At 62.7% G+C, this 227,810-nt stretch carries 210 protein-coding genes and 3 pseudogenes (2 of these 213 cut by a window edge); 99 read left to right on the top strand and 114 right to left on the bottom strand.

Features of this window, described 5'->3' with window-relative positions; translation table 11 throughout:
• Positions 1 to 2,636, top strand: partial view of an error-prone DNA polymerase gene (locus V1286_RS21280; RefSeq protein WP_334482304.1) — the 3' portion only. The gene continues 787 nt to the left of window position 1, outside the view; the window shows 2,636 of its 3,423 coding nt (coding positions 788–3,423); its start codon lies beyond the left edge, outside the window; its stop codon occupies positions 2,634 to 2,636.
• A 52-nt stretch (positions 2,637 to 2,688) separates the two neighbouring features.
• Here V1286_RS21280 and V1286_RS21275 read toward each other — a convergent pair whose 3' ends face one another.
• Positions 2,689 to 3,921 carry an NAD(P)/FAD-dependent oxidoreductase gene (locus V1286_RS21275; RefSeq protein WP_334482302.1) on the bottom strand — a complete coding sequence of 411 codons (1,233 nt, stop codon included), beginning with the start codon at positions 3,919 to 3,921 and terminating at the stop codon, positions 2,689 to 2,691.
• Between the two features lie 168 nt (positions 3,922 to 4,089).
• Here V1286_RS21275 and V1286_RS21270 point away from each other — a divergent pair, with 168 nt between their 5' ends.
• Positions 4,090 to 5,112, top strand: a complete 1,023-nt coding sequence (locus V1286_RS21270) for an AraC family transcriptional regulator (RefSeq protein WP_334482301.1) — start codon at positions 4,090 to 4,092, stop codon at positions 5,110 to 5,112.
• A gap of 66 nt (positions 5,113 to 5,178) precedes the next feature.
• Here the strand turns inward: V1286_RS21270 and V1286_RS21265 are convergent, their stop codons facing one another.
• The 5 genes and pseudogenes from V1286_RS21265 to V1286_RS21245 form a co-directional block, all read right to left on the bottom strand.
• Entirely contained in the window at positions 5,179 to 5,394 is a 216-nt protein-coding gene (locus V1286_RS21265; protein ID WP_334482299.1) for a hypothetical protein, read from the bottom strand.
• A 372-nt stretch (positions 5,395 to 5,766) separates the two neighbouring features.
• Positions 5,767 to 6,197 (bottom strand): annotated as a pseudogene (locus V1286_RS21260) (MgtC/SapB family protein).
• A gap of 94 nt (positions 6,198 to 6,291) precedes the next feature.
• Positions 6,292 to 7,206: a hypothetical protein gene (locus tag V1286_RS21255; RefSeq protein WP_334482297.1), complete on the bottom strand. Its 915-nt coding sequence runs from the start codon at positions 7,204 to 7,206 to the stop codon at positions 6,292 to 6,294.
• Positions 7,207 to 7,653: 447 nt separating this feature from the next.
• Positions 7,654 to 7,926, bottom strand: coding sequence for a PilZ domain-containing protein (locus V1286_RS21250; protein WP_334482295.1), 273 nt, complete (start codon positions 7,924 to 7,926; stop codon positions 7,654 to 7,656).
• Positions 7,927 to 8,085: 159 nt separating this feature from the next.
• The gene (locus V1286_RS21245) at positions 8,086 to 8,856 is read right to left on the bottom strand and encodes an SDR family NAD(P)-dependent oxidoreductase (RefSeq protein WP_334482294.1); all 771 of its coding nucleotides are present in this window, start codon (positions 8,854 to 8,856) and stop codon (positions 8,086 to 8,088) included.
• A 148-nt stretch (positions 8,857 to 9,004) separates the two neighbouring features.
• On the opposite strand from V1286_RS21245, the gene V1286_RS21240 reads away from it, so the two are divergent.
• The 5 genes from V1286_RS21240 (at position 9,005) to V1286_RS21220 (ending at position 17,422) form a co-directional block, all read left to right on the top strand.
• Entirely contained in the window at positions 9,005 to 10,402 is a 1,398-nt protein-coding gene (locus V1286_RS21240; protein ID WP_334482292.1) for a CoA transferase, read from the top strand.
• 142 nt (positions 10,403 to 10,544) lie between these two features.
• The gene (locus V1286_RS21235) at positions 10,545 to 11,789 is read left to right on the top strand and encodes an efflux RND transporter periplasmic adaptor subunit (protein ID WP_334482290.1); all 1,245 of its coding nucleotides are present in this window, start codon (positions 10,545 to 10,547) and stop codon (positions 11,787 to 11,789) included.
• Between the two features lie 26 nt (positions 11,790 to 11,815).
• Positions 11,816 to 14,938: an efflux RND transporter permease subunit gene (locus tag V1286_RS21230; RefSeq protein ID WP_334482289.1), complete on the top strand. Its 3,123-nt coding sequence runs from the start codon at positions 11,816 to 11,818 to the stop codon at positions 14,936 to 14,938.
• Between the two features lie 228 nt (positions 14,939 to 15,166).
• Positions 15,167 to 16,498 (top strand): hypothetical protein, encoded by a 1,332-nt coding sequence (locus tag V1286_RS21225; RefSeq protein WP_334489816.1) that lies wholly within the window; start codon positions 15,167 to 15,169, stop codon positions 16,496 to 16,498.
• A gap of 15 nt (positions 16,499 to 16,513) precedes the next feature.
• On the top strand, positions 16,514 to 17,422 hold the full coding sequence (locus V1286_RS21220) for a methylenetetrahydrofolate reductase (RefSeq protein ID WP_334482288.1): 909 nt from the start codon (positions 16,514 to 16,516) through the stop codon (positions 17,420 to 17,422).
• Here the strand turns inward: V1286_RS21220 and V1286_RS21215 are convergent.
• Positions 17,410 to 18,375: an amidohydrolase family protein gene (locus V1286_RS21215; protein ID WP_334482287.1), complete on the bottom strand. Its 966-nt coding sequence runs from the start codon at positions 18,373 to 18,375 to the stop codon at positions 17,410 to 17,412. The genes V1286_RS21220 and V1286_RS21215 overlap by 13 nt on opposite strands.
• A gap of 275 nt (positions 18,376 to 18,650) precedes the next feature.
• Here V1286_RS21215 and V1286_RS21210 point away from each other — a divergent pair, with 275 nt between their 5' ends.
• Positions 18,651 to 20,246: an FAD-binding oxidoreductase gene (locus V1286_RS21210; RefSeq protein WP_334482286.1), complete on the top strand. Its 1,596-nt coding sequence runs from the start codon at positions 18,651 to 18,653 to the stop codon at positions 20,244 to 20,246.
• A gap of 4 nt (positions 20,247 to 20,250) precedes the next feature.
• Here the strand turns inward: V1286_RS21210 and V1286_RS21205 are convergent, their stop codons facing one another.
• From V1286_RS21205 to V1286_RS21185, 5 genes are all read right to left on the bottom strand, one after another.
• Positions 20,251 to 20,598, bottom strand: a complete 348-nt coding sequence (locus tag V1286_RS21205) for a hypothetical protein (protein ID WP_334482285.1) — start codon at positions 20,596 to 20,598, stop codon at positions 20,251 to 20,253.
• Positions 20,588 to 21,688: a hypothetical protein gene (locus V1286_RS21200; RefSeq protein ID WP_334482283.1), complete on the bottom strand. Its 1,101-nt coding sequence runs from the start codon at positions 21,686 to 21,688 to the stop codon at positions 20,588 to 20,590. Before V1286_RS21200 ends, V1286_RS21205 begins: the two co-directional genes overlap by 11 nt.
• Positions 21,681 to 22,103, bottom strand: a complete 423-nt coding sequence (locus tag V1286_RS21195; RefSeq protein ID WP_108513111.1) for a hypothetical protein — start codon at positions 22,101 to 22,103, stop codon at positions 21,681 to 21,683. The genes V1286_RS21200 and V1286_RS21195 overlap by 8 nt, the downstream gene beginning before the upstream one ends.
• 47 nt (positions 22,104 to 22,150) lie before the next feature.
• Positions 22,151 to 23,122: an alpha/beta fold hydrolase gene (locus tag V1286_RS21190; RefSeq protein ID WP_334482281.1), complete on the bottom strand. Its 972-nt coding sequence runs from the start codon at positions 23,120 to 23,122 to the stop codon at positions 22,151 to 22,153.
• A gap of 130 nt (positions 23,123 to 23,252) precedes the next feature.
• Positions 23,253 to 24,668 (bottom strand): TolC family outer membrane protein, encoded by a 1,416-nt coding sequence (locus tag V1286_RS21185; RefSeq protein ID WP_334482279.1) that lies wholly within the window; start codon positions 24,666 to 24,668, stop codon positions 23,253 to 23,255.
• A gap of 345 nt (positions 24,669 to 25,013) precedes the next feature.
• Here V1286_RS21185 and V1286_RS21180 point away from each other — a divergent pair, with 345 nt between their 5' ends.
• Positions 25,014 to 26,867 (top strand): acetyl-CoA hydrolase/transferase C-terminal domain-containing protein, encoded by a 1,854-nt coding sequence (locus tag V1286_RS21180; protein ID WP_334482277.1) that lies wholly within the window; start codon positions 25,014 to 25,016, stop codon positions 26,865 to 26,867.
• 117 nt (positions 26,868 to 26,984) lie between these two features.
• On the opposite strand, the gene V1286_RS21175 is transcribed toward V1286_RS21180, so the two are convergent.
• Both V1286_RS21175 and V1286_RS21170 read right to left on the bottom strand, forming a co-directional pair.
• A complete protein-coding gene (locus V1286_RS21175) occupies positions 26,985 to 27,764 on the bottom strand; it encodes an enoyl-CoA hydratase (protein WP_334482275.1) in 780 nt (259 codons plus the stop codon).
• Positions 27,765 to 27,876: 112 nt separating this feature from the next.
• Positions 27,877 to 28,554, bottom strand: a complete 678-nt coding sequence (locus V1286_RS21170) for a hypothetical protein (RefSeq protein ID WP_334482274.1) — start codon at positions 28,552 to 28,554, stop codon at positions 27,877 to 27,879.
• Positions 28,555 to 28,924: 370 nt separating this feature from the next.
• Between V1286_RS21170 and V1286_RS21165 the strand changes: the two genes are divergently transcribed.
• On the top strand, positions 28,925 to 29,470 hold the full coding sequence (locus V1286_RS21165) for a sigma-70 family RNA polymerase sigma factor (RefSeq protein WP_334482273.1): 546 nt from the start codon (positions 28,925 to 28,927) through the stop codon (positions 29,468 to 29,470).
• 2 nt (positions 29,471 to 29,472) lie between these two features.
• Entirely contained in the window at positions 29,473 to 30,111 is a 639-nt protein-coding gene (locus tag V1286_RS21160) for a DUF1109 domain-containing protein (RefSeq protein ID WP_334482272.1), read from the top strand.
• 134 nt (positions 30,112 to 30,245) lie between these two features.
• On the opposite strand, the gene V1286_RS21155 is transcribed toward V1286_RS21160, so the two are convergent.
• Together V1286_RS21155 and V1286_RS38975 are read right to left on the bottom strand one after the other, a co-directional pair.
• Positions 30,246 to 31,358 carry a DUF2336 domain-containing protein gene (locus tag V1286_RS21155; RefSeq protein ID WP_334482270.1) on the bottom strand — a complete coding sequence of 371 codons (1,113 nt, stop codon included), beginning with the start codon at positions 31,356 to 31,358 and terminating at the stop codon, positions 30,246 to 30,248.
• Between the two features lie 63 nt (positions 31,359 to 31,421).
• A pseudogene (locus V1286_RS38975) lies at positions 31,422 to 32,568 on the bottom strand (GGDEF domain-containing protein).
• 419 nt (positions 32,569 to 32,987) lie between these two features.
• On the opposite strand from V1286_RS38975, the gene V1286_RS21140 reads away from it, so the two are divergent.
• The 4 genes from V1286_RS21140 (at position 32,988) to V1286_RS21125 (ending at position 37,090) form a co-directional block, all read left to right on the top strand.
• Complete coding sequence (locus V1286_RS21140; RefSeq protein ID WP_334482265.1) at positions 32,988 to 33,557, top strand: sigma-70 family RNA polymerase sigma factor; 570 nt, start codon at positions 32,988 to 32,990, stop codon at positions 33,555 to 33,557.
• On the top strand, positions 33,554 to 34,267 hold the full coding sequence (locus V1286_RS21135; protein ID WP_334482263.1) for a hypothetical protein: 714 nt from the start codon (positions 33,554 to 33,556) through the stop codon (positions 34,265 to 34,267). Before V1286_RS21140 ends, V1286_RS21135 begins: the two co-directional genes overlap by 4 nt.
• Positions 34,268 to 34,305: 38 nt before the next feature.
• On the top strand, positions 34,306 to 36,039 hold the full coding sequence (locus V1286_RS21130; protein WP_417021169.1) for a S8 family serine peptidase: 1,734 nt from the start codon (positions 34,306 to 34,308) through the stop codon (positions 36,037 to 36,039).
• A gap of 538 nt (positions 36,040 to 36,577) precedes the next feature.
• Complete coding sequence (locus V1286_RS21125) at positions 36,578 to 37,090, top strand: TIGR03809 family protein (protein WP_334482261.1); 513 nt, start codon at positions 36,578 to 36,580, stop codon at positions 37,088 to 37,090.
• A gap of 24 nt (positions 37,091 to 37,114) precedes the next feature.
• Here V1286_RS21125 and V1286_RS21120 read toward each other — a convergent pair whose 3' ends face one another.
• The 6 genes from V1286_RS21120 to V1286_RS21095 all read right to left on the bottom strand — a co-directional run bounded on the left by V1286_RS21120 (position 37,115) and on the right by V1286_RS21095 (position 43,436).
• Complete coding sequence (locus V1286_RS21120) at positions 37,115 to 38,485, bottom strand: TIGR03808 family TAT-translocated repetitive protein (RefSeq protein WP_334482259.1); 1,371 nt, start codon at positions 38,483 to 38,485, stop codon at positions 37,115 to 37,117.
• Between the two features lie 223 nt (positions 38,486 to 38,708).
• The gene (locus V1286_RS21115) at positions 38,709 to 39,353 is read right to left on the bottom strand and encodes a pyroglutamyl-peptidase I (protein ID WP_334482258.1); all 645 of its coding nucleotides are present in this window, start codon (positions 39,351 to 39,353) and stop codon (positions 38,709 to 38,711) included.
• Positions 39,350 to 40,342 (bottom strand): methylmalonyl Co-A mutase-associated GTPase MeaB, encoded by a 993-nt coding sequence (meaB, locus tag V1286_RS21110; protein WP_334482256.1) that lies wholly within the window; start codon positions 40,340 to 40,342, stop codon positions 39,350 to 39,352. The genes V1286_RS21115 and meaB overlap by 4 nt, the downstream gene beginning before the upstream one ends.
• A gap of 53 nt (positions 40,343 to 40,395) precedes the next feature.
• Complete coding sequence (locus tag V1286_RS21105; RefSeq protein ID WP_334482254.1) at positions 40,396 to 41,907, bottom strand: tripartite tricarboxylate transporter permease; 1,512 nt, start codon at positions 41,905 to 41,907, stop codon at positions 40,396 to 40,398.
• Between the two features lie 3 nt (positions 41,908 to 41,910).
• On the bottom strand, positions 41,911 to 42,396 hold the full coding sequence (locus tag V1286_RS21100) for a tripartite tricarboxylate transporter TctB family protein (RefSeq protein ID WP_334482252.1): 486 nt from the start codon (positions 42,394 to 42,396) through the stop codon (positions 41,911 to 41,913).
• 44 nt (positions 42,397 to 42,440) lie between these two features.
• Positions 42,441 to 43,436 (bottom strand): tripartite tricarboxylate transporter substrate binding protein, encoded by a 996-nt coding sequence (locus V1286_RS21095; protein WP_334482250.1) that lies wholly within the window; start codon positions 43,434 to 43,436, stop codon positions 42,441 to 42,443.
• Between the two features lie 219 nt (positions 43,437 to 43,655).
• Here V1286_RS21095 and V1286_RS21090 point away from each other — a divergent pair, with 219 nt between their 5' ends.
• A complete protein-coding gene (locus tag V1286_RS21090; protein ID WP_334482249.1) occupies positions 43,656 to 44,126 on the top strand; it encodes an SRPBCC family protein in 471 nt (156 codons plus the stop codon).
• An 11-nt stretch (positions 44,127 to 44,137) separates the two neighbouring features.
• Here the strand turns inward: V1286_RS21090 and V1286_RS21085 are convergent, their stop codons facing one another.
• The 9 genes from V1286_RS21085 to V1286_RS21045 all read right to left on the bottom strand — a co-directional run bounded on the left by V1286_RS21085 (position 44,138) and on the right by V1286_RS21045 (position 52,212).
• Complete coding sequence (locus V1286_RS21085; RefSeq protein WP_417021270.1) at positions 44,138 to 44,917, bottom strand: DUF3298 and DUF4163 domain-containing protein; 780 nt, start codon at positions 44,915 to 44,917, stop codon at positions 44,138 to 44,140.
• A 45-nt stretch (positions 44,918 to 44,962) separates the two neighbouring features.
• Positions 44,963 to 47,122 (bottom strand): methylmalonyl-CoA mutase, encoded by a 2,160-nt coding sequence (gene scpA, locus V1286_RS21080; RefSeq protein ID WP_334482248.1) that lies wholly within the window; start codon positions 47,120 to 47,122, stop codon positions 44,963 to 44,965.
• Between the two features lie 42 nt (positions 47,123 to 47,164).
• Positions 47,165 to 47,632: a GFA family protein gene (locus V1286_RS21075; protein WP_334482247.1), complete on the bottom strand. Its 468-nt coding sequence runs from the start codon at positions 47,630 to 47,632 to the stop codon at positions 47,165 to 47,167.
• The gene (locus tag V1286_RS21070; RefSeq protein WP_334482246.1) at positions 47,629 to 49,497 is read right to left on the bottom strand and encodes a methylmalonyl-CoA mutase subunit beta; all 1,869 of its coding nucleotides are present in this window, start codon (positions 49,495 to 49,497) and stop codon (positions 47,629 to 47,631) included. Before V1286_RS21070 ends, V1286_RS21075 begins: the two co-directional genes overlap by 4 nt.
• A 93-nt stretch (positions 49,498 to 49,590) precedes the next feature.
• Positions 49,591 to 50,082, bottom strand: coding sequence for a 2-amino-4-hydroxy-6-hydroxymethyldihydropteridine diphosphokinase (gene folK, locus V1286_RS21065; protein WP_334482244.1), 492 nt, complete (start codon positions 50,080 to 50,082; stop codon positions 49,591 to 49,593).
• Position 50,083: 1 nt separating this feature from the next.
• Positions 50,084 to 50,455: a dihydroneopterin aldolase gene (gene folB / locus V1286_RS21060; RefSeq protein ID WP_108513087.1), complete on the bottom strand. Its 372-nt coding sequence runs from the start codon at positions 50,453 to 50,455 to the stop codon at positions 50,084 to 50,086.
• A complete protein-coding gene (gene folP / locus V1286_RS21055) occupies positions 50,452 to 51,309 on the bottom strand; it encodes a dihydropteroate synthase (RefSeq protein ID WP_334482240.1) in 858 nt (285 codons plus the stop codon). The genes folB and folP overlap by 4 nt, the downstream gene beginning before the upstream one ends.
• A gap of 75 nt (positions 51,310 to 51,384) precedes the next feature.
• Positions 51,385 to 51,792, bottom strand: coding sequence for a DUF4332 domain-containing protein (locus V1286_RS21050; RefSeq protein WP_334482238.1), 408 nt, complete (start codon positions 51,790 to 51,792; stop codon positions 51,385 to 51,387).
• A 54-nt stretch (positions 51,793 to 51,846) separates the two neighbouring features.
• Positions 51,847 to 52,212, bottom strand: a complete 366-nt coding sequence (locus V1286_RS21045) for a DUF2267 domain-containing protein (RefSeq protein ID WP_334482237.1) — start codon at positions 52,210 to 52,212, stop codon at positions 51,847 to 51,849.
• 337 nt (positions 52,213 to 52,549) lie between these two features.
• On the opposite strand from V1286_RS21045, the gene V1286_RS21040 reads away from it, so the two are divergent.
• From V1286_RS21040 to V1286_RS21030, 3 genes are all read left to right on the top strand, one after another.
• On the top strand, positions 52,550 to 54,181 hold the full coding sequence (locus V1286_RS21040) for a helicase HerA-like domain-containing protein (protein WP_334482235.1): 1,632 nt from the start codon (positions 52,550 to 52,552) through the stop codon (positions 54,179 to 54,181).
• 76 nt (positions 54,182 to 54,257) lie between these two features.
• Positions 54,258 to 55,580: a glycosyltransferase family 87 protein gene (locus V1286_RS21035; RefSeq protein ID WP_334482233.1), complete on the top strand. Its 1,323-nt coding sequence runs from the start codon at positions 54,258 to 54,260 to the stop codon at positions 55,578 to 55,580.
• 42 nt (positions 55,581 to 55,622) lie between these two features.
• On the top strand, positions 55,623 to 57,023 hold the full coding sequence (locus tag V1286_RS21030) for a M20/M25/M40 family metallo-hydrolase (protein ID WP_334482231.1): 1,401 nt from the start codon (positions 55,623 to 55,625) through the stop codon (positions 57,021 to 57,023).
• Between the two features lie 218 nt (positions 57,024 to 57,241).
• Here V1286_RS21030 and V1286_RS21025 read toward each other — a convergent pair whose 3' ends face one another.
• From V1286_RS21025 to V1286_RS21010, 4 genes are all read right to left on the bottom strand, one after another.
• Positions 57,242 to 58,225 (bottom strand): NAD-dependent epimerase/dehydratase family protein, encoded by a 984-nt coding sequence (locus V1286_RS21025; RefSeq protein WP_334482229.1) that lies wholly within the window; start codon positions 58,223 to 58,225, stop codon positions 57,242 to 57,244.
• A gap of 30 nt (positions 58,226 to 58,255) precedes the next feature.
• Positions 58,256 to 59,035 carry a class II aldolase/adducin family protein gene (locus tag V1286_RS21020; protein ID WP_334482228.1) on the bottom strand — a complete coding sequence of 260 codons (780 nt, stop codon included), beginning with the start codon at positions 59,033 to 59,035 and terminating at the stop codon, positions 58,256 to 58,258.
• Positions 59,036 to 59,251: 216 nt separating this feature from the next.
• Entirely contained in the window at positions 59,252 to 59,986 is a 735-nt protein-coding gene (locus tag V1286_RS21015) for a hypothetical protein (protein ID WP_334482226.1), read from the bottom strand.
• A gap of 42 nt (positions 59,987 to 60,028) precedes the next feature.
• The gene (locus V1286_RS21010; RefSeq protein ID WP_334482224.1) at positions 60,029 to 61,678 is read right to left on the bottom strand and encodes an ArnT family glycosyltransferase; all 1,650 of its coding nucleotides are present in this window, start codon (positions 61,676 to 61,678) and stop codon (positions 60,029 to 60,031) included.
• A 345-nt stretch (positions 61,679 to 62,023) separates the two neighbouring features.
• Here V1286_RS21010 and V1286_RS21005 point away from each other — a divergent pair, with 345 nt between their 5' ends.
• Positions 62,024 to 62,923 (top strand): DUF308 domain-containing protein, encoded by a 900-nt coding sequence (locus V1286_RS21005; protein WP_334482223.1) that lies wholly within the window; start codon positions 62,024 to 62,026, stop codon positions 62,921 to 62,923.
• A gap of 179 nt (positions 62,924 to 63,102) precedes the next feature.
• Entirely contained in the window at positions 63,103 to 63,516 is a 414-nt protein-coding gene (locus V1286_RS21000; RefSeq protein WP_334482222.1) for a Ros/MucR family transcriptional regulator, read from the top strand.
• 19 nt (positions 63,517 to 63,535) lie between these two features.
• Here the strand turns inward: V1286_RS21000 and V1286_RS20995 are convergent, their stop codons facing one another.
• A complete protein-coding gene (locus tag V1286_RS20995; RefSeq protein WP_108513077.1) occupies positions 63,536 to 63,964 on the bottom strand; it encodes a SufE family protein in 429 nt (142 codons plus the stop codon).
• 83 nt (positions 63,965 to 64,047) lie between these two features.
• Entirely contained in the window at positions 64,048 to 64,467 is a 420-nt protein-coding gene (locus V1286_RS20990) for a DUF5330 domain-containing protein (RefSeq protein ID WP_108513076.1), read from the bottom strand.
• A 422-nt stretch (positions 64,468 to 64,889) separates the two neighbouring features.
• Here V1286_RS20990 and V1286_RS20985 point away from each other — a divergent pair, with 422 nt between their 5' ends.
• The 3 genes from V1286_RS20985 to V1286_RS20975 are packed head-to-tail and all read left to right on the top strand — an operon-like array spanning position 64,890 to position 67,777.
• Positions 64,890 to 66,698, top strand: a complete 1,809-nt coding sequence (locus V1286_RS20985; protein WP_334482220.1) for a sensor histidine kinase — start codon at positions 64,890 to 64,892, stop codon at positions 66,696 to 66,698.
• Positions 66,691 to 67,398: a peptidoglycan-binding domain-containing protein gene (locus V1286_RS20980; protein ID WP_334482219.1), complete on the top strand. Its 708-nt coding sequence runs from the start codon at positions 66,691 to 66,693 to the stop codon at positions 67,396 to 67,398. Before V1286_RS20985 ends, V1286_RS20980 begins: the two co-directional genes overlap by 8 nt.
• 34 nt (positions 67,399 to 67,432) lie before the next feature.
• Entirely contained in the window at positions 67,433 to 67,777 is a 345-nt protein-coding gene (locus V1286_RS20975; protein WP_108513073.1) for a DUF1491 family protein, read from the top strand.
• A 13-nt stretch (positions 67,778 to 67,790) separates the two neighbouring features.
• Here V1286_RS20975 and V1286_RS20970 read toward each other — a convergent pair whose 3' ends face one another.
• A complete protein-coding gene (locus tag V1286_RS20970) occupies positions 67,791 to 68,768 on the bottom strand; it encodes a DUF2336 domain-containing protein (RefSeq protein ID WP_334482216.1) in 978 nt (325 codons plus the stop codon).
• A gap of 243 nt (positions 68,769 to 69,011) precedes the next feature.
• Here V1286_RS20970 and V1286_RS20965 point away from each other — a divergent pair, with 243 nt between their 5' ends.
• Both V1286_RS20965 and V1286_RS20960 read left to right on the top strand, forming a co-directional pair.
• On the top strand, positions 69,012 to 69,212 hold the full coding sequence (locus V1286_RS20965; RefSeq protein ID WP_108513071.1) for a hypothetical protein: 201 nt from the start codon (positions 69,012 to 69,014) through the stop codon (positions 69,210 to 69,212).
• Between the two features lie 16 nt (positions 69,213 to 69,228).
• Complete coding sequence (locus V1286_RS20960; protein WP_334482214.1) at positions 69,229 to 70,002, top strand: hypothetical protein; 774 nt, start codon at positions 69,229 to 69,231, stop codon at positions 70,000 to 70,002.
• Positions 70,003 to 70,150: 148 nt separating this feature from the next.
• On the opposite strand, the gene V1286_RS20955 is transcribed toward V1286_RS20960, so the two are convergent.
• A complete protein-coding gene (locus V1286_RS20955; RefSeq protein WP_334482212.1) occupies positions 70,151 to 71,794 on the bottom strand; it encodes a winged helix-turn-helix domain-containing protein in 1,644 nt (547 codons plus the stop codon).
• A 77-nt stretch (positions 71,795 to 71,871) separates the two neighbouring features.
• Between V1286_RS20955 and V1286_RS20950 the strand changes: the two genes are divergently transcribed.
• Complete coding sequence (locus tag V1286_RS20950; RefSeq protein ID WP_334482211.1) at positions 71,872 to 72,852, top strand: Bug family tripartite tricarboxylate transporter substrate binding protein; 981 nt, start codon at positions 71,872 to 71,874, stop codon at positions 72,850 to 72,852.
• 25 nt (positions 72,853 to 72,877) lie between these two features.
• Positions 72,878 to 73,894, top strand: coding sequence for a methyltransferase (locus V1286_RS20945; RefSeq protein WP_334482210.1), 1,017 nt, complete (start codon positions 72,878 to 72,880; stop codon positions 73,892 to 73,894).
• A gap of 123 nt (positions 73,895 to 74,017) precedes the next feature.
• Here V1286_RS20945 and V1286_RS20940 read toward each other — a convergent pair whose 3' ends face one another.
• The gene (locus V1286_RS20940) at positions 74,018 to 74,878 is read right to left on the bottom strand and encodes a LysR family transcriptional regulator (protein WP_334482208.1); all 861 of its coding nucleotides are present in this window, start codon (positions 74,876 to 74,878) and stop codon (positions 74,018 to 74,020) included.
• Positions 74,879 to 74,970: 92 nt separating this feature from the next.
• On the opposite strand from V1286_RS20940, the gene V1286_RS20935 reads away from it, so the two are divergent.
• Positions 74,971 to 75,270: an MBL fold metallo-hydrolase gene (locus V1286_RS20935; RefSeq protein WP_334482207.1), complete on the top strand. Its 300-nt coding sequence runs from the start codon at positions 74,971 to 74,973 to the stop codon at positions 75,268 to 75,270.
• Positions 75,165 to 75,836: an MBL fold metallo-hydrolase gene (locus V1286_RS20930; RefSeq protein WP_334482205.1), complete on the top strand. Its 672-nt coding sequence runs from the start codon at positions 75,165 to 75,167 to the stop codon at positions 75,834 to 75,836. The genes V1286_RS20935 and V1286_RS20930 overlap by 106 nt, the downstream gene beginning before the upstream one ends.
• 221 nt (positions 75,837 to 76,057) lie before the next feature.
• On the opposite strand, the gene V1286_RS20925 is transcribed toward V1286_RS20930, so the two are convergent.
• The 3 genes from V1286_RS20925 to V1286_RS20915 all read right to left on the bottom strand — a co-directional run bounded on the left by V1286_RS20925 (position 76,058) and on the right by V1286_RS20915 (position 79,685).
• Entirely contained in the window at positions 76,058 to 76,672 is a 615-nt protein-coding gene (locus tag V1286_RS20925; protein ID WP_334482204.1) for a DUF1254 domain-containing protein, read from the bottom strand.
• Complete coding sequence (locus tag V1286_RS20920) at positions 76,669 to 77,247, bottom strand: DUF1214 domain-containing protein (protein ID WP_108513064.1); 579 nt, start codon at positions 77,245 to 77,247, stop codon at positions 76,669 to 76,671. Before V1286_RS20920 ends, V1286_RS20925 begins: the two co-directional genes overlap by 4 nt.
• Positions 77,248 to 77,399: 152 nt before the next feature.
• Positions 77,400 to 79,685 (bottom strand): transglycosylase domain-containing protein, encoded by a 2,286-nt coding sequence (locus tag V1286_RS20915; RefSeq protein ID WP_334482201.1) that lies wholly within the window; start codon positions 79,683 to 79,685, stop codon positions 77,400 to 77,402.
• A 284-nt stretch (positions 79,686 to 79,969) separates the two neighbouring features.
• On the opposite strand from V1286_RS20915, the gene V1286_RS20910 reads away from it, so the two are divergent.
• The 3 genes from V1286_RS20910 to V1286_RS20900 all read left to right on the top strand — a co-directional run bounded on the left by V1286_RS20910 (position 79,970) and on the right by V1286_RS20900 (position 83,554).
• A complete protein-coding gene (locus V1286_RS20910; RefSeq protein ID WP_334489811.1) occupies positions 79,970 to 80,485 on the top strand; it encodes a YcgN family cysteine cluster protein in 516 nt (171 codons plus the stop codon).
• Between the two features lie 183 nt (positions 80,486 to 80,668).
• Positions 80,669 to 81,796 carry a M12 family metallopeptidase gene (locus tag V1286_RS20905; protein WP_334482199.1) on the top strand — a complete coding sequence of 376 codons (1,128 nt, stop codon included), beginning with the start codon at positions 80,669 to 80,671 and terminating at the stop codon, positions 81,794 to 81,796.
• A gap of 183 nt (positions 81,797 to 81,979) precedes the next feature.
• Positions 81,980 to 83,554, top strand: coding sequence for an MDR family MFS transporter (locus V1286_RS20900; protein ID WP_334482197.1), 1,575 nt, complete (start codon positions 81,980 to 81,982; stop codon positions 83,552 to 83,554).
• A gap of 10 nt (positions 83,555 to 83,564) precedes the next feature.
• Here V1286_RS20900 and V1286_RS20895 read toward each other — a convergent pair whose 3' ends face one another.
• The 5 genes from V1286_RS20895 to V1286_RS20875 form a co-directional block, all read right to left on the bottom strand.
• Positions 83,565 to 84,812, bottom strand: a complete 1,248-nt coding sequence (locus tag V1286_RS20895; RefSeq protein ID WP_334482196.1) for an adenylate/guanylate cyclase domain-containing protein — start codon at positions 84,810 to 84,812, stop codon at positions 83,565 to 83,567.
• The gene (locus V1286_RS20890) at positions 84,809 to 85,198 is read right to left on the bottom strand and encodes a response regulator (protein ID WP_334482194.1); all 390 of its coding nucleotides are present in this window, start codon (positions 85,196 to 85,198) and stop codon (positions 84,809 to 84,811) included. Before V1286_RS20890 ends, V1286_RS20895 begins: the two co-directional genes overlap by 4 nt.
• Before the next feature lie 2 nt (positions 85,199 to 85,200).
• Positions 85,201 to 88,827 carry a GAF domain-containing protein gene (locus V1286_RS20885; RefSeq protein WP_334482193.1) on the bottom strand — a complete coding sequence of 1,209 codons (3,627 nt, stop codon included), beginning with the start codon at positions 88,825 to 88,827 and terminating at the stop codon, positions 85,201 to 85,203.
• A gap of 147 nt (positions 88,828 to 88,974) precedes the next feature.
• Entirely contained in the window at positions 88,975 to 89,688 is a 714-nt protein-coding gene (locus tag V1286_RS20880; protein WP_334482192.1) for a type 1 glutamine amidotransferase, read from the bottom strand.
• A gap of 33 nt (positions 89,689 to 89,721) precedes the next feature.
• Complete coding sequence (locus tag V1286_RS20875; RefSeq protein WP_334489807.1) at positions 89,722 to 91,374, bottom strand: thiamine pyrophosphate-requiring protein; 1,653 nt, start codon at positions 91,372 to 91,374, stop codon at positions 89,722 to 89,724.
• 474 nt (positions 91,375 to 91,848) lie between these two features.
• Here V1286_RS20875 and V1286_RS20870 point away from each other — a divergent pair, with 474 nt between their 5' ends.
• Positions 91,849 to 92,013: a Flp family type IVb pilin gene (locus V1286_RS20870; protein ID WP_334482191.1), complete on the top strand. Its 165-nt coding sequence runs from the start codon at positions 91,849 to 91,851 to the stop codon at positions 92,011 to 92,013.
• A 75-nt stretch (positions 92,014 to 92,088) separates the two neighbouring features.
• Here the strand turns inward: V1286_RS20870 and V1286_RS20865 are convergent, their stop codons facing one another.
• Together V1286_RS20865 and ku are read right to left on the bottom strand one after the other, a co-directional pair.
• Complete coding sequence (locus V1286_RS20865; protein WP_334482190.1) at positions 92,089 to 92,325, bottom strand: hypothetical protein; 237 nt, start codon at positions 92,323 to 92,325, stop codon at positions 92,089 to 92,091.
• 36 nt (positions 92,326 to 92,361) lie between these two features.
• Positions 92,362 to 93,360: a non-homologous end joining protein Ku gene (gene ku / locus V1286_RS20860; protein ID WP_334482188.1), complete on the bottom strand. Its 999-nt coding sequence runs from the start codon at positions 93,358 to 93,360 to the stop codon at positions 92,362 to 92,364.
• Between the two features lie 260 nt (positions 93,361 to 93,620).
• Here ku and V1286_RS20855 point away from each other — a divergent pair, with 260 nt between their 5' ends.
• The 4 genes from V1286_RS20855 (at position 93,621) to V1286_RS20840 (ending at position 97,755) form a co-directional block, all read left to right on the top strand.
• Positions 93,621 to 93,773, top strand: coding sequence for a hypothetical protein (locus V1286_RS20855; protein WP_190241678.1), 153 nt, complete (start codon positions 93,621 to 93,623; stop codon positions 93,771 to 93,773).
• 271 nt (positions 93,774 to 94,044) lie between these two features.
• Positions 94,045 to 94,716 (top strand): response regulator transcription factor, encoded by a 672-nt coding sequence (locus tag V1286_RS20850; protein WP_108513053.1) that lies wholly within the window; start codon positions 94,045 to 94,047, stop codon positions 94,714 to 94,716.
• 98 nt (positions 94,717 to 94,814) lie between these two features.
• Positions 94,815 to 96,188: a sensor histidine kinase gene (locus V1286_RS20845; protein WP_334482187.1), complete on the top strand. Its 1,374-nt coding sequence runs from the start codon at positions 94,815 to 94,817 to the stop codon at positions 96,186 to 96,188.
• 160 nt (positions 96,189 to 96,348) lie between these two features.
• Positions 96,349 to 97,755 (top strand): hypothetical protein, encoded by a 1,407-nt coding sequence (locus V1286_RS20840; protein WP_334482186.1) that lies wholly within the window; start codon positions 96,349 to 96,351, stop codon positions 97,753 to 97,755.
• Between the two features lie 22 nt (positions 97,756 to 97,777).
• Here the strand turns inward: V1286_RS20840 and mntR are convergent, their stop codons facing one another.
• Positions 97,778 to 98,254 (bottom strand): manganese-binding transcriptional regulator MntR, encoded by a 477-nt coding sequence (mntR, locus tag V1286_RS20835; RefSeq protein ID WP_334482185.1) that lies wholly within the window; start codon positions 98,252 to 98,254, stop codon positions 97,778 to 97,780.
• A 482-nt stretch (positions 98,255 to 98,736) separates the two neighbouring features.
• On the opposite strand from mntR, the gene V1286_RS20830 reads away from it, so the two are divergent.
• The gene (locus tag V1286_RS20830; protein ID WP_334482183.1) at positions 98,737 to 101,658 is read left to right on the top strand and encodes a TonB-dependent receptor domain-containing protein; all 2,922 of its coding nucleotides are present in this window, start codon (positions 98,737 to 98,739) and stop codon (positions 101,656 to 101,658) included.
• A gap of 57 nt (positions 101,659 to 101,715) precedes the next feature.
• Here the strand turns inward: V1286_RS20830 and V1286_RS20825 are convergent, their stop codons facing one another.
• Genes V1286_RS20825 through exbB form a run of 3 tightly spaced genes read right to left on the bottom strand, consistent with a single transcriptional unit; the run spans position 101,716 to position 103,594 of the window.
• The gene (locus tag V1286_RS20825; RefSeq protein WP_334482181.1) at positions 101,716 to 102,471 is read right to left on the bottom strand and encodes an energy transducer TonB; all 756 of its coding nucleotides are present in this window, start codon (positions 102,469 to 102,471) and stop codon (positions 101,716 to 101,718) included.
• The gene (gene exbD / locus V1286_RS20820) at positions 102,468 to 102,893 is read right to left on the bottom strand and encodes a TonB system transport protein ExbD (protein WP_334482180.1); all 426 of its coding nucleotides are present in this window, start codon (positions 102,891 to 102,893) and stop codon (positions 102,468 to 102,470) included. Before exbD ends, V1286_RS20825 begins: the two co-directional genes overlap by 4 nt.
• 5 nt (positions 102,894 to 102,898) lie before the next feature.
• Positions 102,899 to 103,594, bottom strand: coding sequence for a tonB-system energizer ExbB (gene exbB / locus V1286_RS20815; RefSeq protein WP_334482179.1), 696 nt, complete (start codon positions 103,592 to 103,594; stop codon positions 102,899 to 102,901).
• Positions 103,595 to 104,006: 412 nt separating this feature from the next.
• On the opposite strand from exbB, the gene ccmI reads away from it, so the two are divergent.
• The 5 genes from ccmI to V1286_RS20790 all read left to right on the top strand — a co-directional run bounded on the left by ccmI (position 104,007) and on the right by V1286_RS20790 (position 108,745).
• Positions 104,007 to 105,110: a c-type cytochrome biogenesis protein CcmI gene (ccmI, locus tag V1286_RS20810; RefSeq protein WP_334482178.1), complete on the top strand. Its 1,104-nt coding sequence runs from the start codon at positions 104,007 to 104,009 to the stop codon at positions 105,108 to 105,110.
• A 41-nt stretch (positions 105,111 to 105,151) separates the two neighbouring features.
• Complete coding sequence (gene ccmE, locus V1286_RS20805) at positions 105,152 to 105,643, top strand: cytochrome c maturation protein CcmE (RefSeq protein WP_108513049.1); 492 nt, start codon at positions 105,152 to 105,154, stop codon at positions 105,641 to 105,643.
• Positions 105,640 to 107,634 carry a heme lyase CcmF/NrfE family subunit gene (locus V1286_RS20800; protein ID WP_334482176.1) on the top strand — a complete coding sequence of 665 codons (1,995 nt, stop codon included), beginning with the start codon at positions 105,640 to 105,642 and terminating at the stop codon, positions 107,632 to 107,634. The genes ccmE and V1286_RS20800 overlap by 4 nt, the downstream gene beginning before the upstream one ends.
• Before the next feature lie 4 nt (positions 107,635 to 107,638).
• Positions 107,639 to 108,139 carry a cytochrome c-type biogenesis protein gene (locus V1286_RS20795; RefSeq protein WP_334482175.1) on the top strand — a complete coding sequence of 167 codons (501 nt, stop codon included), beginning with the start codon at positions 107,639 to 107,641 and terminating at the stop codon, positions 108,137 to 108,139.
• Between the two features lie 81 nt (positions 108,140 to 108,220).
• A complete protein-coding gene (locus V1286_RS20790; protein WP_334482174.1) occupies positions 108,221 to 108,745 on the top strand; it encodes a DUF1993 domain-containing protein in 525 nt (174 codons plus the stop codon).
• A gap of 199 nt (positions 108,746 to 108,944) precedes the next feature.
• Here V1286_RS20790 and V1286_RS20785 read toward each other — a convergent pair whose 3' ends face one another.
• The gene (locus tag V1286_RS20785; RefSeq protein ID WP_334482173.1) at positions 108,945 to 109,721 is read right to left on the bottom strand and encodes a hypothetical protein; all 777 of its coding nucleotides are present in this window, start codon (positions 109,719 to 109,721) and stop codon (positions 108,945 to 108,947) included.
• A 320-nt stretch (positions 109,722 to 110,041) separates the two neighbouring features.
• On the opposite strand from V1286_RS20785, the gene V1286_RS20780 reads away from it, so the two are divergent.
• From V1286_RS20780 to V1286_RS20760, 5 genes are all read left to right on the top strand, one after another.
• A complete protein-coding gene (locus V1286_RS20780; RefSeq protein ID WP_334482172.1) occupies positions 110,042 to 111,634 on the top strand; it encodes a Do family serine endopeptidase in 1,593 nt (530 codons plus the stop codon).
• A 274-nt stretch (positions 111,635 to 111,908) separates the two neighbouring features.
• On the top strand, positions 111,909 to 112,589 hold the full coding sequence (locus tag V1286_RS20775) for a response regulator transcription factor (protein WP_057848354.1): 681 nt from the start codon (positions 111,909 to 111,911) through the stop codon (positions 112,587 to 112,589).
• The gene (locus V1286_RS20770; protein WP_108513044.1) at positions 112,573 to 114,039 is read left to right on the top strand and encodes a sensor histidine kinase; all 1,467 of its coding nucleotides are present in this window, start codon (positions 112,573 to 112,575) and stop codon (positions 114,037 to 114,039) included. Before V1286_RS20775 ends, V1286_RS20770 begins: the two co-directional genes overlap by 17 nt.
• The gene (locus tag V1286_RS20765) at positions 114,036 to 116,981 is read left to right on the top strand and encodes a bifunctional [glutamine synthetase] adenylyltransferase/[glutamine synthetase]-adenylyl-L-tyrosine phosphorylase (RefSeq protein WP_334482169.1); all 2,946 of its coding nucleotides are present in this window, start codon (positions 114,036 to 114,038) and stop codon (positions 116,979 to 116,981) included. The genes V1286_RS20770 and V1286_RS20765 overlap by 4 nt, the downstream gene beginning before the upstream one ends.
• Before the next feature lie 80 nt (positions 116,982 to 117,061).
• A complete protein-coding gene (locus V1286_RS20760; protein ID WP_334482168.1) occupies positions 117,062 to 117,259 on the top strand; it encodes a hypothetical protein in 198 nt (65 codons plus the stop codon).
• A gap of 16 nt (positions 117,260 to 117,275) precedes the next feature.
• Here V1286_RS20760 and V1286_RS20755 read toward each other — a convergent pair whose 3' ends face one another.
• The 3 genes from V1286_RS20755 to V1286_RS20745 form a co-directional block, all read right to left on the bottom strand.
• A complete protein-coding gene (locus tag V1286_RS20755; RefSeq protein ID WP_334482167.1) occupies positions 117,276 to 117,503 on the bottom strand; it encodes a hypothetical protein in 228 nt (75 codons plus the stop codon).
• Positions 117,504 to 118,417: 914 nt separating this feature from the next.
• The gene (locus V1286_RS20750) at positions 118,418 to 119,170 is read right to left on the bottom strand and encodes an anti-sigma factor (protein WP_334482166.1); all 753 of its coding nucleotides are present in this window, start codon (positions 119,168 to 119,170) and stop codon (positions 118,418 to 118,420) included.
• Positions 119,167 to 119,745, bottom strand: a complete 579-nt coding sequence (locus V1286_RS20745; protein ID WP_108513038.1) for a sigma-70 family RNA polymerase sigma factor — start codon at positions 119,743 to 119,745, stop codon at positions 119,167 to 119,169. Before V1286_RS20745 ends, V1286_RS20750 begins: the two co-directional genes overlap by 4 nt.
• Before the next feature lie 153 nt (positions 119,746 to 119,898).
• Here V1286_RS20745 and V1286_RS20740 point away from each other — a divergent pair, with 153 nt between their 5' ends.
• On the top strand, positions 119,899 to 120,675 hold the full coding sequence (locus tag V1286_RS20740; protein ID WP_334482165.1) for a DUF4394 domain-containing protein: 777 nt from the start codon (positions 119,899 to 119,901) through the stop codon (positions 120,673 to 120,675).
• Between the two features lie 192 nt (positions 120,676 to 120,867).
• On the opposite strand, the gene V1286_RS20735 is transcribed toward V1286_RS20740, so the two are convergent.
• The gene (locus tag V1286_RS20735) at positions 120,868 to 121,431 is read right to left on the bottom strand and encodes a VOC family protein (RefSeq protein ID WP_334482163.1); all 564 of its coding nucleotides are present in this window, start codon (positions 121,429 to 121,431) and stop codon (positions 120,868 to 120,870) included.
• 138 nt (positions 121,432 to 121,569) lie between these two features.
• On the opposite strand from V1286_RS20735, the gene V1286_RS20730 reads away from it, so the two are divergent.
• Together V1286_RS20730 and V1286_RS20725 are read left to right on the top strand one after the other, a co-directional pair.
• The gene (locus V1286_RS20730; RefSeq protein ID WP_334482161.1) at positions 121,570 to 122,070 is read left to right on the top strand and encodes a LysR family transcriptional regulator; all 501 of its coding nucleotides are present in this window, start codon (positions 121,570 to 121,572) and stop codon (positions 122,068 to 122,070) included.
• Positions 122,071 to 122,074: 4 nt separating this feature from the next.
• Positions 122,075 to 122,485 (top strand): LysR substrate-binding domain-containing protein, encoded by a 411-nt coding sequence (locus V1286_RS20725; protein WP_334482160.1) that lies wholly within the window; start codon positions 122,075 to 122,077, stop codon positions 122,483 to 122,485.
• Between the two features lie 134 nt (positions 122,486 to 122,619).
• Here V1286_RS20725 and mddA read toward each other — a convergent pair whose 3' ends face one another.
• Together mddA and V1286_RS20715 are read right to left on the bottom strand one after the other, a co-directional pair.
• Complete coding sequence (gene mddA / locus V1286_RS20720; RefSeq protein ID WP_417021168.1) at positions 122,620 to 123,414, bottom strand: methanethiol S-methyltransferase; 795 nt, start codon at positions 123,412 to 123,414, stop codon at positions 122,620 to 122,622.
• 71 nt (positions 123,415 to 123,485) lie between these two features.
• The gene (locus V1286_RS20715; RefSeq protein ID WP_334482159.1) at positions 123,486 to 123,806 is read right to left on the bottom strand and encodes a hypothetical protein; all 321 of its coding nucleotides are present in this window, start codon (positions 123,804 to 123,806) and stop codon (positions 123,486 to 123,488) included.
• 173 nt (positions 123,807 to 123,979) lie between these two features.
• Here V1286_RS20715 and V1286_RS38965 point away from each other — a divergent pair.
• From V1286_RS38965 to V1286_RS20700, 3 genes and pseudogenes are all read left to right on the top strand, one after another.
• Positions 123,980 to 124,213, top strand: a pseudogene (locus tag V1286_RS38965) (winged helix-turn-helix domain-containing protein); the annotation flags it as partial.
• 384 nt (positions 124,214 to 124,597) lie between these two features.
• Positions 124,598 to 125,629 carry a tetratricopeptide repeat protein gene (locus V1286_RS20705; RefSeq protein ID WP_334482156.1) on the top strand — a complete coding sequence of 344 codons (1,032 nt, stop codon included), beginning with the start codon at positions 124,598 to 124,600 and terminating at the stop codon, positions 125,627 to 125,629.
• A gap of 159 nt (positions 125,630 to 125,788) precedes the next feature.
• Positions 125,789 to 126,220, top strand: a complete 432-nt coding sequence (locus tag V1286_RS20700) for a DUF6841 family protein (RefSeq protein WP_334482154.1) — start codon at positions 125,789 to 125,791, stop codon at positions 126,218 to 126,220.
• Between the two features lie 63 nt (positions 126,221 to 126,283).
• Here V1286_RS20700 and V1286_RS20695 read toward each other — a convergent pair whose 3' ends face one another.
• A complete protein-coding gene (locus V1286_RS20695) occupies positions 126,284 to 127,132 on the bottom strand; it encodes a metal-dependent phosphohydrolase (protein WP_334482152.1) in 849 nt (282 codons plus the stop codon).
• Positions 127,133 to 127,426: 294 nt separating this feature from the next.
• Between V1286_RS20695 and V1286_RS20690 the strand changes: the two genes are divergently transcribed.
• The 3 genes from V1286_RS20690 to V1286_RS20680 all read left to right on the top strand — a co-directional run bounded on the left by V1286_RS20690 (position 127,427) and on the right by V1286_RS20680 (position 131,408).
• Entirely contained in the window at positions 127,427 to 128,359 is a 933-nt protein-coding gene (locus V1286_RS20690; RefSeq protein WP_334482150.1) for an ABC transporter substrate-binding protein, read from the top strand.
• A gap of 52 nt (positions 128,360 to 128,411) precedes the next feature.
• Entirely contained in the window at positions 128,412 to 130,229 is a 1,818-nt protein-coding gene (locus tag V1286_RS20685; RefSeq protein WP_334482148.1) for an adenylate/guanylate cyclase domain-containing protein, read from the top strand.
• A gap of 288 nt (positions 130,230 to 130,517) precedes the next feature.
• Entirely contained in the window at positions 130,518 to 131,408 is an 891-nt protein-coding gene (locus V1286_RS20680; protein ID WP_334482147.1) for a LysR family transcriptional regulator, read from the top strand.
• A gap of 13 nt (positions 131,409 to 131,421) precedes the next feature.
• Here the strand turns inward: V1286_RS20680 and V1286_RS20675 are convergent, their stop codons facing one another.
• Complete coding sequence (locus tag V1286_RS20675; RefSeq protein ID WP_334482145.1) at positions 131,422 to 132,369, bottom strand: LysR family transcriptional regulator; 948 nt, start codon at positions 132,367 to 132,369, stop codon at positions 131,422 to 131,424.
• 252 nt (positions 132,370 to 132,621) lie between these two features.
• On the opposite strand from V1286_RS20675, the gene V1286_RS20670 reads away from it, so the two are divergent.
• The 6 genes from V1286_RS20670 to V1286_RS20645 are packed head-to-tail and all read left to right on the top strand — an operon-like array spanning position 132,622 to position 138,593.
• On the top strand, positions 132,622 to 133,716 hold the full coding sequence (locus tag V1286_RS20670; RefSeq protein WP_334482144.1) for an ABC transporter ATP-binding protein: 1,095 nt from the start codon (positions 132,622 to 132,624) through the stop codon (positions 133,714 to 133,716).
• Positions 133,717 to 133,771: 55 nt separating this feature from the next.
• Entirely contained in the window at positions 133,772 to 134,467 is a 696-nt protein-coding gene (locus V1286_RS20665; protein ID WP_334482142.1) for an HAD family hydrolase, read from the top strand.
• A 19-nt stretch (positions 134,468 to 134,486) separates the two neighbouring features.
• Positions 134,487 to 135,794: an NAD(P)/FAD-dependent oxidoreductase gene (locus tag V1286_RS20660; protein ID WP_334482140.1), complete on the top strand. Its 1,308-nt coding sequence runs from the start codon at positions 134,487 to 134,489 to the stop codon at positions 135,792 to 135,794.
• Between the two features lie 40 nt (positions 135,795 to 135,834).
• Positions 135,835 to 136,890, top strand: a complete 1,056-nt coding sequence (locus tag V1286_RS20655) for an ABC transporter substrate-binding protein (protein WP_417021268.1) — start codon at positions 135,835 to 135,837, stop codon at positions 136,888 to 136,890.
• Positions 136,891 to 136,941: 51 nt separating this feature from the next.
• The gene (locus tag V1286_RS20650) at positions 136,942 to 137,811 is read left to right on the top strand and encodes an ABC transporter permease (RefSeq protein WP_334482137.1); all 870 of its coding nucleotides are present in this window, start codon (positions 136,942 to 136,944) and stop codon (positions 137,809 to 137,811) included.
• On the top strand, positions 137,808 to 138,593 hold the full coding sequence (locus V1286_RS20645) for an ABC transporter permease (RefSeq protein ID WP_334482136.1): 786 nt from the start codon (positions 137,808 to 137,810) through the stop codon (positions 138,591 to 138,593). Before V1286_RS20650 ends, V1286_RS20645 begins: the two co-directional genes overlap by 4 nt.
• Before the next feature lie 8 nt (positions 138,594 to 138,601).
• Here V1286_RS20645 and V1286_RS20640 read toward each other — a convergent pair whose 3' ends face one another.
• Together V1286_RS20640 and V1286_RS20635 are read right to left on the bottom strand one after the other, a co-directional pair.
• Entirely contained in the window at positions 138,602 to 140,905 is a 2,304-nt protein-coding gene (locus tag V1286_RS20640; RefSeq protein WP_334482134.1) for a PAS domain-containing sensor histidine kinase, read from the bottom strand.
• Positions 140,906 to 141,098: 193 nt separating this feature from the next.
• Positions 141,099 to 142,475 carry a cation-efflux pump gene (locus V1286_RS20635; RefSeq protein ID WP_334482133.1) on the bottom strand — a complete coding sequence of 459 codons (1,377 nt, stop codon included), beginning with the start codon at positions 142,473 to 142,475 and terminating at the stop codon, positions 141,099 to 141,101.
• 1,482 nt (positions 142,476 to 143,957) lie between these two features.
• Here V1286_RS20635 and V1286_RS38960 point away from each other — a divergent pair.
• From V1286_RS38960 to V1286_RS20620, 4 genes are all read left to right on the top strand, one after another.
• Positions 143,958 to 144,281 (top strand): YqcI/YcgG family protein, encoded by a 324-nt coding sequence (locus tag V1286_RS38960; protein WP_417021167.1) that lies wholly within the window; start codon positions 143,958 to 143,960, stop codon positions 144,279 to 144,281.
• 10 nt (positions 144,282 to 144,291) lie between these two features.
• On the top strand, positions 144,292 to 144,627 hold the full coding sequence (locus V1286_RS20630; RefSeq protein WP_334482132.1) for a cupin domain-containing protein: 336 nt from the start codon (positions 144,292 to 144,294) through the stop codon (positions 144,625 to 144,627).
• Positions 144,628 to 145,069: 442 nt separating this feature from the next.
• Complete coding sequence (locus V1286_RS20625; protein ID WP_334482131.1) at positions 145,070 to 145,441, top strand: hypothetical protein; 372 nt, start codon at positions 145,070 to 145,072, stop codon at positions 145,439 to 145,441.
• 20 nt (positions 145,442 to 145,461) lie between these two features.
• Positions 145,462 to 146,721: an MFS transporter gene (locus V1286_RS20620; protein ID WP_334482129.1), complete on the top strand. Its 1,260-nt coding sequence runs from the start codon at positions 145,462 to 145,464 to the stop codon at positions 146,719 to 146,721.
• Positions 146,722 to 146,970: 249 nt separating this feature from the next.
• Here the strand turns inward: V1286_RS20620 and V1286_RS20615 are convergent, their stop codons facing one another.
• Both V1286_RS20615 and V1286_RS20610 read right to left on the bottom strand, forming a co-directional pair.
• A complete protein-coding gene (locus V1286_RS20615; RefSeq protein WP_334482128.1) occupies positions 146,971 to 147,489 on the bottom strand; it encodes a DUF2846 domain-containing protein in 519 nt (172 codons plus the stop codon).
• A gap of 88 nt (positions 147,490 to 147,577) precedes the next feature.
• Positions 147,578 to 147,721 (bottom strand): hypothetical protein, encoded by a 144-nt coding sequence (locus V1286_RS20610; RefSeq protein ID WP_334482127.1) that lies wholly within the window; start codon positions 147,719 to 147,721, stop codon positions 147,578 to 147,580.
• On the opposite strand from V1286_RS20610, the gene V1286_RS20605 reads away from it, so the two are divergent.
• On the top strand, positions 147,711 to 148,553 hold the full coding sequence (locus V1286_RS20605; protein ID WP_334482126.1) for an amidohydrolase family protein: 843 nt from the start codon (positions 147,711 to 147,713) through the stop codon (positions 148,551 to 148,553). The genes V1286_RS20610 and V1286_RS20605 overlap by 11 nt on opposite strands.
• 221 nt (positions 148,554 to 148,774) lie before the next feature.
• Here the strand turns inward: V1286_RS20605 and V1286_RS20600 are convergent, their stop codons facing one another.
• The 6 genes from V1286_RS20600 to V1286_RS20575 form a co-directional block, all read right to left on the bottom strand.
• Positions 148,775 to 149,812 (bottom strand): ABC transporter ATP-binding protein, encoded by a 1,038-nt coding sequence (locus V1286_RS20600; protein ID WP_334482125.1) that lies wholly within the window; start codon positions 149,810 to 149,812, stop codon positions 148,775 to 148,777.
• Complete coding sequence (locus V1286_RS20595) at positions 149,805 to 150,785, bottom strand: ABC transporter ATP-binding protein (RefSeq protein ID WP_334482124.1); 981 nt, start codon at positions 150,783 to 150,785, stop codon at positions 149,805 to 149,807. The genes V1286_RS20600 and V1286_RS20595 overlap by 8 nt, the downstream gene beginning before the upstream one ends.
• Positions 150,782 to 151,603, bottom strand: coding sequence for an ABC transporter permease (locus V1286_RS20590; RefSeq protein ID WP_334482122.1), 822 nt, complete (start codon positions 151,601 to 151,603; stop codon positions 150,782 to 150,784). Before V1286_RS20590 ends, V1286_RS20595 begins: the two co-directional genes overlap by 4 nt.
• A gap of 67 nt (positions 151,604 to 151,670) precedes the next feature.
• Positions 151,671 to 152,606 carry an ABC transporter permease gene (locus V1286_RS20585; RefSeq protein WP_334482121.1) on the bottom strand — a complete coding sequence of 312 codons (936 nt, stop codon included), beginning with the start codon at positions 152,604 to 152,606 and terminating at the stop codon, positions 151,671 to 151,673.
• 60 nt (positions 152,607 to 152,666) lie between these two features.
• A complete protein-coding gene (locus tag V1286_RS20580) occupies positions 152,667 to 154,262 on the bottom strand; it encodes an ABC transporter substrate-binding protein (protein WP_417021166.1) in 1,596 nt (531 codons plus the stop codon).
• 628 nt (positions 154,263 to 154,890) lie between these two features.
• Positions 154,891 to 155,208: a helix-turn-helix domain-containing protein gene (locus V1286_RS20575; protein ID WP_334482117.1), complete on the bottom strand. Its 318-nt coding sequence runs from the start codon at positions 155,206 to 155,208 to the stop codon at positions 154,891 to 154,893.
• A gap of 483 nt (positions 155,209 to 155,691) precedes the next feature.
• Here V1286_RS20575 and V1286_RS20570 point away from each other — a divergent pair, with 483 nt between their 5' ends.
• Positions 155,692 to 156,651 (top strand): fatty acid desaturase, encoded by a 960-nt coding sequence (locus V1286_RS20570; protein ID WP_334489801.1) that lies wholly within the window; start codon positions 155,692 to 155,694, stop codon positions 156,649 to 156,651.
• Between the two features lie 190 nt (positions 156,652 to 156,841).
• Here the strand turns inward: V1286_RS20570 and corA are convergent, their stop codons facing one another.
• From corA to V1286_RS20540, 6 genes are all read right to left on the bottom strand, one after another.
• Entirely contained in the window at positions 156,842 to 157,807 is a 966-nt protein-coding gene (gene corA, locus V1286_RS20565) for a magnesium/cobalt transporter CorA (RefSeq protein WP_334482115.1), read from the bottom strand.
• A 103-nt stretch (positions 157,808 to 157,910) separates the two neighbouring features.
• Positions 157,911 to 158,771: a DUF4118 domain-containing protein gene (locus V1286_RS20560; RefSeq protein WP_334482113.1), complete on the bottom strand. Its 861-nt coding sequence runs from the start codon at positions 158,769 to 158,771 to the stop codon at positions 157,911 to 157,913.
• 189 nt (positions 158,772 to 158,960) lie between these two features.
• Positions 158,961 to 159,122, bottom strand: coding sequence for a hypothetical protein (locus V1286_RS20555; RefSeq protein WP_334482111.1), 162 nt, complete (start codon positions 159,120 to 159,122; stop codon positions 158,961 to 158,963).
• Between the two features lie 404 nt (positions 159,123 to 159,526).
• Positions 159,527 to 160,036: a hypothetical protein gene (locus V1286_RS20550; RefSeq protein ID WP_108513011.1), complete on the bottom strand. Its 510-nt coding sequence runs from the start codon at positions 160,034 to 160,036 to the stop codon at positions 159,527 to 159,529.
• Positions 160,037 to 160,282: 246 nt separating this feature from the next.
• On the bottom strand, positions 160,283 to 161,710 hold the full coding sequence (locus V1286_RS20545) for an APC family permease (protein WP_334482107.1): 1,428 nt from the start codon (positions 161,708 to 161,710) through the stop codon (positions 160,283 to 160,285).
• A 67-nt stretch (positions 161,711 to 161,777) separates the two neighbouring features.
• On the bottom strand, positions 161,778 to 162,098 hold the full coding sequence (locus V1286_RS20540) for a hypothetical protein (RefSeq protein WP_334482105.1): 321 nt from the start codon (positions 162,096 to 162,098) through the stop codon (positions 161,778 to 161,780).
• On the opposite strand from V1286_RS20540, the gene V1286_RS20535 reads away from it, so the two are divergent.
• From V1286_RS20535 to V1286_RS20505, 7 genes are all read left to right on the top strand, one after another.
• Entirely contained in the window at positions 162,093 to 163,091 is a 999-nt protein-coding gene (locus tag V1286_RS20535; RefSeq protein WP_334482104.1) for an aldo/keto reductase, read from the top strand. The genes V1286_RS20540 and V1286_RS20535 overlap by 6 nt on opposite strands.
• A gap of 20 nt (positions 163,092 to 163,111) precedes the next feature.
• Positions 163,112 to 163,483 carry a hypothetical protein gene (locus tag V1286_RS20530; RefSeq protein WP_334482103.1) on the top strand — a complete coding sequence of 124 codons (372 nt, stop codon included), beginning with the start codon at positions 163,112 to 163,114 and terminating at the stop codon, positions 163,481 to 163,483.
• 362 nt (positions 163,484 to 163,845) lie between these two features.
• Positions 163,846 to 166,182: a TonB-dependent receptor gene (locus V1286_RS20525; RefSeq protein ID WP_334489799.1), complete on the top strand. Its 2,337-nt coding sequence runs from the start codon at positions 163,846 to 163,848 to the stop codon at positions 166,180 to 166,182.
• A 16-nt stretch (positions 166,183 to 166,198) separates the two neighbouring features.
• Positions 166,199 to 166,501, top strand: coding sequence for a hypothetical protein (locus tag V1286_RS20520; protein WP_334482102.1), 303 nt, complete (start codon positions 166,199 to 166,201; stop codon positions 166,499 to 166,501).
• A 28-nt stretch (positions 166,502 to 166,529) separates the two neighbouring features.
• Positions 166,530 to 168,113: a PepSY-associated TM helix domain-containing protein gene (locus V1286_RS20515; RefSeq protein ID WP_334482100.1), complete on the top strand. Its 1,584-nt coding sequence runs from the start codon at positions 166,530 to 166,532 to the stop codon at positions 168,111 to 168,113.
• Entirely contained in the window at positions 168,110 to 168,379 is a 270-nt protein-coding gene (locus tag V1286_RS20510; protein ID WP_334482099.1) for a hypothetical protein, read from the top strand. The genes V1286_RS20515 and V1286_RS20510 overlap by 4 nt, the downstream gene beginning before the upstream one ends.
• Before the next feature lie 53 nt (positions 168,380 to 168,432).
• The gene (locus V1286_RS20505) at positions 168,433 to 168,591 is read left to right on the top strand and encodes a hypothetical protein (RefSeq protein WP_334482098.1); all 159 of its coding nucleotides are present in this window, start codon (positions 168,433 to 168,435) and stop codon (positions 168,589 to 168,591) included.
• Between the two features lie 62 nt (positions 168,592 to 168,653).
• Here V1286_RS20505 and V1286_RS20500 read toward each other — a convergent pair whose 3' ends face one another.
• Both V1286_RS20500 and V1286_RS20495 read right to left on the bottom strand, forming a co-directional pair.
• Positions 168,654 to 169,622: a zinc-binding dehydrogenase gene (locus tag V1286_RS20500; RefSeq protein ID WP_334482096.1), complete on the bottom strand. Its 969-nt coding sequence runs from the start codon at positions 169,620 to 169,622 to the stop codon at positions 168,654 to 168,656.
• 32 nt (positions 169,623 to 169,654) lie between these two features.
• Positions 169,655 to 170,647: an NAD(P)H-dependent flavin oxidoreductase gene (locus V1286_RS20495; protein WP_334482095.1), complete on the bottom strand. Its 993-nt coding sequence runs from the start codon at positions 170,645 to 170,647 to the stop codon at positions 169,655 to 169,657.
• A 396-nt stretch (positions 170,648 to 171,043) separates the two neighbouring features.
• Between V1286_RS20495 and V1286_RS20490 the strand changes: the two genes are divergently transcribed.
• Entirely contained in the window at positions 171,044 to 172,258 is a 1,215-nt protein-coding gene (locus tag V1286_RS20490; protein WP_334482093.1) for a cytochrome P450 family protein, read from the top strand.
• 95 nt (positions 172,259 to 172,353) lie between these two features.
• On the opposite strand, the gene V1286_RS20485 is transcribed toward V1286_RS20490, so the two are convergent.
• Both V1286_RS20485 and V1286_RS20480 read right to left on the bottom strand, forming a co-directional pair.
• Positions 172,354 to 172,995, bottom strand: coding sequence for a class I SAM-dependent methyltransferase (locus V1286_RS20485; RefSeq protein ID WP_334482091.1), 642 nt, complete (start codon positions 172,993 to 172,995; stop codon positions 172,354 to 172,356).
• 480 nt (positions 172,996 to 173,475) lie between these two features.
• On the bottom strand, positions 173,476 to 173,664 hold the full coding sequence (locus V1286_RS20480; RefSeq protein WP_334482089.1) for a hypothetical protein: 189 nt from the start codon (positions 173,662 to 173,664) through the stop codon (positions 173,476 to 173,478).
• On the opposite strand from V1286_RS20480, the gene V1286_RS20475 reads away from it, so the two are divergent.
• The 3 genes from V1286_RS20475 (at position 173,650) to V1286_RS20465 (ending at position 175,835) form a co-directional block, all read left to right on the top strand.
• On the top strand, positions 173,650 to 173,931 hold the full coding sequence (locus tag V1286_RS20475; protein WP_334482087.1) for a hypothetical protein: 282 nt from the start codon (positions 173,650 to 173,652) through the stop codon (positions 173,929 to 173,931). The two genes, V1286_RS20480 and V1286_RS20475, sit on opposite strands and share 15 nt — an antisense overlap.
• A complete protein-coding gene (locus V1286_RS20470; protein WP_334482086.1) occupies positions 173,928 to 174,068 on the top strand; it encodes a hypothetical protein in 141 nt (46 codons plus the stop codon). The genes V1286_RS20475 and V1286_RS20470 overlap by 4 nt, the downstream gene beginning before the upstream one ends.
• A 204-nt stretch (positions 174,069 to 174,272) precedes the next feature.
• A complete protein-coding gene (locus tag V1286_RS20465) occupies positions 174,273 to 175,835 on the top strand; it encodes an SGNH/GDSL hydrolase family protein (RefSeq protein WP_334482084.1) in 1,563 nt (520 codons plus the stop codon).
• 70 nt (positions 175,836 to 175,905) lie between these two features.
• On the opposite strand, the gene V1286_RS20460 is transcribed toward V1286_RS20465, so the two are convergent.
• Positions 175,906 to 177,093: a 6-phosphofructokinase gene (locus V1286_RS20460; RefSeq protein ID WP_334482082.1), complete on the bottom strand. Its 1,188-nt coding sequence runs from the start codon at positions 177,091 to 177,093 to the stop codon at positions 175,906 to 175,908.
• Between the two features lie 21 nt (positions 177,094 to 177,114).
• Positions 177,115 to 178,260 carry a fructose-1,6-bisphosphatase gene (locus tag V1286_RS20455; RefSeq protein WP_334482081.1) on the bottom strand — a complete coding sequence of 382 codons (1,146 nt, stop codon included), beginning with the start codon at positions 178,258 to 178,260 and terminating at the stop codon, positions 177,115 to 177,117.
• Positions 178,261 to 179,655: 1,395 nt separating this feature from the next.
• On the opposite strand from V1286_RS20455, the gene V1286_RS20450 reads away from it, so the two are divergent.
• Together V1286_RS20450 and V1286_RS20445 are read left to right on the top strand one after the other, a co-directional pair.
• On the top strand, positions 179,656 to 179,898 hold the full coding sequence (locus V1286_RS20450; protein WP_334482079.1) for a hypothetical protein: 243 nt from the start codon (positions 179,656 to 179,658) through the stop codon (positions 179,896 to 179,898).
• Between the two features lie 288 nt (positions 179,899 to 180,186).
• Complete coding sequence (locus tag V1286_RS20445) at positions 180,187 to 181,083, top strand: SDR family NAD(P)-dependent oxidoreductase (RefSeq protein ID WP_334482077.1); 897 nt, start codon at positions 180,187 to 180,189, stop codon at positions 181,081 to 181,083.
• A gap of 38 nt (positions 181,084 to 181,121) precedes the next feature.
• On the opposite strand, the gene V1286_RS20440 is transcribed toward V1286_RS20445, so the two are convergent.
• The 10 genes from V1286_RS20440 to V1286_RS20395 form a co-directional block, all read right to left on the bottom strand.
• On the bottom strand, positions 181,122 to 182,210 hold the full coding sequence (locus V1286_RS20440; protein ID WP_334482075.1) for a ketopantoate reductase family protein: 1,089 nt from the start codon (positions 182,208 to 182,210) through the stop codon (positions 181,122 to 181,124).
• 155 nt (positions 182,211 to 182,365) lie between these two features.
• Positions 182,366 to 182,797 (bottom strand): CBS domain-containing protein, encoded by a 432-nt coding sequence (locus V1286_RS20435; RefSeq protein ID WP_334482074.1) that lies wholly within the window; start codon positions 182,795 to 182,797, stop codon positions 182,366 to 182,368.
• Between the two features lie 274 nt (positions 182,798 to 183,071).
• On the bottom strand, positions 183,072 to 184,367 hold the full coding sequence (gene oxlT / locus V1286_RS20430; RefSeq protein ID WP_334482071.1) for an oxalate/formate MFS antiporter: 1,296 nt from the start codon (positions 184,365 to 184,367) through the stop codon (positions 183,072 to 183,074).
• A 387-nt stretch (positions 184,368 to 184,754) separates the two neighbouring features.
• A complete protein-coding gene (locus V1286_RS20425) occupies positions 184,755 to 186,254 on the bottom strand; it encodes a tripartite tricarboxylate transporter permease (RefSeq protein WP_334482069.1) in 1,500 nt (499 codons plus the stop codon).
• A gap of 27 nt (positions 186,255 to 186,281) precedes the next feature.
• Positions 186,282 to 186,779: a tripartite tricarboxylate transporter TctB family protein gene (locus V1286_RS20420; RefSeq protein ID WP_334482067.1), complete on the bottom strand. Its 498-nt coding sequence runs from the start codon at positions 186,777 to 186,779 to the stop codon at positions 186,282 to 186,284.
• A 72-nt stretch (positions 186,780 to 186,851) separates the two neighbouring features.
• Positions 186,852 to 187,865, bottom strand: coding sequence for a Bug family tripartite tricarboxylate transporter substrate binding protein (locus V1286_RS20415; RefSeq protein WP_334482065.1), 1,014 nt, complete (start codon positions 187,863 to 187,865; stop codon positions 186,852 to 186,854).
• A 534-nt stretch (positions 187,866 to 188,399) separates the two neighbouring features.
• Positions 188,400 to 188,537, bottom strand: coding sequence for a hypothetical protein (locus V1286_RS20410; RefSeq protein ID WP_334482063.1), 138 nt, complete (start codon positions 188,535 to 188,537; stop codon positions 188,400 to 188,402).
• Between the two features lie 222 nt (positions 188,538 to 188,759).
• A complete protein-coding gene (gene frc / locus V1286_RS20405) occupies positions 188,760 to 190,037 on the bottom strand; it encodes a formyl-CoA transferase (protein ID WP_334482061.1) in 1,278 nt (425 codons plus the stop codon).
• A gap of 65 nt (positions 190,038 to 190,102) precedes the next feature.
• Positions 190,103 to 191,833 carry an oxalyl-CoA decarboxylase gene (gene oxc / locus V1286_RS20400; protein ID WP_334482059.1) on the bottom strand — a complete coding sequence of 577 codons (1,731 nt, stop codon included), beginning with the start codon at positions 191,831 to 191,833 and terminating at the stop codon, positions 190,103 to 190,105.
• Between the two features lie 66 nt (positions 191,834 to 191,899).
• A complete protein-coding gene (locus V1286_RS20395; RefSeq protein WP_108513445.1) occupies positions 191,900 to 192,595 on the bottom strand; it encodes a GntR family transcriptional regulator in 696 nt (231 codons plus the stop codon).
• A gap of 219 nt (positions 192,596 to 192,814) precedes the next feature.
• On the opposite strand from V1286_RS20395, the gene V1286_RS20390 reads away from it, so the two are divergent.
• The 5 genes from V1286_RS20390 to V1286_RS20370 all read left to right on the top strand — a co-directional run bounded on the left by V1286_RS20390 (position 192,815) and on the right by V1286_RS20370 (position 199,448).
• A complete protein-coding gene (locus tag V1286_RS20390) occupies positions 192,815 to 194,980 on the top strand; it encodes an acetate--CoA ligase family protein (RefSeq protein WP_334482057.1) in 2,166 nt (721 codons plus the stop codon).
• A gap of 154 nt (positions 194,981 to 195,134) precedes the next feature.
• On the top strand, positions 195,135 to 195,983 hold the full coding sequence (locus tag V1286_RS20385; RefSeq protein ID WP_334482055.1) for an IclR family transcriptional regulator: 849 nt from the start codon (positions 195,135 to 195,137) through the stop codon (positions 195,981 to 195,983).
• Between the two features lie 186 nt (positions 195,984 to 196,169).
• Positions 196,170 to 196,943, top strand: a complete 774-nt coding sequence (locus V1286_RS20380) for an NYN domain-containing protein (RefSeq protein ID WP_334482053.1) — start codon at positions 196,170 to 196,172, stop codon at positions 196,941 to 196,943.
• Positions 196,944 to 197,172: 229 nt separating this feature from the next.
• A complete protein-coding gene (locus tag V1286_RS20375) occupies positions 197,173 to 198,234 on the top strand; it encodes a protein kinase family protein (protein ID WP_334482051.1) in 1,062 nt (353 codons plus the stop codon).
• Between the two features lie 152 nt (positions 198,235 to 198,386).
• On the top strand, positions 198,387 to 199,448 hold the full coding sequence (locus V1286_RS20370; RefSeq protein ID WP_334482049.1) for a ketopantoate reductase family protein: 1,062 nt from the start codon (positions 198,387 to 198,389) through the stop codon (positions 199,446 to 199,448).
• A 69-nt stretch (positions 199,449 to 199,517) separates the two neighbouring features.
• On the opposite strand, the gene tenA is transcribed toward V1286_RS20370, so the two are convergent.
• Positions 199,518 to 200,186, bottom strand: coding sequence for a thiaminase II (tenA, locus tag V1286_RS20365; protein ID WP_334482047.1), 669 nt, complete (start codon positions 200,184 to 200,186; stop codon positions 199,518 to 199,520).
• A gap of 213 nt (positions 200,187 to 200,399) precedes the next feature.
• On the opposite strand from tenA, the gene V1286_RS20360 reads away from it, so the two are divergent.
• The gene (locus V1286_RS20360) at positions 200,400 to 201,530 is read left to right on the top strand and encodes a hypothetical protein (RefSeq protein WP_334482045.1); all 1,131 of its coding nucleotides are present in this window, start codon (positions 200,400 to 200,402) and stop codon (positions 201,528 to 201,530) included.
• A gap of 46 nt (positions 201,531 to 201,576) precedes the next feature.
• On the opposite strand, the gene V1286_RS20355 is transcribed toward V1286_RS20360, so the two are convergent.
• A complete protein-coding gene (locus V1286_RS20355) occupies positions 201,577 to 202,596 on the bottom strand; it encodes an N-acetylmuramoyl-L-alanine amidase family protein (protein WP_334482043.1) in 1,020 nt (339 codons plus the stop codon).
• A gap of 110 nt (positions 202,597 to 202,706) precedes the next feature.
• Complete coding sequence (locus V1286_RS20350; protein WP_334482041.1) at positions 202,707 to 203,798, bottom strand: tetratricopeptide repeat protein; 1,092 nt, start codon at positions 203,796 to 203,798, stop codon at positions 202,707 to 202,709.
• 374 nt (positions 203,799 to 204,172) lie between these two features.
• On the opposite strand from V1286_RS20350, the gene gcl reads away from it, so the two are divergent.
• The 4 genes from gcl (at position 204,173) to V1286_RS20330 (ending at position 208,221) form a co-directional block, all read left to right on the top strand.
• Entirely contained in the window at positions 204,173 to 205,972 is a 1,800-nt protein-coding gene (gene gcl / locus V1286_RS20345) for a glyoxylate carboligase (RefSeq protein WP_334482039.1), read from the top strand.
• A 17-nt stretch (positions 205,973 to 205,989) separates the two neighbouring features.
• The gene (gene hyi / locus V1286_RS20340) at positions 205,990 to 206,775 is read left to right on the top strand and encodes a hydroxypyruvate isomerase (RefSeq protein WP_334482038.1); all 786 of its coding nucleotides are present in this window, start codon (positions 205,990 to 205,992) and stop codon (positions 206,773 to 206,775) included.
• Positions 206,776 to 206,809: 34 nt separating this feature from the next.
• Positions 206,810 to 207,697, top strand: coding sequence for a 2-hydroxy-3-oxopropionate reductase (locus V1286_RS20335; protein ID WP_334482036.1), 888 nt, complete (start codon positions 206,810 to 206,812; stop codon positions 207,695 to 207,697).
• Positions 207,698 to 207,837: 140 nt separating this feature from the next.
• The gene (locus tag V1286_RS20330) at positions 207,838 to 208,221 is read left to right on the top strand and encodes a DUF1236 domain-containing protein (RefSeq protein WP_334482034.1); all 384 of its coding nucleotides are present in this window, start codon (positions 207,838 to 207,840) and stop codon (positions 208,219 to 208,221) included.
• A gap of 67 nt (positions 208,222 to 208,288) precedes the next feature.
• Here the strand turns inward: V1286_RS20330 and V1286_RS20325 are convergent, their stop codons facing one another.
• The 3 genes from V1286_RS20325 to V1286_RS20315 form a co-directional block, all read right to left on the bottom strand.
• Positions 208,289 to 208,642, bottom strand: a complete 354-nt coding sequence (locus V1286_RS20325) for a VanZ family protein (RefSeq protein WP_334482032.1) — start codon at positions 208,640 to 208,642, stop codon at positions 208,289 to 208,291.
• A 75-nt stretch (positions 208,643 to 208,717) separates the two neighbouring features.
• A complete protein-coding gene (locus V1286_RS20320) occupies positions 208,718 to 209,326 on the bottom strand; it encodes a thiamine pyrophosphate-dependent enzyme (protein ID WP_334482030.1) in 609 nt (202 codons plus the stop codon).
• Between the two features lie 8 nt (positions 209,327 to 209,334).
• Complete coding sequence (locus V1286_RS20315; RefSeq protein ID WP_334482028.1) at positions 209,335 to 209,889, bottom strand: decarboxylase; 555 nt, start codon at positions 209,887 to 209,889, stop codon at positions 209,335 to 209,337.
• Positions 209,890 to 210,213: 324 nt separating this feature from the next.
• Between V1286_RS20315 and V1286_RS20310 the strand changes: the two genes are divergently transcribed.
• The gene (locus V1286_RS20310) at positions 210,214 to 211,263 is read left to right on the top strand and encodes a hydroxyacid dehydrogenase (protein ID WP_334482027.1); all 1,050 of its coding nucleotides are present in this window, start codon (positions 210,214 to 210,216) and stop codon (positions 211,261 to 211,263) included.
• 30 nt (positions 211,264 to 211,293) lie between these two features.
• Positions 211,294 to 212,169 (top strand): alpha/beta fold hydrolase, encoded by an 876-nt coding sequence (locus tag V1286_RS20305; protein WP_334482025.1) that lies wholly within the window; start codon positions 211,294 to 211,296, stop codon positions 212,167 to 212,169.
• 315 nt (positions 212,170 to 212,484) lie between these two features.
• On the opposite strand, the gene V1286_RS20300 is transcribed toward V1286_RS20305, so the two are convergent.
• From V1286_RS20300 to V1286_RS20265, 8 genes are all read right to left on the bottom strand, one after another.
• The gene (locus V1286_RS20300) at positions 212,485 to 213,780 is read right to left on the bottom strand and encodes an aspartate aminotransferase family protein (RefSeq protein WP_334482023.1); all 1,296 of its coding nucleotides are present in this window, start codon (positions 213,778 to 213,780) and stop codon (positions 212,485 to 212,487) included.
• A 4-nt stretch (positions 213,781 to 213,784) separates the two neighbouring features.
• Complete coding sequence (locus V1286_RS20295) at positions 213,785 to 214,861, bottom strand: phosphotransferase (RefSeq protein WP_334482022.1); 1,077 nt, start codon at positions 214,859 to 214,861, stop codon at positions 213,785 to 213,787.
• A 9-nt stretch (positions 214,862 to 214,870) separates the two neighbouring features.
• Positions 214,871 to 215,806 carry a 2-hydroxyacid dehydrogenase gene (locus V1286_RS20290; protein WP_334482020.1) on the bottom strand — a complete coding sequence of 312 codons (936 nt, stop codon included), beginning with the start codon at positions 215,804 to 215,806 and terminating at the stop codon, positions 214,871 to 214,873.
• A 14-nt stretch (positions 215,807 to 215,820) separates the two neighbouring features.
• Positions 215,821 to 217,428 carry an ABC transporter ATP-binding protein gene (locus tag V1286_RS20285; protein WP_334482018.1) on the bottom strand — a complete coding sequence of 536 codons (1,608 nt, stop codon included), beginning with the start codon at positions 217,426 to 217,428 and terminating at the stop codon, positions 215,821 to 215,823.
• A gap of 2 nt (positions 217,429 to 217,430) precedes the next feature.
• Positions 217,431 to 218,270, bottom strand: coding sequence for an ABC transporter permease (locus V1286_RS20280; protein WP_108512955.1), 840 nt, complete (start codon positions 218,268 to 218,270; stop codon positions 217,431 to 217,433).
• The gene (locus V1286_RS20275; protein ID WP_334482016.1) at positions 218,267 to 219,238 is read right to left on the bottom strand and encodes an ABC transporter permease; all 972 of its coding nucleotides are present in this window, start codon (positions 219,236 to 219,238) and stop codon (positions 218,267 to 218,269) included. Before V1286_RS20275 ends, V1286_RS20280 begins: the two co-directional genes overlap by 4 nt.
• 72 nt (positions 219,239 to 219,310) lie before the next feature.
• Positions 219,311 to 220,864, bottom strand: a complete 1,554-nt coding sequence (locus V1286_RS20270; RefSeq protein ID WP_334482015.1) for an ABC transporter substrate-binding protein — start codon at positions 220,862 to 220,864, stop codon at positions 219,311 to 219,313.
• 59 nt (positions 220,865 to 220,923) lie between these two features.
• A complete protein-coding gene (locus V1286_RS20265) occupies positions 220,924 to 221,715 on the bottom strand; it encodes a class II aldolase/adducin family protein (protein WP_108512952.1) in 792 nt (263 codons plus the stop codon).
• A 128-nt stretch (positions 221,716 to 221,843) separates the two neighbouring features.
• On the opposite strand from V1286_RS20265, the gene V1286_RS20260 reads away from it, so the two are divergent.
• The gene (locus V1286_RS20260; RefSeq protein ID WP_334482014.1) at positions 221,844 to 222,581 is read left to right on the top strand and encodes a GntR family transcriptional regulator; all 738 of its coding nucleotides are present in this window, start codon (positions 221,844 to 221,846) and stop codon (positions 222,579 to 222,581) included.
• On the top strand, positions 222,578 to 223,603 hold the full coding sequence (locus tag V1286_RS20255; RefSeq protein WP_334482012.1) for a histone deacetylase family protein: 1,026 nt from the start codon (positions 222,578 to 222,580) through the stop codon (positions 223,601 to 223,603). Before V1286_RS20260 ends, V1286_RS20255 begins: the two co-directional genes overlap by 4 nt.
• Positions 223,604 to 223,672: 69 nt before the next feature.
• Here the strand turns inward: V1286_RS20255 and V1286_RS20250 are convergent, their stop codons facing one another.
• From V1286_RS20250 to V1286_RS20240, 3 genes are read right to left on the bottom strand one after another with little or no spacing between them, the layout of a single operon-like run.
• On the bottom strand, positions 223,673 to 223,864 hold the full coding sequence (locus V1286_RS20250; RefSeq protein ID WP_334482010.1) for a calcium-binding protein: 192 nt from the start codon (positions 223,862 to 223,864) through the stop codon (positions 223,673 to 223,675).
• Complete coding sequence (locus V1286_RS20245; protein WP_334482008.1) at positions 223,861 to 224,091, bottom strand: hypothetical protein; 231 nt, start codon at positions 224,089 to 224,091, stop codon at positions 223,861 to 223,863. The genes V1286_RS20250 and V1286_RS20245 overlap by 4 nt, the downstream gene beginning before the upstream one ends.
• Before the next feature lie 27 nt (positions 224,092 to 224,118).
• Positions 224,119 to 224,304, bottom strand: coding sequence for a hypothetical protein (locus V1286_RS20240; protein WP_334482006.1), 186 nt, complete (start codon positions 224,302 to 224,304; stop codon positions 224,119 to 224,121).
• 52 nt (positions 224,305 to 224,356) lie between these two features.
• On the opposite strand from V1286_RS20240, the gene V1286_RS20235 reads away from it, so the two are divergent.
• A complete protein-coding gene (locus tag V1286_RS20235; protein WP_334482005.1) occupies positions 224,357 to 224,590 on the top strand; it encodes a hypothetical protein in 234 nt (77 codons plus the stop codon).
• A gap of 19 nt (positions 224,591 to 224,609) precedes the next feature.
• Here the strand turns inward: V1286_RS20235 and V1286_RS20230 are convergent, their stop codons facing one another.
• Both V1286_RS20230 and V1286_RS20225 read right to left on the bottom strand, forming a co-directional pair.
• A complete protein-coding gene (locus V1286_RS20230; RefSeq protein ID WP_334482004.1) occupies positions 224,610 to 225,461 on the bottom strand; it encodes an Mrp/NBP35 family ATP-binding protein in 852 nt (283 codons plus the stop codon).
• Between the two features lie 7 nt (positions 225,462 to 225,468).
• Complete coding sequence (locus tag V1286_RS20225; protein WP_334482003.1) at positions 225,469 to 227,505, bottom strand: 4Fe-4S binding protein; 2,037 nt, start codon at positions 227,503 to 227,505, stop codon at positions 225,469 to 225,471.
• A 188-nt stretch (positions 227,506 to 227,693) separates the two neighbouring features.
• Between V1286_RS20225 and V1286_RS20220 the strand changes: the two genes are divergently transcribed.
• Positions 227,694 to 227,810: the 5' portion of a biotin/lipoate--protein ligase family protein gene (locus V1286_RS20220; RefSeq protein ID WP_417021266.1), read on the top strand. Its footprint extends 618 nt past the window's final position; the window shows 117 of its 735 coding nt (coding positions 1–117); it begins with the start codon at positions 227,694 to 227,696; the stop codon falls past the right edge of the window.

Here is a 227,810-nt window from a genome sequence, read left to right as displayed (position 1 = left end):
CGGGGCGCATTTCATTTTCGCTCGACCAGCTCAAGTACCAGTATCCGGACGAGCCGGTGCCGCCGGGCAAGACCGCGCAGCAGCATCTGGAAGACCTGACCTGGGCTGGTGTCGACAAATATTTCGGCGGTGAAATCTCTGACACGCTGCGCGCCACCTTGCGGAAAGAACTCGCGCTGATCGCCGAGCTCAAATACGCGCATTATTTTCTCACCGTGCACGACATCGTCCATTATGCGCGCAGCCAGAACATCCTGTGCCAGGGAAGGGGATCGGCGGCAAACTCCGCCGTCTGCTACGTGCTCGGCATTACCTCGGTCGACCCGACCAAGGTCGATCTGTTGTTCGAGCGCTTCATCTCCAAGGAGCGGCTGGAGCCGCCCGACATCGACGTCGATTTCGAGCATTCGCGGCGCGAGGAGGTGATGCAATATGTCTACCGCCGCTACGGCCGCCACCGCGCCGCGATCATCGCCACCGTCATCCATTATCGTCCACGCAGCGCGATCCGCGACGTCGGCAAGGCGCTGGGGTTGACGGAGGATGTCACCGCGGCGCTCGCCGATACCGTATGGGGAAGCTGGGGCAAGGGCCTCAACGAGATGCAGGTCCGCCAGGCCGGGCTCGACCCACAGAATGCGATGGTCGAACTCGCGGTCGAACTTGCCACCGAACTGATCGAATTCCCTCGCCATCTGTCGCAGCATGTCGGCGGCTATGTGCTGACGCAGGACCGGCTTGACACCTATGTGCCGATCGGCAACGCCGCGATGGATGACCGCACCTTCATCGAATGGGACAAGGACGACGTCGACGCGCTTCATATGATGAAGGTCGACGTGCTGGCGCTGGGCATGCTGACCTGCATCCGCAAATGTTTTGATCTGATCGACGAGCACAAAGGCGAGCGTTGGGAGTTGGCGACCGTCAAGCAGGACGACTCTAAAGTCTACGACATGCTGTGCCGGGGTGAATCGCTCGGCGTATTCCAGGTCGAAAGCCGCGCACAGATGAACATGCTGCCGCGGCTGAGGCCGCGCACCTTCTACGACCTCGTCATTGAAGTCGCGATCGTGCGCCCGGGGCCGATCCAGGGCGACATGGTGCATCCCTATCTGCGGCGGCGGAACGGCCAGGAAAAGGTGAGCTATCCGTCACCGTCGCCCGACCACGGCCCGGCGGATGAACTGTATCGCGTGCTGCACAAGACGCTCGGCGTGCCCCTGTTCCAGGAACAGGCGATGCGGATCGCGATCGAGGCCGCCAGGTTCACCTCCGAAGAGGCCAATGGCCTGCGCCGTTCGATGGCGACCTTTCGCAACCTCGGCACCATCGGCACGTACGAGACCAAGCTGATCGGCAACATGATCGCGCGCGGCTACGATCCCGAATTCGCCAAAGGCTGTTTCGACCAGATCAAGGGCTTTGGTAGTTACGGCTTTCCGGAAAGCCACGCCGCAAGCTTCGCCCAGCTCGTCTATGTCTCGTCATGGCTGAAGCATTATCATCCGGACGCCTTCTGCTGCGGCCTGCTCAATTCGCAGCCGATGGGTTTCTACGCGCCCGCGCAGATCGTCGGCGACGCCCGCAAGAACGGCGTCGAGGTGCGTGAGGTCGATGTGTCCTATAGTTTTGCGCAGAACACGCTGGAGGAGGGGGAAGGGAAATACTGCGCGGTTAGACTCGGCTTCCGCCAGATCGACGGGTTTAGCTGGATTGATGAGGATGAGGAGCGGCTGAAGCAACTTCAACTGTCATTCTCCGATGCGCCCTTGCGCATCGTGGGCGCGCGTAGCGCGAATGACAATGTGGGGAAAGAGCAAGACTGGGCCGACCGCATCGTCGCCGCCCGCGCGCGCCGTCCCTTCACCTCGCTCGAAGAATTCGCCCGCGACACCGCACTTCCAAAGCGTGCGCTGATCCTCTTGGCGGACGCCGATGCGTTCCGCTCCATCGGGCTCGACCGCCGCGCGGCGTTGTGGGCGGTGCGGCGGCTGCCCGACGACGTGCCGCTGCCGCTGTTCGAAGCCGCGGTCGCGCGCGAGCAGCCCGACGAGAACGCAAAACCGTTGCCGCTGATGCCGCTGCCGGAGCAGGTGGTCGCCGATTATCAGACGGTGCGGCTGTCGCTGAAGGGCCACCCGATGGAATTCCTGCGCGAGAGGTTCACGAAGGAGCGCGTCGTCGCCTGCAAGGACGTCAATCACAAAAACGACAAGCGCCGTATCCGTTGCGCCGGCGTGGTGCTGGTGCGGCAGCGGCCTGGCAGCGCCAAGGGCGTCGTCTTCATGACGCTGGAGGACGAAACCGGCATCGCCAATATCGTGGTGTGGCCCAAGGTGATGGAGCAGTACCGGAAAGAAGTGATGGGCGCCCGCCTGATTCTGGTGGAAGGCTATATCCAGAGCAGCCCGGAACAAGTGACGCACCTGGTGGCGCAGCGGATGTTCGACCGCTCCCACGACCTGATCGGCCTCGCCAATGATGCGCCGAGCCGCAAGCATCCCGTCCCGGCCGGCCCCGCGCTGATCGAGCCGCTCAACGACGACCGCCGCGATCACGTCGACGCGCCCGCGCAAAAAATCCGCCATCCGCGCGACGTCCGCATCCTGCCGCCGTCACGGGATTTTCATTGAGCCGATTTCTTCTGCTGTGGGCCATCGGAGTAGCGCAAAGCTGACGCTGCTTTCACGATGCACTCGCCCTTTGAGTTCTCGCGGCTGCGGCAGCAAAGATCGCTTCGATGTTGTCAGGTGCAAAAAACTCCGTCGGCGATATCGTCCCTGCATTCAGACGGGCAAAGCCGTCCATGGCCGCCCGGTTGCCGTGAACCGCCTCCAGGATCCGTTGCAGCTCGGGTGGCGGCGGCTCGAGCGTTGCGAGGTCGCAGGTGAAATCGTACATCGCCCCGACCTGCGCGTCGCGGGTGTGCTGGTACTCGCTCATGGCTTCCTCGAATGGCCGCGCGCCCGACAGTGATTGGTCGATTGCCCCGGCGCAGAGTTCGGCGTCCCGGAAAGCATCGAGAATTCCCTGCGCCGTTATGAAGTCCCTGTTATAGCCGGCGTCTCCCACGAGAGCCCAGCCTGCGCCGTAAGGCTTTCGGAAATAGTTCGGCACCGCCGCGCCGGCGAACGGTGCTTCGCGCGTGGCGCTGCGCAGCCTTTTGGCAAAGTCCGGCGCCTGTTCGATGGCTTTCAAATAATTGCCCTCGATATCCCTCTTGTTTTCCGCAAATTCCGCGTAGGGCCATCCGGCAATGACGAGCGTCAGATCGTCATGGGTTGGCATTGCCGCAAATGCGCGCCTGTCGCGCACAAAAGTTTCAAAGCGGCCGTCGGTGGGCAGCCCGCGCCAATAGCTGTAGTAACCCGCCAGCAGAGGCGGCTTCTCGCGGTACTGCTCGGGGTGAACCGCCTCGCTCAGCATGGAGTGCCGGCCGTCGGCCCCCACAACAACGTCGGCATATTCGGTAACAGTGCCGCCTTGCTTCGACCGGCCCTTGATGCCGACGACGCGCGCTCCTTCGATCATAATTTCCTCGACGACAAAACCCTGACGGATCTCCGCGCCGGATTCGGTCGCCGCGTCGACCAGCAGCTTGTCGAGGATGGTCCGCCGCGGGCAATAGGCAACGGCGTCCCTGTCCGTGCCCGGGGCGCCGGCAATGGTGAACGCGCCGAAGTCGAAGGAGTAGGTGTGGATCGGCGGGCAGCCGGTTGCCAGCAGCCGGTCGAGCAGCCCCCATCGCGATAGCGCATTCACAGCGGGGGGATGCACGAGATGCGTTGACACGGTGTCGCTCGGGAAAGAAGCGCGGTCGACCGCCAGCACCCGGTATCCCTTGCGCGCCAGCAACATCGCGGTTGGCGAACCGGCGCAACGCGCGCCCATGACGATCACGTCGAATGCCTTGCCCATCGAAATCTCCTTGCAAAATTGTTCCGTGCCGGTTCACGGCAGCCAGGCTGACTGATCGGGGCCGGGCCCATGGCAATCGAGTCTAGTGGGAAGCCGAGGCCCCAACTTTGCCGAAACTCCGTGGTTCTTTGCAGGTTGCTCAGGGTCCACTATCGACGGAGCACGTAAATGGATGCCCTATCGGAAGCGCTGACGTCGGTGCACATGACGGGCGCCATCTTCTACCACGCGGAGTGCACAGCCCCCTGGGGGTTCCGGGTGCCTCATCTGCAAGACGTCGCCCACGTGCTTGCTCCCGGAACCGAGCGCCTGGTCAGCTATCATCTGGTCACGGACGGGAAGGCGATCGTGCGCTTCGCGGGCGAAGACGACATCGCCGTCGCTGCGGGCGATATCCTGATCATCCCCCACGGCGATGCCCATACCGTTTCGAACGGCTCGCCATCGACTTACCTCGACAGCGGCGCTTCGATCGGCGAGTTCCTGGTCGGCCATCTAACCACGATGCGATTGGGCGGCGGAGGCGAGGTGACAAGGTTTGTCTGCGGCTATTTCGGTTGCGAACGTCATGCCGAACGGCTCTTCCTCGCCGGCCTGCCGCTGATGATCAAGATCAACCTGCGCGGAGACCCAGCCGGCGAATGGCTGGAGAGTTCGGTTCGCCATCTGGTCTCCCAGGCTGGATCGGAGCGACCGGGACAATCGATCCTGCTCTCCAAGATGGCGGAAGCGCTCTTCATCGAAACCATCCGCCGCTATATGGAGGCGTTACCGGCGGAACAGACCGGCTGGCTCGCGGGTGCGCGCGATCCGGTCGTCGGCGGTGCACTGGCGCTGCTGCACCGAAGACCCTGTCGTCATTGGACCGTGGAGCAACTTGCCGCCGAGACCGGCGTTTCGCGCTCGGTGCTTGCCGAGAGGTTCTCCCGGTTTCTTGGCGAGCCGCCGCTGACCTATCTTGCGCGCTGGCGATTGCAACTCGCTGCCAGGATGCTGCAAACCACCCGGGAGGCGGTGATACAGGTGGCCTCCGAGGTAGGCTACGACTCGGAGGCGGCGTTCAATCGGGCATTCAAGCGCGAGTTCGGCGTTCCGCCAGGAGAATTCAGGGGCCAATTCAGGCGATCGTGCGCCCGATCGGATCTGGTTGGAGGTAACGGGCCAACTCGCATTCCCGCGCGCACGGCGTGAGAGCAATCAAAAGGTATCCCTGTGGTGTATGCCTTTTCCCACGATCCCCGATCAACTGGTTCCGATCTACCAGTAGATCAATCCCCCTTTCGTCTTTCCGACGCCACTTCCGGCAAATGCTGCTGCGAGCCTTTGCTTTTCGGCGCAATGTGCAGCCAGGGTCTCGTATAGCCTTGCCTCCATGAAGTGGGTGTGTTCGCCGCTGGCGGACGCTGCATCGGCGGTCGCAGATATCAGCGCACTGATTTGGCGTATCAGCAGATCGTCTGTCGATGGCTGCATAACCTTCTCCTTCGATCGCGGTCCGACAAGATCACTCCTGATTTCGGTTCACTGCAAGCCGGCAAATCACAGGAACCGCAGATGCCGGCTGCGACAGATTGCGCGCGCTTCATCTGGCTTCAGCGAGAAACCTGCGCATTCCCCTTAGTCGAGCCTGGCAGTGTTTTCGATAGAGCAGGCAATATTCCCGGTAAAATATTTCGACGAGGTTCCACATGATCGATTCCATGTCCAATCAAAGGATCATGGTACGACGACATTGTTTCGGGATTTCTTCTTGGTCCGAGAAAATGGCTTCGCGCAAGGCGCGGAATATTTCATGCCGTCCGTGGGCGACGAAATACCCTCACGGTGTGGTGACTGTTATGCATCTCAATCCGACCTGGCGTCGCGCTTGCGCTCGTTCTCGCCGTCCTTGAGATCGTCTTCTTCCTTCACCAGCGTCAGCAGCCTCAGCGTCAGGAACGTGAACACCGCCGTCACTGCGACGTCGTAGCTGCCGAGCCCGACGGAAACGCCGATCGCGCCGGTGGCCCACAGGCTGGCGGTTCCCTGCTTGAGGATCGCGCCGCAATGAAGCCGATGCCGGTGATCAGGCCTTCGATCACCTTCGCCATGCCATCGGGGGAGTGCACCAGCAGGTTTTCGCTGGCCTGCACGAAGCGCAGCTTGCCATCGCGACCAGCGGAAAGGTGCGCAGGCCCGCGCTGCGCGCGCTTCTCGCGGTCCCAGCCGATCGGGACGGCGAGCGCGAAGGCCGCGGCCAGCGCCAGAAAATGGGTGCCTATCTGAAACCGGTCCAAAAGCCTGCCCTTGTGAAACGAAAAACGCCGCACCTGCGATACATGTGTGTAACGCGGCAATGCGGCGTAAAGTTTCAGCGTGGTGGCTGTTGTGCTACCGGGTGCCGACGACCGTCGTGCTCGACGCTCCGCTTACGATCGCAGCTTCGGTCCGGTACTGCGGCAGATGATTTTCGAGCGCGTAGAACACGCACAGCGCCAGGCTCGACCAGACCGCCAGGCTGAAATAAAGCGACATCCAGGCAATCTCGTCCTTCCACTCGGCAAGGTCGTGCGTCACCACCCAGCGCGTGCTGACGTCACGCAGGCCCTCGCGGGGCGTCAGGCGCTTGTCGCCATCGGCATCGCCGGTCCGCCAGCGGTTCAGGTACATCGGGACGTCGATCGTCATCAGAAACGCCAGGAAGCCCGCAATGCCGGCGATGGCTATGGCAAGCATCACGCGAACCGCGCCGTGGAATTCCGGCAGCAGGCGGCAAAGACCTGCACCGATGATAAAGAACGCAACCGCCCACAGCGAATTTTCGATGGCGTTGCCGAGATAGTTCCTGGTTAGCACCGCATACCATGAGAGGCATTCCGCGATCAGGATCAGAGGTACGATCACCCATGCGGCATTCACGGTCGTTTCCGCCCCGGTCATCGTGCCGAGCTGGTGCAGGAGCATCGCCCATTGCACCACAAAACAGATCTCGGCCACGGTCGCCACCGTCCGTCCGACCAGAACGCTCGACCACCAGGTGTCGAACAGGCAGATCCGTTGAACATCGGCGCGCGGCAGAAACGACCTGAAGGCGCAGCCAAAAACATAGGCCGCACAGAACAGCAGCATGACGCCGACGCTGGCGGTGCTGCCGGCAGATCCGGTCGCCAGCACGGGAAGCTCGCCATACAGCACGAACCAGACAGCGATATTGACGCCGCTCACCAGGGTCAGCACGCCCCACCACCAGGACACGGGGTTCGACCAGGCCAGGGAACCTGACCGCGCCTGCCATTCCAAACTCATTCGTCGCTCCGCTGTAATCGAACTGACATTTAACTGTAATAATGCAGTCATATGTCAAGGCGAATCACGACATAGAGAATCACGACATAGATATGTCCGCGGAGGGCAGCCGCTGGGGCGAGGGGTGTTGCCGGTCGATACCGGCCGCTGGTCCGGCCCCTGGTTCAAGTCAGAACCGGCCCGACCGATCTCAGAGTCTCACTCGAAAATCAGCCGATAGAAGTAGGCCTTGCTGAGCATTCGTCACGGCCCGGATAAAAGCGCGAAGCGCGCCCTCGCGCTGATGTCCCGAGCATCCAGGCTATCGTTCGAGGCAAGCAGGCAAGGATGCAGATGGCCGGGACATCTTGCGCGAAGTCGCGCTTTAGCCGGCCGTGCCAAAAATCAAATCAAGTTCGTGCGGTTTGAAACGCCTGACAGTGCTTGCCGCTTTTTCCGGTCAGGCTTTCAGGACAGGAATTTCACGCCGTAGGTCTTGCCCCGGCGCCAGACCACTTCGCACGACTGGCGCGTCGTATGTTCGGGCACTAGCGCCAATTCAAAGCTGTCTCTGACATCAAGCGCGGTATCGGTCGCGATCTTGGCGCCGCCCGGCGAGACGTCCAGGACGAAGCATTCAAGCTTCGTGATCCCGTTGTCGATCGTCATCCATGTCGGCCGTTTGCGCAGCTCGCGCCGCGGTTCGCGCTGCACCTTTGTCCTTTGTTCGTCGACAATCATCCTGCCCATCCGTCGTTGGACCCAGTCGTCTCGTCTGGGTCTTCGAAACAGGCCGCCAGAATGAAGGTAACTTCGTAAAGTTCCCTTAGTTTATCGTTTCAAATTTACCGGTTTGCTTCGCGAGTTGTAAATCGATCTCTCTCAACCCTGCCATATGCCTCAGAAATTTACGCGGTTCGAGATCGCGCCGTCGACGACGAGGTTCGAGCCTGTCGTGAACGAGGAGGCCGGGCTCGCCAGGAACACCGCCGCATTGGCGATCTCCTGCGGCGTTGCCATGCGGCCGGTCGGGTTGCGCGCCAGCGCATCCTGGTAGCGCTTCGGCATGTTCTGCTCGACCATGTTCCAGATGCCGCCCCTGAAATAAACGGTGCCCGGCGACACCACGTTGACGCGAATTTTCTTGCCCGCGTATTGCCGCGCCAGTCCCTTGGCCATGTGGATCAGCGCCGCCTTGATCGGGCCGTAGGAGCTGGCGCTATCCGCCTGCGCCGCCGAGATCGATGAAATGATGATGAAGGCCGCGTCACCGGTCTTCTCGCCGCTGGCTTCGAGCGAGGGACGCGCGGCCTCGAACGCGTTGACGGCGCCGAGCACGTCGAGCCGAAAGTTCTGCTCCCATGAAGCGGGATCGCCGCCTTGCGCCATGGCCCCGGCATTGGAAAACAGCATGTCGACGCTGCCCAGCTGCCGTGCAACATCGGCGATCCACGACTTCAATGCGGTGGCGTCGGTGATATCCACAGACGCGCCGGTCGCCTTCACGCCCATCGCCTGCAGTTCGGCAACGCTGCCGGCGACCTGATCGGCGTTGCGGGCGCACACCGCGACGCCTGCGCCTTCGCCCGCCAGCGTGTCCGCAATCGCCCGCCCGATGCCGCGCGTGCCGCCGAGCACGACAGCATTCCTGCCCTTCAAACCCAAGTCCATTCTGTTTTTCCTTATGTGATTCCGCCGCATTGTAGCGGCCAAGTTGACCCGGGAGAAAGCTCAAATCGCTTTACCCGGATTGCGCTGCGCTCCGTCCGGGCTACGTTGCGTGGGATGTTAAGAAAGACGTTAGGAAAGAGACACGCTTATGCAAAGCCCCAGAGAAATCCTCCGCGATATCTGGACCTCCGCCGGCGGTGAAGTCTCCGCGCTCGACGCGCTCACGCTGACCGGCGACGAGCCGCAACTGCCGTCGTCGTTTCGCGTCGCTGCCGCCGCACAGGTCAGCGTCGCTGCAACCGGGCTGGCGGCGGCCGAAATCTGGAAAATGCGCAGCGGCGAGGCGCAAGGCACGGCGGTCGATATGCGTCATGCCGTGGTCGAATGCCGGAGCGAACGTTATCTGCGCGTCGACGGCAATCCCCCGCCACCGGCCTGGGATGCGATCGCCGGTGTCTACAAAACCCGCGACAATGGCTTCGTGCGCCTGCACACCAATTTTCCCCATCACCGCGACGCGGTCTGCAAGGTGCTGCACTGCAAGCCGGAGCGTGACGCGGTTCAGGCCGCGCTGATGCAATGGGACGGCGAAGCGTTCGAGACCGCCGCCTATGCCGGCGGCTGCGTCGTGGCCTTCATGCGCTCGCACGACCATTGGTCGGCAACGCCGCATGCCAAAGCGCTCGCCGGATTGCCGCTGCTCTCGATCACGAAAATCGGCGAGGCTGCGCCGAAGCCGTGGCCTAAAGGCGATCGTCCGCTCGCGGGGCTTCGCGTGCTCGATCTGTCGCGCGTGATCGCGGGTCCGGTGGCGGGCCGGACGCTTGCCGCGCATGGCGCCGACGTGTTGCTGATCTCCGGCCCGGAGCTACCGGCCATTCCGTGGCTCACCATCGACACCGGCCGCGGCAAGCTGACGAGTTTTGTCGAACTCAAGAACGAGCAGGGGCGCGGCGTGCTGCGCGACCTGTTGGCCGCGGCGGATATTTTTTCGCAGGGCTACCGGCCGCGCGCGATTTCAGGTCTCGGCTTCTCGCCGGAGGATGCCGCGCGCATCAATCCCGGTATCATTTATGTCACGCTGTCGGCCTATGGTGCCGCAGGTCCCTGGGCCGGGCGGCGCGGCTTCGACTCGCTGGTGCAGACCGCGACCGGATTCAACCATGCCGAGGGGCGGGCTGCTGGTATCGATGGACCGAAGGAATTGCCCGCGCAGATGCTCGACCACGCCACCGGCTACTTCATGGCGTTCGGCGCCATGATGGCTAAAGCGCGCCAGGCGCGTGAAGGCGGAAGCTGGCACGTCCAGGTGTCACTGGCGCAGACCGGACGCTGGCTGTGGAATCTCGGCCGGGTGGCCGGCGGCCTCGATACCCGTGATCTTACGGGGGAGGCGGTAACGCCCTTCATCGAGGAGGTGGGCTCAGGCTTCGGTGCGCTGCGGGCGGTCAGGCATTCCGCGATTTTGTCGAAAACCCCGGCGTTTTGGGCCCGTCCGGCGATGCCGCTCGGCAGCCACCCGCCGCAATGGCCGCCACCGGCGTAGGCCGCTTGCCGGCCTTCGGGCCGGCTCTCCAAACTTTAATCGCCCCCGCTAGGGCCATTTTCGTTTTTCATGTTGTTGGAACGTGAATTGGGCACTATTAGCGCAGGGTGAGACAAATCGTCGCTGAATGGTTCCCGGCAGGATGCCCAACGTGTTTACCAAGTCATTGCAGATCGTTACCCGGCGGCGGTTGGCCGTGGGCATCGGCGTGTTGGCCTTGGTCGGCGTAGGCGCCTACGGCTTTGCGAAGATAGGCAACACCAAGGCCGGCCATTCGGAAGTCTCGAGCCAGTCCCGCAAGGGATTGCAGCGCTACACGCCGAGCCCTGCCGAATGGGCCAGCCTGACCATTCAGCCCGTCACCGAACGCGGCTTCCGCGCCGAACACGTCACTGAAGGCAAGATCGCGATCGATGAAGATCGCTCGACGCCGGTGTTCTCGCCCTATGCAGGCCGCGTCACCAAGCTGCTGGCCAAGCCGGGCGACAGCGTCGTCAAGGGCCAGCCGCTGTTCGTGATCGAGGCCGCCGACAACGTTCAGGCGCAAAACGATTTCATCGCCGCGATGGCCGCCATGAACAAGGCGAAGTCCGCGCTCGATCTGGCGCAATTGCAGGGAACGCGCGCCAAGGACCTGTTCGAGGGCAAGGCCGTTCCGCTGAAAGATTACCAGCAGAGCCAGGCGACCCTGATCCAGGCCGAAAACGACATGCGCTCGTCGCAGACGGCGATGGAGGCGGCGCGCAACAAATTACGCATTCTCGGTCTCACCGATGAGGACATCGCGACCTTCCAGGAAAAGCGTCATATCAATCCCGAGACCACCATCTTCGCGCCGATCGCCGGCACCGTGGTCCAGCGCAAGATCGGCCCCGGCCAGTATGTCAACGCCGGCGCCAGCGACCCTGTCTATGTGATCGGCGATCTCTCCACGGTATGGATGACGGCCTTCGTCCGCGAAAGCGATTGCGCGAACGTCGCGATCGGGCAGGAGGTGACCTTCAACGTTCTCGCGCTGCCGGGCCGTTCGCTGTCGGCGCGGATCAATTACGTCGCCACCGCGATCGATCCGGCGACGCGGCGGCTGCTGGTCCGCGCCACCATCGACAACAAGAACGGTACGCTGAAGCCGGAGATGTTCGCCAACGTCACGATCTATTCGGCGGGCGACCGGCCGGCGGTCGGCGTGCCGAAACAGGCACTGATCTATGAAGGCGATCAGGTGCGGATCTGGGTCGCGCATCCGGACAAGACGATTGAATTGCGTCAGATCAAGCCTGGCCTCACCAATGGCGATCTCGTCGAGGTGGTCGGCAATCTGAAACCCGGCGAGCAGATCGTCACCAAGGGTGCGCTATTCATCGATCGCGCCGCGTCCGGCAGCTGACCCCCTTATTGAAAGCTCCGGTCTGAATGGATCGCCTGGTCGCCCTAGCCGTCAGCCGCCGTTATTTGATGGTTGGCATGTTCGTCGCCGTGCTGGTCGGCGGCCTGATCGCATTCAAGCAGCTCAACATCGAGGCCTATCCCGATCCGACCCCGCCGATGGTCGACATCGTGACGCAAAGTCCGGGCCTGTCGTCGGAAGAGATCGAACGCTACATCACGATACCGATCGAGACCCAGGTTGCCGGCATCAAGAACCTGCGCACCATCCGCACCATCTCGCTGTACGGATTGTCCGACGTCAAACTGCAGTTCTCGTTCGATTACACCTATGAAGAGGCGCTGCAGCAGGTGTTGAACCGGCTGTCGCAGCTTGCGCCGTTGCCGGGGAATGCGCAGCCGACCATCTCGCCGCTCAGTCCGACCGGCGAGATTTTTCGTTACCGCCTGAAAGGCCCGCCGAATTACAGCGTGCTCGACCTCAAGACGCTGCAGGACTGGGTGTTGCAGCGCCGGTTCCGCGCCGTGCCCGGCGTCGTCGACGTCACCGGCTGGGGCGGCAAGACCAAGACCTACGAACTGCAGGTCGATTTCAACAAGCTGGTCGCCAACGGGCTGACGTTGCCGCAGGTGCTGCAGGCTGTTTCCAACGCCAACATCAATGTCGGCGGCAACACCGTCAACATCGGCGCGCAATCCGCCGTGGTGCGCGGAGTCGGCCTGATCCGCTCGATCGACGACCTCAACAACACTATGGTGTCGCAGTCGGGCGGCAATCCGGTGCTGGTCCGCGACATCGCGCATGTCACGATCGGCGAAAAGCCGCGGCTCGGCATTGCCGGCCTCGATCAGGATGATGACATCGTGCAGGGTATCGTGCTGATGCGCCGCGGTGAGCAGAGTTCGCCGACCATCGCCCGCGTCGAAAAGCTGGTTCACGAGATCAATCATTCCTCGATCCTGCCGCCCGGCGTGAAGATCGAGCGGATCTACGACCGCAAGGACCTGATCGACATCACCACGCATACGGTGCTGCACAACATGGTGGTCGGGATCATCCTGATCGTGCTGCTGCAGTGGATCTTCCTCGGAGACTTGCGAAGCGCGCTAATCGTCGGCGCGACGATTCCCTTCGCGCTGTTCTTCGCCGTCATCATTCTCGTCCTGCGCGGCGAATCCGCCAACCTACTGTCGGTCGGCGCGATCGATTTCGGCCTGATCGTCGACGCCACCGTGATCATGGTGGAGGCGATCTTCCGGCGGCTCACGCAGACCACCGCGCTCTCCGCGGCCGAGCAGAGCCACATCTCCTTCGACACCACGATGGGAATGAAGAGCCACGCGATCATGTCGGCGTCCGCCGACGTGTCGCGCTCGATCTTCTTCGCCGCCGCCATCATCATCGCAGCCTTCCTGCCGCTGTTCACGCTGAGCGGCGTCGAAGGTAACATCTTCGGGCCGATGGCGCGGACCTATGCCTACGCGCTGGCGGGCGGATTGCTCGCGACCTTTACCGTGACACCGGCGCTGAGCGCGATCGTCCTGCCCTCGCATCTGGAAGAGGCCGAAACCTGGGTCGTGAAAAAGCTCGACCGGCTTTATGTGCCGGTGCTGAAATGGGCGGTCGCGAACCGCAGGATCGTGCTCGCCGGCGCTGCCGTGCTCGTCCTGATGACGATTGCGTTCGCACGGCTGCTGGGACTGGAATTCCTGCCCAAGCTGGAAGAGGGCAATCTGTGGATCCGCGCCACGCTGCCGCCGACCATCTCGCTGCAGGAGGGCAACGCCTACGTCAACGAGATGCGCAGGATGATCCGTGCGCGTCCCGAAGTGGAATCGGTGGTATCGCAGCACGGACGCCCCGACGACGGCACCGACGCTGCCGGCCTCTTCAACGCGGAATTCTTCGCACCCTTGAAGCCCAATAGTGAATGGCCCGGCACCCGCGACAAGGACGAACTGACCGCGCAATTGCTGGGGCAGTTGCAGGACAAATTCCCGGGCGTCGAATTCAACTTCTCGCAATATCTCCAGGACAACGTCTCGGAGGCGGTCTCGGGCGTCAAGGGCGAGAACTCGATCAAGCTGTACGGCAACGATCTGCAGGCGCTGACGGATACGGCCAACAAGATCAAGTCCGTGCTGAGCACCGTGCAGGGCGTCACTGATCTTGCGGTGTTCACCTCGCTCGGCCAGCCGACTATCCAGATCGATATCGACCGCGCCCGTGCCGCCCGCTACGGCCTGTCGCCGGGCGATATCAACGCCACCATCAAGGTCGCGGTCGGCGGCGACAGCGCCGGCGATCTCTATGAACCCGGCAGTGACCGGCATTTCCCGATCATCGTTCGGCTTGCCCCGGAATACCGCAAGAGCGCCGAAGCTATCCATAACCTGCGGATCGGCGTGGCAGGGCAGGGCGGCGCGATCACCCAGATCCCGCTCAGCGAGGTCGCCTCGATCAATCTGATCTCGGGCGCCGCCTACATCTACCGCGAGCAGCAGGAACGCTATCTGCCGATCAAGTTCTCGGTGCGCAACCGCGACCTCGGCAGCGCGATCCAGGAAGCGCAGGAAAAGGTCGCAGCCCAGGTCCAGTTGCCGCCGGGATCGCGGGTCGAATGGGTCGGCGAATTCGGCAATCTGCAGGACGCCATCAAGCGGCTGTCGATCGTGGTGCCGATCAGCCTCGCGCTGATCGGCGTGCTGCTGTTCTTCAATTTCGGCTCCATCGTCGACACCCTGCTGGCCATGAGCGTGATCCCGATGGCGATCTTCGGCGGCGTGCTTGGTCTGTTGATTACCGGTATCCCCTTCAGCGTGTCGGCCGCGATCGGCTTCATTGCGCTGTTCGGCATTGCGGTCATGGACGGCATCATCATCCTGTCGCAGTACAACCAGCTGATCGACGAAGGCTATGAGCGGATGCGCGCGGTGATCCGCACCGGCGAACTGCAATTGCGGCCGGTGCTGATGACCTGCGTGGTGGCGGGTGTCGGGCTGTTGCCGGCGGCGCTCTCCGAGGGGATCGGTTCGCAGGTGCAAAAGCCGCTGGCGATCGTGGTCGTCACCGGCATGATGCTGGCGCCGATCGTGATCCTGGTGACGCTGCCGGTGCTGATCTCGGTGTTCTCGCGACGGGCGCGGTAGATGCGCTGTGGGCACATGCCCATGTTTCCTGCCCACTCGGTTTGTGGTTGACGCAATCCGGCGGCCGTCCCTTGATACGGCCAAGGACAACCGCAGGAGACAGCCATGCGGATCGAGGGAAGCCAGGGATCGAACGGCGGGCAGAACGGCCACGCGCAGCCGGCGAAATCGGCGCCGACGGCCGAGCAGATTCTCGGCGAGATCCGCGACTTCTGCCGCGAGACGCGCATGGCCGAATCCACCTTCGGGCGGCTGGTGGTCAACGACGGCAAGCTGGTGTCGCGGTTGCGCGACGGCGCCAGGATCACGACAGGCACGCTCGACAAGGTCCGCGCCTATCTCGCCGAGCACCGGTCCGCTTCGAGCGAGGCGACAGGCCAGCCGTCACCGGCCGCCAAGCCGCTGAACGGCGCGGGCGCCGCCAACGCCGTCGCGCCGCCGGGCTTCCGATTCTTCGACAATCGCCAGAAATACCTGCTGTTCGTCTCCACCTGCAGCGAGAAGAGCGAGGTCGGCAACCGCATCTCGCTCGAGCTCGGCAATCTGCAGCCGGCGCCGCCGGCGCTTCGCATCTTCGATGCCGGCGTCGGCGATGGCACCGTGCTGTCACGGGTGATGCGGGCGGTGCATGCGCGCTTCCCCACCATGCCGCTCTATGTCGTGGCGAAAGAGATCAGCTACGAAGACGTCCGCCTGATGCTGGAGAAGATGGCGGACCGCCTGTTCGAGCATCCCGCCACCGTGCTGGTCGTGACCAACCTCTATTACGCCGAGGCGCCATGGCTGACGCCGCGCTCGGTGACGTCGGCGCAAGGCCTGATCTGGAAAGATGTCACGCTGACCGGCAACACCGCGCATGGCTTCGCCGAGCAGATCGGCGAGCTCGAAGGCTTCCTCGCCGAGAACTGGCGCGCGGGCATCAGCCCGACCACGGGCAATCCGGTCTATCAGCGCCCCGTCATCCTGACGCTGCGGCGCGAGGATCATTCCTTCCTGCTTGATCCGATCATGCCGCGGCCCGGCCGGGTGATGGCCGACTATGATCTGGTCATTGCTTCGCAGCCCTATCGGGCGCGGGCGAGCGTAGAATTCAAAGCTTCAAAAGTGTTGACGCCGCTGGTCAGGTCGCTGCGGCCGGGCGGGCGGCTGATCGGCATCCATTCGCACGGCAAGGATCCCGGCATCGAGATCATCGATCAGGTCTGGCCGGGAGATGATCCCTTCAAGACCGATCGCTACGCCATCCTGCGCCAGGTCAAGCACGAACTCGGCGCGGCGGCCCGGCACTACAATTTCAACGCCTCATCCGATGCGCGCTCGATCTTCCGCTACCGCATGCACACGCTGCCGGACGAAGTCAGCGGACCGATCGGGACGTCGACGCTGTTCGCGGCCTGGAACGCTGCGATCTACGTGGCGCAGATCGAGGACAACAGGTTGTCGGAGGTGGTCCGGGACGGCCGCTACCTCGAAGCCACCGACCGCGTGCTGAAGAAGCATGGCGGCTTGTGGTTCAACGACGAAACCTATGTGATCTCGCGCCGCCGCGCGCCGGCATGACCCTAGGAGGCGCCCGTGACCGTCTCCGATCCGTCATCCCCGAGACTAGCCGCGCTGCTGTCGTCGGCCTCAGTCGAAATCTCCTCGAGCGGGCATCAGATTGCGGAACTGCGCGATCATTTCGCTGCCGGCACGGATGTCACCATCACGTTCCTGCCCGGCGATCATTATCGCCACAATGTCGGAACCGCCACGGCGCTGCGCCGGGCAGGCTACAACCCGGTGCCCCATATCGCGGCGCGTGAAATGGCTTCGCGGGAGGCGCTCGACGATTTCCTGGCGCGGGCGCGGGGCGAGGCCGGTGTGTCGCGCATTGTCCTGATCGCGGGCGACGTCGCCGCTGCAAGGGGCCCGTTCAAATCGACGCGCGATGTCTGCGCCAGCGGATTGATCGAGGCGCACGGCATTGCCTGTGTGAGTGTCGCCGGTCATCCCGAAGGTCATCCATTTCTCGAATTGCGCGACGCGCTGAACGGGCTCAAGGCGTGGCGCGACTGGGGAGGGCAGACCGGAACTCGTGTCGATGTCGTCACGCAATTCTGCTTCGAGAGCACCCCGATCCTGCAATGGATCGCTGAACTCGATCGGGCCGGCATCGATCTTCCCGTGATCATTGGCCTTGCCGGTCCGGCCACGCCGGCGACACTGACAAAATTCGCGCTCCGCTGCGGCATCGGCAATTCCATCCGCGCGCTGCGGGCCCAGATCGGCCGGTTCGGCCGCCTGCTGACGGATACCGGGCCGGACGATGTCGTCAGGGGATTGCGCGGCGCGCCTGCGGTCGCAACGGCTTCGATCGCGGGATTTCACCTGTTCCCGTTCGGCGGCCTGCGCAAGGCCGGCAACTGGCTGCGCACCTGCGACCGCGACCCGTTCGGACCTGAGCGGGCCGCGATGTCGAGCGCCGGGCTTCAGAACCCGTAAAGCTGCGCCGGATTGTCGACCAGGATCTTCTTGCGGATCGCAGCATCCGGCGCCCACACCGGCAGCTGGTTCAGAAGCCGCCCGTCATCGATCTGGAATAGCGGCGTCACGTCGGAGATCTGCTTGCCGGGCGGCGTGACGGAATCCGGGTGCGGCCAGTCGGTGCCCCAGACGATGCGATCTGCATTGGCTGTGATCAACGTTTGGGCGAGTGGTATGCAGTCGGCAAAATCAGGGGCCAGCTTCGAGGCGCGATAGGCGCCCGAGATCTTCACGTAGGCCTTGCCTGATTTCACGAGGTCGACGAGATCGGCAAAGCCCGGCTGCTCGATACCCTGGGCGGCCTGAGCGCCGCCGAAATGATCGAATACGACCGGCACCGGCGAGGCCATGACCAGGTCCTTGACCGCGGTAATCATCGGCATGTTGGTATAGATCTGCACATGCCAGCCGCGCGCCTTCATGCGCTCGACGGCGGCCGTGAAGCGTGGCCTGGCGACGCTCGGATCATTGACGCCGCCGGTTGCGAGATTGAGGCGGACGCCGCGAATGCCGGCCTTGCCCATCAGGTCGAGATCGCTCTCCGACGTCTTGTCGTCGATCACGGCGACGCCGCGCGCGGTCGGCCCGCGCGCCGCCATGCCGAACAGCGTGGCCGCGTTGTCGGTGCCGTAGATCGAGGGCGTGACGATCACGACGCGCTCCATGTGCAGCGCCTTGTGCAGGGCGGTCATTTCCTCCGGCGAGGCCAGTTCGGGTGTATAGACGCGGCCGGAGAAGAACGGGAATTTCTCAGGGTCCGGATGGATATGGGTGTGGCAGTCGCAGGCGCCTGCGGGCACGTCGAAATTCACCGGCGTCGCGGGCTGCGCCGCTTTGGCGGAGGCGGTTCTGTTGTTCATGATCACTCCGGCTGCGATGGAGGCAAGCATCATACCGCGTCGCGTCAGCATTGGTGTTCTCCCTGGATAATGTTTGTTGATTGTTAGTGTCCGGACAGGCCGTCATGCCTTCGACTTCAGCGTTCCTCCTCGGCGCCGGGCGTTGCTTCGCCCTTTATGGGGTCGGGAGATTATCGGGAGAAGTGAGGCGCGGGAAGGGCGGCCGTCGTCTGGCTGCATTGGGTTATCGGTTCAGTAACGCTGCCGACCTATCGAACCGGAAGGCGCTCCGATTTGACTAATCATCCGCCCGCCCGGAATATCTCGTAATCCTCTGGAATCAGTTCATGCGAAAATTTTCACAAAAGTTCAAAACCGGCGTGTCCGTTGCCGCCGTGGTTGTCGTGCTGCTTGGCATTTACAGCTATCGCAAGCTTCAGGCGCTGGCAGCGGATCCCACCGGCGAAAAGGATTGCGGGCCTGCGGTCGGCGGCGAGCAAGCGAAAATCGACCTGGAGCGGATCAAGGCGATTGCGCCGCTCAAGGACGTGAAATGGTCGCAGCTCGGCGGCAGCATCAATGATGCAAGCTGCCTCAACAAGACCGAAATCTACGGCATGGTCGAGGTGCGCAGCGTCGAGGATATCGCAAAGACCCTTGCCTTTGCGCGCGACAACAAGCTCTCGGTAACGACCGCCGGCGTACGTCACAGCATGGGCGGGCACGCGTTCCGCAAGGGCGGCGTCGTGCTGGACATGCGCGGCTTCAACAAGATCGTGCTCAACGAGAGTTCGCGATCGGTCACGGTGCAGCCGGGCGCGACCTGGCACGATATCCAGAACGTGCTGCACCCGCGCTTTGCGGTCCGCGCCATGCAGTCGACCGATATTTTCAGCGTCGGCGGCTCAATCTCGGTCAATGCCCATGGCATGGACCATCAGGCCGGTGCGCTCGCCAAATCGATCAAGTCGATGAAGGTGATGTTGGCCGATGGTTCGCTGCGCACGGTATCTGCGACCGAGAACAAGGACCTGTTCAACCTCGTGGTCGGCGGCTACGGCTTGTTCGGTGTCATCGTCGAGGCAGAGCTCGATATGTCAGACAATCTGGTCTACCAGACCGGGCGCCGCATGATGGACTACAAGGAATTCCCGGCGCTGTTCGCCAAGGAGATCGAGAAGGACGGCAATATCGGGCTGATGTATGGCCATCTCTCGACCGCGCCAAGCTCGTTCCTGAAGGAGTTGCTGCTCTATACCTACACCAAAGTCGACGGCACCGATTTCAAGCGCGAATCGCTCGGCGAGGTCTCAGGCACCAAGCTCCGGCGGCTCACCATCAACCTGTCCAAGCAGGGGCCGCTGTTTCAGGAAATGAAATGGCTGTCGGAAAAGCACATCGAGCACCGGATGGAGACCTGCACGGTGACGCGGGCGCAGGCGATCGGATCGGCGGAAGCCTGCCTCGTCAACCGCAACGACCCGATGCACGATTCCGTGCCTTACTTGCGCAATTCGCTGCCTGACGACACCGACATCCTGCACGAATATTTCATACCGCGCAGCCAGTTCGTCTCGTTCGTCGACGGCATGCGCAAGGTGCTGACCGACAACAGGACCAATCTGTTGAATGCGTCGGTGCGCGTCGTGCATCAGGAGAACAATTTCCTGACCTATTCGCCGGAGCCGGCGTTCTCGCTGGTGCTCTACATCAACCAGACCACCGATGACGAGGGCAACCGGCGCATGAAGAAGGCGACGGAAGAGCTGATCGACCTCACCATCGCGCACAAGGGTCGGTTCTTCCTGCCCTACCAGCTCTACTATTCGCGCGACCAGTTGCAGCGCTCGTACCCGCAGATCAACGACTTCTTCGCGGCGAAGCGGAAGTATGATCCGAGCGAGCTGTTCACCAATACGTTCTATCAGAAGTACGCGTCGTAACGCGTCAGAGCTGCGCGGTGGATCGCTTAGGCGAGAGGCCGCTGCAGCCGCCGGCCTGTTCGGCGTCCAGGACCAGCAGCGCGCCCGCTGCATAGAGGCGGGCGACAAAACCGGCATCGTCGGAACGCGCGATGGTAAAGTAGTCGTTCGAGACGAGGATGCGTCCGTTGGCCTTGGCGATGGCTGCCAGCGCCTGTGACTGTGGACCGACAATGGCCATCGACTTGCCGGGGGCCGAACCGAAGGTCAATGCAACGACGACCGCGAGCCAGCCAAAGACGACAAGGGCGATCGCGCCGGCAATGCGGCCCAGTGGCAACGCCCGGTGCTGCTGACGCCTGTCAGTAGTCATATAAGTGCTCAATGCTCGCGCCCCTGGCCTTGAGCTCGCGGTTGATATCCACGAGGCGGTCGATCCTGGCTTTCAGGCCGGCCCTGCGAAACCCGGGGCGGGCATCCAGCTCCTGCGAAAACAGCTCCGTCGTGCCCTTGATGTCGAGTTTTGCAGCATTGGGCGCAACCACCGTGATGAAGATGTCGTGATTGCCCGCGATTTCCGCAAGGCCAAATCCCTGGTCCAGCAGGCTTTGCAGGATCTCGGTGAAAGCCTTGTAGCGCGGCGTCTGCACCAGCTGCCATTGCGGTGTCAACGCGCGGACCGGCTTGATGCGCGGTTCTTTCGCCAACGCGGCAGGCGGCAGCGTTGCCACCGCGAACATGATGTCGCGCGGCTCGTTGTCGCCGCCGGCGTCGAGCGCCTTCTGGATCAGCGCGGCGTAGCCGATCTTGACGAAATATTCCGCGCCGAGCGCGAAGTTGCGCTCCCAGCTGCGCAGATTGCTCGACGTCGGCGCCGAGATCGCCATCAGGCCGTCGAGCTTTTCGCGGAACGGATATTTGTACCAGGGGACGGTGTAGAGGAAGGCGGCATAATCCTGCAGCACGGCGCGGCCAAACTCGTCCTGGGGCGTGCGCTTCTCGCCCCTGATCCATTCGAACACCCGTCCGATGGTGTTTTCATAAAGTCCCTTGATGGCGTATTCGGCGGAGTAGCTGATGCCGATCACGTAGATCATGGTCTTGACCTCCGTGAGCTGCTCGCCGGTTGCGGGCACCGCGCGGTTGATGGTGCAGAAGCTCTGCCAGAACCCGAAGATGTGACCGAGATAGTTGAAGTGGCTTTCGCTGGAGCGGTCGAGGAAGCGGCCGAAATCCTCGAAGGAATAGACGATGTACCATTCAGGGAAGGTGAAGAAGGTGTTGTTCAGTTTGCGCCGATAGCCTGCCTCATCGATCGCGGGCAAGGTCACGGCCGGTGTACTGGCCGTTGCAGCGCCGGAAGAGGGGCGGCACGTCCCCTCGATATAGGCCAGCGGCACAAGCACCGACAGCGCGATCAGAATCGCGATGCCGGCCAGGATGCGCCGCAACCATTTAAGCATGAACAGCGGTCCGCGTCCGCGGCGCGAGCATAAAGCCGATCAGTATCGCCACACCGCCGAGGCCGAGATGCGGGGCATTGGCGAAAAACCGCGTCGCGAGCGGCAGGTTGAGGACGCCGTTGATCAGGATGCCGAAGTCGAGATAGCCGCTACCGGTAGCCAGCCCGAGCAGGCCATCGGCAAAATAGAACACGCCGAACAATTGGAAGAACAATTCCGAGGCGCGGCGCGAGGTGATCGCCGCCGCCGCAGCCCACAGCGCCGAGACGAGATGCAGCCCGTCGGCGTACCAGGTGCGGCGAAACAGGCCGAAGATCATGTCATTGGCGTCGATGAAGGCCGGGATGTAGCCGGTGAGGATCACGAAGCCGAGCAGGGCGGCATAGCCCCAGGCGCACAGTCTGATGATGTCCATGATGTCTCCGGCGGCGATCTGCAAGACTTGTCGAATCTCTGCCCAGTCTAGAGTTTTCCGAGTGTCTTGAGCAGGGCATCGTTGAACATGCCGGGGTCCTCGATCTGCGGAATGTGGCCGAGCCCCGGCAGCAACGTCAGGTCCGTCTCCGGCGGCAGCAGCGTTCGGAGATCGAGAGCCTGCTCGACGGGGGTGATCGTATCTTTGTCGCCCCACAGGATCGCGACGGGGACTTCCAGCTTCGCATAGGCATTGCGGTCCGCGCTCGCGGCACTGGTGTCGGCGCCGAGGAAATAATACAGCCAGTCGGCGATATCGCTGGTGCTGTCGCGCTGCGTCAGCGGCCTTTGCAGGATCGCGACATATTCCGGCAGCGCGCGTTCCTTCTTCGCGATCATCGATTGCAGCAGCATTTGCGTCGCCACGGGATTGGTGATGGTCAGCGACACCAGGATTTCGCGAATCCATTGCGGCTGGATTACCCAGGGCGCGGCCGATGGCGCAGCCGTCAATCCGAGCGCCGCATCGACCAGCACCAGCGCGCGCGTCCGATCCGGATATCGCATCACGAGTTCTGTCGCCGCACCGGCGCCGAAGGAGTGCCCGACGATGATGGCGGGCTCAGCTTTCAGTGCATCAAGCACATCGTTGATCCGGGCGGCTTGGTCCTGCCGCGTGTAACTGCCGGAACGGTCCGAGAATCCAAACGGCGGCAGATCGAGGGCGATCACATGAAAGCCTGCCGCGGCCAGCGCGTCGCTGGTACGACGCCATAGCTCGCTCCAGGCCGCCGTGCCGTGAAACAGCACCACGGGAACGCCGTCCTCCGGACCCTTCTCCTGCACGAAAACGGCGCCTGAACGCGTCGGCACCAGGTGGCCGGTCTTTGGCGCCAGTTGGGCGCGCACGCCGGTCTCGCGTATCGACGCCGCCATGCGAAATGAGATGATCACAAGGATTGCGGACAGGAGCAGGACCAACAAGCCGTTAGCCGACCAGCGCAGAATGTTTGCAACCACGAGGCCTCGCAAAATCGATCGATCAAAACGGGGGACGAAAACGGACGGGGTTTTAGGCCAACGCGAATGGCTGGCGACTGAAAATACCAGACATGATCAGCGTCCGGTTAACACCGGGGGAAAATACAACCTACTGCCCCGACGGTGTCCGCAGGCCGTGCCAGGCGTCGCGCACCTGATGGTAGTGCACTTCCGGCAGATAGTCCGGCGTGTTGAGGCCGAGGTTCTTGACGTCGAGCCGGCCGATTGCGCTCAGCAGCGTATAGGAGGCGATCACGCGGTCGCGCTGCGCGCCGATCAGGCGAGCCTTTGCCAAGATCAGGTCCTGCTGCGCATTCAGCACGTCGACCGTCGTGCGCTGGCCGCCAGCCGCCTCCCGCTGCACGCCCTGTAGCGCAACGGTGGCGGCGCGGACTTCGGCTTCCGATGCCGTGACCGCAATCTTGGCGCCTTCATTGGCGACCCAGGCGCCGACCGCAGCAGTGCGGGCCTGGTTGCGGAATTGATCCAGCACCTGGCGGCTTTGGGCCGCGACTTCCTTGGCCTGTCGGGTCTGCGAGGCCGCCATACCGCCATCGTAGATCGGTTGCGTGAGCTGGCCGGTGACCGAAGCCTGGTCGGTCCCTGAGCTGCTGAGGGTAGGATCGGACTGCCTGCTGCGGCTGGCGCTGCCTTGCAGCGTGATTGTTGGCATCAGGCTGCTTTCGGCGACGCGGATGGAGGTCGAGGCGACGTCAAAGTCATAGCTCGCCGCCATCACCGCGGGGTGCTCCCGGAAGGCAAGGCCGGTGGCGTCATCGCGGCTGCGCGGCAAGAGCCGGTCCACGGTTTCAGCGGGGCGGAGCGAGTTGGGCGCGTTGCCGATCACCTGGGCATAGGTCGCCTGGCTGATGGCGAGGTTGACCTCGGCGGCATTCAGATCGGCGCGGCCCCGGCTCAGGCGCGCCTCGGCCTGCGCGGTGTCGGTTGGAGTGACGTCGCCGGCATTCAGACGTTTCTGGGTGATGCCGAGCGTTTCCTGCAGAAACGCGACGTTGGCGCGCTGCGCTTCGACCAGCGATTGGTTGGCGAGAACATTCGTATAAACGGTGACCGCGTCGAGCAGCACGCCTTGGCCGACGTTGCGCAGGGCCTCGCGACCGGATTGCACCTGCAGTTCGGCCACGCGCACGCTGTTGGCTGTCTTGAAACCGTTGAACAGCGTCTGCGTCACGGTGATGCCGACGGTCCAGGGCTTCAGGTTTGCGGACTGGATGGTGTTGTCGGGCAGCAGGTTCCGTACCGACTGAAGGCCGGCGGAGAGGCCGGCGATGATCTGCGGCCGGTAGGCCGAAAGCGCCTGCGGCACGTTCTCGTCGGTGGCGCGCTGACGCGCCCGTTCCGCATTGAGAGTGGGATTGGTCTGGTAGGCCTTGGCCAGCGCCTCGGGGAGGTTTTCGCCATGCGCGGCCGGCGTTGCAAACGCAAAGCAAGCCGCCGCAAGGCAAATGCCCGATCGAAGCAACCGCCTTTCAACGTGGCCAACCCTAGCGGCACGCTTAGCCATTTGATCCCGTAGCCAACACAAGAATGTGATAACCCTGCTTCGAGCCATTCCGCTCTATCTGCTTGTTTGGGCATGGTCTTCGTGAACGCCGGTCACCCGTCATTCCGGATCATGCATTGCTTGTCCGCCCCCGCCGACAGCCTCGGCTCGTCTACCTGTTTAGGGGGCGTCGCCGCTACAGGCAAACTGCCGCGCGACATCAGTACATTAATTCGGTGAAAATCAGCGCTTGGCTGTTGCCGGTTCGTCACAGACGAAGTTCGGCGCCAAATACGCTATAGCTTCGCTGGCTGGCGTCCGATTCAGGGCGGTTGGCTCCCCAGCTATGCCCGGGTCCGCAACTCGATGCCAAAACTGTTTTCCGACCCCGAAGCGATCGCGGAGGATATCATCCGCGATGTCGGAACCAACCTCGTGGTCGGCTTGCCGCTCGGGCTTGGCAAGGCCAACCACATCGTCAACGCGCTGTACGCGCGCGCCGCCGCCGACCGCGCGATCAACCTGACGTTCTTTTCGGCGCTGACGCTGGAAAAGCCGCGGCCCTCGAGCCTGCTCGAACGGCGCTTCATCGGCCCGGTGATCGATCGCCTGTTCGGTGGCTATCCCGACCTCGCTTATGCCGGCGCGCTTCATGCAGGCGAATTGCCGCCCAACATAGAGGTGATCGAGTTCTTCTTCCTGGCCGGCAAATGGCTGCACGTGCCGTTCGCGCAAGAGCGTTACATCTCCGCGAACTATACCCATGCCTCGTCCTATCTGCTGACGCGCGGGCTGAATGTCGTCACCCAACTGGTCGCGAAGCGTGTGGTCGATGGCGTGACGCGCTACAGCCTGAGCTGCAACACCGACACCACGCTCGACATCCTGCGCGCCCGCGGGCAGGGCCGGGCATCGTTCAAGCTGATCGGCCAGGTCAATTCCGAGCTGCCGTTCATGCCGGGCGCCGGCGATCTGCGGGGGGACGAGTTTTCCGCTGTTCTCGACAGCCCCGCGACCGACTTCCCGCTGTTCGCGCCGCCGGCCGAGCCGGTCAGCGACACCAAATACGCGATCGGGCTTCATGCAGCCGGCCTCGTGCCCGACGGCGGCACCTTGCAGATCGGCATCGGGCAGGTCGGCGATGCGCTGGCGCAGGGGTTGATCGTTCGCCACCACGACAACGCGCAGTTCCACGCCATCATGAAGCGGCTTGCGCCAGGAGCGGCACCTGCGGAGAGCGCGCCGTTCGCGAGGGGGCTTTATGGGGTCAGCGAAATGCTGATCGAGGCGTTTCTCGGCCTGATCGACGCCGGAATTCTCAAGCGCGAGGTCGATGGCGTGACGCTGCACGGCGCGTTTTTCTTGGGACCCAAATCGTTCTATCGCGCGTTGCGCGAGATGCCGGCCGAGCAACTCGCGCGCATCCAGATGATGCCCGTATCCTTCACCAACCAGCTCTATGGCGACGAGGATGCCAAGCGCCGGGCGCGCGTTGGCGCCCGCTTTGTCAACACCGCGATGATGGCGACGCTGATGGGGGCCGCGATTTCGGACGGCCTCGAAGACGGCCAGGTCGTGAGCGGCGTCGGCGGCCAGTACAATTTCGTTGCGCAGGCGTTCGCGCTTGAGGGCGCGCGATCGGTCCTCGCGCTGGAAGCGACACGGCAGGCGGGCCGCAAAACGCTTTCCAACATTCGCTGGAATTACGGGCACCAGACCATCCCGCGGCATCTGCGCGACGTGTTCGTCACCGAATACGGCGTTGCCGACGTCAGAGGCAAATCGGACGCCGAGACCATCGCGGCGATGCTGGCGGTCACGGATTCCCGTTTCCAGGATGAACTGGCCGGGATCGCCAAGGATGCCGGCAAGCTGCCGAAGAGTTTTGAAATTCCGCGCAGCCATCGCGAGAATTTTCCGGAGCGGATCGCGCAAGCCTTAAAGCCTGCGCGCGATGCGGGGCTGCTGCTGTCATTCCCGTTCGGCAGCGATTTTACCGAGGTCGAGCAACGGCTGATCCCGGCGCTGCAATTGCTGCGAGAAGCGCAGCGGACACCGCTGCTGTTGCCCGGGTTGCTGTGGCAGGGGATGCGGCAGGCGCCGGACGCCTCGAACCGCGAATGCCTGGCGCGGTTGGGTCTCGATCGCCCGACGACGTTTGCCGAGCGCGCCTACCGCGCGCTGGTCAACGCGGCGCTGGCGCGGAGTGGGGCGGGATAGACGCCGGTGCCGTAGGTGGGCAAAGCGCAGCGTGCCCACCATCGCTTGCACCGAACGTTGGAATGGTGGGCACGGCGCAAGTGCGCCTTTGCCCACCCTACAGAATCCGAGCAAGCCCTACCTGTTCTTGTTCACCGGCTTGCGCTTCTCGATGAACGCCGCCATGCCCTCGGAGCGGTCTTCCAGCGCAAAGGTCGAGTGGAACAAATTGCGCTCGACATTCATGCCTTCCGACAATGGCGTCTCGAACGCGCGGTTGATGGCCTCCTTGGCCATCGCGGCCGCGGGATGCGACATCGAGGCGATCTTTTCGGCAGCCGAGAGCGCCTCTTCCATCAACTTGTCCGCCGGCACGACGCGGCTGACGAGGCCGGATCGCTCGGCTTCCGCCGCATCCATCATGCGCCCGGTGAGGCACAGATCCATCGCCTTGGATTTGCCGATCGCGCGCGTGAGCCGCTGGGTGCCGCCGATGCCGGGAATGGTGCCGAGCGTGATTTCCGGCTGGCCGAATTTTGCAGTGTCGGATGCGATGATGATGTCGCACATCATGGCGAGTTCGCAGCCGCCGCCGAGCGCATAACCGCTGACCGCCGCGATGGTCGGTTTGCGGCAGGCGGCGACGCGGCCGCCGCCGATCGCGGCGAAATCGCTGGAGAACATGTCGATAAAGCTTTTCGGCTGCATCTCCTTGATGTCGGCGCCGGCGGCGAACGCCTTTTCGCTGCCGGTGAGCAGGATGCAGCCGATCTTGTCGTCGGCCTCGAGGTCGTCGACGGCTGCCGCGATCTCGCGAAATACGCCGAACGACAGCGCGTTGAGCATTTTCGGCCGGTTCAGCGTGATGATGCCGACCGCGCCCTTGCTCTCGACAATGATGTATTCGAACGTCGCCATGATCCACCCCGGTCCTGATCTTGTGGGCAATGTGCCCGCTGCCGGGGTGGGCATCAAGTGGGGCGGGAACGGATCCCTGACGCGGTGTGGCCCGCGTCCGGTACGCCGGTAGCTACGCCATGAACATCCGCGCGGCCGACGCCACCGTCAGCAGCGCGCCGAAGGCGATAAAGATCTTTCCGATCAGTGAGGTCTTGTCCAGAGTGGAACTATCGTTATTCGCGGCTTGGCCGGTCTCTGATGCCGGTCTGCTGGTCGAGGCCATCGCAACCGTCTTAGTGGAGGGGACGTCCTGCAGCTGCAGCGCCCGATCGGTCTCGTTGAGCTGGTCGGGGGCCGCCACGGCGGGATCGGCCGGCGCCTCCGCGTCAGCCGGCTTGTCCGCCGCCGCCTGCAGGACCGTGTTGGCTTTCTCGGACATGGCCGCCGACATCCCCTTGGCGCTATCCGGGGCCGCATCGGTGGCAGTCATTTGCGCGTTGGCGTTGGCGAGCCATTGGGGAATCGCGGGCGGGGTGGCGCCGCTCGCATCGGCGACCTGCTTTTCGTCGGCTTTCTTGTCCTCGGTGGATTTCGATGCCGTGCGCGTGTCTTTGCGATGGGCGTAGCGCTTCTTCAGGTAACGCGAACCCGATTTGACGGACTTGCCGGACGTCGCATTCTCCGACTTCGAGGTCGGGGCGCTATCCGTATCCGTGCCGGCAGCCATCGCCGCCGGTGGTCCTGCGAAACTTACCAAAAGTCCTGCTGCGAGAATCAAGGCCGACCGCGCGCTGGCTTTGATCGTCATGTAGAAATCTCCCCATTGGCGCCCGCCCATCCACGAAAAAAGACCCCACGCCGTGTCCACAGTTCGGCAGAAAAAGGGAATCTTCGGGCAACACCGGGCAAAAGCTGGGCAATGGTGTTGCAGCGAGCATGTGCCGGCGGCATTTTTGCCGGGCCGACCTCCCTCGGCAGGGGCTGCGCTGGATGCGAGCCTGTGCAATCGATGTTATGAGCCTGCCGTCGGCGCAGCCGGCCGTCCCGATTCCCGAATAGGGCGCGGGGCCGGATGGTGCTGGGCCTTCTGCGTCAAGACTTTCGATCACGACTTCGTGATCGGATCGTCCTGATGTAACAAATTGAAAGATCGATCGAATTGCAGGGTAGGAGCGCTCTTGCGTGAACGGGATGACGAATGGACCGGCCTGATGCGGTCGGCCATTGCGGGCGACAGTGCGGCGTATCATCGCCTGCTCAAGGCCGTCACGCCGGTGCTCCGGGCCGCGGCGCGCCGCGGTCTGGCGCGGGCAGGGCAACCGGTCGATCAATCCGAGGACATCGTGCAGGACATTTTGCTGGCGGTCCATCTCAAGCGGCACACCTGGGACGTTACCGCCCCATTTGCCCCATGGCTGTTTGCAATCGCCCGCAACAAGCTGATCGATGCGTTGCGCCGCCGCGGCCGGCGCATTTTCGTCGACATTGACGATTTCGCCGAAACGCTTCCGGGCGAGGCGCCGGCCGAGACGGCGTCGGCGAGCGAGGTCGCCGCCCAGCTCCAGACGCTGCCGGCGCGGCAGCGCGACGTGTTGCAGTCGATCGCGGTCGACAGCGCCTCGATCAAGGATACGGCGGCGAAATTTTCGATGACGGAGGGCGCGGTGCGGGTGGCGTTGCATCGCGGCCTGACCAGCCTGACGGCGAAGTTACGGGAACAATGAGAATGGATACCGATCGTCTCATTCGAACGCTGGCGGCCGACAACGAGCACCGTGCGCGCCCGGTGGGATACGCGCTGATGCTGGCGCTGCTGGCCGCGGCACCGGTCTCGCTGCTGATGTTCTTTACCGAACTCGGCGTCAGGCCCGACGTGATGGTTGCGATGCGCAATCCGTTCTTCGATCTGAAATTCGCGGTGACGCTGGCGCTGGCGATTGCGGCGATTGCCGTCAGCCTGCATCTGTCGCGGCCCGAGGCCTCGCTGCGCGGATTTGGCTGGCTGCTGCTGGCCCCGGTGGGGATTTTGAGCGCGGCGATCGGCGGCGAGATGATGATGCCGCAGCGGCTTCCGATGATGACGCGGCTGGTCGGCAAGAACTCGTGGGTCTGTCTGACGGCGATCCCGCTGATGTCGCTGCCGCTGCTGGCCGGAGCGCTGCTCGGATTGCGTCATGGTGCCCCGTCGCGGCCGGCGGTCGCCGGCGCCATCGCCGGACTGTTGTCGGCGGGACTGGCGGCAACGCTCTACGCCTCACACTGTACCGATGATTCACCGCTGTTCGTCGCGACCTGGTACACGATCGCGACCGCGCTGGTGACCGCAATCGGCGCGCTCGCCGGAGCGAAGCTGCTCAGATACTAGGCGCCGGCAGCGTAGCCCGGATGGAGCGGAGCGTAATCCGGGACTCTTTCGCTAGGGGCAGGAACCCCGGATTTCGCTGCGCTGCATCGGGGCTACTAAGCTGAATTCACGCCGTAGGCTCAGGTACTAGGCGCTCACGCCACCGGCGCGTTCTGTTGCATGCGATGGAAGCGCAGCACCTGCTGCGCCGTCGACGGCCGCAACCGCTCATAGGTGTCCTGGCAGGCCATAAGATCGGCCGGCTCCGCGCCGGACAGCTTGTCGCGCATCTTGATGATGGTCTTGACCGTCGGCCACGACAACCCTGCGACCTTCGCCAGGATCATCACGCCTTCGGCCCGGCTTTCGATCATCATGTTCTCGGCGATCGCCACCGGCACGTTGGCGAGCGCTGCGATCGAGGCATTGGCCTCGTCGAATTTCCCGGCACCGGCAAACGACGCCACTTCGGATTCGTCGAGCCGGCCGTCCTCGTACAGGGACTTGACCAGCGCATGTGCAATCTCCGTGTCCCTGGTGATCGTCGAGGTCGCCGAGCGCGCGCGCCGCGTTGCCTCCCTGACCACATTCGGCACCTCGGCTGCCTGCTGCGGGTTGGCGGCCTCCAGCCGCTGCCGCACCGTATCGGAGGCCTTGGCGAGCAGTTTCAGATAGAGATGCCGCGGCACGGACGGACGCAGCCCGATGCAGCTCGTGAGATTGTCGTCGCCTTCGGCGCGGCTGACGAGGCGGGTAAAGCCGCGCTCGGTGAACTCCGCGCCCGGATTGTTCACGGTCGACTGGATCACCTCGTCGTTGCCGCGCTGGACCAGCACGTCAGTGACCGCGCCGCTCAGGGTCCTGCGGGTCGAAATCGCCATCAGATGCGCCTGGCTCTTGCTGCGCGCATTCTCGATCAGGGTCTTGTCGTCGAGCCGCATCGACTGCGACAGCACGGGACCTGCCACCTCGATGACATCATCGAAAGCAAGCGCGCGGATGGTGAGCGGCGGGGCGGTGTCGACCGCGGCGAGACGGTTGGCCAGGAGCATCCTGGCCGAGGTTTCGATGTGGTCGATCAGGCACTGGAAGACGTCGTCGAACAGCCCGACCTGCTCGTCCGAATAGTCCACCGCGCCGTTGATGAAGAGATCGGTTACCCGGCGCAGGGTCTCTACCCGGCGAGCGACGGTTCCGTGCGCGAGCGTCGACTGCAGCTCATCGAGCAGACTTCCGGGAGAAGGGGACTTGGCGGCTTTCGAAATCATGACTCTGTCCTGGAGCAAAAGCTGGCGGCGTATTCTGCGCCGCCGGAGCTGAAATATGTCGGATCAGGCGCGGGTAATGCGGTTGCGTCCCTGCGCCTTGGCTGCGTAAAGCGCGCTGTCGGCGCGCGCGAGAAATAGGTCTGACGTCTCGTTCGGATTAAGCGTTGCAACGCCGGCCGACATCGTCACCTTCATGCCCGGCGAGAACGCGCTCCAGTCGAGATCGGCAATAATGGCGCGCAACCGGTCGAGCGCCCGCATGGCCTGGTCGGCGTCCATGTCGGGCAGCACCAGCAGGAATTCCTCGCCGCCATAGCGGCCGAATCGGTCGACGCTGCGGACGTTGGCGAACATGGTGATCGAGAATGTCCGCAGCACCTCGTCGCCGGTCGGATGGCCGTAGGCGTCGTTGATGCGTTTGAACCAGTCGAGGTCGATGAGCGCTATGGAGCAGGGCGATCCGCTGCGGGTCGCGCGGGCGATCTCCTCCTCCAGCATTCGCATGATGCAGCGCCGGTTGGACGCCCCCGTCAATTCGTCGAGTTCGGCAAGCTCCTCGATCCGCTTGTACGCCGCTTTCAGTTCGAAGCTGCGGTCGTAGAGCATCTTGCGCATGGTGCTGCCATACAGTCCCACGAAGGCGCACTGTCCGATCGTGAGGACAAAGGAAAGCATGGCCGCGACGCGTTCGGTCTGGGTGGTAATCGGCAGGCCGATCGGGGTGCTGCTGAAGAGGAAGATCGGCGCCAGGCCGATCATGGTGAGCGTCCAGGAGGTGATCGCCTGCCACGAGGTCATTCGCAGCGCGCCGAACCCGAAAATGAGAAATTACCACACTCAGGAAGGCAAATCCGATTTCAGGCGCCGCCAGCAGGAAACAGAGCTGAAGCGCGACGTGGCCGGCAACCTGGAAGATCGTCAGATAGTGGTCTTCGAACCGGTCGTTGAAGTTGGCTTCCGACAACACGACAAAGACCGAGACCAAGCCGATGCCGGAAAGGAAATAGGTCGACGGAATGACGATCGAGATGGTGCCGGCGTAGCAATAGGCCAGCAGCACCGAGGTGATGAGCGCATAGCTGACGACCTGGACGGCCAGCATGTGCCGGCGCTGGCCGACCCGGCGCTTCAATACCTCCGGCGGCAGTCGGACCGGCGTGGCCGTACTGTGGGAGCCTTGCCCCTGAAGCAATGAAGCCGCGCTGCTCATGTCCCGTCGCTATTGGAGGATACCCGACGAAACTTTAGGGAATAAAGCCTTTAGGTTTGGTATCTTTTGCAGTCGAATCGGGTCCGTTAAAACCCTGCCATTGCACTGTTTCGTAACGGAAATCTGCCGAATTCCGATAGCGCGAAACCCGCTTGCGCGGGAAACCTTTGTGCGTACGCAGATGCTGCCCCGCCGGCGAAGCCTTGCTAAGGTTGGGGCGGCGCGTCTTTAAGAAAGTTTTTCCGTATTATGGTACCAATTATAGAGTTCAGCTCGTCTTTGCCGGGAAAATGGCTTGGTAATGTCCGTCTGTGCGGTAGGTCACACATGCGCTCCGGACATTGCCGTAATGTGAAGAATCTCACCTTTCACATCGAACCGCCGGCCTCTCCCGTCAGACCAACTTTGCGAGATGGCCATTGAACGCGGCACAGGCGGCTTCAGACGAAATTCTGATCGCTCGGATCGCTCAAGGCGACCGGCTCGCCATGCAGGTGCTTTACGGAAGGCACCATGTCAGGGTGTTCCGTTTCGGGCTTCGGCTCGTAAGGGATGAACAGATTGCGGAAGACCTCATCAGCGAGGTTTTTCTCGATGTGTGGCGTCAGGCCGGCAAGTTCGAAGGCCGATCCGCCGTTACCACGTGGCTGTTGGCGATTACGCGGTTCAAGGCCCTTTCGGCACTAAGGCGCCGCAAGGACGTTGGACTGGACGACGAGACTGCGAACGCGATCGAGGATACGTCCGACGATCCCGAAGTGGTGGTGCAGAAGAAGGATACGGGTGAAGCGTTGCGCAAGTGCCTGACGGCGCTTTCGCCAGATCATCGGGAGATCGTCGATCTCGTCTACTACCACGAGAAGTCCGTGGAAGAGGTGGCCGAAATCGTCGGAATTCCGGAGAACACCGTCAAGACGCGCCTGTTTTATGCGCGCAAGAAATTGGCCGAGTTGCTGAAGGCAGCCGGCCTAGAGCGAGGTTGGCCATGATGGCGGCGAGCAAAAAAATGCTGGATCACGAGCCCAGCGAAATCGAGATGCTGTTGCCGTTCCACGCGGTCGGCACCTTGAGCGCGCGCGATGCACGCCGCGTCGAGGAAGCGCTCGCCGGCGATCCCGAGCTTGCCCGGCAATACGCCGTCATCCGCGAGGAATACGCCGAGACGATCAGCCTCAACGAGAGCCTCGGTGCGCCGTCCACGCGCGCCATGACGAAGCTGTTTGCCGCGATCGACGGAGAGCCCGTGCGCAAGCCATCGCTTTCGGTCAGCCTGTCCGCCCGGATATCTGAATTTTTCGCACGGTTGTCGCCGCGCACGCTGGCCTGGTCGGCGAGCCTCGGCGCCGTGGCGCTGCTGTTGCAGGCCGGCGTGATCGGCGCCGTGCTGATGAAGAACCAGACCGCTTCGTTCCAGACCGCCTCGCTCAGCCTGAACGAGCCGTCGTCAGCGCCCATCACCCGCGATCTTGCAGGTAGCGCCGCGCCGACGCGCGCGCTGGTGCGGTTTACGCCGGAAGCGCGCATCGCCGACATCACCGCGCTGCTCGACAACTACCAGGCCTCGATCGTTGACGGCGCCAAGGGCGGCATGTTCCGGCTGCAGTTCGGCAACAAGGCGATGAGCAAGGACGAAGCCGCCGGCCTGCTCGCCAGGCTGCAGCGCGAGAAGATCGTCAGCCTCGCGGTGGCAACGCCGTAAGAATCTGCCGGCGCGCCGCCCGGGAAGGCCGAGGTTCCATGGTTCACGATGGTCCGAATTGGCTGATGAAGACGCGCCGCGCGGCATTGATTTTGTCGGCGGCGCTTTTGCCATTGATGGCTTTCGCAGCCTCGGCGGTTCATGCGCAGGGCATCATGCGCACGCCCAATCTCAATGTCGGGGTGCGGACGCCTACCATCAATCCAACGATTACGCCGCGGATCAATCCCGGTGTTGCGGCCCGGCCGAGTATGAGCGCCGATCGCGTGGCGCGGACGCCGCCGTCCCGGATCGGCACCATGAGTTCGACTCTGCGAGTCCGCCCGGGGGCCGGCGTGCCGTCTAGGCTGCCCCATGCGCGGTTTTCGCCCAATCTCTATCCGGCCTGCCAGAACGCGTTTCGCGGTCCCGACGGCGAATGCTTCGATCGTCCGGTTATGTCGGCCGGCGACGGCAACGGCAGTTCGGCCAAGAAGGGCAAGGGCGGGTCGCGCAATGACAACGTGCAGGCTGCGGTCAATACGCGCGCGGTCCAGAACGAGCTCGTCGCCGAAATCGACGGCGCGTTATCCACCGCCGAGGCCGATGAGCTGGCGCGGCGTCACGGCCTGGAGCGCATTTCATCGCAGAGTTTCCCGCTGCTCGGCGGCACCATCGGCCTGTTCCGCATCGTGGATCGGCGGCCGGTGGACACCGTACGCCGCGAACTCGCCGCCGACGGCAGCGTGCGCTCGGTGCAGCTCAATTTCCGTTACTTCCTGCAGGATCAGAAGAAGCCCGCGATCGAGGGCGACGCCGCGCAGTACGCCGTCGCCCAGCTTCGGTTGCCGCAGGCGCATGCGCTCGTGCGCGGCATGAACGTCACTATCGCGGTGATCGATTCAGGTGTCGACGTCAAACATCCCGAACTCGCCAATTCGGTCGCCGACAGTTTCGACGCGCTCGGCAGCAAGGAAGGTCCGCATGTCCACGGCACCGGCATTGCCGGCGCGATCGTCGCGCACGCCAAACTGATGGGTAGCGCGCCGGAGGCGAGGTTGCTCGCGATCCGCGCATTCGGCATGGGATCGAAGGGCGCGGAGAGTACGTCCTATGTGATCCTGAGGGGATTGGACTACGCGACCGAGCATGGCGCGCAAATCATCAACATGAGCTTTGCCGGCCCGAAGGATCCGCTGATCGAGCGGGGAATCGCCGCCACTGCGGCCCACGGCATCCTGATGGTGGCTGCGGCCGGCAATGCCGGCGCCAAATCGCCGCCGCTCTATCCAGCCGCCAACCCGAACGTGATCGCGGTGAGCGGAACGGACGCGCAGCAAAAGCTGTTCGCGGCGTCCAACCGGGGTAACCACATCGCGATATCGGCGCCGGGCGCCGATATCTTCCTGCCGGCGCCGGATGAAAAATATCAGATCACGTCGGGCACCTCGTTCTCCGCTGCCTATGTCAGCGGCGTTGCGGCGCTGATGCTGGAGCGCAATCCTGCGTTGAAACCAAACGATGTTCGTGCGCTTTTGACGAAGACCGCCCGCGATCTCGGCACTCCCGGCCGCGACGATCAGTTCGGAGCAGGGGAGGCCGACGCCTTTGCCGCGGTCACCGCGGCGACCGCCCCGCCGGCGGTTCCGCTTGCCTCCGTTTCCGGCAAGCCAGCGGAAGAAAAAACGCCGACGCTCGACCCGTCTGCCGATAACGCTTCCGTGAACCGGGCGCTGAATGACTCCCCGCCGTCGATGGCGTCGGACAAATCGGCCGCAAACGCTGCAAAATAGCCCGCTGCGCAGTGATTTTCCGGCAATCGTTCCCGAACACAAGGTTAAAAAAATCGTCCGGCGTTTTGAACGTCCGGCGAGGGTGCTGCGACTTATCTATGTGGGAGCGGTAATCCCTCCCCATCGGCTGTATTCGGCGCGAGCGCCCATCCACCCCAAGCGCCCCATATGGCTTGACCCGTCCGGTTGTCCCCCCGGACGGGTCTTTCATTTTCGGCACAGGTTTCTTGGAAGAGTGCGTCGCGTGCGGCGCAGTCCCGGCTTTGCAGACCGCAAGCTCTCCGTCTGTTTGCGTGACGCCCTGATAATTCCCCGCGTGGCTTTCAGACGAAATGATCGAGCGTACTTCGCAACACGGCGGCTTGACGGTGGATAGAGCTGACAACTCCGTATTTGTGCGGATTTCTTCGATCGCTGCGTGGCTCCGTAGCTCCACGTACTGGACAAGGAGAAAGTTTTCCACAGAATATAGCTGTCACGTTCGATTGATTCGTTTCAGGTTGCGTCTTGCGTCCGTCTCTCTTTTACGGGCTGATTTATGGCACATCCTGCAGACGTGGCACGTGGCCGCAACATTGTTGCGCGCTGGTGCAACCTTGCCGAGCAACGGCTGGAATACCTTACTGAACTGTTCGAGACCGGACGCTGGCGCCGATATCACACCGAGCTCGAATTTCTCGAAAACATCCAGGAAGCCAAGGCCGCCGTCGAAACCTGGCGCGACCTGTTGAGCCGCGAAGCCTCGCTCGAAAACACGGCGATCGATCTGGCCTGGCTTGGCCGCCGCCGCACGACGCCGCGGCTGCTGACGCCGCTGCCGCGCGATGAAGGGTTCCGTCAGCCGGTTGTGCACCTGCAGCCGGCGCCGATTGCCGTAACGCCGCCGCGCGAAATTCCCGCGGATGTTCTGGTCGCGCTGGAAAGCCGGCTCGCCGTGGCGGACGAGGCGCCGTCCGTACCTGACGCGCCGGCGCTGGATGAGGTGCCGTTGCCGCCACTCGATTTCGACACGATGAAGGAACGCTATCCGCTGCTGCGCAACGCGCTGTAAAGCGGCGAGAGGGGGCGGCGCGAACTAGCGCCGCACCGCGTTGCCCCCGACCACCACCTGCGCGTAACGCTGCGCGCCTTCGGCCGACAGGTCGGTCGTGATGGTGCGCGCATGATCGAGGCCGACCACGGCGCCGCGCGGGGTTTCCGAAATCATGTTGTTGTTGACGAGCGCCGTTCCGGCGCCGGGCATTACTGACACGCCGACGCCGACAAAGGCGTTGCGGATCACGTTGCCTGTAATGGCGACGTCGCGCAGATACTTGCCCCAGCCGGCGATGATGCCGAACGAGGGCGCGTTCTCGATCACGTTGCCTGTCACCGTCGAGTCCGCCTCGACATAGATGCCAATTCCGGCATCGTCGTCTGGCGCGGTGCCGATCGGCCGCTTCGGCAGCAGGTTACGGATGATGTTGCCCTGCACGACGGCGATGCGGCCGCCCTCGTTGAAATTGCAGACGGAGACGCCGACGGCCGCGCCATCAACGGTGTTATTGGCGATCACGGCGCCTTCGAACGCGAACTCCGAATAGAGCGCGACCTCGCGGACATTGCTGACGCTGTTGCCGGTGATCTGGATGTTCGAGGCCGAATTGCCGCGCACCGCAGAGTAGTCGCAATTCTTGATGCGGTTGCCCCGCACGATCACATTGCCGGCGCGGAACGCATTGATGGCGTTGCCATACTGCCCGGAGCCGCCGGGCCCGGCCTTGATGTCCTCGATGCGATTGTCGAGAACGAGCGTGCCGTCGTCGCCGATCGACGTGCGCAGGATCTCGATGCCGTTGTCGTTGGTATCGATGATGGTGTTGCGCGAAACGACCAGGCCCAGCGCGTCGAACGATACAACCGCTGTTGTCGCGATCTTCCTGAAGATGTTGCCGGAGATGTCGCCGGAGACCTGCTCCAGCCAGATACCGTTGCCGCCGCTGGCCGCGATTTCGCAATCGGCGATGCGGACGTCGCGTCCGCCGAGGCAATGCACGAGCCCGCGCCGCTCCGGCAGCGGAATGCCGCCGCCATCGAAGGTGATGCCGGTCAGGCCGACACTGTTGGCGCCTTCGCCCTGCAGCATCGAAGGGCCGCCGTTGAATATGAGCTTGGTCGCGCCGCGCACGCCGACCAGTTGCGTGCCGTTCGAAAGGCGCAGCATGCCGGTGCGATAGACGCCCGGCGGGAGTGCCAGCGGCATTTGCGCGCGCGCGGCTTCGTCGATCGCGCGTTGCAGTTTCGCGGTTTGATCGTCGGGGCTGCCGGGACGCACACCATACTGCGTGACGTCGCGCCCGAGCGCCGAGGCGGGCGGCGCCGCGCGCGCGGGCTCCGGCGACATCGCAAGTGCGCCTGCTACTCCGGTGGCGGATGCTCCAATGAGATGGCGGCGATTCATGTCCATGGTGGCCCTCGCGCAATGCAGATCGCGGCATTTGCATCTTCATAGGTATCGCGAAAATGCGGCCGGGCATGGTGAGGACCGGGAAGAAAGGCGGCGATTGTTCGGGGTAGGGTTAATGTTGGGTACGATGGCGGTCGGTAGGGTGGGCAAAGCGCAGCGTGCCCACCATTTCCATTTGGGAAGCGTAGTGGTGGGCACGCTGCGCTTTGCCCACTCTACGAAGCTACGCAGCCCTTCGCGCCAGCCTTACCATTTCCAGCAGCATCGCCTCTCCGGCGTCGACCAGCTCCTCCAGCGTGATGCGCGGAAAACCCTTGCGCCTGACGGCGCCGCCGCGCGCAAGCGGCGGGATGTGGACGAAGGCGGCGAGGCGGGGGCCGTTGCCGGCATTGACGGCCTCGATCGCGCGCCAGCTCAAATAGTTGCAGAGATAGCTGCCGGCATCGCGCGAGGCGCGGGCATCGAGGCCGGTACCCTCAGCGGCACGCAGCAGTTTGGCGGTGTGCGGGCCGAATCTTTGCGCATCGGCGCCATCTGATATCGATCCCTTACGGGCGCGGGTTTGCGCGGCGTCGGGCCACAGCATGGTGATGGCATTGCGGGCGCGGGTCTCGACCCGGAGATATCCGGTGCGGCCGGCGAGGCCGAACATCAATATTGCGTGCGGTTGGTGCTTCTTCAGCGCCAGCGGCAGTTCGCGGTCGACCGCCTGATACGTCACGGGAAAGACGTGGCTAGACAGTTCGACGTTGGTGAAGGCAGGACGTCGCAGCCGAGTCAGACGCGCCACCAGCGGCTGCGTTGGATTGTAGGGCGCACCGGGAAACGGGCCGAAGCCGGTGACGAGAATGCGAAGTTTTTCGCTCACCGCAGCCACTCCGCGATCTGTTCGGCGGCAACCGCCGGTGTGACGCGACCGTCGGCTACCTCGGCCTCGGTCTTCTTGACCTTGGCGCGGATCGCCGGATCGGCGCGCAGCCGGGCCATCATCCGTTGCTCCAGCATCGACCACATCCATTTCACCTGCTGCTCACGCCGCCGGCCCGCGAACTCGCCGGAGGCATTCATGGCGGTGCGGTGATCGAGAATCTTCTGCCACAACGCGTCCATGCCGGTGCCGGTCAGCGCCGAGTAAGTCAGGACCGGCGGATGCCAATGCTCCGAGCGGGGGCTCAGGATGTGTAGCGCGCCGCGATACTCGGCCGCCGCCAGATTGGCGCGCTTGACGTTGTCGCCGTCGGCCTTGTTGATCGCGATCATGTCGGCGAGTTCGACCAGGCCCTTCTTGATGCCCTGCAACTCATCGCCGGCGCCGGGCAGCATCAGGGCCAGGAAGAAATCGGTCATGTCGCAGACCGCGGTTTCGGACTGGCCGATGCCGACGGTCTCGACCAGCACGACGTCGAAGCCGGCGGCCTCGCAGAGCAGCATCGCCTCGCGGGTTTTGGCGGCGACCCCGCCGAGCGTGCCCGATGAAGGCGAGGGCCGGATGAAGGCGCTTTCGGAATTCGCCAGCCGCGCCATCCGCGTCTTGTCGCCAAGGATCGAGCCGCCGGTGCGGGCCGAGGAGGGGTCCACCGCCAGCACCGCGACCTTGTGGCCGCGCTCGATCAGGAACATGCCGAGCGCGTCGATGGTGGTGGATTTGCCGACGCCGGGCGAGCCGGTGATGCCGACACGGACCGCCTTGCCGGTGTCGGGCAGCAGCGCCTGCACCAGATCGCGGGCGGCAGCCTGATGATCGGAACGCCGGCTTTCGATCAGGGTGATCGCGCGCGCCAAGGCTGCGCGGTGGCCGGCGCGGAGTTCTTTGGCGAGTTTCCCGACATCGGGGGAAGGAATCTTCGGCAGGGTCATGGCTTGGTTTACAACGCCCGCGCGATGCAGGCGAGGGGGCCCTGCGCAGTCCTTCAGCGCGCCGACGTGGCAGGGACGGGTGCGCGCTTGAGCTTCCGCCACACCCAGACCAGTACCGGCCAGATCAGTGCGCTGATCGCCATGGCGGCGAGAATCGCGGCGATCGGCCGCTCGAAGAACGGAAACACGCTGCCGTCGGATTTGATCAGCGAGGTGACGAAACTCTGCTCGATCATGGTGCCCATCACGATGCCGAGCACCATCGCGGCAACCGGATAGCCGTTCTCCTCCATGACATAGCCGATGATCCCGAAGGTCGCGACGGTGACGACGCCGAACATGTTGTTGCCGATCGCGAACGAGCCGACCGCGCAGCACAGCATGATGACCGGCATCACGGTGGACCGTGGCGCGCGCAGCACATAGCTCGCCAGCCGGATCATAATGATCCCCAGCGGAATCATGATGATGTTGGCGATGATGAACATCAGGTAGATCGCATACATGCTCGACGCTTTTTCAGTGAACAGCGTCGGACCGGGGTTGAGGCCCTTCATGTAGAGCACGCCGATCGCAATCGCCGCGATGGTGTCGCCGGGAATGCCGAACAGCAGCGAGGGCACCCAGCCCGAGGCGATGCTGGCGTTGTTGCTGGCACCGGCCTCGACCAGGCCCTCGACATGACCGGTTCCGAACTTCTCCGGCTCCTTCGAGAAACGCTTGGATATGGCGTAGCTGACCCAGGCGGCCATGTCGGCGCCGGCGCCCGGCAGCACGCCGATGATGATGCCGACGATGTTCCCGCGCGTCATCTGCCAGTTGTACTTCTTGGTGAGCCTCCACTGGCCGGCCATGATGCTTCCGAACTTGCGCCGCGGGATCGGCGGCGGCTCGGGTGTGAGCATCGCGCGCATCACCTGCGCCACGGCGAATACACCCACCAGCGCCGGGATCGGTTCGATGCCGCCGAACAAATTGGTCATGCCGAAGGTGAAGCGCGGCACGCCGCCGGGGTTTTCGATGCCGATGCACGCGACCAGCAGGCCGATGAACATGCTGGCAATCGCCTTGACCGGAGAGGAGCGCGCGACCAGCGTGGCGCACATCAGGCCGAGGAACGCCAGCCAGAAATATTCGAAGGTCGAGAACGACAGCGCGATCTCGGCAAGCGGCGGTGCCAGGATCATCAGCGAGAGCGTGCCGGCGATGCCGCCGACGGCCGAGAACCAGACGCCAGCCCCGAGCGCAAGTTCGGCCTCGCCCTTGCGCGTCATGGCATAGGCTTCGTCCGCATAGGCTGCCGAGGCGGGGGTGCCCGGGATGCGAAGTAACGCGCCGGGGATGTCACCGGCGAATATCGCCATCGTGGACGCCGCCACGATCGTGGCGATCGCGGCGATCGGCGAAAGATAGAAGGTAACCGGGACCAGCAGCGCGGTCGCCATCGTGGCCGACAGGCCAGGCAGCGATCCGATCACGAGGCCATAGACCGATGCCGCCAGCATCGCGACGATGACTTCCCAGGTGGTGATGAGCGCGAAGGCTTGCGTCAGGGTATTGAGCATCGATCACCAGGGCATTGGCAAAACGCCGGGCGGCAGCGGCACGCGCAGCAATTTTGAGAAAATCAGGTGGATGCCGATCGGCGCCAGCACGGCGAGCGGCAGCGCAACCTTCCAGCGCGCTCCGAGCGCGGTTGCAGTCACGTACACGATCAGCGTCGCCGTAAGGATGAAGCCGAGCCGGTCGGCGATCGCCACGTAGAACAGCAACAGCGCCGGCGGAAGCAGGGCGCGCAGGCCGTAGAGCTTGCCCGTCGGTGGCGGCGGCTGGCCGCCCTCGACCGGAATGAGCTCTTCTTTCTCTTCGAAGTTGTGGCCGATCCCGAACGCGATGGCGAGCCCGCACAGCGCCAGACCCGAGCCGATCACCAGCGGGAAGACGTTAGGTCCGACCGGTTGACCAGGGACCGGCGGCAACTGCCATCCGCCATAGGCGGCAGCCGCGCCGAGACCAACGAGAAACAATCCCGTGACGCGATCGGGAAGACGCATGAACGAGCCCTATGGTTTCCGGTGAAGGGGGCCGCCGGAATGGATCAAGCCTTCGACAGTCCGGCGGCCTTCATCGCCACGCCCATCTGGGCGTCGCCCTTGTCCATGAAGGCGGCGAATTCGGACGCGTCACCCCACACCGTCCCGAAGCCGCGATTGCCCATGAAGTCCTTGAACTCCTTGGAGTCGTAAACCTTCTTCAGCGAGGCCGTCAGCTTGGTCGCGACATCGGCCGGCAGGCCTTTGGGACCGGCAATGCCGCGCCACGCACCGGTCGAATAGTCGATGCCTATGGCTTCCTTCAGCGTCGGCACATCGGGGAATGCAGGATTGCGCGCCGTAGCCATGACGGCAAGGCTGCGCGCCTTGCCGGCCTCGATGATCGCGCGGGCTTCCGGCACCGAGCAGGTGGTGAGGTCGAGGCCGCCTGCCGCGAGATCCTGCATCGCGGGCGCGGCGCCGTTCGACGGCACCCAGGCGACATGATTGGGCGCCAGTCCCATCGCCTGCATCCAGCCGACCAGCGCTAAGTGCCAGATGCCGCCCTGGCCGGTGCCGGAGGCTTTGAACTTGCCGGCCGGCGCGGCCTTGATGGCGTCGGCGAGCTCTTTCACGGTCTTGTAGGGCGATGCGGAACTGACCTGGATGCCGGGCGGATCCTCGTTCATCAGCGCCAGCGGCGTATAGCTCTTTGGTGCCAGTTCGGTGAGCCCCTGCCAGTGCATCATCGAGATTTCCACCGTCAGCATGCCGATGGTGTAGCCATCGGGCTGGGCGGTCGCGATCGCGGAATGGCCGACCACGCCGGAGCCGCCGGTGCGGTTGACGACGTTGAACGGCTGGCCGAGATCCTTCTCCAGTAGCGCCGCCACGATGCGCGCGGTCGCGTCGGTGCCGCCGCCGGCGCCCCACGGCACGATCACCGTCACCGGCCGTGCCGGATAAGCCTGCGCCAAAGCCGGCTTGAAGCCAAAACCCGCGACGGCCGCGGCAGCAGCGGATGAAGCCGCGAAGGCGCGGCGCGTGATCTTTTTGGACATCGGTGGTCCTCCCTGCGGCATCCGTGAGGCCGGACGCTCTTGTGATGAGACATTCTAGGCGGCTTTGCGTTGTGGTCGCAAGGCATTGGCTCGTGAGAAGGATCGTCGCCGGTGGGCATCTCGCCACATCTGGAAATCGGGTGGCGGCGACCGGGCTACCCGAAATAGGTATCCATATGCGGCTCAGTCATTGGGCCGCGATCGATTGCGGAGAGAACCATGACGACAGCCTATTACAGCACCGTGCTGAATCATCCCCTGGAAACCGTGTGGGACCTGATCCGCGACTTCAACAACTACCCGGCCTATATCGATGACGTCAGCGAAAGCATGATCGAGGACGACAAGGGCGGCGATGAAGTCGGCGCGATCAGGCGCTTCTGCTACCTTGGCAACTGGATCAGGCAGCGGCTCGCCGGCCATTCCGACGAAGCGCATTCGCTGACCTATGCGGGCATCGAGCCGCTGCCGTTTCCGGCCGAGGCGACGCCGGATGCGCCCGCGCCGACGCGCTATGAGGGAACGATGCACCTGCTGCCGGTCGTCGAGGGCAACCGGACCTTTATCGAATGGAAAGTGCAACTCGATACCGCGCCGCAGGATGCCGATCGCTGGCAGACGCTGTTCGAGTCATGGATTCCGGACTGGACGCATTCGCTCGAGAGAGCGCTGGGCCGTCAGGCTGCTTGATGGTGCGGCTGTTACTGTGGCCGCTCTTCGTCGTCCTTCGGTCGCGCGCCGCCGAAAATTTTGGCGCCTTCCGGCGTCAGATACGGCTTCAACGTCTCCCACGGGACGAAGGCGATATACTCGCCTTCGGCATAGGAGCCGACCGCGTAAGGTGCGTAGTGAAAGGTCAGGCCGGAGCTCTTGCCTTCCTCGGTCGATGGCGCCAGCGAGACCGGCCCGATCTTGAGAAGCTTTGGCTCGATGGCTTCGATGGCGCTGGTGTCCGTGCCTTCCACGCCGCGTTTCTTTTTCTCGGCCTCCAGCGATGCAATGACGCCTTGCCGCATCGCTTTCAGCGTCGGGCCGTTATCGGCTGTTTCGGTGAAGAACGGACGGATGCTGATGCGTTTGCCCGCTGACCTGTCCCACAGGATCGTGTCGGACGAGCTGTTGGGATGCGCGCCGCCCGTATATTCGTAGTCGCCCCTGACGATGCTGACATAGCGGCCGTCGACCACCGAGCGCGTCTCGTATTTCCGCTCAAACGACCACGCGTTGCGGAACAAATCGGGGTCCTGCTTGCGCTCCTTGTCGGCATCGGTGCGGTTTTTCTCTGTCCACTTCTTTCCCTCAGCCAGGCAGTTTGCCGCCAACGCCGGATCGGCCTTGATCTTCGCGTCAAGGATGACACTGGCCTCGACCCATTTGGTCTTGATGGAAAAGTCCGGCTTGGGCTCGGCGGCCAACACTGGGCCGAGCGCCGCAGCGAATGCGATCGTGCCCGCGAAAGCTAATGTCCGGGCGAATGCGATGTTGCGCAAGGGCGATCCTTTGAAAGTAGCTGCGCCCGGCGGAGGTTATTCCGCCGCCTCGCTGCTATGGCCGAGCCGGGCATTGAGCTTGTGGATCAGCTCCTCAGCCGCATCCGAGATCACGGTGCCGGGCGGGAAGATCGCTTCGGCGCCGGCCTTGTACAGCGCGTCATAATCCTGCGGCGGCACCACGCCGCCGATGATGATCATGATGTCCTCGCGGCCGTGCTTCTTCAGAGCGGCCTTGAGCTCCGGTACGGCGGTGAGGTGCGCGGCCGCCAGCGACGACACGCCGAGGATATGCACGTCGTTCTCGACTGCTTGGCGTGCCGCCTCGTCGGCGGTGGCGAACAGCGGTCCGATATCGACGTCGAAGCCGACGTCGGCAAAGGCCGATGCGATCACTTTCTGGCCGCGATCGTGACCATCCTGGCCGATCTTGGCGACGAGGATGCGGGGGCGGCGACCCTCGGCATTCTCGAACGCATCGATCAGCTCCTGCACTTTTTCGACCCGGTTGGACATGGCGGACGCCTCCCGCTTGTAGACGCCGGTGATGGATTTGATTTCGGCGCGGTGACGCCCGAACACCTTTTCCATCGCGTCCGAAATTTCGCCGACGGTGGCTTTTGCGCGCGCAGCATCGATCGCCAGCGCCAGCAAATTGCCGTTGCCTTCGCCGGCACTGCGCGTCAGCGCCGCCAGCGCCTGATCGACTTCCTTCTGGTCGCGCTCGGTGCGCAGCCGCTTCAGCTTGTCGATCTGCAGCCGCCGCACGGTGGAGTTCTCTACCTTGAGCACGTCGATCGCCGCTTCATTGACCGGCTTGTACTTGTTGACGCCGATCACGGCCTGCTTGCCGGCGTCGATCCGAGCCTGCGTCTTGGCGGAAGCTTCCTCGATGCGCAGTTTCGGCACGCCGGCCTCGATGGCCTTGGCCATGCCGCCGAGCGCCTCGACCTCCTGGATATGGCCCCAAGCTTTCGCCGCGAGGTCGCGGGTCAGCCGCTCGACGTAGTAGGAGCCGCCCCAGGGATCGATGATGCGGTTGGTGCCGCTCTCCTGCTGCAGAAACAATTGCGTGTTGCGCGCGATGCGGGCCGAAAAATCCGTCGGCAGCGCCAGCGCCTCGTCGAGCGCGTTGGTGTGCAGCGACTGGGTATGGCCTTGCGTCGCCGCCATCGCCTCGATGGTGGTGCGCATCACGTTGTTGAAGACGTCCTGCGCGGTCAGCGACCAGCCGGAGGTCTGGCAATGCGTGCGCAGCGACAGCGAGCGCGGATCCTTCGGATTGAACTGCGTCAGCAGCTTGGCCCACAAAAGCCGGGCGGCGCGCATCTTGGCGACTTCCATGAAGAAGTTCATGCCGATCGCCCAGAAGAACGACAGCCGCGGCGCAAAGCGGTCGACGTCGAGACCTGCGGCAAGCCCGGCGCGCAGATATTCAACACCGTCGGCCAGCGTATAGGCGAGTTCGAGATCCTGCGTAGCTCCAGCTTCCTGCATGTGATAGCCGGAGATCGAGATCGAATTGTACTTCGGCATTTTTTGCGAGGTGTACGCAAAAATGTCGGAGATGATCCGCATCGAAGGCGCCGGCGGATAGATGTAGGTGTTGCGCACCATGAACTCTTTCAGAATGTCGTTCTGAATGGTGCCCGAGAGTTTTTCCGGCGGAACGCCCTGTTCCTCGGCGGCCGCGACGAACAGCGCGAGGATCGGCAGCACCGCGCCGTTCATGGTCATCGATACGCTCATCTGGTCGAGCGGAATGCCGGCAAACAGCGTGCGCATGTCGTAGATGGAATCGATCGCAACCCCAGCCATGCCGACATCGCCGGACACGCGCGGATGATCTGAGTCATAGCCGCGATGGGTGGCGAGGTCGAAGGCGACCGAAAGGCCCTTTTGGCCAGCGGCAAGGTTACGGCGATAGAACGCGTTGGAATCTTCCGCCGTGGAGAAGCCCGCATATTGCCGGATGGTCCAGGGCTGGTTGACATACATGGTGGGGTAGGGGCCGCGCAGATAGGGCGCGAGCCCCGGCCACGTCTCCAGGAAGTCGATGCCTTCGAGGTCGGCCTCGCTGTAGCCGGGCTTGACCGGGATGCCCTCGGGCGTGAGCCACGGCTCGGCGCTGCCGGCAGGCTGCGCGGGAGCGGCGGATTCAAAGGCGATATCTGCGAAGTTCGGTATGCGGCTCATGTTACCCATTATAGCACATGTAGCTGGTGGAGAACGCCAACCCTAATCATGGTCCGGATGCTGGTGGCTGGTGATGGTCGCCATCTTCTCCGGGCCGTAATTCTGCTGTGTGGTCTGGCTCGGCAGGTTGGCGATGCCGACCACCCAGCCGAGCCGGGATTCGGTTCCATATTGCCGCGTCGGCACCACGCGGTCGGGGCGGTCGAACGCGCCGGTCATGATCTCGATCCGGGGGCCGCCGATCAGCCGATAGGTCAGGGGCGTGCCGCAGGCCGAGCAGAAATCGCGCTCGGCGATGGAAGAGGACTGAAACGTCGCCGGCTTGCCGCGGGTCCAGGTGAAATGTTCATGCTCGATGTCAGCGAGAGACGCAAAGGGCGCTCCGGACGCCTTCTGGCACATCCGGCAATGGCAGATGCTGATCTTGGTCGGTGCCTTCAACATCGCAAAGCGGATGGCGCCGCACTGGCAGCCGCCGGTCAGGACCGTCTTGTGGTTGTTTTCCGTCATGCTCGCTCCATCCGCCGCCAGGCTTCCTGCAGCATCGCCAGCGCATCGCCGCCGGCGAAGATGAAATCGCCGACGCCGGCCGGGCGTAGCGCGGCCTCCTGTTCGCCGGGCCGCCCTGCCAGATAGATATGCTCGGCGCCGGCCGCTTGAAGGGCCTTTGCCGCGGCCACCGCGTGTTCCGCATAGACCTTGTCGGACGAGCACAGGCAAACAATAACCGCGCCGGACGCCTTGAACGCGGCGGCCAGCGCCGCCGGGTCGGCAAAGCCTTGGGTGTCGATCGCCTCGATGCCGCCGGTCTCGAAGAAGCTCTTGGCGAAGGCGGCGCGCGCGGTGAAGTCGGCCGCCGTGCCGAGATTGGCCAGGAAGATTTTTGGCCGGGCACCATCGCGCTTTAGTCTGGTATCCGACTTATCGCGCAGCGCCTCGAACGGCGCGGCCAGCCGCATTGGCGGCAGGGGATCGAATTTGAATTTTGCTTCGCCATAGGACGGCAGCACGATCGGCTTCGCATCGAGCACGGCGACATCGGCCTCGTGCAGGTTCGGAAATTCGCTCGCGCCCGTCAGCACGTCCCGGCGTTTGGCGATGTTGGCCTCGCGCACAGCCCGGGTTGCGGCGACCTTGCGCTGGATGAGGCCTTGTTCGAGGCTTGCGAACATACCGCCGGCCTTTTCGATCTCCTGGAACAGCGACCACGCGGCTTCGCAGAGTTGCCTGGTCAGCGTTTCGATGCCGCCGGAGCCGGCTGCGGGATCGCTGACCTTGGCGAGGTTGGACTCTTCCAGCAGCACCAGTTGTGTGTTGCGCGCGGCACGCCTGGCGAACGGATCGGGCAATCCCAGAGCCAGCGTGTGCGGCAAAACGGTGATGGCATTAGCGCCGCCGAGGCCGGCGGAGAAGGTCGCCATCGTCGCGCGCAGCATGTTCACATAGGCATCGCGCTGCGTCAGCATGCGCCAAGCCGTATCGGCCGCAATGAACAGCGGTTTTGGCGTCAGGCCGCAGGCCTGTTCGAGCCGCGCCCACAACAGCCGCAGCGCCCGGAATTTCGCCAGCGTCAGGAACTGGTCGGCGTCGGCGGCTAGCCGCGCATACACCATGCCTTGCGCATCTTCGAGCGCAACGCCTGCCTGTTCGATCGCGCGCAGATAGGCTGTGCCGGCGGCCAGCACAAATGCCAATTCCTGGACTTCCGATCCGCCGGCATCATGGATCACGCGCCCATCGGCAGCTGCGAACGGGCCTTTGAAGCTCATCGCGGCGAGGCCTTTGATCGCGCCGGTGACCGCGGGCACGATCTCCTCCCAGTTGTAGGGACTGGAGCCCCACACCACGCAGGACCCGAGCGGGTCCAGTCCGAAGCGGATATCGCAGGCGGCGGGGTCGATACCTCTGCGCTTGATATATTCCGCCATGTGAATGGCCGCCATTCGCGACTGCGGGCCGATCTGAAGCTCGATGCCGATCCCGGCGTCGAGATAGATACCGTCGAGAACCTGCGCGACCGCCTCCGCCGAAGGATCGAGCCCGAAACCATGGGCGCCATTGGCGCCGGCGAATACGAGGGTCAGTCCCGTCGCGCCGTTCTCCAGATCGTGCAGCGCCTGCGCGTTGGCCGCTTTCGCGTCGGGATGATCGATCCGCTGCATGATCTGCCAGGGCGCAGCCGCAGCACGGCCGGCGACCGGCGTGGCCCCTTGGGCGCGGCGGTAAATCGGATCGATTTTCAACCCATCGGACGTCTTGCTGACCAGTTTCTCGAACGGCGCGCCCTTCAGCACCCCGTCGACCAGCTTGCGCCAGCCCTCGTAGGTTGCCTGCGGAAACTCCGCGGCCAATGTCAGCTCGTCAGTCTTGGTCATCCGGGCTATTTATTCCCTGGTCGTCTCTTGATTTGGCCGGAAATTGCCACGGGGCGGCCGCCAAGCCAAACGGTTGTTTTGGGTCCTTACCGGTCAATCCAGGTCGGGTAGCCGCTGGATCCCCTCGGTCGAAAGCAGCGCCAGCGCATCGGCGACGCGACGTCCCGCAATGATACGGTCGGGCGCGATCTCGGCCAGCGGCACCAGCACGAAGGCGCGCTCGAAAGCCCGCGGATGCGGCAGCGTCAGTTCCGGCTTGTCGAGCCTGACGTCATCATAGGCGATCAAATCGAGGTCGAGGGTGCGCGGACCCCAGCGTGTCTCATGGGCACGGTCGCGGCCGAATTTTTTCTCGATCTTGTGCAGCGTGAACAGCAGCGCATGCGGATCGAGGCTGGTTTCGATCTCGATACAGGCGTTGGTGAACGGCGCCTGCTGTCCCTCGCCCCAGGGCGGGGTGGTGTAGTCGGAGGAACGCGCGAGCAGGGCGGCCTGCGTCATGCCGCAAATATTGGAGATGGCTTTCTTGAATGTGGCGCGGACGTCGCCGACATTGCCGCCGAGCGCGATCAGCACGTCCGCCATGTCAGGGCGATTGCCGCTTGCGCGTCAGCACGACGCCGACATCCTCGAAGATCGCGGCGATTGGTGCATGCGGCTTGTGGACGGTGACCTTGACCGCGTCGACGCGCGCAAACGCCGCGAATATCGCGTCTGCAACGGCGCCGGCGGCGCGCTCCAGGAGCTTGTAATTGGTGTTCTTGAACGCTGCCGTCGCGGTCGAAACCACACTGGCGTAGGACACGGTGTCGGACAGGTGATCGGTGTGCGAGGCTTCCGACAGGTTGACGGAGAGTTCGAGGTCGATGACGAAACGCTGCCCGACTTCGGTCTCGTGCTCCATCACGCCGTGGCGGGCATGGATGACGACACCGGTGATGAAGATAGTATCGCTCATCCCTGTTCCCTGATTGCGGCGGTGACGCGCAGCGCCTGTACGGTCTCGGCGACGTCATGCGCCCGGATGATCCGCGCCCCGTTCTGGGCCGCCAGCAGATGTGCGGCAATCGAGCCGCCGAGGCGCTGATGCGGCTCCGACGGCGTCACCGTGCTGATGAAACGCTTGCGCGAGGCGCCGATCAACAGTGGAAGTCCGAACGACTGCAACTCGCCGAGCCGCGCCAGCGCGGTCATGCTCTGCTCGGGCGTCTTGCCGAAGCCGATGCCGGGATCGAGCACGATCTTGTCAGGCGAAATTCCCGCTTTCGCCGCGATATCGAGCGATCGCGCGAAGAAATCGGCGATGTCCTGCATGATGTCGATGGCGGGATCGGCGCTATCGCGGTTATGCATGATGATGACGGGCGCGCCGCGCTCGGCGACGAGGCCAGCCATGCCGGAATCGCGCTGCAGGCCCCAGATGTCGTTGGCGATGGCGGCGCCCTGATGGAGCGCCCAGGCGACGACGGCCGATTTCATGCTGTCGATCGACACGGGAATGCCGAGCGCGACGACGTCAGGCAGCACCGGCTGCAGGCGCTTCAATTCCTCATCCGCCGAGATCGGTTCCGACCCGTAGGGCCGGGTGGATTCCGCGCCGATGTCGATGATGTCGGCGCCCTCGGCGATCATCCGCCGGGCCTGGGCCAGCGCGGGCTCAGGGGCGGCGAATTGCCCGCCGTCCGAGAATGAATCGGGCGTTACATTCAGCACGCCCATCACCGCCGGATAGGGCCTGGACTTTAGCGCAGGCAGCACCGGATGACCGGCCGGACCGGTCGCCGCGGTGGGTCTGGGCTTGGCTGCGATCATGCGGTGGCTTTGCGCGGTCCGCGCCGGGGAGTCAAGGCGTGACAGCCAGGCCCCGCGGGCTGGCCTGACCGGCCTTTAGTAGCTGATCATCGGCGGAAGCTTGCGCGCCTGCTCGATCAGTTGTTCGACCGATCTTTCGGAGGGCAGAACCCGGACCAGTTTGCGCTTGGTATTCACGTCTTTCATATTCTGGGCGAGCCGCGCCGGATTGCGGAGCGCGAGTTCGCGCACGGTGGTGACACCGGCCGCGCGCACCAGGCCTACCTTGGCCTTGCCCATGCCGGGAATTCGCATGTAGTCGGAAAAATTCGCCCATTCGAGCAGTTGCTGTTCGCTGATGCCGGTCTTCGCTGCGAGCGCCTTACGCCCCTTGACCGTGCGGGCGGCTTCCAGCAGCGCTTCCGTGGTGCGAATGCCCTGCGATTTCAGCTTCGAGGCAGAGTAGGCGGTCAAGCCTTCGATCTCGGAGAGGGGATATGTCATGATACTCGATGAAAAAAATATGCTCAGGCCGAATGTGCTCAGAAGAGATGCGCTTTACGCGAACTGGCTGAGGCCCGGCGTCCCTGAAATGATTTCGCCCATTTGATCCGCTCCGATTTTGTCGCGGCCGAACCTGAAAAGTTCACGCGCCACGTTTTGAATCTCGCTCATGCCCAGACCAAGCGCCATCAGTCGGGTGCCCACCGCCATCAAGCCTCCGCCCATCAGCCGCGAGAATCCGCCATTGCTGCTGGAAGCCGCAATCGCAGCCTCGGCACCCGGAATTTGGTCGATCAGGGCCTGAACCTTGTCGGAGGGTCCCTCGTTACGGAGAAAACCGAGAACGATGCCGATGGTTTTTTCAGCGACAGCGCTATCGATGCCGGCCTTGGAGGCCAGCCGTCCAATCAATTCGTCCATATTGTGCCCCGTCCCCAACCGGTTTCACCGGGTCGTCTGCTTGTAAATTGATCTTGAGCGCCTGCGATCTGAAATACAAGCGATCCCCGCACATCAAGGCGATGTGGTTCTCGATTCGCGTGGCAAGTGTTGCAGCAATGCAAGAGTGAGTGCCAGATTCATACAGAGTTATTGCGCTGCGCCCTCGTTTTTTCTGCCGAAGGTCGGAAAAAAGTATGAAAGGAACGGTCCTTGGTGCGCTGCGACGGTGTGCTGACGGTTTCAATCAGCGGACAGGATGCGATATGATGGAGTGACTTGACACCTAGAGTCCCCCGATGCGCGATGAGGCGATGTGATGGCGACCTCCGATAACAAGACCGCCGATACCGACGAGAAGATTTTTATCGGGAAGGGCGAACAAACGGCCTGGCTGACGCTAGCGCTTGCCAATCGGCATGGCCTTGTCACCGGAGCGACCGGGACCGGCAAGACCGTGTCGCTGCAGGTGATGGCGGAGGGCTTTGCCCGCGCCGGTGTTCCCGTGTTCGCGGCCGATATCAAGGGTGACCTGTCCGGTATCTCCGAAGTCGGCGAGGCCAAGGACTTCATCCTCAAGCGCGCCGGAGAGATGGGCCTCAAGTTCGAGCCCGATCAGTTCTCGACGGTGTTTTGGGACGTGTTCGGCGAGCAGGGCCATCCGGTTCGCGCCACGGTCACGGAGATGGGGCCGTTATTGCTGTCGCGGATGCTCGATCTGAACGACGTGCAGGAGGGCGTCCTCAATGTCGCATTCCGTGTGGCGGATGAAAACGGCCTGACGCTGATCGACATGAAGGATCTGCGCTCGCTGTTGGATGCGATCGTTCCCGATGGCCGCAAGAAGGGCCCGGATGCCGAGGAAGATCCGTTTGCCGAGATCCGAAAGGTCGCGCAGGGCTATGGCAATGTCAGCAAGGCAACCGTCGGGACCATCCAGCGCCAGCTTCTGGTGCTGGAAAACCAGGGCGGAACGAAATTCTTCGGCGAGCCGGCGCTGGCGCTGAAGGATTTCATGAAGACCGACAGCGATGGTCGCGGGATGGTCAACATTCTGGTTGCCGACAAGCTTATGGAGAGCCCCAGGCTCTACGCCACCTTCCTGTTGTGGTTGCTGTCGGAACTGTTTGAGGAACTGCCGGAAGCCGGCGACTTGCCGAAGCCGAAACTGGTGTTCTTCTTCGACGAGGCGCATCTGTTGTTCAACGACGCGCCGAAGGCGCTGATGGACAAGATCGAGCAGGTGGTCCGCCTGATCCGCTCCAAGGGCGTCGGCGTCTACTTCGTCACACAGAATCCGATCGACGTGCCGGACAAGGTGCTGGCCCAATTGGGCGGTCGCGTGCAGCACGCGCTGCGTGCCTTCACGCCGCGTGACCAGAAGGCGGTGAATGCGGCGGCGCAGACCTTTCGGCCCAACCCCAAGCTCGACACTGCCCGCGTCATCATGGAACTCGGCAAGGGTGAAGCGCTGGTGTCGTTCCTCGAAGGCGGCGGCACGCCGACCATGGTCGAGCGCGTCATGATCCGGCCGCCGACGGCGCGGATCGGGCCGATCACGCCGGAAGAGCGCAAGGCGATCATGAACAAGAGCCCGGTCAAGGGCAAATACGACACCCCGGTCGATGCCGAATCCGCCTATGAGATGCTGCAGAAGCGCGTTGCCGGAACCGCGGCGCCTGCGGATGGAGCAGATGGCGGTGCGGGCGCCGGCGGTGGCGGGATCCTCGGCCAGATCGGTTCGATCGTTGGCACGATCTTCGGCACCAACGTCAAGCGCGGCAGGCTGTCGACCGGCCAGGTGATTGCGCGAGACGTTACGCGATCCGTCACCAACAAGGTGGTCGGCGGCATCGTCGCCGATCTCGGCAAGTCGGTCGGCGGATCGCTTGGCGGTTCGGTCGGGCGCGCGCTGGTGCGCGGCGCGCTCGGCGGCTTGCTGCGGCGGTAAGAGTTTTTCGAGCGAAGTGGCGGTCGGTTCGCGTGAAGAGTTGTGACGTAATCTCCTCTGAATCCGGAACGAGCGCGTGCTGAGATATCCATCGCTACGAAGGCCGCTCGATCTCCTGTTTCTGGTCTGCTGCATCGCGCTGACGGCCGACGTGCTGGTCCCGGAAATCTGGGGCAACGGCAAGACCAAGGACTATCCGCTGTGGTTCTGGGCGGGGCAGCAGGTGCTGCAGGGCAGGAATCTCTACCCCGACGACCCCGCCGCCTATTTCGAATTCATTTATCCGCCGCTGTCGGCGGTGCTGCTCGCGATCCCGAGCTGGTTCGGCAAGATCCCGCTCTATCTCTGCCTGTCGTTCCTCAACATCGTCGCGTGGTGGATGACGGCGCAGTTCTCGCACGCGATGGCGGGATCGGGGCGCAAGCCCGGGCCGTGGCTGGAAGCGCTGCCGGGCTTCGTCACCGTCACCTTTGTGTTCGACATGTTCGACCTCGGCCAGCCGAACTTGGTCTTGCTGGTGCTGATGCTTTACGGATTCTGGCTGCTGCGGGATCAGCGCGGATGGATGGCGGGATGCATGTTTGCGCTTGCTACCGCCATCAAGGTGTTCCCGGTGGCGGTGTTGCCTTATCTGGTGTGGCGAAGGCAGTGGGCGGCGGCCGCGAGCATGCTGGTGTTCATCGGCGTGTTTCTGTTCGTGCTGCCGGCGCCGTTTCGCGGCTTCCAGCACAATGTCACGGAGCTGAAGACCTGGTACCAGGGCATGGTGGGGTCGAGTTCGGAGAAGGGGTTCGGACAGCGCGACGAGCAGAACTGGTCGTGGGTCAACCAGTCGATCATCGCGGTGACGCACCGGCTGACGCGGCCGGTGAACTACAATCAGGATGATCCGTCAAAGCCGGTGCGCACGATGAATTTCGCCAATCTCGATTTCAGGACGACGAACTGGATCGTGCTGGCGATCTCGCTGGCGATCGGGCTCGGATATCTCGCCGTCATGCCACCCGCGTCGCGCCGGACCGAGCGGTCGGATGCCGAGGAACTCGGCATCCTGTTCTGTCTGATGACGGTCGCTTCACCGCTGGCTCGCCAATATTACTTTCTGTGGCTGTTCTTTCCGATCACCGTGCTGGCCCATCGCGGGGCGTATGATCACAGGCCGACGGTCAAGACCGGCACATGGGTGTTGCTAGCCGTGGCGGGCGGTTTGTTGTGCCTCTCGCTTCCGCTGTTTCCGATCGACCTGCAGGCGTATGGCAATAATCTCGCCGCCACCATCCTGCTGACGGCGGGGCTGGTCTGGCACATATTGCATCCGCCTGCCGCGGATGTCGCCTTGCCTCAGGCCGCGGGCGAGCTACAACTTGAGGTCAACAACAAGGCCCACAGCCAAGGGTAACTTCAAGGGTAACTTCAAGGGTAACTTAAGGGATAGTCAGCCATGTCCAACGCAAAGATCCAGCCGGTCCTCGATCATATCGACGCCGACTTCGACAACAGCCTCGAGCGGTTGTTTGCGCTGCTGCGGATCAAGTCGATCTCGGCCGACCCGGCCTTCGCCGGTGATTGCAAAGTGGCCGCTGATCATCTTGCGAAAGATATCGCGACGCTCGGCTTCAAGGCTGAGGTGAGGCCGACGGCGGGGCATCCCGCGATCGTCGCCAAGGCGAACGGTAGCACCGATGGCCGTCCGCATGTTCTGTTCTATGGGCACTACGATGTGCAGCCGGTGGATCCTTTGAACCTCTGGCACCGCCCGCCGTTCGAGCCTGTGGTCACTGACCACGCTGATGGCCGCAAGATCATCGTTGCACGCGGGGCGGAGGACGACAAAGGACAGCTGATGACCTTCGTCGAGGCCTGCCGCGCCTGGAAGAAGGTGACGGGATCGCTGCCAGTCGACATCACGATCCTGATCGAAGGCGAAGAAGAAGTTGGCTCGAAGAATTTCGTGCCGTTTATGGAGTCGATCAAGGATGAGTTGAAGGCCGACTTCGCCATGGTCTGCGACACCGGCATGTGGGACCCCAACACGCCCGCCATCACAACCTCGCTGCGCGGCTTGATGTATGACGAGGTCTCCATCAAGGCCGCCAACCGCGACCTGCATTCCGGTGTGTTCGGCGGCGGCGCGCGCAACCCGATCCGCGTGCTGACCAGCATCCTCGGCGGCCTGTTTGACGACAACGGCCGCATCACCATTCCCGGCTTCTACGACGGCGTGAAGGATCTGCCGCCGGACATCCTGGCGCAGTGGAAGAACCTCAACCTCACGCCTGAGTCGTTCCTAAAGCCAATCGGCCTCTCGATCCCCGCCGGCGAAAAGGATCGCCTGCTGATCGAGCAAGTATCCTCGCGTCCGACCTGCGACATCAACGGCATCATCGGCGGCTATACCGGCGAGGGCTCGAAAACCGTGATCCCGGCGGAAGCTTCCGCAAAGATCTCCTTCCGTCTGGTCGAAGGCCAGGACCCGCAGAAGATCAAGAAGGCGTTCCGCGACTATGTCACCGCGCGGCTTCCGGGCGATTGCAAGGCCGTCTTCACCGAGCACTCCAGTGGGGCGGCCATCGCGCTCGACTGGAACATGAAGCCGCTGGCGGCTGCCAAGCGCGCGCTGACCGAGGAATGGGGCAGGGAGGCGCTGCTGGTCGGCTCCGGCGCCTCGATCCCGATCGTCGCCGATTTCAAGCGCACGCTCGGCCTCGACAGCCTGCTGATCGGCTTCGGTCTCGACGACGACAACATCCATTCGCCGAACGAGAAGTACGACCTCAAGAGCTTCCACAAGGGCATCCGCTCCTGGGCGCGGATTTTGGGAGCGTTGGCGGAAGCGAAGTAGCGCGGGATGGGAGGGTGGGCAAAGCGCAGCGTGCCCACCATCTCTCCGCCGGGCTGGTCTTTGAATGGTGGGCACGCTGCGCTTTGCCCACCCTACGGCACAACTCAAAATAAAACGCCGCCCGGGATTGGACGGCGTTTGATTCTAAACGTGTAGAGGGTGTGTGGCCGCCAGTTTAGCGCATCCGGCCGGCGCGTCCACCGGATATTTCCGGTTCCTCACTCCACCGGGTAGGGTCCCTCACGAAAATCGCGATCGTGATAGCCCTTGCTGCCGATCTCGCGCGCGAGTGGGCTGCGGATGTCCTCATCGGCCCGCAGCCGCGCAATCAGCGTGCGGAAATCATGGCGCGGCTGCCAGCCGAGTTCGGCGCGCGCCCGGTCGTTGACGTAGATGCGATCGATGCCCGGAAGCATCGTCCAGCCGCGCCGGGCGAATTCGGCCTCATAGTCCGGCACGCAACGGCGGACCACACGCGGCGCATCGTTGCGCAGTTCCGCCGCGTCGTGGCGCGAGAATGGCGTGGTGGCGCTGATGATGTATTTCGCGAAACCGGCCGATGGCGCGTGATTGATCGCCAGCAGATGCGCGCTGACCACGTCTTCGATATCGACGCGGCGATAGAGGAACTCGCTGGTCTTGATGTTGGCGTCGGTATAGGCCTCGCGTATCGCGCGATTGTCGTCCTCTTCGGGAAAGAATCGCGAGGTGCGCAGCACGATGACGCCAAGCGAATGATTGCGCGCGAACAGCTGGCACAGATCCTCCGCGGCCGCCTTGGTGACGCCGTAGATATTTTTCGGCACCGCCGTGACGTCTTCGGTGATCCAGGCCGCCGGCTCGCCCGGCGGCGGCACCAGCGCATCGCCGAACACGCTGGTGGTGCTGGTGTAGACAAACGCCGTGACACCGGCTGCGACGGCTTCTTCGAGCAGATTGAGCGTGCCTGAAATGTTGACGTCGACAAAATCCTGGCGGCCGTGTGTTGCCACATGCGGCTTGTGCAGCGTCGCGGCGTGCAGCACGGTGGTGACACCCCTCATGCAACGCCGCACGAAAGCCCGGTCGGCGATCGAGCCGACGTGCTGGGTGAACATGCCGGGCAGAACATCGATGCCGATGGCCTCGCGCCGTTGCGCCTGCAACGTGCGCATCAGCGCCTCGCCGAGATGGCCGGAACTGCCGGTCACCAGTACTTTCACGCCCTGTAACCTTTCGCGCGCCCGTCGGCCTCAGGTCTTGTAGCTGGGATCGGTGCGATCCAGTTTCCGCAACAGCGGCGGCCACACCAGATTGGTCGAGCGCCGTTCCGCGAAATCGGCATTGCCAAACAGTTGTTTGTTCTTGTCGATCACGGCCTGTTCGATCGGGTAGGCGGTCGGCCCCAGCATGCGGGTGCGCACCTGCATCGTGCAGGCCCGCTCCAGATGGTACATGCGCTCGAAGGCGGAGGCGACCGAGCGGCCGACCGTCAGCGTGCCGTGATTGCGCAACAGCATGTGGTTCTTGCTGCCGAGGTCCTTCTGCAGCCGCGGGCGCTCGTCGTGGTCCAGCGCCACGCCTTCATAGTCATGATAGGCGAGGTCGTGGGTGACGAATTGCGCGGTCTGGTTCATCGGCAGCAAGCCCTCCATGCAACTCGCGACCGCCGTTCCGTCGGGCGTGTGCAAATGAAGTACGCAGCCGGCGTCCTCGCGCACCTCGTGGATCGCCGAATGGATGGTGAAGCCCGCCGGGTTGATGCTGTATTCGCTTTCGCTGAGCTGGTTGCCGTGGAGATCGACCTTGACCAGGCTCGACGCCGTGATTTCCTCGAACATCAATCCGTAGGGGTTGATCAGGAAGTGATGGTCGGGACCCGGCACACGCGCCGAGATGTGGGTGTCGACCAGGTCGTCCCAGCCATACAGCGCAACGAGGCGATAGCAGGCGGCGAGATTGACGCGCTGGTTCCACTCGGCGTCCGTCATGCCGGACGGAACCTGCTTCAGGCGAGCTTCGGCTGGCGACATGGCGCGCTTTCTCCGGAAAATTGTTGATTTTCGAAAAGCGAGCCTAGCCCTGCGGCGGGTCGGCAGCAAGGCGCGGGCCCCCGGGGGCTGCTATGTGTCCCGGTAGGCGGTCGGGACAGTGCCACGCGCCTGATCCTAGCCGAATGGACGCATATTGGAGTAGACGACGAATTAAGAACCAAATGGCAAAATGCGAGCCGCACGAAGTACTAGTTCCTATGGCTCGCTCCTTGGCCGGAAGTCGCTTCGCAGGGGCGGCTCGATGCCATGGAGAGCTAGCAATTCCTGCGCAAGGATGGAAAGCGTGCTAGCTATTTCAGTTGCACAGGCCGACGCATCGGCCTCGACCTCGGCCGGAGCGAACGCGAGGATGGGTACACCAGACATAATTATAGTTCGTGCCCGAAGGCGAGCATAGAGTTCGTCAGGAAGGCGTCTAGTCGGTGCATGGCATTCCACGCCTAGGAAACGCGTGTCGCCCTTCATGCAAACCTTAAATATGAACGCAGGTGTGAGATCCCGAATGTCTTGGCGGATGCTCCAGATGGTGCCCCACTCTGGGTCGCGATGCGCTCCCCAAGCGTGGTGGTACCTTAGATCGTTGTATCCATCACTGCCCTCAAGCACGAGATAGGCCGCGAGGCGGGCGAGGATGGCATCGTCAGCTTGTTCAGTTGTGAGGAAGAGGTCATTGCCTACTTCGTAGAGAAGACGCTTGGCGATACGCAGATTTGCGAGCGCGACCGCGGCTTCGTCGTCTCTTGCTCCGATTGCTTCTGCGATGGCTTCGTTTGCAATCTCTTGCGCGCGATCGGCGAGCGCTTCAAAGAAAGGCGAAGGTGGAATGCTAATATCGTGTTCTGCCAGCTTCGCGGCCGTGGCGATTACGGCCTCGTGGACGGCACCGGGGCGCCAGTTGGGTAATTTATAGCCAGTCTGTTCTTTGGACATGTGGCTTTGCCAAACAGGGGACCCGTTATCCGGAGGCCTATTTTACGGCGCCGGGATTGCCAGTAGCGTCGAGATACCGCGGCCGCGGATATCGTAGACGCGCGCGAACACGACATCGTCACGCTTGATTTCCACCATGACGGGCGCGGTCAGGCCCTTGCAGTAGAACTCGCCCAGCGTCATCGCGAAGTCGGCGGACTGGCTGTCCCAGCCGATCGTGAAGTCGGGGCCGAGCGCGACCTGCGCAGGGCGCTGCGGGCCGCACACTGCGACTTTCCATTTACGTCCCAGCGGCGGCGATTCCTGCCGCTCGACCAGCTCTTCGCGCAGGCCATCGGACGCCTGCTTCAGCGCCAGCCCCCAGTAATCCAGCATGAACAGGCTGTCGGCGCCACGAACGGTGCCGACGAGGTGATTGAAGTGCGTATACTCGTACGGATGCAGGCGGATCATCTCGCTGAGCGGCAACAGCAGGCCGAACGAGAACACCGCCAGCGCGGCGGGTTGCCAGCGGCGGTGATTATTCTTGAGCCAGTTCATGCCCCAGGCGAACGATACGCCGGCGAGCACTGCCATCGGCGGGATGACGAAGACGAAATGCCGGATGCCGTTGTAGAGCGCCGGGCGCTTCACCATCGCGATCACCAGCGGCAGGGTGGCCGCCAGCGTCAGCATCAGGAACATGGTCTTGCGGCGGGCCGAGACGTCGCCGCGCGACAGCGACATGAAGGTGCCGACGACACCGGCGACCAGAAGCGCGAGCAATATTTCGGGAAGCTGCAGCGCGAACAGCGTCGGCAGGTAGGACCACGGCATATCAGGCACCGAGACCAGCGCGCCGTCGAACATTTCCTTCCAGGGCTTTTCGAAGAAGTGCGAGAAGTAGGTCAGCGCCTTGAAGGGATGGTCCGCCTCCATGATCGACCACGGCCACACCAGGCCCATGATCAGGTATCCCACCACGAGGCCGGGCAGCAGCACGTACACGACATGGGCGAAGCGGCGGATCGCTTCGCGCCCGCCTTGCGTGCGAACGTCATCGATCAGCAGCGGCACGAAGCCCACGATCGCATAGACCAAAGCCAGCCCGCCGAGAATCCGGCAGCCGATGGAGAGACCGGCGCCGAGGCCGACGATCAGGATGGTTCGCGGCGAGGGCGCGGGATATTCCTCGGCGAGGCGCACCAGGCCCAGGATCAGGATTACCATCGAGACGGCAAACGGCGCGTCTTTCGGGTTCATGAACATGTGCCCGTAGAAGGTCGGGCACAGCGCCAGCAGCAGCAGCGTCGCGAACCCGGCAAGCGGGCCGCCGACGCGCCGCGCCAGCCGCCAGGTCACGGCCAGGCCGATGACGCCGACGACGGCGCCGAGCAGGCGGCGCGTTTCAAACAGTTCGAGCGGGATGACCTTGTGCAGCAGGGCCGCCGCCATGTCGAAGCCGCCGCCATACATATAGAGATTGGCGAATGACAGCGCGCCGGTGTCCTTGAAGCCGGAACCGTACATCCGCAGCAGTAGATCGGCATATTCGGCGTGCGTGTAGTCGTCCCAGCCGAGCCCGTAGTCACGGAAGGTCAGGCCCGCGACAATGGTGACCACCGCCAGCACGAAAATGGCAAGGTCGTCGCAGGTCCGCTCCACCGAGCGCCGCGCGGGCGTATCGAGGGCAGAAGTCGTGATCGATGACATGGCGATTGGTAACCCAGTCCCCTATGGCCCAGCGTGGATATTCTTGAGCCTCATTCCCCGGGTACCCATATAGCGCAGTTCCATTTCCAAAGTAATTGGGAATTGTGGCCTAAATCCCTGATGCAATGCAACAAAAGGGCAGTAATTGGTAGGTGGTAAAACTACGGTTGGTGGGCTGAATGGTAGCTGAATGGCAATGATCGCACGCGATCGGAATCCTGCAGCCGGACGGCACTGTTGCAGGAACCATGGGCTCAATTGGCGGTTGGCGGTGCACACAATATGACGGTATCGTGGCGTGGGGCGGCTTGCGAGCGTTTCGGGCGCGGCTGAGGGATTAGTTCAATGATGTTCGTTATGTTGGTCGCCGCGATCGGCCTCGTTTTGGCGGGCCTGTTGGCGACCGGCTATGGAATCTCGATCAAGGAATTCAGTACCGGCAACACGCTCATCATCACCGGTGTGATGGCTGTTTGTACCGGCGCGATGATGCTCGCGCTCTGGATGGCGGTCAGGGAACTGAAGACGATCGCGCGCCGGCTCGGCACTGGCGTGCCTGAAGCGCGCGGGGAGGCCCGAGGTGAGGCCATGGTGCGGCCGGGGCTTCCCGCCGCCACGCGGGATTCCGCCCCCGCCAATGGCGGCTTTCCGGCCGCCGAGCAGGCCGGCGGTCCCGGACCCTTCTCTGCACCGGCACCGCCTGCTTTCTCTCCACCGGCACCGCCGCCATGGCAGAACGAGGCTGTCCTGCGCGATCATCCGATTCCGGAACCGATGCACCCCGAACCGCCATCGTCGGCTTCGAAACCGAAGCGCAATTTGCTGTTTTCATCGACGTCGCGAAAAGAGCGCGAGCGTGCCCAGGCGCGGTCTGGCGAGCCGCTGCCGCCGGACCTGTTATCGTCGGACCTTCGCCCCAGGCCGCCCACCGTGCCGCCGGTCGAAACGGCCGAACCACAGCCAGCATCGTTCGACGATGCCTGGCCGAAAGCGGAACGCGCAAAGCCCGGTGAAAGTCCGCCGCTGCGGCGCAGCGGCCGCATGTCCCCGACGCCCACGGAAGCCAATGGCGGACCGGCGCGGCGTGAGGATCAGCCGGAGGTGACGGTGCTGAAATCGGGGGTTGTCGATGGCATGGCCTATTCGCTCTATTCCGACGGTTCGATCGAGGCCCAGATGCCGGAAGGGATGATGCGCTTCGCCTCGATCGATGAACTGCGCGCGCATCTCGACCAGCGGTCCTAGAACCGGCAATACTTGCCGCGAAGCCCGCCCTTGAAGATAAAGCGCCGTCGTTCTTGTCAGTTTCCCGGCACTTCGTTCATATTCGCCAAGTCGTATGACATGCCGCTGATGTATAGGCGCGGCTGGATACTGTCCGAACCGCATGGACAGATGCATTCGTGATCCTAAAAGGTTGAGCCATGACCGATTCCGCCAGCAAGACGCCCGTCGAACTGACCGCCAATATCGTATCGGCCTATCTCAGCAACAATCCGACCCAGGCCTCGGAAATCCCGAACCTGATCAGCCAGGTCCATGCCGCGCTGATGCGGGTGTCGAGCGGCCGCGCCGAGACGCCGCTGGAGCCGGCCAAGCCGGCCGTCTCGGTGAAGAAGTCGATGACCCCGGAATATCTGGTCTGCCTCGAGGACGGCAAGCGCTTCAAGTCGCTGAAGCGCCATCTGCGCACGCAGTACAACATGACGCCGGAACAATATCGCGACAAATGGGGCCTGCCGCCGGATTACCCGATGGTGGCGCCGAACTACGCGGTGGCGCGTTCACAGCTCGCCAAGAAAATGGGCCTCGGCCAGCAGGCGCGGAAGCGGAAGTAGTAGCCCGTCATTGCGTTGCCTACGAAGCCGCGGCCAGCGTCTCGCGCGCGTCGGAGCGGATGCGCTCGACCATGGAGCGCAGGCCGTTGGAACGCTGCGGCGTCAGATGCTCGCGGAATCCGAATTCGTCGAAGACGGCAACCGCATCCATTGCCAGGATCTGCTGCGGCGTGCGGCCGGAATAAAGCGTCAGCAGGATCGCAATCAGGCCGCGCACGATATGGGCGTCGCTATCGCCCAGATATTTCAGTCGCGGTTCGCCGCTGCCGCTGCGGTCGATCTGCCTGGACAGCCAAACCTGGCTGACGCAGCCGTTCACCTTGTTCTCGGCGGAATGCTCGGCCTCCGGCATCGGGTCGAGCGTGCGGCCGAGTTCGATGACGTACCGGTAGCGGTCGTCCCACTCCTCGAGCAGCTCGAAATTGTCCCTGATTTCGTCGATCGTCATCTTGGCCCGCGTCGGTTTCCTTAACGTTCTATATAGGATGCGGATCGAGCGAAAGCGACGGAAATGGAACCGGTTCCGTAGCCTTATTTTGAGGCCAACGGCGTCCGCGGCAGCCGCCATTCGATCGCCATGTCGTCATCCGTCAGCGCGTCGGCGGGCGACGCGTTCACGACCACGGCCTCGGCGTCGTCGCCGATCGAGCTGGTATGGTCGGGCTTCTTGTCCGGGACGCCGGGATGGTCGGGCTTGGTGATGATCTTATAGAGCTTGCGGGCGCCATCCTGGGCGCGCTGGCCGATCGCGGTCGCGGCCTGACCGCCGACCTCACAGGCCGCCGGCTGGCGCTTGCAGAACTGGCCCATGTCGGAGACGGCCGCGGTCGCAGCCGATACGGCTTCGGAAGCGCCGATCTGCGGCACCTTGTCCGATTCAGGCGTCTTTTCCCTGGGCAGCAGCACGAGCACGAGCCCGAGCCAGAATGCCATGCGAAGCAGAAAAAACATCTCGCGACCCCGGTCGTCTCTTATGGTTGTGTTGCGGTTAAACCGCAGCTTTGTTCCTGATTAACAGCCGTCGATAAATCGGAAGTGTTTGCATTGAGGTAAAGTCACCGAAAATTCGTTGAAAGTTTGAATGATTCGATTCGGCGTAAATTTTAGATTTATGACCACTATCGCGCGAAGACTTCGCGCCGCTCGCGCATCCACCATTTCGAAACCATAGATCGATCCCGCTGGAAACCTGTCGTTCACCATCCGGGCCGAATGAGCGTCGTGCGAGGCGTGAAACGCCCGCGAATGCACGATGCTGGTCGGTCGCTCCCGGCGCCTTAGCGTTCGCTTAAGTTCGCTCTGACACGGTGACGCAAAGATTGAGGGGGCGTTCCGGCGCGTCTGTCTGACGATCAAGCCGAAGCGCGAGAGCCGTGACTGTTTTGAGTATCATCCGCGATTGTCTCGATGCCCTGCTGCATCCCTCGGCACGATATGATGCGCTGACGCGTGCGCGTCACCGTGCATTCATGGCGCCGCGGCTGCTCGGCAGCCTGGTGGCGCTTGCGGCTTTTCCGATCTATCTGGCGATGCGCGGGGCGCCCACGGCGCTCGAGGTCGCGGCCTTCGCCTGGCTGATCGCACCGATTCTGTTGTCCTGGTTCCTGTCGCGCACCGGCCGCTACGAAGGCGCGCATATCCTCTCCGCGCTCGCGCTGGCGGGCCTCGTCATGATGGTTGCCATAACCACCGGCGGTATCGAATCATTCGCCGCGGTCTGGCTCATCGTCGTTCCGCTGGAAGCCGCGCTGTCGGCCTCGCGCCGCGTGGTCGCGTTCGCTTCCGCGCTGGCGCTGGCATGCGTCGCCTTGCTGATCGCGCTCGGACATTTTCACTTGCTGCCGGTGCCGGAGTCGAACGCGGCCCTGCGCGGCGTCCTGATGGGGGCGGGCGTGGCTTCCGCGACGCTCTATGCGGCAGGACTGGCCGTCAGCGCGGAATCGCTGGCGCGCACTTCCGTGGCGCTGCTCTATGTCGAGGAAGACCGCTATCGCTTGCTCGCGCGAAACATGAGCGACGTGATTTCGCGTCACAACCGCAACGGCGCCGTGGAATTCATTTCGCCGGCGGCGGAAGCCATGCTCGGCACGTCGGGTGCACGGCTTACCGGCCATGGCCTGTTCGACCGCGTCCATGTTGTCGATCGTCCGGCCTATCTCACGGCGCTGTCGGATGCCGCGCGCGGCAGCGAGCAACGCGTCGAATTCCGTCTCCGCCGCGACGCGGTTCGCGGCCAGAACATTTCCGCCGATTTCATCTGGGTCGAGATGCGTTGCCGGCCGCTCGAGCAGGTTTCGCCCGAGGCCGATGTCGTCGCCGTGATGCGCGACGTCACCGACCGCAAGGTCCAGGAGCAGGCCCTCGAACTGGCGCGCACCGCCGCCGAGCATGCGGATGCCTCCAAGACCCGATTCCTGGCCACCATGAGCCACGAATTGCGCACGCCGCTGAACGCCATCATCGGCTTCTCCGAGATGATCGTGCATGAAGAGGCGATGATGCTCGATGCCGCGCGCCGCAAGGAATACGCGCAGTTGATCAACGATTCCGGCCAGCATCTGTTGTCGGTCGTCAACGGCATCCTCGATATCTCCAAGATGGAAACCGGCAATTTCGAAATTTCGCCGGAGCCGTTCGCGCCGCGCGCGGCGCTCCTGCACTGCTGCAATTTGCTGGCGCTGAAGGCGCGGGACAACGGCGTCGATCTGATCACCCGCGCGGCGGAGGACTTGCCCGTGATGAACGGCGATCCCCGCGCGTTCAAGCAGATCGCGCTGAACCTCGTCGCCAACGCCATCAAGTTCACCGAGCGCGGCGGCAGTGTGACGGTTTCAGCCTCAGTCGAGGGATCGCGGCTGATGCTGAGTGTCACCGATACCGGGGTCGGGATCGACGCCGAGGATCTCGCACGGATCGGCGATCCGTTCTTCCAGGCCGGCAAGACCTATCAGCGCAAGCACGAAGGCACCGGCCTCGGCCTGTCGATCGTGAAGGGCCTGGTCGGATTGCATAATGGCGAGATGAACGTGCAGAGCACGGTCGGCGAGGGTACCACGGTGACTGTTGCCTTGCCGCTTGACTTTGCGCCGCTGCTGACGCCTTCAAATAACGTCGCGCCGCTGAAACCGGCGCTGCGATCCGGATCACAGGATCAAGTCCATCAGGTGAAGAAACGTGCCTAGGCGTAGTGACGATAATGACGAGATGCCGCGCCGCCGCCGTCGCGGCGCGAAGGCGGCGGCGATTGAAGTGGAGGAACATCGCGGCCTTGTGATGCGCATCCTCCTGCACAGTCCGAAAGACATGGTCGCGGGCCTGCTCGCCGCTGCCGCGATCTGCGCCATCCTCGCCAATGCGCTGTTCTTGCAGGCCGGCCGCCATCCCTCGCCGATGTTCAGCTCGGTGGTGACGCTGCCGGCACCGCAGGCCGCCGCCGTGAGCCCGCTGCCGCGCCCGCGCCCGGTCGAACTGACCTCAAGGCCGGCGGAGACAGAGCCGCCGGAAATCAGGCCGGTCGAGGCGAGGAGCGCTGATCCCAAGCACGTCGAGATCAGGAGCGGGGATTCCAGGAGCGATTCCAAAAATCCTGACCCGGTGGTCAAGTCGACCGGTGCGCCTGCCGCGGCGCCCACGAATGTGGCGCGTCCGCCCGCGCCGATTCCAGCCACCGCGCAAAGCGCCGGCGCACGCCGCGTGGCGGCGGTGCAGCGCGCGCTCACCCAATATGGCTACGGCCAGTTGAAGCCGACCGGGGCGGTCGGCGCGGACACGCAGGCCGCGATCACAAAGTTCGAGCGCGACCGCAAGCTCCCGGTCACCGGCCAGATGTCCGATCGGCTGGTCAAGGAGCTCACCGCGATGATCGGCCACCCGATCGACTAGCTTCCACCTGATCGCTGGCCTATACGTCGCCACCATGCGATTGAAATCATCCATCTGGGTAGCCGCCTATCTGCGCCGCTGCCAGACTGAAGGAATCTTTGGCGCCGTGCGCAAGCGCGGCGCGGAGGAGGCGGGGGCGGTGTTCGTCAAGGTGGCGCTGCTCGACGGCAACGCCATGCTGTATGCACCGGCGCCGCAGACCGTCTATGACGAGAGCCGTCCGGCCGAGCGGCTGTTCGCGCCGGCCTCGCCGCAGCCGGTGCCGGAGCAATCGGTGGAGGAACGTCTCACCAAGGAACTCCGCTTCGATCCCGACGCCTGGATCGTCGAGACCGAAGACCGGGCAGGGCGGCACTTTCTGGATCTGGCGAAGGCTTAATTAGGACCGCGCGCTAACGCTTCGAGCCGTCGGTGCCAGTGCGAATAGCCGGCGCCGTTCCGGGCTGCACGGCAGGCCGTGTTTGCAATGTCGCCGCACGGGCGCGATGGCGTTCGTCGTCGTAGAGCGCAGCGCGATATTTGGCGCGGGTGACCGCCATGGTCGAGCCGCGCCACGCCGCCAGCATCACCAGCGCGGATCGTTCGCTCAAGCGGTCGTAAAGCCGCGACAAACGATAAACATGATGCACGGATGAGCCGAACTCGGGATTGAGGAACAGCAGCACGCGCTGGAACGCGGCGCTCGGCATGTCCAGCGCGCGCGCGGCGCAGGCCAGCGGCTCGCCGCCGGGATCGTGCACCACCTGTTCGGCAATCCGCTGCGGCAGGATCAAGGCTTCGCCGATTTCGAGCGCGAAGTTTTCGGTGTCCTCGGCGAATGCGGCCATCTCCAGGATATGGAGCGCGCGCGCGGCGCGGGCTGCGGGAATTCGCGGCGAGGCTTTCAGCGGCGTGTCGGCAAGATTGTGCAGGATCAGCGCGCGTTCGCTGGCGCCCGCCGCGAAGAACATGTCGCTGATTTCGGCGGCATCGTTGGGCCGCATCGACAGGGTGGACGCCATCCGCAACTGCGCTTCCGTCGGCGCCTTCACCACAGGCTCGCTGGCCGGAGCCGCGGCAATCGGAGCTGCGAGCGGCAAGTCCTGGCCGGGGGACGAACGCCGCAGCCCGAGCTTGTCCATGATCTCGGCCGGGGTCGCCGGATAGATCGCGAGCCGCGCCCGCACCGCGGCGCGGGTCGCGTCATCGACCTGGTCGATCAGGCGGGAGGTCAGTTCGACGAACTGCCGTTCCTCGTCGGCGGAATGGACGCTGGTCTGGACATAGAGGTCGGTCAGCACGCGCAGCAAGGTCGGCCTGATATCGACGCCCTCGCGGCGCGAGAGCGTCATCAGCCCGTCGAATCCTGGAAACAATGGAGCTGCGGTCATGTCAGGTGTGTACGCGACTTCGGTAATCCCTCGCGGCAGCCTACGCACGGCACTTTAAGAGTTGGTTAAGGAAAACAGCCCGTGAAGAAATCCACTAAAATGCCAACTTTCGGCGGGCGCCGGGCCCGGAACCCGTAACTGTACCGCCTGCATAAATTAAGATGCCATTAACCACGTTCTGTTCTGAATAATGGCATGTCGCTGGCCAGATCGTGTCCGTGCGGCAACCAGAGAGAACGGAACATGGGCACCATCATTGAATTTCCGGCGGATGCGGCTTCGCGACGGCCGGGCTCAACCATGGATGGCGCTCCACGCGATGGCTTGGGAACCGTGCTGATCCTTCCCGTTGTCCGCATCGAACGTGCAGCCGGCGAAACCGGCGACGGGCGCGGGCCGGAAGAGGGGACGGCGCCCGGTCGCCGTCGCCGTCGGCGCCCCTGAACGACGGACGTTTGCAATGCCGGAGCTGTGCCTCCCGATCCGGACCACCGGGCTTCGGTCACTCCCGGCGCTCATGCTGCTCGTGGCAAGCGCTGTGCTCGGCGGCTGCAGCGGCGGCGATTTCGGCCGCACCCGCGCCGATATGCGCAACGACGACATGCACCGCTGGCTGGGCGCCGAGGCTACGGCCAGCGTCGGCCTCAAGCCCTCCCACTTCCAGCTCACCGAAAACGAACGCCAGCTTCGCGATCTCGCCTATCCCCTGATCGAGCCGCCGCACTCGCGGCCCGCCTGGAAGAGCGTGTTCGGCGATTACCAGCCATTGCCTTCGCCATGGCGGCAGAAGGTGGTGTTCGACCGCACCACCTACGGACGCGCTTTGATCGACGAGCCGCACCGTTCGCACACCTCGCGTTATCAGCAGTTGATCGAGGACGTCCGCAACGACATCACGCGGTTCGAGCCGTTCTTTGCCTCCGCCGCGCGCGTCATCGAACTCGACCGCAAGCGCAGCGCCAGCCTCAAAATGGTGTCGGAACTATCGCCGCGCGAACAGGCCGATGCGATCGCCCGCATGGAAGAGAACACGCTGATCGTGCAATGGGTCCAGCAATGCCTGGAGCGGCGCATTTCGTCGTATCGCTGGGCGCTGGAGCGGCTGGTGATTCAGGCGCCCGACACTATTGCGGCCGATGCCGACCGCCTGATCGGTGAACTCGCAGCGCAAACTGCAAACCCGCCGGTCGCTGCCCAGCCCGTGATCGGGCGGGCAGTGACGGTGAAGGGTTAAACTACGGCGTTACTCATAAATCTGAAAAAGAGCCATGTACTTGGCGATGTTCGGATTACGCTCAGAAGCGGACATCTGGGCTGGCCTTCAGCGAGTCTGCAGAAGTTCGCGAGATCGATCCTTCTGGCCCTTATTGCCTGTTCGCCATTCATTTCTGGCGAAGTCCTGCCTTGCGTAGGCCGTCGGCGATGCGAGCTCGCTGCGTAAGACAGGTCGGATTATCCGTTGGCGAACTGGCGTGGAATTGAGCGATACTGAAATCCGGAGCAAGGATGAGCCCCGCCTGCACATAAGCTCGTGATTCCTCGATCTGACGGAGATGAGCCAACGCGGCGGCAAGATAGAAATGGACGAACGGGGCAATGTTCCGGTTGGTCTCGATGGAGCGCTTGAACCAGTGAACAGCCGTCTCATCGGCTCCAAGATATGACTGCGCTACGCCGGCCGTATTCATCCAGGAAGAGGCCTTGTTGTCGCGGGGAGAGAGCCGGAATGCTTCCATGATGTGGGCTTCAGTCTCCTCGGCCCGACCCAGATTGCACTTGCCAAGTCCGATCCATGCATGGGCGGTGGCCAGATTTCGATCCAGCGCCAACGCCCGCTCACATTCGGCAATGCCCTGGGCGGCGCGTTTGGTGAAAATCTGGACGACGCCCATCAGGCAATGCGCCCTCGCGTGATTAGGCGTGTGGGCAAGTATTCCGGCCAAGGACGCCTCGACCACCCGCAGGGGCGCCGTCCGGTCGATCAGCATGGAGGTAGCCCGCATGGCATCGACGTCGGCCATGCCCACCATGGCTTCGACGTTCGCGGCGTCCAGGCGGAGCGCTTGTTCGAAGAATGGGCGCGCCTGCGACAGGCTTGCGGGATCCGTTCCGCGATTCAGATACAACATGCCCTGGAAGTACAGGTCCATCGAATCCGGATGCGGTGCCCGCGCTGCGCGCCGTGCCTCCACCATTACCAGCTCGGTTCCCAGTTGATTGGCAAGACGGGCACCGATCTCGTCCTGCATGTCGAAGAGGCCGGCGACCTGTTTGTCGAAACGTTCGCCCCACAAATGATTGCCGGTCTCGGCATCGATGAGCTGGACGTTGATGCGCATCCGGCCTCCAGCCCGCTGCACCGAGCCCTCGAGCACGTAGCGAACGCCGAGCTCGCGGCCGATCTGCGTTAGATCGACATGCTTTCCCTTGTAGGTGAAGGCGGTGTTGCGGCCGATCACGAAGATGCCGGCCATTCGCGACAGATCCGTGGTCAGGCTCTCGGTCACGCCGTCGACGAAATAATCTTGCGCGGGATCGGGGCTCAGATTGGCGAAGGGCAGAACCACGAGCGACGGCTTGCCTGCGGCGGGGCTTGGCGAGCTGATGACCGTCGCTATTGTCGGGTCGGGTGCCTCGCGAACGGTGGCGACGAATCGGACGCCCTTGCGTGGAAAGGTCTTGATGAGTCGCTGCTCGTCTCCGGAATCGCCGATCGCCTTCCGCACCGCATTGAGCCGCGTGGTCAGAGCGACGTCCGTGACGACGCGGCCTTGCCAGATTGTGCTGATCAGGTCGTCCTTGCTGACGACGCGCTCGCGGTTGCCGATCAGATAGCCGAGCAGGTCGAACACCTGTGGCGCGATGGCGATCACATCCGCTCCGCGGCGCAGCTCACGCCGGTCGGTGTCGAGAGAAAAATTATCAAAGAAATAGCGCAAACCACCTCCCCGCAACCGCGGTCGATCGTTGAAATCCTTCTGTTCAAGAATAAGCTGCCGGTAAGGAAAAAGTAAGCCGGCGACCAAGCCTGTCGGTCCCCGACGTGATACATCCGACGGTAGAACCCGCGCGGAAACATTGGGCTACGTCAGGGAGACAGGCGATGATCACGCGTCGTAACGTGTTGACGGTGTCGGCGGCCGCTGCCGCGTTCTCCGCCGCGCATCTTGTGCCGCGGGCGCTTGCACAGCCGATCGCGAGAACCGTGCATATCCTGACGGGCTTCACGCCCGGGCTACAGGACGCCTTGGCGCGGCTCGTGGCCGGTCAGATGAGCGGCTATGCGCAAACCATCGTGGTCGAGAGCCGGCCGGGCGCAGGCGGTCGCATCGCGGTGGAGGCGGTGAAGAGCGCCGACGCCGACGGAGCGGTCATGCTGTTCGCGCCGCTCGGCTTCATGATGTTTTTTCCGCACGTCTATAAGACGCTGAGATACCAGCCGCGGGATTTCACGCCGGTGTCGACCGTCGCCTCGACCCCGACATTGCTGACGGTCGGCCCGAAGGTGCCGGCCGACGTCAAGACGCTGGCAGATTTCGTTGCTTGGTGCCGCGCCAATCCGAAGCTCGCCACCTTTGGCACGCCGGGCGCTGGAACCACGCTGCATTTTCTCGGTACGATGCTGGGCCGCAGCGCGGGCTTCGATTTTCTTCACGTGCCCTATCAGGGCAATGGCGCGATTCAGGATCTGGTCAAGGGCGTGATTGCAGCGGCTGTCATGCCGATCGGCAGCGCGCTCGGACTCGTCCAATCTGGAGACCTTCGTGCGCTGGCGACCACTGGGCCCCGCCGCTGCCCGTTCGTTCCGGCGGTACCGACGGTGCGGGAAGCTGGATATCCGTCGCTCGAGGACCTCACATGGTTTGCGTTCTTCGTTCCGGCGAAGACGCCGGCGTCGATCGTCGACAAGCTCAATGCCGCGATCCAGGCGGCCTTGCGCACCGACGAGGTCAGGGCCGGTATGGCAAAACTGGCCGTCGAGCCCGACGCGATCGCCATGGGAGACTTCGCCCGGCTGATCGCATCCGAATCCGACCGGTGGAAGGCGATCGTGCAGGCAACGGGGTTCGTCCCGACCGATTGAACCCGGCATTGACAGGAGGCAATACATGAGCCGGCCAGCATCCGTGCATGATCTCGTGCAGTCGCATCGCATCACCGCAGTGATCTATGCGGCGGCGAAGCTCAAGCTCGCCGAGGTCATCGGCGATGAGGTGAAATCGGTGGCCGAACTCGCCCGGCTGGTGTCCGCCGACGAAAGTGCGCTGCGCAGACTGCTCGTTGGCCTGACGACACTTGGCCTATGCAGGCAGGCCGACCGGGACCGGTTTGCCATGACCGATCTCGGCCGGCAGCTCGACGAGACCGCCGACCCATCCTTCAAGGACTGGGTTCTCTTTGAGGGCGAGATGCTCGCGCAATCCTGGAGCGGACTGGTCGACTCGGTTCGCTCTGGGAAGAGCGCGGCCGAGTTGCGCGGCGATGGCGACGATCGCTATGCCGCGACAAGCAATGCGCCGGAATGGACCCGCCAGTTCAACGCTGCGATGGTCAGCCTCACGCGGACCATCGTTCCGAAGGTCGTTGTGGCGCACGACTTCGCGGCCGCGCGCGTTGTCATGGATCTCGGCGGCGGCACAGGCGAATTGATCGGCGGCGTGCTCAAGCACAACCCACATCTTGAGGGCATCGCCTTCGACCTTGCGCGCTGCGAGGCAGAAGCGCATGCGCATTTTGATCGACTTGGCATCGCCGATCGCTGCCGGTTCGTTGCCGGCAGTTTCTTTGAAGGAGTTCCGGGCGGTGCCGACACGATCCTGATGAAGAGCATCCTACACAATTGGAAAGACGATCGTTGCGAGGTCCTTCTGCGCAACTGCCGGGACGCGCTGCCGGCCGGCGGAACGTTGATCGTGATCGAGCGGATCATGCCGGAGCTTGCCACGACCGAGACCCAGGACCGCTCCTGCGCCATGAGCGATCTCAATATGCTGAGGGGACCTGGTGGCTGCGAGCGGACGGAAGCCGAGTATCGCAGGCTGGCCGTCTTGGCCGGCTTCGCCTTCGTCAGGACAAGCGGTATCGGCTCGTTCAGCTTAGTCCAATTCAGAAAGGTTGGACACTAAGTGTGCCTACCACCGCGCCTCACTGACGTATCCGGATTTCCTAAGGATAACGGGAACGATTTCCGCCTCGTCCGGATGTCCGCTTTTCCGGAGTGACCAGCGCATGTCTTGTGAGTACACGCCCTAGCGCCCGGTCTTGCCCGCCGATTTGGCACGGCCCGCTTTGGGCCGTTGCCGCTGCAGTTGTGCGATAAAGTTCTGCAAGGCTTCCGACGGCGGCCGCACCGCGCTGTAGGCGAGCCCCACCTCGCGCTTCACGTCAACGTCGATCTCGCGCACGGCGACATCGGAATTGGCGCGCGCCACGCCTTCGGGAACGATGGCAATGCCGACGCCGGCGGCCACCAGCGCCATCGCCCAGTCTTCCGATTCGGCAATCGCCGCGGGCTGCCGTGACGCCGATGCGGCGCGGCCGAAAAATTCGCTCTGCTCGCAATGACAGCGATCGACCATGGCGACGCCGGCAAGGTCCGCGGTGCGTAGCCGCTCCTTCAGCGTCAGCGGATGCGACGGCGGCAAGACCGCGACGTAGCGCTCGACCCAGAGCGAAACGAAATGCTCGTCGGCGCGCAGCAGGTTTTTGGAAACGATCCGCGCATCCGCGACGTCATCGACGCCAACGAGGCGGAGCGCGATCTCGGAAGTCCCGGTCAGTGGCTTCAGGAGGGCAATGGTTCGCGGCCGATCGAGCGTGCGCATCAGGCCGAGCGTCAATGCGCTCCGCGTCGCAGGTTTCCGGAACAGGTTTTTTGCGGCGTCGGCCTCGTCGATGATGCGGCGGGCCACGACGTGGAATTGTTCGGCCGCTTCCGTCGGCGCCACGCCCTTCTTGTGCCGGATGAACAGCGCCGTGCCGAGTTCGGCTTCCAGGTTGGTGATCGCCGCCGAGATCGAGGGCTGCGAGATGAAGCAGCGCTTGGCGGCCGCCGTCAGGTTGCGCTCCCTAAACACGGCCGCGAAATAGCGGAGCTCGCGGATATCCATAGGCTGTTCCTATTGATGCTATCGGATATCGATATTTTACCTATGGTGTGCGGAATGGCAAGCAAGACGCCTGACCTCGAAGGAGACATGTCATGCGCGTCCACCATCTCAACACCGGCACCATGTGCCCGATCGGCCGGCGCCTGGTGAACGGCACCGGCAGCATTTTTCAGCGCGCGCGCATGGTGTGTCATTGCCTGCTGATCGAGACCAATGACGGGCTAGCGCTGGTCGATACCGGCATCGGATTGGACGACATCGCCAACCCGCCGCGGCTGGGACCCAAATGGGTCCGGCAGACGACGCCGCGCGGCTCGATCCGGCCGAGACCGCCGTGCTGCAGGTCGAGACGCTCGGCTATTCCAGAAGCGACGTGCGGCATCTGTTGCTGACGCATCTCGACCGCGATCATGCCGGCGGCATTCCGGATTTTCCGAATGCGAAGGTGCACGTCCATCGCCGCGAGTACGACGTGGCGGTAGCGCTCCGGACGCCGGCACCGAAGGGCCGCTACATCACCGCGCAATGGCAGCATGGTCCGCAATGGGCGTTCTACGCCGAAGGCGGCGAGGATTGGTTCGGCTTCAAGGGCGTGCGCGCGCTTGGCGACCGCGAGCCCGACATCCTGATGATCCCGCTGCCGGGCCATACATCAGGCCATTGCGGCATCGCCGTGCGGAGCGGGGACAAATGGCTGCTGCACGCCGGCGATGCCTATTTCTTCCACGGTCAGATGCAGGCTTCGCCAAAAATGCCGCTGGTGCTGGGCATGTTTCAGCGCCGCGCCGACATGGATCGCGCCATGCGCGTCGAAAACCAGGAGCGGCTGCGGGCGCTCAAGGCCAATCACGGCGATGCCGTGACCATCTTCAACAGTCATGATCCCGTGGACTACGAGAATTGCCGCTGCGGCCAACACCAGGAAGTGCCGGCTCACGCTAGAGCAGGATGTGATTAGGTTGGGCCGTGACGACGGACCATCTCGTGCCGGACGCAAGCGGCGTGAGTGCTGCGAGCCGGGACCCATTCTACTTTGCATGGGGTTGTTTTCGCGATTTTTTGTCTGGGCCCTGCGTGTACCGTCGACGAGTATCTGCACTGCGTCCGGGACACGAGATCGTCAGCTTCGCGCTACTGGCGAATCGATTCGACTCCAACCCATCCTGCTCTAGGCAGTGATCAGCGCTTGGACCGTGGCGCAGGGGCCGGGGGAGGCGGCGCCGGTTCGGGTTGCTTGGCAGGTGGCGGCTCGGTCTGCACGGTGCACTGCGACGCCGCGAGCGAGGCCTGCGCCTGCGGCATCAAGCCGGGCTCCGGCGCCAAGGCCTTCAGCACGATCAGGCCGGTCGCGGTGGGGGAGTCGATGATCAGCCGGTCGGCGGCGGTGACTTCCTCATCCTCCGGCAATTCGGAATGCTGCTCTTCCGTCATCAGGTCGAGTTCGATCACCTTGCGGCCGGCGGAGCGGTCGTTGATCGCGTAATAGGCGACCTCATTGCGCGTATAGAACGACACCGAGGTATAGGCCTGGCTGACCGGCACCGTCAGCTTGATCGGTCCGCCGGTAAGGTCATAGCGGCAGATCGCGACCGCAAAGGCCGGGTCCATGAACGGCATCGGCGCGTTGTTGGGCTCGGCGAGCGGCAGCGCCGTGACGGCGTTCTCCTTGGTCATCGGCGTCAGCCGCGAATAGGCGTCCTGGGTGGCAATGCGCGGCAGCGCCAGCACGCTGACGAGATGCACCACGCCGCCCAGCAGCACGCCCGCGATGATGGTGAATACCAGCCGGATCATGGGCAGCCTACCGTCGTGATGGAAGGCATCGGCGCGTCGCGCTGCGTCCGCGTCGCCACGCCGACCGGCGTATCGTAGAGCCGCAGCATCAGCGCGTAGCGCTCGATGCCGCCGGTCGGCAGCCAGTTTCCGGCCCGCGACCGCGCCGCCACGCGGATCTCGAACGCGCCGTCGGAGCCACGGACGATTTCCTGGCTGGTGAAGCCATAGCGCTGCAGCGAATTGGCGACCAGATGGCCCTTGCGGTCGAACAGCGTCAGCGTCCAGAACCGGGCCGCCGGCGTCACCCCGCTGACAACCACGTCGCAGCGCCCGTCGAGCGGCTTGTTCTTGTCGTCTGACGTGGCCGAGAAGGCGATGCCGTCACCGGTGCCGATCGGCAGTTCGCCGCTGCGGGCAATCGAGGCGCGCGAATAGGGATCGACCTCGGCGGTGCCGCTCTTGGGCCGCGCGGTCCAGGCGCCGATCGTGAGCGTGCCGAGATCGGTGCCGCGCGTCGCCGTCATGTAGGTCGAGCCGAGACCGACGGCCGTGGCAAGCGCCAACGCCAGCAAGATGATGAAGATCAGCCGCACGGGCCAGTGCTCCGAAATCTCACGACATCAGATTCCGGTTGAACCGGCTTCATCCGAAACCTGAAGCGTTTCTTTTGATGTGAGCATATCGGCGCAGACGCCTCGCATCTGCTCCGAGGAAAGCCGGTTAACATTCTGCCGGATCATGCCTTTTAATTCTTCCGCTGCGCCGGTGCAGGCTGGTCGCCAGCGGCCGCGATATAATTCTCGGGGAAGGCCAGCGCGCCTGATGTGACCGGCTTGGCGGGCTGCTTCTGATCGTTCGACGAGGTCTTGCCCGCGGCCTTGCCGGCCTCGTCGAGCAGCTTTTCGACGCGCACCAGAATATCCGCGCCGCGCTTGGTCAATACCGGCGGCGGTCCCGGCTTGGTCTCCAGCACCCGTGCCGCGCTGTTGGCCGCGACGTTGGCAGGCTGGGCGGGCGGCGGCAGTTTCGTGCCCATGCCGATGCCGGGGATTTCCTTCACCTCGACGCCCTGATGGGCGACGAGCATGATGTCGTGCCAGGTTTGCGCGGGCAGCGAACCGCCGGTCATGCGGTTGGTCGGCGAGTAGTCGTCATTGCCGTACCAGACCGCGCAGGTGAAGTTGCCGGTATAGCCGACGAACCAGGCGTCGCGGTAGGCGTTGGTGGTGCCGGTCTTGCCCGCGGTCGGAATGCCGTCGAGGGCGGCGCGGCGGGCGGTGCCCTCGCTGACGACGTGGCTCATCATCCACGCCATGTCGGCGGCGACGGAGGCGGGAATGGCCTGCACCGGCTTCTTGCCGTCGCGGTCGAAGCGCCAGACCAGATCGCCGGCGCCGGTGCGCACTTCCAGCACCGCGTGAGGCTTTACGGATTTGCCCTTGTTCGGGAACGTCGCATAGGCGACCGCGTGTTCGAGCACGGTGACTTCATCGGAGCCGATCGGCATCGACGGCGTATCCGGCAGGGGGGCTGTGAGGCCGAACTTCCGCGCCACCTCGGTGATCTTGACGCGGCCGGCCTTGGCGGGGTTCGGCGACTTGCCGCCGAGCGCAATCGACAGCTTCACCGGCACGACATTGATCGAGCGGGTGATCGCCTGGGTCAGCGTCACCGAGCCGGAATAGGAGTGGCCATAGTTCTGCGGGCACCAATTGCCGATGCAGACCGGACCGTCGACCACGATCGATGACGGCTTGTAACCGTTCAAGAGCGCTGTGGTGTAGACATAGGGTTTGAACGAGGAGCCCGGCTGCCGGTAGGCGTCGGTCGAACGGTTGAACTGGCTGGCGCCGTAGTCGCGGCCGCCCACCATGGCGCGGACGCCGCCATCGAGATCGGCGACCACGGTGGCGGCCTGCGTGGCGTGATAGTCGCGGCCGAACTGGCGGAGCTGGTTTTCGACGGCGTCTTCGGCGGCGCGCTGCACGTTCATGTCGATCGCGGTGCGGACCACGAAGACGCGCTCGACATAGGATTTCGGGAAGGTGTCGACCAGCTTGCGCATCTCTTCGAAGGCGTAGTCGAGGTAATAGTTCGGTGAATTTTCGTCGCGGCGGTCGACGGCCATCGCCGGATTGCGCCGCGCACCGAACACCTGTCCTTCGGTCATGAAGCCGGCATCGACGAGGTTGTCGAGCACGATGTTGGCGCGGGCGCGGGCGGCGGGCAGGTTGATGTGCGGGGCGTATTTGGTCGGCGCCTTGAACAGGCCGGCCAGCATGGCGGATTCAGCGAGATTGACGTCGCGCGCCGACTTGTTGAAGTAGAAATGCGCCGCGCCGTCGACGCCGAACGTGCCGCCGCCCATATAGGCGCGGTCCAGATAGAGCTTCAGGATCTCGTTCTTGGTCAGCCGCGTCTCCAGCCAGACCGCCAGAAACGCCTCCTTCACCTTGCGCTCGATGGTGCGCTCGTTGCTCAGGAACAGGTTCTTCGCCAATTGCTGCGTGATCGAGGAGCCGCCCTGGCGCACGCCGCCGGCCTGCGCGTTGGTGACGAGGGCGCGCGCGGTGCCGGGGAAGTCGATGCCGAAATGGTCGTAGAAGCGGCGGTCTTCGGTGGCGAGCGTCGCCTTGATCAGATTGTCCGGAAAGTCTTCCAGCGGGATCGAGTCATTGTGCTTGATGCCGCGGCTGCCGATCGGATTGCCGTAGCGGTCGAGGAACGATACTGCGAGATCGGATTTCTTCAGCCAGTCGTCATCGGCGGTTTCGCGAAACGCGGGGATCGCGAGCGCCAGCATCACGATCAGCCCGCCGAGGCCGATCGTGGCGGCTTCCGAAAACGGTTCGATGAAGACCCAGCGCTTCCAGCGGCCGACATAGAAGCGGTCCATGAAGGTGGAGTAGCGCTCGTACAACTCGCGCAGGCCCTTGCCCGACGAGAACAGCGTCGAATCGATGCGCGCATCCAGATCCAGAAGGAAGTTCCGGATCTTCTGATTCCACTGCGGAGGTAGGATCTGGCGCACCGGGACCCTTGATCGTTCAAAACGCTCACGCACCCGGCCGGGCGCTGTCGAGACGTCATGCTTTGTTGTTGCGGCAAACCCAAGGCGCTTTTAGGACGCTTGGGGACTCGCAATTGTTCTATCCGAGCGGGGGCTATAAACCAATGCTCTCGCTCACCATTTTGGTGGTCAGCCCTAACGCGTTGCCACCCTTTTTTGTGCCCGTAGTCAGCCGGCTTGCGCCCCTGTCGCCGGACCTCCTAGAAGGGTTGCAACCGAACTCGAGCCGTAGACCAACCGACTTCATGACCGCACCGCCCAAGCGAGCTTCCAGCCAGGAGGGATTCTTCTGGAAAACCAAGACGTTGGAGGAAATGTCCAGCGCCGAATGGGAAAGCCTGTGCGACGGCTGCGCGCGCTGCTGCCTGGAAAAGCTCGAGGACGAGGATACCGGGAAAATCTACTTCACCCATGTTTCCTGCAAGCTGCTGGATTCCGGCCTATGCGCCTGCAAGGACTACCATAACCGTTCCGACAAGGTTCCGGATTGTGTCCGCCTGACGCCCGAGAACGTCCGCACCCTGACCTGGCTGCCGCCGAGCTGCGGCTACAAACTGGTCGCGGAGGGACGCGATCTCTATTGGTGGCACCCGCTGATTTCGGGGGACCCCAACACCGTGCATGAAGCCGGGGTTTCGGTGCGCGGCAGGGTGCTGGGCACCGAGGACGAGATTCCGGACGAAGACCTCGAAGACCATATTGTGCAATGGCCGGCGCTGTTGCCGAACCGGGCGCGTCTGAAGAAGCGGCCCAAAGTTTGAGTGTGGCGGCCGTAAACGGCAGGCGCTGACGCGGTGCGCCGGACCCTCCGCGGACGACGGACGTTTCGGACGTGTTCGCGCAGGCCGGCTGACCCCGCCTTGATTTGACTTGGCCCGGACGCTACCTTGGCTTGTATTTTCGACAGATTGATTTTCAAGGATGAATTTTGAGGGGGAGCCGACATGCCGCGTGCTCACGCCAGGAAGACCCGGAACCCGACCTACAAGAAGACAGCCAAAAAGAAATCTGCCGTTCCTGTCACGAAATCTGCCATGCGCCTGTGTGCGCTGGCGCCGCGTACGGTTCGCCCACTCAGCGCCACCGTAATGGCCGATCCGATCCGCGCGCGTTCGATCATGGTCTCGCAATCGAAATGGATGAACGGAACAGTACTGCATTATTGCTTCTTCACGTCGGGGCATTTCGCCGTTCCGAAACGGCAGGCGGCCGCGATCCGCAACGCCTTCGCCCGATGGAAGCGCGTCGGAATCGGGCTGCAGTTCAAGGAGGTGAAGGAACTCAGGGAAGCCGAGGTGCGGATCGGCTATTCGGTAAAGGACGGCGGCTCCTATTCGAGTGTCGGCCGTGAAGTGCTGAACGATCCGCTGACCCAGCCGACGACGGTCTATGGCTGGAGCCTCACCACGAAGGAAGGCCGCTCGACCGCGCTGCACGAGATCGGCCATGTGCTCGGCATGGAGCATGAGCACCAGAATCCATTTGCCGGAATCAAATGGCACGAGGAGGCCGTCTACAAGAACCTCAAAGCGCCGCCCAACGAGTGGACTCGCAAAGAGACGTTTGACAACATTCTACAGAAACTCTCGCTGGAGCAGGTACAGGGATCAAAATGGGATCCGAAGTCGATCATGGAATATGAATTCGACCCGGGCCTCATCGCCGAGCCCAAGCGGTATGAGGCCGAAGGTCTGTTTCCGCCGGGAACGCTGTCGGCGGCCGACAAGAAATGGGTCCGCAAATGGTACCCGCCGCTGAAAAAGTCACCGGACAGGCTGCACGCGTTAAAGCCCGTGGTCGTCTCGCTCGACGCCGGCAAGCAAATCGACTTCGTCATCGAACCGGCGTCGTCCAGGAAGTACACGATCGAGACCAAGGGGGCGTCGGACACGACGCTTGTCTTGTACGAAGTCATCGACGGTATGCCGCGCTATGTCTCGGGCGACGACGATAGCGGCGAAGAGCGAAACGCTGCGATCAGCCACAAGCTCTTCAGAGGCCGTCAGTATGTCGTGCGACTTCGTCTGGTGCACCCCGGTCCAACCGGCGAAGTATCGCTGGTGTACTCCTAGAGGGTCCAGTTTCCTGCGAGGACCGTATCGTCCCGTACGATCACGGGATTGCGATGGTGCCTTCGCGGGATGCTCCCATGCGCGCAAGCGTCTGCCGCAAGGAAAATTTACCCTCTAAGGTGCGGGCGATATGGCGATTCCATCTCGGCGGTTTTGGCCGCGCAGAACAATATTACGTCGGACATGAACAAGCACCAACGGCAGGACCGCGAGCCTGCCGACCAGACGACGTTGCCTGACGATATCGGCAGCGAACTATCGCGCATCACGACGGAGGTCATCGATGTCAGCGATGCACCGCCGATTGCGCCACCTGCGCCCTTGAGCCCCGACGAGGTTCGCACCATCCTGATGAGCCTGTTGCTGACGATGTTCCTGGCCGCGCTCGACCAGACCATCGTGGCGACGGCGCTACCGACCATCGGCCGCCAGTTCAACGACGTCAGCAACCTGTCCTGGGTCATCACGGCCTATCTCCTGGCCTCGACGGCGGTGGCGCCGGTGTTCGGCACGCTGAGCGACATCTACGGCCGCCGCGTCATGATTACCGTTTCGCTTGTCTTGTTCACGGTTGGCTCGATCCTGTGCGCGGTGGCGCCGAACATGCCGGTATTGATCGTCGCGCGCGGCCTGCAGGGGCTCGGCGGCGGCGGCATCATGCCGGTCGTGCAGACCGTGATCTCCGATGTGGTCTCACCGCGCGAGCGCGGCAGGTATCAGGCCTATTTCAGCGGCGTCTGGATGGCGGCAGGCTTGATGGGCCCCGTGCTCGGCGGCGTGTTCGCCGAGCATCTGCACTGGTCGATGATCTTCTGGATCAACGTGCCACTCGCCGTCGGCGCGCTGTTTCTGCTGCTGCCAAAGATGGGCAAGATCCCCGTGTTCCATCGCCGCCGCAAGGTCGACTGGCTCGGCGGCGTGCTGTTGATGGCGTCTGCGGTCGTCGTCATGCTGGTGCTGACCTGGGGCGGCAACCGGTATGCCTGGCAGTCGCCGGCGATCATGGCGATGATTGGCGCGGCTGTCGCGCTGGCGTTCGGCTTCGTCTGGCACGCGCGCAATGCCGAGGAGCCGTTTCTGCCGCTGCCGCTGCTGGGTGGAACGGTGGTGCCCTACGCGATGGCGGCCGGCGGCTGCGCGCTGGGCGCCATCACCGCACTCACCGTGCACCTGCCGCTGTATTACGAGGTGGTCTATCATTTGACCGCGAGCGAAGCGGGGCTTGCGCTGATCCCGCTCGCCGCGGTTTCCACCTGCGGTGCGGCGATCGCCGGACGGACCATGGCGCGCGCCAAACACTACAAGCGCGTCGCTATCGCCGGCACGTCCGCGGCGACGATCTTTGGTGCGGTGCTGACCGTGACGACGCTGCCGTTGTGGGGCTTGCTGGTCGTGCTGTCGCTGTTCGCGCTCGGGCTCGGCACGACATTCCCGGTCAGCGTGGTCTCGCTGCAGAACGCGGTGGCGCGCGCGCAGATCGGCACCGTGACGGGTGCGATGAATTTCTTCCGCTCGCTGATGTCGTCGTTCATGGTCGCCGCCTTCAGCGCGATCCTCCTGATGGCGCTGGGCGCGGGCATCTCGCTCGGCGAACACCGCGGACCGGCGAACGCAATTCCCGCAGCCGACATGATCACCGCGTTCCACTATGTGTTCGGCGCCGCCACCGCGCTGCTGGCCTGTGCCGCGCTCTGCATCATCCTCATGGAGGAACGGCCGCTCGCCGGCCCCTCGACGCCGGCGGAGATGGCGGAGTAGGGCTGCCTAACTATTCAAGCTGCATTCGGACACCCTTCGCGCCGTTGAGTAGCCGCTTCAGGTGAAAGTTGGCCAGAGGATCCTCGGCGTGCGCGCCGACAAGTGCGGCAAAGGCCGGCATTGCATTGCCATCGCCGGCCTCAAGCCTGGCGAAAGCTTCGCCATACTGCGATGTCGCCAGCGCCGCGAAACTCGCTGCCGATAAGGGCTCATAGGCACGCAATGATTCGCTGCGCCCACGCAGCACGAGATCGCCCACCGGTCGGCCCCTGAAATTCTCCACTGCGTTTGCAACTGTCGCGCTGACGCAGATCCGGGTGCCGAGAAACTTGTTCGCCGCTTCAAGCCTCGCCGCCGTGTTGATGGCGTCGCCGTAAGCAGTATAGTCAAAGAAGCGGCTGCCCCCGAAATTGCCGACCAGTGCAGGACCGGCATGAACGCCGATGCGGGTGGCGCCGAAATTCACGCCTTTCGCCTTCCACCGTTCGCGAAACGCTTCCGCCCATACGTCAAGCTCCTGCGCGCAGGCGACTGCGCGCGTCGCATAGTCGGGCTGGTCGCTGGGCGCATTGAACAGTACCTCGATCGCATCGCCGATCACCTTGGCCACGGTCCCCTCATGCGCGAAGACGACGTCGGTCATTCCGGCCACATATTGGTTGAGCAGTTCTCCAAGGAGTTCGGGCGCGGCGGTCTCCACGAGCGAGGTGAAGCCGGTTATGTCGGTGAAGATGACCGCAACGTGGCGCCAGGTTACCTCCGTGCTGTCGCCCACGCTGGACGCAAGCCGCTTGGCGAGCTCGGGCGAGAAATAGCGGGAGAGCGAAGCATGGGCGCGCTCGGCTTCCGCCTGACGGCGACGTGCCTCGCGCAGCAATTCAATGTGCCGCAGGGTCTTGTCGATCGTCGCTTCAAGATCGACGAAATCGATCGGCTTGGTCACGAAGTCGAATGCGCCGCGATTCATTGCGGTGCGGATGTTGCTCATGTCGCCGTAAGCCGACACGATGATGGTCGATTTCTTGTCCTCGGATTCTTGCAGCTTGGCGAGCAGCGACAAGCCGTCCATGCGTGGCATGTTGATGTCGGCGACCACCAAGTCGACGTGCGGATGCTCTTCGAGCGACTGCAACGCCTCGAGCCCGTCACGCGCAAATATGAAGCTGACCAAACCCTCGCGAACCTGCCGCCGGAATTTCTGAAGGACCAGCGCCTCCAGATCCGGCTCATCATCGACCACGAGGATTGTTGCGGTCATGCGGCTTGCTCGAGCCTGGCATCGATCTTCTGACGCAGCGTCACGAAGTCGATCGGTTTGGTCAGAAGGTCAGTTGCGCCGTTCTCGAGTGCCTTGCGTCTGGTGTCGGCATCACCATAGGCCGTGATCATGATGACCGGCACCTCGGGCCGCATTTCCTTGACCTTCGGCAGCATTTCCAGCCCGGTCATGCCGGGCATGTTGATGTCGGACAGGATCAGGATCAGCGAATGCTCGATGGTCGAGCCGACGCGCGCCAGCGCATCCGGCGCGGACCTGGCGAAGTCCATGACGAACCGCTGTGCACGCAGGTCGCGGCGGAATTGCTGGCGGAACAACGCTTCCACGTCGGGCTCGTCATCCACAACTAGAACCAGAACACTCACGGCTATCCTCTGGACCTTTCTGCAAAATTGCTTTTTCGCGGCAACACGATGCGGAATTCGGTGAAATGGCCCTGTTCAGTATCCACGTCAATGGTGCCGCCATGTTGCTTCACGATGATGTCGTGGCTCATCGATAGGCCCAACCCAGTGCCTTCGCCAGCCGGCTTGGTGGTGAAGAAGGGGTTGAACATCTTCTCCCTTACCTCGGGTGGAATGCCGGCGCCGTTGTCGCGAATGCGGATTTCGACGGCATCGCCAAGGTCCTTGGTGCTGGCCCGCAGCGTCGGCTCGAAGCCGGCGGCGCCGCTCTCCTTGTCGCGTTTGGTCACGGCATAGAACCCGTTCGAGACCAGATTGAGGAAGACGCGGGTGATCTCCTGCGGGAATAGGTCGATCTGGCCGGCGGCCGGATCGAAATCGCGCTCGAGTGTGACGTTGAAGCCGGGCTTCTCGGCGCGGGCGCCGTGATAGGCGAGGTTGAGGCTCTCGTCGATCAGCGCGTTGATGTCGGACGGCCGGTGCTCGCCGCCACCCTCGCGGGAATGCAGCAGCATGTTCTTGACGATGGAATCCGCGCGCTTGCCGTGCTGCACAACCTTTTCGAGGTTGTCCTTCAAGAGCCCGGTCAGTTCTTCGACCTCGGCACGGACCTTCTCGGCGAACTCAGTGGGTTTGAGAACGTCATTCAACTCCTCGGTCAACTCGGCCGAAACGGCCGCGAAATTGTTGACGAAGTTGAGCGGGTTCTTGATCTCGTGGGCGATGCCAGCGGTGAGCTGGCCAAGCGAGGCGAGTTTCTCGGTCTGCACCAGGCGGTCCTGCGCGGTGCGCAGGTCGTCGAGGGATTTTGAGAGCTCGCGCGTGCGCGCCTGCACCTCCTCGAACAGGCGGACATTGCCGATGGCGATCACCGCCTGGTCGGCGAAGGTCTCCAGCAGCGCGATCTGCTTGTCGGTGAAGGCGACGGGTTCAAGGCGGCGCAGCGCGATCGCGCCAATTGCCTCTCCCTCCCGCAACAACGGTACGCTCAAGGTGCAGCGGTGACCCTGTTCGCGGGACTGCCGCTGTCCTTCGGGAAATTCGGATGCTTCCGGCGCCTGAAAATCGGGAACCTGCACCGGAACGCGGTCGACGACCGAACGACCCGTGGCCCAATCCCGATTGATCGGGCGGGCTTGCCGGCCCGTCGGAATCGGGCCGTGATGCGCGCTGAAGTGCAAGTCATTGCCGATCTTCAGCAGGACATTGGCATCGTACGCATCGCAGAACTTGCAAGCGCTCTCAACAATCGCCTGCAGCGCCGGTCCAACTTCGGTCGGCGATGAGGCGATCACCTTAAGCACCTCCGCCGTGGCTGTCTGTTGCTGCAATGCCTCGCTCAAATCCTCGGTGCGCTGCTGCACCTCGTTGAACAGTCCGACATTCTTGATCGCGATCACGGCCTGGTCGGCGAACATCTGCAGCAAGCGGGTGTGCTGTTCGCCGAATGGGCCGGGCGCGACGCGGGTGACGGTGATGATGCCGACGGCCTCGCCGTCGTTCATCAGCGGCGCGAACAGCATGCTGCGATAGCCGCGGGCCCGCGCAATGTCACGCGCCGCCGGCTCGCGTTCGGTATCAGGCAATTCCGCCGGCGCGCCGTTGCGCGTCAGCTGGTAGGGCGGAAACTGGTCCAGCGGGACAGGGAACGCAGATTGCAGGACGGCATCGCCGGCCGCGTCGGTCGGTGTAAAGGCGGCCAGATGAATCTTGCCGTCGATGTAGCGGAAGATCGCGGCTGAAAAGCCGCCGATCAACCGGTTGGCGCTATACGCAACGGCGTCGAACACCGGCTGCACGTCGGAGGGCGAGGAGGCGATGACTTTCAGGATGTCGGCGGTGGCGGTCTGCCGTTCCAGCGCTTCTTTCGTCTCGTTGAACAGCCGCGTGTTCTCGATCGCGATCACGGCCTGGTCGGCGAAGGTCTGCAGCAACTGGACGTGATGCGGCGCGAAGGCGCCGGGCTCGGCGCGGGTGACGCTGATGATACCAACAGGGGTGCCCTGGTTCATCAGCGGGGTGAACAGCACACTGCGAAAGCCGCGCAGCCGCGCCAACTCCCTGTTGGCGGGGGGCACATCATCAGCCTCGGTGTCCGGGAACTGGATCGTTTTTCCGTTGCGGACCAGTGCAAATACGGGGAGTTCGGCTAACGGCCGCGGGAACGACGATTTCAGCGCCCTATCGGCCTCGGGATCGGTGGGCGTGTAGGCCACAAGGTGAAGCTCTTCCCCGATGAAGCGCAATACCGTGGTGGAGAATGCGCCGAGCAGGGTCTTCGCGCTTGACGCGATGGCCTCGAACACGGGTTGGATGTCCGATGGTGAACTGGCGATGACCTTCAAGATCTCGGCGGTCGCGGTCTGCCGCTCCAGAGCCTCCCGGGTCTCATTGAACAGACGCGTGTTCTCGATGGCGATCACGGCTTGGTCGGCAAAGGTCCTGACCAGTGTCAGCTGCTTCTCAGACAGTCTGAAGCCCGCTTGCGGGGTGGTCAGATTGATGGTCCCAATGCCTTCACCCCGATGGATCAGGGGCACAAATGTCGCGCTTCGGAAGCCACCGGCCGCCGCAACCCGGCGGGTCAACTCGGGCGTACCGGGAGCTTCGATATCGGGAATCTCTATGATCCGGCGCTCCATGATTGCACGGCACGACGGGGAGCGGTCCGGGTCGAATGCGATCGGATAGATGGACCTTGCCTTTTCGTGGTCAAAACTCGGCCCGCTTGCTGCGATGGCGCGCCAATGCAGTTTGCCATCCTGCAGCGTCGTGATCACCGCGGTGTGCGGTGCGAACAGCTCGGCGGCGCTGTTCACGATGACATCCAGGACGGGCTGCACTTCGGAAGGGGAGGAGGCGATGACCTTCAGAATGTCAGCGGTTGCGGTTTGCCGCTCGAGCGCTTCGCGCGTCTCGTCGAACAGCCGCGCATTCTGGATGGCGATCACGGCCTGATCGGCGAAAACGTTCAGCAGTTCGCACTCCCTGTCCGCAAACGGCACCATCGAGGTGCGGCCCACGAAAATCGTGCCGATTGCCTTGTCTTCCCAGAGCATGGGCGCAATGGCCATCGAATAGTTTTGCCCGATCCTGCGAGCGGTCTCGCGCAGGTCGATCGGCACGTCCGGATCGTTCTGGACGTCGGCAGAACGCACCAGCCGCCGCTCGCGAATCGCAAGCTCGCTTGCGGTTCCTTCAATCGGAATTGGAAACCGCTCGCGCGCCGCCTCGGCGTTTGCACCGCGCGCGGCCGCAATTTGCAACAGGCCTTCTTCGCTGGTGAGGAAAATCAGGCTCTCCTCGCCGTCAAAAAGATGCTTGATGCTGGAGAGGATGCTTTCGAATACCGGTTTGGTATCGGCCACCGAACTGCTGATGACACTGAGGATGCCGGCGGAAGCCTTCTGCTGCTCACGCGCGAGGTTCAGTTCCCGACGCAGATTCGCATTCTCGATTTCGAGCTCGACCTGGCGCGCCTTCGCCCCGTCGCGCTCGGCGCGAACGGATTCGAGATGCGACTCCATCTCGGTGATGGCCGATCCCAGCTCATCGATCGCGACCGACATGTCCTCGGGAAGCGTCGCCATTCCAACAATCCGTGCCTGACGCGCGGGCAGGGCCAAACAGGCCGCCTTGCCCCGGTTCCAGTCAGATTATTTCATCCCGGAAGCGTTAGAGCCAGCGCTCATGAAGGTCTTAAGGGAGCCTTTCTGCCCGGTCGCCCATCTCACGCGTCACCTTGATCGCGTGAGGAAACGCGTGATCGCGCCCCCGAGCCTGGCGTTTTCCAGCGGCTCGGCGAGCGAGCCCTTTGCGGCTGCGACGAGGCTGTCAGGTGCATGGCCTTTGGTGTGCACCACCTCGCAGCAGGCCAGCGCGAAGCCGACAGAGAATTCCGGGTGTGGCTGTACCGAAAGCGTGGTGCCGCCGGCGTAGAGCAGCCCGGCGTACGGCGTGAAATCCGAAGACAGGATCGTTTGGGCGCCCGCTGGCGGCGTGATGACCTGATCCTGGTGCGAGCAGGCGAGCGCGATGTGCGTGCCCTCGATCAGGCCATTGCCGGCCGCTACGTCGTAGACGTGCCTTCCCAGCCCCCAACCTTTCTCCGACTTGCGCACCGTGCCGCCCAACGCCTGCGCGATCAGTTGATGACCGAAGCAGACGCCGACCATGGACACCTTGCCCTCATTTGCTGTGCGCACGAATTCTTCGAGCGGCGCGATCCACTCGAGCCCGTCATAGACGCCGGCCGGCGATCCCGTGATGAGGATCGCCTCCAGCCCGCCGATATCAGGCAGCGGCTCGCCGGCGGCAATGCTGACGGTATTGAACGTGACGGAGGGGTCGGCAGCGCCAATCATATGCTCGAACATCTGCGGATACGATCCGTGGAGCACGCGGTTTTTCGGGCTGACCAGTCCGGTCTCCAGGATCGTAATACGCGGCATGAGCGGGTATCCGGTAATCTGTTGCGTCGCTCCTCAGGTCCCCGGCCGCGACACCTCGGTCTCCTTGCTGGTGATGAATTCCAGCAGCACCGGGACACCTTCTTTGGTCTTCGCAATGCCGCGCTGGATGGCGGGGATGATGTCTTCCGGCCTCAACACCCGTTCGCCATAGCCGCCGAACGCGCGCGCCATCGCCGCGTAGTCGCCGGAAATGTCGGTGGAGCGGTATTTCTCGGTCGAGATCGGCATCACCTTCAATTCGATCGCCATCGAAAAATTGTTCAAAAGGATCGACATGATCGGGATGCGCTCGCGCACCGCGGTTTCGAAATCCATGCCGGTGAAGCCGATCGCGGCATCGCCCCAGACATTGATGCAGAGCTTGTCGGGTTTTGCCAGCTTGGCGCCCATCGCCAGCCCAAGGCCGTAACCGAGCTGCGTGGTCTTGCCCCAGCCGACATAAGAGAGCGGTTCGACCGATTTCCAGAACGGCGAGAGCTGGTCGCGCGGGCTGCCGGCATCATGGGTGATGATGGTGTTGTTGATGTCGACGGTGTGCTGCAGATCCCACAGCACGCGGTAGGGGTTCAGCGGCGCGTCGTTATGGGTCAGCTTCGGCATCCATTTCGCCAGCCATTCTTTGTGGGAGGCCGCTATCTCGGCTGCGACCGCGGCCGCGTCGCGGTCCGTCGTGACGGTCTTGCCGATCTCTTCCAACAGCGCGTCGAGCACGAGGCCGGCGTCACCGACGAGGCCGATTTTGGCCTCGACGTCCTTGTTGAGATGGTTGGGGTCGAGCGTCGAATGGATGATGGTCTTGCCCTTCGGCATGGCGATGCCGAATGATGTCTCGGTGAACGAGCAGCCGATGCCGAAGATCACGTCGGCTTCGCCTAAGAATTTCGGCACCGCGCGCGGCACGGCGAGGCCGCCCGACCCCAGCGACAGCGGATGCGTCTCCGGAAAGGATGATTTGCCGCCAAGGCTGGTTGTGACGGGGATGGCGAGGCGCTCGGCCAGCCGCCTGAGCTGCGGCCAGGCTTTGGCGTAATGCACGCCCTGGCCGGCATAGATCACCGGGCGCTTCGCCGCGACGAGGAGAGCCGCCGCTTCCTTCACATGCAGGGGATCCGCGCCGTAGCGGGTGCGCAGCACCGGCGTGTAGTTCAGCGGTTCCGGCACTTCCTCGTTCCACATGTCGGCCGGAATTTCGACGATCACCGGCCCGCCGCGGCCGTTCTTCAGTTTGGTGAACGCGCGCCGGAAAATGTTGCAGACCTCAGTGGCGATGTTGATCGGCTCCGACGATTTCGAGAACGCCTTCATCGCCTGGCTGGAGTTGAAGTTCGGGTCGATGTTGGCGAGCCTGCGCGCATAGCCCATCGGCAGCACCAGCACGGGCACCGACTCGCCGTAACATTGCGCCACGCCGCCCATCGCGTTCTCGGCGCCGGGCCCATGCTGCATGCAGAACGCGCCGATCGATTGCCCCGAGGTGACGCGCGAGATCGCGTCCGCCATGTGAACGCCGATGCGTTCCTGGCGCACCATCACCGGGCGGATGTCGGTATTGGCGGCATATTCAATGAGATGATTGACCGGGTAGCCGCAGAGGATTTCGATCCCCTCCCGCTTCATGATTTCCGCAATGGCGGCGCCGAGCTTCATGACGGTCTCTCCTTGGATTGCAGGCCGGTTTGGTCCGGACGATTTGCAACAGTAGGAACAGGATTTTCCGGCCCGGTAAAGCGCTGACGAAGCATGCGTGCGGAAGTGCTGATATGCGTTTTGCCGCCTGACGGGCTCGTTCGGTCAGTTCCGCGCCCAGCGTAACTTCTGAGAACGACTTCCGGACCGGGCCGTTGTGCCCGGTCCCTTATTCAACGCCGCGGCAGCTGAACATCGCGGCCATCGGGTCCGTTTCGCGCTTCTGCGCTGTCATGTGCCTCGCTTCGCAAGACGCCAATCGGGCGACGATGGACGGGCGGCGCGCAATCGATGGTAAATTTCCGTACCGTATGATTCCGGAGGCGCGGATTTCTTCGACCGCCTTAATCGATCGTTCATTCTGATCGTCAAGGCCTCTTCAACCGTTCCCGTCTAGAGTTTAACGAGTTTGGCGCGGGAGAATTCCGGGGAGCGTCTATAGGAGTTTTGTCTATGCGTCGATTACTTGCACGATTTGTCGGCGATGAATGCGGTGCTACCGCCATCGAATATTGCCTCATTGCAGCTGGCATCAGCATCGTGATCGTCACCGCCGTCAACGGCGTTGGCAGCGCGCTCAACACGAAATTCAGCGACGTCAGCTCCTCGCTCAAGTAGCGGGGTTCGGCTGCACCATGCAGGAGCCGCTGCTCGGGCCACTGCCAACGGGGCGGGGACGGCGATTGAAGCCGGCTAGCCCTCTTTCCCGTCCGCATTGAGCGCCCGCATCATCGCGATGCGTGCGAACATCAGCCAGCCGCCGCCGGTCTCCGCCGCATTGATCAGATTCTCGACTGCGATCTGCCAGTGCGCCTCGTGCTGCACTTTTTCCGGCAATGCCATGACGTAGTCGGCGGCCTGCTGCAGCGTCGCGAGCCTGCCTCCGCTGCGAAGCGCTATCGGGTCATCGAACGGGGTTGACCAGGGCATCGCGCGCTAGAAGATGCTATCGCGCTCCTTGCCCAATCATCCGGCCTTCTTGGTACGGGCGGCTGATCGCGCCGGCTTCTCCGCCTTCTTCGGCGCTTCCTTAACGGTTTCCTTGGCCGTCTCCTTGGCGCCGCGTTTGCCGCCGCCGCTGATCGGCAACAGCATCTCGCGCTGGCCGGCGGCGGCCTTCTTCGGCTTCTTGCCCTTGGTCTTTTCTTGACCCTTTTCTTGGGCCTTGACGGCAGGGGCGGCCTGCTTTTCGCTGGCGAGGCTGCGCTTGAGCGCGTCCATCAGGTTGATGACGTTGCCGGTGGTTTTCGGGGCAGCCTTTGCCGTGATGCTCAGGCCGTTGCGCTTCTGATTGATCAGGTCGATCAGCGCCTGCTCGTAGCGGTCCTCGAATTGTTCAGGCTCGAACGATCCGGACTTCTGCTCGACGATATGCTTAGCGAGATCAAGCATATCCTTGGTGATCTTCACGTCCTGGATATCCTCGAAATATTCCGCCTCGCTGCGGACTTCATAGGGGTAGCGCAGCAGCGTTCCCATCAGCCCCTTGTCGAGCGGCTCCAGCGCGATGATGTGTTCGCGGTTGGTCAGCACCACGCGTCCGATCGCGACCTTGTCCATGTTGCGGATGGTTTCGCGGATCACCGCGAAGGCGTCGTGGCCGACCTTGCCGTCCGGCACGAGATAATAGGGGCGGATCACGTAACGGCTGTCGATATCGGCCCTCGGCACGAACTCGTCGATCTCGATGGTGCGGGTCGATTCCAGCGCGAGTTCGTCAAGCTCGTCCTTCGTCACCTCGATGTAGGTGTCGGTGTCGACCTTGTAGCCCTTCATGATGTCGTCGTTGGCGACTTCCTCGCCGGTGTCGGCGTCAACCTTGGCGTATTTGATCCGATGGCCGGTCTTGCGGTTGATCTGGTTGAACGAGACCTTCTCCGTGTCCGACGTCGCCGGATAGAGGGCGACCGGACAGGTCACGAGCGAAAGGCGCAGAAAACCCTTCCAATTGGCGCGGGGGGCCATAGGGATACTCCGAAGACGCGACAGACGACCGGTAAGAATACCATCGGATCGCCGCCTCTCAAACACGGCGGGGCAGGGAATCGCGCAACGGCGTTAATCGCTGCACGGCCCCGTTCTGCGGCGGGCCTGCGGCCTTTTGGATGCTGCTGCCGCGCGGCACGGCCCGAAGGGCCGGAACATCGCTTCCGATCATGCGTTGCTTTAACCGGCGGTGTCGAAGCATTCGCTGGTATTACAGGCACTTACTCGAAGAGGTCCCTATGGCAACGCAACGACATGGCCAGATCGTCGAAACCCCGACCGAGGCACGCCAGGCCGAACCCGGCCCGTCGGTGCTCGCGCTCCTGACGGTTTCGACCGGGCTCGCGGTTCTGATCCTGGGCATCGTCTGGTTCGTATTCTTCCGCACGTGAGCGACTGACCGGTGAGGCGATCGGGCTTGCCGGCCCCTCTGCAGGCGGGAGCGTCCCGCCTTTTCGGTAGTTGTCGACGCAAGCGACCTGGTGGCCCCCCTTGGGGCAGTTAATTGGCTGTGCTAGGCGTTCGGCTTGCGGCCATGCCCGGCCGCGGAAAGCCTCATAACGAAAAAGTAACATTGCACCGTGCCCCCCGTTCATGGCCCGTTCACGCCGGTTAGCCTCATCTTGAGATCTGATATCGTAGGGCTCACTTTTGGAGGCCAGCTTGCGCCTGCTTGTCGTTGAGGACGATCCGGATCTCAACCGTCAGCTTACGACGGCTTTGACGGATGCCGGTTATGTGGTCGATCGCGCGTTCGACGGTGAGGAGGGGCATTTCCTCGGTGACAGCGAACCTTATGACGCCGTCGTGCTTGACATAGGGTTGCCCAAGATGGACGGCATCTCGGTCCTGGAGGCGTGGCGCCGCGGCGGCCGCGCGATGCCGGTCCTGATCCTTACCGCGCGCGACCGCTGGAGCGACAAGGTGCAGGGATTTGACGCCGGCGCCGACGACTACGTCGCCAAGCCGTTCCACCTGGAAGAGGTGCTGGCGCGGATCCGCGCGCTGCTGCGCCGTTCCGCCGGTCACGCCCAATCCGAGCTGACCTGCGGTCCGGTCTCGCTGGATACCCGTACCAACAAGGTTACCGTCAACGGTAATTCGGTTAAGCTCACCTCGCATGAATATCGTTTGCTCGATTATCTCATGCATCACACCGGGCGCGTAGTGTCGCGTACCGAACTGGTCGAGCATCTCTACGACCAGGACTTCGACCGCGACTCCAACACCATCGAGGTGTTCGTCGGCCGCATCCGCAAGAAACTCGAGGTCGACATCATCCAGACCGTGCGCGGGCTCGGCTATCTGCTGACGCCGCCGTCGCCCGGGACTTGATTTGCTCGTTGTTTAATTCGAGCATGCCCCCATCCGAAGGCTGGTCTCCATCCTTCGGGTCGAGGCCTTAAAGACATGCTTTTCTGGATCGTGCCCTGATGCGCGGAAGCTCGCTCGCCACGCGCTTGTTCCTGTCGGCGACCGCGTGGGTGGTCGTGATCCTGGTCATCACGGGCGTGATCCTGTCGTCGGTCTATCGCAACGCGACCGAGCGCGCCTTCGACCGCCGCCTCAACCTCTATCTCCGCACCCTGATCGCCGAGGTCGCGACCCCGGACGAGCCGCCCGACCACCAGTTCCAGTCACTCGGCGAGCCGCTGTTCGAATTGCCGCTGTCCGGCTGGTACTGGCAGATCGTCCGTACCGACGAGAAGGCCGAGACGCGGGCGTCGCGTTCGCTGTGGGACAAGAAGCTGCCGAAGCTCGAGGAGATCGGCGCGGAGCTGACCCCCGCCGGCATCCGTCTCGGTTACGTCGACGGGCCCGAGGGTCAGAGCCTGCGGGTCGTCGAGCGGCCGGTCGACCTCGGCGCCGACGGCAAGTTCCTGGTCAGCGTGGCCGGCGACGCATCGGAGATTTTCGACGAAATCCGCGCCTTCGACTATTATCTCGGCGGCACCTTCGCAGCGCTCGGCATCGTGCTGCTCCTGACCACGATCTTCCAGGTCCGCTTCGGGCTGGCGCCGCTCAAGCGCATTTCTGAATCGATCGCCGACATCCGCTCCGGCCGCGCCGAACGGCTGGAAGGCGAGTTTCCCGTCGAGATCGCGCCTCTGGCGCGCGAGACCAACGCGCTGATCGACGCCAACCGCGAGATCGTCGAGCGCGCACGTACCCATGTCGGCAATCTCGCCCACGCCATCAAGACGCCGCTCTCCGTCATCGTCAACGAGGCTTCTGCCCACGCGGTAGATTCCTTTGCCAGCAAGGTCTTGGAGCAGGCCGATGTGATGCGGGATCAAGTGGCGCATCATCTGGAACGGGCGCGCATCGCCGCGCGCGTCACCATCGTCGGCACCGTCACGGAGGTCGCGCCCGCCATCGAGGCGCTGCGGCGGACCATGGAAAAGATCCACCGGGATCGCAGTATCACGATCGCGGCGAAGGCCGACGCGCAAGCCAAGTTCCGCGGCGAGCGCCAGGACCTCGAGGAGATGGCCGGCAATCTGGTCGACAATGCCTGCAAATGGGCGGCCTCGCAGGTTCTCATCGAGGTGAGGGTGGAGCCGCCGTCGGAGCCCCGTGGCGGGCCACGGCTGCGGATCATTGTCGATGACGATGGCCGCGGATTGTCCGCCGCCGAGCGCGCGCAGGTGTCCCGGCGCGGCCAGCGCCTGGACGAGTCCAAGCCGGGTTCCGGGCTCGGGCTTTCGATCGTGGTCGATCTCGCCGGCCTCTATGGCGGCAGCCTTGCCCTGGGCGACGCCCCGATCGGCGGGCTGCGGGCAGAACTGGTGCTGCCGGGGGTCTGAACGGCTCGCCCGGCTGGTTACCCGGGGTTGAGGGGATTGATCCGGCAAGCCTGAGGTTGATTTCGTTATTCCTAAACGACTTCTTAACGCGCACACTTCTAAGGTCGGCGGTGGACGCGTTTTGCCGTCCACATGACACACGCATATCCACACCAGGCGAATGAGCCAGACATCGACCGAGCGGCTGAGGGACTATCTCGCCCAGCTCCCGCCGCAATCGCAGGCGCTGCTGATGCGGGAATTCGAGCGCGCCATTGAGCGCGGGGAGGACGTCGCCGTCGCAAATTTCGTGCTCGAGCAGCTTCGCAAGGTCGTGCGCGGAACCGAGCAAGACGACGAGGCGCGTCCGCGGACCGACGATCCGGCGCGCCTGTTGTATGGTCCGCTCAAGCCTTTTCTGGTCGAGAGCAATTTTCCCGTCAGGGCCGGGCAGATCCGGCGTGCATCGCTGCTGCCGGTCTGGCAATGGCTGGGCCGCGACGGGGCGCCCGAGGCTGCGCGCGCATTCGAAACCGCGCTCGCCGGGATCCGGCAGAGCGGGAGCAGCGCCGGCCTCGAAGGCGCGACCCGCAAGTTCCAGCTCGCCGCGGCCGAAGCGATCATCAAGATAGCCACGCCGGTCGCCGGCGAAGACACGCATCGGACGCTCGCCCGTATCGGCCCGCCCAATGTCGTCGAGGATCTATTGTCGATAGGGGGCGTGCTGCGGGCGCGCGAGGCGTTGGAGACGCTCGGCAGCCGGATGCCCGGCCAGATGCGGGTATTTTCCGAAGCCCAGATTGCTTCGGTGGGTTCGGCGCTCAACGTTCCCTCGTTGCAGACGCCGCAATTGCTGCCGTTCGCGCTGTCGCTGATCATGCAGCGGCTGGCGCAGCCGTGGCAGATCATCCGTCTCGCGATCAAGATGGCGGCATCCGACGACGAGATACGCGTGGCCGCCACGCCCTACGGCATCGCCGTCACGATCGCGCTGCACGACCTGTCGTTCCTCGCGGCCTGTCTGCGCACGGACATCAGGCGCAGCCATTTCGACAATGTCGGCGAGCAACTGAAAGCCCTGCACGATGGCGTGCGCGGGCTGCGCACCGAGCTCGATCTGCGCAACGATTCCGCGTGGGGCCGCCAGCTCACGGCGATCCGCGCCGAAATTTCCAATTCACTGCAGTCGGAGATCGAGAGCGTGCCCGGCCGGGTTCGCCGCATCCTGCGTCAGCGCGCCGACAAGGATATCGCTGCCGCGCCGAAAATCGACGCCCCGGAGGTCGAAGAGATCGCCGCCCTGATCGACTTCGTGGCGGTGTGCCGCACCTATGCCAGCGAACTCGCCATCAACGAGGTCACGCTGCGGACCTATTCCGACCTGCAGCATTACGTCGAGCGATCCACCGAGAGCTTGGTGCAGGCGCTGCGCGGCGGCGACACCAGGGCGCGCGCCTACCGCCAGATGCAGGCCCAGGCGGCGATCCGCTTCTGCGAAATCCTGTTCGGCCATGACTATGCGTCGCTGATGAGCCGGGCGGCCGAAAATGCCGTGACCGGCGAGCGCAAAGCGACCAAGGCGAGCTAGGCCCGGTTTCGGCCCTATCACATCACGCTTTGCGTCGATCCCTGGCGTCGCGAAGAAATTCGGCGAAGGCCTTGAGGGTCACATCGGAAACATGATGTTCGATGCCCTCGGCGTCAGCCTCCGCGGCTTCCTGAGGAACGCCCAGCGCCAGCAGGACATCCACCACCAGACGGTGACGGGCACGGACGCGCTTGGCGAGAGTCTCGCCCTTTTCGGTCAGGAACACCCCGCGGTAGGGGCGAGCCGTGACCAGGTCTTCGCGCTTCAACCGCGCGATGGTGTCGATAGCCGTTGGGTGGGATACGCCCAGCCTGCGCGCGATGTCGGTCGGGCGCGCCTCGCCGGTCGTTCCGAGTAGATCCGAAATCAGTTCGACATAGTCTTCCAGAACCGCGGTCGACCGCGCCGATCGCGCCTTGCCAAAGCGGCGCGCCTGCGTCTGTTCCGTAGGCAGCGGCTGCATCGGTTTGGCCCGATCTGTCGAGGGCTTGCGCACCACTGCACCTTCCAGGCGAATCCATCCAGACGAGGCGCGACCATGGCGTGGTGCCGACCACATTGCAAGTTGGCGGCTTGTCGCCGATCTGCAACATTCCGGCGCTGGGCATTTGCGACTCGTTCGCAGCATCTTGACAGTTAACGGTCCAGCATTAACATGTAGCCTTACCTACGTTTTGGTGTCGCGGCTTATCGGTGCCGTTGCTGAAGCGCGATCGGCTGGGGATGAATATGCGCGCGACGCGAATGGCTCTTGTGGGCACATCGGCGCTGGCAGCGGTTTGTTTGAGCCACGCCGCGGCGCTCGCGCAAACGGTACCCCCTGCGCCGTCGGCGCCCCAGGCCGCGCCTCCTGCCGAACCACCGGCTCCCGCACCACCCCCGGCGGCGGGGCAAGCCCCGACCGAGCCGGCTTCCCCGCAGGCCGCGCCGGCCACGGCGGCCGGACCGCAAGCCACGCCGAGCGCGCCGGCGGAAGTTGACATGCCGCAAGTGACCGTCGAGGGGCGTCAGCCTAAACCCGCGCGGCGGGCGGCGCGAAGCGAGTCCGGTCGACGTTCGACGACGGTGGCGGCACCGTTGCCGGCGCCAACGCCTGCAACCGCGCCGACGTCGCCGTTCAATCCGCCATTCGCGCCGCTGTCGACGATCGGGAGCAACCAGATCCAGACCGACAGCAACAGCGGTGGATTCGGCAACTTGTTCACCAACATGCCCGGCGCGACTTCGGCGGGGCTTGCCCAGGAATCGTCCCGGCCCGTTCTGCGGGGCTTGTCGGACGCAAAAGTCCGTATTCAGGAGAACGGCGTCGGTGCGGTCGATGTGTCGGATATCGCGCAAGACCACGCGGTGCCGATCGACCCTCTCGCCATCCAGAAGGTTGATATTGTTCGCGGACCGGATGCGCTCCGCTTCGGTTCGCAGGCTATCGGAGGCGTTGTTGACGCCACCAACAATCGGATTCCGACCGCCGCTCCGCCGGGCGGGCTGGCCGCGGAGTTGAAGTCCGGTGTGACCAGCGTCAACAGGGGGTGGGAGAGCGGGCTCTTGCTGGATGCAGGCGGCCGCAACGCCGCCGTTCACGCCGACATCTACGGGCGATCCTCCGGCGATTACAGCGTCCCGAGTTACCCGTATCTCGTACCGCCAATCCCCGCGCCTGCCTTCAACGGCAAGCAACCGAATTCTGCTTCGCAAAGCGCAGGCGCGGCTGTCGGCGGCTCCTGGCTTTTCGACGGTGGTTATGCCGGCATCGCCGTCTCTCGTTTTACGAGCGACTACTACGTCCCCGGTATTGCCACCGCGGCAGCCCGCCAGCACAACGACCTCGAGCAAACCAAGATCAGCTCAAAGGGCGAGTATCGTCCGGACGCGAGCGCGCTGGCGGCCGTCAGGTACTGGACCGGATATTCGGAGTACAGGCACGACGAGACGGTGCTCGCCACCACCGGATTCCAGGAGATTACTGCCACGTTCAAGAACCGGCAGACCGAGGGCAAGCTCGAGTTCGAACTTGCGCCGTTCGCCACGCCAGTGGGTCCGCTGACCAGTATTTTCGGAGCCCAAGGCGCCTACCAGCAACTGGATACGGCAGGGCAGGCGATCTTGCTTCCGGCCCAGACCAGAACGGCGGCGGCGTACTTCCTCAATGAGGTCAGGCACACGGACACGCTGCGCACGCAATTGGCCGGACGCATCGAGGGAGTCAATGTCGCGGGAACGGCGTTCACCTTTCCGCCGAATTTTCTTCCGCCGCCGGACGTGCCGGGCCAGGCAGCCGCCAAGCTCGACTTCATGCCGAAGAGCGTCAGTTTCGGCATCATCAAGGATCTCCCAGCCTCGCTGGTCGGGAGTCTCACGCTGCAACGTATCGAACGCGCGCCACGCGCGCTCGAGCTGTTCGCCCAAGGTCCGGATGGTTCGGAGAAGACCTTCAAGATCGGCAACCCGAATCTCGGGATTGAAACCGCGCAGACGGCGGAAATCGGCCTGAAACGGACGGACGGCGATTTCAGGTTCGCCGCCAATGCCTACTACACGTCGTACAGCAAGTTCATTTTCTCGCGCGCCACCGGCATCTTCTGCCAGGAAACGTTTGCAACATGCGGCGCCGGCACCGATTACATCCAGGTCAACTACGATCAGCGCGACGCAAACTTCCGCGGCGGCGAACTGGCCTGGCAGTGGGATGCTGCAAGGCTCGGCGATGGCACCTTCGGCCTCGATAGCCAATTTGATGTCGTGCGGGCAACGTTCACCGACGGCAGCAACGTACCGCGCATTCCTCCGATGCGTCTCGGCGGCGGTGTCTACTGGCGCAACGACAACTGGTTTGTACGCGCAGGCTGGCTGCATGCATTTGCGCAGAATGACATTCCGCAGTTCGACACCACGACGCCCGGATACGATCTGGTCAAAGTGCAGGTCGAGCACCGGAAGTTCTGGAAGGATTCGCCGTGGGGCGCGGTCGAGGTCGCGACCGGGCTGATCGGCGACAATCTGCTCAACGCCAACATTCGCAACTCCGTTCAATTCCACAAGGACGAGATCCTGCAGCCGGGGCGGGGCTTCAAGCTGTTTTTCAATGTCAAATACGGCGTCGACCGGCCGAGCGGACCTCCAGGCACCTGGATCGGCGCGGCGAGACGGTCGGGCGGCAACGGATTCTACAAGAGTCCTGCGCTCGATGCGGCGGCCTGGAACTGGGCGGGCATCTATGCGGGCGGCAATGTCGGATATCTTAGAGGCGAGGGGGTTACCAACGCGGCGTTCAACGACGCTGCAACCGGTGCGTCACTTTCCGGGGCCCACCTGTCGGCAGCGCACAACACCGCGAGCTTTGGCGTTCAGTCCGGCTACAACTGGACATCGGGCCGGCTCCTGGCCGGCATCGAGGGAGATTTTGAATACCGCAATCAGCGCGGACGCAGCGCCACCGCTTGCCCCGGTAACATCTGCAACGCCGCGCTGGCTCCGCTGGACGCAACCGTGACGGCGAGCCTGGATTATCGTTTGGGGTGGGTCGCCTCAGCCCGCGGGCGCATCGGAGCGCTCGTGACGCCGGACCTGCTTGCTTACGCCACGGCGGGCGTACCGTTCGGCAAGATAACGACGGCGACTTCCGTCGCAGGTTTCGACAATGCAGGTGTCGCGACGACGGCGTCTCTGGATCGTCACCTGTATCGATTTGGCTGGGCCGTCGGCGCCGGTTTTGAGACGCGGCTTACGGGTAACTGGACCGCAAAGCTCGAATACCTTCACATGGATTTCGGTTCGGTGCGTTCGACGCCGCCCACGGTCGCCAACACTGCCGTTGCGTTCGACGCCAATACGCGGGTGACCAGCGATGGGGTCAGGATGGGCGTGAACTACAAATTCGCCGGCGGCGCGATCGTCACGGACTAACGGTCGAACGGACGCTCCGCGACCGGACGACCGGTCAAGTACCGCATGTCGTCCGTATTATTTGACGGTGAAACGGATCGGCTGCTTCACGACAACGAATTCGCCGGGAAACGTTGCGGGCGGCGCAGGGAAGGGTTGTGCGCGCTTGAGGAGCGCGACGGCTTCCTCATCAAGCGCGTTGGAGCCCGAGCTTTGAGTTACGCGCGAGCTGACAACCATTCCCTTGCGATCGAGCGTGAACGACACCTGCGCCGTCCCTTGCTCGCGCCGCGACCGTGCGGCCTCCGGATATCGCTTGTTCCTTTCGACCAAGGCAAGGACCTGGGTTCGCCACGTCACCACGGCCTCCGAATTTTTGTCATTCGGCACACCCTGGTTCGGCGCCACGGCTACCGGTGCGGTCCGTTCGTTGACCGCTGGTGGCGCTGAGGTGGTGGCGGCCGCCGCCTGCTGCTGCGGCGCCACGTCAGGCTGTGGTTTGGTCGGCAGCGCCACGGCCGCGTCCGGGCTGGGAGCGGGCGGCAGTTCAGGCGTTTCATCTGGCGGCGTTTCCTCAGGCTTCGCCACCGGCTGCGCTTCCGACATCACCTGTTCCGGACCGGGCGCGATGTCGGTCGGCGTGGTCGAGGGCGCTGCGGCCAGCGGCGCCAGATCGACCACGATCGCGCCCGAAGGTTCAGCGGCCATGGTGTCGTCCGGATGGCGCCAGTTGGCGAGCATGGCGGTCAATCCGGCGTAGACGCACAGCACCGCAAGGCTGCTGAACATCCACCGTTGCAGGTCGGAACGATCTTCGGCCGCAAGCTGCATCATGGCGACGAGGCTTGCTCCATTCCGACCAGCGCGACCTTGAGGTAGCCGGCGGCGCGCAGCAGATTCATCACCTGCATCACCTCGCCATACGGAACGAGTTTGTCGGCGCGCAGGAAAATGCGGGTATCCTTCTGGCCGCTGGTGCTGGCATCGAGCACGCCGGACAGCGCGCTGCGGCCGACCGTTTCGTTGCCGACGGAGAGCGACAGGTCCGGCTTCACGGTCAGGTAGACCGGCTTGTCCGGCCGCGGCTGCGGCTGCGCGTTCGAGGCCGGAAGATCGACGGCGATATCGACGGTCGCAAGCGGGGCTGCGACCATGAAGATGATGAGCAGAACGAGAATGACGTCGATGAACGGCGTCACATTGATCTCATGGACCTCGGACAGATCGCCATTGCCCTGGTTCAGACTCGCGGCCATGGCTGCTACTCCGCCGCCGCGAGATGCCGCCGCACGAGCAGGGCGCCGCTGTCGAGGTCACGCCCAACGAGGCGGGTGATCTCCGCAGATCCGTCGCCAAGCAGCGCGCGGTATGAGGCGATCTGGCGCGCGAACAGATTGTAGATCACGACCGCGGGAATCGCCGCCACCAGCCCGAGCGCCGTCGCCAGCAGCGCCTCGGCTATACCGGGCGCGACCACGGCGAGGTTGGTGGTTTGCGACTTCGAGATGCCGATAAAGCTGTTCATGATTCCCCAGACCGTCCCGAACAGTCCGACGAACGGGCCGGTCGACCCGATGGTCGCAAGCACGCCGGTGCCGAAGGCGATCCGCCTGCTTGCCGCCGCCTCGATCTGCTGCAGCCGGGAAGTGATCCTCACCTTGATCCCGTCCTTGTCCATTCGATCGGTACTCAATCTCAATTCCGCCAGCGCGCCCTCGAGCAATTGGGCGACCACGCCCTGGCGGACCTGCTGCATGGCGTCGTCCACGCTTCGGGCGCTGGCGAGTTCGCGCACGGCGCCTCGCGCATTTTGCCGCGCCTTGATCAGTTCGATGGTCTTCGATAGCCATACGGTCCAGGTGACTGCGGTCGCAAAAACCAGGCCGACCATCACCGCTTTGACGACGATGTCGGCCTGCATGAACATGCCCCAGGGGCTGAGATCCCGGGGTAGCATCGCGGCTGCGACTGCGGTCCGATCTGTTGCATCCTGAGCAGAGGCCGGAAAGCACAGCAACAACAGCGGAAACGAAAGAAGCGGAGTGCCACGGCGAAGTTCGCGTCGAAGTGCTTTCCAGGATCGCATCAGGTTTGCCTCTGGGGAAATTAACGCCTTAGCCTCATTATGTAGCATCACCTACGTCTTGGTGTAAACGCTAATGGCCTCCCCTCCGTGCATCTTGGTTCCGATGCAATTTGGGCGGTCCGGCGCTTCCCCGCGACGACCTGCGGCGAAGCGGCCCAGACGACGATCGCGGTTTCGCCGTTCTTTCTGCCGCAATTGGCAATTGCCGGGCTTGCCGCCGGTGGTGTAAAGCGGCGTATCGGCGCTCGCTTGGACGCGCCGTTCCGCCCCCGGGAACCGCTTGATGACGTTGTGGTTTGTGTTCGCGCTGATGACGGTCGCGGCGATCTTCGCCGTGCTCTGGCCGTTGAGCCGCGGCTCTTCCGCGTCGGCCGGTGGCAGTGAGGTTGTGGTCTACAGGGATCAGCTCGCCGAGATCGATCGCGATGTAGCTGCGGGTCTGATCGGTGTGTCCGAGGCCGAGGCCGCGCGTGTCGAAATCGGCCGCCGCCTGCTTGCTGCTGCGGACGGCCAGCGCGACCTGCCGGCGCTGTCGAATCTTGGTCTGCGCCGCGCTTCCGCGATCGTGGCGCTGGTAGGGTTGCCGATCGCGGCCGTGACCTTCTACCTCGCGCTCGGCTCGCCGCGTCTCGGTGATTTTCCGCTGGCCTCGCGCACGCGCACGGCGGATGTCAACCAGCCGCTCGACAACATGGTGGCGCAGGTCGAGGCGCATCTCGAAAAAAATCCGTCCGATGGCCGCGGCTGGACCGTGCTGGCGCCGGTGCTGGCGCGTCTCGGCCGTTACGATGATGCGGTCCGCGCCTACCGTAATGTCATCACCTATGCCGGTGACAGCGCGGAGCGTCGCTCTGATCTCGGCGAGGCGCTAGTGATCGTGGCGGGCGGTGTCGTCACGGCGGAGGCCAAGGCCGAATTCCAACGCGCGATGGCGCAGAACCCCGATGAGCCCAGGGCGAATTATTTCCTCGGGCTCGCCGCCGAACAGGACGGCCGCCAGGCCGATGCCGCCGCGATCTGGCGCGGCATGCTCGCCAAGGCGCCGGCCGACGTGCCATGGCGGTCGCTGATCGAGGCGGCGCTGGCCAGGGTCGGCGATCCTGCCGCGCCAGCGCTGTCCAACGATGCGATGGCCGCCGCCAAGGATATGAACGAAGACGACCGCGGCGCCATGATCCGCGGCATGGTCGACCGCCTCGCGACGCGGCTGAAGCAGAACGGCGACGACGTCGAGGGATGGTTGCGGCTGATGCGGGCCTATATGGTGATGGGGGAACGCGACAAGGCGGCGAGTGCGCTGACTGAGGCGCGGCAGGCGGTCGCCAACGATACCGAGCGCTTGCGCCAGCTCAATGAGGGCGTGAAGAATCTCGGGCTTGGTGGGTGAGGCAGGATGCCGGAACCCAAAGACGAGGACAGAGGATATTCATGACGCGCAAGCAACGGCGTTTGACCATGATCGGCGGTTCGCTCGCGGTGCTCGCAATTGCCGCGGCGCTGGTGCTGAACGCGATGCGCGATTCCATCGTGTTCTTTTCCACGCCGACGATGGCGGCCGAGAAGCAGATCCCGCCCGGCAAGCGGTTCCGTCTCGGCGGCCTGGTGCAACCGGGCTCGCTGGTGCGCGGCGACAATCTCGCGGTCAATTTCAGCGTCGCCGACGGCAGCGCCACGCTGCCGGTTGCCTACAAGGGAATTTTGCCGGACCTGTTCCGTGAAGGGCAGGGCGTCGTTGCCGAGGGGACGCTGGATGCCTCCGGCGTCTTCAAGGCCGATACTGTGCTTGCCAAGCATGACGAGACCTATATGCCCAAGGATGTCGCCGACGCCCTGAAGAAGCAGGGGCACTGGAAGGACGATTACGGCGCAAAGCCCGGCGCCGCGGCCGCGGCCGCGCCGGTCCAGGGGGCTTCGAAGTGATCGCGGAAGCCGGGCATTACGCGCTGGTGCTGGCGCTCGGACTGGCGCTGATCCAGTCCGCCGTGCCGTTGCTTGGCGCACGCTGGGGCGATCATGCCCTGATGAATGTCGCGCGTTCTACCGCGCTCGCGCAATTGCTGTTCGTGGCGGCCTCGTTCACGGCGCTGACCATGCTGCACGTCGTCTCGGATTTCTCCGTCGTCAACGTGTTCGAGAATTCGCACTCGATGAAGCCGCTGCTCTACAAGATCACCGGCGTGTGGGGCAATCACGAAGGATCGATGCTGCTGTGGGTGCTGATCCTCGCGCTGTTCGGCGGCCTGGTCGCCGCCTTCGGCAATAATCTGCCGCTGTCGCTGCGCGCGCATGTGCTGGCGGTGCAGGGCTGGATCGCGGCCGCGTTCTATCTGTTCATCCTGGTCACCTCGAATCCATTTTTGCGCATTGCAAGCCCGCCGATCGAGGGCCGCGACCTCAATCCTGTGCTGCAGGACATCGGCCTCGCCGTGCATCCGCCGATGCTCTATCTCGGCTATGTCGGATTTTCGATCTCGTTTTCCTTTGCGGTTGCCGCCTTGATCGAAGGCCGGATCGACGCCGCGTGGGCGCGCTGGGTGCGGCCGTGGACGCTGGTGGCATGGATCTTCCTCACGCTCGGCATCGCCATGGGGTCGTACTGGGCCTATTACGAACTCGGCTGGGGCGGCTGGTGGTTCTGGGACCCGGTCGAGAATGCTTCGCTGATGCCCTGGCTCGCCGGCACCGCGCTGTTGCATTCCGCCGTCGTGATGGAAAAGCGCAACGCGCTGAAGGTCTGGACCATCCTGCTGTCGATCCTGACGTTTTCGCTGTCACTGCTCGGCACCTTCCTGGTGCGCTCGGGCGTGCTGACCTCGGTGCACGCGTTCGCGACCGATCCGACCCGCGGCGTGTTCATTCTCCTGATCCTCTGCATCTTTATCGGCGGCAGCCTGTTGCTGTACGCTTGGCGCGCGTCGGCGCTGAAGCAGGGCGGGCTGTTCGCGCCGATCTCGCGCGAGGGCGCGCTGGTACTCAATAACCTGTTTCTCACCACGGCCTGCGCCACCGTCTTCATCGGAACGCTGTATCCGCTGGCGCTGGAGGTTGTGACCGGCGACAAGATTTCGGTCGGCGCGCCGTTCTTCAATCTCACTTTCGGTCCCTTGTTCGTGCCGCTGATGGCCGCGATGCCGTTCGCGCCGCTATTGGCATGGAAGCGCGGCGATCTGCTCGGCGCGGCGCAGCGGCTGACGGCGGCCGGCATTGCGGCGCTGGTTGCGATTGCGGTGTTGTTTGCGTGGACCCAGGGCGGGGCCACGTTCGCACCGCTCGCCATCGGGCTCGCGGTCTTCGTCATCGGTGGCGCGCTCAGTGATCTGGCCGAACGGACGGCGCTGTTCCGTGCTCCCTTGGCGACTGCGGTGGCCCGCGCGCGGGGATTGCCGCGGGCGACCTGGGGCACGGCGTTCGCCCATGCCGGCGTTGGCATCGCCTTGATCGGGATCGTCTGCGAAACTACCTGGAACAGCGAATATATCGGCTCGATGAAGCCGAACGCAGTCGCCAACGTCGCCGGCTATCAGTTGAAGCTCGATGGCGTAACGCAGCGGCAGGGGCCGAATTTTCGCGAGATGATCGCCCAGTTCACGGTCACGCTCGACGGTGAGGAGTTGCGCGTGATGACACCGTCGAAGCGCAACTTCACCACGCGGGAGTCGTCGACCACCGAGGCCGCGCTGCTGACCCGCGGCGCCAGCCAGCTTTACGTTTCGCTCGGCGAAACCAATGCCGAGGGCGCCATCGCGGTGCGCATCTATCACAAGCCGCTGGTGCTGCTGATTTGGTGGGGCCCGGTCTTGATGGCATTCGGCGGCCTGCTGTCGCTCTCGGACCGGCGGCTGCGCGTCGGCGCGCCGAAGCCTGCCAAGAAGCAGGCCAAGGCTGCCCGTGCGCTGCAGCCGGCGGAGTGAGCCGTTGAGGAAGCTTCTCGCCAGCATTGCTGTTGTCGCGCTCGTGGCCGGATGCCCGGCCGCCTACGCGGTGCAGCCCGACGAGATCATGGCCGATCCCGCAAAGGAAGCGCGCGCGCGCGACCTGTCGCGCGAGCTGCGCTGCATGGTGTGCCAGAACCAGTCGATCGACGATTCCGACGCGCCGCTGGCGCGCGACCTGCGGCTTTTGGTGCGCGAGCGGATCGCGACCGGCGACAGCGACAGCCAGGTGATCGATTTCCTGGTGGCGCGCTATGGCGAGTTCGTGCTGCTGAAGCCGCGCTTCACGCCGCATACGCTGCTGCTGTGGCTGCTGCCGCCGCTCGCGTTGATCGGAGGCGGACTTGCGCTGTGGTTCTACAGCCGGCGCCGCTCGAATAATTCCGGCAGTCCGACCGATCCCTCGCTCCTGCATTTGACGGAAGAGGAAGAGGCGAGGCTGGATCGCCTGCTCGCGGCCGATGCGCCGGACAAGCAGGCTTAAGCCCGCGCCATTGCAAGCGGGCGGGTTTGCGCTATGACTCCCTTTGTTCAATAACAAATATTGCCCAGGGAGAATCCTGACATGGCCCTTTCACTCTACGACGCCAGCGTGGCGAATTATCTGCAGACCCTTGGTGCCGTCAGCGGCTGCCTCGAGCGCGGCCTCGTCTATTTCCGCGAACAGAACATCGATCCGGAAGCCATGGTCGAAGCGCGGCTGGCGCCGGACATGCTGCCGCTGCGGTTCCAGATCATCTCCGTCGCCCAGCATTCCCGCGGCGCCATCGAGGCCGTGCAGAGCGGAGAATTTCGTCCGCCTTCAGCGAAGACGGCATACGATTATGCAGGATTGCAGTCCCTCATCGCGCAAACCATCGAGGCCTTGTCGGCATGGACGCCGGAGGCGGTCAATGCGTTGGCCGGCAAGGACGTCGTGTTCAATCTCGGCGAGCGTAAATTGCCCTTCACGGCGGAGGATTTTCTGATGTCGTTCTCGCTCCCCAACTTCTATTTCCACGCCACCACCGCCTACGACATCCTGCGCACCAATGGTGTGCCGTTGGGCAAGCGGGATTTCCTGGGCCGGCTGAAGATGAAGAAGAGCTGAGACGGGTCTTCGGGCGAGGGGTGCGATTGTTGCGCGTCCCCGCAACGATGCGCTCGATACCAACTTCCAGAATTACGTCGACGTGGTCGGCTTCTTCACCAGCACGGATACCCTCGAATTCGTGTTCGACATCAACGGCAACGGCATCCAGATCAGCTAAATTGTGATACCTAAGAAAACGGCGCAGGAGGAGTCGCTGTTATTGGCCCATCAGCGCGTCGCGCTGGGCAATGAGATTCGCGCGGGCGTCGCTGTTGTCCCGGATGTCGCGCGAGATCAAATCCATCATGGCACGTCTGGTCGCCAAAGACTTCTGCTGATCTTCGACTGATGTTGCGATGCCTTCCTTCCGGGTCGTCACTGTGCCGTCGCCCCGGAAATTGTACTGGATACCGTCTTTCACGAACCCATAGGTAACGTTTGGGTCAAGAGGAGGCAGTCTCCGGCCGGCGTCCTTTAGCATCTGCAATGCCTTGGCGGCGTCCGCAGCATTGAGCGTTACTTCGGGAGATATCGGAGAGTTCAGCATCTTGTCGTAAGATTTCTGAAGTCTCCCGATTCCGGCCTTGTTCGTGCCCTGCCTTGCGTCCTGCAAATCGAGCAAAGTGAGCTGGCTGTTGATTTTGGCCAATGCTACCCGGTGATCCATGGCCTGCATGTGTCCCTGGAAGCGATCCTCGCCTGCTTGCGACCAGGTATCCATGGCTTGCTGCGCGCCGTCTGGGCCTTGTTTGAAGGCGGCCATCAGTCGATCCAGCGCGTCCTGCGACAACGACACCTGCGTGGCGGGGCCACGGTCGCTGTCGTTCGGCGTCGCGTTCGATGCGGGCTGTTTGGCGTTGTCATCCCCGTCGAGAGCCATATAGGCGAGGGGATTCAATGTGGCGGCTTGGCTGGAAACGGCGCTGACCATGGTTTTCTTCCTGATCCTTGTCGTTGATGGCGGGATGCAAAATTCGCCTTCGGCGACCCGCAACCTCACTCTCCTTGTTCGTGCAGAGGTTGTGACACGGACAGGTTTAACGTAAGATTTAGGGGAGCTTCGAGAGTCTGCGCCTTCTCGAAATACGGGCGGCGGAGGGAAGCTGTCTTTCCTCCGAAAGTCGTTTTTTAGTCTGCGCTAACCCATTGATTGCCTGCGCTATTCTGCCGCACGCATGAGGCCCGCGCATTACCAAAGTTTAATCCCCTAGCCAGCGCGCGGTAAGGCGGCAGGCCCCATCTTCCGACGTGACAGGTGCCCAGCCCCCGCACCGTGGAAGAATGAAGAATTCACGCTCTGGAGATTTTACAGACATGACCGAACGTCCCATCGATCTTTCCTCGCTACCGTCGCACGGCGCAGCCCGCCGTTCGCTGTTCTCCGCCCGCAAATTCGCGCTGATGGCTTCCGTCGTCGCCGGCCTCGGCGCCGCTGTTTATGGTTTCAGCCCGCAGGGCCCCGTCGATGTCTTCACCAGTGCGGCGCACGCGCAGGTCAACAATGAGGTCCGCAAGGTCGAGCGGCCGATCGGCTTCGCCGACATTGTCGAGCGCGTGAAGCCGTCGGTGATCTCGGTCAAGATCAACATCGCCGACAAGAGTTCCAAGGACGACAGCGCCAACAAGGACGAGGACTCGCCGTTCCAGCCGGGCTCGCCGATGGAGCGCTTCTTCCGCCGCTTCGGCGGACCGGATGGCTTGCCCCCGGGCTTGCGCGGCGGACCGCGTGGCGGCCGTGGCCCGGTGACGGGTCAGGGTTCCGGATTCTTCATCTCGCCTGACGGCTTTGCCGTGACCAACAACCACGTGGTCGACGGCGCCGACAAGGTCGAAGTCACCATGGATGACGGCAAGACCTACACCGCGAAAGTGATCGGCACCGATCCGCGCACGGATTTGGCGCTGATCAAGGTTGCCGGCCGCACCGATTTCCCGTTCGCCAAGCTGTCCGACAGCAAGCCGCGGATCGGCGACTGGGTGCTCGCGGTCGGCAACCCGTTCGGCCTCGGCGGCACCGTGACCGCCGGCATCGTCTCGGCCTCCGGCCGTGACATCGGCAACGGCCCCTATGACGACTTCATCCAGATCGACGCGCCCGTGAACAAGGGCAACTCCGGCGGTCCAGCGTTCGATACCAATGGTGAAGTGATGGGCGTCAACACCGCGATCTATTCGCCGTCCGGCGGCAGCGTCGGCATCGCGTTCTCGATCCCTGCTTCGACGGTCAAGAGCGTGATCGCCCAGCTCAAGGACAAGGGCTCGGTCAGCCGCGGCTGGATCGGCGTCCAGATCCAGCCGGTGACGTCAGACATTGCCGACAGCCTCGGCATGAAGAAGGCGGAAGGCGCGCTGGTAGCGGAACCGCAGGCCAATGGCCCGGCGGCGAAGGCCGGCATCCAGTCGGGTGACGTCATCACCGCCGTCAATGGCGAGCCGGTCAAGGATGCCAAGGAACTCGCCCGCACCATCGGCGGTCTCGCGCCGGGCAATGCGGTCAAGCTCAATGTGCTGCAGAAGGGCCAGGACAAGGTCATCAACCTCACGCTCGGCCAGTTGCCGAACACGATCGAGGCCAAGGCCGACACCGACAAGGAAGACAAGGGCGGCCCGACCAAGGGAACCGGCGTGCCGAAGCTCGGCCTGACGGTTGCCCCCGCCAACAGCGTGGCCGGCGCCGGCAGGGAAGGCGTCGTGGTCACCGAGGTCGACCCGAAGAGCGCGGCGGCCGAACGCGGCTTCAAGGAAGGCGACGTCATTCTCGAGGTCGCCGGCAAGAGCGTTGCGACAGCCGGTGAGGTGCGCGAGGCGATCGACGCAGCGCGGACCGACAACAAGAACAGCGTTCTCATGCGCGTGAAGAGCGGCGGTTCGTCGCGCTTCGTGGCGGTGCCGCTGGCGAAGGGCTAAACGAGGACTAGATATCAGATGGAGGGTTTCGCCGGCATTCGTCGCCCCCGCCGACGTCTCCTTCCGGGGAGCGGGTCCAAAGCTCGCTCCCTTTGGCAACCTTCCAGCGGAATACGCCCCCCTCCGTCGGAAGGGCCTAAGGGCGGTGAGGTCCCCCAGCTTCGCCGCCCGCTTTTTTCACTTGATCGCGAGTATGGCCGGTCGCCTTGCATGTGCAGGGCGGCCGCGCCATGGTGAGAGAAAGCCCATTCCCGTGACCGCAACTGCCCCGCAAATGCGCCTGCTGATCATCGAAGATGACCGCGAGTCCGCCGACTATCTGGTCAAGGCGTTCCGTGAAGTCGGCCACGTCGCCGATCTCGCCAGCGATGGCGAGGAGGGGCTGTCGATGGCCGATGGCGGCGACTACGACGTGCTCGTGGTGGATCGCATGCTGCCCAAGCGCGACGGCCTGTCCGTGATCGGCGCGCTGCGCGAGAAGGGCAATCGCACGCCGGTCCTGATCCTCTCCGCGCTCGGCCAGGTCGACGACCGCATCAAGGGCCTGCGCGCCGGCGGCGACGACTATCTGCCAAAGCCCTATTCGTTCGCTGAGTTGCAGGCGCGCGTCGAAGTGCTGTCGCGCCGCAATGTCGGCCCGGCCGAAGAGACCACCTACCGCGTCGGCGATCTCGAACTCGACCGTCTCTCGCATCGCGTTGCCCGCGGCAAGGACGAGTTGACGCTGCAGCCGCGCGAGTTTCGTCTGCTCGAATATCTGATGAAGCATGCCGGCCAGGTGGTGACCCGCACCATGCTTCTGGAAAACGTCTGGGATTATCATTTCGATCCGCAGACCAATGTCATCGATGTGCATATTTCGCGGCTGCGCTCCAAGATCGACAAGGGCTTTGAGCGGCCCTTGCTGCACACGATCCGCGGCGCCGGATACATGATCCGTGACGGCCTTCGGTAAACTGATCCGCACCACGGCGTTCCGGCTGACGCTGGTCTATCTATTCTTGTTCGCGCTGTTCGCGGCGTCGCTGCTCGGCTATTTCGCCTGGAATACGCGACGGCTGATCAACGAGCAGATCACCGCCACGGTGAACGTCGAGACCGCCGAGATCACCGACATCTACACGCGCCGCGGCCTCCACGGGCTCGCCTACACGCTCGGCAGCCGCGCGCTGCGGCCGGGGGCCAATCTTTATCTCGTCACCACGCCTGAGGGGAAAGCGATCGGCGGTAATGTCGGCGCGCTGGCGCCGGGCGTGATGGGTTCGATCGGCTGGTCGGAGACTGGCTATCGCCGGCTCGACGAACAGGACACGGCGCATCATCGCGCGCTGGTGCGCGTCACCGAACTCACCAACGGTTTCCGCCTGCTGGTCGGCCGCGACCTCGAAGAGCGCCGCCGGCTGTTCGGCATCGTCGCCAAAGCCGCGCAATGGTCGCTGCTGGTCGTCATCGTGCTGGGCATCGGCGGCGGCATCTTCGTGGCGAGGCGGGTGCTGCAGCGGATCGACGCCATGACCGGCACCACAAGACGCATCATGGCCGGCGACCTTTCCGGACGCCTGCCGGTCGGCCGCTCCGGCGACGAGCTCGATCGCCTCGCGGAAAACCTCAACGTCATGCTGGAGCGTATCGAGGCACTGATGATGGGACTGAAGGAAGTCTCCGACAACATCGCCCACGACCTGAAGACACCACTGACGCGCATGCGCAACCGCGCCGAGGAGGCGCTGGCGAGCTCCGGCAGCGAGGCCGAATACCGTGCAGCACTCGAGCGGACCATCGAGGAATCCGACGGCCTGATCCGCACCTTCAACGCGCTGTTGATGATCGCCCGCGCCGAGTCCGGGCAGGCGCGCGGCAACATGGATGATTTCGACGCGGCCGACGTCGCCAAGGGCATCCACGAATTGTACGAACCGCTGGCCGAGGACGACGGCATGACCCTGCGCGTCAAGGCCGCGACTGCGCGGCTGCATGGCAACCGTGAGCTGATCAGCCAGGCACTCGCCAACCTGGTCGAGAACGCCATCAAATACGGCAAGCCGTCGCCGGTGGTGCAGCCGCTCGACCCTGCCGCCGCTGCGCGTACCAGGGAGATCCTGATCGAGGCGCGGCGCGAGGGCGACCATGTGCTGCTCAGTGTCGCCGATCATGGGGCCGGTATTCCCGAAGGGGACCGCAAGCACGCGGTCGAGCGGTTCGTGCGGCTGGAGGCGAGCCGGACGCTGCCGGGTTCCGGGCTTGGCTTGAGTTTGGCGTCCGCGGTGGCGACCCTGCACGGCGGTGAACTCAGGCTCGGCGATTCGCATCCCGGCCTGACCGCGACGCTGGTCATCCCGGCGCTATCTGCCGCGGGTGACAGGCTTGCGGCTCAAACGCCGGATGTGCCACAGAAGGTGGCATGAATTCCTCCGCCTTGGCCGCGCGGTTCGTCAGCGGGCCGTGCATCACTGCCAGCAGCAACGCCGAACAACGCCTGGGAGACTGGCTCGCCGAGCTGGAGCCGCAGCAATCGGCTGAGATCGGCGCGTGGCTGGAGCGTCCGCCGGCCCGGGCCATCCTGCTCGGCATCGCCGAGTTCTCGCCATACCTGTTCGACCTGATCCGCGCCGATGCCGCGCGATTGATCCGCCTTCTGGCATGCGACCCGGAACCGCATCTCACCGCACTGATCGAGAGCACCTCGCGCGACGTGCTCACTGCCGCTAGCGAGGCCGACGTCATGCATCTGCTTCGCCGCATGAAATCGGAGGCCGCGTTGCTGATCGCTTTGTGCGACATCGGTGGGGTCTGGCCGGTGATGCGGGTGACGGCGGCGCTGACCGATCTTGCGGTAACCTCCGTGCAGGCGGGCTTGCGCTTTCTGTTGCGCCAGGAAGTCGCGCGCGGCCGCATGACCGCCTTCAATCATGACCGGCCGGAGGAGGGAAGTGGCCTGATCGTGCTCGCGATGGGCAAGATGGGCGCTGGCGAACTGAACTATTCCAGCGATATCGACCTGATCGTGTTTTTCGATCCCGCCGCGACGTCGCTGGCAGCAGACATCGAGCCGGCGCCGTTCTTCGTGCGCGTGACGCAGGCGCTGGCCCGCCTGCTGCAGCAGCGCTCCGGCGACGGCTACGTGTTCCGCGTCGATCTGCGCCTGCGGCCCGATCCGGCCTCGACGCAGGTCGCGATTTCGACCGAGGCGGCGCTGCATTATTACGAGCGCGAAGGGCGGACCTGGGAGCGCGCCGCGATGATCAAGGCGCGCGTCTGCGCCGGCGACGCCAGGGCAGGCGAGGCGCTGATCGCGGAACTTGCGCCGTTCGTCTGGCGCAAGCACCTGGATTTTGCCGCGCTCGCCGACGTCCACGACATGAAGCGGCAGATGCAGACCTATCGCGGCCAGAGCGAGATCGCGGTCGAAGGCCATAACGTCAAGGTCGGCCGCGGCGGCATCCGCGAGATCGAGTTTTTCGCGCAGACGCAGCAGCTCATTGCCGGCGGTCGTCACCCGCAATTGCGGGTGCGCCCCACGCTGCACGCGTTGCAGGTGTTGGCCACCAGCAACTGGATCACCTTTCAGGCCTTTGACGAACTGACGGCGGCTTATGAATTCCTGCGCCGGGTCGAGCACCGGCTGCAGATGATCGCGGACGAGCAGACCCATGCACTGCCGGAAGACGCCGAGGCCGTCGAGCGCTTTGCGAATTTCTTCGGCTATGAGAGCAGGGCAGCCTTTGCCAAGGATCTGCTCGGGCATCTCAACATCGTGCAGGGCCATTACGGCAAGCTGTTCGAGGGCGATCCGACCGGCACGGTGAAGCTGCCGCAGCTCAACTACGCCGCAGGTCCCGAGGATGCACGCCTGCTCGATCATCTGGCGACGCTCGGCTTCAAGAAGCCGGTCGCGGTGGCTGGCACCCTGCAGCTCTGGATGCAGGGCAATTACCGCGTGCTCCGCAATGAAGCGACCAAGGCAGCCTTCATCGAATTCATGCCCGGCCTGATCGACGGGCTGGCGCATGCCGAAGACCCCGACGACGCCGTGACTGCGTTCGATCGCTTTCTCGGCGCCTTGCAGCGCGGCGGCCGGCTGATTTCACTGTTGAGAGAGAACCGTGAGCTGGTCGCGCTGGTGGCCTTGATCCTCGGTGCGGCGCCGCGGCTCGGCGACATGCTGGCGCGCCAGCCGCAGATCATGGACGGCCTGATCGATCCCCGTTTTTTTGGTGCGATGCCGGACCAGAAAGAATTGTCGGCGCGGCTGGCGGTGACGCTGAAGGACGCGGATTCTTACGAAGATTTTCTCGATCGCCTGCGGTTGTTCGGGCAGGAGAGCCTGTTTCTGATCGGCACGCGCATCCTCTCTGGTACGGTTTCCGCCCAGCAGGCCAGCGTCGCCTTTGCCGACGTCGCCGAGGGCATTGTGCACACCGTGCACGGCCTGGTCAGGGATCAGTTCGCCAGCCAGTACGGCCGCATCAGGGGGCAGGAGACCGCGATCCTCGCGATGGGCCGGCTCGGCAGCCGCGAGATGACGGCATCCTCCGACCTCGACCTGATCCTGCTGTACGATTTCGACTCGGATAATCCCGATTCCGACGGCGAACGATCGCTGCACGGTGCGCAGTATTTCGCGCGGCTGACCCAGCGGCTGATCTCGGCGTTCACCACGCGAACCAATTACGGCGTGCTCTATGACGTCGACATGCGGCTGCGTCCCTCGGGCCGCGCCGGACCGCTGGCGTCGCGGATCGATTCCTTTGCCGACTACCAGGAACGCGAAGCCTGGACCTGGGAGCACATGGCGTTGACGCGGGCGCGGGTGATTTCGGCGTCACCGGCGTTTCGCGCAAAGATCGAGGATATCATCCGCAGCGTGCTGACGCGGCCGCGCGACGCGGCCTCCACCGCCGGCGACGTCGCCGACATGCGCCGGGCGATTGCGCTCGAAAAGGGCGAGGACGACATCTGGGGCCTCAAGCTCGCCGCCGGCGGGCTCGTCGATATCGATTTCATCGCGCAGTATCTGCAGCTCGTGCACGCCTCGGAGAAACCCGAAATCCTCAGCGTCTCCACGCTGCAGGTGCTCGACAACGCAGCCCGCCTCGGCGCGCTGCCGCAATCCGACGTCGAGATATTGCGCCAGGCAGCGCGGCTCTATCACGACCTGACGCAGATCCTCAGGCTTTGCGTCACCGGAAAATTCAATCCGGAAACTTCCGGCGATAATCTCTTGCACGTGATGGCGCGCGCCGGCGACACGCCTGATTTCTCGACGCTGGAAGCACGCGTGCGCGAGACGCAGGCGGACGTGAGGCGGGTGTTCCTGGGATTGGTGGGCGGCGGTTCTTCCGCTTGAAGCGTCCCGGTTCTTTTCGGACCCGGACGATCGGAACTCTTATGGCCGATTTGGGATTGTTGCGGGAACAGGAGGCTGGGATGCATACCGAAATCAACATCTTCGACAAGCCGATTGAGCGTATCAGGAAAACGTGCGAGCTCCTGGGTCTCGGCGCCGATTTCGACCGCAAGCTGCCGGCACTCGAAACATATCTTGAAGGGCTCGTAGCCGAAGGGGAAACCAGTGAGGAGCGGCTGACCGCCAGCGGTCTGACCTTCGTCAAGCAGGTTCCATAGCGATGGCGTGACGGCGTCAGGAAATTTCCTCCGGAAGCTTCCCGGCTGGATCCGGCGAGCAACCCTCTTCCTCTTCCCCGATTTCCTTCACGTGGTAGTGGGCAGGCAGAACCTGTCCACCTGCCTCGTCGGCCACCGGAACATCAGAAATCAGGCGGCAATCGAGAGCTTGCTTCCAGACATCCGCTTCGGTCGGAAAGCCCGACCCGATCTGTCGGTCACCATCGAAAAGCGCGTAAGGCACGAATCTCTCCCAAATTAAAACCCCGCCAGCTATCACAAGCTGACGGGGCTTTTGAGCTGATATTTCGGGTGGATTTCTCCTTTCCTGAACTACCCGCTCATATCTTTAACGCGAGGCAGCCGGTTTCGTTCCCGAATATCTTGATTTCCGCGCGAAAAAGTTGACGGTCGCGCGCTTGGACTCGCCCCTTAGCGAGCGCGTATCCAGTACGGAAACGGCCGATGCCGTCGCCAGCCTGAAAACGATAGAGGTAGCTGAAGGGCTACCGAGAAGGTGCACAAGCCAGGAACAGGCAAGATGTCAGCGCGTACCGATGCGTTGTTATCGCGGGCAGAAACCGGAAAAATAGCACTGCGTCCATCATCTCCGCTATGGCCGCTTGTCACCCGGCATGTGCGTGCGTCAACGTCCAGCGTTTGCAAAAGTTGCTTGAAGGCCGTCTGGCGATGCATTGCAACGTGGCGTCGAATGGCCTTGTTGGTTGCGCTTTCAGCTTTTCGAAAGAAGATTTCGTTGCGCTTTTGAAGTCCGTCTTAAAAGCGCGGAACTATTGCCATTTTTTCCTGTTCTGACACCTGCGCAACTCAACCGGAATGGATGGTCCATGCGTAAACTACTTTTGGCAATGGCGCTCACAATGCCAATCGCCTTTCTTTCTCCCGCAACAGCGCTGCCTTTGGCTCATCCATCGATGCACGGTGCCCAGGTCAACGCCGATATGATCGAGGTAAAGGGCGGACGCGGCCACGGGCATGGTTGGGGCCGTGGACACGGCTATCGACCGTTTGGTTGGAGCCGCGGCCGCAAGGTCGGCTGGCGGGGCCGTGGCTGCCCGCCCGGTCACTGGAAGAAGGGTTGGTGCTAAACTAGACTGAACCGGCTGGCCGTCACGTACGAGCAGCACGGCTCGACCATTACAGCGCCCGTGCCGCATTGCCCTTGAACAGGATTGGGCCGGTCGGCCGTCCGATGGGTGAGCCGCCTTCAGGTTCCAGCGTGATCTCGAACAGCTGATTTTGCACCGTCTCTGGTAACGACTCCAGATTCAGCTGCAGCGTGCGCGACTGGCCGGTGAGGCCGATCGATTTCGGGCCAACGGCGCGATCCCACAGCGTCCAGACCTGCAGCGTGCGGCCGGCGGGAACCTCGATCGGGCGTAGCGGAATGAGCTCGACGCGGCCGTTCGAAAATGCGTTGACGATGGCTCCGGCCTCTTTGGTCGCGTCATTCACCAGCACGGCGACGTAGACGGGCTTGCTCTGCGCCAGCGCAATCAGGTCGTTGCGAAGGTGACGCGACGTTGTCAACGCGCCGACCATGATCACCGCAAACAGCAGCGCGGCGAGGGTGCCGCCGATACCGAGGCCGCGCCAGAACCTGATGTCGTGCCAAAGCGTGGCGCCACGCAGCGCGGTGCGTGCGGAGGGCAGGGCGTCGATCGGCGCGATTTTGGTTGCATCCGCGATGCGCTGCCAAAGCGCCGCGCCCGGCGGGGTTTCCTCGGCCGTGAGATCGAGGTCCGCAAGCCGTTCCCGCCACGCGCTGACGGCCTGGGCAAACGATTGGTCGGTTGCGATGCGCCGTTCGGCGGCGGCTTGCTCCTCACCGTCCAGCAGGCCCATCACGTAATCGGCGGCCATGGCGTTATCGGCGTCGTGCGGGTTCATCCCATGCACTCCTGCAACGCAAACAGGCTGCGCCGTACCCAGCTTTTGACCGTGCCGAGCGGAACCTTGAGCCTACCCGCCAATTCGCCGTGGCTCATACCGTGAACATAGGCCAGCACCACCACGTCGCGGCGGGGGCGGTCGATCTGCTCGAGACACCGGCGCAGCGCGCTGGTCTCCGGCATCCGCGACAGGGTGGCCTCGCAGTCGACATCCTGGACGCTTTCATCTGAAGCCTCATAGCGATGCTCGTCGCGATGAATGCTGAGGGCGCGGTTGCGCACCACCGCATAGAGCCAGCCGCGCGCGCTGCCGCGGCGCGGATCGAAGCCGGCCGCGCCGCGCCAGATCCGGATAAAGGCGTCGTGCACCGCCTCTTCCGCAAGGTCCTGCCGAAACAGGATGCGGCGCGCGATGCCGACCATGCGCGGCGCCTCGCTGTCGTAGATCACGCGCAATGCGGTGCGGTCGCCGGCCGCGCAACGCGCGAGCGCCGCGGCAAGCTGCGCCTCGCGCTCCCGATCAAGCAGGTCGGGAGCCTGCAGGCTCGCGGTGATGGTGCCATTTCCGGTCATGTCTATGCCTTTGCATAGCTGTTCTACCTTGAGATGCGGCATTTGGATGCATGTTCCGAAAATTATTTTTGGTGTGCTGCATCCGTTTTGCCGCGCCGCCGGTACCCGCTGTGTTGGTCCCGAGAGGATCATGGCAACACAGGGAGCTCACCGATGAATTATCGTTCTATTTTCGTCACCTCAGTCGCATTATTACTGTCCTCCGCAGCCGCCAACGCCGCGCAGGTCGCAGCCCTGATCGGCGGCGACACCATTGCGATGGTCGATACCGCGCAAAAGAAGGCGACCGGGTCCGTCAAGGTCACCGGCATTTCCGGTGCGCTGGTCGGCATCGACGTGCGCCCGGCCGACGGCATGCTCTATGGACTGGTCGATGATGGCACCATCGTGACCATCGCGACGGACGGCAAGGCCACGCTGAAGTCGAAGCTCGACACCATGCTTGCCAAGGGCGTGGCCGCGACGGTGGATTTCAACCCGGTGGCGGACCGCCTGCGCGTGATGGGCGCCGACGGGGCGAACCTGCGGGCGAATGTCGACGACGGCAAGGTGACCAAGGACGGTGACCACAAATATGCCGAGGGCGACATGCACAAGGGCGAGAAGCCGAACATCGTTGCCGGCGCCTATACCAATTCGGTGAAGGGCGCCAAGGAGACGGCCCTGTTCAACATCGATGCGACCATCGGTGGATTGATCAAGCAGGCGCCGCCGAACGACGGCGTGCTCGGCGCGATCGGCAAACTCGGGATCAAGGCGAATAGCGTCGCGTTCGACATCTGGTCCGACGGCGCCGGCAAGAATGAAGCCTGGCTGATGGCGGACGGCACGCTCTACAGCGTCGATCTCGCCACCGGAAAGGCGACCGAGGCCGCAAAGATCAGCGGTGTCAGCGGCCCGGTGAAGGACATCGCGATTATGGGAATGTAGGAGATTCCTGCAGCACGATGAACGTAGGTTGGCGCGAAGTCGCTCGCTTCCCCCTCGCCCCGCTCTTGCGGGGAGAGGGTGGGGTGTCCGCGGCAGGCGGACCTCAATTCTGCATCCGAGATTTCGCGCGGATATCGGACGCTAAGCCACGCCCGCAAGAAACGGTTGATGTGCCGGAGCGGTGACCAGTTCTTATGGATCGTGGACACTCGACGTAGCTTTGCTTTCGACTTGGTCCGAGCGAAAGATGAGGTCGTTAATCGGCTTGCCCTGTGCGAGTCGCTTCGCCAGAGCATCCGGATCGAAAGGCTCGCCGATTGGATTGGCGGCGAAGGCAGGACCGCGCATGAATCTGCTGGCTTCCTCTGCCTCCAAGAGGTCCACCTGGAACTCCAGCCCATTGTGGTCTGGATCACGGTAATAGAATGATAACGTCGGCCCATGACGGACCGGGCGCGACGGCACGATGCCATGGTTTTTCAACCTTGCGTAGGTGTCCATCAGTTCGTTGACGTTGCGCCAGGTGTAACCGAGGTGATTGAGGCCGGTTGCCGTCGCAGGCCGTTCGTCCGCGTCCTCTTTAGGACCGAGGTTGACGAAAGCGAAGCGGTGGTGCTCGTCGTCATAGGTCAGGAACGCCAATCGGTTGTCGCGGTGCTGCACCCGCGCCTCGAAAACCCTTGCGTACCAGTCGATCATCTCTTCGAAACGGTGGGTGTTCAGGACGACGTGAGTGAACTTGCTTGGCGCGGTCATGGATCACTCCCCCAACTAGCCCCAGGAGGGCTGCGACGCAGATTGCGAAGAACAGGCTTTCGCTACTGGAAGAAACATACTGCCGCCGATCGAAATGAGGTATGATATATAATCGTCAAAAACCATATCGGTAGTGATATGACACTGGAAATCAGACACTTCCGCTACTTCGTGGCCGTAGCCGAGGAAGGTCACATCACACGGGCTGCCGAGAAGCTCGGCATGCAGCAGCCGCCGCTCAGTCAACGTATCGGCTTCATCGAGGACAAACTTGGTGCACGCCTCTTCCTGAGGCGTGCGCGTGGTGTTGAGTTGACTCGAGAGGGACGGGTTTTCCTGGAAATTGCGCGGTCGCTGCTCAGCCAGCACGAGGGCGTCTTCGAGGCGGTACGGCGAGCTGCGCGGGGCCAAACCGGGCGTCTCTGCGTTGGCGCCACACCAACAAGTGCGTTTCATCCCATCGTGCCGCTGTCGATCCGCTCCTTCCGTGACGAGTTTCCGCAGGTCAAGCTAACCCTGGAGGAACGATTGCCAGCTGATCTGATCAAGGGCCTGCGGGACGAAAGCATCGATGTGGCCTTCTTGCGGGCGGATAAGTACGAGGAAGATTTGGCTTTCCGTCAGACGTTTGCTGACTGAGCCGATGGTCATCGCGCTGCCCGCCGGACACAGGCTCGCCCGCGTCACAAAAGCCATAGCATTGCGAGATCTGGAGCGGGAAAGCTTCATCATCTTCGCTCGCCAGACAGGCCCAGCGTTCTTCGAGGCAACAAACGCCGCGTGCCGGCAGGCCGGCTTTTCTCCCACGCTTGGACAGGAGGCTCCCCGGATTACGTCAGCGCTGAATTTGGTGGCCGCAGGGTTTGGCATATGCGTCGTGCCCTTCTCTGTCAGCCGAATGGACATGGAGGGGATCGTCTTCCGTCAGCTAACGGGCCCTGTACGGCCGACGGCGCCAATCAATATTGTTTCGCGCCGCAGCGATTCAGCCGCCGTCGTCCGCAATTTCCTGATGCGGGTGCAGAAAGCGAAGGCTGCCACAAATCAGAAATGAGTGTTGGAGATCGAAAGGTGACATTTGCCAAAATCGGCCATGTCCGCTATGCCGCCTTGGGGTGCTGTTCGGCAATGGAGCGCGCCCGTCCGGTTCGTCCTGACGAGCGCGTCTTGCATGCCTAATCGTTGTTTTCAGAAAATGCCGGGCACCAGCATCGCCACCTTTTCGCGATAGCGCCGGTATTCGCTGCCGAACAACGCCACCAGGTCGCGCTCTTCGAGATAGATGCCGACGAAGATGTAGGCCGTCGTCACCGCGGCGAACAGCAGATGGCCGAGCGTCATCGTCGGCGTCGACCAGAAGGCAATGATGAAGCCGAGATAGATCGGGTGCCGGATCAGGCGATACAGGCCCGGCGTCTTGAACTTCATGGGCTCAGCCACGCGCCCGGCAAAATGCGTCACCACCTGGGTCAATCCGAACAGCTCGAAATGGCTGATCAGGAAGGTGCTGTAGAGCACGATGAGCCAGCCCAGGAATCCGCCCGTGGTCGCGAGGCCGGCGAGTGCGGGATTTTCGATGTTCCAGACCACCGCTGGCATCGGCCGCCACTGCCAGTACAGCAATATCAGCGTCAGGCTTGCCAGCAGCACATAGGTCGAGCGTTCGATCGCGGGCGAGGCGAAGCGCGTGAACAGTCTCTTGAAGCCCTGCCGTGCCATGCCGCTGTGCTGCACGGCGAAGATCGACATCACCACCAGATTGATCAGCAAGGCCGTCGTCAGCGAGGACGTCGATCCGGTATCGACGGTCTTATCGACGGTCTTGGGGACGACATATCCCGAGACGAAGCCGACCGCGTAGAGAAACGTGCCGAAGAAAATCAGATAGGCGAGGCCGCCGTAGCAGAGGGTGAGCAATCTCATGGCAAGGGAGCTGACGGCCGTAGGCGCTGCATTCGGGCCGGTGTGCATCGTAATCGACATCTTAAATCTCCTTGGTTTGGAATATTGACGTCGGGAATTGTCTTGAAATTGTCTTGGGGCAATTGTCTTGCTCAGGACTGCTTGAGGCGTCTCCGCTTGCGCAGCCGCGCGGCTCTTTCGAGGGCGTCATCGAGCGGGCCGCGGTAGATGCGCTTGTTGTGCAGGCCGCGATTGCCAGCCTGGTGCAACGTGAGCAAAGCAGCCTGCCGTTCGCGGTAGGCGATGGCGGCGGCCATCCAGCCGTTGAGAAGGCGCTTGAGGCGCGCGGGCGGGATGAGAGGGCTGGCGACGGGGCTTGGGCGGATCCTCGCGCTGGGCTGCATGGCGGCCTCGTGCGGCAACAAGCCTTGCGAAACATCCGCCTTGGTGGGATTGAGCAACAGGCCGGTCATGGCCATCTCCTACGATTGTACGATGATGGACCCGTCTGTAGATTGAGATGCCTGTTCCAGCTTGGCGGATTCCTTGAGAAGACCTTTGTTTTTCCTCCGGAAGCGACTGTTTTTACTTAGTTTGTAGCTTGAACCGCCCGATAGGGGCGGAGCCTCGTACCGGATCAGCAGAAGTGGTATTAAAATACCGATTTGCCGAGTTCGAGATCGACCTCAGCCAGCACGAGCTGCGCCGGCTTGGGGAAGCCGTACATATTGAGCCGCAGGTATTCGATCTCATCGTTCATCTGGTGCGCAACCACGACCGGATTGTCAGCAAGGATGAGCTGATCGAGACGATCTGGAACGGCCGGATCATCTCCGAGGCGGCGCTCTCCAGCCGCATCAATGGCGCCCGGCGTGCGCTTGGCGACAACGGAAACGACCAGGCCCTCATTCGGACGCTGCACAAGCGTGGCTTCCGCTTCGTCGGCGATGTTCAGGCCATCGACGCGCCGAAAACGGATGCAGAGGCGGCGCGACTTGTTCCCGACGCGCCGGGCAGCATTCCGGGCCGCGTCTCGGTTTCTTCCGAAGTGTCCCGCCTCGATGATGTTGTCTCGGAATCCGTGAAGGCGGAGGCCGTCACGCGATCGTCCATTGCGGTGATACCGTTTGGAAACATGTCGGATGACCCCGAGAACGACTACTTCAGCTACGGGTTGACCGAGGACATTATTCGCCTTCTCGCCCGTAACCGGTGGCTTTCGGTCATCTCGCGACACTCGACCATTGCGTTCCAGGGACGCGTGGTGGATGCCCGCGAAATCGGTGAGTTGCTGGGCGTCAGGTATGTGATGGTCGGCAGTGTTCGCAAGAACCGCGATGCCGTGCGGATAACGGCGGAACTCGTCCGCGCAGCGGATGGAAAGCAATTGTGGGCCGATAAATACGACCTGCAGCTGGAATATATCTTCGATATCCAGGAGGAGATGGCTCGCCAGATCGCCGCAACGATCGAGCCCGAGCTGTCGAAGGTCGAGCAGCAGCTCGCCGCCCGCAAGGCGCCGGAAAGCCTGGACGCCTGGGATTGTTATCAACGTGGTCTATGGAATTTTTGGCGCTTCACCACGCCGGGATTTGACACGGCCGAAAGTTATTTTCAGCGGGCGATTGCGGCCGATCCGAATTTCGCGCGCGGCCATGGCGCGCTCAGCTACGTCAATGTGCAACGCGCCTTCATTGACGAACCGAAAGATCGCGCGGCGCGGCTGGAAACCGCGTTGCGCCAGGGGCGCCATGCGGTAGCGCTCGACGAGCTCGATTGTTTCTGCCACTGCGCGCTCGGACGCGCTTTGTGCCTTACCCATCAGAACGACGAGGCGCTGGCAGCGCTCGACGTATCGCTGGAGCTCAATCCAAGCTTTGCGCAGGCCTATTTCGCCCAAGGGTTCAATTTACTCTGGTATGGGCGAGAGATTGAAGCGGAAACGCTGCTCGATCGCGCGATCATGCTCAGCCCGCGCGACAGCCATATTTCTGCTTTCCACCATGTCCGCTCCTGGGCGCACTTCTCCCTTGGCGAGTATGACATAGCGGTCGAATTCGCGAGGCGGGCGACACGGCAGTCCAATGCCACCTATCAGGCGTTTGCGACACTTGCGGCGTCGCTCGGACTTCTCGGGGATCGGGCGCAGGCGGCAACGGCGGCCGCGGAACTGCTGCAACGCAAGTCAAGCTACAACGTTGAAACGGCGCGACAGGAGTTCTTCTTCTGCAATGATGTGGGCTTCATCAATCGGTTCGTCGAAGGGTTGCGTGTAGCCGGTATTGCAAACGCCTAGAGTCCTTCCGTTCCGATGGAATCGGAACGGGCTCCAGGGTCAGGACCCATTAAGTTTTGGGGTAACGTGACCGGTTAGAGCGCATAGAACCGCTGGCTGATGCATCCGGTGCAGCATACTGATCCGAGACCACCAGATTTCAATCGGGGAGAGCGACTGATGGAGGCTGCCGTAAGGAAGCTATTCGAGCGATACGAAAGTTTTTTTAACAGGTCCCTCGGCGATGACGTGGATATGGATAAGGTCGCATCGCTGTATGCCTCGGATTTCATCGCGGCCTCGCCGGCCGGTGTCATGACCGGGAAAAACGACGATCAACTCAAGCAGGTCATGGAGCAAGGATATGCCCGCTATCGGGCAATAGGGACCAAGGAGATGCGGATACGCGATGTCCGCATCTCCCCGATAGATCAACACCATTGTTTGGCCCATGTCGCCTGGACGGCGACCTATGCTCGCGAGGATCAACCGGACACGGCTATAGACTTCGAGGTTCACTACCTCGTGCAGAAGCTGGATGACGAGGCGAAAGTTTTCGGCTGGGTGTCAGGCGATGAGCAGGCGCTTCTTAAGAAGCATGGCATCGGCTAGCGGCGACTTCGTCCACATATCAGCCGTTTGCCTCGGCCGGATTCCATGGCGAAGGTCTCGTGATCACGGCTGCGGGCCGGACAAGTTCATTTCACGCTCGGCCCGGAAAACATTGCTGTGCAGGTTTGCGATCCATTGACGTCCACTTGAGGTGACATTGAGATAGCGTATGGCGGTCTGGATCTGCGGCGCGACGTTGTTCCAATAGAACTGCGGATATCTGTAGACAACGTCTGCCGGCGTGTCGTAGCCGAGCGTTTTGTTCATGCCGACTTCTTCGAATTCGTAGAACAGGGCATTCGCTTTTTTCAGGTAGTTGGGGTCGCCGAGTTGTCCGATAAGGTCGGCCGCGCGCAGTAGCAGGCCCTCTTCCTCGTTCAGTTCGTCGTTTGACGATGAAGCAACATAGGGAAATCGCGTATACTCGATTGCCCTGGCGATCCGGCTCGCATCGACTTCTTCAAAAGAGTCGAACCGCTCGAAGACGAACAGTTTCGAGCGGTCCACATGGTAGGGCCCCAGCGCGGCATCGGATGAACCGCGTGGCAGGCGAATGGTACGGCCGCCGAGATCTGCGACATAGGAGTCCCCGTCATCGCCCTGGACGATTCCGCGAACGTATCCGATGTCGTGGGTGAGGCACGCCAGGATGAAATTGGTGTAATCGGCCGGTGTCGTTGTCCGCAGCATCGTCCGGCCCATGAGGATGTCGTGGCCGGCGAGGGTCACGAGCAGGGTGTGTTCGATGTTGTGATACAGGGCGTCGCTGTTGCCGATGCATTCCAGTGTAAGCCTGGCTGCATAGGGGAGATACTCAGCGAGCCGGGCTTGGGAGGAGCCAAACCTGCTCCTGGTATCCGACGCCAGAAACGATCCCAAGGCTTGCGCGACCAGTTCCGGGATTGTGATCATGAGGCCTCTCCCAACTCGGTTGTGCGACGCCGCCGGTATCAATGTAGCACGTCGTTGGGCCAGACCGGGTGTCGCTCGCGCCGCGCAGGTGGGCGCAACGCAGATTTGACGGTTGGTCAGCCGCCGTGACGTATCTTGGCGCGACGCCGCGGGCAGTGCCCGGACACAGCCACCAAGCCAAAATCAAGATTATCTTTAGATTATCTGCATATGGGCTCTAAGCGCGGCAAGCCGGTCCGGGCCATATTGGCCGGCATGGATCGACGAGATTTCATTGCGTTTCTGGGAGCGGCTATGGCGTGGCCGGCCGCCGCACTCGCGCAGGATTCGACAAAAGTTTATCGCATTTTTTGGGTATCCACCGACTCCCAGCCCGACCCGTTCCTAGCCGGGTTTCGCGAGGGATTGCGGGCGCGCGGCTACGTCGAGGGAAAGAACGTTACCTTTGAGCTGCACTATGCGCCCGGCAATCCGCAGGCGCTCCGCGAGGTCGTATCCGAACTGAGGCGAGGGAACATCGACCTAGCCGTGTCGAGCGGCCCGGCGACGCGCGCGATGACAGCGGTAACGGACGTTCCGGTACTGTTTGCGTTGAGTGGCGACCCGGTGGAGTTGGGCCTCGTCAGGAGCCTCGGAGAGCCGGGCGGCAATTTCACGGGTTCGACCTTCCTTTCGCTTGAGCTGGCGGGGAAGCGGGTTGAGCTGCTAAAGGAAGCCGTGCCGGCTGTGCGCAGGCTTGCCGTGTTTTCGAACAGCCTTCATCCGGGAGAACAATCGGAGTGGCGCGCGACCAGGGAAGCCGCCAAGGCGCTGGGCATCGAGACCGTCTACGTTCCCTTTGCCGGCAAAAACGAACTGGACAAGGGACTGGCGGCGGCGGGAGACGCGCGTGCCGACGCATTGCTCGTCTTCCCGGATGTCCTCACGCTGGTGCATCGGGACAAGATTGCCCGGTTCGCCATCGCGCATCGGCTGCCTTCGATGTTCGGTTGGAGCGAATATTGTGACGCTGGCGGACTTCTGAGTTATGGCGCGAACCAGCGCGCGACCTATTTCTGGCTTGCGACCTACGCCGACCGGATCCTGCGTGGCGAAAAACCCGCCATCCTTCCCGTCGTGCAGCCCACGAAGTTCGAGCTGGTCGTGAATCTCAGGACGGCTGAACTGCTCGGCATTGACCTGGACAAATCGTCCGTCCTGTTTCGCGCCAACAGGGTGATCGAATGATCCCGGCGCGTCTGAATCTGGTTCGAAACTCCGTCTATAGAATGCCCGTTCGGTGACCCGTCCGCGCCGTTCCCTGTTCGTCAAGTACTTCGTCACGCTGTTTGTCGCAGTGGTGGTGCCACTGATGCTTGGTTCGGCGACCGAAGCCTGGTTTGCCTTTCGTGATAATCGGCTTGATCTCGATGAAATTCTTCAGGTCGAGGCGCGCTCGGCGGCCGACCGGATACAGGCCTTCACCGACGGAATACGCGATCAGCTCGGTTGGGTCGTGCAGTTTCCCTGGACGGCGGGCGAGGACGACCAGCGCAGGGTCGACGGGTTGCGTTTACTGCAGCAGGTGCCGGCGATCGTCTCGCTCTCGCTGGTCGACCCGACCGGCACCGAACGCGTTTTCGTATCCCGCGTGAGCATGAACAGAACCGGCCGCGGCGCGGACATGTCGGCGGATCCTGCGGTTGTCGGCGCGCGCGCCAACCGGGTCTGGTATGGCCCGGTGCACTATCAGCGCGATTCCGAGCCTTACATGCGGATCGCGGTTGCGGGAAACCGTGCGGCCGCCGGCATCGTCGTTGCCGACATCAACCTCAAACTGATCTGGGATATCATCGCGGCGATCAGGATCGGCGACACCGGACATGCCCTTGTCGTCGACGACTCCGGGCGTCTGATCGCCCACCCGGACATCAGCCTTGTGCTGCGCAGCGGTGCCGGGGCAGGGGAGTTCGACCGCCTCAAGTCCGTCGTCAGCGCCGCGAATGGATCGGCGGTCGCCACGACCGGCGAGGACGGCAAGCCCGTCGTTGCGCTGTCGGTGCGTGCCCCCAACGTGGGTTGGACGGTGATCGCGGAGCAGCCGGCCCTGGAGGCGTTCGAATCCATCCGTGCCGCGCTGCGGCGTTCCCTGATGCTCATCGGTTTCGGAATCGTTTTCGCGCTTGTCCTGGCCTACTGGCGAGCATGCCGCATGTGGGGACCGATCAGGCAACTCGAGGATGGCGTCGAACGGATCGGGATGGGGCAGTTCGACCATCGCATCACGATCAAGAGCCACGACGAACTGGAGCAATTGGCGATCCGGTTCAACCAGATGGCGGGAGAACTTGCCACTTCGCAGCAGAAGTCCGAGCGGATCAATCGTCTGAAGCAATTCCTTGCGCCTCAAGTGGCTGAACTGGTCGAACACTCCGATCAGGGGGTGCTGGACGGACAACGACGCGAGGTGGTCGCGATTTTTGGCGATCTGCGCGGCTTCACCGCGTTTTCCGCGCGCGCCGAGCCTGACGTCATTATCGCCGTGCTGAGGGAGTATTATGAGGCGATCGGCGCCGTCACGGCCCGCCATGCCGCCACCCTGATCCGCTTCGCCGGTGACGGCGTGATGGTCCTCGTCAACGCGCCGGTCGCTTGCGAAAATCCCGCACAGCGCGGTATCCGGCTTGCGATCGACATGCAGGCTGCGGTGCAATCCCTTGCGAACTACTGGAACGCCCGTGACTGCGCCATTGGTTTCGGCGTGGGTATCGCGATGGGACCTGCGACCGTCGGAACGCTCGGCTGGCACGGACGCCTCGACTACACGGCCATCGGAAACGTCGTCAATCTGGCATCGCGGCTTTGCGATTTGGCGGAGGACGCGCAGATATTGGTGGATCCGGTTGTCACCGGGCATGTCAAGGATAGCACCGCCCTTGCATCCATTGGAGAGCGGGCCATCAAGGGCTACGACCGTGCTCTGGAGGTTTTTGCGGTGGTTCGCAACGCCGGACCGCTGCCGCATCCCGGCTGTCGGCTCCGGCCTGCTGACGTTCGACCCGTTGAAGCAGGATTTTGCAGACTAGCGCCGGAGCTTTCTCCGACAGACGCTGGCTGAATGACGGAAAAAAGTCCTGTAGCCCGGATGAGCGCAGCGATTTCCGGGACGCTGTTGATGTCCGGGACGGTGTTGGCGTGGCCCCGGATATCGCGGAGCCCATCCGGCTACAAGAAATCCTCAATGACGGACTGATAAGATTGAAAAATGAGGCGATATGAGAACCGAATTGCCCCCTGAAATCGAGCCCTCCGGACGCCGCTTTTGACGTATTGATGGCCGCCGGTCCGTGCTATTTCTGGCCACCGGGCGACCGCCTTTGCCACCACATTTCCTGGGACCATCTCCTTGATCGACAAGCTTGAACTGCTGCTGGCGCTCGCAAAGGAGCGGCATTTCGGACGGGCCGCGGAGGCCTGCGGCGTCACCCAGCCGACGATGTCGACCAGCCTCAAGCAGCTCGAGGAAATCCTCGGCGTGATGCTGGTGCAGCGCGGCTCGCGGTTCCAGGGATTTACGCCGGAGGGCGAACGCACCCTCGACTGGGCGCGGCGCATCGTCGGCGACACCCGCGCGATGCGGCAGGAGATCAACAGCCTCAAGGACAAGCTCTCCGGCGAGATCCGGATCGCCGCGATCCCGACCGTGCTCGGCATGGTGGCGTCGCTGACGACGCCGTTCCGCGCGCGCTACCCCGAAGTGCGCTTTCGCATCCAGTCCTGCACGTCGGCCGATGTGCTGGGCTTGCTGGAAAATCTCGAGGTCGATGCCGGGCTGACCTACATCGAGAACGAACCGATCGGCAAGGTGCGCACCATTCCGCTCTACAACGAGAGCTATCGCCTGCTGACGGCGCCCGATGCCATGTTCGGCGATCGCAAGCAGGTCACCTGGAAGGAGGTCGGCCAGGTTCCGCTGTGCCTCTTGACGCCCGACATGCAGAACCGCCGCATCATCGATCGCGCGCTGGCATCGGTCGGGGCCGAAGCCACGCCGACGCTGACCTCGAACTCGCTTGTGGTCCTCTACACGCATGTGAAGACCGGGCGCTGGGCGAGCGTGATGCCGGCAAAGCTCGCGGAGACCCTGGGCTTGGCCGACACCATCCGCAGCATTCCGATTGTCGATCCCGTCGTCGATTACAGCGTCGGGCTGGTGATCCCGCAGCGCGATCCGATGACGCCCCTGATCGCGGCGCTGGTGCAGGTCGCGCGTGAAGTGGCGCCGACGCTGGAGTAGATCGCGCCAGTTCCTAATAGCTCGCAGGCATCAGCCGTAATCGCGGGTAGAGCCGGTCGATGGCGGCCATGTCGCTGTGCATCTGCTCGATGATCCAGTCGCGGATCTCGCTGACGACGGGGCGGATCGACCGGTCATGCGGGTGCACCAGTTCGCAAAGCCGCTGTGTCGTGCTGAGCGTTTCCGAGGCCGGGACCAGCGCGCCGGTCAGCAGCCAATGGGCTGCGACCGTGAGCCAGCCGAGCGCAATGCCCTGGCCGAGCAGCGCCGCCTGCACCACCACCGCATAGTCGGAAAAACTCAATGACTTGGCGGGCCCGGACCGTTTGGTGAGAAAGGCCGGATATTCCGCAGCCCAATCGCCAGGGGTATCGGCGAGGCGGATGATGGTGTTGGGCTCGATCGGCCCGTCCGCGCTATCAGCGTCGCGATAGGCCGGGCTGCAGATCGGCAGCATGACTTCCTTCATGACCAGCGCGCCGTTCCGCTCGGGATCGTATCGGTCGCGAAACCGCATGCCAAGATCGACATTGTCGACCGGGCCACGCAGCGGCCCGGAAATAAGCTGGAAGCGGAGATCGACGGTCGGAAACTGGCGCTGCAGCTTGTCGATGCGCGGCATCAGCCAATGCGTGGTGAACGCCGAGGAGACTGAGAGCGTGACCGTCTCGGTGCCCTTGCGGCGGCGGTCGATCTCGATCAGGCCGCCCTCGATGCTGCGGAATCCATCAGATACGTGGCGATAGAGGATCTCGCCGTCTTCCGTCAGGGCCGCGCGGCCATTGGTCCGGTCGAACAGCCGAACGCCCAGATAATCCTCGAACTGTCCGAGCATTCGGCTGACCGCGGGCTGGGTGACGTTCAGTTCGGCCGCCGCTGCCGTGAAGCTGCCGTTGCGCGCCGCGGCGTCAAAGACGAACAGCGCGTGGCTTGATGGCAGCTTCCGGCGGAGGTCAGGCATAACCTGATGTTATGCCGCCGGTGAGAATTTGGCAATTGCCCCTGCCGGGCAACTCTGGTTGGCTTGCCCGATCGCCCGCCAGCACGGGCAAGATTGAAAATCCGGCGCGGTGGGGACGGCCTTGGGAGCCGCCCTGAAGTGCCCGGTCTATAAGACGAGATCATGCCGGTTTCAACCGTCGCTTGCGCCATCGCAGGTGACGTCGATGGCGCGCATCGGTGCACGCCCTCGGTAACGCAACGGGGTCGATCATTGGACCAGGGCGGAGAGAGCGTCGACATCAGGGCCGCGAGCAAGAACTATGACGCCGTCCGCGCGCTGGACAACGTCACCCTCAACGTCGCGCCGCGCGAGTTTGTCTCCCTGCTCGGGCCGTCCGGATCCGGCAAGACCACGCTGCTCGGCATCCTCGGCGGCTTCATTCAACCCTCGTCGGGCTCGATCCATTTCGGCGACCGCGACGTCACGTTCGTGCCGCCGCACAAGCGCGACATCGGCGTGGTGTTCCAGAACTACGCGCTGTTTCCACACATGAGCGTCGGCGAGAACGTCGCCTTTCCGCTGCGCGCGCGACGGATTGCAAAGGCGGATTGGGCTGCGAGAGTACGCGCCGCGCTCGCGATGGTCGGGCTGTCGGGCTACGAGGCGCGCGGCATCGCCCAGCTCTCCGGCGGCCAGCGCCAGCGCGTGGCGCTGGCACGCGCCATGATCTTCGAGCCGCGCCTGATCCTGATGGACGAGCCGCTGTCGGCGCTCGACAAGCAGTTACGGGAAGCGATGCAGATCGAACTGCGCGAACTGCACAAGCGGATCGGCGCCACGATCATCTACGTCACCCACGACCAGCGCGAGGCGCTGACGATGAGTGATCGCGTTGCCATCCTCAAGGACGGGCGGCTGGTCCAGATCGATCGCCCGGAGCGGCTGCACGATTATCCCGCCGACTCCTTCGTGGCGAGCTTCATCGGCGAGGCGAGCCTGTTGCCGGTCCGGCGCATCGACGCCTGCAGCGTGGCGCTCGGGCCGGCCGTCCTGAAAAGCGCACGTGCGATTCCGAGCGGCGAGGCGCTGATGCTTGCGGTGCACAGCGAGAAGCTCCTGATTGCGGACGGCGTGGCGGATGCCGCGCTCAACCGTTTGACCGGCAAGGTCACCGACATCGTCTATCAGGGCGAAAGCCTTCGCGTGTTCCTGCAACTGGCCGACGGCACGTCCTTAAGCCTGCGTCAGCCCAGCCACTACCACGCTTCGCGCCTGTTACCTCCGGTCGGCGGCGACATCACCGTCACGCTCCACCCTGAAGACACCATCGTCGTGCCCAAAGCGCAAGAAAAGGCGCGGGAATGAGCGTCGATCACAAACCCCGAGTGCAACACCAGACCAACCAAAACAAGAGATGAAAATGTCCTATGATAGCTTCAAGGTTCTCACCTTCGACGTCGTCGGTACCTTGATCGATTTCGAAGCCGGCGTGCTCGATGCCGTGCGCAAGATCTCCGGCCGAAAGGCGGCCGAGCTCAGCGACGATCAGATCTTCGCGTCCTACAAGCGCGGCCGCGACGCCCATCCGGAGCGGTCGAGCGAAGTGATGTTCCATGTCTACCGCTACCTCGCCAAGGAGCTGGGACTGCCGGCCGACGATGCCGCCTGCGATTCCTTCCAGCTCGCCGTGTTGCGCTGGCAGCCGTTTTCGGACTCGGTCGAGGCGCTGAAGCGCCTGCGCACCAAATTTCGATTGGTCGCCATGACCAACGCGGATCGCGTCGCGCTGTCATGCTATGCCCATGCGCTCGACAATCCCTTCCACGATACGATCTGCGCCGACGATACCGGGGTTGCGAAACCCAATCCGGAATTCTTCGCCTACAACAAGGGCCGGCAGTCGGCGTTCGGCTACAAACAGTCCGAAATCCTGCACGTGGCGCAGAGCCAGCATCACGACATCGGTATCGCCCGCAAGCTTGGCTACAAGGTCTGCTGGATCGAGCGGCGCCAGGGCATGAAGGGCTTTGGCGGCACGCCCGAGGTGCCGCAGCTCACAAAACCGGATTTCCATTTCGCCACGATGAAGGCGTTCGCCGACGCCGCGGTTGGCTGAGACGGGCAGGGCGGCTGATATGGCAGAGGTCTGGACCCCAATGGCACCGGCCGCCTCGCTCTGGGCGGATACGGCGGAGCCGTTGCCTGCCTTTCCGAAGCTTGCCGGCGAAGTGAAGGCCGATGTCGTCATCATCGGCGCGGGTTACACGGGATTGTCGGCAGCGCATCATATCGCGAAGAGCGGTCTTTCGCCGGTCGTACTTGAAGCCAATCATCCCGGCTGGGGTGCAAGCGGCCGCAATGGGGGCGTCATCACCGCCAAATTCCGCCTCTCGTTTCGCGACATAGACGCCGCCCACGGCCGTGCCATGGCCAGGCGCATGTACGAGATCGCGCATGACTCCGTCGAGATGGTCGATGAGCTGGTCTCCGAATTCGGCATCGAGAGCGCGCGGCTGACACGCAGCGGACAAGTCAAGGCCGCGCATAACGATGCGACGCTGCGGGCCGCGATCGACGAAGCCGCCTGGATGACGCGCGAGATGCGCGACACCGAGGTCAGGATCCTCGATCCGCACCAGGTGCGCGACGAGACCGGCTCGCGGGGCTTTGTCGGCGGGATTCTCAATCCCGGCTCCGGCGGTATCCATCCGCTGAACTATCTGCGGGGCCTCGCCAAAGGCGTGGCGCAACGCGGCGTGCCGGTCTTTCAGGAAAGCCCGGTGCTCGCGCTGCGTCGCGATCGTGACGGTGTCGTGGCGGAAACGCCTGACGGTGTCGTGCGGGCGCGCCAGGCGATCATCGCCACCAACAGCTATTCCGATTTGACGTCGGCCACCGCGCGCGTGCAGCGGACGCTGGTGCCGTTCCGCAGCGCTCTCATCGCCACCGAAAAATTGTCGCCGAACCTCGCCGGCAGCCTGATGCCGACGGGGCGCACCTACACCGAGACCAAGCGCATGATGCGCTGGTTCCGCAAGGTCGACGACCGCGTCATCTTTGGCGGACGCGGCGCCTTCGGCAAGCAGGATTCCGAAAGCGCCTTCGATGCGCTGCGCAAGGCAATGGTCGGCATCTTCCCGGAGCTTGCGGATATTCCGCTCGCGTTCAAATGGTCGGGCCTTGTCGCGATGACGCTCGATTCCGTGCCGCATGTCGGCCGGCTCGATGATCGCACCCTTTATTCGGTCGGCTACAACGGCGCCGGCGTCGCGATGTCGAGCCTGATGGGCCGCTACCTCGCGGCCCTCGTGCGCGGGGAGAAGGTCGATCTCGGCCTGCTCGATGCTGGCCGTCTCAAGACTATTCCATTCTATGCGTTCCGCGAACCGGCCGTCCGCGCGGTGGCCGGCTGGTACCAGTTTCTGGATGCGATCGGGCGTTAGGAGTTCTAACGCCCGATCATAACAAGAGGGGTTGAACATGATGATTACATCTTGCGGCCGGCATGCACTGTTCGGCGTGTCCCTTGGCGCTTTGGCGACGCTGTCGGCACTTCCGGCCAATGCGGACCAGATCACCTTCGTTTCCCAGGGCGGCGCCTACCAGAAGGCGCAGACGATCGCGATCCTCGATCCCTCCGCCAAGAAGCTTGGCATCACCATCAACCAGGACAGCATCCCCGACGCCTGGCCCGCGATCAAATCGCAGGTCGCCAGCGGCAAGCCGACCTGGGATGTGGTCGATGTGCCGACCGGCTATTGCCTGCGCGGCGGCGAGCAGGGGCTGCTCGAAAAACTCGATTTCTCGAAATTGCCAAACGGCGCCGCGATGCCCGATGCCTATCGTTCTCCCTACTCGGTGGCCTACGAGTTTTATTCGAGCGTGCTGGCCTACAGCCAAAAGAAATACACGGCCGAGGCGGCGCCCAATAGCTGGGCCGATTTCTGGGACGTGAAGAAGTTCCCGGGCCGCCGCGCGCTGCGCAATCACCCGATCGCCACGCTCGAGGCGGCGCTGATGGCCGACGGTGTCGCGCCCGACAAGCTCTATCCGCTCGATGTCGACCGCGCCTTCAAAAAGCTCGAGGAGATCAAGCCCAACATCACGGTGTGGTGGACCTCGGGCGCGCAATCGGCGCAGCTTCTCAATGACGGGGAAGTCGATATGGTGATGGCCTGGAACGGCCGCGTCAGCGCGCTGACCAAGGAAGGCGCCAAGGTCGCTTATACCTACAATCAGGGCATCCTGCAGAGCACCTCGCTCTGCATTCTCAAGGATGCGCCCAATCTCGCGACCGCGGTCCGCTTCCTCAACGAGGCGGTCGATCCCGTCCACCAGGCCAATTTGCCGCTGCATATCGACTACGGCCCGGCCAACCCGAAGGCCTTCGATACCGGCGTCATCAAGCCGGAGCGGGCCGCGCAGCTGCCGAGCGCGCCCGAGAACGCAGCCAAACAGGCGCTGATGTCCTACGCCTGGTGGTCGTCACCGGCAGGGGAGGCTGCGGAGAAGCGCTGGGTCGGCTTCATGCAAAAATAGTTGGAACCCGGCGCGGCGTTCGTCAGCACGCCGCGCCATCGCAGGATCATCATGAGCAGCCCCGTGCAGGACCTCTCGGTACTCCACCAACGTCGCGAGCAGCGCCTGATGCTGGCGCTGGCGCTGCCGGCGCTGCTCGTGATCCTGCTGCTGGTCGTGCTGCCGGTCGGCTGGCTCGCCTGGCAGTCGGTCTATCACAACGGTTTTACGCTCGAGAATTACCGCCGGATCTGGAGCGAGGACATCTACTGGCGCAGCTTTGCGCTGACGTTCCAAATCAGCCTGCTGGTGACGCTGCTGGCGCTGCTGCTCGGCTATCCCATCGCCTATGCGGCGAGCATTGCGCCAAAACGGTGGGGCATTATCATCCTGGCGCTGGTGGTGCTGCCGTTCTGGACCAGCGTGCTGGTCCGCGCCTATGCCTGGCTCGCGCTGTTGCAACGGACCGGCGTCATCAATCAATTGCTGCGCCAGCTCGGTCTGATCGACGAGCCGCTGGCGCTGGTTCACAATACGTTCGGCACCGTCGTTGCGACGCTGCATATCCTGCTGCCGTTCATGGTGCTGCCGCTCTACGCCACCATGCAGCAGATCCCGCGCGATCTGATGCAGGCGGGCGCCAGTCTCGGCGCCGGTCCCATGCTCACCTTCTGGCGGATATTTTTTCCGCTGTCGCTACCCGGGGTGCTGGCCGGCAGCACGCTGGTCTTCGTGCTTGCCCTCGGCTTCTACATCACGCCGGAACTGCTCGGGGGCGGCCGCACCATCATGATATCGATGCTGGTGAGCCGCAATGTCGAACTCTACGACCAGTGGGGCGCCGCCAGCGCCGTCGGCGTGGTGCTGCTGGTCGCGGTCGGCGCGATCTTCTTCGCCGTCAGCCGCTTCATTCCGCTCGATCGCGTGTTGGGGCAAAAATGACGATGTCCCGTCCATTCCGCATCGTTCTGGTTGTGACCTGCGCGCTGGTGCTGCTCTATCTCATCGTGCCGATCCTGATCATCGCGCCAATGTCGTTCTCGGCCGCGCGCTACCTGAGCTTTCCGCCGCCGTCACTGTCGCTGCGCTGGTATCAGGAGTATGTCGGCAATCCGGCCTGGATGCAGGCGACCCGCGTGACGCTGACGGTTGCCGTGCTCACCGTCGTCATCGCGACGCCGCTCGGCGTTGCGGCGGCCTATGCGATCAGCCAGTCGAAATGGCGTATCATGCGGCTGATCCACATGACCCTGCTGCTGCCGCTGGTGGTGCCGATCATCATCACCGCGGTCGGCATCTTCTTCGTCTATGCCAAGGTCGGCCTGGCCGCGACCATGACCGGCCTCGTGCTCGCCAACGTCATGCTCGGTCTGCCCTACGTCGTCATCTCGGTTGCTGCGGGGCTGCAGAGTTTTGACGCCACGCAGGAGATGGTGGCGCGCAGCCTCGGCATGAACCGCTTGCGCAGCTTCTTCGTGGTGACGCTGCCACAGATCAAGCCCAGCGTGATCGCGGGCGGCATCTTCGCGTTCATCTCCGCGATGGACGAGACGATCGTCGCGCTGTTCATTTCCGGCGGCCAGTATCAGCCGCTGACCAAGCGGATGTTCACCGCGCTCCGCGACGAGATCGACCCGACGATTGCCGCCATCAGCACGCTGATGACCGCGGTCTCGTTCATGCTGGTGCTGATTGCAACCAGCCGGCCGAAGAAGGGCGCGTGAGCGGCAGGTCAGGCGGCGACCTGGTTCTTCGGCTCGGTTGAACGCGTGTCGCGCGGCAGCGTGATGCGCACCACGGTGCCGGTGCCGAGCTTCGAGCGCAGCCGCATCGTTCCGCCATGCAGGCTGGTCAGCGAGCGGGCGATTGCCAAGCCAAGGCCCGAGCCCTGGTAGGTCTTGGTGAGCTGGCTCTCGACCTGTTCGAACGGCTTGCCCAGCCGCCGCAGCGAGGCGGGCGCGATGCCGATGCCGGTATCGGCGATCATCAGCACGATCGAGTTGGGCAGCACGTGGCTGCGCACGGTTATCTTGCCGTCGTCGGGGGTGAACTTGACGGCATTGGACAACAGGTTGACGAAGATCTGCTTGACCGCGCGGCGGTCGGCCATCACGGAAATGGTGCTTTCGATATCGGCGTCCAGCGTCAAATGCTTGTCCTCGGCGCGCCCCGAGACCACGCGCACCGACTCCGCCAGCAGCTTCGACAGGTCGAGCTGCTCCATGTCGAGCTTCATGCGGCCGGCTTCGATCTTCGACATGTCGAGGATGTCGTTGATGACTTCGAGCAAATATTTCCCTGATGTGAGGATGTCGTGGCAGTACTCCTGATACTTGTCGGAGCCGAGCACGCCGAACATGCCGCTGCCCATGATCTCGGAGAAGCCGATGATGGCGTTCAGCGGCGTGCGCAGTTCGTGGCTCATATTGGCGAGGAATTTGGATTTCGCCTGGTTGGCTTCCTCGGCGCGGTTCTTTTCCTGCGAGTATTTTTCGGCGAGGTCGGCAAGCTCGGCTTGCGAGCGCTTGAGGTCGATCACGTTGGCGCGCAGGCGGGCGTCGTTTTCGATCAGCTTCTGCTCGTGCTCCTTGATGCGGGTGATATCGGTGCCGACCGAGACGTAGCCGCCGTCCTTGGTGCGGCGTTCGGAGATGTGCAGCCAGCTGCCGTCGTCGAGCTGCGCTTCGAAGGTGCGGGCTCCCGGCGCTTGCGCGCCGGTCTCCTGCAGCCTGGTGCGCACTTCCGGCATGCTGCCGACCTCGATCACGGTCTCATATGACGTGCCGGGGGTCACCGCCGTATCCGGCAGCTTGTGCAGGCGCTGGAAGTGCGAATTGCAGAGCACGAGACGGTCTTCCGCGTCCCACAGCACGAAGGCTTCCGGGATGGTCTCGATCGCGTCGCGCAGCCGCAGATCAGCCTCCACGGTTTTCTCGGCGAGGCTCTTCTGTTCGGTGATGTCGACCGCGATACCGATCAGGTGCAAGCCGCCGTCGGCGGAGTCCTGGCTAAGCTCGCAGCGCACCCGCAGCCAGATCCAGTGGCCGTCGGTGTGCTGCATGCGGAAGGTCTGGTCGATGTGGTCGATCTTGCCAGCGATCATCTGGTCGGCGATCTCAAACAGGTCGATGTCGTCGGATTTCACCAGCGCATTGACTTCGCCGAAGGTGAGGAGGTCGTTGCGGGAGTCGAGCCCGAGCATCGTGAACATCGATGCTGACCAGAAGATCCTGCCGCGCGAGAGGTCCCAGTCCCACAATCCGCAGCGGCCGCGGTTGAGCGCGGTGTCGATCCGGCCGCGCACGGCGTCGTTGATGAGGTCGCCCTCGCGGGCGCGGGTCGACTGCCAGTGGAAGGCGAAGCCGAGGATCAGCACGACGAAGCCGGTGGTGGCCGACAGCGTCACCGACAATGCGGCGTCCGAACCCCACAGCGGCTCGTTCTTTTCCTGGATGACGATGACCTGGCCCGGCAGCGATTTGACCAGCCGCGAGATCGCCATCGCGCCGTTGCCGTTCGGCAGCGTCATGTCGCTGATGACGCCCTGCTGACCGGGGGCGGCGAGCAGTTGCGCCGTGCTGATGACGTCGAGGATGCGATCACTGTCGCCAAGACTGCCCTCGACGGGGACGCGGGCCAGAATCCGGTGATCGGAGCCGGTGATGATGACGTGGCGGCCGGCGGCGGCGCCCCAGGCCGGAATCAGGTCGGGCAGCAGGCTCTGCAGCCGTTCGATGCTGGCGGCGCGGTCCTGCCGGACCGAGCCAAGGCGGTCGAGGCGTTCGGCCAAGAGGTCGGTGAGCGCGGAGAGGTCGCGCTTCATGGCGGCGCGTTTTTGCCGGCTCTGGTCGATCACCTGCACGAAGGCGCCGAGGCAGATGGTGATGAGGAAGGCAATGATGAGCGTCGGCACGGCGCGACGAAGCGCCGGCTCTGCGATGAGCAGCCGGTGGTAGGCAGGTTTTGCGATCGACTGCGCCAATCCCTTGATCGAATCGGATTGGACACATGCGTTCGCCGCATGCGCGCGCGCCATGCTTTAGACCCCCGCCGAAGGCTCTTTTGCACATTGTCCGGAAGGAACCCCACGTCATTCCGAATCACCGCGATTTGAATCCAGTTTTTCCGGGCTGTCGAGTGTCAACGATTCGTTAATTCGAAATAAATGTTGTCCAACGCGAATTAAGGCGTCGTCAGGGCGAGTCCGAAACGGGAACGGGTCGGCAAAATTACGCACGCGGCGGTTCGGCATGACTGATCACGCGCTTGATGGTCGGAAACGCGCGGCGCAGCGCGCGCTCGATCTCGTCGACGTTCTCGTGCACCTTGACGACGCTCATCGACGGCGCGGCGCGGCAATGGAAATTAACGATTTCGCCCGCGTCAGTGTCGCGCACCCGCACATTGTGAATGTCATGGATCGCGCCGTTGCCGGCAAAGCGTGTCAGCGCGGCCTTGATGGACTCGATGCGCTCGGGGGCGGCGTCGGTGCCGTGCGGCAGTTCCGGATCGAGCGGCTCGATGTGGGTGTCGACCTCGACATCCTCGCCGAAGTCTTCGCGGATGTTGCGCTCCAGCACGCGGGTCACCTCGTGGGCCGCCGCAAGCTCCATGTCGCCGTCGACTTCGAGGTCGATGCCGACGATCAGCTTCTCGCCGAGGTCGTGCACGGTGACATGGTGGATGGCGAGGCCGGAATTGCGGGCGATCACCATGATGCGCTCGCGCACGCTCTCATTGTCGCGCGCGACCGGCATCGCGGTGAAGGTGAGGTCGGCGTCGCCGAGCGCTTCGCTGACGGCTTTCTGCGCGGTCTTCTTGATCGCCTCGACGCGATCGATCGGGTAGGTGCGCGGCACCTTGGCGATGGCATCAATGAAATGCGTCGGCCCGACCATGCGAGCGCGCAGGCGCTCGACGCCGAGCACGCCCGGCACCGCGCGGATGGCGGCGGCGGCCTTTTCCGCCACGCCCTCCGGCGCGCGATCGAGCAGCGTTTCGATGGTGGAGCGCCCGAGCCGCAGGCCGAGGATCGATATCATCACGGCAACCGCAATGGCGGCGACCGAATCGCCCCAGGCATAGCCGAGACCGGTCAGCACCAGCCCGATGATGACGGCGATGGAGCCGAGCACGTCGGAGGCGAAATGCAGCGCGTCCGCCGCCAGCGCCTGGCTCCGGGTCTCGCGCGCCGTGCGATGCAGCGCCCGCGCGCGCCAGAAATTCACGGCAATGTCGATCACCAGCACCACGAAGGGGACAGCCGAGAGCGTCGGCGGCGCTGCGCCCTCGCGCAGGCGGCTCCAGGACTCGACCAGGATGCCGCCGGCGAGCACGTAGAGCAGCGCGATGACAAAGAGCGCCGACAGGCTCTCGAACTTGCCATGGCCGTAATGATGCTCTTCGTCGGCCGGCTGGTCGGACACCCGCACCACCAGCCAGGTGATGACGGTCGCGACCACGTCGACGGAGGAGTGCAGGGCCTCCGAGATCAGCGCCAGCGAGCCGATCGCAATGCCGACCGCGAATTTCGCCGCAGCCATGCCGGCGCTGGCGAAAATCGAGATCGCCGCGACATTGGTCTTGATGGTGGGGGTGTGACTCATGGGCGGCGGTTTAGCAGGGCGTCAGGTAAGATTAAAGCCGACAGTCGGAAGCGCAATCGCCACTCACTCGCAGGAGCGATTTGTTGCGAATTGTTCTGAGTTGAAGGGCCGTCATTCTGAGCCAAGGGGCTGTCATTGCGAGCGAAGCGAAGCAATCCATCCTTCCGCATGCGAGGTGACAATGGATTGCTTCGCGTCGCTCGCAATGACGTGGCTTCCACTGAATACGACCCCGCGTTCTCGCAGCGCATTTGCGCCCGAGGTTTGCAAAATCAGTCGCCCAGAAGAAGAGGGCGCAGGGAATGCCGGGTGCTTGCTGCACCCGCGATCTCGTGTGCAAATAGCGCAAAGAGTGCGCACACGAGCATACAGGTACAGCGGGAGCAGCCCGGCATTCCCTGCGCAGTGGTTTTACGGCTTATACCGCGCTCTCCCCGGAGACGAATTCCTTTTGCCTCCGTCGCCGGCGGATTGAAGGATTGTCGAAACCCGGTTGGGTCGACTTTTCCTCCGCCGGCTTGACACCAGCAACGGGTGCCAGGACCACACGGCTTTGCCGTACGCTTCAGCGCCAGTCGTCTGCGCGCTGTGCTCGCTCACGGACTTTAGGCCCGCCCTGCGACCACGACCACGCGCCCGACGCTGCCGCGTCCACCGCAACCCGCCCCAACGTTCGTGACGATGGCCAACGCCCCTCTAGCGGGACGGGATGGCGGTATTTGTAGGGGTGATTTGGGGTGCCGGCGAAGCGGAATATTTTGCGGGCGAGACTGGACGAGGCAAATCACGTTGAAGTTGTTGCGGAAAATAGATTTTTCGCGAATCGGCCGTTTGCTCCGCGAGCAGAATAAAGAACGGTACGGCCGGTTACATCAGTTCGGCGATCACCAGTTGGTCGCGCGAATACGAGCAAACGGTTAAATGCACTGGCACCGTAATTCCAAAGCCGCAATCATTATCAGGAGCGTAGTCTTGCCCGAGGCTAACGGGACGACCACCGTCAGATGCGTCGACTTTCAGGTTGACAGGATGAAGGGCACACGAAGCTTCATATTTCTTTGACAAGCCGTTCAGACGAGCGTCACCACACGCGATGCGCGCCTTCAGCTTTTCGTAACATACTGTCGACCGTAACTTGAATAGCGCGCTAGAGGCTCGACAGCATTCTGCGTCGATACATTAGGCCCCCGATAGACATCCACGAATGCTCGCAGTCTGAACGAAAAATCCGCCGCCTATTGCCAATCTTCATGTCGATCACCTCGCGCAAATGAAAATTACGTGCCCAGCGTCATTTCACAGCAGTTCGATTGCGAGAGTGGTCCGAACTTAAAAATACGAATCCATTTGACAAGGCGACAAAATGTATCTCTACCTTTGGTTGTCGAGACGGACGGCTTGATCTTGTTTAACGCGCGATCTCGCAGCCAACGGAGGAAAAATGTTCACTGCAATCGAGATTGATAGCTTCGAAGAACAATCTTGGGAGCGCCAGAACTACAATTCCCCCTGCACCATTCTCGACTCAGCAGATATTCGCCCGGCTTCACGATTACCTTCCAGCCCCGCTGGGTGTTCGACAAGATAGGCGCCGGGACGGTTGCAGGGGATAGCGCGCGAGCCGAAATCCGCCGTCGCCTCGAGTCTTACGATTCGGTCGCTCCTTTTCCACGCCTCGGTGCCTACGGCGAGGAGGATAACCGTGAGTGGGAGCAGTACTTCCTGCCCGACGACAACGCCGTGACGAACCGTAATTGCCCGATGGTCGTAACAAACCGAGCCAGGCAACGCATTGTTGCCGCATAGGGGATTCTCAATGTCTGTCGAATTTCAACATAGCGTTCGCCCCACGCTCGAGGCCGCCGTCCAGGAGCTTCTACCTGAGACCGGCTCCATCGAAGTTCAACGCGATACATCTGGTCGTCGCCACGATTGGCATACACATCAAACGGACGAAACCCTGCTGATCATCGACGGCGAATTGTCCTTTGAAAGCGAGCTGGGACTGAAGGTCTGCCGGCCTGGAGATCGTATACTGTTGCCGCAAGGCGTACGTCACGCGTCCACGGCCGGCGTCGATGGTTGTATCTATCTTATCGCATTACGCCGGGTGTCCAGCGCTCGTGACGCGAACATTCGACGGGAGCATTAGCGTCACGTCTAAGCGAGTTGCTTCGCGGCGTTTGGTTCGCGCGGCGAGCACGAAGATCTTCACCGACTTCAATGGAGGCAGACATGCAGCAGCTCGTAGAAAGCGAACGTAGGATACCCGACGGATATAGGCAGGGTCCGTACGAACTCGAGGTGTTTCGCTCGGCCTCGAATATTCCCCAACACTGCTGGGGCGGCATCATCGATCTGCTAAACGAGATCATCGCGACCAACTGGCGGATCGACACCCCTGGTGGTCGCCCTCCGACACGCCCTTCCGGGAAGGATACGGCATTGCGTTTGTCCGACACGACGATCAGATCGTCGGCTTCACAATTTGGCGCAGGCTTGTTGTCAACGATCGACCAACGATTAGTCGATCGGGAATCGAGCTCAGGCCGGAGCATCAGGGCAAGGGACTGTTCGGCCTGCTGCTGAAGGGAGTGCTTGACGCCGAATTGTCGTCAGTTCCGGAGGGCGACGAGGTCTACTATTCCTGGAGGACGCGTAATCCGGTTGCTTGGAGCGCACACGCGAAAGTCTGCACGCGGCTATTGCCTTCGCTGGTCGACGGCAATGACGACGGGTCACTGCAGGACGTCGCGCTCCAGATTGCAAATACCCTTTACCCGGACAGAGCTCTGGAGCTTCCGAACATGGTCATTCGCAACTCTTATCCGAACATCACCTACCACCGCCAACCCTCATACCAAACCGATGGCGCATTGACTGAGAAGTTCAGGCGCCTCGTTCCCGATACGGCGGACGCGATCTTTACTGTCGGGGCAATCAGGAAATCGGGCTCAGCCGCTTGACATTGCATCGGGACCAGACGATGCAACCCAAACCTCATGACGCCATCGCCCCGATTTCTCGGCGCGATCTTATCGCTTGGACTTGCGTATCGATCGCCTACGCCGTCGCTTTTTTGCAGCGCGTTTGCCCGCAGACCATCGTCGACGATCTGGCGCGCGATTTCGGCGTAGGTGCCGACGGACTAGGGATCATCGCATCGGCGTACTTCATCGGCTACATGCTGATGCAGTTTCCCGCCGGCGTGCTGGTGGATACATATGGTGTCAGGAGGCTCGTCATCTGGAGTCTCGCAGCATCCTCCTCTGGAACCTTGCTGTTCGCCGCCGCCCCCAATGTCCCGATTGCATTTCTCGCGCGGCTTATCATCGCCTGCGGTGATGCGCTGATCTTCACGGCGCTCATCAAGCTCGTAGCGCAGCAATTCCGGGAGCGGCAATTCGGGATCATGTTGGGCCTTTCGCAATTATCCGGCTACGCAGGTGGCGTCTTGGCGGCCACACCGCTTGCACTTACCGTGGCATGGATCGGCTGGCGCGCCAGCTTTGCGGGCATCGGCGTGTTTTGCTTTTTCAACCTTGTTCTTGCCGCCTCCATCCTGCCGGTGCGAGTTTCGACGGCCAAGCCGCCGGTTCTCTCGGCCATCCTGTTTTCGGCATTGGCCGAGTTAAAGAGCCGAGAAAGCTGGGGATGTCTGCTGACATTTTCATCGCATTTTGTTGCCGTCACGACCATCTCAGGCGTTTGGGGTGTTCCATTGCTTACGGACGCCTACGGACTGGAGCGGCACAACGCCACGACCGCACTGGTGTTGTTTATGGTTGGCTGTATGGTCGGTTCTGTAGTGTTCGGGCACTTTGTGGACAGGATCCAATCCTTGGCGCGTGCGCACATCCTGATGTGCCTGCTTCGTTCGGGCTGCCTGGCGCTGCTGATACCGACAATCGGAACTGCTATCGGCCTCGAAGCGGTTTTCGGAGCGTTCGTGATCCTGGGCCTGGTGGCCGGAGGCATGACTCCCATGATTCTAAAGGCGGTGAGAAATATCTATTCCGTTGCGCGCCTCGGCACCGGCGCAGCCATCAACACGACTTCAGCCGGATTGCTGACCGCGTCCCTGCAGCCAGTCCTAGGGTATGCTCTCAGCGCGAGCTGGAGTGGCATGCAACGGAATGGAGTCCCCGTCTATTCTGCGGCCGGATACAATGCCGTCGTTCTGATACTGGCATTCGTCTCTCTTCTCGGAATCGCCGGGGTACTGCTCATGAGGCGGCGGATTTGATCCGTGGCACGCGCGATCGAGGTGGTCGAGCGCCTCACCGTGCAACAACGGCAGCGCGTTAGTTAGTTAGCCGAAGGCGTAATCCGCCGCTGCATCTCGATGAGGTGGCGGATTACGCTGCGCTAAACCGCCCTTGTAATAGCGAAATCGATTATCGTCGGTGCGTTCCGAAAGAAATGGCCTGCCGCGGCTGCAACCTGCGGCAGGCCGCTGGCGATCGGATCGCGTGAAGGCCGTCAATCACCCGCGCTATTGCGGCTTCAACTGGCTGATGACGGCAGCTCCCTCGGCTGCATCGATTTGATAGAGGGCGGCGCCGGAAAAGCCGGCCATGAGCGCGGACGTCGGCCGCATTTGCTCTCCGCTGCTGCCGGCAAGAGCCTGATTGAGAAGATTTTGACCGGGTGCTGCCACCTGTGGCGTACCGACGCCGAAATAGTAGGTCTTTCCAGCCTCAATTTCTATTTCGGCTTCATAATCCATCATGATCGGATTGACGCAGGCTATCCGGTATCTTCCCGGCGGTTTTTCTGAAAAGAAATAGAACCCCTTGGTTACCGAACCAGCCGGCTTGCCATCGACCTTGATTCCTACCTCAGCGCCGGGAAGTCCCTTCTCGCGCAGAAAATATAATCGCGCGAGCCGCGCATCCCGCGGCTTGGTTTGAGGCGGAGGTTCAAGCGCCACTTCGGAAACCGTCGATGATTTGCATCCACCGAACTGAGCAACAACGCAGAACACACAAGCCCACACCACAAGACGCCGCATAACAAGCCTGACCCTCATTGACCACTGACAAAAACCACAAGTTGTAAGGTGGCGCAATTGTAATTGCGCCACACCTGTGGTCAGCCGTTCAAGTCGTGTGGTTGATATCCGCTTCCCGCCACAGCGGATGTTGCTGGACGCATTGCAGCGTGGCGTTCTTGCCATCTGGACACGGGCCGGCCGCATTGTCCAAAATCGCCGGCAAAAGAGCGGAGGCGACGATGCCGATCATCGATTCCCAGGTCCATGCCTACGAGGCGAACAGTCCGAAGCGGCCTTGGCACAGTGTGCCGAACTGGCCCGATCACGTCACGGGTGACGAGATGGTGGCGGCAATGGACAAGGTTGGCGTCGACGGCGCGATCTTCATCTCCGCCTTTTCGTTGTACCGCTACGACGCCAGCTATGCCGTGGAAGTGCAGCGGGCCCATCCCGGTCGGCTCGCCATCGTCAAGCCGGTCGACCCTGACGATCCCGGCGTGGCCGACGTCGTCGCGGACTGGAAGAAGACGCGGGGCACGGTCGGCATCCGCATCATGCTGACGAAGGAGGCGAGGCGCGCGCCTGATCACCCCGGCCTCGACCGGATCGCGCGCGCGGCGGTTCGCCATGATTTTCCGGTCAACCTCCTGTGCTGGGACAATCTGGACGCGGGCAGGGCGCTGATCGATCGCCATCCCGATACGCGGTTCATCATCGATCATCTGGGCATCCTGCAGCCACGCGTGCCGCCGGCGCCGCCCGAGCCTTGGGCCGATCTTCCGAAGGTGCTCGAGCTGGCCAAGCGACCGAACGCCGTGATCAAGGTCAGCGGCGCCTGCACGCTGTCCCGCGAGCCGTATCCTTTCCCTGATATTTGGGACCCGCTCGCCCGCGTGTTCGATGCCTGGGGCTTCGATCGCTGCTTGTGGGGCACGGACTGGACGCGGGCGTTTGCCGTCGTCAACTACGAGCAGGCCGTCGAGCCCTTCCGCAAGACCAGCCGCCTGAGCGACGCCGAGCGGGCCATGCTGATGGGCGGTGCCTCCGTCAAGGCTTATGGCTGGTCGCCGAAGAAAGAATAGCGCATTGCGGTAACACGCCAGCACGGTCACCGTAATTCGGAAGACATCTACTTGGAGTGCGTAGGGCGGATTGGCCGAAGGCGTAATCCGCCGCTGCGTCTCAAAGAAGATGGCGGATTACGCTGCGCTAATCCGCCCTACGCAAGTCATCGTAATTCGAAAGACATCTGCTCGGAGTGAGTTCTTCTGAGTTTGACCCCATAGCAAACCTGCATTCCGTCCTAGGGATGCTCGCTTTCCATCGAAGTCAACGTCGTCTGACCGGCAATCTCGTCAGCTCGCCAACAGCGGACCGAGTGTCCGTCGGGACGCGTTTCAAGCGATGGCCCAGGCTCACGATGACACACGGCTTCGGCGTAACGACAGCGCGGACTGAACGCACATCCGTCTGGCGGACTTAGCGGATTGGGAGGCTCGCCCTTTGTCGTCGCGAGCGGTGCGCGGCGTAGCGGATCGGGAATGGCGGCGATAAGGGTTTGCGTATACGGGTGCGCCGGTCGTTCGAAGATTTCGCGCCAGTCGCCTGTCTCCACAATGCGGCCGAGATACATCACGGCGACCCTGTCGCTCATGTGCTCGACAACACCGAGGTCGTGGCTGATCATGATGTAGGAGAGGCCGAGAGTTTCCTTCAATTCCAACAGCAGATTGATGATCTGGGCACGGATGGAGACATCCAGCGCCGATACAGGTTCGTCACAGATGACAATTTTGGGATTGAGGATCAGCGCGCGAGCAATGCCGATGCGCTGACGCTGGCCGCCCGAGAATTCATGCGGGTAGCGGCCGGCCTGTTCGGGCCGGAGGCCCACATGCCTGAGCATCGCCGCAACGCGCCCGTCGATCTCGCTTTTGGCCGTCACGCCATGCAGGCGTAGCGGGGCTTCAAGCGTGCGACGAACGGTCTGGCGTGGATTGAGCGAGGCGTAGGGGTCCTGAAACACCATTTGTACGATGCGGGCCAATGCCTTTCGATCGCCCGATTGCCGGCCCGTCACGATCTGCCCGTCCAGCACGATGCGGCCCCGCGTCGGCATCTGCAGGCCAAGTATCGAAAGCGCGACGGTCGACTTGCCGCAACCGGATTCGCCGACCAGACCGAGGCATTCACCGCGCTTCAGTTCGAGATCGATGCCGTCGACCGCACGCAACAGCCGCCGGCCGCCACCCAGCAAGCCGCCGCCAACCGGAAAATGGACCGCGAGATCCTTCACGCTGAGGATGACATCGTCGCCAGGTCTCTGCGCAGATTCATGCATGGTGATGGCACCTGACTAGTCCGCCTGCACCGAGCAATGTCGTCTCCGGCGCGATGGCCCGGCAAATGTCGGTCGCCCGCGCGCAACGCGGATTGAACCGGCAACCGTCCGGGAAATCCGCGATCGCCGGTACGACGCCCGCGATCTCCCTGAGCCGCGTCCGGCCAAGAGCTGCGCGACTCCCCAGCCGCGGCAGCGAGTCGACCAGGCCTTGCGTATAGGGATGCGCGCATACGCGGAAGATATCGGCCGAGCCGCGCTCCTCGACAATGCGACCGGCATACATGACGGCGACGCGGCGGCAGACGTTGGCGACCAGGCCCAGATCGTGGCTGATCATCAAAATCGCCGTACCTCGCTCGGCGCATAAATTCCGCATCAGCTCGATGATCTCCGCCTGCACCGTCACGTCGAGCGCGGTTGTCGGCTCGTCGGCGATCAGAAGATCCGGCCCGCATGCGAGTGCGATGGCGATCATCACGCGTTGACGCATGCCGCCCGAAAGCTGGTGCGGGTAATCCTTCACCCGTCGCTCGGGTGCGGGGACGCGGACGCTCGCCAGCGCCTCGACGGCCAGTTGGTTGGCTTCCCGCCAGTTCTTGCCCTTGTGCAGCACGAACATCTCCGCGATCTGCCGGCCAACAGGGGAAACCGGATTAAGCGCCGTCATCGGCTCCTGGAAGATCATGGCGATGCGATTGCCGCGCAACGCGCGTTGCTCGGCCGCGGCAAGTCTCTGGATCTCCCGGCCGTCAAATCGTATGGCACCGGCACCGATCGAAAGCGGCTGGCGCAACAGGCCGATCAGAGCGAGAGCTGTAATACTCTTGCCGCAGCCGGATTCGCCGACAAGGCCGAATGTCTCGCCACGATCGATGCGGAATGAAACGCCCTCGACCGCCGCGACATGGCCGGATCGGTCGTTGAGATCGATGCGTAAATCCTCGACTTCGAGCAGAGGAGGGCTCGTCATGTGCGTCGGCTCCGCGACTGTGGATCGAGAACGTCACGCAAGCCATCGCCGAGCAGATTCAGGCCGAGCACCGTCAAGAATATGGCGAGGCCGGGGAAAATCGAGAGCCACGGCGCCGTTGTGATCTGGTCGCGGGCCTCTGACAGCATGCTGCCCCAGCTTGGATAGGGCGGGCGGATTCCGAGGCCAAGGAACGAAAGCGCGGCTTCGGCCAATACCGCGCCGCCCATGCCCAGTGTGCCGATGACAATGATCGGTCCCAGCATGTTCGGCAGCAGCTGCGTGATCATGATGCGCAGATCGCCGTAGCCGAGCACCCTTGCCGCCTGGACATAGCCCTGGCTCTTGAGCGACAGCGTCGACGCCCGTGCTATCCGGCAAGTGAACGACCAGTTGGTCAACCCGAGCGCGATGAGCAGGCTGGTCAGGCCGGGTCCAAGGACCGCCATGATGGCAAGCGCGAAGATCAGCGAGGGGATCGCGAGCATCAGATTGGTCAGGCCATTGACGACGTCGTCCCACCAGCCGCCCCAATAGCCTGCGGTCACGCCCAGTGTCACACCGATGACGCTGTTGACCAACTGCGAGACGATGCCGACCGTCAGCGAGATGCGCGCGCCGTGCACGACGCGGGAATAAATGTCGCGGCCCTGCGCGTCGGTGCCGAACCACCAGATCCAGCTCGGTGGCTCTTCCGCATTCAGCAAATTGGCATCCATGACAGGATCGGTATGCGCCAGCCAGGGCGCAAACAGGCCGACGAAGATCGCAAGCGCGAACAACGCCCCGCCGATGATGAGACTGGCTCCGAGCTTCATCGCGGCCGCCCCGCCGCGGCAGGCGATTCAGTCAATCGCGCACAGGCATGATGGAGCCGGCCGGCGCTCATGCGTATCTGATCCTGGGATCGATCACGCCATAGAGCACGTCAATCAACAAATTGATCGCGAGAAAGAACAGCACCACAACGAAAATAGAGCCCTGGACAGCGGGAATGTCACGCTGCAGCACACTGTCGACGAGCAGCGAGCCGATGCCCGGCCAGGAGAACAATTTCTCGACCACGACCGCCTGTCCCATCAACGCGCCGAATTGCAGGCCGATCGTCGTGAGAATGATGACGAGAGCATTGCGCATCACATGCCACTTCACGACCCGGGTCTCGCTCATGCCCTTCGAGCGCGCCGTCCGGACAAAATCCGCGGTCATGATCTCGAGAACCGCCGCGCGCGTCGTCCGTGCCAGCAGCGCCATTGGCGAGACACCGAGCGTCACCGCAGGCAGGATCAGATATTTGAGCCCTCCATCGCCATAGCCAAAACTCGGCAGCCAGCCGAGTTTCAACGCAAACAGGTACATCAGCAGCAGCCCGAGCCAGAATTTAGCCATTGAAAGGCCGGAGACCGCCACGACCATTGAGATCGTGTCGACGATGCCGCCCGGCTGGAGCGCTGCGATGAACCCGAGCGGTACGCCGATCACAATCGCAAACATCATGGCGGCAAATATCAATTGCAACGTTGGCCACATTCGTTTGGCGATCATGGTCGTGACCGGCTCGCGCGTCCGGAACGACGTCCCCAAATCGCCTGTCGCGAGCCTGGCAATGTAGGCGCCGAAGCGGACGTAGACGGGATCGTCGAGGCCGAGCTGCTTTTTCATGCGCTCCGCGACCTGCGGGTCCGCCGCACCCCGGCCGTCATCGCTCATGCTCGATACGATACTGCCCGGAACGACGCTGAACAGCACAAAGATCACCAGCACGACAGCCAGCACGGTCGGAACGGTTTGCAGGATTCGACGGATCAGGAAGGCGAGCATTGCAACTATTCCTCCCTCCCTCCATCGTTGCTTGCGATGGAGGGAGGGTGAGCGCGCGTGTCACTTCGCGGGCGAGGTTTCGTCGACCCAGAGGTCTTCGACGTTTTGATGGGTCAGTTCCGTCGCGTTCAACTGAATCCCCTTGAGCCACGGCTGCACCGCCATGACCGCCTTGTTATAGTTGAAGAACCAGACCGGCGCTTCGTCATAGAGCAGGGCATTGGCCTTTTGCAGCAGCTGGACGCGCTTGGCGGCGTCGTCGGTCTGACCGGCCTCATCGATCATCTTGTCGAAGTCCGCGTTCTTGAAGGTCGTGTAGTTGCAGGCTGATTGCGGTGTGGATGAGTAGAAGCATTTCAGCGCTGCCTGGGGATCCGGGCCGGTCGCCATGGAATAGACATAGGCCTGGAAGTCGCCCTTGCGAAGGACCTCCGCCAGCACCGCGGTCTCGACCTGCTTGACCTTCACCTTGATGCCCACTCTGTCCAACATCGGAATAATGGCCTCGACGATCGGCAGGCCCCAGCTTTCATTCTGGCTCGTCGTCCATTCGAATTCAAAGCCGGTGGGATAGCCGGCGTCCGCAAGCAACTGCTTCGCCTTCGCGGGATCGAAGGCGTAGGGCTTCATCGTCTTGTCGTAGAGCGGCGAGGTCGAGGTCAGAGGCAGCCAGCTAGTGGCGCGATAGGCCTTGCCTTTGACCAGCTTGCTGATGATCAGGTCGGTGTCGATCGCATGGTTGATCGCCTGCCGGACCCGCTTGTCGGCAAACGGTTTGAATCCCGGATTCATCCCCATGTGACGCGTGAAGACCTCGGCGACTTCAGCGATAGTGCCCTTGAGGTTGGGGTCGGCCTGATAGGCGACGTATTGCGCGGGCCCGAGCACAGAGGTGTCGATTTCCTTGTTGCGGAAGGCGACGTCGCGCGCCGCGGCTTCGCCCATGGTCGAGACGATGAGCTTGTCGGCATACGGCTTGCCGGGCTTGTAGAACCTGTCCCACCGCTCCAGAACGACGCGCGATCCCGGCACATGCTCGACGAATTTGAACGGCCCAAGACCGATCGGCTTCTGGATGAAGCCCTCCTTCGCGCCTTCGTCGGCGGGATAGATGGAAGTTATCGCGGTGAAGAAGTAGAAGCCTGGATCGACCTTCTCGGTCAGCTTCATTTCAAGCGTGAAGTCGTCGATTTTCTTCAGGCCGGAGATTTCCTTGGCCTGGCCCTTCTCGACCTCGGCCGCGCCCTCGATCACGCGGACAAAACGCGCCCCGGGATAGGCCTTGGAGCCGTCCATGATGCGATTGAAGCTCCAGATGACGTCATCCGCCGTCATCTTGCGGCCGTGATGGAAATAGGCGTCGTCGCGCAGCTTGAAGGTGTAAACGAGACCTCCGCCCGAGACGGTGACCTCCTTGGCAAGCTCCGGAACCGGCTTGCCCTCAGCGGAATCCCAGAAGTAGAGCGAGCGATGCAGGCCTTTGGCGAATATCTCGTCCTGGGCGCGCTGTGTCGTATGGATGTCCATGCTGGAGAAACTGGAGCCATAGGGCGCCGTCATACGAATGGTTCCGCCCTTGCGCGGTGTCTGGGCCTCCGCCGTGGCGGCGAGTGCCAGTCCCAAACCAGCCACGATCGCAATCTTCTTGAACATCATGCTTCTCCAACCGTGCAGAAGTGTCCCGATCAGCGAGTTGACCACTCGCAGCATGTCAAGCGCAAGGTCCTGATTAAGGCGAACGGGACCAATACTTGTGCAGCGTCAATGGGAGGGGTGGGATGACCTTAGAAAGGCAGCACGTGGTGCGCCATCTGGTCCGAGGTGTCGTCGGCGGGCCAACCAGGACGCGTGTCAAATGAAGTGGGCAGGAGCGCGGAAGATAGATCGTTCACCGGAATTGATTTGATCGCTCTCGCCCCTTGCGCGCAATTTGTGCGGGCATGCAAGCGATTGCGATTGAACGGATTTTGGGTTCCGTACTGAATTCGTGGAGCCATGTTCGGAGACAATAGCCGTCGTAAGCCTTGATACCAGTTCCAGACGGCAGTCCTAAACCCCGGCCCGGCGCCGTTGGTTGAAGCGGTTAGCGTATGCGAGCCGCAGCGCTCGGGAATATCCGCCCATGACACACCGGTCCCGTGGACCCGCGCCTGTGGCCTGTCATCACGGCGGCAAATATCAAGGTTGAGTAACGGGCATTCGACATTGCATAATCTTCGTTCAGTCGGAGGAACAGCGATGCAATTGCGGGTCTCACTTCCGAATGGCGCAGCCCCTCGGGAGATCATCCGGTGGCGAGAGCCCTCCGGCGGTCGATTCCGCGCGAAATGCGTTTTGACGCATGCAGCGTTTCCGAAGGATATTCGCCGAACAGCGATCGGTAGTAGTGCGAGAAGCGGCCGAGTTCGATGAAGCCGTGTTGCATGGCGATCTCGCCGATGGTGGCGATGGCGGGGGTGTTGTCTCGTAGCGCGGAGTGGATCGCGCAGAGCCGCTTGCGGCGGAGGAAAGTAACCGGTCCCAAACCCAGCATGTCGTAGAACGCCCGGTGCAGGCTGCGCCGCGAGACGTTGAACTGGGCGCAGATTTCCGAAATGTGCACCGGCCGGGAGCCCGTCGTGTCGAGATAGTGTTCGACGTTTCGAACGAGTTGAAGAGGGACTGGAACCGCATCTTTCCAAGGGGAGGCGGGGATCAATGACCCGGATTTCCGGAACGAACCCCGGGTTTACACGGGGCGATCTGCCCGGGACGGTGGCGGGCGCCGCAGCGTTCGTGACGCGGCGTTGCGGTCCTTGACGCCACCCCAATTCCTGTCCATATGTCCGGCAGTCGACACTTGGCCGAACCGCTGGGCGCTTTGCCTTGCCACTGACAGGCACGCACGTTTCAGACCCTTCTCCAAACATCGATCAACCGACGCAGGCGCCGATCCTTCGGCGCCTCGATTTTACGTGCACTGTCAGAAGGGAATACCTCTGTGCCTAATACAGCCTTGCAGCGCTCTAACAGGCAAGAGGCCGTTGGCGTCGTTCAACCGCCCAGTGGAGGCGATGACGTCCTCAACGCCCGGCGCTGGCAGCGCATCTTGAGCAACTACAGCACCCCAAGTCGGCTGCGCAGCATTGCCGAACTGGCGATCACGGCCCTGCCGCTGGTGATGCTGTGGGCCGCGGCCTGGTTCACGTTCTCCCTCGGCCATGCCTGGGCGTCATTACTTATCGCTATTCCGGCGGCCGGCTTTCTCGTGCGCCTGTTCATGATCCAGCACGACTGCGGTCACGGCACCTTTTTTGCCGGCCGTCTGGCGAATGACTGGGTCGGCCGCGTCATTGGCGTGCTCACGCTCACGCCCTACGACTGCTGGCGCCGCTCGCATGCGATTCATCATGCCACCACCGGCAACCTCGATCGCCGCGGTATCGGCGATCTCGATACGCTGACCGTGCGCGAATACCGGGCGCTTCCCTGGTGGGGCCGTCTGAAATACCGCCTTTACCGCCACCCGCTGATCATGTTCGGGGTCGGGCCGGCCTATCTGTTTCTTTTGCAACAGAGGCTCCCGGTCGGCCTCATGCGCAATGGTTGGCAGCCCTGGGCCAGTACAATGGCAACCAATCTCGCGATTGCCGTGATCGTCGCCGTGCTCACATGGTTTATCGGCATCAAGGCGTTCCTGCTCGTGCACCTTCCGATTACGCTCCTGGCCGGCACGGCCGGCGTATGGCTGTTCTACGTGCAGCATCAGTTTGAGCATACGATGTGGGACCGCGACGACAGCTGGGACCTGCGTCAAGCCGCGCTGCACGGCAGCTCACATTATGAACTGCCGGCGCTGCTACGCTGGTTCACGGCCAACATCGGCATTCACCACGTGCATCACCTCAGCAGTCGTATTCCCTATTACCGGCTGCCGCGCGTGCTGCACGACCATCCTGAGCTGCGCGACGTCGGTCGCATCACGCTCCTGCAGAGCTTTCAGTGTGTACGGCTTGTATTGTGGGACGAGGCGCAGCGCCGCCTGGTGTCGTTCCGGGAAATCTGAGCCCCGGGAATTTTCAGGAAGCCGCGCGTAGGGCGGAGGGCGGATTTAGCCCAACGGGTCCGCGCAAAAGCGCGGCCCGCCACGAGTGCAATTGCGCTCGCGCAGTGATGACAGGCTCCGGCGCAATCCGCCGCCAAGTCTCAGGTAAGATGGCGGATTACGCTGCGCTAATCCGGCCTACACGCCGCCATCAAAGCCATCGAGCGCGCTTGAAACGCACGTAGAGCACCGTGCAAAGCAGGACGATAATGCCGACGATGATAAAGTAGCCGTATTGCGTCTTCAACTCGGGCATATTTTCAAAATTCATGCCGTAAATTCCGGCGATCGCGGTGGGTACGGCAAGTATTGCGGCCCAAGCGGCCAGCTGCCGCGTGATCACGCCCTGACGCTGCTGCTCCAGCAGATTGCTCACTTCAAAAACCGAAGTCAGAACGTCTCGCAAGGAGTTCACCATCGCATCGACGCGTCGCACGTGGTCCAGGACGTCCTGGAAATAGGGACGAGCGTTAGCATCGAGGCACGGTGTATCAAGGTGGACAAGCCGGCCGCAAACCTCCGTCATGGGGCCGATGATCCTCTTAAACCGGATCAGTTCCTGGCGTAGCCCGAAGATCCGCTTGACCTCTGCACGGCTGAGGAAGTTGTCGAGAGCGCTTTGTTCCATGGTTAGGACGCGTTCCTCGATCGTTTCGACAATCGGGAGATAGCCATCAACGATAAAGTCGAGGATGGCGTGGAGAACATAGTCTGGGCCTTGGCCCAGCAGGCTAGGCGCCGCTTCGAGTTGCGCGCGGAGTTCGCTATGCGCCCGAGCCGAGCCATGCCGAACCGAAATGATGAAATTCTTCCCGACAAAAATTGCGGTTTCGCCATAGGCGATGTGGTCGCGCTCAAGATGAGCGGTGCGTGTCATTACAAACAGTTGATCGCCGTAAACATCAACCTTCGGTATTTGGTTGGCTTTGAATGCGTCCTCAATCGCAAGAGGATGGAGTCCATAGTTTTTCTCAAGTTGCTCAAGTTCTCGTTCCGAAGGCTCGAATAAGCCGATCCAGACAAACTCGGATTTTCCCTTGCAATCGATAGGCTCGTCCAAGGAAACGACTTTTACATTCTTGCCATTACGATACAGGTGGGCTGCCACGACGCTCACAACGAGCTTCCTCCGAACTTATTGAGCGGGGTGCACCATCCAAATCAATTGAGCCGCTTGGCTACATTTTGTTGCAGTCCCTGCAGCGCTCGCGCCCGCGGATTCAACCGGCGGGCCGGGCGTCGGCTCTCCCCCGTGCATGTTGACGGTCAAGCACCAGGGCCAAGACACGCACAACGATGCTGACCAGCGTATCTGGTGCCGAAGGGCGTTCGTCCGGGTCGAATGCTAGTCCAATGACGGCATTCGGGCCTTCGGCCGTCTTCACAGGCCAAAAGTCAAACCGCGAGGCCAAGTTCGGGTAGACGTCGCTGCGCATGACAGTCCCGGTTGCCAGCGACGATCGCGCCGCCTCCAATTCGGCCTCCTGGGGTTCTACGTCGCCGACTCTCTCTAGGGAAACAACTCTGTCGCCCTCCGTAACGAGCATCACGACGGCAGGAACCTGGAAGAGCGCGGCAAGGGCTTGCGAAGTGATCGAGACGATCGCCTTCGTATTGCCGGCCGCGACGACGTCACGGCTGTAGCCTTGCAGCATAGCCGTCTGTCTTCTTAGCAGTGCCGCCTCGGTCGCCCTCTGGCGGGAGGTGAAGGCAACGCCGCTCACGATGAGACCGACGACAAGCAGCAGTCCAATCGCCCAGATGTTCGCCGCGTCGTCGACGGCCAGCGAGTAGCGAGGCTCGGTCAGGAAAAAATTGAAGGCCAAGGCGCCAAGGATCGCCGAACAGAGTGACGGGCCCAGGCCGAGGCTGACGCCCGCGATGATCACCGGAACGACAAACACCAGGGACAGGTTTGGAATGCTCATCCTGGTGTCGACACCGACAGCCACGACCGTCGCGACGGCGGTCATTGCAATGGAAGCAAGGTAGCGCATCACTTCCGATGTGACCGGGCCAAAAAGGGGAACGGCATCGGGCGCCGGGGTCATGTCCTGCAGCTTCGATTCAACGTCGGTCATCGCTTCAACTCCTGGCTTTAACTCCTGCCTGGCACCTGGACGACAACGCGTTGGCCGAAGAGCAAACCGGCCAAAGCCCTGATAAGCTGACCCGATTATATCCCAACTTCACCGGCGCGTGAGCCGCATCAAACATGAGTTCCATATGTCATCCAGACCACGGCGACATCTGGAACGCAGGAAACGGGCTTATGGCCTGCTGCCGTCGGCGAGGACGATCATCGCGTTGACCGCGATGCTGACGGTCAGAAGGCCGCCGAGCAGCACGGCCAGGTGCATGGACTTTTCGACATCCATTCCGCCAAAAGGGCGCGCCATTCCCAAACAACAGCTTGGGCAGACATGGCTCATTCTCCATTCCGTTCGGTCGTGATTTTCGACCGCACGCGAGAGATCGGTCTGCCGGCATATAAAATCGAGAGGACGAGCCGGCCGGCGGTATAGGAACGTCATAAAGGTTCCATGCCCGCTGACTGCGCGGAGGGCGATTAGCTCAATGGGTCCCGCGCAAAAGCACGACCCGATGACAGGCTTCGGCGTAATCCGCCGCTGCATCCCAAATAAGATGGCGGATTACGCTGCGCTTGATTCGCCTTGTGGTGCTCCCCGCCGCACCTTCCGATCATCGGTTCAAACGCGCTACGACGAGGTGATCGAACCGGACCTCTGTTTACTGCGGGGCCTTCAGTTTAACGCGGTGTATGGGGCTCAACCGGCAATTTTCGGACCTCAGCCTCGGACCTCAGCCTTGGACCTCAGCCTTCCTGGGCGGCTCGGGGCTCATTTTTCTTTGGCTTAGTTCGAACGGTGGCCGGAGCTGCGATCTTGTCCCTCATTTCAGCACAGGTCTTGCGTACCTCCGCCATCACCAGCGAATAGGTCTCAATCTGGAGGAAGACGCGCTTGGCCTCCTGGCGGTATCGCTCCGCGGTTTCCTTGAGCTCATCGATCACGACGAGCGTCTCGCGGCTCATGGCCTCGCATTGCTTGACGTGCTCGACCAGCTCAACGCCGAGGGCCTCGATGTCTTTCGCCACAGCTTCGTATTCGCGGACAACAGCCTCCGCCGACAGCTTGCCGATCTCGGTGGCCCCGTCGCGATGCTCGACATAGTCGGGCAGCGCGAGATCCGGCGCGCGTACCGAAGGCGGCGCGAAATCGCTCGGCTGGGATTCGCGATCCTGCGGCAGCTTTCGAAATTCTTCCTCGATCTCGCGTTCAAGATCGATCGCATCAAAGATCGGCGGTTTGGTCGACTGCGCCATGACAATGCTCCTTGAATGAAAATGTGAGCGGGCAGGCAAAATGCTGCTAAAGGGTTAGCTGCTCGGGAAAACCAAGCAACAGAAGCCCTTTGGTAAGCTTATTAGTTAAGCTTTATGTCCGCGCTGCGGGTTAATTCTGGAACCGCAAGAAACTCCCGCCGTGCGCGCCGAAAGCGGCGAGGACGTCATCAGACAAGGTCGCCACCAGACAAGGCCGTCATCAGACCAAGTCGTCCTGGGCTGCAGCTAGTTCACGGGTCCCTGGCCGCCCATCGTCTCCATTTCCGGCTCGTCGGGTCTGACGCCCTGGGCGCGGTTGACCAGCATCGTGATCAGCCAGAGCACGACGCCGATGGCGATCAAGACCCCGGCGACGTGGTACTGAACGATCGCCCGTCCGGTCCATGGCCCGGCCAGGAATGCGCAGGTGATTGCGCCCAGCACCGGCAGGATCGTCGGCGTGCGAAAATGGTCGTGCGCAACGCTATCCTTGCGCAGCGCCAACACCGCGATATTGACCACCGCAAACACACAGAGCAGCAGCAGCGCGGTCGTTCCGCCGAGCGCAGGCACTTCGCCGACGATGGTGATCAGTCCGAACGCCAGCAGCGTGGTGAAGCCGATCGCGATATAGGGCGTACGCCGGCTCGCATGCACCTTGCCAAGCAACGGCGGCAGCACATGTTCGCGGCTCATGCCGTAGACGAGCCGGCTCGCCATCAGCATGTTGATCAGGGCGGAGTTGGCGACCGCAAACATGGTGATGAAGCCGAAGATCCAGACCGGAAAGTTCGGCGCGCCGGCCTGCACCACTTTCAACAGCGGCGTCTCTCCTTCGCCGAGCTGCGCCGGCGGAACCAGCGTAATCGCCGAGATAGAGACCAGCACGTAGATTGCGCCGGTGATGAACAGGCCGGCGAGCAGCACTTTTGGGAAATCCCGTGTCGGCTCCTTGCATTCCTCGGCCATGTTGACGGAATCTTCGAAGCCGACCATGGCGAAGAAAGCGAGCGTGGTCGCGGCGATTATCGGCCAGATCAGACCGGCATCGCCTGCCTTGAACTGCATGACGCGCGAGACGTCACCCTGACCCAGGCTGATCGCCCACAGGCCGATGACGATGATGATCAGCAGGCCGGTTAGTTCGACGCAAGTCAGAACTACATTCGCTTTCACGCTTTCGCCGACGCCGCGGAAGTTGACCGCGGCAACGATCGCCATGAAGACGAGACCCGTCATGGTGATGCCGAACCCCGACAAGCCCAGGCCAAGCGCGCTCGACATGTTTGCAGAGAAAGCTCGCGAAGCCGTGGAAGCGGAGGTAATTCCCGAGCACATCACCGCGAACGCAACGATGAACGTGATAAAGTGGATGCCGAACGCCTTGTGGGTGTAGAGCGCGGCGCCTGCGGCCTTTGGATACTTGGTAACGAGTTCGAGATAGCTCAGCGCAGTGATCAGCGCCACGACGAAGGCGACAAGGAACGGCAGCCAGACGACGCCGCCCACCTGGTTGGCCACCTGGCCGGTGAGTGCATAGATGCCGGTGCCGAGAATGTCACCGACGATGAACAGCAGGAGGAGCCACGGGCCCATGACACGATTCAGGCTCGGCTCGGCATCAGTAGTGGCAGGTGATACAGGTGTCGCGGCTTTCAAGGAGAGATCGGTCATCGCACAGCCTCTCAACTGATCTTGCACGCGCATTCTTGTCCGCAAAGCTGATACCGGCCGTTGCGACTCACGCGTGCGTCTGGCGTCGTTGCCAGCACACAGCGTATTGGCTTTCACGCCGCCGCCAAGACTTATTTGCGGTGATGATCGAACTGCGATGTGGAAAGCGCGTGCGGGTGCGAAATGGAACCCGCACCGCGCCCGTCTCGAAGCCGTTCAGTGGCGGGTGATTGGGATGGTAGTCGCGCAAGCCGAAGAAGAATTGAGTAAAGTTTTCCCACTTCCACTTTTGTGGGCGCCGATCATCACGGCGGCAAATATCCAGGTTGAGTAACGGCCGTTCGACCTTGCATACTCTCTCTAACCATTCGGAGGAAAAGCGATGCAATTGCGGGTCTTTGGGCGCACGGGAATGCGGCTTTCGGTGCTGGGCTTCGGTTGCGGCGCGGTGGGCGGATTGATGGTGCGCGGCGATGCTGCCGACCAGGAGCGAACCATCGCGCGGGCGATTGCCGCCGGCGTCAACTATTTCGACACCGCCGTGCAGTACGGCGACGGCGAATCGGAGAAGAACCTTGGCCGCGTTTTGCAAAAGCTGAAGCCGGCCAACGTCGTCGTCGGCACCAAGGTCCGATTGCCGGCTAGCGAGACCGGCCGCATTGATGATGCGGTCGGAACATCACTCGAAGGCAGCCTGACGCGGCTGCGTCTTGAACAGGTCGACATCCTTCATCTGCACAATCCGATCACCGAGAACGGCGGCGGATCGGCGCTCAGCGTCCGGCAGGTGCTCGACGATGTGGCGCCGGCGTTCGAGCGCCTGCGCCGGCAGGGCAAGATTCGCTTCCTCGGAATGACGGCGCTCGGCGATACGGCGGCGCTGCATCAGGTGATTGGTGCGCGCGTCTTCGACAGCGCGCAGGTCGTCTACAACATGCTCAATCCATCCGCGGCCTGCGAATTGCCGGCGCGCTATCCGGCGCAGGACTATGCGCGATTGTTCGATGCGACCCAGGCTGCCGGCGTTGGCGTCGTGGGCATCCGCGTGCTGGCCGGCGGCGCGCTGTCGGGCTCGGCCGAGCGTCATCCGATTGCGGGGCCGGCGCCTGAGCCGATCGGCTCGGCGGTGAGCTACGATGCCGATATCGATCGCGCGCGCCGCCTGATGCCGCTGATAGAGGAGGGGTTCGCCACCAGCCTGACCGAAGCCGCCACGCGGTTTGCGCTGTCTCATCCGGCGATGGGTACGATCCTGGTCGGCATGGCGACGCCGCAACAATTCGAGGACGCGCTCGCTGCTGCCGAAAAAGGTCCGCTGCCGCAAGCTGCGCTCGACCGGCTTTCGACGCTGCGGCAGGCCTTTTCAGGCGAACCGCGATAAGCATTGATGGTGGGCACGGCGTGAAGAACGCCTTTGCCCCGCCCTACAAAGCTGCGTCGATCCTGCTGTCCGAATTCTGCAGCGCGGGCGCCAGCGTGGCGTCGGGCTGCGGTGTGATCGCCGGCAAGGTCGGGCGCTTATACGGATGCGGATCCTTTCGTCGAACGCCAAAATGGCAAATGACAGTGTCGATGCTTTCATCTGGCCTTCGCAACCTTCGTCCATGCTGCGCCAGCCAGGCCTGCATCCTTGCGATCGAAGCCCGGCCGACCCCGCTGATCTCGGAAAGCTCACGCCTCGTGTGCAGGGATATGATCTCGGGAAGGAAAACGGCGCGATCGGCAGCGCACCGCACGACGAATGATGCATACGGCGCATTCGTCATCAATTGAATGATCCTGTCCGGCAGATCCGCGCCGGAAGTGACGGCAACCTTGTTTGCGCTTGTCATATGAAGCAGCTTGATCCTGAATACGATAGGTGGGGTGAACCTGAATCATCCTAAGGTTGCTCGCAATCATACATGACCGCGTCAAATTATCACGCGCCATGAATTGATGTGCTCAACGCAGTCAGCACTTTAGAATTAGAACAATTAGAAACTGCTGCACTCAACTTGGGCAATCGACTTGCAACGTTGCCCGGTTGTCACAGACGCAATCCGTCGTGCACGCACACCATCATCTTAGATGACTTCTACTCGCCCATTCGACTTGGGAAGTTAGAACGACTTCGTGGGGAGTTGGGTGAAAGTATGACGCATGCGATTGCGACCGGAAATGTTGTGCGTGTTATTTCGTTGGGGGCGGTGAGCTATCTTGCTCTTTCGCTGGATTTTGCAAGTGGTCAGAAAGCATTCGCGCAATCGAATTTGCCGCCGGTCACCGTCGATGCTCCAGGGCAGCAACGTGCGCGGCCCGCAGCACAGAGATCGCAGACATCCACCTCGCGTGTGCAACGGCGTGTCGCTGCACCGGCGCCTCGCCGCGTCGAACCGGTCCCATATGTGACGCCTTCGACCGGAACGCTCGGCGCACCGCCGGCTCCCTATGCTGGCGGACAGGTGGCGACGGGCGGCAGCCTCGGATTGCTCGGCAACCGCGGCGTGATGAATACGCCGTTCAACCAGACCAGTTACACGGCAGAACTGATTGCAAACCAGCAGGCACGCACCGTCGGCGATGTCCTGTTCAACGATCCGTCGGTCCGGATGAAGACGCCCGCCGGCAACGGCATCGACGGCCTCTACATCAGAGGTTTCTACCACGACAGCGGCGACTTCTTGATGAACGGCCTCTATGGAATGGCACCGTTTTATGCATCATCGGCGAATTTCCTCGATCGTGTCGAGGTTCTGAAGGGGCCGGGTGTGCTGCTCACCGGCATGCCGCCCGCAGGTGGCATCGGAGGCAGCATTAACCTGGTGACGAAGAGCGCGCCCGACTTCGACATCACGCAGTTGACCACGAGATATATATCCAAATCCCAAGTCGGAGCGCTGGTCGATGTGGCACGGCGCTACGGCGAGCACAAGGAATGGGGAATCCGGTTCAATGGTGGGGGAGGAGGCGGACGGACCGCGTTCGACCGGCAGACCGATCAGATCGGCAACGCCGTACTCAATATGGACTACCGCGGCGAGCGTGTGCGCTTCTCCGCGGATCTCGGTTACCAGGCCGAAAATCTTTCGCCGCCGCTGCGGTTCCTGACGTTCACCACCAGCCCTCCTTTTGCGACCACCATTCCGGTTCCAGCCTTACCGAAGCCCGGCGCCAATTACATGCCGGACTGGGCGTCGTGGAAGCCGAGGGACACGTTCGCAATGGCGCGCGGCGAAGTCGATCTGACCGAGTCGGTCACAGCATATGGCGCGTTGGGATACCACAAGAGCGAGATCGACTACATCTATCCGTCGCCGCGCATTACGAACGCCAACGGCAACTGGACGGCCGCTCCCTTCAATGGACGCGACGTCTATGACAATTATGCGGGTGAGGTCGGCGTTCGCGCTTCGGTTGACACCGGCCCCGTCAACCACCTCCTGACCGTCAACTACTCGGCCTTCGATCGGGACTACAGTTCGTTCGGTAAGGCCGGCGCGGCCGTCAATTCAAACCTGTACAACCCGGTCGCGATCCCTTACCCGAACTTCGCCACCGTCGTCCAAAATCTGGAGACCCGGACGAAGCTTTCGAGTGTCGGCATCGCGGACACGATGTCGATGTTCGACAACAGGCTTCAGTTCGTCGTTGGGGCCAGACGGCAGACGGTGGGTGTGGACAGTGTAAATCTCCTGAGCGGCGCCAAATCGAGTATCGATGTTCCGACCTGGAGCCCCGGCTATGCAGTAATCGTTAAGCCGGTGGAGAACGTCTCGCTCTACGCGAACTACATCGAGGGTCTCAAGGTGCCGGAAGTTGTCACCGGAGCCACGACGTACTCGAACGTCGGAGAAATCATTCCGCCTGCTCAGACCAAGCAGAAGGAAGCCGGCTTCAAGATCGATATGGGCCGCATCACCTTCACGGCGAGCGTGTTCGATATCACCAGCCCGAACACGATGTCGGTCCCTGTGCCGGGAGTAGTACTACCCGCAAAGCGACTTGCCGGCGAGCAGCGCAATCGTGGCCTCGAACTGTATACCTTCGGCGAACTGACGCCGACGTTCCGAGTCCTGGGCGGCGTGACTTTCATCAACGGCGAAGTGGTCAAGCAAGCGGTCTCGGTTGGACCGATCATTATCAGCTACAACGGCAATACACCCGTGGGTGTATCGGCGACAAACCTCAATCTTGGCGCCGAATGGGACACTCCGTTCATGCGTGGGCTCACGCTGACGGGCAGGGTCATCTATACCAGCGAGAGTTACGCCAACGATGCGAATACGCAGGAGCTGCCGGCGTGGACGCGAGTCGACCTCGGTGCGCGCTACACCTTCACGTCACCCTGGAACGGCAAGCCGATTGTCGTTCGCGCCAGTGTCGAGAACGTCTTCAACGAGGCGTACTGGAACTCCTATCGCACGGTTAGCAGCGCCGTATCCCTCGGCGCTCCCCGAACCTATCTGCTGTCGACGACGTTCAATTTCTGAGGTGAGGGGAGGCAATTTGGCGGCTGCGAACTCCAGCATTGCGGAACCCGGCCGCCTGCATCCCTGGCTGCGCGCGTTGCTGGCCGGACCCTGCGCCGTGGGGCTCACGGTTCTCATCATCGCCGTGATGCCGTTCTGGGTGCCCAAAGGGAGCGGCGGAGTTGACCACATCGCGTTGCCGTTGTTCTTCATGCCGGCGATCTGGGGCTTGATCTTCTTCTATGCCTTGCTCGACCGGAGCCTCGGCCGCATCGTGATCATCATGACGGGCATCGCCGTCATTCACCTGATCGCGTTAAGAGCTATTCTGTTCGGCTGAGACGATCCTTCGACCCCGCGGAGAAGTCGTGATTAACCTGAAAGCACGCGAAACCAGGACGCTGGTGGCGGTCCACGGCTGGGCCGGCGCATTGCTGGGCCTGTTGCTGTACGCCGTCATCGTAACCGGCACGGCCGCCGTGTTCGCGAACGAAATCAAGGCCTGGTCGGGCGGGCTGCTCGGAACAAGCGAGCCGCTGAGCCAGCCGCTCCATGCCGTGCTCGCGCGGCTGGAGGCGGAAACGCCCGCTCAGTTCCGCGAGGACCTCTCCTTGCGGGCGACGCCCGCCGGCAATGTGTGGGTGTTCTTCCACACCGACGAGACCATCAACGGCGCGCGCCGCGAGCGCGGAATCCTCACCACGATCGGGCCGGAGGGCCGGATCGTCTCGCGCGCCGAAGGTTTTGGCAACGAACTCGCGGCCAACGATCCGTTCACGGCGCTCGGGCGCTTTTACGTCGACCTCCATGTGCGGCTGCACCTGCCGAATCCGTGGGGGCTGATCCTCACGGGCATTCTCGGTCTCGCCATGCTGGTGGCGGCGGTCTCGGGCATCCTGATGCACCGGCATTTGTTCCGGGACATCTTTATCCTGCGCGGACGTGACCGGCTGGTCGGCCTGCGCGACCTGCATTCCGTTGCCGGGACGTGGACGCTGCCGCATGCCTTCGTGCTCGCGTTCACCGGCGCCTATCTCAGCTTCACCATCGCGGTCGCCTTGCCGATGCTGGCGAAGATCGCGTTCAAGGGCGATGTGCGCGCGATGGTCACGACGCTCAACGGGATGCCCATGGTCGATCCGCGTCCTGCCGTATCCGCCAATCTCGACGACATCCTGTCCGATGCGCGCAGGCGCGCCGACGCGCCGCTGTTGTTTGCCGCGTGGGAAAACCGCGGCCGCGCCGACGCGCGCATTACCGTATTTCCGGCGCCCAGGCGCGGCGATCTGTCGGCGTCGCGCCTGATCTACAATGGGGCGACCGGCGAACTCATTCGCGAGCGGCCGATCGTCGGCACAAAACCGTCGCTCGGGGCATCCTTGCTCGGTCTGATCGGCCCGGTTCACTTCGGCAATTTCGCTGGATGGTGGTCGCGCGCCGTGTGGTTTGCGCTTGGCGCGGCCAGCGCCTACGTGGCCTGGAGCGGATTGAATCTCTGGGTCCGGCGACGCGCCGACCAGCGCGGCTGGCGCGTGCTCGGGCGCGTGACCGCGTGGGTGGGAGGCGGCCTGCCTTTTGCGATGGCAGCGGCAGCCGCGGCCTATTTCATCAGCCTGCCATCGCTGGCATCCGTGTTCTGGACGCCGGCGGCCTTTCTGATCGCTGCCGCACTCGCCGTTGTCCCGGCACTGCGGATGCGATCGATCGAGCGGGTCCCGCCGCTGCTGTTCGGCGCGACCGGCGTGTTGCTGATGGCGCTTCCGCTGCTGCGTGCCGCGGCCGGCGGCCCAAATTGGCGCGCAGCGCTTGCGACCGGGCAGAGTGCGGTGCCGGTGATGGATGTCCTGGTCGCGCTCGGCGGCGTCGTTTGCGTGCTGTCCGCCACCATGGCATTGCGAACCCGCGAGCCGGCCGCATTCGACGCGGGCTCCTTCGTGCAGTCCGCCGAATGATGCTGCTCGGCTGGCTCGGCTTATCCGGTGCGCTGGTAAGCGCCGCCTGCATCGCGCTCCTTGCGGCGGTCGATCCGAAGCGTCGCGGTGTCGCCCTCGCGCGGCCCGGCCTGCGCTGGTTGCTCTTATCAGGTGCGTTCATGCCCGGCCTCGCACTCGGCCTCGCCAGCCGCTGGAGCGATTTTCTGATCTGGATCGGCGCGGCCGCCATCCTCGGATGGGCGATCGCAGCGCTGGCCAACACGCGCCGAAAGCCTCGTTCATAGGCCGTGGGGCGGATGCCCTTCCATTTTGGGCGGTTCGACCGTATCTTTCTCTCATGACAAAACTGCTCGAAAAAGCCCTGGAAGCCGTGCGGCGCTTACCTCCTGACAGCCAAGATGATCTGGTCTATTACACGGCTCACGATGAGGCCGAGGAAATTATTGTCCTCGCCATCCAGCATCCCGCCCGCGAGCGCGAACGTTCGGATGCGTAACGGCGTGGGTCCCGGCTCTGCGGAGCAGCGCTCACGCGCTGCACCCCGTCCGGGACAGGCATCTACAACGTCACCACGATCTTGCCGAGGTGCTTGTTGGCTTCCATGTGCTCGAACGCTCTTCCGATCTCGGCGAAGGGATAGACCTTGTCGATCGGCAGTTGCAGTTTTCGCGATTCCACCGCGCCCCAGATGTCCTTGCGGACTTCGTCGAAAATCTCGCGGATTTCCTCGATGGTGCGGGTGCGGAAGGTGACGCCGATATAGTTGATGCGGCGGGCGGCGTGCAGGTCGAAATTGAAATCGGCGTGGGTGCCGCCGAGCCGGCCGACATTGACGATGCGGCCCTTGACCTTGGTTGCCGCGAGATTCTGGTTCGCAACCTTGCCGGAAACCTGGTCGACGATCAGGTCGACGCCTTCGCCATTGGTGGCTTTCAGCACCTCGTCGACCCAGCCGGGATCGCTGGAATCGATCGCCAGATCGGCGCCGAACTCCTTCAGCCGGCCGCGGCGCATCGCATCCGTCGAGGAGCCGATGACGAGTTTTGCGCCCTTGAATTTTGCGATCTGCATCGCCATCAAGCCGACGCCGGAACTGGCGCCCTGGATCAGGACCGTCTGGCCTTTCTGCAGCGCGCCGTTGGTCACGAGCGCGTTGTGCATGGTGGCGAGCGCGACCGGGAGGGTGGCGGCCTCCTCGAAATTCATGTTCGAGGGCGCGCGGAACAGCCGGCCATGGTCGGCCAGCGTATACTCGGCAAACGCCGCGCCGCCCGAGCCCATGATCTTGTCGCCGACCTTGATGCCTTTTGCATCAGGGCCGAGTTCGGCGACTTCGCCGGCCCATTCCATGCCGAGCACGGTGCCGACGCCGCCGGCCGCGCCATGCGCATGGCCCTTGGTCATGCCGAGGTCGGCGCGGTTGAGGCCGCAGGCATGGACCTTGACCAGCACCTGTGTGCCCTTCGGCGAAGGTTTTGCAACATCGGTGATTTCAGCGCCGCTGGCGCCGTAGACATAGGCTTTCATGGCTCTTCTCTTTCTTTGCTAGTAGCGCGCGCCTATTCGGCGGCCTGCCGCTGGGCGCCCGACATCATGCCTTCGAGTCGACTCTGGATGATCGCTTCCGCCTCGCGCATGATGCGGGACACCAGTTCGGCGCAGGTCGGAATGTCGTGGATCAGGCCCTGGACCTGGCCGGCCGACCAGATGCCTTCATCGGCATCGCCTGTCGCGTAGACCATCTTGCCGCGGGCGCCGGCGACCAGTTCGCGCACGTCCTCGAACTTCGCGCCTTCCTTCTCCATCGCCACCACCTTGGTTGAGATGGTGTTCCTGGCGACGCGCGAGGTGTTGCGCATGGTGCGGAAGATCAATTCGGTCTCGCGCTCGTCATTGGCGACGATGCGCTCCTTCACGAGCTGATGGATCGGGCTTTCCTTGGTGCACATGAAGCGCGTGCCCATGTTGATGCCCTCGGCGCCGAGCGCGAGTGCGGCGACCAGGCCGCGGCCGTCGCCGAACCCGCCGGAGGCGATCATCGGGATCTTGATCTTGTCGGCGGCCGCCGGGATCAGGATCAGGCCGGGGGTGTCGTCCTCGCCGGGATGTCCGGCGCATTCAAAGCCGTCGATCGAGAGCGCATCGACGCCCATCCGCTCCGCCGACAGGCCGTGACGGACACTGGTGCATTTGTGGATGATCTTGATGCCGTGCTTCTTGAACTCGGTGACGTGTTCCTGCGGCTTGTTGCCGGCGGTCTCGACGATCTTGATGCCGGCCTCGATGATCGCCTGGCGATACTCGGCATAGGGCGGCGGCTTGATCGCGGGAAGAATGGTCAGGTTGACGCCGAACGGCTTGTCGGTCATGTCGCGGCAGCGCGCGATTTCCTTGGTGAGATCCTCCGGCGTCGGCTGCGTCAGCGCCGTGATCAGCCCGAGCGCGCCGGCATTGGCGACGGCCGCGACCAGCTCGGCGCGGCCGACCCACTGCATGCCGCCCTGGACGATCGGATGCTCAACGCCAACGAGTTCGGTAAATCGCGTCTTCATGTCTGCCCTCTGTGTTTCCATAAGCATTTTCCAATTGGAAAATGCGTTTCCTATAATTTTATGTCCGCGGGAGGCCGCGCACGTCATCTTGTGAGATTTCGGAGAACAGGATGCCGTCACCCCCCACAAAAGTCTACGGGGAGCGGGCGTAGGTCAGGGCAACGCCATCATGCAAAAGCGAGGACTTGTTCCGCAGTGCGAACAATTGCGCATGGAGTCCGGCATTTCCTGAGAACACCTCGCTAATCGGATATGCTGCGGACACGCCAAAATCGACTTTTTTGACCTGGACCGGACATGGGCTGAACGGGCATTGCGACGCAACACATTGCTGCTTTGGTTTTCATCCAGGGTGCTGCGCACGATGCATCCAGGGACTTGCCGATCTTAAGCGCCATGAACGATCCTCGCAAAGTCGACATCTACTCAGCCGAGCACAAGCGCGACCCGTTTCCGTTCTATGCGTTTCTTCGCAGCGAGGCGCCGGCTTTCGAAGTTGGCGTACCCGTCCTGAAGCGGGCGTGGCTGATTACGCGTTACGATGACGTGGCCCTGTGCCTCCAGGACAGCGCCAGGTTCGTCAAAGACGCGGGCAATGCCGGCTTGCGCTCGCCTAAGTCCATGCCGTGGTGGACACCCGTGAGCCTCAGGACACTCTCGGAGAACATGCTGGACCTGGACGATCCCGCACATCGAAGGCTGCGGGCCCTCATCAACAAGGCGTTTAGCCGTGCACGCATCGAGCAGTTGCGAAACCGCACCGAAGTCCTGGCTGAGGGTCTCGTCGATCGGTTGCGCGCCAAGTCGAAGCCCGACCTTATCGAGGATTTCGCGCTTCCGCTGCCGTTGACCGTGATCTCGGAGCTGCTGGGCCTGCCCGAAGAGGCCCGGACGCGCTTTCGGAAGTGGACCAATGTTTTTCTCGGAGCGCGATCGGAATTTCGCATGGCGCTCTCGCTGCCCTCGATCTTTGCATTGATGCGATATTTGCGGCGCCTCGTTGCCACGCGCCGGCGCACCCCGAAGGATGATCTCATCTCCGCGCTGATCGCCGTGGAGGAGGGGGGCGATCGGCTGAGCGAGAGCGAGCTCATTGCCATGCTGGTGCTCCTGATCATCGCCGGCCACGAGACGACCGTGAACCTGATCGGGTCCGGAATGCTGGCGCTGATGGAGAATCCGCGCGAAAAAAAGCGGCTCCTCGGAGATTTCTCGCTCCTTGGGTCTGCGGTCGAGGAGTTGTTACGCTTCACGGCACCCGTCGAGACCGCAACGGAGCGATATGCGGCCCAGGACATCGACCTGCACGGCACCACGATCAGGCGCGGCGATGTTATTTTCCCCGTCATTGCCTCCGCCAACCGGGATGCGCAGAAATTCGCGGAGCCCGATCGGCTGGATCTGGCCCGCAAGCCCAATCCGCATCTTGCGTTTGGAGATGGCGTTCACTTTTGCGTCGGCTCGCATCTGGCGAAGATGGAGGCCGAGATCGCGTTCGGTTGCCTGCTGCGACGCCTGCCTGAGTTGACGCCTGCCTGTCCTGCTCACGAACTGCAGTGGCGCGCCGCGCCGGTCGTTCGTGGCCTCAAGTCGTTGCCGGTCATCGCGTAGTCGTTGTTGCGCCGGAAGACCCGTCGGGCTTTCACCGCCAAGAACCCCGCACGGTTGCCCAACAGCGGACCAAATTCGAACTGGCGATATCCGAGTCAGGGGCGTCTCGGTGCCCGAAGTGCGTACAGTCTTTGGTAGATCATCGAGTCCGGTATCCAATCAAGCAAGGTGTGTCCAAGTGGCAGCTTGATCAGGCCAGCGATAATTCTGGATGAAGGCGGATACCAATAAACCGACAGGTTATAAAATTTAAGCGGAGTGAACCCCAAAGTCGTAAACTCGTGCATCAATCGCTTATGACTGAAGTGCCTTCTGTAATCCACAATTGGACCCGAGAGCAGAAGTATTTTGTCAGGGTGTTCTTTGGCAACTTTCTCCAGGAACGCTCCCTGCTCTTGAAAGGACAGATAGTAGACGCATTCGAGGGCCGCAATCACATCGTAACCCTCGAATGACGCTTGTAAAAAATCAGCGCATTCAAATCGGGCATTTGGCAGGTTCAGCGATTTAGCGCGAGCAATCGCTACATCGCTTATGTCGATGCCAACCACGGATCGTGCTTTGTTAAAAATTGTTTGGGTCAGGTGACCTTCACCACAACCCAGTTCAAGAACGGATTTGCCGCGGATGAACGGCTTCAGGCGTCGGCGCAAGACCTTATCCCTGAACTGCGCGTGGGAAATATGCCAGGGGTCAGGAGTTGCGTAATAGAGATTGAAATCTGCGGCCGTTCGCATTGCTGGTTTCCGCATTACGCCTGGTTAGAAAACAAGAGTTCTTCGCGAGTTCCCCAAAACTGATTGTCGGTGCTGCACAGGCGCGATCCCGGCGCTTAGCGACTTTCCTTTGGGGCAACGCCTATTGCATTTTCACCCTTTCGCGCCATCGCGCTTCGAAACTGTCAGAACCTTCCAGTGCTCGGGCTTGCGCATCTAACGGATCGCCAGGCTTCTCTGTGACAACGCTTTGAACTTCTTCTCTGTCGGAAACGGGTTGCGCGAATGCCCCCTTGGGCCATTCCAACAACGATTTTGAAAGCATGGGCTTGCCTTCGTACCAGCACTTTCGTCCATCGATCAGACGATAGGACCACCAACGCCCGTGCGGATTTGATGGTGCTGCGGCGCTGCATTGTTGTTTGGCCTGCGCGGCGGTTGGCGTCCCAACTGGTAGGAGCGTAGCAACCCAGGCGGCCAAGGCGATTGCTGGCAGTTTCCTCATTTGCGCACTGAGAGATTGCTCTGCTGCTGCAAGCGACTTACAGCAACTACCAAATCGGGGCGTTCGAGAACTTCCACGAGCTTGTCGAGGATAAGCTCATTGTTTTGCGGCCGGGGCCGAAGGTATTCTTCCAGTATGAGTTGCGCTTCGTTAATCGCCTGAAGAGCCAATTGCTGATCAGTCATCTCTTCTTCCTCCCCATCAAAGAAATGCCGTCCGACCGGGAAAAAGAGGCAAGAAATCAAGCCTCCTTTTGGGAGATATCCCCGCTTTTTCTGGATTATCCGATCAATTTTTATTTCAACGCGGGAGGCGTTTTCTGGTTCCACACGCGTCCGAAGTTCCTTGGCACCTTCGAACGGCGCGCCGCGCCTGAGCCGGAGCGTTTTATGAAGTTCCGCTCTGGCGGCGCTGTTCGGAAGTGGGGCGGTCTCCGACCTATCCGCAAATGACCGTCGAAACGCGAAGGAAGATCTTCGATCGCGCGGTTGCCGACAAGCTCACCATTTCGGGTACTCGCTGGTTGATGCCGACCGTCGGCACGCTGGCCAAGGATGGCAGCAGCTACGTATTCGCAGCCGAGGGGTAATCGTTGCGAGAGTGGGACCTTCGTTTCCACGAAGGGCGCTCGACGTGCTTGCTGACATGCCAAAATCGACGCTTTGACCCGAAGCGGGACACACGGGCTCTTGCTTGAACTGACGACACCGCACTTCACGGTAAACTGAGACCCCACCACCGGGCGCCTCGTGCTAATCTGGCTAAGGCAGGTTCTGCGTGTGTGCGGTCCAGCATGCCAAACGGACCAAAAGGGCGATGCATCTTCTTCACCGAGCGTGGTCGGCTGATTGCGCTAGCCGTCGCGGTGGGCTTGGTGTTCGGCCTGGCCGGACCTACCTCTGCACAGTTTTTTAATTTCGGCGAATATCAGCAGCGACCGCAACCACAACGTGGCGGCGGCTGGTTTGGTAACGAACAACGCGGTGGAGGCTGGTCCGGTAACGAACAACGTGGTGGAGGCTGGTTCGGCAACGACACGTTTGCGCCGTACCAGCAGCAGTACGCGCCGCCACCTCGTTCGCATGGGCGGCAAGCGCCCCCGGCGGTGCGCGAGGATTTTTCAAAGGCCCCGCCGCCCGAGAAGCGCAACACTGTACCCGAGCGCCACATTCTTGTGCTCGGTGACGCCATGGCGGACTGGCTCGCCTATGGGCTTGAGGACGTCTATGCTGATCAGCCTGAGATGGGCGTGATCCGCAAACACAAGTCAGCCTCCGGCCTGATCAAGTATCAGCCGAAGGGCGATCCAGCCGATTGGGCCGCCGCCGCCAAAGGCATTCTCGCCGTCGAAAAAGCGGACGCCATTGTCGTCATGCTCGGGCTTGACGACCGCGTCGCAATCCGCGAGCCGGCAGCCGAAAAATCCGACAGTAAGCCGGGGGACAAGAAGGACGCCAAGGCCAAACCTGATGGCAAGCCCTCGGTCGCAAAACCCGCGGCGAAGCCCGATGGTGCAGCCAAGGTGACGGATACCGAATTGTCGCCAGACGATGCCGCCGACAACAATGACGCGCGACCGGTCACTGGACCGGAGAAGAGCGCGGGCTCGCCGAACGGCCTCCATGAGTTTCGCGAGAAACGCTGGGTCGAACTCTACAGGGAAAAGATCGACGAAATGATCGGCGTACTCAAGTCCAAGGGTGTGCCAGTGCTGTGGGTGGGTCTGCCGGCGGTACGCGGCCCCAAGGCGACAGCCGACACGGCGTTCCTGGATACGCTCTATCGCGATGCGGCCGGCAAGGCCGGCATCACCTATATCGATGTCTGGGACGGATTTGTCGATGAAGCCGGCCGCTTTTCACAGCAAGGCCCCGATTTCGAAGGGCAGATCCGCCGGCTGCGTTCCTCCGATGGCGTGTACTTCACCAAGGCCGGCGCGCTCAAGCTCGCGCATTATGCCGAGCGTGAAATCAACCGGCTGCTGGCTGCGCGTTCCGCGCCGATTGTGCTGCCCACCGAACCGGCAACGCCCGACGCCAGTGCTCGGCCGGATCAGCCGGCGCCGCGTCCGCTGGCCGGGCCGATCGTTCCCTTGGTGGGCTCTTCTGTCGGCACGGATCAACTACTCGGCGCTCCCGGGGCGCGGCCGGTGGCGATCGATGCGCAAGCCGCCCGGGTCTTGATCACAGGTGAGCCCTTGTCGGCACCAGCCGGTCGCGCCGACGATTTTGCCTGGCCGCGACGCGAAATTGGACGCGAAGGAGCCAAGGGTGACACGCCAGTGGCGTCAACATCGCTCGATGCCAATGCGCGAGCGCCGGCGGCTTCGCTAAAGCCGAAAAAGCAGCGCCGCTAGAGCCCGATCGCTTTTGGCGCTCCCGAAAAACCGGTGTCCCACTTCGCTCGAGGGGTTACCACCTTCCGCCCTATGACGCGCGGTTGAGAAAGATCGGCTGCCCGCGCTTATTGGTGTAGATGGGACGGTAGCGGTCCGTGTTGTACGTGCTGGCGACGTCCAGCTTGCGCGGCCCGAGCCTGACATCAGGGATGGGCACGAGGTCGTAGCGCCCCTCCACCAGCGCCGACATGAGGCCGGTCTTGCCTTCGAGGACGGCATCGTACGCCATATTGCCGAAAGTCAGGGCCACGAGCTTGTCCATGAAGTCAGGATTGCCCGATCGCAGGTCGTATGTGAGATCGGAGGTGATCGTCTCCTCGCCGACGCGTCGCTTGATCTCGTCGGCGAACGATTCCGCCACACTCGCCTTCTTGCGATGACCGTAAGCATCAGGCTCACCGTATTCCTGCACCTCGTAGCCCTCCCACGCGGCGCCCTCGCTGAGCACGACGAGCGCATAGTTGCTTGGGTTGGCGCGCTTCTCCTCGACGAGCAACTGGATCAGTTTGTCGAGATCGACCTTGTACTCCGGTATGACGCACCGTATCGAGGTGGCGTACGCGGTGTAGAGCGCCGTAAATCCGGCATCGCGGCCAAAGACGCGGAAAATGCCGATTCGCTCGTGCGATCCGACAGTGGTGCGCTGCCGCTGGATGGCGTCGCTGGCGCGGGTGATCGCGGTCGAGAAGCCGATGCAGTACTCGGTGTTGCGGACGTCGTTGTCCATCGTCTTCGGGATGGCGATGATCTTGACGCCGAGGTCGTTGAGCTTGGCTGCGTAACTGAGCGTGTCGTCGCCACCGATGGCAATCAGATGTTCGATGCCGAGCCCCGAGAGGTTAGCCAGCACCTGGCCGGTGACGTCCCACGTCCTGGTTGCGATGCCGCCCTTCGTGCTGAGCGAGGCCGGAAAGTCGTGGCCTGCGAGATGATCTGGCAGCTTCTTCATCCTGGACGGATTGGTGCGGCTCGAGTGCAGCACAGTGCCGCCGCTCCGGTCTATAGTGCGCGTGTTGTCACGGTTCAGCGGGATGATGTAGTGGGACCTAGAGGCCGGGTCCTCGAGGTTCACGTGCGTAAGGGCCTCCCAACCACGGCGGAGGCCGACGACCTCGATGTCGTTCTCGCTGCCGCGATATGTCACGCTCTTGATGACTGCGTTGAGACCGGGAACGTCGCCGCCGCCCGTGAGAATGCCGATACGCCTTTTTGCCATACCCACCTCGCAGGCAGTCCCTTACTCGGCCGCTTCCGGCTTGCGCTCCTCGCGCACCTGAAAGCGCTTCAGCAGTGAGGACACGGTGTCGCGGAAGCCACCATACTCCAACTCGGAATAGGGCAGCATCGCGGCGCCTGACCAGCCCTGGCTGCGCATCTCGATTGCCTTGCGCTGGGCGCGCCGGCGGACCTCGTCCCACGCCGGATTGTCGAAGAAATCGGTAAAGGACTCTGAAAAACGGCCGTCCTTGTCGATCGAAAAGCCGGTGCAGGAAACGATCGGCAGGCAGTACATGCCCGTCACCGGAGTGTTAAGTGGCACCGGCATGAGCGGCATCACGTGCGAGCCGCGCGCATCGCCGCCTACGAAGTGCGCCTTCGCGAACGGTGAAACGATTTCTTCGGGGGCCGGGAAAATCCCCTGGTTCCGGACGATCGCGACCGGATCGTCCTTGCCGGTGTACTTGCCTGCGATCGCGTGAAGACGCTGCGCCGAAACGGCGACGGCGACCTCGCCATGGGTCCGGGAAACAATGCGATCAATGCCAAAGCGCTCGTTGTCGCGGAGCAGCGCGGCAATGTGGTAGCCATCCGCGGGCGCGTCGAGTTCGATCACGCTGTCGCCGGCCGTGTGGTCCATGTCGATGACATGGAAACGGAATCCCTTGATCATCGGGGGCAGCATCAGCCCGGCGCAATACATGGGATCGGCGAAGGCGAGGTAGAGCGGCAGGTTGTAGGCGCCGGGGCCGCATTTGTCGGCGGCGAACACCATGAAGGACTCCGCAGGTCTCGTGCCAGAGAGGCTGTGGTCGAAGCTGAGCTCGGCGACGCCCGGTCCGGCGCCGCGAACGTTTCCGGAAGGTGCGTCGACGAGAAGATCCTGGCCGGCGCCATAAAGCCCGGAGGTTTTCGCGACCGAGGTGGCCGCGAGGAACGCCTTCCAGGCAAGTTGATGCACCTCGGAGCTCCCTTCGCCCCGTGTGTGTGTCATGATGATCGCAATGTCGTCGCCGGTGTGGCAGACGAAAGCGTCGATCAGCAGGCCATCGCAGATCGCCTTCGCGACCTCGCCCTCGACAGCCGCCATCATGCGTGTAGACGGTTTCGTGTGGCCGCCGACGGAGCCTATGTCAGCCTTGATGACCGAAAGGGTGAGTCTCATGAGCGTTCCCTCCGACCAGCGCGGCGCAACGCCTCGGCGTCTGCGCTTGCTGCGCCGGGGCGACGGCGCTGCTCATTTCCGCGAAAAAGAACGCCTGAGGTTCCGTTACGTTCCACAAATGCCCTTCTCGAAATGCGGGCTCATCCGGTAGCCGGGAGTTGGTTTTCGCGGGAATCGAATTCAGGTCATTGCCGGGCGACCATGGCGTTCCACCACGGACAAACGCCGCTTAGCCTCTGGTAGTTGCCGTCCATCACCTGGAGCGGGCACGGCGTCCTTCGGGCGGCGCCGGCAGGCGCACGAGCAGCAGATCATCCAGGTTCATTTCGGCCGCTCGCCCCGAAAGCGCCAGCAACGCGGCAATGGCGCCAAACAGGCGAATTTTCGAAGACGCGGCTTCTGATCGCGCATCGAATTTGCGCAGCGCGGCAACAAGTTTGCACTGCCATCAGGCCGACAATTGTGCTCTCTTTGGCTGCGCGACCTCTCGCTGATCATTTCAACCGCAGCCCCATGGTCGGCTCGAGAGCGAGCGCCGCCCCGGCGTTGATCCCCACGATTCGAGCCGGTCGCCTTGTTCATGAGTTCACCTGGAGTGACAGCCATGGTGCAGAACCTAGTAGCCGGATTGGTCGTGGTGGCCTTGATTATCATGGGCGTGCTTGCCTACGCCCAGAAACATGAGGGGTGCTTGCACGGGCGCTCGCTCCAAACCTTCAAGCCCTGCGGATCAGTTAGCGTTGACCTGTAGCGCTGGCGCGACGCCGCGGCCAACCTTGCGCGATTTGGTGCCCATGATCCCGGGCAAATCCCGGTTCGCCTATTTCCGTCTGTATGGGCCGAGCCGTTCCTCAATCGAACGTGGGTTCTTGACAAACTGAGCGACTGATCAGGCGACGCTTTGGGCTCGCTTCCGTTGGTGGTCTGTTGAAGTCTGTTCTTGGCCCCAGCGGATATGCCGACCCTTCCGACTGGTCTCTGCTTCCGTGGGGAAGACCGGACATGGCGAAGTAATCGCCGCTTCCGCCAATTGACCACAACCGGAAATTTTCGAACCCAACCGGCGGCGCCGGTGTTCGAAAATTGCTGGCATGCAAAAATTCCGCACCTCTTGAACATAAAACATTTGACGCGCTGAATTTTCTCTGCGCTTAGATCATGACATTCGTCCTGGGTGAGATTGCCTGCACTCTTGAGGACCGTAATGCGCAACGCACGACACATCGCAGAGACTACCGCCCGCGTCCGGCCGCTTAATTGGCTGGCCGATTGGTCGTGCATGTCCGTGATGACACGGGGTCCGAATTTTCAGCTCCAAGCGGGGCTGATCCGCAAGGCAAGAGTGTAACTCTCGGTGCAGGGCCGCTCCCTCCGCCGAACCGGCAGGAGGGCAAGATGAGCGCCCGCAACGACGTCAAGAGACCATCCGATCATGGCTTGGATGCGAGGCTTGTGCTGGCCGCGGCTCGACTGCGATTTGCCACGCGGGTTGATTTTCTCGTGGCTCGCTGGCTCGAGCGCTGCGCCACGAACGTCGAGGCCGCACAACTGTTGTTCAAGACTGATCGGAAGCCCACACGTGAGGTCGGGATGGGCGTGAGCCTTGTTTCATCTCCACGTTGGGATGACTCCCCATGACGGGGTCAGCCGGGGTGGAAATAGCATCAAGGTAGAAAGAGGCTGCCTACATGGCAGCCTCCCACTCCATTGCAGATCACCAGTGTTGAATTGGTGGATCCTCAAAAGCGAGGCTCTTCCTCGAACGCGGGGGACTTGACCGACTGATCTGACGATGTCTGCGTACGCGGGCAAAGCAGATCTCGCCCTTGCACCTCCGGACTTCCGAGTTTGACCCTGGCTGTGTGACCCACAACGGACATGCGCGGCGCGCCATTGAGCTTAAGTACTATAAACTCAGCGAACCAAATGGTATCTGCCAAGGCCAATTGCAAAAGCAACGGAAACACGCACATGCAAGACCTTATCGGACGAACAGCCTTCGTCACCGGAGCAGCATCAGGCATCGGATTAGGGATAGCCACGGCGCTGTCGCGGGCGGGGGTGAAGGTCATGCTATGCGACATCGAGGAAGAGGCGTTAGCAACGGCGGTAGAGAAATTGAAACTTACCAACGCCGACGTTGACGGCGTGAGAGCGGATGTATCGCTCAAAGCAGAACTCCAAGCCGCAGCGGACGCCACCGTGGCGCGGTACGGCAGGGTCCATATTCTCGTCAACAATGCGGGGGTCGGCGGCGGCCGGGGTTACGGTCATTGGACAGATGCAGGTTGGAATTGGGTTCTTGGCGTCAATCTGATGTCGGTGATTTGGGGCATCGAGATTTTCGGTCCGCTGATCGAGGCGCATGGCGAAGGAGGGCAGATTGTTTCCACGGCGTCCGTCTCCGGACTGATTGCGGGACCAAATCCCGGGTACGATGTGAGCAAATATGGAGTAGTGGCTCTGTCCGAAGGACTGCGGACGGTGCTCGCGCCGCGGAAAATCGGGGTATCCGTTCTGTGTCCGGGCGTCATCCGCACTCAGATCATGAATTCTCGGCGCAATGTGCCGCAGCGGTTCGCCGGGAAGATCGGCAGCCCGCCGCCGACGGAAGGACCGCTCGCCGAGTTCATCAAGGCGCTTCAGGAACGGATCAACAATGGCATCGATCCGCTCTATGTCGGCGAACTGGTTCGCGAGGCAATCGAAAATGACTGGCCCTACATCTTCACCGACACCGAGCACGAACCCTTCATCGACAAACGCTTCGCCGCTATCAAGCAGGGCTTCGATCGCATACGTGGAAGGACGCCGCGGCGCTAGCTATCGCATCTGTGATTTCAATCAGAACCGAAAGGGATCTACGTCACAGCGACTGGAGCACCTCGCGGTGCGCCGGACGCGTTCGCCGTGATGCTCTCATTCAGTTTCTGATTGACGATCTGGACCGTACGGTCGATTTCGGCATTGGGTGCGCCAAGCTGATGCGAAATCAGCTTCACCAGCAGGTCGACGCGTTCGATGGAAGGCGCGCCACCAGCGACCGCCCGGGCTGCTGACGAGGGCCTGAGAAGGCTTTCCGCCGCTTTGGCATATTTCTCGAAAGGTACCTGATCCGTGGGATCGGCGCCCAAACGCTGGGCGATGGCATCGACGTGGTCATAAATCGATTGCGAGAGGTTGATATCGCCGTGCACCGCGTCGCGGATCGATTGCGGCTCTTGCGGCGTGATGCAGCGGTAATTCCCGGTCAACAGCATCGACCATTTGGCCAGAGGGACGAACATCGAATCGAACACTTTGAGCTTCACCGGAACGTCCTGGCCATCCAGCTTCACCCCATCGATGTCGGCTTCCAGCTCTCGAAGCAGCAGATTGTGCTTCTCGTCCGCAAATGACGCGGCCTTGAAGTTTGTCGGCAAGCCGACGTGAAGAACATTCGCCGCTTCCTCTGGGGGACGGAAGGCCTGCGGATCCGGAGAGCAGAGCGACACCAGGCCTGGCTCAAACCGATCCCATACCGCAGCGTTGGTATAGGCCTTCTCCAACTCCATTTCCGCAAGGGCCGGGATGCGCTTGAGATAGGGCAGAGGGGGCATGTTCATGATCGAAAGGCAAGGCAGCTTCGCTTCGGCGATTTTGATCATCAGAAGCCGCATCGCGGGAGCAGCGTATTGCGGCTCCTGCATCGCAAGACCAACCAGATCATAACGGGAAGGATCGACGTCGGCGGGCTCGACTGCGTCCAAGATGCCAGGCAGGTCGCGCGAGAAGATCGGCCGGTGGGCCGCCTCGTCGCGCAGCTTGATGCGAACTTCGGTGCCGTCGCGATTGATGAGTTCTGCCGTCTGCTTCCGGCAAACCAGGGTCACGTTGTGACCCGCCATCAAAAGCTTTGTCGCCAGCAACGAGCCATACGAGGCCCCGAGGATCAGAATGTTACGCGCCATGCGCCCTCCCACAGATGATGTTTTCCGGCACCACTACTCCGGCGCAGATTTGCGAGCGCCTGCTTTGCGACAGGAGTTAAGCCGACTATTGCGGTGCGATACCGTCTTCCCTGGGAGTGCAGCCCAAAAAATGCCGGCGCAGTTCGAAGCGACGGTCAGGCCGATGCGGCGAGCTTAAAGGGCGTTGCTTCGTCGTCGAACGCGTTGAAGATATCGCGAATGCTGATGACGCCGATCAGGCTGTAATTGTCGATCACCGGCACGTGGCGGATGTGATGCTTGCTCATGAGGTGGCGGACATGCTCGAGCGTATCCGTCGACGTGCAGGAAACGAGCTGTTGCACCGAAATGAATTGCGAAACGCGCATGTTCACGCCGGCTGCGCCGTGTGCGGCAATCGCGCGAACGACGTCGCGCTCGGTGAACATGCCGACCGCCGTGTTGCCTTCGGTGCGGACGACATCCTTGACGACCAGCGCGCTGATATTGCTGGAGCGCATCAGTTGGGCTGCGACGGCGACGGTCTCGTTCATGCGGACCGTTGCGACACGGGCGGCTTTGTTGCGCAGGATATCTCCGACTTGCATGGCAACCTCCTTGGGGTGAAACATTGATCTAACTCTGGTATACATAATGCCAATTGTCAACACGTTTGGCCTTGGAAATCTTTCGCCGGGATGAAGATAAATAGGCAGTATTACTGACGTTATTGAAGCGCTCCATTCCGACCCGAGGATAGAGGAACGTCCCTGGGGCGGGCCGAAAAGCGATCTGGTATACCAGATGACGCCCAGGCAAAAGAAAAACGCGCCCATCCCGGAGGATGAGCGCGCTTGTTTCGAATAGCCGATCCGGTTTGGATCAGGCCGCGAGCTGCGATTTGGCGACCACCGACTTGCGCCAGGGCTTGAGCAAGGCGATCGCCAGCACCGAGGCCAGGATGTTCGCACCGGCCGCGACGATGAACACGGTGTCCCAGGTGCCTGAAGACTGCTGCATGTAGTTCGCGACAGGCACCAGCAGCGCCGCGGTGCCCTTCGCCGTGTAGAGCAGGCCGGCATTGGTGGTCGCGAACTTCGCGCCGAAGGTGTCGGTGCAGGTCGACGGGAAGAGGGAATAGATCTCGCCCCAGGCAAAGAACACGAAGCCCGACAGCAGCACGAACCACACCGGATCGTGGCCCAGCATGTACAGGCCCCAGATGCCGATGCCTTCCATGCCGAACGCGATGAACATGGTGTTCTCGCGCCCGATCATGTCCGAGATCCAGCCGAAGAAGGGACGGGTGAGGCCGTTGAGGACGCGATCGATGGTGGCCGCGAACGTCACTGCCGTCATCGTCACCGCCATCAGTGTGACGGGTACGCTGTCGACCTTCCAGTCGACGGCGATCGGCTTGAGGTTGGCGGTGACCATCAATCCGCCGGCGCCGACGATCACGAACATGAAATACATCAGCCAGAAGATCGGCTGACGGATCACCTCGGTCGGCTGATAATTGCGCCGGGTCTGGATGATGTTGGCATTCTGCGTCACCGCAGGCACCTGTCCCACTTTGGGCGCGAACATCAAGAAGGCGAGGATCACGATGATGATGCCTTGTCCGAGACCGAAATAGAGGAAGGTGGTCTGGAAGCCGGAGTCCTTGATCATCGCCTGGATCGGCGCGACCGTCAGCGCCGAGCCCGCGCCGAATCCGGCGGCGGTGATACCGGCAGCAAGGCCGCGCTTGTCCGGAAACCATTTCAGCGCGTTGCCGACGCAGGTGCCGTACACGCCGCCGGCGCCGATGCCTGCGATGATCATGCCGAGATAGAAGCCGTTGAGGGTGGTCGCCTGGGCGTTGATCGCCCATCCGATGGCGCAGAGGATGCCGCCGACCAGGACGACGAGGCGCGGGCCGTATTTATCGACGAACCATCCTTCGACCGGGACCAGCCAGGTCTCGAACAGCACGAACAGCGTAAATGCCCACTGGATCGAAGCGCGATCCCATCCGAATTTCTTCTGGATGTCGGGGACGAAGAAAGTCCAACCATATTGATAATTGGCGATCATGACCATTGCGGCGACGCCGATGGCTAACTGGGTCCAGCGATAAGCATCGCTGACTCGGGCCGCCGCGACGGGGGCCGCTCCGTGCACTGTGTCCGTCATCTTCCCTCCATAGGCTGTTCTATCGATACCCGACAGCTCAAGGGAAGAGTTTGGTATATGTTATGCCAGTAGACAAGAGAAATCTTGCCAGTTTGTCGCATTTCCTGTTGCTACTGAACACGCGTCATTAGAACTGCGGTGATCAGGCCACACGTTAAAATACTGAAACAAAAAAGAAATTAGTAGACGAGCGCTGCTGGCTGCATTCGTTATGAGAGCTTGCACTTTCTCGCGCCTGATATCCCAGCGCCCAAAAACGATGATGGCCGGGACAGTGCCCGGCCATCATGACCCGTTTCAGGTGGTTAAATGAAGCCTGACTATGCTCCTCGTAGTCAGGCTTCAGGGAAGGATTTTGTTCGCTCTGGCGATGGCGCCTTGCTCACTTCAGGCAACGGCGCCGCGCAAGCGGGTATAGCCTTGCTGGATCACCGACCAGAACAGTGCAACCAATCCCAGGATCATGATCGTGCTGACCAGCGTGTTGGAAAAGAATATGCCGAGCGAGCCCTGGGATCCCAGCAACGATTGCCGGAATGCCTCTTCCGCCTTGTCGCCGAGCACGATGGCCAGCACCAGCGGGGCGAGGGGATAGTTGCACTTCTTGAGCAGGTAGCCGATCACGCCGAACACCAGCATCAACACCACGTCGAACGTGCTGCTGTGAACCGAGTAGGCGCCGATCGCGCACAGCACCAGGATGAGTGGCGCGATGATGCTGAAGGGGACGCGCAGGATGGCCGCGAAGACAGGCACGCAGGTCAACACAACGATCAGGCCGACGAGATTGCCGAGATACATCGAGGCGATCAGGCCCCAGACGAATTCCTTCTGTTCGACAAACAGCATCGGCCCGGGCTGCAGGCCCCAGATCAGGAGGCCGCCGAGCAACACGGCGGCTGTCGGCGAACCCGGAACGCCAAGCGAAAGCATCGGCAGCAACGCCGCGGTGCCGGCGGCGTGCGCCGCGGTCTCCGGTGCGACCACGCCTTCGATTTCTCCCTTGCCGAAATTGGCGCCTTTCTTCGACACCCGCTTGGCGATGCCGTAGCTCATGAAGGATGCCGGCGTTGCGCCGGCCGGCGTGATGCCCATCCAGCAGCCGATCACGCAGGAGCGCAGCGACGTCACCCAGTAGGCCGGCAACTCCTTCCAGGTCTGCAGCACCACCCGCAAATTGATCTTGGCGCTGCCGCCGCGGAAGGCGAGCCCTTCCTCCATCGTCAGCAGGATCTCGCCGATGCCGAACAGCCCGATGACGGCGATCAGGAAGTCGAACCCGTTGAGCAGATGGGTAACGCCGAATGTCAGCCGTAGCTGTCCGGTGATGGAGTCGAGGCCGACGGCGGCGAGCGCAAATCCAATCATCATCGCCGCAATGGTTTTGAAGGGTGGTTCCTTGCTCAAGCCGACGAAACTGCAGAACGCCAGAAAATAAACCGCGAATTTCTCGGCTGGTCCGAATTGCAACGCGAAGCTTGCGACCAGCGGCGCGACTAGCGTGATCATGATCACGGCGAACAGGGCGCCCACGAACGACGAGGTGAAGGCCGCCGTCAAAGCTTCGCCGGCCTTGCCCTTCTGCGCCATCGGGTAGCCGTCGAATGTCGTCGCGACCGACCATGGTTCGCCGGGTATGTTGAAGAGAATCGAGGTGATCGCTCCGCCGAACAATGCGCCCCAATAAATACAGGACAGCATGATGATGGCCGACGTCGGCGGCATCGAGAATGTCAGCGGCAACAGGATCGCAACGCCATTGGCGCCGCCCAATCCCGGAAGCACGCCGATGATGACGCCGAGCACGATGCCGAGGACCATCACCATGATGTTGAAAGGCTGCAGCGCGACCGCAAAGCCATGAAACAGATTGACGAGTTCTTCCATCCCGATAATCCTGACTGTGCGCCGATGTTACAGACCGAGCCACTCTTCGATCGGCCCCTTGGGAAGCGGGACCAGAAAGTAGCGCTCGAAAATGAAATAGGTGACAATGGGCATGCCGAGCGCGACGGCCAGCACGGTAATCCAAGGGTACTTGCCCAGCCATCGCATGAACCATGCGATGAAGACGATCGAGGCGAGATACAGCCCGGTGAACGGCATGGCGCCGACATAGATCGCGGTTGGAATGACGACGCTCATAACCTGGCGAAGCTGTCCCCATTCCGCGAACAGCTCGTCATTGTCGTCGCGCAGTCCGTTCCACAGGTTTATCCCGCTGGATGCGACGATGAAGATTCCGATGTAGAATGGAAAGAAGCCGGCGCGCGGACCCTCCGCGCCCCAGTTAATGCCGGCCTTCAGGCTGCCGACGATAACGATGACGCCGAAGAGGGCGATCAGCAACGTGATCCCAGCCTCCACCAGCTTGTGGGTGGGGCCTGTCTTGCTCGAGCTGCCTGTTGTCATCAAAACTCCATGCGCGGCCGGGCCCGAGGCCCGGCGCCTGCGTTATGATCCCGGTTGCGGGCGATGCGTCGATCAGTTGCCAGGTGCGGCAAGGAAACCGGCATCCTTCATCAGGACCTCGTGGCGCTTTTCCTCGACCTCGACCCATTTGGCATATTCTGCCCCGGTCAGGGAGGTCGTGTTGAACGCGCCGCTCTTCATGAAGTCCTGCCACTCGGGCGTGGCGCGAACCTTCTTGAACAGCTCGACGTAATATTCGATCTGATCCTTGGTGGCCCGTGGCGACATGAAGATGCCGCGCAGCATCAGATATTCCATATCGAGACCCTGCGACTTGCAGGTCGGAATATCCTTCCAGCTCTTGCCGTCCGCGACCTGTTCGTCATAGCCCATCGGCTGCGCGTCGAACACGCAAAGCGGACGCAGCTTGCCACCACGCCATTGCGCGACGGCCTCAATCGGATTGTTGACAGTGGAGTCGACATGGTTGCCGACGAGCTGAACCGCGACTTCGCCGCCGCCCTTGTAGGGAATGTAGGTGAACTTGCTGCCGGTGGCTTTCTCGACCGCGACCGTAATGATCTGGTCTTCCTGCTTCGAGCCGGTGCCGCCCATCTTCATGGTACCGGCAGGAGCGGCCTTCACGGCATCAATATATTCTTTCGTCGTCTTGTACGGTTTTTCGGCGTTCACCCACAGCACGAACTCATCGAGCGCCAGCATCGTTACCGGCGTGAGATCCTTCCAGTTGAACGGGATGCCGGTGGCAAGAGGGGTGGTGAAGAGGTTGGAGAGCGTGATGATGATCTTGTGCGGATTGCCGCCCGATGTCTTGAGGTCGAGGAAGCCTTCGCCGCCGGCGCCGCCCGCCTTGTTGATGACGACCATCGGCTGCTTCATCAGATTGTGCTTGGTGACGATGCCCTGGATCGTCCGCGCCATCTGATCGGCGCCGCCGCCGGTGCCGGCAGGAACGATGAACTCGACTGGCCGTACCGGTTCCCATGCGGCGATCGCAGGAACAGAAATCCCGATCGCGCATAAGGCGGCGATTGCGCCCAACGCCGTTTGTGCAGTGTGCTTCATTTTGTTTCTCTCCCGTCGAACTGTGGTTACGTCGGTCTTTGCCGGCTTTCTAGTTCTGTCCCGACCATTCGATCGGGTTGTTCTCGCACTCATGACTGTTACACCGCAACGGTTGTCCCCGTGCGATGATTGCAGGCTCGAATTGTAAGAGGGACCTTTCGGTGCGGCATCCGCTCCTTTCGGCCAATTGTGTATTTGCATAACGCCGAAGAGGGCAGGTGAGATGCACCGCCGGCTTCGCGCCAGATCGCCTTGGCTGTCCTCGTGGACCGCACGACCTTATCCCCCCAAAATGCGCCCTTCTTTTCGGTGCGGGCGCCCTTGATGTATCTTTGTATGCGATATGCCAGGACGCAAACGGTTATTGCGGCGAATTGGCATTCGGGCTGATTTGTCGCAGATGTTGGTAAAAGTCGGCGGCCCGCTGCAAACGAAAAATGGCCCCGGAAGCCGGGGCCATTGGTACAGAGAGATCATGCGGAGGACCGTTCGCCTGAAGAAGACCTTCGATCGCAAATCGCTTATTTTATAGGCTCAGAGACCGAAACGGGGGAGGTCGCCGTTGCGGATGGCGATACGGCTGCTCGCGGTCAGCAGGCGGTCGATGGAAGCCATCAGACGGCTGAACAGGGTGCTGGAGGGCAGGAGGCCCATGGATGCAGTCTTGGACATGTTTGTCCCCTTTTCTTGGAGCGGAACCATTCCGCTTGGTAATCTCGGGACAATTTATGTATACCAGATGCCAGCTACAACGGGCTTGTTTGCATAGCAGCAATTGGCTGTTTGCATTGCAGCAAAACTAAAGAAAGTGGCATTCCAGACGGAACATCCCAGACAGAAAAAGGCCGCCGGAAACCGGCGGCCTTGGCATTTTGTGTTCTCTTAAGAGTTGGCTTATTCGGCCGCCTGCTTCCGCGGCGGATCGAGCGCGCCGGAGTCGTGGATCTCGGCGACCTGGTGATCGGAGAAGCCGAGAACCTGGCGCAGGATCTCGTCGGTGTGCTCGCCGAGCAGCGGCGAACGCGTCACCTCGCTCGGTGAGTCCGACAGCTTGATCGGATTGCCGACGGAGATGTACTTGCCGCGGGTCGGATGATCGACCTCGACCACGGTGCCGGTCGCGCGCAGCGACTGGTCTTCGGCGATCTCCTTCATCGACAGGATCGGGCCGCAGGGGATGTCGTCCCTGTTGAGGATTTCCATCGCCTCGAACTTGGTCTTGGTCATCGTCCACTGTTCGATGCGAGCGAAGATCTCGTTCAGCCGCGACAGGCGGGCAGGCGGCTTGGCGTAGTTCGCATCGGTCTTCCAGGTAGGCTCACCGATCACGTCACAGATCTTCTCCCACACCGGCGCCTGGGTGATGAAATAGATGTAGGCGTTGGGATCGGTCTCCCAGCCCTTGCACTTCAGGATGCGGCCGGGCTGGCCGCCACCGGAATCGTTGCCGGCGCGCGGCACCGCGTCGCCGAACGGAATGCCTTCGCCGAACTGGCTGTATTCCTTCAGCGGACCATGGGCGAGGCGCTGCTGGTCGCGCAGTTTGACGCGCGCGAGGTTGAGCACGCCGTCCTGCATCGCAGCCGTAACCTTCTGGCCCTGGCCGGTCATGGTGCGCTGGTAGAGCGCGGTGACGATGCCGAGCGCGAGATGCAACCCGGTGCCGCTGTCGCCGATCTGCGCGCCGGTGACGAGCGGCAGCCCGTCGCGGAAGCCAGTGGTCGAAGCGGCGCCGCCGGTGCACTGGGCGACGTTCTCATACACCTTGCAGTCTTCGTAAGGCCCGGGACCAAAGCCCTTGATCGAGGCCACGATCATCTTCGGGTTGATGGCGTGGATCTTCTCCCAGGGGAAGCCCATGCGATCGAGCACGCCGGGGCCGAAATTTTCCACCAGCACGTCGCAGCTCTTGATCAGGGCGGTGAGGACTTCCTTGCCCTTCGGGTTCTTGGTGTCGAGCGTGATCGAGCGCTTGTTGTGGTTGAGCATGGTGAAATACAGGCTGTCCACATTGGGAATGTCCTGCAACTGGCCACGCGTGATGTCGCCGACGCCGGGGCGTTCGACCTTGATCACGTCGGCGCCGAACCAGGCCAGCAATTGCGTGCAGGTCGGACCCGACTGAACGTGGGTGAAATCAAGAATACGAACGCCCTTGAGCGCCTTTGTCATCGTCTTTGCTCCGTACTGTGTCTGTCTGCGCCTTGCGCGTGCAGGATGAAATGGGTTGAAGTCGGTTATTTCTTTTTCAGAACGCTTTGCGGATTGAGGTTGCCGATGCGGCCGCTCTCGGAACCGGCCGCCGGATCGATCACCGCGTTGATGAGCGTCGGCTTGCCGGAATCCATCGCTGCGTTGACAGCGCGCTTCAGCTCGTCGGGCGAGGTGGCATTGATGCCGACGCCGCCGAACGCTTCCATCATCTTGTCGTAGCGTGAGCCCTTGACGAACACCGTCGTCGCCGGATCGGAGCCGCTCGCATTGACGTCGGTGCCGCGATAGATGCCGTCATTGTTGAAGATGACGATGCAGACCGGAAGCTGGTAGCGGCAGATGGTCTCGATCTCCATGCCGGAGAAACCGAAGGCCGAGTCGCCCTCGATCGCGAGCACCGGCTTGCCGGTCTCGACGGCGGCCGCGATCGAATAGCCCATGCCGATGCCCATGACGCCCCAGGTGCCGACGTCGAGCCGCTTGCGCGGCTTGTACATGTCAATGACGCCGCGGGCGAGGTCGAGCGTATTGGCACCTTCGTTGACCAGGATGGCGTCGGGCCGCTCCTTGATGATGGTGCGCAGTGCGCCGAGTGCGCCGTGATAATCCATCGGCGAGGCGTTGCTCATCAGCTTCGGCGCCATCTTGGCAACGTTGTCGTCACGCTTCTTGTTGACGGTCGAGACCCAGTCGGCCGGCGCAGCGGACCAGCTGCCGCCCATGCCCTCGAGCAGCGCGGACACGCAGGAGCCGATATCGCCGACCACGGGGGCCACGATCTCGACGTTGGAATCCATTTCCTTCGGCTCGATGTCGATCTGGATGAATTTCTTAGGCGCGTCGCCCCAGGTCTTGCCCTTGCCGTGCGACAGCAGCCAGTTGAGGCGGGCGCCGATCAGCATGACGACATCGGCGTCCTTCAGCACGGTCGAGCGTGCCGCACCGGCCGACTGCGCATGCGTGTCGGGCAGCAAGCCCTTGGCCATGCTCATCTGCAGGAACGGCGCGCCGGTCTTTTCGACGAAGGCGCGGATCTCGTCGTCGGCCTGCGCATAGGCCGCGCCCTTGCCGAGAATGATGAGGGGGCGTTTCGCCCCCTTGAGCACGTCGAGCGCGCGCTTGACGGCGGATGGGGCAGGGATCTGGGCCGGCGCAGCGTCGATCACCTTCACCAGCGACTTCGCGCCGGCAGCCGCGTCCATCACCTGACCGAAAAGTTTTGCGGGCAGGTCGAGATAAACGCCGCCCGGGCGACCCGAGACGGCGGCACGGATCGCGCGCGCCAGGCCGATGCCGATGTCGGCCGCATGCAGGACGCGGAAGGCGGCCTTGCAGAGCGGCTTGGCGACCGCAAGCTGGTCCATCTCTTCATAGTCGCCCTGCTGCAGGTCGACGATCTCGCGCTCGGAGGAGCCCGAGATCAGGATCATCGGGAAGCAGTTGGTGGTGGCGTGGGCGAGCGCGGTGAGGCCGTTGAGGAAGCCGGGCGCCGAGACGGTGAGGCAGACGCCCGGTTTCTTGGTCAGGTAGCCGGCGATCGAGGCGGCGTAGCCGGCGTTCTGCTCGTGGCGGAACGACAGCACGCGAATACCCTCGGCCTGCATCATGCGGCCGAGGTCCGTGATCGGGATGCCCGGCACACCATAGATGGTGTTGATGCCGTTGAGCTTGAGCGCGTCGATGACGAGATGAAAGCCATCCGTCAGCTCTTGCTCGGTGCCCGGTGCTTCGGACTTGGTCGCGGTATTCAGCATGGGCTTCATCTCCCTGATCGTTTTGGTTCGGACGATTTTTCGTCGTCTTCTGGTGCGAAGTTGCGTCTAGGTAAATAGTTCCTGGCCGTGCGCCTCGACGTAGGCGGCAAGGCCCAGCGTGTGGTCGCGTGCGCGTTTCTCGGCGAGTTCGGTGTCGCGTGCTTCCAGCGCTTCGATGATGCCGAGATGCTCGGGCAGGGAGGTCGCGGTGCGATCCTTCCGCCCGATGGTCAATTGCCGGTAGCCGCGCACATGCAGCAGGAGGTCGTTGGTCAAATCGACCAGCACCGGCGATTCCGAAAGCGAGATTAGCGCCTGATGGAACGCGATGTTGGCTTTGGAGTATTCCTCGACATGATCCTGCGGCAGGCGATCTTTGCCAAAATCCTTGAAGAAATCGCGCAGCGCCGTGATGTCCTTCTTGCGCGCGGTGGTCGTGATCAGGCGCGCGGCCATGCTTTCGAGCGCAGCCCAAGCGCGGATCATGTCGACGATCTCGGTCTTGGTGCGGCGAACCACGACGATGCCGCGGCGCGGAACGGTTTTGACGAAGCCATCTTGTTCAAGCATCGCGATGGCTTCGCGAATAGGGGTGCGGCTGACGCCGAGGCGTTCGGACAGCGCGCGCTCGTCGAGCATCACCTGCTCGGGCGTCGCGTAGATGTCCATCTTGAGAATAGCTTCCTTCAAGGCCTCGTAGGCCTTGTTCTTGAAGCTCGTCTCGGGAGCAATCCGGACGATTGCAATATCTGCCTCAGCCATGACAGGCGGCGCCTTGGTTTGTTTTGGTGCGGGCACGACTCGTCTCCTCCCTGTGTTGGAGACGTCTTCTTAGCAGAAGAAACACTCGAATATTTTTGGCATACCAAATACCAGTATGTCAAGATGCCCGTGTTTTCGCTGTTTCTGCGCGATAGTTTGTCTTGACAATCGGATCTCTGGCATACCAAATGCCATAAAATTAGCCCCAGGAGGAAGCCAATGTCAAATTCTGCAGATGCGGCCCGCAAGATCGCCGAGCCCAGCGCCCACCAGGCTGTCCGCCGGGTGCTCGATGCGGTGAAATCCGACAAGCGCACCAGCCTCACCGCGCCGGAAGGCAAGCTGGTGTGCGACGCCTACGGCATCCCGGTTCCGAAGGAAGGCGTGGCCAAGTCTGCCGCCGAGGCCGCCAAGCTCGCAACGGGCATGGGTTTCCCGGTGGTGATGAAGATCGTCTCGCCGGACATTCTCCACAAGACCGAAGCCGGCGGCGTCGTGGTCGGCGTCAACACCGCGGCGGATGCGGAAAAGACCTACGAGACCATCCTCGCCAATGCCAAGAAGTATAAGGCTGACGCCAAGATCGAGGGCATCCAGGTCCAGCAGATGCTGGCCGGCGGCACCGAGGTCATCGTCGGCTCCATCACCGATGGTTCGTTCGGCAAGCTGGTGGCGTTCGGCCTCGGCGGCGTGCTGGTCGAAGTGCTGAAGGACATCACCTTCCGTCTCGCGCCCGCGACCAGGGACGATGCGCTGTCGATGCTCGACGGCATCCAAGCCCATGACATGCTCAAGGGCGTGCGCGGCGGCGATCCGGTCTCTCGCGAGGCGCTGGCTGATGTCATTGTCAAAGTGTCGCAGCTCGTCAGCGACTTCCCCGAAATCGTCGAACTCGATCTCAACCCGGTGTTCGCCACCAAGAAGGACGCGATTGCCGCCGACGTGCGCATCGTCGTCGACTTCGACTACAAGCCGCGCCCGGCGCCGCGCCCGACCGAAGAAATCGTCACGGCGATGAACCGCATCATGCAGCCGAAGGGCGTTGCCGTGATCGGCGCCTCCGCCGAAGACGGCAAGATCGGCAACTCCGTGATGAAGAACCTGATCAACGGCGGCTACAAGGGCGAGATCTATCCGATCCACCCGAAGGCGGCGGAGATCCTGGGCTACAAGGCCTACAAGAGCGTCAAGGACGTCCCCGGCGTGATCGACACGGCGGTGTTTGCGATCCCCGCGAAGTTCGTTGCCGGTGCGCTGGCCGAATGCGGCGAGAAGAAAATTCCAGGCGCCGTTCTGATTCCGTCGGGCTTTGCCGAAGCGGGCGCGCCTGAATTGCAGGCCGAGATCGTCGAAGTCGGCAAGAAGTACAACATCCGCCTGATGGGGCCGAACATCTACGGCTTCTATTATACGCCGGCCAATCTCTGCGCCACGTTCTGCACCGCCTACGACGTCAAGGGTTCGGCGGCGCTGTCGTCGCAGTCCGGCGGCATCGGCATGGCGATCATCGGCTTCTCGCGCTCGGCCAAGATGGGCGTCTCCGCGATCGTCGGCCTCGGCAACAAGTCCGACATCGACGAGGACGATCTGCTCGCCTTCTTCGAGCAGGATCCGAACACCGCGATCATCGCGCAGCACTGCGAAGACCTGAAGGACGGCCGCGCCTTCGCGGAGGCCGCCAAGCGCGTCTCCAAGAAGAAGCCGGTGGTGGTGCTGAAGGCGGGCCGCACGTCGGCCGGTGCAAAGGCGGCCTCGTCGCATACCGGCGCGCTCGCCGGCAACGACAAGATCTACGAGGACGTGTTCGCCCAGTCCGGCGTGATCCGCGCTCGGTCTTTAAGGCAATTGCTCGAATTCGCGCGCGGCGTGCCTGTGTTGCCGACGCCGAAGGGCGAGAACATCCTGATCATCACCGGTGCCGGCGGTTCGGGCGTACTGCTGTCGGACTCGGTTGTGGATAACGGCCTGTCGCTGATGACGATGCCGCCGGATCTTGACGCCGCGTTCCGCAAATTCATCCCGCCGTTCGGCGCGGCCGGAAATCCTGTGGATATCACTGGCGGCGAGCCGCCGATCACCTACGTCAACACCGTGAAGCTCGGCCTGTCGGACGAGCGGATCCATTCGCTGATCCTCGGCTACTGGCACACGATCGTGACGCCACCGATGGTGTTCGCGCGCAACATGGTCGAGGTGAAGAAGGAGATGGAGGCGAAGGGTTTTGTGAAGCCAATCGTCGCCTCGCTCGCCGGCGACGTCGAGGTCGAGGAGGCCGCCGAATATCTCTACCAGAACGGCATCCCGGCCTATGCCTATTCGACCGAACTGCCGGTCGAGGTGCTCGGCGCCAAGTACAAGTGGGCGCGCGGCGCGGGCCTGCTCTAACGACGGGTGGGTGAGGGGAGTCTCAGCGTATTCACGTCTTGCGAATTCGCGGAGGCAGCCCCTCACCCCGACCCTCTCCCCGTGAAGAACGGGGAGAGGGAGAACCGGCTAATCACGCGCTAGCACTCTGACTGATTGATGGATGCAGGTCGCGATGAAGCGAAACGTGATCCGGCGCAAACCGGTCGAGCCGAAATCCGGCGCCGACAATGATGCCGATTCCCGGGATGGCGGCGTCCAGTCGGTCGACCGCGCGCTCTCCATCATCGAAGTGCTGGCCGAAGACGACGAGGGCTATCGGCTGACTGATCTCGCGGTTCGCACGGGGTTGTCGACCTCGACCGTGCACCGCCTGCTGGCGACGCTGGAGAAGCGCCGCTTCGTCCAGTTCGACCGCACCGAATTGAAATGGCATGTCGGCGCGCAGAGCTTTGCGGTGGGCGCGACCTTCACCCGCCGCCGCAATTTCACGGCGCAGGCGATGCCTTATTTGCGCAAACTGCGCGACCTGACCCGTGAAACCGCCAATCTCGCCGTAGTCGACGACGAATCCATCATCGTCCTGACCCGCATGGAGAGCCGCGAGATCATGCGCTCGCTGACCAAGGTGGGCGGCCGCGTCGCGATGGTCGCCTCCGGCGTCGGCAAGGCCGTGCTCGCCACCTATTCCGATGCTGACGTCAACGCGATCATTTGCCGCCAGGGCATGCCGCGCCTGACGGAGAAGTCGATCGTGCGGCCGGGCGAGCTGTTCAGGGAGCTCGAGGTGATCCGACGTCGTGGCTATGCGGTCGACGATGAGGAGGCGCGCATGGGGCTGCGCTGTGTTGCCGCCGTCGTCTACAGCGACTGCAGCGAGCCGCTGGCGGCGATTTCCGTCTCCGGCATGACCTCCCGCGTCACCGAAGAGCGTGTGCCCGAACTCGGAAAAATCGTGCGCGACGTCGCGGCGGAGCTGACGGTTGCGCTTGGGGGCGTGATGCCGGCGGCGAAAACGGCCTGAGCCGCGTTTGCGGCCACTCGTGCCCGCTGAGAGAAATTTAGGTCTGGTGGCGAGAGCCCGGGCACCGGTATTATCCAGCTATCGCTCGTTCATGCAGCGGCTTCGAGGGGGCGACGTCCTCGGGCTCAACGGCCTGCGGGCGGCCTCGCCGTCTTCCAGGTTTCCATTTCCTTTTTGGGGAAAGTCATGCCTTCCGAACTCCGCTCGCCCCGTCTCGCCGTTCTGATCGACGCTGACAATGCGTCCGCAAAGATCGCGGACGGATTGTTCGAGGAGATTGCCAAGATCGGCGAGGCCAGCGTCCGCCGCATCTACGGCGACTTCTCCAATGCAAGGTCCAAGGGCTGGGCCGACATTCTGTCGAAGCATGCCATCATACCCCAGCAGCAGTTCGCCTATACGACTGGAAAGAATGCGTCCGACATAACCCTGGTCATTGACGCAATGGACCTGCTTCACAGCGGCCGGTTCGACGGATTTTGCCTGGTGTCATCAGACAGCGATTTTACGCGGCTTGCCGCCCGCATCCGGGAGCACGGCGTCGATGTGTTTGGGTTCGGCGCGCAGAAGACGCCGGAAAGCTTCAGGCAGGCCTGCCGAAGATTCTTCTATACCGAGAACCTGCTTGGCGGCACGGCGAACACCCAGGATGCCGCCTCGAAGTCGAATCCGCTCCAATCCCCTGATGAAGCCACCTCTATCATCAAGAAGGTGATCGCCCAGATGGAAAGCGAAGACGGGTGGGTCGATCTTGGGGAAGTCGGAACACGGATTACCAACCTGGCTCCCGATTTCGATTCGAGGACCTTCGGCGCCCGCAAGCTGAGCGACCTCGTGCGAAAGACAAACTCTTTCGAGATCGATCAGCCCAAGGGTGGATCGATGCGAATTCGGATCAAGTCCACCGCCGAATCACTTCCGAAGACGAAAACCGCTCGAAAACCTGCGGGAGGTGAGTAACCGAAGGCTGTCTGAGCCCCGACCGCAGCGAGCGCAACCACAAGCCATCAATGATTAGCGGCATGGCACGGGCCCCGCTTTTGTGGAAAGTGGACATTAGGCGAGTTGGCCATGTCCACTAGCGGTCATCCTGGCCGACTGCTGCCGATCACTGCGAACGAACGTGCTCAACCGCCAGTTGCGCAGATGACCTAAAAAGGGCTAGCTTCGCCGAATTTAGGAGAGCGCAATGACGCAACCGATTCCAGAAGCGATCCGGGCTGAGCGTCTCACCGCGGCACTCCGCCGAACTAGCGTGCTTGGCGAGGCTCACGTCAGCGATGTCACGGTCGAAAGCTCCCGCGATACCATCCTCTCTCGGATCATTCGGGTACGCTTGACGTACAGTGCACCGACCGACGACGCCCCGCGCTCCCTCATCTTCAAGACTTGTCACCCTGATCGCGTCGGAGATGTGCTGCATGCCGGCCGTCAGGAGGTCGCGTTTTATGATCAGATTGCGCCACTGATGGTGACCAACATAGTGCCTCGCTGTTTCGAGGCGTATCACGATGCAGAGACGAGCGCGTGGCATCTCCTCCTTGAGGACCTCACAGAAACGCACGCCGTTCCGACCCAGTGGCCGCTGCCGCCCACAAGGCAGCAATGTGGAGCAATCGTTCGAGCGCACGCTCGCCTCCATGCTTCTTGGTGGGACAGCCCGCGACTCGGTGTCTCCGTAGGGACGTGGCTCGATCCCGAGGCCATGGATCGGCAGATGCAACTTGTCGCGAGCGACTTCCAACGTTTTGCTGATCGCGCGGGTGACCTACTGTCACGCGAGCGGCGCCGGCTCTATGAACAATTGCTCGGCTCTGCACCTCGTCTGCTTCAGCGCTATCACTCACATCGAAACTTTACGATCACCCAAGGCGACGCGCATGTTTGGAATACGTTTTTGCCGCGAGACCATCAGTCCGACGATGCTCGACTGTTCGACTGGGACAGCTGGCGCCTCGATGTCGCATCGCGGGACCTTGCCTACATGATCGCGATGCACTGGTATCCTGACCGTCGACAAGCGATGGAACGTTCACTTCTCGACGAATACCACGAGACGCTGGTTGCTCACGGGATCCAGGGCTACGATCGACATGTGCTCGAAGCCGATTATCGATTGTCGGTGCTTTGGCAAATTACGACGCCCGTGTGGCAAGCTGTAAACAATATCCCCGCCGTGATCTGGTGGAATGGTCTTGAACGCATCATGCTTGCCGTCGATGATCTCGATTGCAGGTCGCTACTTACCTGAACCCAAGTCCGAATTGGGTCAGAAGCTCACCTCTTGGGAATGACCGAATTTTGGTGGCGGGTTGGCAGGGCCTCTCGATCCGCTAGACTGTCCTGCAACGGATGAGCGGGCGCGGTTGCATCCGCCGTCGCAAGAAAATGCAGGGGGGAATCATGGGCCGGAAAATCGCGATCGTCGGAGCAGGCGCCGTCGGCGGGTATGCCGGCGCCCATATGGCGCAGGCGGGGGAGGACGTTACGTTCCTCGATCCCTGGCCCGAGCATGTCGAACACATGAGGAAGCACGGGCTGCGCGTCACCCACGCCATGGATGTTGGGGAATTCTCGGTGCCCGTGCGCGCGCTCCACGTCACCGACGCGCAGCAGCTCGCCAAGGAGAAGCCGGTCGAAATCGCCTTCGTCTGCATGAAATCCTACGACACCGCCTGGGCCACCATGCTGATCCGGCAATATCTGGCGCCGGACGGCTATGTCGTGTCGCTGCAGAACTGCATGAACGAGGAGACGATTGCCGGGATCGTCGGCTGGGGCAAGACGCTGGGCTGCATCGCCAGCAGCATCACAGTGAACCTGCCGGAGCCCGGCCACATCCACCGGGGCGCCGGCAAGGGCGGGGCGGCGCATACGGTGTTTCGCGCCGGCGAAGTCCACGGCCGCATCACGCCGCGGGCGGAGGAAGTCTGCCGCCTGGTCGGCTACTCCGACAGCGCCAAGGTGACGGACAATCTCTGGGGCGAGCGCTGGTCGAAACTGGTCGCCAACGTCATGGGCAATGGGCTCTCCGCCTGCACCGGCCTGCCGGGCGCAGAAATTCTGCAAAGCGAGCCGCTTCGCCGTTTCTCCACGCGGCTCGGCAGCGAAGCGATCCGCGTTGGCCAGGCGCAGGGCTATCAACTGGAAGAGATTTTGCATCTTGCGCCCGACACGATCGCCCGTGCCGGCGAGGGCGACGAAGCGGCGATGCGCGTCTGCGACGAGCGGAGGTTCAAGGACGGCAAACTGACTTCCTCGCAGCAGCGCCCCTCGATGGGGCAGGACATGCAGAAGGGCCGGCGCACGGAGATCGAATTCCTCAACGGCCTTGTGGTGCGCGAGGGCGAGAAGATCGGCATTTCCTGCGCCGCAAATGCTGCGCTGACTGATATCGTCAAGCGCGTGGAGCGCGGTGAGCTGAGCCCGGATCCGCGGCACATCACGGAACTGCGGATGAACTGAGCTGGTTTGCGCCGTTGCGGGGCAACGATATTTCCAAAGCTTTCTGACCCGGCGCCGGTCAGTGACGCTTCAGCGCTTGCCCACGCGCCATCCCATTTCCCAGAAGTCGGCTTCGAGCCTTGTGGCTTCCCTGAAGATCGCGATCAGCTCTGCCTCGCGGGCCGGCGTGGCGTAGAGATCGGCGAGACCTTCGAGATGCGCCCGAGCTTTTGCCGCGACTTCCTGATAGGGGCCCCCAGCATACTCGGCGATCCAGACGCTATACGGGTTTGTTGCAGCGAGCGCATTGGGCCGCGCGGCAAGCCGCGTCGCGATCTCGGCGTAGCCGATCACGCAAGGAGCGAGCGCCACCTTGAGCGCCAGCAGATCGCCGCGCATTCCCGCGTCGAGCACGTAGCGGGTATAGGCCAGCATCTCGACCGCCGGAGGGGCTTGTTCAAGGTCGGCGGCCGACAGGCCCCAGCCGGCGCAGAGTTTTACGTGCAGGTTCATCTCGACGTCGAGAATGGCCGAGAGGCCGGACGCCGCTTCGCGCATGTCGGCGAGCGTGGGCGACTTGTAGACGGCGAGCGCGTAGGCGCGGGCAAACTCGATGAGGAACAGGTAATCCTGGACGAGGTAGTGACGAAACGCCGCCTCGGTAAGCGAACCGTCTGCCAGCCCCTCCGTGAAGGGGTGCTCGGTATAGGCCCGCCACTCGGCGGATGCCGCTGTCTTCAGTCGCTCGAAGAAACCCATGATCTTTCGCCGGCCTTTCGTTTCAAGGGAGTGCCTTGGCGCACCCCAGAGGAAGGCTATCGCGTTTTCGGGCGAAGTGGATAGCGTGCAGTCCGGAAAATGCCGGGGAATGGACATTGGATCGGACTGGAGCTTTGGCCTCGCCAAGCCGCGCGTTCGTTGTTTACGATCCAATGAGTCGTATCCGATGAAATTTGGGCATGGAAAATCGCCATGGGGATAAAAAGCCATACCGCTGCGCCCACGGCAGCGCTTGCTCTCGGACTCTGCGCGGTCGCGTCGCTGGTCGCGGCCGTCATCGGCAATCTCGGCTTGATGTCGCCTGCAATGGGCGAGCCGGCCGCACTCACGAAAAAGCAATCGGAGGCGCTCGATACATACAATAATTCACGAAACCACTTTGAGGCGATCCTGGGCCAGCGGCGCACGCAGATCAATTCCAGGCAACCGCTACCGAACCTGCCGGGACAGGCGCTCTACCTTGCACGCAACAACATGATGAGCGCGTACAAAGACCTCACCGACGCGCTTCCGTCCAAAATTGGCGGGCCCAATAAATATGGAATCCCTCCGGCATATTTTAGCGCCGACAATGAACCGCTGCTCGACGAGTACAGGAGACTTTTCGACCTGATGCAGGCGCCGCCCGTCAACGCGCAAAACTCAGATACCCCATTCAAGGACGTTGTCGATCTGGGCACGGCCATTGCGCGAGTCAGGGGCCTTGATGCGGCCAATGCCGAAGCGGCAGGACGCACCAGCCTGGGGCTGTTCTTTGCCGAGACAAATGGCAATCAAAACATCGGGAATGCGCGCTCGAATAAATACAAGGGAAGTCTGCAAACAGGCATACCCGAAGATCAAAATGGGCGAAAGAAATGGGCGGCGATAAAAAAGTCGATAGCAGCCCTTGATCCTGCACTCAGCCTTCGCGACGACAAGGAAGAGGCACGGGTCGGCAATCTGGATCACCGGTACAACCACTGGACCGCTGTGCGCGATGGCCTGATGAACGCGCACGCGGATATTTTCCCGCAAGTCCCGTCGATCGTGAAAACACTACCGGATCCGATCGATCAGATGAAGCTGTTCGAACTGATCCAGATTATTCCGAGTCCAACGAAGTCCGCACTCAAGTCAAGCAACCTGCTCAACTATAGAATTTCTGACCCGACAATCATGGGATACCTGCGAAACAACAGCGTTTTCACCTTTGGACAGGCTGACAGAGCCAAAACATCTGCAACCTTCCGCGAAATTCTCGATGCGATGTGGCTCTTCAACGACAAGTTTGAACGAGCGCTTGCCGAATTCGACAAGATCAAGGCGCGGTCAAAAGGTTGAAGCCGGCAGGCCGGGTTCGGATGCGAGGCGGGCCGCCACCCCGCCATCAGAGCGGACCGAGGATGCCCCATCGCGGCTCGCAGAATTCCTTCACCGCCGCTGTGACGCCGCTGCTGATGATGTCCCGGCGTTCAGGCGAACTCATCTTGAGCTCTTCGTCCCGGTTGATGATCGAGCCCGCCTCCAGCAGGGCGGCAGCCATCTGCGTGTTTCTCAGCACGATGAGCTCATCGTAGCGGTAGACGCCGGTTTCCTTGTTCAGCAGCGGACGCTGGTAGCGACCCATGATGGCTTGCGTGTATTGCTTGGCATACTCAAGGCCCTGGGCCTTCATTTCCTTGCCGATCAGTTCGGCGAAGGCGAAGCTTGTCTTGAAGTCCGGATTCCTGCGGGAGACGAAGACGGAATATCCGCTGAAGCGGTCGCTGAAACGGCTTTTCTTTCCCTCGAACTCCCAGTCCTCGAGGAACTTGTTGGGCACGGAGTCATGGTGGATCGACAGGAAGAGATCCGCGGCCAGATTGTTGGCGGCGGCGACGCGTTTGACCAGGCTGCGCCTGGCCTTGCCCTCGGTCAGAAGCAATCTGGTCTCGGCAAAACCTTCGGCCTTCAACTTCTCCTCAATCTGCCTCGCAAGGCGCAGATTGAAGGCAAACTCGGAGACGTTGCGGGCGCTGATCGCGCCTTCCGATTCGGCGGTATGTCCCACGTCCAGAACGATCCGGAATTTTGCGGGATCGCAACGGGTCGCGACCGGTTTCAAAGCGGCAGGGGGCAAGCCGACCGGCCCCAGGGCGGCAAGCTTTACGTTGCGGGGCTTTGGCGAGACGGCACGCCTAGCCAAAGCGGCAGGCTTGCGTGAGGTGACGTGCTTTGGCGATTTGGCTTGTCTTGGCGATTTGGCCTGCTTTGACGAGCCTTTGAAGATATCCGACAGCCAGCCGGCATCGCTGACCTCGATCGGCAGAAGCACCATTGCGGCCATCGTGACGATGATGGTGCGGCGGCGGGGCCAAAATCCCGAAGCGACACTACCGAGAACACAAATGAACCCGCGGCGCTTCATGCTCGCCCCCCTCCCGAAGGGCCATTATAGCAGCTCAGATCGCGATAGCGGAAGGGGTCATGTCAAGGTGCTGGCGTGGAGCAAGGTGGGGTTGGCGTGGACGAAAGCCGTCACTTGATACCGTATTGCGTCATGTAGTCTGCCACGGCCGGAAGGATGGCCAGGGCTGTCGCGATATCGACCTCGCTTTCCGCAATGTCACCCTTCCGTCGTTTGACGAGCCCGCGTCCATACAGCGAGAGGGGTCTTCGCGCGTTGATATGAAGCACTTTATCATAGTCGGCGAGCGAGTCGCCGAGCGATCCTTTCCTGAGATAGGCGAGTGCGCGGCTATCGAGAAGGCTGGGATCGCGGGGTCGTATCAGTAATGCCTCATTGCAATCGGCGAGGGCGCTGTCGAATGCGCCGGCGATTGCGCGGATGAAACAGCGGTGGTTTAGTGCGCGGGCATTTCTGGGTTCGAGTTTCAACGCTTGTCCAAGGTCCTGGATGGCGCGGTCATAATCACGTTTTGCCTGGAAGGAGGTGGCCCGACGCAAGAAAGCGAAGGCATTCCCGGGATCCGAATCAAGTTCAATCGCCCGGTCGTAGTCTGCCGTGGCGCGATCACGCTGGCCTTTCAGATCGTAGGTGAAGCCTCGTGCATTGAAGCCGGACGGGCAGAGGGGATCCAGTTTGATCGACTGGTCGAAATCCTCGATTGCCCGGTCGTATTCGCGTTTGTCGCGATAGACAATACCGCGGAGCAGGTAGCCACGGGCGTTGGCGGGAAAGAGCTTGATGGCTTCGTCGTAATCTTCAATGGCATGGCCGAATTCGCTCATGCCCGCGTAGAGCACCCCTCGTTCGAGGAAGGCGACGGAGGAGCCGGGATCGAGGCTTATTGCATGATCGAGGTCCTCAACGGCTTCCCTGAACTGGTGGTTGGCCCCGCGGGCGATGCCTCGCTCGCTATAGAAACGCGGATTTGCTGGATCGGCTTTGATGGCCTGATCAATCTGTTCGATGGCGCGGTCGTAATCGCCCGTGAACTTGAAGCGGGTTGCAGCCAGGATGAAAGGGTAGCCTTTCTTGCTTTCGGGCGATGGCTTTCGGATTTCCCCGTACGCTGCGCGCGGTGGAACGCGGCAGGCCGAAAGGATTTTGGCTGACAGCGGATCCTCCGCCCGGGCGAGCTCCCCCGTTCCAGCCAGGATGGTCAAGCATGCCGACAGTGCGAAGGCCAGTTGCCCGAGGGGGGCCGTTTGGTGGGAACGCCAGCGATGCGAACGCCACAACCTTTTGTCCGCGTATGAACGGACCACTGCACGACTTCCAAACCAAAACATTCGCAATTTCTTCAACCGACCCTGATGCAACGTTAGCATGTATTGTTGCGAAGCAAACCATAGCTCGTCTGTACAACGAAACCTTCGATGCGCGGCGTTTCCATCTTGTGATGGCAATAACCAATTGATTTATCGTAACTTTCGTCGATCCCTTCCACTCCGCGGGAAATAAAATCACCCGCGTTGAGATCGCGTGTCGCTGTCGCGAAGATCGCTGCCAGAGCCACACCCCTTGAGCGAGGCGCGAAATGGCGAAGATGCGAGCGATCGATGCGGCCGTACGGATCCTGGAAAAGGAGGGCGTGACCATCGCCTTCGGAGTTCCCGGAGCTGCGATCAATCCGTTGTATTCCGCGCTGAAGAAGCGCGGTTCGATCGGGCACATCCTGGCGCGCCATGTCGAGGGCGCCTCCCACATGGCCGAGGGCTATACCCGTGCCGAGGCGGGCAATATCGGCGTCTGCATCGGCACATCGGGGCCGGCCGGCACCGACATGATCACCGGACTCTATTCGGCGATCGCGGACTCCATTCCGATCCTCTGTATCACCGGGCAGGCGCCGCGCGCACGGCTCTACAAGGAAGACTTTCAGGCCATCGACATCGAATCCATCGCGAAACCCGTGACGAAATGGGCGGTCACCGTGCGCGAGCCGGCGCTGGTGCCGCGCGTGTTCAGCCAGGCGTTTCATATCATGCGCTCCGGGCGCCCGGGCCCGGTCCTGATCGACCTGCCGCTCGACGTGCAGCTTGCGGAAATCGAATTCGACGACGAGACCTATGAGCCGCTGCCGGTCTACAAGCCCGCGGCGACGCGCAAGCAGATCGAAAAGGCGCTCGAGATGCTCAACGCGGCGGAGCGGCCGCTGATCGTCGCGGGCGGCGGCGTCATCAATGCCGACGCATCGGAGTTGCTGGTGGCGTTCGCCGAGACCGTCAATGTTCCGGTGGTACCGACGCTGATGGGGTGGGGCGCCATTCCCGATGATCACGTGCTGATGGCGGGCATGGTCGGCCTGCAGACCAGCCACCGCTACGGCAACGCCACCATGCTGCAATCCGACTTCGTGCTTGGGATCGGCAACCGCTGGGCCAACCGGCACACCGGTTCGATCGAGACCTACACCAAGGGTCGGACGTTCGTGCATGTCGATATCGAGCCGACGCAGATCGGGCGCGTCTTCAATCCCGATTTCGGCATCGTGTCCGACGCCAAGGCGGCGCTGGAATTGTTCGTCGCGGTTGCCAAGGAGTGGCGGAAGGCCGGCAAGCTGCGGGAGAGGCAGGCGTGGCCGGCGGCGTGCCAGGACCGCAAGCGCACGATGCTGCGCAAGAGCCATTTCGACGACATGCCGATCAAGCCGCAGCGCGTCTATGAAGAGATGAGCAAGGCGTTCGGGCGCGACACCTGCTACGTCAGCGTGATCGGCCTGTCGCAGATCGCCGGCGCGCAGTTCCTGGGCGTCTACGGCCCGCGCAACTGGATCAATGCGGGGCAGGCCGGTCCGCTCGGCTGGACGCTGCCGGCGGCGCTTGGCGTGCGCGCGGCCGATCCAAGCCGCAACATCGTCGCGCTGTCGGGGGATTACGATTTCCAGTTCCTGATCGAGGAGCTGGCGGTCGGCGCGCAGTTCAAGTTGCCTTACATCCACGTCGTCGTGAACAACTCCTATCTCGGATTGATCCGCCAGGCGCAGCGCGGCTTCGACATGGACTACCATGTCCAGCTTTCCTTCGAGAACATTAACGCGCCCGAGCTCGGGGTCTATGGCGTGGACCACGTCGCGGTGGCCGAGGGGCTGGGCTGCAAGGCGATCCGCGTCACCGACCCGAACCATGCGCAGGCGGCGTTCGCGACCGCTCGGGAATGGATGGCGGAGTTCAAGGTGCCTGTTGTCGTCGAGTTTATTCTCGAACGCGTCACCAACATCTCGATGGGCACCGAGATCGACAACATCGTCGAATTCGAGGAGGTGCTCGATCTACCGCTGGACGACACACCGGCCAAGTCGAGCGCGCCGCAATCCGGCAAGCTGCTGCCGGCATAAATCGAGGAGAGTAGATCGTGCCAAAATTTGCCGCCAATCTCACCATGCTGTTCGGCGAGTTGCCGTTCCTCGATCGCTTTGCCGCCGCCAAGGCTGCAGGCTTCGGCGGGGTGGAATATCTATTCCCGTATGATTTCGACAAGGCCGAGCTGCGCGAGCAGTTGCACCAGCACGGGCTGACGCAAGTGCTGCACAATCTTCCCGCGGGCAACTGGGCGGCGGGCGAGCGGGGCATCGCGATCCTGCCCGACAGGGTCGAGGAGTTTCGCGATGGTGTCGCGCGCGCCATCGATTACGCCAAGGCGCTCGATTGCCGTCAGCTCAACTGCCTGGTCGGTATTGCGCCTGACGGTGTGGACAGGATCGATTTGAACGAGGTGCTGGTGGGGAATCTGCGTTTCGCAGCGGATGCGCTCGCGAGGGAAGGGATCAAGCTTCTGATCGAGCCGATCAACACGATCGACATCCCCGGCTTCTTTCTGAACCGGACCGAGCAGGCGCTTCAGCTCATTGCGGACGTACGTTCGAGCAATCTGTTCGTGCAGTACGACATCTACCACATGCAGGTGATGGAGGGCGACATTGCGCGCACCTTGCAAAAGCACCTGGCCCGCATCGCCCATGTCCAGCTCGCTGATAATCCCGGCCGCAATGAGCCGGGCACCGGCGAGATCAACTATCCTTTCCTGTTCCGCCACCTCGACGCTATTGGTTATCGCGGCTGGGTCGGGTGCGAATACAAGCCGAGGACGACGACAGTCGAGGGCCTCGGTTGGCACGCCGCGCTGACGGCCGACACTTGAACAAGAAACAAGAAAAGACAAAGGGGAGTTTGAAATGATCGATATCGGCTTTATCGGCCTCGGCACCATGGGGCGCCCGATGGCAGGCCATCTCCAGGCCGCCGGCCACCGCCTGCTTCTGCACGATGTAGGGCCGATTGCGCCGGATCTGGTCGCGGCCGGCGGTCTGGTCTGCAAGTCCGGCAAGGAAGTCGCCGAGAGGGCCGACGCCGTCATCATCATGGTGCCGGATACGCCGCATGTGGAAGCGGTGTTGTTCGGGCAGGACGGCGTCGCGGCCGGGCTCTCCAAGGGGCAGATCGTCGTCGACATGAGTTCGATCTCGCCGCTGGCCACCAAGGAGTTTGCAAAGAAAATAGAGGCGCTCGGCGCCGATTATCTCGATGCACCGGTTTCGGGCGGCGAGGTCGGCGCCAAGGCGGCGAGCCTGACCATCATGGTGGGAGGGCCGGAGCGCGCGTTCAACACCATGAAGCCGGTGTTCGACAAGATGGGCAAGAACGTCACCCTCGTCGGCGGCAATGGCGACGGGCAGACGACCAAGGTCGCCAACCAGATCATCGTCGCGCTGACGATCGAGGCGGTCGGCGAGGCGCTGCTGTTCGCGTCGAAGGCCGGCGCGGATCCGGCGCTGGTGCGGCAGGCGCTGATGGGCGGCTTTGCGTCGTCGCGGATTCTCGAAGTGCATGGCGAGCGCATGGTGAAGCGCAATTTTGAACCGGGCTTCCGTATCGAACTGCACCAGAAGGATCTCAATCTGGCGCTGGAGGGCGCGCGTGCGCTCGGCATTTCCTTGCCCAGCACGGCGGTGGCTCAGCAATTGTTCAGTTCCTGTACCGCCCATGGCGGCAAGGCGTGGGACCATTCGGGCATGGTGCGTGCACTGGAGATGATGGCGAACCATCAGGTCGCAAAAGGCTGAATCCTTTAGGACTGGAACTCCCCTGTGACTGGAACCGCGTCGAAATTTCGGCGCGGCTCTTTTTGCTGCCGTATTGGATCCGGAACCTTCTCACGCTTCCAGTGGTTGAGACGCATCGTCAATTTCGCTGGAGGAATGCGATGAATAATCGTTTGGCTGTTTCACTGATTGCCGCCGCGCTGCTGGCGCCTGGCGCAGCTTTTGCTCAGTCGACCACCGCCCAAGGTGCGGCGGAGGGCGCCGCGAGGGGTGGTGAAGCCGCTGGTCCGGTCGGCGCCATCGTCGGTGGTACCGTGGGCGCTGCGGTCGGTGCAGCCGTTGAAATTCCGAACGCCGTGATCACGTCGATCCCGCGCGATCGTTCTGTCGTGGTTCGTGAGGAAGTGGTGGTGGGTCAGCCGCTGCCGCCGACCGTCGCACTGCGTACGGTGCCGCGGCACACTGAATACCGCTATGCGGTCGTCAATGATCGCCGTGTGATCGTGGAGCCGCGCACGCGCAGGGTCGTCAGGATCCTCGACTAACGAAGACCGCGTTTCCAGGATTAATCCTCGCGGGGCGTTGTCCCGCGAGGATTTTTTGCGACGGGGGCTACGGCAACGATCGCTGGGTTCGCCTGATCGTCCAGTCGAGAGCCGCAGCAGCCACAAGGCCGAGCGATGCCGCCAGCGCGTCGACCACAAAATCTTCCAGGCGTGCGTGCCGGCCGGGCGCCAGGAACTGCAGCACTTCGATCAGACCTGTGAAGGCGATGACGAGGGCGGCCGTGCGCGATGGAGCGCGCGTGTAGGCCAGTCCGAAAGCCAGTCCCAGCAGCACGAAGGCAAGCGCGTGCTCTCCGTTTTGTCCCAGGTTTGAATGGGGCCGCTGTTCCGCCGGCCCGAGGGTGGCGAACGCGATGGCTGCGGCAAGGCCCCAGGCGAATAATCGAAGGATGATCGTCATCGGGACCGCATAGCACGAATTATGTGCCGGATATTCCCGCGCATGCGAATTGGCGATGCCTGTGGTTAATTCGCCTCAGAGCGGCTCCCGTACGCCCATACCGTGCATGAAGCGTTCCCGGATCTGCACGGGATCGCGGCGGGTGGTGCCTGTGCCCGGCTTGTCGTCGATGCGCACGCCGATCAGCGTCGGGCCTGCGGCCGACATGGATTGTTCGATCAGCCGCTCGAAATCGTCTTCATCCGCCGCCCAGCTGGAGTGGGTGAGCCCGCTCGCGGTGGCGATGGCGACGATGTCGGCAACAGTGGCGCCTGGCGTCGGTTGCGCGCCGGTGATCTGATAGATGCCATTGTCCATCACCACCATGGTGAGGTTTTTCGGCGCCAACGTCGCAATGGTCGAGAGCGAACCCAGTTGCATCAACAGCGAGCCGTCGCCCTCGAGGGCAAATATGCGCCGATCCGGCTGCGCCAGCGCTACGCCGAGCGCGATCGGGAAGGCGAGGCCCATGCTGCCGAGCATGTAGAAATTCTGCGGCCGGTGGCCGGCGGCCCACAGGTCGAAATTGGTGTTGCCGATGCCGCCGATCACGGCTTCCTCGTTCTTCAACTTCGCGATCAGCCGCGAGGTGAGATCGAAGCGGTTCATGACCTTGGTATTGCGGGCGGAGGTGTCGCTGTTCATGGGATCGCTCACTTGTCGAAGACCTTGCCGCCGGTCAGAAGCGGCGAGAGGATCAGCGCCACCGGCGCCTGCGTGGTGATGGCCTGTTTGATCGAGCGGTCGACGATGAATTCGAACTCGTCGAGACGTGTAGCGGTGTGGTGCTCCATCGCGAGCGAATCCAGCACGGGGCGCATGGTGCGGCACACCAGCGACTGGCCGTAATTGAACTCGCCGAGCGTGCCGCGCTCGGACACGAACATGATCAGCGGGATCTGATAGGGGATCGCCAGCGACGCCAGCACGTTCGCGAGCGTGGCAAACCCGGACGTCTGCATCAGCACGGCGCCGCGCATGCCGCCCATCCAGGCGCCGGAGACGATGCCGACCGCTTCCTCCTCGCGCGCGGTGGGGAAGGTCGTGAAAAAGGGATCGGCGTGCAGGCTCCTGATCAGCGTGGTCAGGACGCGGTCGGGTACGTAGGGGACCAGGCGGATATCGTTGCGCTTGAGGCTTTGCAGCACGATGCCATGCCAGCTCTTCTCAGAGGTTTCGGGCGAGGTTTTTTCCTCCACAACCGCCATTTTGGTCTCCCTCATCCGCGCCGATTATTCGTCGGCTTTCATTCTTGGAGCGGCGAAACTTGACGCCATCGGCGAGATTGTCAACATGTTCCGATCGTATCCTGCTCTGCGCCGCGCGCCCCTACATCGGGTATGCGACGATATGAGATAAGCAAGAAGAGATGCCGGGAGGGGCAATGGCTGGATATATCCGAAATGCTGCCAGCGCGGCTGTTGCGCTGCGGGCGCTTCCACTGAGACTTGTTACCTGACCATGGCCGCCAGCGGCCCTCCCGCCAAACCAGTCAAGCCCTACGCTCTTCGAACTGAAAGTTGCCAAGAAAAATGACCGTCAACAACAAGCGCGTGTTCTACGTCAAATATCTCGCTCACGAGATCTACATCGACATCCTGAAAGCGCGCGCCGACGTGCGGCTGGACCGGCTGGAAAACGAAAGCCCCGATACGATTGCAGCGCCAATTTTGGCGGCGGCGCATGCCTATCAGGTCGGAGCGGCGCGCGACGAGATCGCAAAACATTTCCATGTCGGTCGGGATTTGCTGAAGCGGGCGCCGAACCTCCTGATCGTGTCCTCGAACGGCGCTGGCTTCGACCCCGTCGACGTCGATGCCTGCACGGCGGCGGGGGTGCTCGTCGTCAATCAATCCGGCGGCAACGCCAATTCGGTCGCCGAGCATGCGCTCGGCATGCTGCTGACGCTGTCCAAGCGCATTCTCGAGTCCGACCGCGCGCTGCGCCGAGAGGCCAACGTCAATCGCAACGCGCTGATCGGCAACGAGGCGCAGGGCAAGACCATCGGCATCGTCGGCATCGGCAATGTCGGCCGCCGCATCGCGGAGCTGTGCAATGGCCTGCTGCATATGAAGGTGATCGCCTACGATCCCTTTCTGACCGCGGAAGAAATCGCCGCGCGGGGCGGCGAGAAGGTCGAGCTTCACGATCTGATGCGCCGCTCGGATTTCGTCTCGATTTCCTGTCCGCTGACCAAGGACAATCGCCGCATGATCGGCGCCCGCGAATTCGCGCTGATGCAGCCGCACGCCTTTTTCATCACCACGGCGCGCGGCTTCATTCACGATGAGGAAGCGCTGTACGAGGCGTTGCGCGACAAGCGGATTGCGGGCGCAGGCCTCGACGTCTGGGACAAGGAGCCGCCGCCGCCGGAGCATCCGCTGCTGCAGTTCGACAATGTGCTGGCGAGCCCGCATACGGCAGGCGTCACCAAGGAAGCGCGCATGAACATGGGCAAGATCGCTGCCGAGCAGATTCTCGATGCGCTGGATGGCAAGCGGCCGCCGCGCATCGTCAATCCCGAGGTGTGGCCCGATTACGTCAAGCGCTTCGAGCGCGCGTTCGGATTTGTGCCGAAATAGGCCATCACCTCCACGAGAGACGATCCCACGATGGCCGAGCCGGCAGACCGCTTTTATGAGTCCCAGGGGCTGCGGTTGCACTATGTCGACTGGGGTAACGAGACAGCGCCGCCCCTGATCCTGGTCCATGGCGGGCTCGATCATTGCCGCAACTGGGATGCGATCGCGCGCGAATTACAACCTCATTTCCATATCATCGCGCCGGATCTGCGCGGCCACGGCGATTCCGATTGGGCGAAAGGAAGCAGCTACAGCCTGACCGACAATGTCTATGACCTCACCCGGCTGATGCGTTTTGCGGCGCTGCAGGATGCCGCAATTGTCGGCCACTCGATGGGCGGCATGGTCGCGCTGGCCTATGCCGGGACCTATCCGGAGAGGGTATCGCGCCTTGTCGTGCTGGATGGCGCCTTCCTGTCGGGCTCGCAGCCCGCGCCGATCGCCGAGCAGATGTCGCGCTGGATCGACCAGCTCGACCGTATCTCGGCGTATCAACCGAGCGCGTTCCGGACGATCGACGAGGCGGCGCGGCGGCTTTCGGCTCGCAACAAAAGGCTGACACCAGCGCTGGCGCTTCATCTTGCCCGGCACGGCGTTCGCCAGGGCTCCGACGGTCTCTATCGCTGGAAGTTCGACCATTATCAGCGGGCGAGGGCGCCGTATCGGCTGTCATCGGACGAATATGTCGCCTTGTGGTCGCGCATTACCTGTCCAACCCTGCTGATGTGGGGCGATGAAAGCTTTCTGCCCGATCCCGAGGCCGCCGGCCTGCTCGCGCATTTTAAGCAAGCTGAACTGCAGAAGATCGCGGGCGCCGGACACTGGCTTCATCATGACCGGCTCGATGAAGTCCTGGCGTCGTTGCGGCGATTTCTCGGCGCGCCGCAGCCCGTTCAAGCACGGTGAGCACCGGGCTATGAGCCAAAATCCGGGGGGAAGAATTTTGTCGCCGGCGGGTCGACCGGGGCAATAATTCCACTGCCGATCAGCCTCCGGACGAAGCGCACATTGCTATTTTCCCTGACGTCTCGACTAGTTGGCGGCTTGAGACCATTTTCCCTATGCGCCCCCGTTCCACCGGCGCCCATGGAAGATGTCAGATGCGACAGGTTCGTTCATTTCTGCGCAGCGCCCCGTCCCGGATCGGGCGCCGGCTGGCCCAGATCGTCGCCATCGCCGCCGCTAGCCTGCCGGCCGCCGGCGCGTAAAAGCGCGCGCCCTTTACTCCCCCGACATCATAGTTGCTTCCGCCAGCGTCTGGTCGAGCGTCTCGACAAGCAGGTCGGCATGCTCGGTGCCGAACACCAGCGGTGGACGGATCTTGAGCACGTTGCCGTGCGGTCCGGCGGAACTGATCAGCACGCGCCGTTCACGCAGGAGGTTCACGACACGCGCGGCCTCCGCCGTGGCTGGCGTTCCCGTTTGTCCACCGAGTCGGAGTTCGACGCCGACGAATAGCCCGGCACCGCGGATTTCCGTGATCAATGGATGTTGCGCCCGTAGCTGCCCGAGCAATTTGACCAGGTAGCCACCGGTGTGTTGCGCGTTCTGCATCAATCCTTCGGATTCGATCACGTCGAGCACCGCAATGCCGGCGGCGGCGGAAACCGGGTTGCCGCCGAAGGTGTTGAAGTAGCGCGACCGCCGGCCAAACTCTGCCAGCAGCTCAGGGCGCGCTGCCATCCCGGCAACCGGATGGCCGTTGCCCATCGGCTTGCCCATGGTGACGAGATCGGGGACGAGACCGTGGCGGGCAAAGCCCCACATATGTCCGCCGCAACGGCCGAAGCCGGGTTGCACCTCGTCGGCGATGAATAGCGCGCCTTCTGCCCGCACGGCTTCGACCGCCGGTCGCAGAAAGCCGGGCGGGTCTGCGAACACGCCGTCACTGGAAAAAATGGTATCGACCAGAAGCGCGGCCGGACGGATGCCGCTCTTCTTCATGTCGTCCAATGCGGCTCGAACGTGATGCGCAAAGACATCACCGGCATCGGCGGCCGAGGAGGGCGCCGGCACGAGGCGCACGTGGCTTCCTTCCGGAAGCGGAAGTCCGAGCGAGGGAGACAGCTCAGCCAGCGCGCTGGTGACGCCGTGATAGGCGTTTGCGGTGACGATGAAGCCGGTGCGGCCGGTGCAGGTTCGCGCCACCCGCAAAGCGAGGTCGTTGGCCTCGCTGCCGGTGCAGGTGAACATCACGTGACCGATCTCGGCCGGAAACGTGGCGAGCAGTTTTTCCGCGAAGTCGAGCACGGTCTCATGCAGGTAGCGCGTATGGGTGTTGAGCAGAGCGGCCTGCCGTGCGATCGCCTGCACGACATGCGGGTGACAGTGCCCGACGGATGCAACGTTGTTGTAGGCGTCCAGATAACGATGTCCGGCAGCGTCATGGAGCCATACGCCTTCGCCGCGGACGAACTGCACCGGCTGCTCGTAGAACAGGCGATACGCCGGGCCCAGCAGCCGGTTTCGCCGCGCGATCAGGTCTTGTGCCGAAACGGCCTCATCGGCGGCGGACATCTCTCTACCCCACATGGCATGCGCGTTGGATTTGAAGTGTGGCCTGGTCTCGCGACAGTGTCGCCATGCGCCGCAGCCGCGCCCAGGCCGCGGCATTGTTGCGCAGAATGTAGTTCCGGTTAGCAGGATAACGGGCGGCTCGCCAACTGCTGATCACGATCGTCATGGTCATGCGCGTGGCGATCAGGTCGAACAGCACGCTGAATTCGGCCGGTTCGAGCGGCAGCATGGCATGGTAGGCCGCGATCATCTCGCAAGCCGGTGCAAGGGGATCGTCGTCATCGGCAACCTGATATGCCGCCGTGATCGCAAGGTCGTTGACCCGCGCCGTGCAGGTGAGGTCGCCGAAATCGATGATCCCGGCAACGACGGCATGGGTTTCGGGGTCGACGACGACGTTGTGCGGGTTGAGGTCGTTATGGACGGGCTGGTTCGGCAATTGCGGAAGCATCGGCAGCGCGCAGGTCTCGAAGCCGCCGAGAACGTCCTCGACCAGGCTGCGCCGCTCGCCAGGGACGGCGTCGATCAGCGGCCGGAGTTCGGCGGCATGCTGAAGGTCCCAGAGCAGTTTGTGATTGGCGGCGCTGTGGCTGAAATCGGAAAGACCCCGTGCGAGCCTTGCGGCGCAGCGACCGAGATCGCGCCGCAGCACCGTCGACCCCGCGGCCGCATGCATCGGGGTTCCCGCCAGATACGACAACAGGCGCACGACCCGGCTCGAGCCGTCGTCGAAGGCAACATCAAGCTCCGTCATGCCGTTCCGCGCCGGAAAGATGCGCGGGATCGGCAGGCCGGGGTCGGCGGCAGCGAGGTGGAGCAGCGCCTCCGTCTGCAGGTTGGTCACCGCGCGGTCTTCCGCAGGGTTCGCAATCTTCAGGACATACTCGCGGCCGCTCAGCGAGCGCAGCCGAAAGTTCTGGTCGCGCTCACTGTCGAGCCGGTGCACGGCGGCGATCAGGCCGTAGTGCTCGGCCGCCAGCCTTTGGGCCAGCGCTTCCGGGATGGCGGATGCGGCGCGGAGGGTATCGATCGGGTGAGCGGCAACAGTCGCAGGCGACGGGTCCGGTACGAGAATGTCCATGGCTGTCGCTCAGTAGCCGCGTTCGCGGTCGATGGAGTGCGGTGGTCGCCGGCCGGCGCGTATCGCTTCTGCGGTGGCGCGAAACGTCGCCCCGATCGCTTCCATGCTGACTTCGCAGGCATCATGCGGCGTGACGACGATGTTGGGGTGTCGCCAGAACGGATGCCGCGGCGGCAATGGTTCGGTCGAGAACACATCGAGCGCGGCGCCGGCAAGCTGGCCGTCCTCCAGGGCAGCGAGCAGATCCGCTTCGACCAGATGCTCGCCGCGGCCGACCTGGATCAGGTAGCCGCCGCGATACATTCGGGCAAATGTCCTTTGATTGAGAATACCCTTTGTCTCCGGCGTCAGCGGCAGCAGGTTCACGAGAACCTCGGTCTGGCCGAGCATGGCATCGAGACCTGCGGCGCCGTCGAAGCCGGTGATGCCTTGCGGTGTCGGCTTTGCGGTCCGGCTCCACGCCATCACCGGGAAATGAAGCAGCGCCAGATCGGCGGCGACCTTGCGGCCAATCTCGCCAAAGCCGAGAATCCCGACCGGCACATCCTGCGCCCGACGCAGGGCGAGACGCTGCCAGCGTTCCTCGCGCTGCTGCGCCTGATAGGTCGCAAAGCGCCGCTGATGCCCGATGACGTGCCAGGCAACGAAGCCCGACATCATCTGCGCCTGCGCGGGGTCGACGACACGGATCACGTCGACATCGGGGCGCAGGCTGGGGCACGCCAAAATGTTGTCGACACCGGCGCCGATCGAGCAGACCGCCTGCAGATTGGGATAGCGCTCAAATGCGTCATCCGGCGGATGCCAGGCCACCGCCAGCCGGACGTCCATTGCCGGCCCCTCGTGCGGATGGCTGATGATTTCGATACGGTCGGCGGCGCGCATGAATTGCGGGCCGAGATAGCCGCGAAGATCGAGGCTTTTGCTAACCAGGACACAGCGCATCGTTCGTGGTCCCGTTATGCCGCCTTGGACGATGACGTCTGACCAGGCACCGCCGAGAGCAATTCGCGCGTGTAGGCGTGCTCGGGAGCGGCGAACAGTAGCGACGCGGATTTGAGTTCAACGATCGCGCCGTGCTGCATCACGGCGATGCGGTCGCAAATCTGCGCGGCCACGCGCAAATCGTGGGTGATGAACAGCATCGACAGGCCGAGCCGGGCCTTTAGATCCTCCAGGAGATCCAGCACCTGTGCCTGCACCGACACGTCGAGCGCGGAGACCGCTTCGTCGGCGACCAGGATTTCCGGGTCGAGCGCCAGCGCGCGGGCTATCCCGATGCGCTGCCGCTGTCCGCCGGAGAATTCATGCGGAAAGCGTTCCATCGCGCCGGCATTGAGGCCGACGAGGCTAAGCAGCTCGCCGGCGCGCTTTCGCGCCGCCGCCGGATCGACGCCATGCGCAATCGGGCCATCCGTGATGATGTTACCGACCTTCCGGCGCGGATTGAGCGAGGCGAACGGGTCCTGGAACACCATCTGAATGCGGCGGCGCTGTTCGCGCAGCGCCTTTCCCCTGATCCGGGTGAGATCGACGTCGCCGATGCGGACGGTGCCGGCGTCTGGCTCGATCAGCCGCATGACGAGGCGTGCGACAGACGATTTCCCCGAACCGGATTCGCCGACCAGGCCGAGCGTCTCGCCGCGAAAGATGTCGAAGCTGACTTCCTTGGCCGCCTGCACGCGCCGTTCGGCGCGAAACCATCCGCCCCCGCTGATGTAGGTCTTGCCGAGGCCGATCACTTCCACCGCCTTGCTGCGGTCGAGCAGGGAAGTCCGCGGCGGTGGCTGCAGGGTGGGAACGGCGGCAAGCAAGGCGCGGGTATAGGGATGCTGGGCGCGCAACAGCACGTCGTCGGCGGTGCCCTGTTCGACCACCTTGCCGTGCTGAAGCACGACCACGCGATCGGCAATCTCGGCGACGACGCCGAAATCATGGGTGATGAACATGACGGCCATGTTGCGGCGGCGCTGCAGGTCGCGGATCAGCTTGAGGATCTGCGCCTGGGTCGTGACATCGAGTGCGGTAGTCGGTTCGTCGGCCACCAGCACGGCGGGTTCGAGCGCCAGCGCCATGGCGATCATGGCGCGCTGGCGCTGGCCGCCGGATAATTGATGGGGGTAGGCGCGAACGATCCGCTCGGGGTCGGGCAGGCCGACTTCGCCGATCAAGGCGAGGGCCTTTTGACGACGCTCCTTCGGCGTCAAAAGATCATGCGCCTCGAACATTTCGGCGATCTGGTCGCCGATCCGCATCAGCGGATTGAGCGCCGTCATCGGCTCCTGGAAAACCATGGCGATGCGACGGCCGCGCAGCGCGAACCATTCCGTCGGGCTGAGCGTCAGCAGGTTCTTCCCGTCGAAGAGAATCTCGCCGGACTCCGACTTCACCGTATCAGGCAGCAGGCCCATCAGCGCGTGGGCGCACATCGACTTGCCGGAGCCGGATTCGCCGACCACGCAGAGGATCTTGCCGGCGGCGAGATCGAACGAAACATCGTCCACCGCATGCGCGCGGTCGCCGCCGGGCGGCAAGGCCAGCTTCAGGTTCCTGATGACGACGGTCATGTTCAACGTCCCCCCTTGGCGAGGCGGGGGTTGAGCGCGTCGTTGAGGCCTTCACCGATCAGGTTCAGCGCCAGCACCGAAACAAGGATGGCGATGCCGGGGAATACCGTGATCCACCAGGCCTGGCGGATGACGGTGCGGCCCGCGCCGACCATGTAGCCCCACGACATCAGGTTGGGATCGCCGAGGCCCAGGAAGGAGAGCGAGGATTCCAGCAGGATCGCGGTCGCGACCATCAGCGAGGCCAGCACGATGACCGGCGACAGCGCATTGGGCAGGATCTCGCGCCAGATGATCCACCAGTTGGTCTGGCCGGTCACGACGGCCGCCTGGACATATTCGCGCGTGCGCAGCGACAGCACTTCGCCGCGCACCAGCCGTGCCACCGGTGGCCAGCTCACGATCGCAATGGCGGCCACGATCGAACCGATGGAGGGTTGCATGATCGCGACGAGCACGATCGCCAGCGCAAAACTCGGGACGGTCTGGAAGAATTCAGTGAACCGCATCAGCGCATCGTCAATCTTGCCGCCGAAATATCCGGCCGCCGCGCCGAGCGGGATGCCGACCGCCAGCGAGGCCAGCGTCGAGATCAGGCCGACCAGCAGAGAAACCCGCGCGCCGTAGATGATGCCCGCCATCACGTCGCGGCCGAGCGCATCGGTGCCGAGCGGCAGGTTGGCCATCGTGAACGGCGGCAGGAACGGCCGCTGCACCATGCGCCAGGGCGAGGTCGGAAACAGCAGCGGACCAAACAGCGCAACCGCGATCGCAATCGTCAGGATCGCGACGCCGATCATGCCGCCGGGATTGCGCAACAGCATTCGCCAGACCTGTCTCATGAGGCGAACTCGATGCGGGGATCGACGGAGCGGTAGACGAGGTCCGTGATCAGGTTGAAGGCCAGTACCATCGCCGAGCAGACGACGAAGACGCCGAGCAGCAAATTGTAGTCGCGCTGCAGCAGGGCCTCGTACATCAGGCGGCCGATGCCGGGCCATGCGAACACGGTCTCGGTCAGAACAGCGCCGCCGACCAGCGTGCCGGCCTGCAGTCCGGCGAGCGTCACCACCGGCAACAGGGCGTTGCGCAGCACGTGGCGGCGCTGGATCACAGAGTCGGACAAGCCCTTGGCGCGCGCGGTCTTGACGAAATCAAGTCTGCTGACCTCGAGCATCGAGGCGCGGGTCATGCGGGCATAGGTGGCCATGAAGAACAGGCCGATGGTCGTCGCCGGCAGGACCAGATGGGCGGCGACGTCGAGCACATGCGCCAGCCCGGTATAGTTTGCGCCCACCGTCTCGTAGCCGAAGCTCGGCAGCCAATCCATCGTGACCGAAAACAGCAGGATCGCCATCAGCGCGACCCAGAACAGGGGCGTGGCATAGAAGACCAGCGCCAGCACCGTGATCGCGGTGTCGGCCCAGGTGCCGGCAAAGCGCGCGGCCAGCGCGCCGAACAGGATGCCGAACGCCAACGAAATCGCAAACGCGGTCCCCGTCAGCAACAGCGTCGCCGGCAGCCGCTGCAGGATCAGGGTTGCGACCGGCATCTGCTGGCGAAACGAGAATCCGAGATCGAGGTTGAGAATGCCTTTGACGTAGAGAAACAGTTGCACCGGCAGCGGCTGGTCGAGACCGAACTTCTCGCGCAATTGCGCCAGGAAAACCTGATCGCCCGCGCCGGCTTCGCCCGCCATCACCAGCGCCGGGTCGCCCGGCGCCATCCGGATCAGAAAGAAGTTGAGAACGACGAGCGCAAGAAGGACGACGATGGCCTTCGCGATCCGCTGGGCGATGAAGGAAATCATGTTCTGTCGATTGCGTTGGAGGCGCGGTATCCGGACGTCAGACCTGAGGCCTGACGCCCGACGGGTCGGCGATTACTTCTCGATCCATGCGTCACGGAAACCGTCGTTCACGCCGATGCCGGTCGTGATCAGGTTCTTGACGCTGCAGCGGGTGATGGTCGGGAATTGCAGCTCGAGCATCCACGCCACCGGCACGTCCTCGACGAGGATCTTCTGGGCCTTGGCGTAGATCTCCGCGCGCGCCGCATCGGGGAAGGCGACCGCGCCATCGGCGAACAGCTTGTCGATCTCGGGATTCGAATAGCCTTCGGCATTGTTGAACGGCGAGCCCTTGGCGATCTGGCTGGAGATATAGTTGCGACCGACGCCGAGTGCGGGATCGCCGTACTGATAGAGATAGGTAAAGGCGATGTCGTAGTCCCACTCGCTGACTTTTTGATTCCAGCCGGGGACGTCGGTCGCGACCATCTCGACGTTGATCCCGACGTCCTGCAGGTTCTGGCGAACCATTTCGGCCCAGCGCTGCCACGTCTCGCCATAGGGCAAGGGCAGCAAGCGAAGCTTCTCGCCGGTGTAGCCGGCTTCCTTGAGCAGCGCCTTCGCCTTGGCCGGATCGTAATCGTATTTCGGCACCGCGCTCGTGTAGTACTTGATCGCGGAGCCCGACGGGCCGGTCGCGACCTTGCCGAGGCCGTTCCAGACCACGTCCTTGGCCATGTTGCGATCGATTGCAAACATCAGCGCCTGGCGGAACTTCTTGTTCGCGGTCGGCCCTGAGCGGTTGTTGAGCCAGAGCCAGGAATGCGGACTGAAGAACTCCCAGCCCGCACCGGTGACGCAGGTGTTCTTGAGCTTGCTCAGGCGCGGCACGTCGAAATTTTCCACCGAGCCGCCGGGCAGCACGTCGACCTTGCCGGTTTCGTAGGCCACCGAACGCGCGGCCGCGTCGGGAATCACGTGCCAATAGATCTCGTCGATATTGGGCTTGCCCTTGATGTGGTAGTTTGGATTCTTGACCAGGCGGATGAACGAGCCCTTCTGCCATTCCTTGAACATGAAGGGGCCGGTACCAACAGGCGTGTTGTTGGCCGGGTTGGTTTTGAAATCGGTGCCTTCATAGATGTGCTTGGGAATCATCGGCAGCGAGCCGACCTCGAAGATTCCGATGAAGGGGCCGAACGGCTGCTTCAGCGTGAAGATGACCGTCGATTCATCTGATGCCTCGACCTTGTCGAGCTGCACCAGATTGCCACGGGCGCGCGCGTGGGTCTGCTTGAGGAATTCGATCGAGAACAGGACGTCTGCTGCCGTGAACGGCTTGCCGTCGTGCCAGGTCACGCCCTTTACGAGTTTGAACGTGTAGGTCTTGCCGTCCTCGCTGACCGTCCAGCTCTCGGCGAGGCCGGGCAGGGGATCCAGTTTGGAACTGTAGCGCAGCAGGCCTTCATAGATGTTGCCGGCCACCATCTGCGTCGGGCCGTTCTGGACCAGGCCCACCATCAGGCTCGGCGGCTCCGGTTGAATCACGGCATTGACAACGCCGCCGGCCTTCGGTCCCTCGGCCACTGCTGCGGTGCTCAGCATGCAAAGGGCGGCAAAGCTCATCAATAATTTTCGTTTGGACATTACTTTACCTCGTTCAAAAAAGGCCGGCCGGTGCGCTACCGGGTTGAGCGTTGCGTTTGTCAGTTCGCAAAATCCGGATCGGTACGTTCAAGCATCCGCTTGAAGGCGGCCCATTCGCTGTCGGGCACGCCATTGGTTTCGATCGCGTCGTAGAAGCTGGCGTATTGGCCGGCCGTCTTGCGGGCCACTGCAGCCGATAGCTCGATGATCTCGGCGCCGGACGACTGCACGGCGAGCTGGGCGCGGCAGGAGCGTTCCAGATTGTGCATCAGCTTGAAGGCCTCGGCGACGGAGCGCCCGCAGGTCAGCATGCCGTGGTTGCGCAACACCATCACGAACTTGTCGCCGAGATCGGCGACAAGGCGCGAACGCTCATCGAGATCGAGCGCGATGCCTTCGTAGTCGTGATAGGCGAGGCAGTCGGTAAACTGCAGCGACCATTGATTTAGCGGCAGCAGGCCCCGCTTCTGGCTGGCAACGGCGATGCCGGCCACTGTGTGCGTGTGCAGGACGCAGATGGCGTCATGCCGCGCGGCATGGATCGCGCTGTGAATCGTGAAGCCGGCCGGGTTGATGCCGAGGCCCATGGGGTCATCGATGACGTTGCCGTCGAGGTCGACGGTCACCAGGTTGGACGCCGTGACTTCCTCGAAGCGCAGGCCGTAGGGGTTGATGAGGAAGCGGTCTTGCCGGCCCGGAAGCCGGGCGGAGATGTGGGTGTAGATGCTGTCGTCGAGACCAAGCCGGTGGATCAGCCGGTAGGCCGCCGCGAGGTCGATCCGGATTTGGAGGGTCTGGTCTTCCACCGCCGCCGGCCATGCCTTTGCGGTGTTTTGCGCTGCACTTGTCATTTCTGCCTTCTGCCCACGTTCAACGTTTTCAGCTTGCGTGGGGCATGACATTAGGGCAAGACTAAACTGTCGACAATCGACGATTAAAAAATATACACAGACTGACGCGGGTTTAGCCAATGCGACCTATGTCTCTTCCTGTTGGATTAGCGGCAGTTGCGGACAGCGATCTGGTCGGCCAGGTGGCTCGTATCCTGACCCAGGCGATCGTTCAGGGCCGCCTGCCGCCCGGTTCAAAAGTGGTGGAAGCGGGCATTGCCCGCGAATTGGGCATCAGCCGCGCGCCGGTGCGCGAAGCGGCGCGGCTATTGGAGAAGCAGGGGCTGCTGGTGGCGAAGCCGCGGCGCGGCTTTTTCGTGCGCAAGCTCGAAATCAAAAACATCGACGAGATCTATGATCTTCGGCTTTGCATTGAGCGCCACGCCGGCGTGCTGGCGGCGCGGAATCTGACGAACGACGCGCGCGACGCCTTGCGGCGGCAACTCGATATTCTGCACAACACTGCCGATCTCGACGATCCGGCACGCCAGGTGGAAGAGGATTATCGCTTTCATCGGCTGATCTTCGAAATCGCGGACAACAGTCGCCTGCTGCGGCTGTTCGATGATCTCGCGGCGGAGCTGCGCATGGTGATCGGGCTGATCGGCCGCCTGTACGACGATCCGCACGAGATCGCGCGGACGCACGAGCCGCTGCTTGCGGCCATCGAAGCCGGGCACCCCGAACGCATCACCGCGCATGTCGATCACCATATCGGTCACGCCTGGCGCGAGGTCGGCAAACTGGTGCGGGAGCTTACGCCGGCCGCCGGAAATGCTGCATCCCCGAGCGGGATTCTAATTCCAACCAACGGAGTAACCGTGTGAAGGCCGTCTATACCGAACTGCATCGCAGCCACGATCCGCAATTCTTCCTGGTGCGCGGCGTGGTCCAGCGCACCACCGAGCAGCCGGAACGCGCCGATCGTTTGCTGGCGGGATTGAAAGCCGGCAAGCACGATTTGATCGCGCCGACTGTTTTCGGTCAGGGACCTCGAGCGCGAGTACATAGTCCTGAATATCTTCGTTTCCTGGAGGAGGCGTGGACCGCCTGGACCGCGCTTGGCGATTCAGGCCCTGAGATGATCGCCAATGTGCATCCGGTCCGCAACGCCGCCACTTACCCGACGCATATTGTCGGCCGCCTTGGCTGGCACGCGGCTGACACGGCGTGCCCGATCGGTCCCGGCACCTGGGCTGCGGCCTGTGCGGCGACCGATGTTGCCACCACGGCTGCCCAGCTCGTGATGGACGGTGAAGGCGCGGCCTACGCGCTCTGCCGGCCGCCCGGTCATCATGCCTACAGCGATCTCGCGGGCGGATTCTGCTTTCTTAACAACAGCGCAGTCGCGGCGGCTCAACTTAAACTGAAGCACGAACGGGTCGCGATTCTCGATGTCGATGTGCATCATGGCAACGGCACGCAAGGCATCTTCTACGAACGCCCCGACGTGCTCACGGTTTCGATCCATGCCGATCCCGTCTTCTTCTATCCCTATGTGTGGGGATATGCGCATGAGCGCGGCGCCGGCCCCGGCCTCGGCGCCAATCTGAACATTCCGCTGCCGAGGGGCACCGGGGACAACGACTACATCAAGGCGATTGGCGAGGCGGAAAAAACCATCCGCGCATTTGCACCCGGCGCCCTCGTGGTGGCGCTCGGTCTCGATGCCTCCGAGCACGATCCGCTAGCCGGCCTTGCGGTGACGACGGCCGGCTTCCGGCGCATCGGCGCCGCGATCGCCCGATTGGGCCTTCCGACTGTTTTCGTTCAGGAGGGCGGTTATCTGTCCGATATCCTCGGCGCCAATCTCACCGCTGCGCTCGGCGGTTTCGAAGAGGCGCGTTAGCGTACACATCGGCTCGTGCCACGCCGGCTTGCAGGTGTGGCACGATGTACTGTTGGACAATGTATTCGCCTAGAAGGTGTCATTGCCGTTGGTCGGCGCGGTCGCCAGCGCCAGCAGTGAGGCGCGCGTCCACACCGTGCCGTCGGCGAACACCACCTGGTCGACACCGCCGGCCGCCGACAGCAACTGGCTGCGCAGCGTGATCTTGTCGGTGGTGCCGGTGATGCTCAGCACCAGATCGCCGGTGCCCGATTCCTTCACGCTGACCTGGGCAGGCGCGATTTATCAGGATCTAGCTGTGGGTGCTGATCAACAATAGGAAAAATTAGGTCCCGCGCAATATAGCCCATTATATCCTCGATTGCGCGCTTGTAGCACGTCCGTTCTTGATCGTCGCTGATATTTTCGACCTCATCCAATATAGCCCCAATCGTTTTGTCTATGGAAATCGCTAACGCTATAAGTTTTTGGGCGGTTGCAGCATCCATTTTGAGACTCCGCGATCAAACATTCAGCTAGTAATTGGCATTTGGCCCCAAGCATTTTCGCATACAGCGCCGATAGAGGCTAGGGCGGTCGAGATGATCGGCGTGGACGTACCAGAGGTTCGGCGCGGCGGTGTCGAGATCGGCCGCCGGCGCGAGCGGCATGTCGTCGAGCCAGACATATTCGCGGGTGACGACGCCGACAATTCTCGACATTGGCCCAGGGTCGATCTAGGCTCAGGGCGCGATGCAACGAAGAACGGTCCGAATGCTCTCAGCTTTGCGGGCTCTGCTGGCTCCGTTCTGGAGCTATTCCCGAGAGCGGACGGCTGCGCAGCGCGATGCGACCGACAAATCGGCCTCGCCACTTCTCGTTTACATTGTAGTTGTTCTCTTCTTGATCCTGTCGATCCTGGTGATCGATATGCACCGCGACGAATTGCGGGCGCTTGGTCTTGTCGTTGGAGCGGAGCGAGTCAATCCGGTCTTCATGAGCCCGTGAGTTATCAACGCGCGGGCGTCTACTCGATGACGATGCGCGGCGGCGGCCGGTGTGCCGCGCCGGTGACGATCGTGGTCCAGATCTCGCGTGCCATGCCGATATAGTGCTTCGCATGGACGCCGTCGGGCTCGACGGCGACGATCGGACGGCCATCGTCGGAGGTCTGGCGGATCTGGATATCGAGCGGGATCTCGCCGAGATAGGGAATGCCGCGGCTTTCGGCTTCCGTCCGCGCGCCGCCGTGGCCGAAGATCGGTGTGACGTGGTTGCAGGTCGGGCAGCAGAAGCTCGACATGTTTTCGATCAGGCCCAGGATCGGAATGCTGACCTTCTGAAACATCGCGATGCCGCGCCGCGCGTCGATCAGGGCGATGTCCTGCGGCGTCGAGACGATGATCGCGCCGGCCAGCGGCGCCTGCTGCGCCATGGTTAGCTGCGCGTCGCCGGTGCCGGGCGGCAGGTCGACCACGAGAATATCGAGATCGTCCCATGCGACTTCGCGGAGCATTTGCGTGATGGCCGAGATCACCATCGGTCCGCGCCAGATCAGGGCGTTGTCTTCCTCGACCAGAAAGCCGATCGACATCACCTTGACGCCAAAACGCTCCATCGGTTCCAGCATGCGCGGGCCAAGCTGCCGCGGTTTGCCGCGCAGTCCGAACAGTTTTTGTTGCGACGGACCATAGATATCGGCGTCGAGAATGCCGGTCTTCAATCCCAGCGTGGCGAAGCCGAGCGCCAGGTTGCAGGAGGTGGTGGATTTGCCGACACCGCCCTTGCCGGAGGCGACCGCGATGACGTGCTTGACGCCGGGAATGCCGGCGGCCCTTGAGGTCGCGCGCGCCTTGAGATCTGGAGGGGTGGCGGACACTGGTTGCTCACGATCCAAGCGGATCGTCCTTCTTCACATCGCGCGCGCGCAAATAATCTTCCGTCGTCATGACCGGTGGGCGCTGCGGCGCCGCATGCGGATCGAAACTCTCGTTGACTACCGCTTCGACGCGGCAGTCCGCGCACATCTTGATGACGTCGAGACGTTTGGCGTTGGCGCCCTGGAACATCCAGTGTTTTTCGCCGAGTTTTGCAAGCACCCGGTCGATCGAGCTTTTGGTCCCGAACGGTTTGCCGCAGGCGATGCAGTTGAACGGCTCTTCTTCCTTCAGCACGCGCAGCGGCGCATTCCAGGCCTGGAAGTCGAGGCGAGGTTCAATGCTGATGACCTTCTCGGGGCAGGTGGATTCGCAGAGCCCGCATTGCACGCAGAGGCTTTCGGTGAAGCGCAGCATCGCGCGGTCAGGGTTATCGGATAGCGCGCCCGTCGGGCAGGCGGTGACGCAGGCATGGCACAGCGTGCAGCCGTCGACATCCAGCTTCACGGTGCCGAAGGGCGCGCCCGGCGCCAGCGGTACGACATCGACCGGCGTGGGCGCGGCAAGATGAAGCTCGCTAAACGTTGTTTCGAGCACGCCGCGTTTCGCGCCCCGCGGCATGAAGCCGGCCGGCCTTTGTGTGGCGACCCCGCGAGGGGCGGCATCCAGCATCGCGCGCAGTTGGTCCGGATCGTCGGTCTCGATGACCTGAATGATGCCGGTGCCGAAACCTAGCGCGCTCACGACGCGATCCGAGGTTTCGACTGCGCGGCGGAGCGCCGTGATGTCGTGGCGCGGCTTGGCACGCGTGAGCAGCGCGACGCCGCTGCCGCCATAGGCAAAGACGGACGCGAGGAGTTCCGGACCGAGCTGCGTTACTTCGTTGACGCGCAGCGGCAGTACATTGGCCGGCAAGCCTTCGCCGAACCGCGCCAGGGCATCGATGATGTCCTCGCCGTGCTCGCCGTCGTGGAACAATACCACGGCGTCGCTTCCGCCAGCCTTGCGGTAAGTCTGCAACAGCGTCCGCAGCCGGCGCATCAGGGCGTCCGCGCTCGGTAGCGCGTAGGAGGCCGCGCCGGTCGGGCATACGGATGCGCAAGAGCCGCAGCCGGCGCACACATTGGCATCGATCGCGACTGCGTTCCCGTTCGGCGTGATCGCGCCGGTCGGACACAGATCGAGACAGCGTGTGCATCCCGTGATGGACGAGCGCGAATGCGCGCACAGCGACGGCTCGAAATTGACAAAGCGCGGCTTGTCGAAGGTTCCGACCAGGCCGCCGGCATCCGCGATCGCGCGCTCGACGGCGGCTTTGTCGCGCGGATCGGCGCGCAGATAGCCGGGCCGCAATTCATGCGCGGGAAACAGCGGTGGGCCGCCCGAAAGATCGAGGATGAGATCGCAGGTGGAAGTGGCGCCGTTGCGCGAAGGCCCGAATACGAGCTTTGCGCGCGAAGAGGGAGAGGGCAGCGCGTAATCGTCGATCGCAAGCTCGAAATGCCCGAGATGTCCTCTTGCATTGCGGATCGTGCCCTTGAGCACGGGAAATTCGTTCGTGCGGCGTGGCGGCACATCGCCCGGCTTCGTCAGAAGCACGGTGATGTCCAAGCGGTCGGCGAGACGCTGCGCCGCCTCGATGGCAATCTCGTCGCGGCCATAGATCAGTGCAACGCCGCTGCTCTCGAGCGTCACCAGCGAGATCGGCGGCATGTCTTCGCCCGCAGCGGCAATCAGTGCGGCTGCTTTCGGACCGGCTGCCGCGGCATCCTTCGACCAGCCGCCGGTCTCGCGGATGTTGACGAAGGTAAGCTCGGCCTGCGGCGAGTTCTCCGCGACTTCCCGAAACAGCGGTGCTTCCTGGGTGCAGGCAACCGTGATCGGCGCGCCATCGGCGAGCGCTTCCTTGAAGCGATCGAGGTCGAGGCCGCAGAGCTGGTTAGCCTGCGTGACCTTGGCCGTGCAGCCACGACCGATCGCTGCCGCATCGAGCGGCATGGTCTTCTCGCAACTGCAAATCAGGAGGCGAGACGCCGCCGCACTCATTTTGAAATACCTTGAACCCGGAGCATCAACGGGTTGTTGCTTCATCCTACGGTTCTGCGGTAACCGCTCGGACGGATATCTGCAAGATACAAAGGCCGCTCGCGTGGCCAACCTGCGCGTAATAGCATACACCCGCGGCTCGTGGAGCAATTAGGGATTAGCCGCTCGTGATCGTTCGTCCAACAGATATGGAACAGACGCTCGATTTGCCACCCGGTTATACTTTGGTCGCGTTGCGCGAGCTCGGCGACGCCTTCGCCCATGCTCGCGAGATCGCGGCCGAGGCGGAGGCTGGAACGCTGGTA

The organism is Bradyrhizobium algeriense, from assembly GCF_036924595.1.
In the GTDB taxonomy this organism is placed as follows: Bacteria; Pseudomonadota; Alphaproteobacteria; order Rhizobiales; family Xanthobacteraceae; genus Bradyrhizobium; species Bradyrhizobium algeriense.
This window is presented reverse-complemented; position numbering and strand designations above follow the sequence as displayed.

What these genes read in the sequence shown, in the direction of transcription:
- V1286_RS20265 (WP_108512952.1), bottom strand. Translation starts at nt 221,715, where the DNA reads ATGACAAGTGCAGCGCAAAACACCGCAAAGGCATGGCCGGCGGCGGTG.
- V1286_RS20235 (WP_334482005.1), top strand. Translation starts at nt 224,357, where the DNA reads ATGCTCTCAGCTTTGCGGGCTCTGCTGGCTCCGTTCTGGAGCTATTCC.
- V1286_RS20940 (WP_334482208.1), bottom strand. Translation starts at nt 74,878, where the DNA reads ATGGATATCCGCGAGCTCCGCTATTTCGCGGCCGTGTTTAGGGAGCGC.
- V1286_RS21255 (WP_334482297.1), bottom strand. Translation starts at nt 7,206, where the DNA reads ATGAGTTTGGAATGGCAGGCGCGGTCAGGTTCCCTGGCCTGGTCGAAC.
- V1286_RS20525 (WP_334489799.1), top strand. Translation starts at nt 163,846, where the DNA reads ATGACGCATGCGATTGCGACCGGAAATGTTGTGCGTGTTATTTCGTTG.
- V1286_RS20335 (WP_334482036.1), top strand. Translation starts at nt 206,810, where the DNA reads ATGATCGATATCGGCTTTATCGGCCTCGGCACCATGGGGCGCCCGATG.
- V1286_RS20995 (WP_108513077.1), bottom strand. Translation starts at nt 63,964, where the DNA reads ATGACGATCGACGAAATCAGGGACAATTTCGAGCTGCTCGAGGAGTGG.
- V1286_RS20775 (WP_057848354.1), top strand. Translation starts at nt 111,909, where the DNA reads ATGCGCCTGCTGATCATCGAAGATGACCGCGAGTCCGCCGACTATCTG.
- V1286_RS20300 (WP_334482023.1), bottom strand. Translation starts at nt 213,780, where the DNA reads ATGTCCGCCGCCGATGAGGCCGTTTCGGCACAAGACCTGATCGCGCGG.
- V1286_RS20910 (WP_334489811.1), top strand. Translation starts at nt 79,970, where the DNA reads ATGACCGCACCGCCCAAGCGAGCTTCCAGCCAGGAGGGATTCTTCTGG.
- V1286_RS20460 (WP_334482082.1), bottom strand. Translation starts at nt 177,093, where the DNA reads ATGGCAAAAAGGCGTATCGGCATTCTCACGGGCGGCGGCGACGTTCCC.
- V1286_RS20590 (WP_334482122.1), bottom strand. Translation starts at nt 151,603, where the DNA reads ATGAAGCTCGGAGCCAGTCTCATCATCGGCGGGGCGTTGTTCGCGCTT.
- V1286_RS20870 (WP_334482191.1), top strand. Translation starts at nt 91,849, where the DNA reads ATGCGTCGATTACTTGCACGATTTGTCGGCGATGAATGCGGTGCTACC.
- V1286_RS20470 (WP_334482086.1), top strand. Translation starts at nt 173,928, where the DNA reads ATGACCGTCGAAACGCGAAGGAAGATCTTCGATCGCGCGGTTGCCGAC.
- V1286_RS20715 (WP_334482159.1), bottom strand. Translation starts at nt 123,806, where the DNA reads ATGACCGGCCTGTTGCTCAATCCCACCAAGGCGGATGTTTCGCAAGGC.
- gcl (WP_334482039.1), top strand. Translation starts at nt 204,173, where the DNA reads ATGGCGAAGATGCGAGCGATCGATGCGGCCGTACGGATCCTGGAAAAG.
- V1286_RS21095 (WP_334482250.1), bottom strand. Translation starts at nt 43,436, where the DNA reads ATGTCCAAAAAGATCACGCGCCGCGCCTTCGCGGCTTCATCCGCTGCT.
- V1286_RS21155 (WP_334482270.1), bottom strand. Translation starts at nt 31,358, where the DNA reads ATGATTTCGAAAGCCGCCAAGTCCCCTTCTCCCGGAAGTCTGCTCGAT.
- V1286_RS20510 (WP_334482099.1), top strand. Translation starts at nt 168,110, where the DNA reads ATGATGCTGCTCGGCTGGCTCGGCTTATCCGGTGCGCTGGTAAGCGCC.
- V1286_RS20615 (WP_334482128.1), bottom strand. Translation starts at nt 147,489, where the DNA reads ATGCGGCGTCTTGTGGTGTGGGCTTGTGTGTTCTGCGTTGTTGCTCAG.
- V1286_RS21225 (WP_334489816.1), top strand. Translation starts at nt 15,167, where the DNA reads ATGGCCGAATCCACCTTCGGGCGGCTGGTGGTCAACGACGGCAAGCTG.
- V1286_RS20415 (WP_334482065.1), bottom strand. Translation starts at nt 187,865, where the DNA reads ATGAAGCACACTGCACAAACGGCGTTGGGCGCAATCGCCGCCTTATGC.
- V1286_RS21050 (WP_334482238.1), bottom strand. Translation starts at nt 51,792, where the DNA reads ATGACATATCCCCTCTCCGAGATCGAAGGCTTGACCGCCTACTCTGCC.
- V1286_RS21170 (WP_334482274.1), bottom strand. Translation starts at nt 28,554, where the DNA reads ATGACGATCAAAGCCAGCGCGCGGTCGGCCTTGATTCTCGCAGCAGGA.
- V1286_RS20385 (WP_334482055.1), top strand. Translation starts at nt 195,135, where the DNA reads ATGAAGCGAAACGTGATCCGGCGCAAACCGGTCGAGCCGAAATCCGGC.
- V1286_RS21275 (WP_334482302.1), bottom strand. Translation starts at nt 3,921, where the DNA reads ATGGGCAAGGCATTCGACGTGATCGTCATGGGCGCGCGTTGCGCCGGT.
- ku (WP_334482188.1), bottom strand. Translation starts at nt 93,360, where the DNA reads ATGGCCCCCCGCGCCAATTGGAAGGGTTTTCTGCGCCTTTCGCTCGTG.
- V1286_RS20420 (WP_334482067.1), bottom strand. Translation starts at nt 186,779, where the DNA reads ATGACAACAGGCAGCTCGAGCAAGACAGGCCCCACCCACAAGCTGGTG.
- V1286_RS20730 (WP_334482161.1), top strand. Translation starts at nt 121,570, where the DNA reads ATGACACTGGAAATCAGACACTTCCGCTACTTCGTGGCCGTAGCCGAG.
- V1286_RS20225 (WP_334482003.1), bottom strand. Translation starts at nt 227,505, where the DNA reads ATGAGTGCGGCGGCGTCTCGCCTCCTGATTTGCAGTTGCGAGAAGACC.
- V1286_RS20320 (WP_334482030.1), bottom strand. Translation starts at nt 209,326, where the DNA reads ATGAACAGCGACACCTCCGCCCGCAATACCAAGGTCATGAACCGCTTC.
- V1286_RS20310 (WP_334482027.1), top strand. Translation starts at nt 210,214, where the DNA reads ATGACCGTCAACAACAAGCGCGTGTTCTACGTCAAATATCTCGCTCAC.
- V1286_RS20960 (WP_334482214.1), top strand. Translation starts at nt 69,229, where the DNA reads ATGCCGGAGCTGTGCCTCCCGATCCGGACCACCGGGCTTCGGTCACTC.
- V1286_RS20665 (WP_334482142.1), top strand. Translation starts at nt 133,772, where the DNA reads ATGTCCTATGATAGCTTCAAGGTTCTCACCTTCGACGTCGTCGGTACC.
- exbD (WP_334482180.1), bottom strand. Translation starts at nt 102,893, where the DNA reads ATGGCCGCGAGTCTGAACCAGGGCAATGGCGATCTGTCCGAGGTCCAT.
- V1286_RS20630 (WP_334482132.1), top strand. Translation starts at nt 144,292, where the DNA reads ATGTCTGTCGAATTTCAACATAGCGTTCGCCCCACGCTCGAGGCCGCC.
- V1286_RS20760 (WP_334482168.1), top strand. Translation starts at nt 117,062, where the DNA reads ATGCATACCGAAATCAACATCTTCGACAAGCCGATTGAGCGTATCAGG.
- V1286_RS20330 (WP_334482034.1), top strand. Translation starts at nt 207,838, where the DNA reads ATGAATAATCGTTTGGCTGTTTCACTGATTGCCGCCGCGCTGCTGGCG.
- V1286_RS20440 (WP_334482075.1), bottom strand. Translation starts at nt 182,210, where the DNA reads ATGGCGCGTAACATTCTGATCCTCGGGGCCTCGTATGGCTCGTTGCTG.
- V1286_RS20840 (WP_334482186.1), top strand. Translation starts at nt 96,349, where the DNA reads ATGAGCCAGACATCGACCGAGCGGCTGAGGGACTATCTCGCCCAGCTC.
- V1286_RS20750 (WP_334482166.1), bottom strand. Translation starts at nt 119,170, where the DNA reads ATGAACCCGCACGACGCCGATAACGCCATGGCCGCCGATTACGTGATG.
- V1286_RS20455 (WP_334482081.1), bottom strand. Translation starts at nt 178,260, where the DNA reads ATGAGACTCACCCTTTCGGTCATCAAGGCTGACATAGGCTCCGTCGGC.
- V1286_RS20555 (WP_334482111.1), bottom strand. Translation starts at nt 159,122, where the DNA reads ATGAGCCATGTCTGCCCAAGCTGTTGTTTGGGAATGGCGCGCCCTTTT.
- V1286_RS20970 (WP_334482216.1), bottom strand. Translation starts at nt 68,768, where the DNA reads ATGACCGCAGCTCCATTGTTTCCAGGATTCGACGGGCTGATGACGCTC.
- V1286_RS20445 (WP_334482077.1), top strand. Translation starts at nt 180,187, where the DNA reads ATGGTATCTGCCAAGGCCAATTGCAAAAGCAACGGAAACACGCACATG.
- ccmE (WP_108513049.1), top strand. Translation starts at nt 105,152, where the DNA reads ATGACGCGCAAGCAACGGCGTTTGACCATGATCGGCGGTTCGCTCGCG.
- V1286_RS20485 (WP_334482091.1), bottom strand. Translation starts at nt 172,995, where the DNA reads ATGCGAACGGCCGCAGATTTCAATCTCTATTACGCAACTCCTGACCCC.
- V1286_RS20925 (WP_334482204.1), bottom strand. Translation starts at nt 76,672, where the DNA reads ATGATCCGGCTGGTATTCACCATCATCGCGGGCGTGCTGCTGGGCGGC.
- V1286_RS20560 (WP_334482113.1), bottom strand. Translation starts at nt 158,771, where the DNA reads ATGACCGACGTTGAATCGAAGCTGCAGGACATGACCCCGGCGCCCGAT.
- V1286_RS20855 (WP_190241678.1), top strand. Translation starts at nt 93,621, where the DNA reads ATGGCAACGCAACGACATGGCCAGATCGTCGAAACCCCGACCGAGGCA.
- V1286_RS21000 (WP_334482222.1), top strand. Translation starts at nt 63,103, where the DNA reads ATGACCGATTCCGCCAGCAAGACGCCCGTCGAACTGACCGCCAATATC.
- V1286_RS20780 (WP_334482172.1), top strand. Translation starts at nt 110,042, where the DNA reads ATGACCGAACGTCCCATCGATCTTTCCTCGCTACCGTCGCACGGCGCA.
- V1286_RS21235 (WP_334482290.1), top strand. Translation starts at nt 10,545, where the DNA reads ATGCCCAACGTGTTTACCAAGTCATTGCAGATCGTTACCCGGCGGCGG.
- ccmI (WP_334482178.1), top strand. Translation starts at nt 104,007, where the DNA reads ATGACGTTGTGGTTTGTGTTCGCGCTGATGACGGTCGCGGCGATCTTC.
- V1286_RS21070 (WP_334482246.1), bottom strand. Translation starts at nt 49,497, where the DNA reads ATGACCAAGACTGACGAGCTGACATTGGCCGCGGAGTTTCCGCAGGCA.
- exbB (WP_334482179.1), bottom strand. Translation starts at nt 103,594, where the DNA reads ATGCTACCCCGGGATCTCAGCCCCTGGGGCATGTTCATGCAGGCCGAC.
- V1286_RS20435 (WP_334482074.1), bottom strand. Translation starts at nt 182,797, where the DNA reads ATGCAAGTCGGAGATATCCTGCGCAACAAAGCCGCCCGTGTCGCAACG.
- V1286_RS20765 (WP_334482169.1), top strand. Translation starts at nt 114,036, where the DNA reads ATGAATTCCTCCGCCTTGGCCGCGCGGTTCGTCAGCGGGCCGTGCATC.
- V1286_RS20725 (WP_334482160.1), top strand. Translation starts at nt 122,075, where the DNA reads ATGGTCATCGCGCTGCCCGCCGGACACAGGCTCGCCCGCGTCACAAAA.
- scpA (WP_334482248.1), bottom strand. Translation starts at nt 47,122, where the DNA reads ATGAGCCGCATACCGAACTTCGCAGATATCGCCTTTGAATCCGCCGCT.
- V1286_RS20360 (WP_334482045.1), top strand. Translation starts at nt 200,400, where the DNA reads ATGGGGATAAAAAGCCATACCGCTGCGCCCACGGCAGCGCTTGCTCTC.
- V1286_RS20240 (WP_334482006.1), bottom strand. Translation starts at nt 224,304, where the DNA reads ATGTCGAGAATTGTCGGCGTCGTCACCCGCGAATATGTCTGGCTCGAC.
- V1286_RS20675 (WP_334482145.1), bottom strand. Translation starts at nt 132,369, where the DNA reads ATGCCTGACCTCCGCCGGAAGCTGCCATCAAGCCACGCGCTGTTCGTC.
- V1286_RS20975 (WP_108513073.1), top strand. Translation starts at nt 67,433, where the DNA reads ATGCGATTGAAATCATCCATCTGGGTAGCCGCCTATCTGCGCCGCTGC.
- V1286_RS20885 (WP_334482193.1), bottom strand. Translation starts at nt 88,827, where the DNA reads ATGGCGACGCTTCCCGAGGACATGTCGGTCGCGATCGATGAGCTGGGA.
- V1286_RS21135 (WP_334482263.1), top strand. Translation starts at nt 33,554, where the DNA reads ATGATGGCGGCGAGCAAAAAAATGCTGGATCACGAGCCCAGCGAAATC.
- V1286_RS20395 (WP_108513445.1), bottom strand. Translation starts at nt 192,595, where the DNA reads ATGGCTGAGGCAGATATTGCAATCGTCCGGATTGCTCCCGAGACGAGC.
- V1286_RS20830 (WP_334482183.1), top strand. Translation starts at nt 98,737, where the DNA reads ATGCCGCAAGTGACCGTCGAGGGGCGTCAGCCTAAACCCGCGCGGCGG.
- meaB (WP_334482256.1), bottom strand. Translation starts at nt 40,342, where the DNA reads ATGACCCTGCCGAAGATTCCTTCCCCCGATGTCGGGAAACTCGCCAAA.
- V1286_RS21200 (WP_334482283.1), bottom strand. Translation starts at nt 21,688, where the DNA reads ATGCTTAAATGGTTGCGGCGCATCCTGGCCGGCATCGCGATTCTGATC.
- folP (WP_334482240.1), bottom strand. Translation starts at nt 51,309, where the DNA reads ATGATCGCAGCCAAGCCCAGACCCACCGCGGCGACCGGTCCGGCCGGT.
- V1286_RS20315 (WP_334482028.1), bottom strand. Translation starts at nt 209,889, where the DNA reads ATGGCGGTTGTGGAGGAAAAAACCTCGCCCGAAACCTCTGAGAAGAGC.
- V1286_RS21265 (WP_334482299.1), bottom strand. Translation starts at nt 5,394, where the DNA reads ATGCAGCCATCGACAGACGATCTGCTGATACGCCAAATCAGTGCGCTG.
- V1286_RS20585 (WP_334482121.1), bottom strand. Translation starts at nt 152,606, where the DNA reads ATGCTCGCCTTCCTGATCCGTCGAATCCTGCAAACCGTTCCGACCGTG.
- V1286_RS20425 (WP_334482069.1), bottom strand. Translation starts at nt 186,254, where the DNA reads ATGGAAGAACTCGTCAATCTGTTTCATGGCTTTGCGGTCGCGCTGCAG.
- V1286_RS20930 (WP_334482205.1), top strand. Translation starts at nt 75,165, where the DNA reads ATGGGTCCGGCAGACGACGCCGCGCGGCTCGATCCGGCCGAGACCGCC.
- V1286_RS20550 (WP_108513011.1), bottom strand. Translation starts at nt 160,036, where the DNA reads ATGGCGCAGTCGACCAAACCGCCGATCTTTGATGCGATCGATCTTGAA.
- V1286_RS20325 (WP_334482032.1), bottom strand. Translation starts at nt 208,642, where the DNA reads ATGACGATCATCCTTCGATTATTCGCCTGGGGCCTTGCCGCAGCCATC.
- V1286_RS20880 (WP_334482192.1), bottom strand. Translation starts at nt 89,688, where the DNA reads ATGCCGCGTATTACGATCCTGGAGACCGGACTGGTCAGCCCGAAAAAC.
- V1286_RS21100 (WP_334482252.1), bottom strand. Translation starts at nt 42,396, where the DNA reads ATGCGTCTTCCCGATCGCGTCACGGGATTGTTTCTCGTTGGTCTCGGC.
- V1286_RS20305 (WP_334482025.1), top strand. Translation starts at nt 211,294, where the DNA reads ATGGCCGAGCCGGCAGACCGCTTTTATGAGTCCCAGGGGCTGCGGTTG.
- V1286_RS21075 (WP_334482247.1), bottom strand. Translation starts at nt 47,632, where the DNA reads ATGACGGAAAACAACCACAAGACGGTCCTGACCGGCGGCTGCCAGTGC.
- V1286_RS20295 (WP_334482022.1), bottom strand. Translation starts at nt 214,861, where the DNA reads ATGGACATTCTCGTACCGGACCCGTCGCCTGCGACTGTTGCCGCTCAC.
- V1286_RS20660 (WP_334482140.1), top strand. Translation starts at nt 134,487, where the DNA reads ATGGCAGAGGTCTGGACCCCAATGGCACCGGCCGCCTCGCTCTGGGCG.
- V1286_RS20655 (WP_417021268.1), top strand. Translation starts at nt 135,835, where the DNA reads ATGATTACATCTTGCGGCCGGCATGCACTGTTCGGCGTGTCCCTTGGC.
- V1286_RS20280 (WP_108512955.1), bottom strand. Translation starts at nt 218,270, where the DNA reads ATGAGACAGGTCTGGCGAATGCTGTTGCGCAATCCCGGCGGCATGATC.
- oxlT (WP_334482071.1), bottom strand. Translation starts at nt 184,367, where the DNA reads ATGACGGACACAGTGCACGGAGCGGCCCCCGTCGCGGCGGCCCGAGTC.
- V1286_RS21040 (WP_334482235.1), top strand. Translation starts at nt 52,550, where the DNA reads ATGGCGACCTCCGATAACAAGACCGCCGATACCGACGAGAAGATTTTT.
- V1286_RS21245 (WP_334482294.1), bottom strand. Translation starts at nt 8,856, where the DNA reads ATGGACTTGGGTTTGAAGGGCAGGAATGCTGTCGTGCTCGGCGGCACG.
- folK (WP_334482244.1), bottom strand. Translation starts at nt 50,082, where the DNA reads ATGGCGGACGTGCTGATCGCGCTCGGCGGCAATGTCGGCGACGTCCGC.
- V1286_RS20645 (WP_334482136.1), top strand. Translation starts at nt 137,808, where the DNA reads ATGACGATGTCCCGTCCATTCCGCATCGTTCTGGTTGTGACCTGCGCG.
- V1286_RS20245 (WP_334482008.1), bottom strand. Translation starts at nt 224,091, where the DNA reads ATGGATGCTGCAACCGCCCAAAAACTTATAGCGTTAGCGATTTCCATA.
- V1286_RS20650 (WP_334482137.1), top strand. Translation starts at nt 136,942, where the DNA reads ATGAGCAGCCCCGTGCAGGACCTCTCGGTACTCCACCAACGTCGCGAG.
- tenA (WP_334482047.1), bottom strand. Translation starts at nt 200,186, where the DNA reads ATGGGTTTCTTCGAGCGACTGAAGACAGCGGCATCCGCCGAGTGGCGG.
- V1286_RS20480 (WP_334482089.1), bottom strand. Translation starts at nt 173,664, where the DNA reads ATGACTGATCAGCAATTGGCTCTTCAGGCGATTAACGAAGCGCAACTC.
- V1286_RS20600 (WP_334482125.1), bottom strand. Translation starts at nt 149,812, where the DNA reads ATGCATGAATCTGCGCAGAGACCTGGCGACGATGTCATCCTCAGCGTG.
- V1286_RS20390 (WP_334482057.1), top strand. Translation starts at nt 192,815, where the DNA reads ATGTCAAATTCTGCAGATGCGGCCCGCAAGATCGCCGAGCCCAGCGCC.
- V1286_RS20845 (WP_334482187.1), top strand. Translation starts at nt 94,815, where the DNA reads ATGCGCGGAAGCTCGCTCGCCACGCGCTTGTTCCTGTCGGCGACCGCG.
- V1286_RS21250 (WP_334482295.1), bottom strand. Translation starts at nt 7,926, where the DNA reads ATGATTGTCGACGAACAAAGGACAAAGGTGCAGCGCGAACCGCGGCGC.
- V1286_RS20270 (WP_334482015.1), bottom strand. Translation starts at nt 220,864, where the DNA reads ATGTCCAAACGAAAATTATTGATGAGCTTTGCCGCCCTTTGCATGCTG.
- folB (WP_108513087.1), bottom strand. Translation starts at nt 50,455, where the DNA reads ATGAGCGATACTATCTTCATCACCGGTGTCGTCATCCATGCCCGCCAC.
- V1286_RS21120 (WP_334482259.1), bottom strand. Translation starts at nt 38,485, where the DNA reads ATGGACATGAATCGCCGCCATCTCATTGGAGCATCCGCCACCGGAGTA.
- V1286_RS20745 (WP_108513038.1), bottom strand. Translation starts at nt 119,745, where the DNA reads ATGACCGGAAATGGCACCATCACCGCGAGCCTGCAGGCTCCCGACCTG.
- V1286_RS20490 (WP_334482093.1), top strand. Translation starts at nt 171,044, where the DNA reads ATGAACGATCCTCGCAAAGTCGACATCTACTCAGCCGAGCACAAGCGC.
- V1286_RS20580 (WP_417021166.1), bottom strand. Translation starts at nt 154,262, where the DNA reads ATGATGTTCAAGAAGATTGCGATCGTGGCTGGTTTGGGACTGGCACTC.
- V1286_RS20375 (WP_334482051.1), top strand. Translation starts at nt 197,173, where the DNA reads ATGACGCAACCGATTCCAGAAGCGATCCGGGCTGAGCGTCTCACCGCG.
- V1286_RS21010 (WP_334482224.1), bottom strand. Translation starts at nt 61,678, where the DNA reads ATGTCATCGATCACGACTTCTGCCCTCGATACGCCCGCGCGGCGCTCG.
- V1286_RS20945 (WP_334482210.1), top strand. Translation starts at nt 72,878, where the DNA reads ATGAGCCGGCCAGCATCCGTGCATGATCTCGTGCAGTCGCATCGCATC.
- V1286_RS21005 (WP_334482223.1), top strand. Translation starts at nt 62,024, where the DNA reads ATGATGTTCGTTATGTTGGTCGCCGCGATCGGCCTCGTTTTGGCGGGC.
- V1286_RS20935 (WP_334482207.1), top strand. Translation starts at nt 74,971, where the DNA reads ATGCGCGTCCACCATCTCAACACCGGCACCATGTGCCCGATCGGCCGG.
- V1286_RS20605 (WP_334482126.1), top strand. Translation starts at nt 147,711, where the DNA reads ATGCCGATCATCGATTCCCAGGTCCATGCCTACGAGGCGAACAGTCCG.
- V1286_RS20450 (WP_334482079.1), top strand. Translation starts at nt 179,656, where the DNA reads ATGAGCGCCCGCAACGACGTCAAGAGACCATCCGATCATGGCTTGGAT.
- V1286_RS20965 (WP_108513071.1), top strand. Translation starts at nt 69,012, where the DNA reads ATGGGCACCATCATTGAATTTCCGGCGGATGCGGCTTCGCGACGGCCG.
- V1286_RS21230 (WP_334482289.1), top strand. Translation starts at nt 11,816, where the DNA reads ATGGATCGCCTGGTCGCCCTAGCCGTCAGCCGCCGTTATTTGATGGTT.
- V1286_RS21090 (WP_334482249.1), top strand. Translation starts at nt 43,656, where the DNA reads ATGACGACAGCCTATTACAGCACCGTGCTGAATCATCCCCTGGAAACC.
- V1286_RS21240 (WP_334482292.1), top strand. Translation starts at nt 9,005, where the DNA reads ATGCAAAGCCCCAGAGAAATCCTCCGCGATATCTGGACCTCCGCCGGC.
- V1286_RS20640 (WP_334482134.1), bottom strand. Translation starts at nt 140,905, where the DNA reads ATGGCGCGCGCGCATGCGGCGAACGCATGTGTCCAATCCGATTCGATC.
- V1286_RS20700 (WP_334482154.1), top strand. Translation starts at nt 125,789, where the DNA reads ATGGAGGCTGCCGTAAGGAAGCTATTCGAGCGATACGAAAGTTTTTTT.
- V1286_RS20355 (WP_334482043.1), bottom strand. Translation starts at nt 202,596, where the DNA reads ATGAAGCGCCGCGGGTTCATTTGTGTTCTCGGTAGTGTCGCTTCGGGA.
- oxc (WP_334482059.1), bottom strand. Translation starts at nt 191,833, where the DNA reads ATGCTGAATACCGCGACCAAGTCCGAAGCACCGGGCACCGAGCAAGAG.
- V1286_RS21185 (WP_334482279.1), bottom strand. Translation starts at nt 24,668, where the DNA reads ATGGCTAAGCGTGCCGCTAGGGTTGGCCACGTTGAAAGGCGGTTGCTT.
- V1286_RS21270 (WP_334482301.1), top strand. Translation starts at nt 4,090, where the DNA reads ATGGATGCCCTATCGGAAGCGCTGACGTCGGTGCACATGACGGGCGCC.
- V1286_RS20535 (WP_334482104.1), top strand. Translation starts at nt 162,093, where the DNA reads ATGCAATTGCGGGTCTTTGGGCGCACGGGAATGCGGCTTTCGGTGCTG.
- V1286_RS20905 (WP_334482199.1), top strand. Translation starts at nt 80,669, where the DNA reads ATGCCGCGTGCTCACGCCAGGAAGACCCGGAACCCGACCTACAAGAAG.
- V1286_RS21020 (WP_334482228.1), bottom strand. Translation starts at nt 59,035, where the DNA reads ATGTCGCCAGCCGAAGCTCGCCTGAAGCAGGTTCCGTCCGGCATGACG.
- V1286_RS20275 (WP_334482016.1), bottom strand. Translation starts at nt 219,238, where the DNA reads ATGATTTCCTTCATCGCCCAGCGGATCGCGAAGGCCATCGTCGTCCTT.
- V1286_RS20495 (WP_334482095.1), bottom strand. Translation starts at nt 170,647, where the DNA reads ATGAAGACGCGATTTACCGAACTCGTTGGCGTTGAGCATCCGATCGTC.
- V1286_RS20825 (WP_334482181.1), bottom strand. Translation starts at nt 102,471, where the DNA reads ATGATGCAGCTTGCGGCCGAAGATCGTTCCGACCTGCAACGGTGGATG.
- V1286_RS21215 (WP_334482287.1), bottom strand. Translation starts at nt 18,375, where the DNA reads ATGCTGACGCGACGCGGTATGATGCTTGCCTCCATCGCAGCCGGAGTG.
- V1286_RS20610 (WP_334482127.1), bottom strand. Translation starts at nt 147,721, where the DNA reads ATGATCGGCATCGTCGCCTCCGCTCTTTTGCCGGCGATTTTGGACAAT.
- V1286_RS21105 (WP_334482254.1), bottom strand. Translation starts at nt 41,907, where the DNA reads ATGCTCAATACCCTGACGCAAGCCTTCGCGCTCATCACCACCTGGGAA.
- V1286_RS20950 (WP_334482211.1), top strand. Translation starts at nt 71,872, where the DNA reads ATGATCACGCGTCGTAACGTGTTGACGGTGTCGGCGGCCGCTGCCGCG.
- V1286_RS20895 (WP_334482196.1), bottom strand. Translation starts at nt 84,812, where the DNA reads ATGACCGCAACAATCCTCGTGGTCGATGATGAGCCGGATCTGGAGGCG.
- V1286_RS20690 (WP_334482150.1), top strand. Translation starts at nt 127,427, where the DNA reads ATGGCGTGGCCGGCCGCCGCACTCGCGCAGGATTCGACAAAAGTTTAT.
- V1286_RS20410 (WP_334482063.1), bottom strand. Translation starts at nt 188,537, where the DNA reads ATGTCCAAGACTGCATCCATGGGCCTCCTGCCCTCCAGCACCCTGTTC.
- V1286_RS21160 (WP_334482272.1), top strand. Translation starts at nt 29,473, where the DNA reads ATGGATACCGATCGTCTCATTCGAACGCTGGCGGCCGACAACGAGCAC.
- V1286_RS21045 (WP_334482237.1), bottom strand. Translation starts at nt 52,212, where the DNA reads ATGGACGAATTGATTGGACGGCTGGCCTCCAAGGCCGGCATCGATAGC.
- V1286_RS21180 (WP_334482277.1), top strand. Translation starts at nt 25,014, where the DNA reads ATGCCAAAACTGTTTTCCGACCCCGAAGCGATCGCGGAGGATATCATC.
- V1286_RS20595 (WP_334482124.1), bottom strand. Translation starts at nt 150,785, where the DNA reads ATGACGAGCCCTCCTCTGCTCGAAGTCGAGGATTTACGCATCGATCTC.
- V1286_RS20465 (WP_334482084.1), top strand. Translation starts at nt 174,273, where the DNA reads ATGCCAAACGGACCAAAAGGGCGATGCATCTTCTTCACCGAGCGTGGT.
- V1286_RS20620 (WP_334482129.1), top strand. Translation starts at nt 145,462, where the DNA reads ATGCAACCCAAACCTCATGACGCCATCGCCCCGATTTCTCGGCGCGAT.
- V1286_RS20500 (WP_334482096.1), bottom strand. Translation starts at nt 169,622, where the DNA reads ATGAAAGCCTATGTCTACGGCGCCAGCGGCGCTGAAATCACCGATGTT.
- V1286_RS21205 (WP_334482285.1), bottom strand. Translation starts at nt 20,598, where the DNA reads ATGACTACTGACAGGCGTCAGCAGCACCGGGCGTTGCCACTGGGCCGC.
- V1286_RS21210 (WP_334482286.1), top strand. Translation starts at nt 18,651, where the DNA reads ATGCGAAAATTTTCACAAAAGTTCAAAACCGGCGTGTCCGTTGCCGCC.
- frc (WP_334482061.1), bottom strand. Translation starts at nt 190,037, where the DNA reads ATGACAAAGGCGCTCAAGGGCGTTCGTATTCTTGATTTCACCCACGTT.
- V1286_RS21130 (WP_417021169.1), top strand. Translation starts at nt 34,306, where the DNA reads ATGGTTCACGATGGTCCGAATTGGCTGATGAAGACGCGCCGCGCGGCA.
- V1286_RS21015 (WP_334482226.1), bottom strand. Translation starts at nt 59,986, where the DNA reads ATGTCCAAAGAACAGACTGGCTATAAATTACCCAACTGGCGCCCCGGT.
- V1286_RS20900 (WP_334482197.1), top strand. Translation starts at nt 81,980, where the DNA reads ATGAACAAGCACCAACGGCAGGACCGCGAGCCTGCCGACCAGACGACG.
- V1286_RS21125 (WP_334482261.1), top strand. Translation starts at nt 36,578, where the DNA reads ATGGCACATCCTGCAGACGTGGCACGTGGCCGCAACATTGTTGCGCGC.
- V1286_RS20740 (WP_334482165.1), top strand. Translation starts at nt 119,899, where the DNA reads ATGAATTATCGTTCTATTTTCGTCACCTCAGTCGCATTATTACTGTCC.
- V1286_RS21030 (WP_334482231.1), top strand. Translation starts at nt 55,623, where the DNA reads ATGTCCAACGCAAAGATCCAGCCGGTCCTCGATCATATCGACGCCGAC.
- V1286_RS20990 (WP_108513076.1), bottom strand. Translation starts at nt 64,467, where the DNA reads ATGTTTTTTCTGCTTCGCATGGCATTCTGGCTCGGGCTCGTGCTCGTG.
- V1286_RS20635 (WP_334482133.1), bottom strand. Translation starts at nt 142,475, where the DNA reads ATGAGTCACACCCCCACCATCAAGACCAATGTCGCGGCGATCTCGATT.
- V1286_RS20545 (WP_334482107.1), bottom strand. Translation starts at nt 161,710, where the DNA reads ATGACCGATCTCTCCTTGAAAGCCGCGACACCTGTATCACCTGCCACT.
- V1286_RS21175 (WP_334482275.1), bottom strand. Translation starts at nt 27,764, where the DNA reads ATGGCGACGTTCGAATACATCATTGTCGAGAGCAAGGGCGCGGTCGGC.
- mddA (WP_417021168.1), bottom strand. Translation starts at nt 123,414, where the DNA reads ATGTCGATTACGATGCACACCGGCCCGAATGCAGCGCCTACGGCCGTC.
- V1286_RS20735 (WP_334482163.1), bottom strand. Translation starts at nt 121,431, where the DNA reads ATGACCGCGCCAAGCAAGTTCACTCACGTCGTCCTGAACACCCACCGT.
- V1286_RS20370 (WP_334482049.1), top strand. Translation starts at nt 198,387, where the DNA reads ATGGGCCGGAAAATCGCGATCGTCGGAGCAGGCGCCGTCGGCGGGTAT.
- V1286_RS20290 (WP_334482020.1), bottom strand. Translation starts at nt 215,806, where the DNA reads ATGCGCTGTGTCCTGGTTAGCAAAAGCCTCGATCTTCGCGGCTATCTC.
- V1286_RS20380 (WP_334482053.1), top strand. Translation starts at nt 196,170, where the DNA reads ATGCCTTCCGAACTCCGCTCGCCCCGTCTCGCCGTTCTGATCGACGCT.
- V1286_RS20790 (WP_334482174.1), top strand. Translation starts at nt 108,221, where the DNA reads ATGGCCCTTTCACTCTACGACGCCAGCGTGGCGAATTATCTGCAGACC.
- V1286_RS20505 (WP_334482098.1), top strand. Translation starts at nt 168,433, where the DNA reads ATGACAAAACTGCTCGAAAAAGCCCTGGAAGCCGTGCGGCGCTTACCT.
- V1286_RS20285 (WP_334482018.1), bottom strand. Translation starts at nt 217,428, where the DNA reads ATGACCGTCGTCATCAGGAACCTGAAGCTGGCCTTGCCGCCCGGCGGC.
- V1286_RS20695 (WP_334482152.1), bottom strand. Translation starts at nt 127,132, where the DNA reads ATGATCACAATCCCGGAACTGGTCGCGCAAGCCTTGGGATCGTTTCTG.
- V1286_RS21195 (WP_108513111.1), bottom strand. Translation starts at nt 22,103, where the DNA reads ATGGACATCATCAGACTGTGCGCCTGGGGCTATGCCGCCCTGCTCGGC.
- V1286_RS20260 (WP_334482014.1), top strand. Translation starts at nt 221,844, where the DNA reads ATGTCTCTTCCTGTTGGATTAGCGGCAGTTGCGGACAGCGATCTGGTC.
- V1286_RS20865 (WP_334482190.1), bottom strand. Translation starts at nt 92,325, where the DNA reads ATGCCCTGGTCAACCCCGTTCGATGACCCGATAGCGCTTCGCAGCGGA.